The 230,686-nt window shown below is 58.3% G+C and carries 200 protein-coding genes, 2 tRNA genes, 1 other RNA gene and 2 pseudogenes; 126 read left to right on the top strand and 79 right to left on the bottom strand.

Features of this window, described 5'->3' with window-relative positions; translation table 11 throughout:
* The first annotated feature begins 159 nt into the window (after positions 1-159).
* Positions 160-435 carry a CtrA inhibitor SciP gene (gene sciP / locus AVI_RS13935; protein WP_015916944.1) on the top strand — a complete coding sequence of 92 codons (276 nt, stop codon included), beginning with the start codon at positions 160-162 and terminating at the stop codon, positions 433-435.
* Between the two features lie 751 nt (positions 436-1,186).
* Here the strand turns inward: sciP and AVI_RS13940 are convergent.
* Positions 1,187-1,537, bottom strand: a complete 351-nt coding sequence (locus AVI_RS13940; protein WP_015916945.1) for a hypothetical protein — start codon at positions 1,535-1,537, stop codon at positions 1,187-1,189.
* A gap of 445 nt (positions 1,538-1,982) precedes the next feature.
* Between AVI_RS13940 and ctrA the strand changes: the two genes are divergently transcribed.
* A complete protein-coding gene (ctrA, locus tag AVI_RS13945) occupies positions 1,983-2,684 on the top strand; it encodes a response regulator transcription factor CtrA (protein ID WP_015916946.1) in 702 nt (233 codons plus the stop codon).
* 244 nt (positions 2,685-2,928) lie between these two features.
* On the opposite strand, the gene AVI_RS13950 is transcribed toward ctrA, so the two are convergent.
* Together AVI_RS13950 and chpT are read right to left on the bottom strand one after the other, a co-directional pair.
* Positions 2,929-3,288: a response regulator gene (locus AVI_RS13950; protein WP_015916947.1), complete on the bottom strand. Its 360-nt coding sequence runs from the start codon at positions 3,286-3,288 to the stop codon at positions 2,929-2,931.
* 286 nt (positions 3,289-3,574) lie between these two features.
* Entirely contained in the window at positions 3,575-4,225 is a 651-nt protein-coding gene (gene chpT / locus AVI_RS13955; RefSeq protein WP_015916948.1) for a histidine phosphotransferase ChpT, read from the bottom strand.
* Positions 4,226-4,404: 179 nt separating this feature from the next.
* Here chpT and AVI_RS13960 point away from each other — a divergent pair, with 179 nt between their 5' ends.
* The 3 genes from AVI_RS13960 to AVI_RS13970 all read left to right on the top strand — a co-directional run bounded on the left by AVI_RS13960 (position 4,405) and on the right by AVI_RS13970 (position 6,183).
* Positions 4,405-4,992, top strand: a complete 588-nt coding sequence (locus AVI_RS13960; protein WP_015916949.1) for a DUF1134 domain-containing protein — start codon at positions 4,405-4,407, stop codon at positions 4,990-4,992.
* 163 nt (positions 4,993-5,155) lie between these two features.
* The gene (locus AVI_RS13965; RefSeq protein ID WP_015916950.1) at positions 5,156-5,878 is read left to right on the top strand and encodes a hypothetical protein; all 723 of its coding nucleotides are present in this window, start codon (positions 5,156-5,158) and stop codon (positions 5,876-5,878) included.
* Positions 5,875-6,183 (top strand): hypothetical protein, encoded by a 309-nt coding sequence (locus AVI_RS13970; RefSeq protein ID WP_015916951.1) that lies wholly within the window; start codon positions 5,875-5,877, stop codon positions 6,181-6,183. Before AVI_RS13965 ends, AVI_RS13970 begins: the two co-directional genes overlap by 4 nt.
* Positions 6,184-6,240: 57 nt before the next feature.
* Here the strand turns inward: AVI_RS13970 and AVI_RS13975 are convergent, their stop codons facing one another.
* Together AVI_RS13975 and AVI_RS13980 are read right to left on the bottom strand one after the other, a co-directional pair.
* Positions 6,241-7,080 (bottom strand): TrmH family RNA methyltransferase, encoded by an 840-nt coding sequence (locus tag AVI_RS13975; RefSeq protein ID WP_015916952.1) that lies wholly within the window; start codon positions 7,078-7,080, stop codon positions 6,241-6,243.
* Positions 7,081-7,092: 12 nt separating this feature from the next.
* Positions 7,093-7,473, bottom strand: coding sequence for a hypothetical protein (locus AVI_RS13980; RefSeq protein WP_015916953.1), 381 nt, complete (start codon positions 7,471-7,473; stop codon positions 7,093-7,095).
* 80 nt (positions 7,474-7,553) lie between these two features.
* Here AVI_RS13980 and AVI_RS13985 point away from each other — a divergent pair, with 80 nt between their 5' ends.
* From AVI_RS13985 to AVI_RS14000, 4 genes are all read left to right on the top strand, one after another.
* The gene (locus tag AVI_RS13985; RefSeq protein WP_015916954.1) at positions 7,554-8,582 is read left to right on the top strand and encodes an RluA family pseudouridine synthase; all 1,029 of its coding nucleotides are present in this window, start codon (positions 7,554-7,556) and stop codon (positions 8,580-8,582) included.
* 36 nt (positions 8,583-8,618) lie between these two features.
* Positions 8,619-9,902, top strand: a complete 1,284-nt coding sequence (locus AVI_RS13990; protein WP_015916955.1) for an NAD(P)/FAD-dependent oxidoreductase — start codon at positions 8,619-8,621, stop codon at positions 9,900-9,902.
* A gap of 142 nt (positions 9,903-10,044) precedes the next feature.
* Positions 10,045-10,947 carry an RNA polymerase sigma factor RpoH gene (gene rpoH / locus AVI_RS13995; RefSeq protein ID WP_015916956.1) on the top strand — a complete coding sequence of 301 codons (903 nt, stop codon included), beginning with the start codon at positions 10,045-10,047 and terminating at the stop codon, positions 10,945-10,947.
* Between the two features lie 258 nt (positions 10,948-11,205).
* Complete coding sequence (locus AVI_RS14000; RefSeq protein WP_015916957.1) at positions 11,206-11,787, top strand: Imm42 family immunity protein; 582 nt, start codon at positions 11,206-11,208, stop codon at positions 11,785-11,787.
* Between the two features lie 57 nt (positions 11,788-11,844).
* On the opposite strand, the gene AVI_RS14005 is transcribed toward AVI_RS14000, so the two are convergent.
* Positions 11,845-13,119, bottom strand: coding sequence for an arsenic transporter (locus tag AVI_RS14005; protein WP_015916958.1), 1,275 nt, complete (start codon positions 13,117-13,119; stop codon positions 11,845-11,847).
* A 174-nt stretch (positions 13,120-13,293) separates the two neighbouring features.
* Between AVI_RS14005 and AVI_RS14010 the strand changes: the two genes are divergently transcribed.
* Positions 13,294-14,589 (top strand): MFS transporter, encoded by a 1,296-nt coding sequence (locus tag AVI_RS14010; protein ID WP_015916959.1) that lies wholly within the window; start codon positions 13,294-13,296, stop codon positions 14,587-14,589.
* Positions 14,590-14,729: 140 nt separating this feature from the next.
* Here AVI_RS14010 and AVI_RS14015 read toward each other — a convergent pair whose 3' ends face one another.
* Together AVI_RS14015 and AVI_RS14020 are read right to left on the bottom strand one after the other, a co-directional pair.
* Entirely contained in the window at positions 14,730-16,877 is a 2,148-nt protein-coding gene (locus AVI_RS14015; protein ID WP_015916960.1) for a hypothetical protein, read from the bottom strand.
* 59 nt (positions 16,878-16,936) lie between these two features.
* Positions 16,937-18,235 (bottom strand): adenylosuccinate synthase, encoded by a 1,299-nt coding sequence (locus AVI_RS14020; protein ID WP_015916961.1) that lies wholly within the window; start codon positions 18,233-18,235, stop codon positions 16,937-16,939.
* 377 nt (positions 18,236-18,612) lie between these two features.
* Between AVI_RS14020 and AVI_RS14030 the strand changes: the two genes are divergently transcribed.
* On the top strand, positions 18,613-19,506 hold the full coding sequence (locus tag AVI_RS14030) for a DMT family transporter (RefSeq protein WP_015916962.1): 894 nt from the start codon (positions 18,613-18,615) through the stop codon (positions 19,504-19,506).
* A gap of 9 nt (positions 19,507-19,515) precedes the next feature.
* On the opposite strand, the gene AVI_RS14035 is transcribed toward AVI_RS14030, so the two are convergent.
* Complete coding sequence (locus tag AVI_RS14035) at positions 19,516-20,295, bottom strand: metallophosphoesterase family protein (RefSeq protein ID WP_015916963.1); 780 nt, start codon at positions 20,293-20,295, stop codon at positions 19,516-19,518.
* A 303-nt stretch (positions 20,296-20,598) separates the two neighbouring features.
* Here AVI_RS14035 and AVI_RS14040 point away from each other — a divergent pair, with 303 nt between their 5' ends.
* Entirely contained in the window at positions 20,599-21,399 is an 801-nt protein-coding gene (locus tag AVI_RS14040; protein ID WP_015916964.1) for a creatininase family protein, read from the top strand.
* Here AVI_RS14040 and AVI_RS14045 read toward each other — a convergent pair.
* On the bottom strand, positions 21,384-22,340 hold the full coding sequence (locus tag AVI_RS14045) for a LysR family transcriptional regulator (protein WP_015916965.1): 957 nt from the start codon (positions 22,338-22,340) through the stop codon (positions 21,384-21,386). The genes AVI_RS14040 and AVI_RS14045 overlap by 16 nt on opposite strands.
* Before the next feature lie 239 nt (positions 22,341-22,579).
* On the opposite strand from AVI_RS14045, the gene AVI_RS14050 reads away from it, so the two are divergent.
* From AVI_RS14050 to AVI_RS14075, 6 genes are all read left to right on the top strand, one after another.
* Positions 22,580-23,599 (top strand): ABC transporter substrate-binding protein, encoded by a 1,020-nt coding sequence (locus AVI_RS14050; protein WP_015916966.1) that lies wholly within the window; start codon positions 22,580-22,582, stop codon positions 23,597-23,599.
* 317 nt (positions 23,600-23,916) lie between these two features.
* Positions 23,917-24,774, top strand: a complete 858-nt coding sequence (locus AVI_RS14055; protein ID WP_049777233.1) for an ABC transporter ATP-binding protein — start codon at positions 23,917-23,919, stop codon at positions 24,772-24,774.
* A gap of 41 nt (positions 24,775-24,815) precedes the next feature.
* The gene (locus AVI_RS14060) at positions 24,816-25,628 is read left to right on the top strand and encodes an ABC transporter permease (protein WP_234617851.1); all 813 of its coding nucleotides are present in this window, start codon (positions 24,816-24,818) and stop codon (positions 25,626-25,628) included.
* Positions 25,628-26,959, top strand: coding sequence for a cytosine deaminase (locus AVI_RS14065; RefSeq protein ID WP_041697022.1), 1,332 nt, complete (start codon positions 25,628-25,630; stop codon positions 26,957-26,959). The genes AVI_RS14060 and AVI_RS14065 overlap by 1 nt, the downstream gene beginning before the upstream one ends.
* Before the next feature lie 3 nt (positions 26,960-26,962).
* On the top strand, positions 26,963-28,369 hold the full coding sequence (locus AVI_RS14070; protein ID WP_015916970.1) for an FAD-binding oxidoreductase: 1,407 nt from the start codon (positions 26,963-26,965) through the stop codon (positions 28,367-28,369).
* A 224-nt stretch (positions 28,370-28,593) separates the two neighbouring features.
* Entirely contained in the window at positions 28,594-29,175 is a 582-nt protein-coding gene (locus AVI_RS14075) for an NAD(P)H-dependent oxidoreductase (RefSeq protein ID WP_015916971.1), read from the top strand.
* A 9-nt stretch (positions 29,176-29,184) separates the two neighbouring features.
* Here AVI_RS14075 and AVI_RS14080 read toward each other — a convergent pair whose 3' ends face one another.
* The 6 genes from AVI_RS14080 to AVI_RS14105 form a co-directional block, all read right to left on the bottom strand.
* Positions 29,185-29,676, bottom strand: coding sequence for a hypothetical protein (locus AVI_RS14080; RefSeq protein ID WP_049777234.1), 492 nt, complete (start codon positions 29,674-29,676; stop codon positions 29,185-29,187).
* 324 nt (positions 29,677-30,000) lie between these two features.
* Positions 30,001-30,402 (bottom strand): DUF1236 domain-containing protein, encoded by a 402-nt coding sequence (locus AVI_RS14085; protein WP_015916973.1) that lies wholly within the window; start codon positions 30,400-30,402, stop codon positions 30,001-30,003.
* Positions 30,403-30,648: 246 nt separating this feature from the next.
* Positions 30,649-31,038 carry a RidA family protein gene (locus tag AVI_RS14090; protein ID WP_015916974.1) on the bottom strand — a complete coding sequence of 130 codons (390 nt, stop codon included), beginning with the start codon at positions 31,036-31,038 and terminating at the stop codon, positions 30,649-30,651.
* Complete coding sequence (locus AVI_RS14095) at positions 31,035-32,462, bottom strand: aldehyde dehydrogenase family protein (protein WP_015916975.1); 1,428 nt, start codon at positions 32,460-32,462, stop codon at positions 31,035-31,037. Before AVI_RS14095 ends, AVI_RS14090 begins: the two co-directional genes overlap by 4 nt.
* 210 nt (positions 32,463-32,672) lie before the next feature.
* Positions 32,673-33,374 (bottom strand): uracil-DNA glycosylase, encoded by a 702-nt coding sequence (gene ung, locus AVI_RS14100; RefSeq protein WP_015916976.1) that lies wholly within the window; start codon positions 33,372-33,374, stop codon positions 32,673-32,675.
* A 25-nt stretch (positions 33,375-33,399) separates the two neighbouring features.
* Positions 33,400-34,197, bottom strand: coding sequence for an HpcH/HpaI aldolase family protein (locus AVI_RS14105; RefSeq protein ID WP_015916977.1), 798 nt, complete (start codon positions 34,195-34,197; stop codon positions 33,400-33,402).
* Positions 34,198-34,342: 145 nt separating this feature from the next.
* Between AVI_RS14105 and AVI_RS14110 the strand changes: the two genes are divergently transcribed.
* Complete coding sequence (locus tag AVI_RS14110) at positions 34,343-35,296, top strand: sugar-binding transcriptional regulator (protein WP_015916978.1); 954 nt, start codon at positions 34,343-34,345, stop codon at positions 35,294-35,296.
* Here AVI_RS14110 and AVI_RS14115 read toward each other — a convergent pair.
* The 3 genes from AVI_RS14115 to AVI_RS29180 form a co-directional block, all read right to left on the bottom strand.
* Positions 35,256-37,181: a glycosyltransferase family 2 protein gene (locus tag AVI_RS14115; RefSeq protein WP_015916979.1), complete on the bottom strand. Its 1,926-nt coding sequence runs from the start codon at positions 37,179-37,181 to the stop codon at positions 35,256-35,258. The two genes, AVI_RS14110 and AVI_RS14115, sit on opposite strands and share 41 nt — an antisense overlap.
* A 68-nt stretch (positions 37,182-37,249) precedes the next feature.
* Complete coding sequence (locus AVI_RS14120; protein WP_015916980.1) at positions 37,250-38,482, bottom strand: DUF1501 domain-containing protein; 1,233 nt, start codon at positions 38,480-38,482, stop codon at positions 37,250-37,252.
* 30 nt (positions 38,483-38,512) lie between these two features.
* Positions 38,513-40,438: a DUF1800 domain-containing protein gene (locus AVI_RS29180; RefSeq protein WP_187152365.1), complete on the bottom strand. Its 1,926-nt coding sequence runs from the start codon at positions 40,436-40,438 to the stop codon at positions 38,513-38,515.
* A gap of 680 nt (positions 40,439-41,118) precedes the next feature.
* Between AVI_RS29180 and AVI_RS14130 the strand changes: the two genes are divergently transcribed.
* The 11 genes from AVI_RS14130 (at position 41,119) to AVI_RS14185 (ending at position 54,408) form a co-directional block, all read left to right on the top strand.
* Positions 41,119-42,438: an ABC transporter substrate-binding protein gene (locus AVI_RS14130; protein WP_015916982.1), complete on the top strand. Its 1,320-nt coding sequence runs from the start codon at positions 41,119-41,121 to the stop codon at positions 42,436-42,438.
* Between the two features lie 295 nt (positions 42,439-42,733).
* Complete coding sequence (locus AVI_RS14135; protein ID WP_015916983.1) at positions 42,734-43,606, top strand: carbohydrate ABC transporter permease; 873 nt, start codon at positions 42,734-42,736, stop codon at positions 43,604-43,606.
* 3 nt (positions 43,607-43,609) lie between these two features.
* Positions 43,610-44,440, top strand: a complete 831-nt coding sequence (locus AVI_RS14140; protein ID WP_015916984.1) for a carbohydrate ABC transporter permease — start codon at positions 43,610-43,612, stop codon at positions 44,438-44,440.
* Positions 44,441-44,452: 12 nt separating this feature from the next.
* Positions 44,453-45,451: an ABC transporter ATP-binding protein gene (locus AVI_RS14145; RefSeq protein WP_015916985.1), complete on the top strand. Its 999-nt coding sequence runs from the start codon at positions 44,453-44,455 to the stop codon at positions 45,449-45,451.
* Positions 45,448-46,224 carry an L-iditol 2-dehydrogenase gene (locus AVI_RS14150; protein ID WP_015916986.1) on the top strand — a complete coding sequence of 259 codons (777 nt, stop codon included), beginning with the start codon at positions 45,448-45,450 and terminating at the stop codon, positions 46,222-46,224. Before AVI_RS14145 ends, AVI_RS14150 begins: the two co-directional genes overlap by 4 nt.
* A 306-nt stretch (positions 46,225-46,530) precedes the next feature.
* Entirely contained in the window at positions 46,531-48,018 is a 1,488-nt protein-coding gene (locus AVI_RS14160) for a mannitol dehydrogenase family protein (protein WP_015916987.1), read from the top strand.
* Positions 48,019-48,029: 11 nt separating this feature from the next.
* Positions 48,030-48,704: an HAD family hydrolase gene (locus AVI_RS14165; RefSeq protein ID WP_015916988.1), complete on the top strand. Its 675-nt coding sequence runs from the start codon at positions 48,030-48,032 to the stop codon at positions 48,702-48,704.
* 25 nt (positions 48,705-48,729) lie between these two features.
* The gene (locus AVI_RS14170; RefSeq protein WP_015916989.1) at positions 48,730-50,301 is read left to right on the top strand and encodes an FGGY-family carbohydrate kinase; all 1,572 of its coding nucleotides are present in this window, start codon (positions 48,730-48,732) and stop codon (positions 50,299-50,301) included.
* Between the two features lie 223 nt (positions 50,302-50,524).
* Complete coding sequence (gene mnmA / locus AVI_RS14175; RefSeq protein ID WP_041698190.1) at positions 50,525-51,721, top strand: tRNA 2-thiouridine(34) synthase MnmA; 1,197 nt, start codon at positions 50,525-50,527, stop codon at positions 51,719-51,721.
* Positions 51,722-51,879: 158 nt separating this feature from the next.
* A tRNA-Met gene (locus AVI_RS14180) sits at positions 51,880-51,956 on the top strand.
* Positions 51,957-52,260: 304 nt separating this feature from the next.
* Entirely contained in the window at positions 52,261-54,408 is a 2,148-nt protein-coding gene (locus AVI_RS14185) for a TonB-dependent siderophore receptor (protein ID WP_417883639.1), read from the top strand.
* A 185-nt stretch (positions 54,409-54,593) separates the two neighbouring features.
* Here AVI_RS14185 and AVI_RS14190 read toward each other — a convergent pair whose 3' ends face one another.
* The 4 genes from AVI_RS14190 to AVI_RS14205 all read right to left on the bottom strand — a co-directional run bounded on the left by AVI_RS14190 (position 54,594) and on the right by AVI_RS14205 (position 58,727).
* Positions 54,594-54,974, bottom strand: coding sequence for a GFA family protein (locus tag AVI_RS14190; RefSeq protein ID WP_015916992.1), 381 nt, complete (start codon positions 54,972-54,974; stop codon positions 54,594-54,596).
* A 72-nt stretch (positions 54,975-55,046) separates the two neighbouring features.
* Complete coding sequence (gene fhuB, locus AVI_RS14195; protein ID WP_015916993.1) at positions 55,047-57,026, bottom strand: Fe(3+)-hydroxamate ABC transporter permease FhuB; 1,980 nt, start codon at positions 57,024-57,026, stop codon at positions 55,047-55,049.
* Complete coding sequence (locus AVI_RS14200; RefSeq protein ID WP_041698191.1) at positions 57,023-57,904, bottom strand: ABC transporter substrate-binding protein; 882 nt, start codon at positions 57,902-57,904, stop codon at positions 57,023-57,025. The genes fhuB and AVI_RS14200 overlap by 4 nt, the downstream gene beginning before the upstream one ends.
* A gap of 7 nt (positions 57,905-57,911) precedes the next feature.
* Positions 57,912-58,727, bottom strand: a complete 816-nt coding sequence (locus AVI_RS14205) for an ATP-binding cassette domain-containing protein (protein ID WP_015916995.1) — start codon at positions 58,725-58,727, stop codon at positions 57,912-57,914.
* Between the two features lie 174 nt (positions 58,728-58,901).
* On the opposite strand from AVI_RS14205, the gene AVI_RS14210 reads away from it, so the two are divergent.
* On the top strand, positions 58,902-59,801 hold the full coding sequence (locus tag AVI_RS14210) for a helix-turn-helix transcriptional regulator (protein ID WP_041697032.1): 900 nt from the start codon (positions 58,902-58,904) through the stop codon (positions 59,799-59,801).
* Between the two features lie 209 nt (positions 59,802-60,010).
* A complete protein-coding gene (locus AVI_RS14215; protein WP_080517000.1) occupies positions 60,011-62,236 on the top strand; it encodes a TonB-dependent siderophore receptor in 2,226 nt (741 codons plus the stop codon).
* A gap of 50 nt (positions 62,237-62,286) precedes the next feature.
* Here the strand turns inward: AVI_RS14215 and bcsN are convergent, their stop codons facing one another.
* The gene (gene bcsN / locus AVI_RS14220) at positions 62,287-63,012 is read right to left on the bottom strand and encodes a cellulose biosynthesis protein BcsN (protein ID WP_015916998.1); all 726 of its coding nucleotides are present in this window, start codon (positions 63,010-63,012) and stop codon (positions 62,287-62,289) included.
* A gap of 312 nt (positions 63,013-63,324) precedes the next feature.
* Between bcsN and AVI_RS14225 the strand changes: the two genes are divergently transcribed.
* On the top strand, positions 63,325-63,900 hold the full coding sequence (locus AVI_RS14225) for a transglycosylase SLT domain-containing protein (RefSeq protein WP_041697036.1): 576 nt from the start codon (positions 63,325-63,327) through the stop codon (positions 63,898-63,900).
* Between the two features lie 535 nt (positions 63,901-64,435).
* Here the strand turns inward: AVI_RS14225 and AVI_RS14230 are convergent.
* From AVI_RS14230 to AVI_RS14250, 6 genes are all read right to left on the bottom strand, one after another.
* Positions 64,436-65,437 (bottom strand): Tim44 domain-containing protein, encoded by a 1,002-nt coding sequence (locus tag AVI_RS14230; protein ID WP_041697038.1) that lies wholly within the window; start codon positions 65,435-65,437, stop codon positions 64,436-64,438.
* 118 nt (positions 65,438-65,555) lie between these two features.
* Entirely contained in the window at positions 65,556-65,690 is a 135-nt protein-coding gene (locus AVI_RS30585; protein ID WP_139192459.1) for a DUF2474 domain-containing protein, read from the bottom strand.
* Positions 65,690-66,694, bottom strand: a complete 1,005-nt coding sequence (cydB, locus tag AVI_RS14235) for a cytochrome d ubiquinol oxidase subunit II (protein WP_015917001.1) — start codon at positions 66,692-66,694, stop codon at positions 65,690-65,692. Before cydB ends, AVI_RS30585 begins: the two co-directional genes overlap by 1 nt.
* Positions 66,684-68,102 carry a cytochrome ubiquinol oxidase subunit I gene (locus tag AVI_RS14240; RefSeq protein WP_015917002.1) on the bottom strand — a complete coding sequence of 473 codons (1,419 nt, stop codon included), beginning with the start codon at positions 68,100-68,102 and terminating at the stop codon, positions 66,684-66,686. The genes cydB and AVI_RS14240 overlap by 11 nt, the downstream gene beginning before the upstream one ends.
* Positions 68,103-68,309: 207 nt before the next feature.
* A complete protein-coding gene (gene serA, locus AVI_RS14245) occupies positions 68,310-69,905 on the bottom strand; it encodes a phosphoglycerate dehydrogenase (RefSeq protein WP_015917003.1) in 1,596 nt (531 codons plus the stop codon).
* A gap of 84 nt (positions 69,906-69,989) precedes the next feature.
* Entirely contained in the window at positions 69,990-71,168 is a 1,179-nt protein-coding gene (locus AVI_RS14250; protein ID WP_015917004.1) for a phosphoserine transaminase, read from the bottom strand.
* Positions 71,169-71,437: 269 nt separating this feature from the next.
* On the opposite strand from AVI_RS14250, the gene AVI_RS14255 reads away from it, so the two are divergent.
* Complete coding sequence (locus AVI_RS14255) at positions 71,438-72,028, top strand: DoxX family protein (protein ID WP_015917005.1); 591 nt, start codon at positions 71,438-71,440, stop codon at positions 72,026-72,028.
* Here the strand turns inward: AVI_RS14255 and olsE are convergent.
* The 3 genes from olsE to AVI_RS14270 all read right to left on the bottom strand — a co-directional run bounded on the left by olsE (position 71,965) and on the right by AVI_RS14270 (position 75,171).
* Positions 71,965-72,951, bottom strand: coding sequence for an ornithine lipid hydroxylase OlsE (gene olsE, locus AVI_RS14260; protein WP_015917006.1), 987 nt, complete (start codon positions 72,949-72,951; stop codon positions 71,965-71,967). The two genes, AVI_RS14255 and olsE, sit on opposite strands and share 64 nt — an antisense overlap.
* A gap of 247 nt (positions 72,952-73,198) precedes the next feature.
* On the bottom strand, positions 73,199-74,017 hold the full coding sequence (locus tag AVI_RS14265; RefSeq protein ID WP_015917007.1) for an outer membrane protein: 819 nt from the start codon (positions 74,015-74,017) through the stop codon (positions 73,199-73,201).
* 137 nt (positions 74,018-74,154) lie between these two features.
* Complete coding sequence (locus AVI_RS14270; protein WP_015917008.1) at positions 74,155-75,171, bottom strand: LLM class flavin-dependent oxidoreductase; 1,017 nt, start codon at positions 75,169-75,171, stop codon at positions 74,155-74,157.
* 205 nt (positions 75,172-75,376) lie between these two features.
* Here AVI_RS14270 and ruvC point away from each other — a divergent pair, with 205 nt between their 5' ends.
* The 19 genes from ruvC to glmM all read left to right on the top strand — a co-directional run bounded on the left by ruvC (position 75,377) and on the right by glmM (position 92,443).
* The gene (gene ruvC, locus AVI_RS14275) at positions 75,377-75,886 is read left to right on the top strand and encodes a crossover junction endodeoxyribonuclease RuvC (protein WP_015917009.1); all 510 of its coding nucleotides are present in this window, start codon (positions 75,377-75,379) and stop codon (positions 75,884-75,886) included.
* Positions 75,887-75,911: 25 nt separating this feature from the next.
* Positions 75,912-76,529 (top strand): Holliday junction branch migration protein RuvA, encoded by a 618-nt coding sequence (gene ruvA, locus AVI_RS14280; RefSeq protein WP_015917010.1) that lies wholly within the window; start codon positions 75,912-75,914, stop codon positions 76,527-76,529.
* Between the two features lie 54 nt (positions 76,530-76,583).
* Positions 76,584-76,892 (top strand): AbrB/MazE/SpoVT family DNA-binding domain-containing protein, encoded by a 309-nt coding sequence (locus tag AVI_RS14285; protein ID WP_015917011.1) that lies wholly within the window; start codon positions 76,584-76,586, stop codon positions 76,890-76,892.
* Positions 76,843-77,241 carry a PIN domain-containing protein gene (locus tag AVI_RS14290; protein WP_041697040.1) on the top strand — a complete coding sequence of 133 codons (399 nt, stop codon included), beginning with the start codon at positions 76,843-76,845 and terminating at the stop codon, positions 77,239-77,241. Before AVI_RS14285 ends, AVI_RS14290 begins: the two co-directional genes overlap by 50 nt.
* Positions 77,238-78,281, top strand: a complete 1,044-nt coding sequence (gene ruvB, locus AVI_RS14295; protein WP_015917012.1) for a Holliday junction branch migration DNA helicase RuvB — start codon at positions 77,238-77,240, stop codon at positions 78,279-78,281. The genes AVI_RS14290 and ruvB overlap by 4 nt, the downstream gene beginning before the upstream one ends.
* Positions 78,278-79,168, top strand: coding sequence for a metallophosphoesterase (locus AVI_RS14300; protein WP_015917013.1), 891 nt, complete (start codon positions 78,278-78,280; stop codon positions 79,166-79,168). The genes ruvB and AVI_RS14300 overlap by 4 nt, the downstream gene beginning before the upstream one ends.
* A gap of 61 nt (positions 79,169-79,229) precedes the next feature.
* A complete protein-coding gene (locus AVI_RS14305) occupies positions 79,230-79,688 on the top strand; it encodes an NUDIX hydrolase (RefSeq protein ID WP_080517024.1) in 459 nt (152 codons plus the stop codon).
* On the top strand, positions 79,685-80,194 hold the full coding sequence (locus AVI_RS14310) for an NUDIX hydrolase (protein WP_015917015.1): 510 nt from the start codon (positions 79,685-79,687) through the stop codon (positions 80,192-80,194). Before AVI_RS14305 ends, AVI_RS14310 begins: the two co-directional genes overlap by 4 nt.
* Positions 80,184-80,744, top strand: coding sequence for a DinB family protein (locus AVI_RS14315; protein ID WP_015917016.1), 561 nt, complete (start codon positions 80,184-80,186; stop codon positions 80,742-80,744). Before AVI_RS14310 ends, AVI_RS14315 begins: the two co-directional genes overlap by 11 nt.
* Positions 80,745-80,755: 11 nt before the next feature.
* On the top strand, positions 80,756-81,205 hold the full coding sequence (ybgC, locus tag AVI_RS14320; protein ID WP_015917017.1) for a tol-pal system-associated acyl-CoA thioesterase: 450 nt from the start codon (positions 80,756-80,758) through the stop codon (positions 81,203-81,205).
* Positions 81,206-81,656: 451 nt separating this feature from the next.
* Positions 81,657-82,376 (top strand): protein TolQ, encoded by a 720-nt coding sequence (tolQ, locus tag AVI_RS14325; RefSeq protein WP_015917018.1) that lies wholly within the window; start codon positions 81,657-81,659, stop codon positions 82,374-82,376.
* Between the two features lie 49 nt (positions 82,377-82,425).
* Positions 82,426-82,884, top strand: a complete 459-nt coding sequence (gene tolR, locus AVI_RS14330; protein WP_015917019.1) for a protein TolR — start codon at positions 82,426-82,428, stop codon at positions 82,882-82,884.
* Positions 82,885-82,893: 9 nt separating this feature from the next.
* Positions 82,894-84,063, top strand: a complete 1,170-nt coding sequence (locus AVI_RS14335) for a cell envelope integrity TolA family protein (RefSeq protein WP_015917020.1) — start codon at positions 82,894-82,896, stop codon at positions 84,061-84,063.
* A 52-nt stretch (positions 84,064-84,115) separates the two neighbouring features.
* Positions 84,116-85,423: a Tol-Pal system beta propeller repeat protein TolB gene (gene tolB, locus AVI_RS14340; RefSeq protein WP_015917021.1), complete on the top strand. Its 1,308-nt coding sequence runs from the start codon at positions 84,116-84,118 to the stop codon at positions 85,421-85,423.
* 231 nt (positions 85,424-85,654) lie between these two features.
* Positions 85,655-86,188: a peptidoglycan-associated lipoprotein Pal gene (gene pal / locus AVI_RS14345; RefSeq protein WP_015917022.1), complete on the top strand. Its 534-nt coding sequence runs from the start codon at positions 85,655-85,657 to the stop codon at positions 86,186-86,188.
* 216 nt (positions 86,189-86,404) lie between these two features.
* On the top strand, positions 86,405-87,406 hold the full coding sequence (gene ybgF, locus AVI_RS14350; protein ID WP_015917023.1) for a tol-pal system protein YbgF: 1,002 nt from the start codon (positions 86,405-86,407) through the stop codon (positions 87,404-87,406).
* The gene (gene tilS, locus AVI_RS14355) at positions 87,406-88,770 is read left to right on the top strand and encodes a tRNA lysidine(34) synthetase TilS (RefSeq protein ID WP_015917024.1); all 1,365 of its coding nucleotides are present in this window, start codon (positions 87,406-87,408) and stop codon (positions 88,768-88,770) included. Before ybgF ends, tilS begins: the two co-directional genes overlap by 1 nt.
* Positions 88,771-88,893: 123 nt before the next feature.
* The gene (ftsH, locus tag AVI_RS14360) at positions 88,894-90,822 is read left to right on the top strand and encodes an ATP-dependent zinc metalloprotease FtsH (RefSeq protein ID WP_041698195.1); all 1,929 of its coding nucleotides are present in this window, start codon (positions 88,894-88,896) and stop codon (positions 90,820-90,822) included.
* A gap of 268 nt (positions 90,823-91,090) precedes the next feature.
* Positions 91,091-92,443 (top strand): phosphoglucosamine mutase, encoded by a 1,353-nt coding sequence (gene glmM / locus AVI_RS14365; protein ID WP_015917026.1) that lies wholly within the window; start codon positions 91,091-91,093, stop codon positions 92,441-92,443.
* Positions 92,444-92,542: 99 nt separating this feature from the next.
* On the opposite strand, the gene AVI_RS14370 is transcribed toward glmM, so the two are convergent.
* Positions 92,543-93,289: a YebC/PmpR family DNA-binding transcriptional regulator gene (locus AVI_RS14370; RefSeq protein WP_015917027.1), complete on the bottom strand. Its 747-nt coding sequence runs from the start codon at positions 93,287-93,289 to the stop codon at positions 92,543-92,545.
* A 264-nt stretch (positions 93,290-93,553) separates the two neighbouring features.
* Between AVI_RS14370 and AVI_RS14375 the strand changes: the two genes are divergently transcribed.
* Complete coding sequence (locus tag AVI_RS14375; RefSeq protein ID WP_015917028.1) at positions 93,554-94,057, top strand: pyridoxamine 5'-phosphate oxidase family protein; 504 nt, start codon at positions 93,554-93,556, stop codon at positions 94,055-94,057.
* Positions 94,058-94,074: 17 nt separating this feature from the next.
* Here the strand turns inward: AVI_RS14375 and AVI_RS14380 are convergent, their stop codons facing one another.
* The 6 genes from AVI_RS14380 to tkt form a co-directional block, all read right to left on the bottom strand.
* Positions 94,075-94,947, bottom strand: coding sequence for an MBL fold metallo-hydrolase (locus AVI_RS14380; RefSeq protein WP_015917029.1), 873 nt, complete (start codon positions 94,945-94,947; stop codon positions 94,075-94,077).
* Between the two features lie 138 nt (positions 94,948-95,085).
* Positions 95,086-96,897 (bottom strand): potassium/proton antiporter, encoded by a 1,812-nt coding sequence (locus AVI_RS14385; RefSeq protein ID WP_041697043.1) that lies wholly within the window; start codon positions 96,895-96,897, stop codon positions 95,086-95,088.
* 896 nt (positions 96,898-97,793) lie between these two features.
* Positions 97,794-99,392 (bottom strand): hypothetical protein, encoded by a 1,599-nt coding sequence (locus AVI_RS14390; RefSeq protein ID WP_015917031.1) that lies wholly within the window; start codon positions 99,390-99,392, stop codon positions 97,794-97,796.
* Positions 99,393-99,638: 246 nt separating this feature from the next.
* Positions 99,639-100,082, bottom strand: a complete 444-nt coding sequence (locus AVI_RS14395) for a hypothetical protein (protein ID WP_015917032.1) — start codon at positions 100,080-100,082, stop codon at positions 99,639-99,641.
* A 729-nt stretch (positions 100,083-100,811) separates the two neighbouring features.
* Entirely contained in the window at positions 100,812-101,819 is a 1,008-nt protein-coding gene (gene gap / locus AVI_RS14400; RefSeq protein WP_015917033.1) for a type I glyceraldehyde-3-phosphate dehydrogenase, read from the bottom strand.
* Between the two features lie 198 nt (positions 101,820-102,017).
* Positions 102,018-103,994, bottom strand: a complete 1,977-nt coding sequence (gene tkt, locus AVI_RS14405; protein ID WP_015917034.1) for a transketolase — start codon at positions 103,992-103,994, stop codon at positions 102,018-102,020.
* A gap of 450 nt (positions 103,995-104,444) precedes the next feature.
* On the opposite strand from tkt, the gene AVI_RS14410 reads away from it, so the two are divergent.
* The 4 genes from AVI_RS14410 (at position 104,445) to AVI_RS14420 (ending at position 106,100) form a co-directional block, all read left to right on the top strand.
* Positions 104,445-104,714: a DUF4164 domain-containing protein gene (locus AVI_RS14410; RefSeq protein WP_015917035.1), complete on the top strand. Its 270-nt coding sequence runs from the start codon at positions 104,445-104,447 to the stop codon at positions 104,712-104,714.
* Between the two features lie 36 nt (positions 104,715-104,750).
* Entirely contained in the window at positions 104,751-105,116 is a 366-nt protein-coding gene (locus tag AVI_RS14415) for a cell division protein ZapA (protein ID WP_015917036.1), read from the top strand.
* A 64-nt stretch (positions 105,117-105,180) separates the two neighbouring features.
* Positions 105,181-105,338, top strand: a non-coding RNA gene (ssrS, locus tag AVI_RS29670) — 6S RNA.
* A gap of 123 nt (positions 105,339-105,461) precedes the next feature.
* The gene (locus AVI_RS14420) at positions 105,462-106,100 is read left to right on the top strand and encodes an FMN-binding negative transcriptional regulator (protein WP_015917037.1); all 639 of its coding nucleotides are present in this window, start codon (positions 105,462-105,464) and stop codon (positions 106,098-106,100) included.
* Between the two features lie 137 nt (positions 106,101-106,237).
* On the opposite strand, the gene AVI_RS14425 is transcribed toward AVI_RS14420, so the two are convergent.
* The gene (locus AVI_RS14425) at positions 106,238-108,280 is read right to left on the bottom strand and encodes a methyl-accepting chemotaxis protein (protein ID WP_015917038.1); all 2,043 of its coding nucleotides are present in this window, start codon (positions 108,278-108,280) and stop codon (positions 106,238-106,240) included.
* Positions 108,281-108,591: 311 nt separating this feature from the next.
* On the opposite strand from AVI_RS14425, the gene AVI_RS14430 reads away from it, so the two are divergent.
* The 7 genes and pseudogenes from AVI_RS14430 (at position 108,592) to AVI_RS14460 (ending at position 115,348) form a co-directional block, all read left to right on the top strand.
* Positions 108,592-109,170, top strand: a complete 579-nt coding sequence (locus AVI_RS14430; RefSeq protein WP_015917039.1) for a 5-formyltetrahydrofolate cyclo-ligase — start codon at positions 108,592-108,594, stop codon at positions 109,168-109,170.
* A 13-nt stretch (positions 109,171-109,183) separates the two neighbouring features.
* Entirely contained in the window at positions 109,184-110,008 is an 825-nt protein-coding gene (locus tag AVI_RS14435) for a TIGR00282 family metallophosphoesterase (RefSeq protein WP_015917040.1), read from the top strand.
* Positions 110,009-110,127: 119 nt separating this feature from the next.
* Entirely contained in the window at positions 110,128-111,330 is a 1,203-nt protein-coding gene (locus tag AVI_RS14440; RefSeq protein ID WP_015917041.1) for a phosphoglycerate kinase, read from the top strand.
* Between the two features lie 184 nt (positions 111,331-111,514).
* Positions 111,515-112,540 (top strand): class I fructose-bisphosphate aldolase, encoded by a 1,026-nt coding sequence (locus tag AVI_RS14445; protein ID WP_015917042.1) that lies wholly within the window; start codon positions 111,515-111,517, stop codon positions 112,538-112,540.
* 160 nt (positions 112,541-112,700) lie between these two features.
* Positions 112,701-113,618, top strand: a pseudogene (locus tag AVI_RS14450) (PhzF family phenazine biosynthesis protein).
* A 41-nt stretch (positions 113,619-113,659) separates the two neighbouring features.
* A complete protein-coding gene (locus AVI_RS14455) occupies positions 113,660-114,817 on the top strand; it encodes an HPP family protein (RefSeq protein WP_041698196.1) in 1,158 nt (385 codons plus the stop codon).
* Between the two features lie 204 nt (positions 114,818-115,021).
* A complete protein-coding gene (locus AVI_RS14460; protein ID WP_015917044.1) occupies positions 115,022-115,348 on the top strand; it encodes a hypothetical protein in 327 nt (108 codons plus the stop codon).
* Between the two features lie 119 nt (positions 115,349-115,467).
* Here the strand turns inward: AVI_RS14460 and AVI_RS31145 are convergent, their stop codons facing one another.
* On the bottom strand, positions 115,468-115,623 hold the full coding sequence (locus tag AVI_RS31145) for a hypothetical protein (RefSeq protein ID WP_015917045.1): 156 nt from the start codon (positions 115,621-115,623) through the stop codon (positions 115,468-115,470).
* Positions 115,624-115,910: 287 nt separating this feature from the next.
* On the opposite strand from AVI_RS31145, the gene AVI_RS14465 reads away from it, so the two are divergent.
* From AVI_RS14465 to rcdA, 3 genes are all read left to right on the top strand, one after another.
* Positions 115,911-117,194 carry an MFS transporter gene (locus AVI_RS14465; protein WP_015917046.1) on the top strand — a complete coding sequence of 428 codons (1,284 nt, stop codon included), beginning with the start codon at positions 115,911-115,913 and terminating at the stop codon, positions 117,192-117,194.
* A 3-nt stretch (positions 117,195-117,197) separates the two neighbouring features.
* Positions 117,198-117,392: a DUF1192 domain-containing protein gene (locus AVI_RS14470; RefSeq protein ID WP_015917047.1), complete on the top strand. Its 195-nt coding sequence runs from the start codon at positions 117,198-117,200 to the stop codon at positions 117,390-117,392.
* Between the two features lie 408 nt (positions 117,393-117,800).
* Complete coding sequence (gene rcdA, locus AVI_RS14475) at positions 117,801-118,316, top strand: protease adaptor protein RcdA (RefSeq protein WP_015917048.1); 516 nt, start codon at positions 117,801-117,803, stop codon at positions 118,314-118,316.
* Positions 118,317-118,513: 197 nt separating this feature from the next.
* Here rcdA and rpmE read toward each other — a convergent pair whose 3' ends face one another.
* The gene (gene rpmE, locus AVI_RS14480; RefSeq protein WP_015917049.1) at positions 118,514-118,735 is read right to left on the bottom strand and encodes a 50S ribosomal protein L31; all 222 of its coding nucleotides are present in this window, start codon (positions 118,733-118,735) and stop codon (positions 118,514-118,516) included.
* A 166-nt stretch (positions 118,736-118,901) separates the two neighbouring features.
* Between rpmE and AVI_RS14485 the strand changes: the two genes are divergently transcribed.
* Positions 118,902-120,728 (top strand): ABC transporter transmembrane domain-containing protein, encoded by a 1,827-nt coding sequence (locus AVI_RS14485; RefSeq protein ID WP_015917050.1) that lies wholly within the window; start codon positions 118,902-118,904, stop codon positions 120,726-120,728.
* Positions 120,729-120,732: 4 nt separating this feature from the next.
* Here AVI_RS14485 and AVI_RS14490 read toward each other — a convergent pair whose 3' ends face one another.
* The 6 genes and pseudogenes from AVI_RS14490 to AVI_RS14515 all read right to left on the bottom strand — a co-directional run bounded on the left by AVI_RS14490 (position 120,733) and on the right by AVI_RS14515 (position 128,192).
* Positions 120,733-122,391, bottom strand: coding sequence for an FAD-binding dehydrogenase (locus tag AVI_RS14490; RefSeq protein ID WP_015917051.1), 1,659 nt, complete (start codon positions 122,389-122,391; stop codon positions 120,733-120,735).
* A gap of 342 nt (positions 122,392-122,733) precedes the next feature.
* Positions 122,734-123,765, bottom strand: a complete 1,032-nt coding sequence (locus tag AVI_RS14495) for a peptidoglycan -binding protein (RefSeq protein ID WP_015917052.1) — start codon at positions 123,763-123,765, stop codon at positions 122,734-122,736.
* A gap of 3 nt (positions 123,766-123,768) precedes the next feature.
* Positions 123,769-124,782 carry a hypothetical protein gene (locus AVI_RS14500; RefSeq protein WP_015917053.1) on the bottom strand — a complete coding sequence of 338 codons (1,014 nt, stop codon included), beginning with the start codon at positions 124,780-124,782 and terminating at the stop codon, positions 123,769-123,771.
* 184 nt (positions 124,783-124,966) lie between these two features.
* Positions 124,967-125,767, bottom strand: a complete 801-nt coding sequence (locus AVI_RS14505) for an inositol monophosphatase family protein (protein ID WP_015917054.1) — start codon at positions 125,765-125,767, stop codon at positions 124,967-124,969.
* 413 nt (positions 125,768-126,180) lie between these two features.
* A pseudogene (locus AVI_RS31435) lies at positions 126,181-127,230 on the bottom strand (tetratricopeptide repeat protein); the annotation flags it as partial.
* Between the two features lie 299 nt (positions 127,231-127,529).
* Positions 127,530-128,192, bottom strand: a complete 663-nt coding sequence (locus tag AVI_RS14515; protein ID WP_041698198.1) for a thiamine phosphate synthase — start codon at positions 128,190-128,192, stop codon at positions 127,530-127,532.
* A gap of 351 nt (positions 128,193-128,543) precedes the next feature.
* Here AVI_RS14515 and AVI_RS14520 point away from each other — a divergent pair, with 351 nt between their 5' ends.
* Positions 128,544-129,311 (top strand): sulfite exporter TauE/SafE family protein, encoded by a 768-nt coding sequence (locus AVI_RS14520; RefSeq protein ID WP_015917057.1) that lies wholly within the window; start codon positions 128,544-128,546, stop codon positions 129,309-129,311.
* A 182-nt stretch (positions 129,312-129,493) separates the two neighbouring features.
* A complete protein-coding gene (locus AVI_RS14525) occupies positions 129,494-129,754 on the top strand; it encodes an ArsR/SmtB family transcription factor (protein ID WP_015917058.1) in 261 nt (86 codons plus the stop codon).
* Positions 129,755-130,094: 340 nt separating this feature from the next.
* Here the strand turns inward: AVI_RS14525 and AVI_RS29680 are convergent, their stop codons facing one another.
* Entirely contained in the window at positions 130,095-130,268 is a 174-nt protein-coding gene (locus AVI_RS29680) for a YdcH family protein (RefSeq protein WP_015917059.1), read from the bottom strand.
* A 340-nt stretch (positions 130,269-130,608) separates the two neighbouring features.
* Between AVI_RS29680 and AVI_RS14535 the strand changes: the two genes are divergently transcribed.
* The 6 genes from AVI_RS14535 (at position 130,609) to AVI_RS14560 (ending at position 134,863) form a co-directional block, all read left to right on the top strand.
* The gene (locus tag AVI_RS14535) at positions 130,609-130,812 is read left to right on the top strand and encodes a YdcH family protein (RefSeq protein ID WP_041697050.1); all 204 of its coding nucleotides are present in this window, start codon (positions 130,609-130,611) and stop codon (positions 130,810-130,812) included.
* Between the two features lie 16 nt (positions 130,813-130,828).
* Positions 130,829-131,329, top strand: a complete 501-nt coding sequence (gene purE, locus AVI_RS14540; RefSeq protein ID WP_015917061.1) for a 5-(carboxyamino)imidazole ribonucleotide mutase — start codon at positions 130,829-130,831, stop codon at positions 131,327-131,329.
* Between the two features lie 27 nt (positions 131,330-131,356).
* Positions 131,357-132,412, top strand: a complete 1,056-nt coding sequence (locus tag AVI_RS14545) for a 5-(carboxyamino)imidazole ribonucleotide synthase (protein WP_015917062.1) — start codon at positions 131,357-131,359, stop codon at positions 132,410-132,412.
* A gap of 162 nt (positions 132,413-132,574) precedes the next feature.
* Positions 132,575-132,700, top strand: a complete 126-nt coding sequence (ykgO, locus tag AVI_RS14550; protein WP_003497670.1) for a type B 50S ribosomal protein L36 — start codon at positions 132,575-132,577, stop codon at positions 132,698-132,700.
* A 108-nt stretch (positions 132,701-132,808) separates the two neighbouring features.
* Positions 132,809-133,594, top strand: coding sequence for a tetratricopeptide repeat protein (locus AVI_RS14555; protein ID WP_015917063.1), 786 nt, complete (start codon positions 132,809-132,811; stop codon positions 133,592-133,594).
* A 261-nt stretch (positions 133,595-133,855) separates the two neighbouring features.
* The gene (locus AVI_RS14560) at positions 133,856-134,863 is read left to right on the top strand and encodes an alpha/beta fold hydrolase (RefSeq protein ID WP_015917064.1); all 1,008 of its coding nucleotides are present in this window, start codon (positions 133,856-133,858) and stop codon (positions 134,861-134,863) included.
* 649 nt (positions 134,864-135,512) lie between these two features.
* On the opposite strand, the gene pyk is transcribed toward AVI_RS14560, so the two are convergent.
* Entirely contained in the window at positions 135,513-136,952 is a 1,440-nt protein-coding gene (gene pyk / locus AVI_RS14565) for a pyruvate kinase (RefSeq protein WP_015917065.1), read from the bottom strand.
* Positions 136,949-137,428: a DUF1036 domain-containing protein gene (locus AVI_RS14570; RefSeq protein ID WP_041697052.1), complete on the bottom strand. Its 480-nt coding sequence runs from the start codon at positions 137,426-137,428 to the stop codon at positions 136,949-136,951. The genes pyk and AVI_RS14570 overlap by 4 nt, the downstream gene beginning before the upstream one ends.
* Positions 137,429-137,919: 491 nt before the next feature.
* Between AVI_RS14570 and AVI_RS14575 the strand changes: the two genes are divergently transcribed.
* The 3 genes from AVI_RS14575 (at position 137,920) to AVI_RS14585 (ending at position 139,537) form a co-directional block, all read left to right on the top strand.
* On the top strand, positions 137,920-138,723 hold the full coding sequence (locus AVI_RS14575; protein WP_015917067.1) for an N-formylglutamate amidohydrolase: 804 nt from the start codon (positions 137,920-137,922) through the stop codon (positions 138,721-138,723).
* Between the two features lie 11 nt (positions 138,724-138,734).
* On the top strand, positions 138,735-139,046 hold the full coding sequence (locus AVI_RS14580; protein ID WP_041698200.1) for a DUF1244 domain-containing protein: 312 nt from the start codon (positions 138,735-138,737) through the stop codon (positions 139,044-139,046).
* Between the two features lie 227 nt (positions 139,047-139,273).
* Complete coding sequence (locus tag AVI_RS14585) at positions 139,274-139,537, top strand: DUF2312 domain-containing protein (protein ID WP_015917069.1); 264 nt, start codon at positions 139,274-139,276, stop codon at positions 139,535-139,537.
* A gap of 320 nt (positions 139,538-139,857) precedes the next feature.
* Here the strand turns inward: AVI_RS14585 and AVI_RS14590 are convergent, their stop codons facing one another.
* The 3 genes from AVI_RS14590 to AVI_RS14600 form a co-directional block, all read right to left on the bottom strand.
* Entirely contained in the window at positions 139,858-140,259 is a 402-nt protein-coding gene (locus tag AVI_RS14590) for a hypothetical protein (RefSeq protein WP_015917070.1), read from the bottom strand.
* Entirely contained in the window at positions 140,256-141,797 is a 1,542-nt protein-coding gene (locus tag AVI_RS14595) for a peptidoglycan L,D-endopeptidase MepK (RefSeq protein WP_148213970.1), read from the bottom strand. Before AVI_RS14595 ends, AVI_RS14590 begins: the two co-directional genes overlap by 4 nt.
* A 401-nt stretch (positions 141,798-142,198) precedes the next feature.
* Positions 142,199-143,746, bottom strand: a complete 1,548-nt coding sequence (locus AVI_RS14600; RefSeq protein WP_041697057.1) for a sigma-54-dependent transcriptional regulator — start codon at positions 143,744-143,746, stop codon at positions 142,199-142,201.
* Positions 143,747-144,322: 576 nt separating this feature from the next.
* On the opposite strand from AVI_RS14600, the gene AVI_RS14605 reads away from it, so the two are divergent.
* The 8 genes from AVI_RS14605 (at position 144,323) to hemH (ending at position 155,157) form a co-directional block, all read left to right on the top strand.
* Positions 144,323-146,182 (top strand): M3 family oligoendopeptidase, encoded by a 1,860-nt coding sequence (locus AVI_RS14605; protein ID WP_015917073.1) that lies wholly within the window; start codon positions 144,323-144,325, stop codon positions 146,180-146,182.
* A gap of 19 nt (positions 146,183-146,201) precedes the next feature.
* Positions 146,202-147,437: an aminodeoxychorismate synthase component I gene (locus AVI_RS14610; RefSeq protein ID WP_015917074.1), complete on the top strand. Its 1,236-nt coding sequence runs from the start codon at positions 146,202-146,204 to the stop codon at positions 147,435-147,437.
* Positions 147,422-148,066, top strand: coding sequence for an aminotransferase class IV family protein (locus AVI_RS14615; RefSeq protein WP_015917075.1), 645 nt, complete (start codon positions 147,422-147,424; stop codon positions 148,064-148,066). Before AVI_RS14610 ends, AVI_RS14615 begins: the two co-directional genes overlap by 16 nt.
* 233 nt (positions 148,067-148,299) lie before the next feature.
* The gene (locus AVI_RS30595) at positions 148,300-149,421 is read left to right on the top strand and encodes a hypothetical protein (RefSeq protein WP_015917076.1); all 1,122 of its coding nucleotides are present in this window, start codon (positions 148,300-148,302) and stop codon (positions 149,419-149,421) included.
* Positions 149,422-149,701: 280 nt separating this feature from the next.
* Entirely contained in the window at positions 149,702-151,144 is a 1,443-nt protein-coding gene (locus AVI_RS14630; RefSeq protein ID WP_015917077.1) for a homospermidine synthase, read from the top strand.
* Positions 151,145-151,505: 361 nt separating this feature from the next.
* Positions 151,506-151,874, top strand: a complete 369-nt coding sequence (gene omp10 / locus AVI_RS14640) for an outer membrane lipoprotein Omp10 (protein WP_041697066.1) — start codon at positions 151,506-151,508, stop codon at positions 151,872-151,874.
* 183 nt (positions 151,875-152,057) lie between these two features.
* A complete protein-coding gene (locus AVI_RS14645) occupies positions 152,058-153,974 on the top strand; it encodes a 5'-nucleotidase C-terminal domain-containing protein (protein ID WP_015917079.1) in 1,917 nt (638 codons plus the stop codon).
* Between the two features lie 148 nt (positions 153,975-154,122).
* Positions 154,123-155,157, top strand: coding sequence for a ferrochelatase (gene hemH, locus AVI_RS14650; protein ID WP_015917080.1), 1,035 nt, complete (start codon positions 154,123-154,125; stop codon positions 155,155-155,157).
* A 117-nt stretch (positions 155,158-155,274) separates the two neighbouring features.
* On the opposite strand, the gene AVI_RS30315 is transcribed toward hemH, so the two are convergent.
* Positions 155,275-156,516, bottom strand: coding sequence for a hypothetical protein (locus tag AVI_RS30315; RefSeq protein ID WP_015917081.1), 1,242 nt, complete (start codon positions 156,514-156,516; stop codon positions 155,275-155,277).
* A 226-nt stretch (positions 156,517-156,742) separates the two neighbouring features.
* Between AVI_RS30315 and AVI_RS14660 the strand changes: the two genes are divergently transcribed.
* Positions 156,743-158,782 carry a methyl-accepting chemotaxis protein gene (locus AVI_RS14660; protein WP_015917082.1) on the top strand — a complete coding sequence of 680 codons (2,040 nt, stop codon included), beginning with the start codon at positions 156,743-156,745 and terminating at the stop codon, positions 158,780-158,782.
* 82 nt (positions 158,783-158,864) lie between these two features.
* Here AVI_RS14660 and AVI_RS14665 read toward each other — a convergent pair whose 3' ends face one another.
* The 4 genes from AVI_RS14665 to queC form a co-directional block, all read right to left on the bottom strand.
* Positions 158,865-160,079 carry a hypothetical protein gene (locus tag AVI_RS14665; RefSeq protein WP_015917083.1) on the bottom strand — a complete coding sequence of 405 codons (1,215 nt, stop codon included), beginning with the start codon at positions 160,077-160,079 and terminating at the stop codon, positions 158,865-158,867.
* A gap of 88 nt (positions 160,080-160,167) precedes the next feature.
* Positions 160,168-160,935: a 7-carboxy-7-deazaguanine synthase QueE gene (gene queE / locus AVI_RS14670; protein ID WP_015917084.1), complete on the bottom strand. Its 768-nt coding sequence runs from the start codon at positions 160,933-160,935 to the stop codon at positions 160,168-160,170.
* Positions 160,914-161,270, bottom strand: a complete 357-nt coding sequence (queD, locus tag AVI_RS14675; protein ID WP_015917085.1) for a 6-carboxytetrahydropterin synthase QueD — start codon at positions 161,268-161,270, stop codon at positions 160,914-160,916. The genes queE and queD overlap by 22 nt, the downstream gene beginning before the upstream one ends.
* A 4-nt stretch (positions 161,271-161,274) precedes the next feature.
* A complete protein-coding gene (gene queC / locus AVI_RS14680; RefSeq protein ID WP_015917086.1) occupies positions 161,275-161,982 on the bottom strand; it encodes a 7-cyano-7-deazaguanine synthase QueC in 708 nt (235 codons plus the stop codon).
* A 197-nt stretch (positions 161,983-162,179) separates the two neighbouring features.
* Here queC and AVI_RS14685 point away from each other — a divergent pair, with 197 nt between their 5' ends.
* A complete protein-coding gene (locus AVI_RS14685) occupies positions 162,180-163,214 on the top strand; it encodes an SPFH domain-containing protein (RefSeq protein ID WP_015917087.1) in 1,035 nt (344 codons plus the stop codon).
* A 6-nt stretch (positions 163,215-163,220) separates the two neighbouring features.
* Positions 163,221-163,679, top strand: coding sequence for an NfeD family protein (locus AVI_RS14690; RefSeq protein WP_015917088.1), 459 nt, complete (start codon positions 163,221-163,223; stop codon positions 163,677-163,679).
* 244 nt (positions 163,680-163,923) lie between these two features.
* Here the strand turns inward: AVI_RS14690 and AVI_RS14695 are convergent, their stop codons facing one another.
* On the bottom strand, positions 163,924-164,919 hold the full coding sequence (locus tag AVI_RS14695; protein WP_015917089.1) for a KpsF/GutQ family sugar-phosphate isomerase: 996 nt from the start codon (positions 164,917-164,919) through the stop codon (positions 163,924-163,926).
* Positions 164,920-165,126: 207 nt separating this feature from the next.
* Here AVI_RS14695 and AVI_RS14700 point away from each other — a divergent pair, with 207 nt between their 5' ends.
* Entirely contained in the window at positions 165,127-166,644 is a 1,518-nt protein-coding gene (locus AVI_RS14700; protein WP_015917090.1) for an outer membrane beta-barrel protein, read from the top strand.
* 62 nt (positions 166,645-166,706) lie between these two features.
* On the opposite strand, the gene galU is transcribed toward AVI_RS14700, so the two are convergent.
* Entirely contained in the window at positions 166,707-167,594 is an 888-nt protein-coding gene (galU, locus tag AVI_RS14705) for a UTP--glucose-1-phosphate uridylyltransferase GalU (RefSeq protein ID WP_015917091.1), read from the bottom strand.
* A 257-nt stretch (positions 167,595-167,851) separates the two neighbouring features.
* Between galU and AVI_RS14715 the strand changes: the two genes are divergently transcribed.
* Both AVI_RS14715 and AVI_RS14720 read left to right on the top strand, forming a co-directional pair.
* Positions 167,852-169,069 (top strand): lytic murein transglycosylase, encoded by a 1,218-nt coding sequence (locus AVI_RS14715; RefSeq protein ID WP_015917092.1) that lies wholly within the window; start codon positions 167,852-167,854, stop codon positions 169,067-169,069.
* Positions 169,070-169,114: 45 nt separating this feature from the next.
* Positions 169,115-170,341 carry an SGNH/GDSL hydrolase family protein gene (locus AVI_RS14720; RefSeq protein ID WP_015917093.1) on the top strand — a complete coding sequence of 409 codons (1,227 nt, stop codon included), beginning with the start codon at positions 169,115-169,117 and terminating at the stop codon, positions 170,339-170,341.
* Positions 170,342-170,725: 384 nt separating this feature from the next.
* On the opposite strand, the gene AVI_RS14725 is transcribed toward AVI_RS14720, so the two are convergent.
* The 6 genes from AVI_RS14725 to gltB form a co-directional block, all read right to left on the bottom strand.
* The gene (locus AVI_RS14725; RefSeq protein WP_015917094.1) at positions 170,726-172,660 is read right to left on the bottom strand and encodes a HAMP domain-containing methyl-accepting chemotaxis protein; all 1,935 of its coding nucleotides are present in this window, start codon (positions 172,658-172,660) and stop codon (positions 170,726-170,728) included.
* Between the two features lie 355 nt (positions 172,661-173,015).
* The gene (locus AVI_RS14730; RefSeq protein WP_015917095.1) at positions 173,016-174,470 is read right to left on the bottom strand and encodes a glutamate synthase subunit beta; all 1,455 of its coding nucleotides are present in this window, start codon (positions 174,468-174,470) and stop codon (positions 173,016-173,018) included.
* An 11-nt stretch (positions 174,471-174,481) separates the two neighbouring features.
* On the bottom strand, positions 174,482-174,640 hold the full coding sequence (locus AVI_RS31150) for a hypothetical protein (RefSeq protein ID WP_156583032.1): 159 nt from the start codon (positions 174,638-174,640) through the stop codon (positions 174,482-174,484).
* 18 nt (positions 174,641-174,658) lie between these two features.
* On the bottom strand, positions 174,659-175,057 hold the full coding sequence (locus tag AVI_RS14735; protein ID WP_015917096.1) for a type II toxin-antitoxin system VapC family toxin: 399 nt from the start codon (positions 175,055-175,057) through the stop codon (positions 174,659-174,661).
* Positions 175,054-175,284, bottom strand: coding sequence for an antitoxin (locus AVI_RS14740; RefSeq protein WP_234617775.1), 231 nt, complete (start codon positions 175,282-175,284; stop codon positions 175,054-175,056). Before AVI_RS14740 ends, AVI_RS14735 begins: the two co-directional genes overlap by 4 nt.
* Positions 175,285-175,380: 96 nt before the next feature.
* Positions 175,381-180,102 (bottom strand): glutamate synthase large subunit, encoded by a 4,722-nt coding sequence (gltB, locus tag AVI_RS14745; protein ID WP_015917098.1) that lies wholly within the window; start codon positions 180,100-180,102, stop codon positions 175,381-175,383.
* A 712-nt stretch (positions 180,103-180,814) separates the two neighbouring features.
* On the opposite strand from gltB, the gene AVI_RS14755 reads away from it, so the two are divergent.
* Positions 180,815-181,861: a threonine aldolase family protein gene (locus AVI_RS14755; RefSeq protein WP_015917099.1), complete on the top strand. Its 1,047-nt coding sequence runs from the start codon at positions 180,815-180,817 to the stop codon at positions 181,859-181,861.
* 86 nt (positions 181,862-181,947) lie between these two features.
* Here AVI_RS14755 and AVI_RS14760 read toward each other — a convergent pair whose 3' ends face one another.
* Positions 181,948-182,415 carry an Hsp20 family protein gene (locus AVI_RS14760; protein ID WP_015917100.1) on the bottom strand — a complete coding sequence of 156 codons (468 nt, stop codon included), beginning with the start codon at positions 182,413-182,415 and terminating at the stop codon, positions 181,948-181,950.
* A 420-nt stretch (positions 182,416-182,835) separates the two neighbouring features.
* Between AVI_RS14760 and AVI_RS14765 the strand changes: the two genes are divergently transcribed.
* Together AVI_RS14765 and AVI_RS14770 are read left to right on the top strand one after the other, a co-directional pair.
* Complete coding sequence (locus tag AVI_RS14765) at positions 182,836-183,843, top strand: alpha/beta fold hydrolase (RefSeq protein ID WP_041697078.1); 1,008 nt, start codon at positions 182,836-182,838, stop codon at positions 183,841-183,843.
* 216 nt (positions 183,844-184,059) lie between these two features.
* On the top strand, positions 184,060-185,109 hold the full coding sequence (locus tag AVI_RS14770) for a hypothetical protein (protein WP_015917102.1): 1,050 nt from the start codon (positions 184,060-184,062) through the stop codon (positions 185,107-185,109).
* A gap of 60 nt (positions 185,110-185,169) precedes the next feature.
* Here the strand turns inward: AVI_RS14770 and hisN are convergent, their stop codons facing one another.
* Together hisN and AVI_RS14780 are read right to left on the bottom strand one after the other, a co-directional pair.
* A complete protein-coding gene (gene hisN, locus AVI_RS14775; RefSeq protein WP_015917103.1) occupies positions 185,170-185,943 on the bottom strand; it encodes a histidinol-phosphatase in 774 nt (257 codons plus the stop codon).
* 352 nt (positions 185,944-186,295) lie between these two features.
* Positions 186,296-187,192, bottom strand: a complete 897-nt coding sequence (locus AVI_RS14780; RefSeq protein ID WP_015917104.1) for an N-formylglutamate amidohydrolase — start codon at positions 187,190-187,192, stop codon at positions 186,296-186,298.
* 299 nt (positions 187,193-187,491) lie between these two features.
* On the opposite strand from AVI_RS14780, the gene cpdR1 reads away from it, so the two are divergent.
* The 17 genes from cpdR1 (at position 187,492) to AVI_RS14865 (ending at position 213,469) form a co-directional block, all read left to right on the top strand.
* On the top strand, positions 187,492-187,857 hold the full coding sequence (gene cpdR1, locus AVI_RS14785; protein ID WP_015917105.1) for a response regulator CpdR1: 366 nt from the start codon (positions 187,492-187,494) through the stop codon (positions 187,855-187,857).
* A gap of 264 nt (positions 187,858-188,121) precedes the next feature.
* Positions 188,122-188,196, top strand: a tRNA-Val gene (locus AVI_RS14790).
* Positions 188,197-188,399: 203 nt separating this feature from the next.
* Positions 188,400-189,542 carry a mechanosensitive ion channel family protein gene (locus tag AVI_RS14795; protein WP_015917106.1) on the top strand — a complete coding sequence of 381 codons (1,143 nt, stop codon included), beginning with the start codon at positions 188,400-188,402 and terminating at the stop codon, positions 189,540-189,542.
* Positions 189,543-189,813: 271 nt separating this feature from the next.
* Positions 189,814-191,241, top strand: a complete 1,428-nt coding sequence (locus AVI_RS14800; RefSeq protein ID WP_015917107.1) for a mannose-1-phosphate guanylyltransferase/mannose-6-phosphate isomerase — start codon at positions 189,814-189,816, stop codon at positions 191,239-191,241.
* Positions 191,242-191,524: 283 nt separating this feature from the next.
* On the top strand, positions 191,525-194,869 hold the full coding sequence (locus AVI_RS14805; RefSeq protein WP_015917108.1) for a transglutaminase family protein: 3,345 nt from the start codon (positions 191,525-191,527) through the stop codon (positions 194,867-194,869).
* Between the two features lie 254 nt (positions 194,870-195,123).
* Positions 195,124-197,520 (top strand): circularly permuted type 2 ATP-grasp protein, encoded by a 2,397-nt coding sequence (locus tag AVI_RS14810; protein WP_085946638.1) that lies wholly within the window; start codon positions 195,124-195,126, stop codon positions 197,518-197,520.
* Positions 197,521-197,534: 14 nt separating this feature from the next.
* A complete protein-coding gene (locus tag AVI_RS14815; protein WP_015917110.1) occupies positions 197,535-198,413 on the top strand; it encodes a transglutaminase family protein in 879 nt (292 codons plus the stop codon).
* Positions 198,414-198,567: 154 nt separating this feature from the next.
* A complete protein-coding gene (locus tag AVI_RS14820) occupies positions 198,568-199,905 on the top strand; it encodes a VWA domain-containing protein (RefSeq protein ID WP_139192608.1) in 1,338 nt (445 codons plus the stop codon).
* 92 nt (positions 199,906-199,997) lie between these two features.
* Complete coding sequence (locus AVI_RS14825; protein WP_015917112.1) at positions 199,998-200,210, top strand: hypothetical protein; 213 nt, start codon at positions 199,998-200,000, stop codon at positions 200,208-200,210.
* A gap of 316 nt (positions 200,211-200,526) precedes the next feature.
* Complete coding sequence (locus AVI_RS14830; protein WP_015917113.1) at positions 200,527-202,995, top strand: glycogen/starch/alpha-glucan phosphorylase; 2,469 nt, start codon at positions 200,527-200,529, stop codon at positions 202,993-202,995.
* Positions 202,995-205,244 (top strand): 1,4-alpha-glucan branching protein GlgB, encoded by a 2,250-nt coding sequence (gene glgB, locus AVI_RS14835; RefSeq protein ID WP_015917114.1) that lies wholly within the window; start codon positions 202,995-202,997, stop codon positions 205,242-205,244. The genes AVI_RS14830 and glgB overlap by 1 nt, the downstream gene beginning before the upstream one ends.
* Before the next feature lie 74 nt (positions 205,245-205,318).
* Entirely contained in the window at positions 205,319-206,584 is a 1,266-nt protein-coding gene (glgC, locus tag AVI_RS14840; protein ID WP_015917115.1) for a glucose-1-phosphate adenylyltransferase, read from the top strand.
* Between the two features lie 5 nt (positions 206,585-206,589).
* The gene (glgA, locus tag AVI_RS14845; RefSeq protein ID WP_015917116.1) at positions 206,590-208,026 is read left to right on the top strand and encodes a glycogen synthase GlgA; all 1,437 of its coding nucleotides are present in this window, start codon (positions 206,590-206,592) and stop codon (positions 208,024-208,026) included.
* A 7-nt stretch (positions 208,027-208,033) separates the two neighbouring features.
* On the top strand, positions 208,034-209,662 hold the full coding sequence (locus AVI_RS14850) for an alpha-D-glucose phosphate-specific phosphoglucomutase (RefSeq protein WP_015917117.1): 1,629 nt from the start codon (positions 208,034-208,036) through the stop codon (positions 209,660-209,662).
* A 14-nt stretch (positions 209,663-209,676) separates the two neighbouring features.
* Positions 209,677-211,626, top strand: coding sequence for a glycogen debranching protein GlgX (glgX, locus tag AVI_RS14855; protein ID WP_015917118.1), 1,950 nt, complete (start codon positions 209,677-209,679; stop codon positions 211,624-211,626).
* A 303-nt stretch (positions 211,627-211,929) separates the two neighbouring features.
* Positions 211,930-212,418 (top strand): MaoC family dehydratase, encoded by a 489-nt coding sequence (locus AVI_RS14860; RefSeq protein WP_015917119.1) that lies wholly within the window; start codon positions 211,930-211,932, stop codon positions 212,416-212,418.
* Between the two features lies 1 nt (position 212,419).
* Complete coding sequence (locus AVI_RS14865) at positions 212,420-213,469, top strand: DUF2332 domain-containing protein (RefSeq protein WP_015917120.1); 1,050 nt, start codon at positions 212,420-212,422, stop codon at positions 213,467-213,469.
* Between the two features lie 579 nt (positions 213,470-214,048).
* Here AVI_RS14865 and AVI_RS14870 read toward each other — a convergent pair.
* A complete protein-coding gene (locus AVI_RS14870) occupies positions 214,049-215,563 on the bottom strand; it encodes a TRAP transporter large permease (protein ID WP_041697082.1) in 1,515 nt (504 codons plus the stop codon).
* 24 nt (positions 215,564-215,587) lie between these two features.
* A complete protein-coding gene (locus tag AVI_RS14875; protein WP_015917122.1) occupies positions 215,588-216,127 on the bottom strand; it encodes a TRAP transporter small permease subunit in 540 nt (179 codons plus the stop codon).
* Between the two features lie 264 nt (positions 216,128-216,391).
* Here AVI_RS14875 and AVI_RS14880 point away from each other — a divergent pair, with 264 nt between their 5' ends.
* Entirely contained in the window at positions 216,392-216,616 is a 225-nt protein-coding gene (locus AVI_RS14880) for an aa3-type cytochrome c oxidase subunit IV (protein ID WP_015917123.1), read from the top strand.
* Between the two features lie 75 nt (positions 216,617-216,691).
* On the opposite strand, the gene AVI_RS14885 is transcribed toward AVI_RS14880, so the two are convergent.
* On the bottom strand, positions 216,692-217,501 hold the full coding sequence (locus tag AVI_RS14885; RefSeq protein WP_015917124.1) for a tetratricopeptide repeat protein: 810 nt from the start codon (positions 217,499-217,501) through the stop codon (positions 216,692-216,694).
* Between the two features lie 539 nt (positions 217,502-218,040).
* Positions 218,041-218,280 (bottom strand): 30S ribosomal protein S21, encoded by a 240-nt coding sequence (rpsU, locus tag AVI_RS14890; RefSeq protein ID WP_015917126.1) that lies wholly within the window; start codon positions 218,278-218,280, stop codon positions 218,041-218,043.
* 456 nt (positions 218,281-218,736) lie between these two features.
* On the opposite strand from rpsU, the gene AVI_RS14895 reads away from it, so the two are divergent.
* The 4 genes from AVI_RS14895 to AVI_RS14910 are packed head-to-tail and all read left to right on the top strand — an operon-like array spanning position 218,737 to position 223,876.
* Positions 218,737-219,990, top strand: coding sequence for a sarcosine oxidase subunit beta family protein (locus AVI_RS14895; protein WP_015917125.1), 1,254 nt, complete (start codon positions 218,737-218,739; stop codon positions 219,988-219,990).
* 16 nt (positions 219,991-220,006) lie between these two features.
* Positions 220,007-220,327 (top strand): sarcosine oxidase subunit delta, encoded by a 321-nt coding sequence (locus AVI_RS14900; RefSeq protein WP_015917127.1) that lies wholly within the window; start codon positions 220,007-220,009, stop codon positions 220,325-220,327.
* On the top strand, positions 220,324-223,317 hold the full coding sequence (locus AVI_RS14905) for a sarcosine oxidase subunit alpha (protein ID WP_015917128.1): 2,994 nt from the start codon (positions 220,324-220,326) through the stop codon (positions 223,315-223,317). The genes AVI_RS14900 and AVI_RS14905 overlap by 4 nt, the downstream gene beginning before the upstream one ends.
* Complete coding sequence (locus tag AVI_RS14910) at positions 223,310-223,876, top strand: sarcosine oxidase subunit gamma (protein ID WP_015917129.1); 567 nt, start codon at positions 223,310-223,312, stop codon at positions 223,874-223,876. The genes AVI_RS14905 and AVI_RS14910 overlap by 8 nt, the downstream gene beginning before the upstream one ends.
* Positions 223,877-224,198: 322 nt before the next feature.
* On the opposite strand, the gene AVI_RS14915 is transcribed toward AVI_RS14910, so the two are convergent.
* On the bottom strand, positions 224,199-225,260 hold the full coding sequence (locus AVI_RS14915) for an SDR family oxidoreductase (protein ID WP_015917130.1): 1,062 nt from the start codon (positions 225,258-225,260) through the stop codon (positions 224,199-224,201).
* 98 nt (positions 225,261-225,358) lie between these two features.
* On the opposite strand from AVI_RS14915, the gene AVI_RS14920 reads away from it, so the two are divergent.
* Positions 225,359-225,751: a winged helix-turn-helix transcriptional regulator gene (locus tag AVI_RS14920; RefSeq protein ID WP_015917131.1), complete on the top strand. Its 393-nt coding sequence runs from the start codon at positions 225,359-225,361 to the stop codon at positions 225,749-225,751.
* Between the two features lie 56 nt (positions 225,752-225,807).
* On the opposite strand, the gene AVI_RS14925 is transcribed toward AVI_RS14920, so the two are convergent.
* Both AVI_RS14925 and AVI_RS14930 read right to left on the bottom strand, forming a co-directional pair.
* The gene (locus AVI_RS14925) at positions 225,808-226,089 is read right to left on the bottom strand and encodes a type II toxin-antitoxin system YafQ family toxin (protein WP_015917132.1); all 282 of its coding nucleotides are present in this window, start codon (positions 226,087-226,089) and stop codon (positions 225,808-225,810) included.
* Positions 226,076-226,336, bottom strand: coding sequence for a type II toxin-antitoxin system RelB/DinJ family antitoxin (locus tag AVI_RS14930; protein WP_015917133.1), 261 nt, complete (start codon positions 226,334-226,336; stop codon positions 226,076-226,078). Before AVI_RS14930 ends, AVI_RS14925 begins: the two co-directional genes overlap by 14 nt.
* A gap of 156 nt (positions 226,337-226,492) precedes the next feature.
* Between AVI_RS14930 and AVI_RS14935 the strand changes: the two genes are divergently transcribed.
* The 5 genes from AVI_RS14935 (at position 226,493) to AVI_RS14955 (ending at position 228,484) form a co-directional block, all read left to right on the top strand.
* Positions 226,493-226,741, top strand: a complete 249-nt coding sequence (locus tag AVI_RS14935; protein WP_015917134.1) for a type II toxin-antitoxin system Phd/YefM family antitoxin — start codon at positions 226,493-226,495, stop codon at positions 226,739-226,741.
* Positions 226,731-227,021, top strand: coding sequence for a type II toxin-antitoxin system RelE family toxin (locus tag AVI_RS14940; RefSeq protein WP_015917135.1), 291 nt, complete (start codon positions 226,731-226,733; stop codon positions 227,019-227,021). The genes AVI_RS14935 and AVI_RS14940 overlap by 11 nt, the downstream gene beginning before the upstream one ends.
* A 358-nt stretch (positions 227,022-227,379) precedes the next feature.
* The gene (locus tag AVI_RS14945) at positions 227,380-227,847 is read left to right on the top strand and encodes a hypothetical protein (RefSeq protein ID WP_015917136.1); all 468 of its coding nucleotides are present in this window, start codon (positions 227,380-227,382) and stop codon (positions 227,845-227,847) included.
* Positions 227,848-227,964: 117 nt separating this feature from the next.
* Positions 227,965-228,237 carry a BrnT family toxin gene (locus AVI_RS14950; RefSeq protein ID WP_015917137.1) on the top strand — a complete coding sequence of 91 codons (273 nt, stop codon included), beginning with the start codon at positions 227,965-227,967 and terminating at the stop codon, positions 228,235-228,237.
* Positions 228,206-228,484, top strand: a complete 279-nt coding sequence (locus AVI_RS14955; RefSeq protein WP_041697087.1) for a helix-turn-helix domain-containing protein — start codon at positions 228,206-228,208, stop codon at positions 228,482-228,484. The genes AVI_RS14950 and AVI_RS14955 overlap by 32 nt, the downstream gene beginning before the upstream one ends.
* A gap of 34 nt (positions 228,485-228,518) precedes the next feature.
* On the opposite strand, the gene AVI_RS14960 is transcribed toward AVI_RS14955, so the two are convergent.
* Complete coding sequence (locus tag AVI_RS14960) at positions 228,519-229,625, bottom strand: TRAP transporter substrate-binding protein (RefSeq protein WP_015917139.1); 1,107 nt, start codon at positions 229,623-229,625, stop codon at positions 228,519-228,521.
* A gap of 201 nt (positions 229,626-229,826) precedes the next feature.
* Here AVI_RS14960 and AVI_RS14965 point away from each other — a divergent pair, with 201 nt between their 5' ends.
* Complete coding sequence (locus AVI_RS14965; RefSeq protein ID WP_015917140.1) at positions 229,827-230,591, top strand: gamma-glutamyl-gamma-aminobutyrate hydrolase family protein; 765 nt, start codon at positions 229,827-229,829, stop codon at positions 230,589-230,591.
* Positions 230,592-230,686 lie beyond the last annotated feature (95 nt).

A 230,686-nucleotide genomic window follows, 5' to 3' on the forward strand; every position in this document is an offset into this window, starting at 1 on the left:
GTGTCGTCTTCATCAGAAAACGCCGTTTCTACGTGACATCAGCAGCCTTGGCCAAGTCCCTAAAATTCTTATCAAATTGTTACCCGGTGCTTAGGTAATTTTTAAAGGTGCGGCGTTAGATTTCTGGTCTGTGGTCTTGAGTTTGTATTAGAGAGTCCAATGACCGAAACGATACGCCCGCGAGTTAAATATGTTATCGGCCCTGACGGCAGTCCGTTGACAATTGCCGACCTGCCGCCAGCAAATACCCGTCGCTGGGTCATCCGCCGCAAGGCAGAGGTTGTGGCTGCCGTGCGCGGTGGCCTGTTGAGCCTTGAAGAAGCGTGTGAGCGCTATACGCTGACCGTTGAGGAATTCCTGTCATGGCAGGCCTCCATCAACGACCATGGCTTGCAGGGCCTCAGAACGACCCGTATCCAGCAATACCGTCATTAAAATCAGACGGGGCCTGGGATTGGGGCCGGGCCTGAAGACGAAGGCTCGAAGAGGTCGACCACACCTCGCCTCGCCAGATGCCGCCTTGCCAGATCCTGCCTTGAAGGAATTGCAAATATCTCAGATGCCTCAGGGTATTTGAGATATTTGCAAAGCCCTACGATCAGCCATTTTCAAGATCGCTTTGATTAATGCACCAGCGGAGCTACGGCGTATACGCTGAGCAAAGTGCCTCTGGGCCCGGACGCGTGACGCCTCCGCGACAACACCAGGCAACCGACTGGCACGACGTCCGACCGATTGTCGTGAGAGATTTGATTTTTCGATTTCCACTCCGCCGAATGTGCCCCAGGCAAATCCCTTAAGCTTTTTTCAGCCTTCAGTTAACCCAGACGCCTTCCCAGTCACCACAGGACGTTGGGATGTGAATGGTTTTCACCGGAAGCTGCTGTCCCCTCACCTATCACAGATGTCGGCTTCATAGGGGATCGGTCCGGATATTGGACCGAACCGTGGACCGTGTGGGGAACTCCGATGCAAAACGCTGATTATCGCAGCGGGCGAGCGAAGGTTTTTTGCATGATGCCGCCGTGGGTATCCTTAATCGGGCAAATAGCTGAAAAAATAAATATCATATGGTCGCGGATGAAAAGGCCGTTCCATTCCATGTGAACGGCCAGGCAATGAAACCATCATCGAGCAGGTCCCATTCCCTGCCTGCCTTTGTCATCTACGATCAGGATCTTCGCCGTTAAGCACGAGCCCGCTGCTGACTGTCGCGCTCTTCCAACGCAGCTGCCTTGGCATGTTCAGCCTCGGCCAGTTCCAGTGACAGTTCCGCGGCATCTTGCTGAACCTTCAGCTCGCGAATCGAATCCTGCAGGTTATCGGCACGCTGGCGGGCGGCCTTTGCAAAAGTCGGATAGGCGAAATGCGAAGCATCCGTGATGCCCGCCTTTTTTTCTTCCAGAGAAATCTGATTCTCCAGTTCCTTGGCCATACGTTCAAATTCAGACATCATTAACTGCAATTGTTGCAGCTGCCGACGCTTCTCGGTAACCTGAAATGCCTTCAGGCGAACTAGGCTGTCACGCGACTTCATACGCAATACTCCCGTGATGCGAGACATCCCGCCGTCACTCTGTTTTGACATCGCCCGCTGACATTTAAACGAATCACCGCGAAAAAATCTCACGGCGTTAACAAAAAACTACCTTTGGTAACCTTTCGTTTACGGGCATCGTTAATGATAAGGGAGATCTTTTAAAGGTCGGTAAATGCCCGGGTCCAAAATGCAGGACAATGACAATGATGAGTCAATTGAATCGCTTAAGGGGTTTTCTTCCCTTTTCGATTCATCTGTGGCGATGAGAAAATGACATATGAATCAGGAGGCTAGGCATTATGCTTAATAAATTCGTTACACCTTGCCAGAGTGAATCAGAATTTGTTAACCATTTGGTGGCAGCCTTCAAATCAGGCAACGACTGGATCCGTATCGCGTAGTGGGCCATTCAGACCTTTCGGCGGCGGTAAAGGGGATAATTATGCGGGTTCTACTCATCGAAGACGACAGCGCCACAGCGCAGAGCATCGAACTGATGCTCAAGTCCGAAAGTTTTAACGTCTACACCACCGATCTCGGTGAGGAAGGCGTCGACCTCGGGAAACTATACGACTACGACATCATCCTGCTGGACCTCAATCTTCCCGACATGTCGGGTTACGAGGTTTTGAGAACGCTTCGCCTGTCCAAGGTCAAGACACCTATCCTCATCCTGTCCGGCATGGCCGGCATTGAGGACAAGGTTCGCGGTCTCGGCTTCGGCGCTGACGATTACATGACAAAGCCGTTCCACAAGGACGAGCTTGTTGCCCGCATCCATGCGATCGTTCGTCGTTCCAAGGGCCATGCCCAGTCGATCATCATCACCGGCGAACTGATCGTCAATCTCGACGCCAAAACCGTCGAAGTTGGTGGCCAGCGCGTTCACCTGACCGGCAAGGAATACCAGATGCTGGAGCTGCTTTCGCTCCGCAAGGGTACCACGCTGACCAAGGAAATGTTCCTTAACCATCTCTATGGTGGCATGGACGAGCCGGAACTGAAAATCATCGACGTGTTCATCTGCAAGCTTCGCAAGAAGCTGGCCAATGCCGCCGGTGGTGCAAACTATATCGAAACCGTCTGGGGCCGTGGCTATGTGCTGCGCGAACCTGACAGTGCCGAATATATGGAAACGGCCTGACACCGGTTTGTCGTTACAACGGGGCGTTATTCGTAACGCCTCGCCGTAAATCCCCACCAGTGCCACTCCCGCGCGAGATCGTATGATCTCAAAAAAGTCCCTGCATTGCCGGGACTTTTTTGCGTTGAAGAAAATGGATTGCTGTGACCCCCGACAACGGGGACAGACGATGCATTGAGAGAATCGGACCGAACGTTAACAACCGATTTTCGGATAAATCCGCCATGTCTGGAATGATTCGGGATCAGGCGGCTTCGCGGTCACTGAACACTTCGGTCAGTGTTTTCCGGTCGAAGGGCTTCAGCAGGAAGTCGCTGGCTCCGGCCCGTTTGCCTTGCATCATGTGTTTCAGGTCGGCTTCGATGACGCAATAGAAGATCCGCACCGTTTTGCCCTCCGGCATGGCCCGGATATTGGTGATCAGTCCAAGCGCGCCTTCCAGACCCGAATCAACGATGATTACATGCGGTAATTGTGCTTCGCAAGCCAGCATCGCCTCGCGCGCCGTGGATGCTTCCGTCACTCCAAAACCCAGTTCGGACAGAATTTTACGGCCAACCTTACGAACGATATCTGACGAGTCAGCAATGATCAGGTTCTTCATGCCGATCCCCTTTCGATGCCCATGGACCTTGCTTAAACATCAAAAAGATTAAGCAACTTTCCAAAAGAGCAAGCGGCGCGCCCCGTGCACCGCGTCTTTACCCATTGTCGCCGCAGCCCGCGGTCTGACTTTGCCCATATTTCAAACCCCCAATGGATTTGAGATATCTGCGCTATCTTTATGGTAAATCCAGAATACTAAGGAAACATTACCCGTATCTGGTGGGGACGGAATGCGGCGCCCGAAGCCTGAGACACCGGGCGCCGTCGAGCATCTTTATGCGTGATCAGCCGGCAGCAACTGATTCGGCGGTGAAGGTAATTTCGCCTTCGCCGATGCTGTATTTCAGCTCCATCGATGATTCGTCGGCCAGCAACACGGTGTAATAGGGCTGGATAGAATGGGCATCGACAGCTTCTTCCATCTGGCCATTGCAGATTTCGGCGAATTTCGGCGGCACACGCAGCATGCGGCCCTTGGCGACGATGGTAAATTTCGCGTCATATTCCGGATTTTCCAGCGTCACATCCAGCGAGCCGCCGCGCGGAATGGCGCCGTAGGCCACCAGCATCAGGTTCATCAGCAGTTTGACCCGGTTCTTGGCGATAATGGCGCGCGGGCCGTTCCAGGTAATTTCGGTTTTCTTTTCGGCGGCAGCGAAATCCTTGACGGCTTTCTCGGCCTCGCCGGTATCGATCGACGCTCCGACCGAGCCCGAGGCCCCAAATGCCAGTCGGGCAAATTTCAACCGAACCGAAGCATTCAGCGCGCTGGTGCGAATCAGGTCCATGGCATCGGCATCCGCCCCGCCTTCATCCAGCAGTTCCAGCCCGTTATTGATGGCGCCTACCGGCGAAATGACATCATGGCAGACGCGGCTGCACAGCAAGGCTGCCAGATCGGGTCCGGCCAGCGTTAGGTTCACGTTCTTGAGCATCGAATTCTCCTCGACGGCAAAGTCTGTTATCGGCTGAGAGGCATAGCTGCCCCATCAAGCCGCATGATGTCGACGCCATAATGACACCATATTTGGTAAACCCATTGTTAATACGAAGTCATCAAGATGGAACTCCGGTCTCATCAGAGCCGATTCTATTCATATCCGAGGAGGAAGCGATGCGCTTTTCCATCATTCGGGACCTGTTCAGGACCTGGATTGTAACGGCTGGCGTGGTTGCGGCAAGTGTTGTTTCGCAGCCCGCGACTGCAATGGCGCAGGGCGATCAATATACCATGCAGGAAGTGGTCGATGCCGGCCACTCCTTCTTCGGCTCGACCAGCGGCGCGCTGGCCAAGGTGATCGAGAAGGCGTTCGGGCAATATGGCCTACCCAATGGCTATATTCTTGGCCAGGAAGGCTCCGGCGCGTTTATTGCTGGCCTCACCTATGGCGAAGGCACGCTCTATACCAAGAATGCCGGTCAGCACCCCGTCTTCTGGCAGGGGCCGTCGCTCGGCATCGATTACGGTGGCAACGGCAGCCGCACGATGATGCTGGTTTATAACCTGCCCGCCGTCGGCAGCCTCTACAGCCGGTTTGGCGGTGTCAGCGGCTCGGCCTATGTGGTGGCCGGCGTCGGCATGACGGCGCTGAAGAACAACAATATGGTTCTGGTCCCGATCCGCACCGGCGTCGGGGCAAGGCTTGGCGTCAATGTCGGCTATCTGAAGCTGACTCAATCCTCCACCTGGAACCCCTTCTGACCTCCACCGGCTTGGTTGATGTCAAGTCGGTCCATCGCCCGCAACTGCTGTTGTCGAACATGAACAGGCTAAGATGGAATGGCATAGGGTTTTGGTTTACAGAATGCGCATCTGGACCGTCATCTGACACTTTGGGAACCGCTCTAACGGATATGGCACCGCCGTGATCGAATACGCCCTGCTCTTTGCATTGGGATTTGCCGCCGCAGCGCTTCTGGCGGCGTTGATCAGCCCTGCCATCCATGGCCGCATCGTTGCCTATACAGAACGGCGTCTGCGGGCCACCGCCCCTCTTGGCCCGGAAGAAGTCCGTGCCCAGAAGGATATGGTCCGCGCCGTTTATGCCGCCGAAAATGCGAAACTGTCCTATGACCTCCGGCGCGAGCGGGAGTATTTCGTCTCCGTCAAAGCCGCCGCCGATCAGGCCCAGGCGGAAGCGATCCGCGCGCTTGGAGCAGAAGATGCTCTGAAGGAGCAGATCCACGCCATGAGCAATGAGGCAGGAGCATTGCGCGTAGAATTGCGCCAGAACCAGGCTCAGATGGAACAGCTGAAAGCCACGCTACAGCGCCACGAAGCGATGGTCGCCAGCCGCGATCTCGACATCGAAGCGCTAACCGTCAAGCTGGCCCGCCTGGAGGCGGACCTGGCTGCCCGCAATCGGGAAACCGCCAGCCACAAGCACCAGACAGAAGACCTGCAACTGCGCCTCCAGGATTTGCGCACCGAACGCGAGACATTGCGCGACGAGGCCAAGGCCGCCGCCAGCCGCGCCCAAAAGGCAGAGCAACGGCTTCTCCAGGAGGAAGACAAGGTGCTGCGGCTGGAAGAGCGGCTGGAACGCCTGCAAAAGACCGAAACCCCTGTGCAACAGGTCGCCAAATGAGCGAAAGCCGCCCGGACATGCAGCACCCCACGCCCGAAGCACTCGAAACGCTTGCCGACGACTTGCGCCAGCGCAGCGAAGCGCTCAATTCCCGGCTGCTTGCTGGCGATGGTGTCGAGGAAGACTTGGCCCTGCGCGCGCAAATCGCCGAAATCGCCGCCGGGATGATCGTGTTCACCGCCCGCAAGGAAGGCGAAGCATCGCCGATTCCGGCCCTGCTGGCACACCCTGTCCCCAGCGCCGATGCGCCGCAACCGCTGCTGGAACGGATCAGGGCGGTAGCGCCGGATCTTCTGAACGATTGAGCCTATTGCCTCGCAGAACAGGATGGCGCAGCCAGATGAGGGGCCACCGCCACGCCTCTACCCCAATTTACCCAGCGCCCGCGCCGCGCTGTGCAGCGCGATGCCGCTGGCGGTGCCGAGATTGAGGCTGTCGAGTTGTGGTGATTGGGCGATCCGCACGGTCATGAACCGGGCAAGCACGTCTGCGGGCAGGCCCTCGCCTTCTGTGCCCACCACCAGCGCCAGCCTTTGCTGGCCTCCGAGACCAGAGGCGATATCGCCGATTTCAGTGGTCCCGGAAGGCGTCAACGCCGCCACCAGAAAGCCAGCGGCATCCAGCGCCGACAACAGCGCAATGGCGCTGTGTTCACGCGCATAAGGCATGGTCAGCACCGAGCCGACCGAAACCCGCAGCGCCTTGCGATAGAGCGGGTCGCAACTGGTCTCATCCAGCAGCACCGCATCGGCACAGAAGCCGGTGGCATTGCGAAACATCGCGCCGACATTGTCATGATTGGAAATGCCGCAGCCAACCAGAACCAGGGCGCGTTGCGGCAAGCTGGCAATCAGCTGCGTGGCATCGGGCGCGGTCAGACGGCTGCCCAGCGCCAGCACGCCGCGATGCAGGTGAAAGCCAGCGATTGCATCCAGCACGGCAGCGCTTGCCACATAGACCGGCAGATCGTCCGGCCATTGGTCAAGAAGCGGCTGGAGACCCGCCACCCGGTTTTCCAACAGCAGCAGGGCCTCGGCGCAAATACCCCGCCCAGCCAGATGCGCCGCCAGCAACATACGCAGCACCACCGTGCCTTCTGCAATGAACCGGCCCTCGCGCCCGGTCAGGTCGCGCTCGCGGATATTGCTAAAAGCAGCGATGCGCGGATCCTGCGGATCGGTGATGGTGACGAACTGGACCATGCGTTTGAAGGCCTATTGCGTGATCGCGACATCCGCGATCATCCGGCCCACCGACAGGTCAAACACATACGCCTTGGACTGGCCTTCGGCTGTGGTGCCGTAAAACAGAATCTGCGTGCCTGACAGTGCCGTGGACGTCACCTTGAAGCCAGCAGGCAGGCGCGCAGCCAGTGCCAAGGGCTGGTCGGAAGGGATGGTAAGGCCACCGGCCTGCGTCTTTTCCGGCGTAGGCGCGTGTTTGACCTTGTAGACAACGGCGGCCAACACCGCCATAAGGCTGACAAACATGATGGCCGCCGAGACGAGTTGCAAACGCACCATCTTGCGGCGAACTTTTTCGAGCACCGGATCGAGCGGCTTGTCTTTCTGTTCGTCGGTCTCGACTTGGCTCATGAAACTTAAACCTTTCCCTGATGGAGCTGCTCTGCCGCCCATTGGGCCTCGGCCACAAGGGCCGAAAGACAGGATGCGCTATGACAGACCCCTTTAAACAAGCAGGCGAGCCAAGGAAAGAGCTGATTGCCGGTGAGGACGCCGAAGGCCGTCTGGATGCCTGGCTGGCGGCAAGCCTGGGCGGCGACCTGTCGCGCAACCGGGTGAAAGCCCTGATCGAACAGGGTGCGGTCTTCGTCAATGGCACAGCCGTTACCGAGCCGAAGCGCAAGATCAAGCCCGGCGACCAGCTGGTGATCGCCATGCCGGAGCCGGAAGACCCCGAACCCAAGGGCGAGGATATTCCACTCACCGTGCTCTACGAGGACAAGGACCTGATCGTGCTGTCAAAGCCCGCCGGTCTGGTGGTGCATCCGGGTGCTGGCAACTGGACCGGCACGCTGGTCAATGCGCTGATCCACCATTGCGGCGACAGTCTCTCCGGCATTGGCGGGGTGAAGCGTCCCGGCATCGTCCACCGGCTGGATAAGGAAACCTCCGGCGTCATGGTTGTCGCCAAGAATGACATCGCCCACCGGCATCTGGCCGACCAGTTTGCCGACCATGGCCGCAGCGGCCCGCTGGAACGGGCCTATCAAGCACTCGTCTGGGGCCGTCCGCGGGGGCTGCGCGGCACGATTGACGCAGCCCTTGGCCGGGCTGGCGACCGCACCAAGCGCACCGTCAAGCGTGAGGATACCGATGACGCCCGCGAAGCCATCACCCATTACCAGGTGATGGAGCGTTATGGTGAAAAGCCGGATGCTACCTGCCTCGCCTCGCTGGTCGAATGCCGGCTGGAAACCGGCCGCACCCACCAGATCCGGGTGCATATGGCCCATATCGGCCATCCGCTGATCGGTGATCCCGAATATGGCGCGGCCTTCAAAACCAAGGCCAACCTGCTACCAGACGCGGCCAAGGCCATCGTCACTAACTTCCACCGCCAGGCCCTGCATGCCTATCTTCTGGCGTTCGAACACCCGACCACCGGCGACGTCATGCACTTCGCAGCGCCCATCCCTGACGACATGGAAACAATTATCCGGGCGCTGCGCGATATCGCATGAACCCTTTGCCCCGTTAAACGTTAGCGCAGGTCCGACATGGCTGCGCAGCCGTTGCGCGCCGGACAGGCAAACGGGGCAAGGGCGATTATGGATACCAAGCAAGCAGTCGGAAAATCGCGCGATCTGCACGATGGCAAGTCCTTCTGGGCTGCGACACCGAATATTGTGGTTGAGAGCCGCGATACCCCCGCGCGCACCGATTACGATGTGATCATCATCGGTGCCGGGATAAGCGGCGCCCTGATGGCGCAGGCGCTGGCAGCGGATGGCCGCCATATTCTGGTGGTGGACCGGCGTGAACCCGTCCGGGGCAGCACACTGGCCAGCACGGCGATGATCCAGCATGAAATCGATATTTCACTATCGCAATTATCCAAAGCGATCGGGGCCAAGAAGGCCATGCGTGCCTGGAGGCGCTCGGCAGCCTCCGTTAATAGCCTGGGGGAGCGCGTCGCCAGCCTTGGACTTTCCTGCCAGTTCCAGCAGCGCAGCAGCCTTTTCCTGGCGGGCGATGAGATGGGCCACCGTGCCCTCACCGCTGAAACGGAGCTGCGCCGTGAAGCGCAATTAGACGCCGAGTATCTGAGCGGCGCGCAAGTGAAGGAGCTTTACGGCATCGAGCGCACGGGCGCGATCCTCTCCCCCTGCTCCGCCAGCGCCAATCCGGCCCAGATGACGGCTGGCCTGCTGAAGGCTGCCCAGCAAGGCGGCGTGGAAGTCGTCTCACCGCTGGCGATTACCGCCATCCGGGAAACCCGCGATGGGGTAATGGTGGCAACAGCTGACGGTACATTGCTCTGTGCGGCGGACCTTATCGCCTGCACGGGCTATGAATATCTGAAGATGATGGAAAGCCCCCTGCATCAGGTGATTTCCACCTGGGCCATCGCCTCCGAACCGAACGCCCAAAGGCCGGACTGGCTGGACGACCATCTGGTCTGGGAGGCCTCCGAACCCTATCTCTATTTCCGCTCCACACCCGATGGCCGGATCATTGCTGGTGGCGAAGACGAGGACGATCCGCTCGCCCACCAGGACCCGGTCAAGGCGCGGCGCAAATTCGAGACGATCCGGCAAAAACTGAAGGATCTGGCCGGGATTGAGATGGACCACATCGCCTATGGCTGGTCTGCGCCGTTCGGCACGACACGGGATGGGCTGCCGATCATCGACCGCGTCCCCGGCACCAGCCATGTGCATGTGGTGATGGGGTTTGGCGGCAATGGCATCACGTTTTCGACCATTGCGTCGGAGATTGTCTCGGCCCGGATTGCCGGTCGCAAGGATGCTGATGAGGATTTGTTCCGATTCCGCTCGTAAATCAATCGTGACCGGCGTGGTGCGCTTGAATCGCGGCCATGCCACACTTATCTGACATAGGATTTCGTGCGGGATGAGGAAATCCGCATGTTGGAGCTTGCCCGTTTGGCATTGGGAAGCTCATGGATAAAGGGGGTGCTTTATGGCCCGCAATAGCTTGCCTTCGATTACCGCCGGTGAAGGCGGACTGAACCGATACCTGGATGAGATCCGCAAGTTCCCAATGCTGGAACCCCAGGTGGAATATATGCTGGCCAAGCGCTATGCCGAGCATGGCGACCGCGATGCCGCGCACCGGCTTGTCACCAGCCATTTGCGTCTCGTGGCGAAGATTGCCATGGGTTATCGCGGCTACGGCCTGCCGATTGGCGAAGTCGTCTCTGAGGGCAATGTCGGCCTGATGCAGGCTGTCAAAAAATTCGATCCCGAACGCGGCTTCCGGCTTGCTACCTATGCAATGTGGTGGATCAAGGCCTCGATTCAGGAATATATCCTGCGCTCCTGGTCGCTGGTGAAAATGGGCACGACCGCCAACCAGAAGCGGCTGTTCTTCAACCTGCGCCGCCTGAAGGGCAAGATCCAGGCCATCGAGGAAGGCGACCTGAAGCCGGACCAAGTCACGGAGATCGCCACCAAGCTGAAGGTCAGCGAGGAGGAAGTGATTTCCATGAACCGCCGCCTGTCGGGCGATGCCTCGCTGAACGCGCCGATCCGCGCCAGCGAAGGTGAATCCGGCCAGTGGCAGGATTGGCTGGTGGACGATCATGACAGCCAGGAAGACACGCTGATCGAGCAAGATGAGCTGGAAACCCGGCGCAACATGCTGTCGCGCGCCATGGGCGTGCTGAACGACCGCGAACGCCGCATCTTCGCCGCCCGCCGCCTGGCCGAAGAGCCGGTGACGCTGGAAGAACTGTCATCCGAGTTCGACATCAGCCGCGAACGTGTGCGCCAGATCGAAGTGCGCGCTTTTGAAAAGGTTCAGGATGCTGTCCAGAAGGACGCACTGGAACAGGCCAAGGCGTTGCGCGTCGTCGAGTCCTGACGCCAGCGCCAATTAAAACAAAATGCCTTATGGCCTGCCCTTACAGTCTGTTCAAGAATTGCTGCTGGTCTGGCGAAAATGGTGATTTTGAGAACCGGAACGGAGCGTACTTAACGTACGTGAGTACCGGAAGCGCAGAAATTGCCATTTGCAGACGGCCAGCGGTGATTATTGGACGGACTGTTAGGCACGGTTGTCAAAGTCGCGCTGCGCAGGTTTGTTCGGTTCGTGATGAGGCCGAGACGACGAGGTTAATGGATGATTGTAGGTGATTGCCGCGTTTTTGCGATCGAAAGCGACATCACCGATGCAATGGAAAGCCCTTCCCAATTGGCGTTGGGTTTCTTTGTCATTCACGTTGGCGGACGAATATTCGGAGTGAGGCAGCCTGACGCATCCTTGCTTGGATGCTCTTTCAACGAGATAGAACATAGGTTGCAGCGGCGCGGAATGCATGTGTTTGATAGGCTAGCCGATGTTAAGGCCGCCGACGTTACTGTTGCTTACCTTGATGCTCTTTATCGAGATCGTCCGCGAACGGATTACTTCGGGCTTTCGCAGCACCAGTTCGTCAATACCTTACACTCGAGTGGTTCAATATGGGCTCCCGATGGAGATGAGGCATTTGATGACGGAAGCCATATCTTGCAGTTCGACATGGGAAGCCGTGTGCGCATCATTGCCTTCTCGAATACAGAATCGCCTGACGACTTATCCGACACGGTCAGAGAGGAATGGATGGATGCCGATCTTTTCTACGCCATTGTTTCTGGTTGGAAAACACTATTCACAGCGGACCGATCATCTCGGCTGAAAGCCAAAAGCCTTTCGATGGCTTGACGTTGACGACGACATTCCAAAATCAGCAGAACTTGATTCTGAGAAAATCCCTGCCAATCATGCCACCAGAACCAGCGCCAACAGCGACAGGACCAAGGCCGGGATCATCACGACAGCGCCGATTTTCAGAAATTCCAGCGCGCCCATATGCAGGCCTTCGCGCCTGAGCGCCGATAGCCAGAGAATGGTGGCAAGCGAACCGGTCACCGACAGATTGGGGCCAAGATCGACCCCGATCAGCATAGCACCGGAAACAGTGCTGCCGACATGGGCGCCCTGCACCGTGGCACCGGCCACCAGACCGGCTGGAAGATTGTTGACGAGGTTGGAGAGGAAGCCGACCAGCAGGCCTGCCCCCATGGCCGCAGCCTTGGCATCGGCTGCGGCGGCCTCGGATAAATAACGGGCAAGCAGCACCGTCAGCCCGGTCTTGTCCAGCGCTTCGACCAGCACGAACAGGCCCGCCACCAGCGGCAGCACGCTCCAGGACATGCCCTTCAGCGTCTCCCCCGGTCCCTGCCCGCTCAAGGCCAGCACCAGCACAGTGGTGAGCACCCCGGCAATAAAGGTCGGCAGGCCAAGGTCCAACCCCAGCGCCGACGCCGCCATCAGCACGACAGCCGTCAGGATAAGGCCCCAGCCGGCCAGCTTGGCACTGTGGGAGAGATGCGGCGTCTCAACCTGCTGATCCATTACCTCGGCGTGGATGGCGCGTCGCTGGCTCCAATAGAGCATGGCGAAGGTGACGACGATGGCCACCAGTGAGGGCAGCGCAAATGTGGCAAGCCAGGTGGAGAGTGGCGGCATTTCGCCACCACCGAAAATCACCAGATTGGCCGGATTGGAAATCGGCAGCACAAAACTCGCCGCATTGGCGATAAAGGCGCAAATCAGCAGATAGGGCATCGGGTTCTTAAGCCTGGCCGCCTTGGTTGCCGCGTAGACCGCAGGGGTCAGCACCACTGCCGTCGCGTCGTTGGAGAGAAAGGCAGTGACCAAGACGCCGACACCATAGAGCAGCACGAACAGCCTGAGCGGCGACCCCTTGGCCCTTTGCGTCGCCAGCGCCGCCAGCCAATCGAACAGACCTTCGCGCCGCGCCAGTTCCGACAAAAGCATCATGCCGATCAGGAACAGGTAGACATCATAACCCTTGGCGACACCGGCCCAGGCATCGTTGATGCCGATCGCGCCCAAGCCGATCGCACCCAGGCCCAGAAGCACGATGGCACCCAGCACAGCCCAGATCGCCTCCGGCCAGCCAAAGGGCCGGCTGATAACGCCCAGAACGGAAAGGGCGCAAACAGCCCAGGTCAGGTAAGTCGCGGTCATGAAACATCCGAAAAAGACGCGGCCGGAAGGAAGGCCAAGGAAAGGACTGGCAGGCAGACGCCGAGAACCGGCGGCAGATCAGATCTCCCATTTAGTCCAGGATACGCAAAGAGCAAGCGGCATGGAACAATTTTGCATTTGGCAAATTAACGAGGCGCCTGCCCCTGCCTATTCATGCTAAACTGCTGTTTTTTCAACCTTTCCGAAAGCGCGCCCGTGATCGCACAGTCCAAGATTGTCTCCGCGAGCCGCCGCTCGCTCATTGCCCTTGCCTTCCTCAACTTCTTTCTCGCCGATGCCCGTGACGGGCTGGGCCCGTTCCTTGATGGCTTCCTGGCAACCCATGGATGGTCGCCGATGACGCTGGGCATCATCGCCACGATGGGTGGCGTGCTCGGCATGGTGGTCACGCCCCTGTTTGGCGCGGTTGTCGATGCAAGCCCCTATAAGCGGACCCTGATCATCCTGCCGGTCACACTCGTCACAGCCGCCGCACTGTGGACGCTGGCGAGCCCCGACAATCTGGCAGTGTTCGGCGGACAATCGGCAACGGCCCTGGTGGGCGCGGTGATCGGCCCCGCCCTGATGGGGATGACACTGGGACTGGTCGGGGAAAGAGCTTTTTCCGACCAGGTCTCCCGCAATGAAGTCTGGAACCATACCGGCAATGTGTTTTCACTGGTCTGTATTTTCGTTCTCACCAGCTATTTCGGCCAGAACGGCGTTGTCTGGCTGATGATCGCCTCGGCGCTTGCCACCATCGCGGCGGTCCTGGCGATCCGGCCCCAGGAAATCGACCAGGACGTTGCCCGCGGGCTGAGTCATAAGGACAGATCGGCTGAGGATGAGGACGACGCCGTAGCCCAGCCTTCGGGCTATTCCATGCTGGTGCATAGTCGCGGGCTGATCGTACTCGCCCTCATCCTGATGATTTTCCATTTCGGCAATGCGCCGATCAGCCGATTGATCGCCCAGAATTTCTCCATCCAGCTCGACAGTCCGTTCAAGACCACCGCCATCACAACAGGCGTCTCGCAACTGGCGATGATCGTCGTCGCCTGCGCCGCACCGTGGATGATTGCAAGGTTTGGACTGCGATCGGTGTTTTTTATCGCTTTGATGGCTCTGCCGATCCGGGGCATGATCGCTGGTAGCTTTTCCAGCTTCGCCGCCATCTATCCGGTACAGATCCTGGATGGCATCGGCGCTGGCCTGATCGGCATCGCCACGCCGATTGCCGCAGAGCGCATCCTGTCCGGCTCCGGCCGTTTCAACGTTGGCCTAGGGGCCGTCATGACCGTCCAGGGCATCGGTGCATCATCCAGCAATGTCGTCGCTGGCTGGCTCACGCAGGAAGGCGGCTATTCGCTCGCCTATTTCGTTCATGGTGGTATCGCTGCCCTGGCACTGCTGCTGTTCGTCTTCAATCATAAGCAGGTCGCACCGGAACTGCCGGAGCATAGGCGGTAGGGTGTTGGGACCGCTTAAAATTCATCAATAGAAATAGACAGGGCATATCCGTGTTTGCACGAAACACGGATATGCCCTGGTGACATCTCAGATCAGACGCTGCTCGGCTCAAGGCCGAGTTTAGTCGTCTGCGACAGTGATTACCCGCCGCTGCGATTGTTGCCGAGCGCCGCCCATTCCTTGATGACGCTATCGAAGATCGGCTTGCCAGCCACCCCCTTGTCGAGGGTAATCAGCGCGCGGCGGCCGTTGCGATAGGTGACGGGAATGTCGATCCAGTCACGGCTGCGCAACAGATCGACATTGCGGGCCACCACTTCGGCAAAATCGTTGAAGGCGATCATGAACGTGTCGTCGGTGATCTTGGCAGGCACCGCCACGATCGGGTCGCCGCGATCCTGCTCGCTGGTTTTCATGGCAACGCGCTGGACACTGTCTATGCCGCCGCCCTCAAAATTCTGCGGCACCGAGAAGACGATTTCCATCAGGTGGCTGGCGGGAAGCGAGCTGTCGGTATTGCGCTTGAAGGTAATCAGCGCTGTCAGCCCCCGCTCAGGGATCGTCAGCTTGCCTTGGATTTCCGGTTCCGGCTTGCCGCTGTCGCCCGTCTCACGTCGGGCTTCCCAGACAATATAGCCCTGCACGGTGGTCGGCGTCGTCTGGCCGAGACGCTCTTCGTAGAGATAGGCCTTCTGGCCATTTTCCGGCACGGTAAACGGCGCACCCTGCACAGGCGTGGTGGTGGCTGGTGCACTGGCCGCACCGCCAGACACTGGCGCTGCCGGATTGGCCCCGCCATTCTGCTGGGCCACCGAACGGCCCTCGCCGCTATTGGCCGCAGCGTTTGAGGCCCCCTCATCCACTTCCGTACCATCAGGCATCAGCTTCTGGGTGAATTTCTGCCCCGCAGCCCCGGCATCGCCGGTTGATGCCGGAACGGTCGCCGGCTTTCCGGCATCCGCGCTGCCCGTCTGCGAAGACGGTGCGGATGCTGGTGTAGAGTCCTTCGAGGCAAACAATCCTGTAACGGTCTGCTTCAACCCGGCGATGGCACCCGGCAGATTGTCACGATGAGCATAGGCGTAGTAGCCACCGCCGCCGATCAGCAGGATCAGCACACCAGTGATGATGTAAGGCGCGGTCCGGCGGGATTTCTTGGTACGCAGCCCAGCCTTCCTGTTGGCCTTTGCCAGCACGGCTGCCATGTCTTCCGAGGAATTGCTTCGGTCTGGCGCGGCGGCGCGCTGTTGCTTTTTAGCTGCCGCCGGTGGCACAGGCTGTGCAGCGACGAAATCATCGAACCAGGCAGGATCTTCGCCTGCCTTGCTGGCAGAAGCTCCGTTGCGAACGGCCTTTTCATCGTTTCCGGATTCCTGGCCGGCAGGCGTGCCGAAGCTGGTATTCTGATGCTTGTCGCTCCAGTCCAGAAGATCCTTCGGATCTTCATGACCAGCTTGCGAGAAGGAGCCACCCTGCGCCGCAGGCTGCTTGTTGTCGCGCACGAAAGCGTCGAAAGCGCCCAGCGCCTCGGCTTCATCGAACACCGGCTGGCGTGCCGGTGGAATGGAGGGGTAGACTGCGGGCTTTTCTGCCTCTTCCTGGCGCGACTGCGGCTGTGCTTCAAAGGAATGGACAGGTGCAAGCGGAGCTGGCGTCGGCTCCAAATGGCTTTCCAGCCATTCGTCCATCGAATGTTTCTGTGGCGCAGAAGGCTTTACGGCTGGCGCTGGGGCCGCGGGCGCAGAAGACACGGCTGGCAGGACAGGCTCTTCATTCTCCCAAATAGCAGGCGGAATGCGCGCCGGTTCTGGCTTATAAGACTCCGGTTCCGGTTCATAAACCGGCTCAGGATCTGGTTCAGGCACATAGACAGGTGCTGGGGCAGGCGCAGGAACATAAGCCGGCTCAGGCTCATGAACAGGTTCTGGCCGGTGCACGTATTCGGGCTCATGCGCCGGTTCCTCAACAGGCGCCGGTTCATGGTAAACGGGTTCTGGTTCCGGCTCAGGTTCATAAGCCGGTGCTGGTTCATAAACCGGCTCCGGCTCATAGACATCCTCTTCCACCGCAGGAAGAGCCTCTGCATAATCTGCCTCGACCTCGGCAATCGCGGCGTCGAGCTTGTCCAGCTGGCGGCGCAGCATGTCTTCCGACGGCTTGGGTGTCATATTGTCCAGCTGCCGCATCACTGCGCCACGAGCCTTCTCATACACCTTTACGCGCATTTCCGGGGTATTGTTCGACAGGCCATCAACGGCGCGCCGAATAACTGCTACGAAATCTGCCATCCGTACTTTCTCGTGATCACCGGCCCAGGCCGACAAGACAAATTAATTCAACTCTAACCTTAATCCTCAAATGGATCGGTCACAAGTATGGTGTCGTCGCGTTCCGGGCTGGTGGACAGAAGGGCAACCGGCGCACCGATCAGCTCTTCCACCTGGCGGACATATTTGATCGCCTGGGCGGGAAGATCGGCCCATTTGCGCGCGCCGACGGTGGATTCCTTCCAGCCTTCCAGCGTCACGTAAATCGGCTCGACCCGTGCCTGAGCGGCCTGGGCTGCCGGCAAATGGTCGATTTCCACACCATCCAGCTTGTAGCCGACGCAGATCTTCAGCTCGTCCAATCCATCGAGAACATCGAGCTTGGTCAGGGCGATGCCGGTAATGCCATTGGTGGCCACCGACTGGCGCACCAGCGCCGCATCGAACCAGCCGCAACGGCGTTTACGGCCGGTGACCGTGCCGAATTCATGACCTTTTTCCCCAAGAAACTGGCCGACCTCGTCGGTCAGCTCGGTCGGGAACGGGCCTTCACCAACGCGGGTCGTATAGGCCTTGGTAATGCCAAGGATATAGCCGAGCGAGCCTGGCCCCATGCCGGAGCCTGCCGCTGCCTGTCCTGCAACGGTGTTGGACGAGGTCACGAAGGGATAGGTGCCGTGGTCGATATCGAGCAGCGAACCTTGCGCGCCTTCAAACAGGATACGGGCACCGCGACGGCGCTCCTTGTCCAGCATCAACCAGACGGTTTCGCGGAAGGGCAGAACCTTGTCGGCCACCGACAGCAGCTCTTCCATGATCGTCGAATGTTCAACCTCAGGCGCGCCAAAACCACGGCGAAGCGCGTTGTGGTGCGGCAGGATACGGGCAACTTTCTCGGCCAGACCTTCCGGATCGGCCAGATCCATCACACGGATAGCACGGCGGCCAACCTTGTCTTCATAGGCCGGGCCGATGCCGCGCCGCGTGGTACCGATCTTGGTGCCGCTATTGGTGGCGGCGTCTTCGCGCATGCCATCCAGTTCGCGGTGCAGCGACAGGATCAGCGTCGCGTTGTCGGCGATGCGCAGATTGTCAGGTGTTACGGTGACGCCCTGGGCGGCCAGCTTGGCAATTTCGGCGATCAGCGCATGCGGATCGACCACGACACCATTGCCGATCACTGCCATCTTGCCGGGGCGCACAACGCCTGAGGGCAGCAGCGACAATTTATAGGAAATGCCGTCGATGACCAGCGTATGACCGGCATTGTGACCGCCCTGGAAGCGCACGACCACGTCAGCGCGCTCCGACAGCCAGTCCACGATCTTGCCTTTGCCTTCGTCACCCCATTGGGAGCCAACCACCACGACATTCGTCATTTCAAAATCCTGTCTTTACGCCTCAAGCGTACCTTCGCCTCGCGACAGCGCTGGCGGTTGATAAAGCCGTAAGCCGTCACACGTTCTGTCTGCTGCACGCCGCCATTCTCCCTGAAGCAGATGGTCCTGAACAGGTTTCCAGTCAAGGCAGCGCGTTTTCGCGCCTGCGCGTCCCCAAACCCGCGCATCTATACTGTGTTGTTTTGCGGAAAGCGACACGTTTATGCGCGTTAATCCGGCTTTTTGCATGGCAGAGACATATGACGGTGCAACACAATTTTACGATTGCATAATTCCTGAAATCGATTCCGGTTTCAGGAATTATGCAGTAGTCACACTGCATCGAAATTGGCGACGCGCAGAGGTTGAACGATCAGATGCAAATCAGAGCCTATGCCTATCTGGTGCTGACAACCTTGTTCTGGGGCGGCAATGCCGTGGCGGGCAAGCTGGCCGTTGGCCACATCAGCCCGATGATGCTGAATCTTGGCCGCTGGTCGCTGGCCTTGACGCTGCTGCTGGCCGTTTCCTCTCGCCAGATCAAGGCGGATTGGCCGGTGGTGCGCCGCCATATTCCCTTGCTGCTGGCGCTCGGCGCCATTGGCTATACAGGTTTTAACGGCTTTCTCTATTCAGCGCTGAAATACACCTCCGCCGTGAATGGCGCTATTGAGCAGGGCGGCATTCCCGTGCTGATCTTCCTGTTGAATTTCCTGCTGTTTCGGATTGCCGCCTCCGCCATCCAGATTGCCGGCTTCCTGATCAGCTTCATTGGCGTTGCGCTGACGGCAGGCCATGGCGACCTGATGGCGCTTTTGTCGCTGCGGCTGAATTTCGGCGATACGCTGATGCTGCTGGCGGTGCTCTGCTATGCGATCTTTACCGTGGCGCTGCGCTGGAAGCCGGAACTGCACTGGAAGACGCTGATGGCCGCCCTCGCCTTCGGGGCAGCGCTGGCCTCCCTGCCGCTGGTTGCCTGGGAAGCCAGCAATGGCAGCCTGATCACACCCGATACCACCGGCTGGGCGCTGATCCTGTTTTGCGGGCTCCTGCCATCCCTGGTGTCGCAAACACTCTATATATCAGGGGTCAATATGATCGGCGCCAACCGGGCTGGTCTGTTCATCAATCTCGTGCCGGTGTTCGGCACCATCTTGTCGGTCGCCGTGGTCGGTGAAAAGCTGGAAGGTTTTCACATGCTGGCGCTCAGCCTGGTGATCGGCGGCATTGCGCTAGCCGAGTGGGGCAAACCGCAAACGACTGCCCGCTAAGGGCAAACTCTAGATCAGGCTCGTATGTCCATCGGCAATCCGCAAAACTGCGAGGCGTCCTGAGGCATAGGCGCCGGTATCGATGCCGATCCGGTTCTTGCCGAAGGTGACCGCATCGGTCGGGGTATGTCCATGTACAACCGTATAGGGCAGCTCCGGACCACGACCGAGAAAGGGTTCGCGGATCCACATCAGATCGTCATCGGCCTGGGCTTCCAGCGCGACGCCCGGCTTCAGGCCTGCATGCACGAACAGAAATTGCCCGACCTTGAGCATGACCGGTAGGGATTTCAGCCAGGCATAATGGCTTTCAGGAATGGCCCGTGCCAGTTCCGAAGAGAGCCCCTTGAAACTGCCGGCCTGGTGCAAGGCATGATCGATATCGATGCCATAGGAATAAAGCGTGGCCGCCGCGCCGAAATCCAGCCAGCGCCGTCCAGCCGAAGGATCGTCGAGAAAATGGCAGAACACATCGTCATGATTGCCGCACAGCGATACCCGCTCGAAACCGGGTGCCAGCGGTGCCATCAGGTGGTCGATCACCCGGCGCGAGGACGGCCCACGATCGACATAGTCACCCAGCATGACAATCAGCTTGGGACCATCGATACTGCCGGCATCGTGCAGGATACGGCATTCCGCTTCCAGCAACTCAGCATAGCAACCATGCACATCCCCCACCGCATAGATCGCGGAAAACGCCTTGGGATCGATATCCACACGACTACGCATGCCAGCCACACCGGTTTCCGATCCGACGTCGAGAAATTTACGCAACAACTTTATCATAATGGTTCCAGCTTCCCGCAACCGTTTTACGCCTGTCACAAGCGCTTCTCAACCACGCGCAGGGCCAATCGTGATAATTACCAATCATTAAGGTTAATACCGGTTCGAATCGCTCGCTTTTCGGCATCGCGGCGCGCGCAAATCGATGCTTTTCCGCGACACGAACAGAGCTTATCCCTAGGACTATGAGAGAAAAATGGATCCCAGCTTTCGTAAAAAGACGAGCGATTACAAAAAGATCAAAAATTCCATCTGATCCAATATCAACTTTGATCGATTTTAGACAATCAATGGGGAAGCATCATGACCAAGCCATTTTACTGGAATGAGTTGAACACCTATGATTTCGCCAGCCTGTCACCTGACAGCACCATCGCCGTTTTGCCGATTGCCTCTACCGAGCAGCATGGGCCACATCTGCCAATTGCAACCGATGTGGCGATTGCCAATGGCATGCTGGCAGAGCTGAAGCGCCAGCGCCCGGATGACCTGAACTTCCTGGTTCTTCCCACTCAGGAAATCGGCAAGGCCAATGAACATGTTTATGGCCCCGGCACGCTCTCACTGAGCGCGGATCTGCTGATTGCGGCCTGGACCGCCATCGGTGCCAAGGTGGCGGAAGCGGGCCTGCGCAAGCTGGTCATCGTCAATTCCCATGGTGGCAATGTCGATATCATGAGCATTGTCGGGCGCGAATTGCGCGTCCGCCACAAGATGGCAGTGGTGTCCACCCAATGGAGCCGGTTCGGTAACCCCGAGGGCATGATTTCCGAGCATGAAAACCGCTATGGCATTCATGGCGGCGAAGTGGAAACCTCGCTGATGCTGCATTTTCGCCCCGAACTGGTGCGGATGGACAAGGCCGAAAACTTCGTCTCCAAGGCGGAATGGATGAAGGAACGCTCGGATTTTCTCCAGCCCTTGCCGCCCCATTCGCTGGCCTGGATCGCCCATGACCTCAATCCGGCCGGTGTCGTCGGCGATGCCTCGAAAGGCACAGCGGAAAAGGGTGAAGCGATCTGCCGTCATCAGGTGTCCGGCTTCATCCAGCTCTTGCGTGACGTCAGGGACTATCCGCTGTCGGCGCTTTATTCCCCGGAATAAGAACGGTCCGCGGCAAGATATCCCCTGCCCTGCAATTCCACCACCAGGGCCTGGATTTCCTGAACAAGATATTCGACGAACAGGCTGGTCGCTGCATCGAGCGGCGCCCGCGCCCGGGCAAACAGTTTCATCGGCTGATGGCGGCAATGCGGTTCGGCCAGCGGTCGAAACACCAGTTCGCCCTTGCGGCATTCGACAATCACATCCAGCGGATTGAGCAGGGTCAGCGCCGTGCCGCATTTGACCAATTGCTTCAACAATTCAGAGGCATTGGTTTCCAGCAGCGGCTCGACCGGCAGCGGCAGATTGGCAAGCGCCAGATTGATGACATTGCGCAGGCTGGTGCCAGGCTCGGCCAGCACCAGTTTTTCCTGCACCACATCGACCAGATCGATCGGGCCTTTTTCACGCGCCAGCCGATGACCGGGCGGTAAAACCGCGCCGACAGGGATATCGAAATTGGCGATGGTGCGAATACCTGGCGTTGCCGGGATGTTGAAGCCCAGCCCGATATCCACTTCGCCCGTTAGCACCGGATTGAGGGTGGTGGAGCCGCTGTCATTGCGCAAATGCACCTTGATGCGCGGATGCGCGTCCAGAAACCGGGCAATGATTTCCGGTAGAGGCCCGGCCGCCAGCCCCACCGTGGCGACCAGCGACACCTTGCCCACCTGTGGCATTTTCAGGCTGCGGATCCGCGTTTCCAGACGTTCATAGCCCTTCAGAACGTCGCGGATATGCTCGACGCACAGCTCCCCCGCCGCCGTCAGCCGAAGCCCACGCGGCAGACGCTCAAAAAGCGGAACGCCAAGCTCATCTTCCAGTGCCAAAATCTGCCGGTTGACAGCGGAAGATGCAACGTTAAGTCTAGCGGCGGCTTTACGAATTGAACCGCAACGGGCAATCTCGTCGATATAAAGCAGCTTACGGGAGTGAAGCATGGCGTAGCACACCAGTCCATTTTTTAAGCAGATTGAACGATTCACATACAGAGCGAGCAAGCGATGCCATTAAGGCATCGAAGCGGACGAAATTTGATGCTTTTCAAGCCGCAAAGCAACCGCTCAAATGCATAAAACGCGGCGGGCCATTTCAGTGGAGCCATTTTGAGCGGAACCATTTCAGCGGCATGCGACATCGGGCGGCAGCACGCGATCCGAGGGATCAGGGGAAAATACACATGACGAAAACCATACTGCACAAGACGATTGTCAACACTTTGGCCGCAACCGCCCTGGCCCTTGGCCTTGGCAGCCCGGCCATGGCGCTGGATGAGGTCAGCTACGGCACCAACTGGCTGGCCCAGGCCGAGCATGGCGGCTTTTACCAGGCCGTGGCCGATGGCACCTATGAAAAATACGGTTTGAAGGTGAAGATCGTCCAGGGCGGCCCCAATGCCGCCAATCAGGCACTGCTGATCGCCGGCAAGGTCGATTTCTACATGGGCTTCCCGCTTCAGGAAATGGACGCTGTCAAGCAGGGCATTCCGCTGATCGACGTGGCAGCCCTGTTCCAGAAGGACCCACAGGTGCTGATCGCCCATCCAGACCAGGGGATCGAAAAATTCGAGGATCTCGCCAAGCTCGACACGATCTTCATGGGCAAGGACGGCTATGCCACCTATTTCGAGTGGATGAAGAAGAATTTCAAGGGCTTCAAGGACGAGCAATACAAGCCCTATACCTTCAACCCGGCGCCCTTCCTCGCCAACAAGAAATCCGCCCAGCAGGGCTATATCACTTCGGAGCCCTACGAGATCGAACAGCAGGGCGGCTTCAAGCCGAAACTCTTCCTGCTGGCCGATAACGGCTACAGTTCCTATGCGACGATGATCACCACCACCCAGTCCATGGTCGACAAGAAGCCGGATGTGGTGCAGCGCTTCGTCGATGCCTCGATCGAGGGATGGTACAAGTATCTCTACGGCGACAACAAGGCCGCCAATGCGCTGATCAAAAAAGACAATCCGGAAATCACCGACGCTCAGATTGCCTTCTCCATCGACAAGATGAAGGAATACGGCATCGTCGAATCCGGCCCGACCCTGGACAAGGGCATCGGCTGCATGACCGACGAGCGCTATAAGGCCTTCTTCGATACCCTGGTCCAGATCGGCGTCGTCGATGCCAAGCTCGACTATCACAAGGCCTATACGACGAAATTCGTCTGCAAGGGCGTCGGCCTGACCCTGAAGAAGTGACGCTGAAGAAGCAAGACAGGGCGGCGCACCGGATAAGCGCCGCCACAGCATCCGGATGAGGCGTGTACCCCTCACCTCGCCAGTGCTTACCAATATGTGCTTGCCTGTATGGGCTTTGCCGACCTGCGCTCTGCCAACTTCCGCTCTTCTTGTTCACAAACTTGAGCGCACAAGTTCAGGCGAGAGCCAGCAGTAGCGGGATGATGAGGATGCTCCTTCCTCCTCATCCTATTTTCTTGTTTGCGTTTGTCTTGGGGAAAAGTGGAAACCGGTTTTCCCTAAGACAAACTCTAGGCCCTTCAACGACAGGCCCCGGAATGACCCCGACTGAACCACTGCAAAAGCCGCGCACTGAAAACCGCCAGCGCGCCCTCGTCATGCTAACAGGCGTGTCCAAAGTGTTTTCCAGCGGCACGGTGGCGCTGTCCAACATGTCACTCACCGTCGAGGCGGGTGAATTCGTCAGCCTGCTCGGTCCCTCCGGCTGCGGCAAATCGACAGCGCTTCGGATCATTGCCGGTCTCGGTGGCATCTCCAGCGGCACGGTCGATTGGCCCAGTTCCCGCATCAATGCCAAGGGGCTGCCGGAAGGCGATATCAGCTTTGTTTTCCAGGAGCCGACCCTGCTGCCCTGGCAGACCGTGTTCGGCAATGTCTATCTGCCGCTGCGTCTGCAAGGGATTTCCAAGGCAGCAGCAACCTCGACTGTTCTCGAAACCCTTGACAGCGTGGGCCTGAAGGATTTCGCGCAGGCCTATCCGCGCCAGCTTTCCGGCGGCATGAAAATGCGGGTGTCGATTGCCCGGGCGCTAGCGACCAAGCCGAAATTGCTGCTGATGGACGAGCCGTTTGCAGCCCTTGATGAAATCACCCGGCAAAAGCTGAACGACGACGTGCTGCGGCTGTGGCGCGAGACCGGCATTACCGTGATCTTCGTGACCCATTCAGTGTTCGAGGCCGCCTATCTCTCCAATCGCATCGTGGTGATGAAGGCAAGGCCTGGCCGGGTGCATGCGGATTTCACCATTGCCACCAGCCTGGAACGCGACGCCCATTACCGCACCTCGGAAGAATACCGGCAGGTCTGCGAAAAGGCTTCGAATGTCCTGCTGGAAGCCATCGGCTTTCCTCTTGATGGCGGCCTCTCCATGGCGGGATTGGAGCATCACGGATGAGCCAGAAGATTGAAACAGCAGCCGACGCTGAAAGCCTGGCCATGCCAAAACAAGGCCTATTTGCCCGCCACGGCGAAACCGTGCTGCGGGTGCTGATCCCGTTTGCGGTGGTCGCGGCTTTGGTGCTGGTCTGGCATATCGGCGTCACCGTCTCCGAGGTGCCGCAATATATCCTGCCCGGTCCGCTGGCCGTGGCAAAGGCACTCTACACCGATTGGGGAATTCTGGGACCGGCGCTTTGGGTGACGACGAAAATCACTCTGATGTCGCTGGCCCTGGCGCTGATCGGCGGTGTCGGCATCGCGGTATTTCTCGTCCAGTCGAAATGGATTGAAACCGCTTTCTATCCGATTGCGGTCATCCTTCAGGTCACGCCTGTCGTCGCCATTTCGCCGCTTATCCTGATCTATGCACCCTCAACCCAGGTGGCCCTGCTGATCTGCGCCTTTCTGGTCGCTTTCTTCCCAATCCTGTCCAACATGGTGCAGGGGTTGAAAAGCGTCGATCATAACCTGCTCAACCTATTCGACCTTTACGGCGCCTCACGGCTGCAAACGCTGCTCTATCTGAAACTGCCGGCCTCGCTGCCCTATTTCATGACGGGGCTTCGGATCGGTGGCGGTCTGGCGCTGATTGCTGCCGTGGTGGCTGAATTTGCCGCAGGCTCTGCCGGTGCAGGCTCTGGTCTGGCTTTCCGGCTGCTGGAATCGCAATTCCGGCTGAATATTCCCCGGCTGTTTGCCGCCCTGTTTCTGCTATCGTGCCTCGGCGTGGTGATCTTCGCCATCACCTCCTTCATCTCATGGCTGGCGTTGCATCGCTGGCATGAAAGCAGCATCAAGCGAGAAAACTGATGACCAGATTGTTTGCCGACATTCCGCAAACCGGGCGGTTTGCCCTGACACGCGCCACCTTGCCTGTCGAAGCAGTTGATGATGTTCCCGCTGGACCGGTCCGCGAGGGGCTGGTCAGCGCCGATCTGATTATCAACGACGGCAAGGTCGAAGCTATTGTTAAGGTCGGCACCGCATCTCGTTACAAGACCGGAGCGGACCTGCCGATCATCGATCTACGCGATGCCATGGTCTGGCCGACCTTTACCGACATGCACACCCATCTCGACAAGGGCCATATCTGGCCGCGAAAGCCCAATCCAAAAGGCGATTTCATCGGCGCATTGAGCGCCGTGAAGGATGACCGCGAGGCGAATTGGTCGGCGGACGATGTGCGGGCACGGATGGAATTTTCGCTGCGCTGCGCCTATGCCCATGGCACCAGCCTGATCCGTACCCATCTCGACAGCAGCGCACCTCAGCACCGGATTTCCTTTGAGGTGTTTTCGCAGATACGCAAGGAGTGGGCGGGCCGGATCGACCTTCAGGCGGTCGCCCTTTTCCCCTTCGACGACATCACCGATCAGGCGTTTTTTAGAGATTTGCTGGAGGTGCTTGTTGCGCACAAGGGCATTCTCGGCGGCGTCACCCAGGTCTCGCCGGATATCGATCATCGGCTGGACCTGTTGTTTCGCGCCGCAAGCGACCACGGGCTCGACATCGACCTGCATGTCGATGAGACCCAGGATGCTTCCGTGCTGACCTTGAAATCCATTGCCGAGGCCAAGCTGCGCAATGGATTTCAAGGCTCGGTCGTGGTCGGCCATTGCTGTTCACTGACCCAGCAGAGCGACGATATCGCCAAGGCCACCATCGACAAGGTCGCGGAAGCCGGGCTTGCCGTCGTGTCACTACCGATGTGCAACATGTATTTGCAGGATCGTCATCCGGGCCGCACGCCGCGCCAGCGCGGTGTCACCCTGTTTCACGAACTGGCGGCGGCAGGTGTGCAGACGGCGGTTTCCTCCGACAATACCCGCGATCCCTTCTATGCTTATGGCGATCTCGATTGCGTGGAAGTGCTGCGCGAAGCGGTCAGGATCGTCCATCTCGATCACCCGCTGGACAGCACCGCCCGGATCGTCACCCGCAGTCCCGCCGATATTCTCGGACGTCCCGACCATGGCCGTATAAAGGTCGGGGCCAAGGCGGATCTGGTGCTGTTTTCGGCGAGAACCTGGAGCGAATTGCTATCGCGTCCACAGTCTGACCGCACCGTGTTGCGCTCCGGCCAGGCTATCGACGCGCAGGTGCCTGACTACCGCGACCTTGACCCTTTGATGGAAGATTGAACCATGCCCGATTACGCAAAAATCAAAGCTGAACTTGCCGGGATCGCCGTCGAGGATAATCCGGCGTTGGTCAAGCAGAAATCCCGGGATTTCTACTGGTACTCGCCAATCCTGAAGGCCGAGCTGGACCATGTCACGGCTGACCTCGTGGTTTCTCCGGTCAGCGAAGAGGAAGTAATCCGCACGCTGAAAGTGGCCTATGCCCATGGCGTACCGGTGACGCCGCGCGGTGCTGGCACCGGCAATTACGGTCAGGCCATGCCGCTCTCCGGTGGCATCGTGCTGAACCTGATCAACATGAACAAGGTGAAAGAGATTCACCCAGGTCGGGTGATTTGCGAGCCGGGCATCGTTATCGCCGAACTGGATCGCCAGACACGCGCCCATTCCGGTCAGGAACTGCGCTTCCACCCCTCCACCGCCCAGACAGCCTCAATCGGCGGCTTTGTCGCTGGCGGCTCAGGCGGAGTCGGCTCGATCACCTGGGGTGGACTGCGCGATCTCGGCAACATCCTAAAACTGCGGGTCGTCACCATGGAGGCGGAACCACGCGTACTGGAACTCTCCGCCTGGGATTTGCAAAAGGTCAGCCACGCCTATGGCACCAACGGCATCATCACCGAAGTGGAAATGCCGCTGGCCCCGGCCTATGACTGGGTGGACGTCATCGTCGGTTATGACGACTACATGGACGCCGTGCGCTTTGCCGATGCGCTCAGTCACCGCAACGGTATTCTTCTGAAGGAAGTCGCACCCATCGCGGCCCCTGTTCCCTATGCGTATTTCTCCCGTCACAAGCCCTGGCTGAAGGACGGCCAGTCGGTGGTGGTGCTGATGGTCGCGCCGCATTCCATGGGGCCGTTTCTTGCCTATGCCGAGAAAATGAAGGCCGATCTGCGCTTCCGCTCTGACACGGTCGAGAGCATGAAGGGGATTCCTCATGCCTATGAACTGGCCTGGAACCACACGACGCTCCGGGCGCTGAAGGTCGATCCTGACATCACCTATTTGCAGGTGCAGTATCCGGGGCCGGATCACGTCGAAAAGGTTGCAAAGATGACCGAAATCTTCGGGGATGAGGTGATCGGCCATTTGGAATTCATGCGCTTTGATGGTGCGATCCAATGTTCCGGCCTGCCGTTGGTGCGTTATACGACAAAGGAGCGGCTGGAGGAAATCATCCGCATCCACGAGGACAATGGTTGTCCGATCTTCAACCCGCATCGCTACACGCTGGAAGAAGGCGGCATGAAGCAGACCGATACGGTGCAACTGGCCTTCAAACAGCAAACCGACCCAAAAGGCCTGCTCAATCCCGGCAAGATGATCGCCTGGGAAAACCCGGACTTCGACTTTTCCGCTGGGCGCAACTATTTGTTTCCCGGATTGCAATCGATGGGAGACGATTGAAATCCTTGCACTTTCAACCGGAGATGATTTAGAACGCAACGGCTTGACGGCATGAGGCCGTCTTCACAGTCCGAAGGTACTCCTGGCGGGGCTTGTCCCTGATCATGCAATGAACATGACCTTTCATCCAGCCGATCGGCGGAAGAAGGTATCGGGACAAACGGCGCGGATGTTTTTGACAAAACCCTCCGGGGCACCGGCGGGCGCAAACCAGGGACTTTTGCATGCGCGTGCTCGTTCTTCATTCCCATCCCTTGGCTGAAAGCTTCAACCGGGCGCTCTACCACAAGACCTGCCAAAGCCTGGAGGCAGCGGGCCATGAGGTCGATGGCTGCAATTTGTATGACGAGGGTTTCAACCCGGTTCTTTCGGCTGAGGAGCGGCGGATCTATCATGATTATCCTGACAATATTGAACCGGTGAAATCCTATGTCGAGCGGCTGAAGGCGGCCGAAGGGCTGGTCATCGTCACCCCCGTCTGGAATTTCAGCTTTCCCGCCATGTTGAGCGGCTATTTCGACCGTGTCTGGCTACCGGGCGTCACGTTCGAACTGGTCGATGGAAAACTGACGCCGACACTGCGCCATATCCGCAAGCTGGCGGCGGTGATGACCTATGGCGCAACACCGTTACGAGCGTTTCTTGCGGGCAACCCGCCAAAGAAATCCGTGACGCGCGTGATCCGCGCCCAGATCAAGCTGGGCGCGCCAGTCAAATTCATGGCCCATTACGACATGAACAATTGCACCGAGCAAAGCCGCGCCGCTTTTCTGGATAAGGTGGGGGGCGTGATGGGTCGGTTTTGAGCGCTGAATTTACCGCGCTGCCTTCAGCGAAGAGATGATCTCCTGCAATTCGGCACCGTGCTTTTCCTGTTTGCCCTTCGTTCCCCAATAGGTGATGACAAGCAGCTTGCCGGGACGGGGTGAGAGCAGCGACAGGCCAACATTAACGGCGCCGTCTTCATCGACGCCGGTCCAGTCGAAATTGGTCATGTCCATGCCGTTGATGACTTCATCCGACTGCTTCTGGGTCGAGCCGTCGATCTTGACGCCGTTGTCCTGAAGGAAAGCGATGGCGTCATCGATCACCTTATCCGTGGTCTTGGCGTTGGCGACGTCGATGGCGATATAGATAGCGCCGTCCTCTGAGGTCGCATCAATGCCGCTTTCGGTTTCCTTCGGCTCCCAATCGGCGGGAATGGTGATGCGCGCGACCGGATTATCGCTTGGAAACAGCAGCGTATCGGCAAAAGACAGGTTTGGCAGAAGCAAAGTCAGCACAGCAACGGCAAATAATCTCTTCACGGATGGTCCCCCTAGAGCATTTCCAGCAAAAGTGCGTAGCGGTTTTGCGTCTGGAAATGCGTTAAAACAAAAACCGAGTGCACGAAAGCATGAACGAAGTGAATGCGTCAGTGCACTAGTATCGATCGGATGTCGATTGGCGAAAATAGAGATTTCTATCCGTCTGTCGCTGGAAATTGCGAAATCGATCTGTACTATTTCAGGGTATGTTTTACAGCATATCAGCTTGCTGCCTGATTTGAACTATAGATCGCCCTGCTCCAACGCAAAAAAGCCCCACTGGCGTAAGCCGGTGGGGCAAGATGACTGGAGAGTCAAAAAACGTTACTGAATGATATCAATGACCGTATAGGACTGCGGATCGACGATAACACGCTCATTATTGACAATTGCATACGCGTAGGTCGGATCTTCAGGGATCGGGGTGATCACAATCTGGCGCGGTAAATGCTGACCGACGACGATTTGCTGGTCGGTCACATAGGGTTGAGCTGGCATTGGCTGCTGGCGAACATAGGTGACAACACGCGGCGGTGGCGGATCGATAGCCGTGCCAGCCACTGCGCCGACAACGCCGCCAACGGCTGCGCCGACTGGACCACCAACAACAGCACCGGTAACCGCACCGCCGGCTGCACCGGTAACTGTGGCATTCTGCGCCATGGCCGAAGTTGCAATCGAGCCAGCAAGGGCGGCGGCGACAATAAGAGCAATCTTGGTTTTCATCCGAATATTCCTTCTTTCCGATTATCTGGTGGGATAACGGAGAAGGAAACTATTTGTTCCGAATATTTTAAATAACATCAAATGAATAAGTCGTTCATTTATCATTCATATTGAATAATCGATCGACAGTATACAAAAAAACCAAAAATACTCATTTTTTGAAATGTAAAGAAATGTTCAGACCTCATGTCTTTGATTTCTAAACACGGAATTATTCCGGCTCGACAAAATCAAGCCGGAAAAAATTCAAAATGATTTAGCCGCCGTCACTTCTACTTCAACCAAAAATTCCGGTCGGGTAAATCCGGTGACGATAAGAAGCGTTGAAACCGGTTTTGGTTCCAACGTATAACGATCACGCACCGCCATATAGGGTGCAAAATCCTCTCGGCGCGTTACAAACCCGGCGATGCGGATGACATCCGCATAACTCATGCCCGCTTCGGCCAGAATGATGCCAATGGCCTCGAAGCACAGAACCGCCTGGCCTTCGAGATCATTGGGAATACTGTCATCGACACCGATCCCGACTTGGCCGGAGGTGACCAGCAGGCTGGCGCCCGGAGGCACCAGCAGGCCGTGATTGTAATTGCCGAAGGGCCTGCGCACCGAAGGCGGATTGAAGCTTTGCTTCATGCGTCCCACCCGACGATGCCTTTGATTTCCAGGAAATCGTGGATGGCCCAATCGGCATATTCGCGGCCATTGCCGGATTGTTTGTAGCCGCCGAATGGCGCGAACGTGTCCCAATCCGGATAGTTGAGATAGACCGACCCGGCCCGCATCTTCTTCGCCACGTCGCGGGCGTGTTCAATATCGGTCGATTGCACATAGGCCGCCAGCCCATAGACCGTGTCATTGGCGATCTCAACCGCCTCTGCTTCGTCTTTGTAAGGCAGAATCGACAGCACCGGACCGAAGATTTCCTCGCGCGCGATGGTCATGTCGTTGGTGACATTGCCGAAGATGGTCGGGCGAATGTAATAGCCGCGGTTCAGCCCTTCCGGACGTCCCGGCCCGCCTGTCACCAGCGTCGCACCGTCCTTGATGCCCGCCTCGATCAGCCCCTGGATCTTATCATACTGGACCTGGCTGACAACAGGGCCAAGCTTGGTGTCTTCACTGCGCGGATCGCCGGTCACGAAACTTTCGGCCTCTGACTTCGCATAGGTCAGCGCCTCGTCATGACGGTCGGCGGGTACCAGCATTCTTGTCGGCGCATCGCAGGACTGGCCGGAATTGCCGAAACAACCCTGCACGCCCTTGCGCACTGCCGTTTCGAAATCGGCATCCGGCAGGATGATATTGGCGGATTTGCCGCCGAGTTCCTGGGCGACGCGCTTCACCGTTTCCGCCGCAGTCTTCGCAACAATAATCCCGGCCCGGGTCGAGCCAGTGAAGGACACCATGTCAACATCGGGATGACCGGCCATTACCTGGCCGACATCCGGGCCATTGCCGCTGACCATATTGTAGACGCCCTTCGGCGTTCCGGCGGCTTCCATGACCTCGGAAAAGATAATGCCGCTGATCGGGGCGATTTCCGACGGCTTCAGCACCACCGTGCAACCAGCGGCGATGGCGGGCGCGACCTTGCAGACGATCTGGTTCAGTGGCCAGTTCCAGGGCGTGATCAGCGCGCAGACGCCAATCGGCTCCTTGACCACCATAGTGCCGCCGCGCTGTTCGGAAAACTTGAACGTCTCCAGCCCGGCAATCGTCGCTTCCATATGGGCGCGACCGGCCCAGGCCTGGCTTTCCAGCGCAAAACTGAGCGGCGCGCCCATTTCCTGGCTGACGGCCTTGGCAATATCCTCAAAACGGTTGTTGTATTCGGCAAGCATCCGCTTCAGCAGCGCCAGCCGCTCTTCCACCGACCACAGCGAAAAACGGGTGAAAGCCCGCTTGGCAGCCGCCACCGCCTTATCGACATCGGCCTTTGAGCCAACCGAAATCGACGTATAGGCCTCTTCCGTTGATGGATCGATCACCTCAAGCGTTGCGGGGTGAACCGGATCAACCCATTCGCCATCGATGAAGAATTTCAGATGATTGCTCATAGTGCCTCCGGTGTGTGTTTACAGTCTGTTCAAGAATTGCTGTTGACGTGGCGAAAATGGTGATTTCGAGAACCGGAGCGGAGCGTACTTAACGTACGTGAGCACTGGAAGCGCAGAAATTGCCTTTTGCAGCCCGTCAGCGGCGATTCTTGGATAGACTGTTCGGCAAGACTATCGGCAAAGACAGCAGAGCTGCAAGCCGATTTACGCCTATCCCTGTCCTGGATCGGCTGGAAGCTGCCAGTCGATGGGGACCTCTCCATGCGCTTCCAGATAGGCGTTGGCTTTGGAAAACGGCTTTGAGCCGAAAAAGCCGTTATGGGCAGACAATGGCGACGGATGCACGGATTTCAGCACCAGATGCCGGGCCGGATCGACGAAAGCCGCCTTTTTCTGCGCGTAAGCCCCCCAAAGGATGAAGACTACATGCTCGCGGCGTTCGGCCACGGCATGGATGACCCGGTCGGTGAACTTTTCCCAACCCTTGCCCTGATGCGATCCGGCCCTGCCCTCTTCCACCGTCAACACGCTGTTGAGCAGCAGCACGCCCTGGCGCGCCCAATGTTCCAGAAAACCGTGGCGCACCGGGGCAATACCGAGATCGGCCTGCAATTCCTTGTAGATATTGACCAGCGACGGCGGAATGCGCACGCCGGGCTGGACAGAAAAGCACAGGCCGTGCGCCTGTCCTGCGCCGTGATAGGGGTCCTGCCCCAGGATCACCACTCGCACCTTGTCGATGGGGGTCAGATCCAGCGCCCGGAAATACTCCGGCCCTTTGGGGAAAATCGGCTTGCCCTGCTGCTTTTCCTCGACCAGAAACTGCTTGAGGGTCTGCATATAGGGCTTTTCGAATTCCTCGCCGACCACGGCCTTCCAGCTGTCTTCCAAGCGAAGCGTCGATTGCGCCATCAGTCTCTCCTCACTGTCAGGGGTGTCAATAACCGCCAGTCGCCTCTGGTCCTGCCTCACCTTTGACGCTGCGCAGATGGTTGGCCGCAGCCGCAACCAGCAGGCCGACATCGCTTTGCGTGGCGATGAAGCGCGCGCCTGACCGGCGGGCAAGATCGATCATCACAGGATCGGTTGACATGATTCCAGCGGGCTTGCCCAGCGCCTTGGCCCGGCGCAGAACATCCTCCACTGCCGCGTAAACCTCCGGCGCGTCAGCCCGGCCCGGAAAGCCGAGATCTGCCGCAAGATCCGCAGGCCCGATCAGCACAGCATCGACGCCCTCGGTGGTTATGATCGCCTCCAGATTGGCCATGGCCAATCGGCTTTCAATCTGCACGATCAGGCAGATCTGGTCATTGGCACTTGCCACATAATCGCCAATCCGGCCAAAATCGGAGGCCCGGCCAAGCCCAGCCCCCATGCCGCGAATGCCAAAGGGCGGGTAGCGGCAGGCTTTTGCCACAGCCAAGGCCTGATCTGGTGTATCGACCATCGGGATCAGCAGCGTCTGCGCGCCGATATCCAGTGCCTGCTTGATCAACCAGGCCTCGCCCACCGGCAGACGCACAACCTGATGGGCGGATTGACGGGCGGAAGCCGCAAGCTGGGCTGCCAGCAGCGGAATGTCATTTGGTCCGTGCTCGGCGTCGATCAATATCCAGTCATAGCCTGCACCGGCACAGAGCTCTGCGACATGGGGACTGGCCAGCGCCACCCACAGACCGTAAAGCAAAGCGTCCTGCCGCAGGGCTTGCTTGAAACCGTTGACGGGTGCGGGCATCGGCCAATCTCCATTCGCTGTCGTCAGACTTTCATAGCCCTCATTGCAGATGCGGTTCAAGACCGATCCTGCTGGTATCGGACTGAAACAATTGACAGCTCCTCCCCTTTGCCTCTACCTCATCCACCAAGGGAAGAGGTTTTTAATGGCACGCAAAGCAGGTTCCAACGCCAGGCTGGACGACGCCGCCCGCGCCGGCTGGCTCTATTATGTGGCTGGCCGCACGCAGGACGAGATCGCTGCGGCGATGAATATTTCCCGCCAGAGCGCCCAGCGGCTGGTGTCGCTGGCGGTTGCCGAAAAACTGGTCAAGGTCCGCCTCGATCACCCGATTGCCGTCTGTCTGGAACTGGCCGATGCGGTGAAACAGGCCTATGGGCTGAAGCAGGTCGAGGTCGTGCCAACCGATCCCGGCTCGGACGCCACCGCGACAGGCATTGCCGAGGCGGGCGCTGCCGAACTGGAGCGCTGGCTGAAACGGCCAGACCCGCTCACCATCGCCATGGGCACGGGCCGCACACTGCGCGCCATGATCGACCAATTGCCGCAGATGGACTGTCCGCAGCACAAGATCGTCTCGCTGACCGGCAATATCAGCCCGGATGGATCGGCGGCCTATTTCAACGTGATCTTTTCCATGGCCGATGCAGTGAAGGCCCGGCATTTTCCAATGCCGCTGCCGGTTATCGTTTCCAGCGCAGAGGAGCGCGACCTGTTGCACCGCCAGCCGCTGGTTGCTCCCACCATCGCGCTTGGCAGCCAATCCGATGTGACCTTCGTCGGTATCGGTGAGATGACCCTCAACGCGCCCTTGCTTCAGGACGGATTCTTGAAGGAAGCCGAAATGCGCAATCTTCTCGCCATCGGCGCCACCGGTGAAATCTGCGGCTGGATCTTCGACGCCAAGGGCAAGCTGCTGGACGACCCGGTCAATAGCCGTGTCGCCAGTATGAAGATCCCGTCGCGTCAAACCTCTGTCGTGATCGGCATGGCGCGCGGCAAACGCAAGCATGCCGCCATCCGGGCTGCTGCCCGGGGTGGCCATGTCAACGCGCTGATCATCGATGAAGATGCGGCCCGCTACCTGCTCGGACTGTGACCTCTGGAGACGGTGAAACGGGCTTACGGCAGCTTGCCGATAACAGCAGTAAGGACGCGATGGCGATCTGCCCAACGACCGGCAGGCAGGCATAGTGCAGGACGCTGATTGCGCCGCCCGGCACGACACCCATCACCAGCCAGACCAATGCGGTATTGCTGACGACCCAAAGGATCAAAAGCCGCAACCGCATCCGACGCCAGCCAGCCGGGATGACGGCTTTGATATCGCCGACCAATCCCTTGGTGCCCCAACTGACATCGTGGAAATTGGCAAGCGCATAACTCAGCAGATAGAAGCTGGCGACGGGCGCGGACGGGATATAGAGTACGAACACTCTCAGCAGATCGGACATCCCGCGGGACGAATGGTGCCAGACCGCCATGCCGAGGATAAGGGCAACCGTCAGGATCGCCCCCTGAATGACAGGACCAACCTCAACAAGGCAGATGGCAAACCCCAGGACCGTGCAGGCCAGCAGGATGCCCAGGCCAAGGCCATGCAAGCCGCCATGCAGCCTACGGCTCAGAGACCGTTCCCCCTCCCTCCCCTTCATGCTGGCCAGACAATAAAGCCAGAACAGCAACACACCCGTCGCCATTCCCCATGCCAAACCTTGGCCCGCAACACCATTTTTGGCCTCGTCTTGCCAAAACCCTGATGTCAGGGAGACAAGCAGGGCCAGTGACGCCGGGATGAACCATTGTTCCAGCAATTGCAGCAGGGTCCAGGCCAGCGCCAATGCCATCGAGCACCAGCGTGCAGGCGGCAGACGACCGTGCCATAGCAGATCGGCCAGGCTGCCGATGGCCACCAGGCGCGCCACAAGCGTACTGTTTGTCCAACGGCGGCGCTGGCGCAGCAATTCGCCAACCGTCGCGCAGCCATCGGTGACAAGATTGGCATCGTGATGATAGCGGATGGTGCAGGCAGGATGGCTTTTGACGATTTCCGCGCCGATGATTCGATCTTCCGCGAGAAACAGATTGGCCTCCATCAGGCTCTTCGGCCTGGAAAGCCCGCGAAGATAGGCGGCCAGAGGATCGCCGTTTGCCCCGCGTCTCAAGGCCGACATTCTGAGCAGGCTGGCCTGCCCCGGCACGACTTCAAGATAGCCCAAACCGTTGCCAATCGGCCAATCGGATAATTTCTGCCAGAGAAAATCTGCCTGTTGCCAGCTTTGCAGCCAATCGGTCAAGGCGGCGTCTTCCATGACGATATTGGTGGCAAGGGCTGCACAGTCAGGCTCGCGTTCCATCTGCGCCAGCAATGCCGGTAGGCAATCGGCAACAGGTCTCGACCCGGCATCAATCTGCAAGACAAAATCTGGCTGCAGGCGTTCGGCAAGGCTTCGAAAGAAGAAGGCATGGCTATCCAGCTTGCCCCTGTTGCGGTCCTTCACCGCCAAATGCACGCGAAGAGGATTGCCGCTGACCCCGGTCAGCAGATCCACCGGAATAAGGCGGGTCTGAACGCGAACTTGCGCCTCATCCGCCCCATGCTGGCCGATGCCCGCTGCCTCAGGATCGCAACCCCAATCGAGATCGAAGCCAAGCCGGTTGAACAGTGCCTCGGTCTCTGGGTGAACGCGGTCGCGGCCATCCAGCACGATGGCCACTTCCAACCGTTGTATAGGGCCGTTTCGGCTAGCCAGCATGTCCTGATTGGCCGCAAGAAAGGCCAATGTCCCCGCCACCGCCTCGGCAGGCTCGTTGAAGAGTGTCAGGCAGGCGAGAATATCCGTGCCCCCGGACAAGGGCTGACCAACGGATTGGTCATCAAACCCAAAAATTTTGAGAGTGTCATCCTGCAACGAGACAGGCGCGCGCAAAGCGGCAGCCTGTCCGGCTGCACTGTCACGTGCAACTGGAGAGAACAATATCACTGCAATATCCTTAAATTATTCGGGTCAGTGTTTGCAGGCGGGCAGGTTTATTCTGGGCCTGACAGGCTCTAGAACAACGCCAGAGGCGCAAAGCCCTGTGCGGCAATCGGATTGGTTGGAAACTGCCAGAAATTGCCGATCACCGAAGCGTAGACACTGCGGAAATCGGTGGTGAAAACCGGATTGCCTTCCGCGTCGAGCTTTTCCAGATCGCTGCGAGTGCCATAAAGCCCAGGCTTGATCCCGCCTCCCATCATGATAACAGGGCTGCAAGAGCCATGGTCGGTCCCACCAGAGGCATTTTCAGCCGGTCGGCGGCCAAATTCCGAATGGGCGATAACAAGCGTATCGTTCCAGACGCCGATCTCCTTCAGCCCGCGCCGCAGGCCCATCAACGTGTTCTGAACCTTCGCCAGCAGACGCTCGTGCTCACCCCGCAGATTGGAATGCTGATCGAAGCCGCCGATGCTGATCTTGAACAGCGGCGATTTCACATCCTGTTCAACCATCCAGAGCAAAAGGGCCGTCTGGGCATCAATCGGGTCCATGTAATAGTCCCGGGTAAACCACGCTTCGAACCGGTTATCGCCCTTCAATCTGGCGGCAACACGCCCGATAACCTCCTGCTGGTCGGCCATAAGGCGGGTCAGATAGGCGAGCGCAGCGTGATCGTCTGTCTTGTCGGTGCCAACCATCGCGCTCGGAGCTCCGCTGTGCAATGCATGCTTATCGTGAACTGTCAGGATGCGCATGCCCTCGCCCTCAAGCAGGTCCTGATTGCCTGAAAACACCACGCCATCCGCATCGAAGGGTCCTGCATCCTTCCGGTTCGCCTGCAAGACCTGGCTAACCCAACCGCCACTGGAAATGCCTTTCCTGGACCCGCCCGCCCAAATTTCCGCCGATTGGAAATGCGAGAGATTGTTATCGGGATAGCCGACATCCTGGATGATGGCGATTTCGCCATTGTGATAAAGATCCGCCATCTGCCGCCAGGCCGCATTGAAGCCCAGCTCCGAGTTGAGTGGAAGGATCTCATCGCCTTTCAGGCCGATGGTTGGCCGCAAATGCCGGTAGACCGGATCTTTGAAAGGCACAAGTGTATTCAGAGCATCGTTGCCACCGAAAAGTTCGAGTAAAATCAACCGGCGAGCAGAACCAGCAGTGCCCGGTCCGGCCGCCGCCAAAGCCTGCCTTGCCCACAGCGGCCCCCACACCGGCATTGAGCCGACCGCAAGACACCGCCCCATCCATGTCGCAAATTCACGGCGCGATAACCCATGCCTGTTAAACATAGCCATGCATTCCCCCGAAATATAATGGTGAAAAAATTACTTAAGGTTGTATTGCGGATCTGTCGTCATCGACCGGAGAAGATCGATCAGTGCCGAACTTCGTTCAGCATCGCCGGTCTTGCCGACAGGCTGCATTGTCATGGCAATTGGTTGAATCACGGGCTGGGCAACGGAGGGAACGAGCGCTGGCTTTTCCGCCCGGGCAGACAAGACAGGCCGCGCCAGAAGCCATTGCCCAGCAAGGTTCTCACGGCTGATGGACCCCTCGCCAACACGCGCCATCATCACCTCGAATGCCTGTTCGAGAGGCTCCCGGGCATCGAATACATCTTTTGATTGCAGACGCGCCGTCGTATATTCAATGTGACTGTTATGGTCGGCCCGCAGATCATCTATCGTCGCCTGCTGCGTATCGAAAGGCGCTATATCGAACACCAGACCCACATTGCAGTAGAACATGCCGCGAGGGGCACCCGCACAGGGCGCATCCGACGGGCTCCAGCGGCTAAGCTGCGGCGGATAGCGGCGTCCCGCAACCTCGACCCAATTGACGAACAGGCGACTGTCAGGATCGCTGGAAACATGGGTTATCTCCACACTGCGGATATCCGCGGGCAGGTTTTCCGCCGGGATAATTGCCGTTTCCCACATCGGTTTCAAACCACCATTATCGCCCTGGGCCCGCTGCTTTTGCAGATCCAGTCCAATGGTTTGTCTGACGGTGGCAACCTCAGCCCCATTAACCCGCACGGTAAACACGGTCGGCACCATGATAAATTCTGAGCTGAAACGGATGGCGAGATCACCTGGTTTGGGGGTGCGATCAGCAACCCGCATCGCATCCCAAAGCCTGGAGACCACAAGCCGCCGAAGCACCAGGGTCTTCATGTTCAGCCAAGACGTCCCCTCGCGCCAACCGGCAACGGACGGTGCCATGAACGGTGTCTGCCCAAGCTTATCGAGATAGGTTACCAAAATCATCGCGTCCGGCGGAGTCAGACCGAAGCTGCGGCAGAACCCGACAACGAGATCAATCGGCGATTTGACCAGATCGCCTCTGTTGGCCGGGCTCCAGAACTCCGGACTCAGCAACAAGGCGCGCAAGAAGGGCCGCAGCTCATAATCGTGATCGCGCAAGACACCCGCCAGCCGGTTGGTGGCCTCAGGGTTCGGACGTATCGAAACGAAGGCGGCATAAAATTTTCCGGCAATAAACTCGGCTGTTTGCGGTTGCGCCAGGAGAATATCGGTCAGGCGATCAATCTGATCCTGACTGCCCGCCGCAATAGGCTGGCCTAAAACAGTCTTTTCCCCGGTATCCGCCTGATCGACAGCGAAGCGATAGCGCCAGCCACCTTCAAAATCCACGCCATGCCCCGCCAGGACCCGGGACACCTCGCGCACGTCACGCTGGTCATAGTGTCCGATGCCAAGCGTGAACAATTCCATCAGTTCACGCGCCAGGTTTTCATTGGGACGGCTGCTGGTGTTCCAGACATTGTCCAGGCTGGTCAGCATCATCGGATCGCGCAGGACATCCCGCAGCAGGACCCGAAAATTTCCGCCGCCTTCCCGGCGAAACAGCGCGATCTGATCAAAGAGCGGCGCACTGACCCGGCCCGGATCGAAGCGCGACACGAAGTGACCATGCCAGAACAACGCCAGTCTTTCGGCAAAAGGCGTATCGGTGGCGATCATATGGCTGATCCACACCGCCTGCATCTGATCGCGCTCCGCCACATGTTGCAAGATCATGTCGCGGTTTTCCCAGCCACTCGCCCAGTAATCCGGCCTTGGGCGGGAAACAAACGGCGGCGGCTCCGGTAACTCCGGATGGGCGAGACTGTCAAGAAAACGGTCGACAGCCTCTTCCCGCGTCAGTTTCACCAAAGTGGTCACTTCAGCCGGACTGGCACCGAAGGTAAGGCGCTGCAATAGATGACGCGCCTCGCCAACGTCCATGGCGCGCGCTGATAAAGATAAAAGGACAAGCAAAACCATCGGCAAAACAAGCCGATTGAATAAACAATTCGCGAAAATCATGCTTATCGCCCCCCAGCGAAAACAACATAACCCGGAATTTTGATATATTATTAGCAAGAGTCAATTTATTTATTAAAAAATAATAAATATAATCGATTATATTTTATATATTATTCAATATTGATAATTATATTTATATTTTATGTAAGTAAATCAATATTTTCAAAAACCCACAAAAAATTAAAATATATATAGCAACATATATGAATATATATATTTATTTTCAATTCTCCTCTTCACGATAGCGGCTATTTCTCGCACATGTGTGCCTGTCCAGCATTCCCTACCAATGACATTTGGTAGATGACGCGAATGAATATCAAGCTCCTGATAAATTTGAAATATTCAAAATTCCTTCAATATCACGAGGGTTTACGACATTAGGCCTGCCGCTGGACAGGAATTCGAACATGACTTCGGCAGTGCAGCAACGAATTGCGATTGACATTTCGAGGCAGGATGTGAGTATTTGCCCATGAGTAAAGCGAATGCTCATTAGATCGCGAGTGAGATCAAGGTCTATCGGTTGATTTACCAGTGGCCCGTCGGCAGACCCTCAAGGGGCCTCCGGGTTCCACCTGGTCTTCTGGGAGGAAGAAATGACATTGAAAACACTATTGCTGGGCGCCTGCTCAGTCTTGGCCATGGCTGGCGTGACCTCTGCCGAAACGCTGACGATTGCTACCGTCAACAACGGCGACATGATCCGTATGCAAAAGCTGACGGATGATTTTACCAAGAAAAATCCCGGCATTGATGTGAAGTGGGTGACGCTGGAAGAAAACGTGCTGCGCCAGAAGGTGACCACCGATGTGGCCACCAAAGGCGGCCAGTATGACGTAATGACCATTGGCATCTATGAAGCGCCGATCTGGGGCAAGCAGGGCTGGCTGGCACCGCTGGACAAGCTGAGTGCCGATAAGGATTACGACGCAGCCGACCTTCTGCCGCCGGTGCGCTCTGGCCTGACCGTCGATGGCAAGCTTTATGCGGCACCGTTTTATGCCGAAAGCTCGATGGTGATGTATCGCAAGGATCTGTTTGAAAAAGCGGGCCTGAAAATGCCGGAAGCCCCCACCTGGGACTTCATCAAGGAAGCCGCCGACAAGATTACCGATAAATCCAAGGAAGTGTACGGCATCTGCCTGCGCGGCAAGGCTGGCTGGGGTGAAAACATCGCTTTCCTCTCCGCCATGTCCAATTCCTTTGGTGCGCGCTGGTTTGATGAACAGTGGAAGCCACAGTTTGATCAGCCGGAGTGGAAAAAGACCCTTCAGTTCTATGTGGACCTGATGAAGAAGAACGGCCCTCCCGGTGCGTCTTCCAATGGCTTTAATGAAAACCTCGCCCTGTTCCAGACCGGCAAATGCGGCATGTGGATTGATGCCACCGTGGCAGCATCCTTCGTGACCAACCCGAAGGAATCCAAGGTTGCTGATCAGGTCGGCTTTGCTTTGGCTCCCGATAATGGTCTTGGCAAGCGCGGCAACTGGCTGTGGTCCTGGAACCTCGCCATTCCTGCTGGCTCCAAGAAGGTCGAAGCCGCTGAAAAGTTCATCGCCTGGGCAACCAGTAAGGACTATCTGAAGCTGGTGGCCGAAAAGGACGGCTGGGCCAATGTTCCTCCGGGCACGCGCACTTCGCTCTATGCCAATGCCGATTATCAGAAGGCAGCACCTTTTGCCAAAATGACGCTGGACAGCATCAACTCGGCAGACCCCAAGCACCCCACCGTCAAGCCCGTGCCTTATGAGGGCGTGCAATATGTGGCCATTCCGGAGTTTCAGGGCATCGGCACCGCCGTTGGCCAGCAATTCTCGGCAGCACTGGCCGGTCAGACCACGGTGGATCAGGCGTTGAAGACGGCGCAGACGTTGACTGAGCGTGAGATGAAGAAGGCGGGTTATCCGAAGAAGTAAGGGTTGAGTGCGGGGGTTACCGCCGCCATCTCGCCCACAATGTATGACAGTGCAAGCGGCCCCCTCACCCCGCCTCCGCTACGCTCGGCGGACCTCTCCCCGCTGGGGAGAGGAAAACCGAACCGCTGCGGCTCCATCCCTCTTCTCCCCATTCCCTATGTAAAGTGGGGGGAGAAGGTGCCGGCAGGCGGATGAGGGGGCGGCTGGCACTGCCCTACGATGTGTGAGCAGGACAGCAAGCCCCCGCCCAACCATAAAACAAAAACCCCAACACCCCCAAAGAGGCGCGGCAGACATGGCGACGACCCATACCCATTCCTCGGCCCGATGGATGATGGCCCCTTCGGTTATCCTGCTGTTTGCATGGATGATTGTGCCGCTGGCCATGACCATCTATTTCTCAACTCTGAACTATAATCTGCTGATGCCCGGCGTGCATGATTTCGTCGGCCTGCTGAATTACGAATATTTCCTCACCGATCCGGCGTTTTTTGCAGCCCTCATCAACACCTTGATCTTGGTGGGTGGCGTACTGGCCATTTCCATCATCGGCGGCATTGCGCTGGCGCTTTTGCTGGATCAGCCAATGTTTGGCCAAGGCATTGTCCGCATTCTGGTGATTTCACCGTTTTTCATCATGCCAACCGTTGCCGCACTGGTGTGGAAAAACATGCTGATGAACCCGGTGAACGGCCTGTTCGCCTTCGCTTTCCGCGCCGTTGGGCTTGAGCCGCTGGATTGGCTGGCCACTATTCCGCTGCTCTCCATCATCATCATTGTCGCTTGGCAATGGCTGCCGTTTGCCACCCTGATCCTGCTCACCGCCCTGCAATCGCTGGACGAAGAGCAAAAAGAAGCCGCCGAGATGGATGGCGCAGGGCCGATCTCGAAATTCATCTATATCACCCTGCCCCATATGGCCCGCGCCATTACCGTGGTGGTGTTGATCGAGACGATCTTCCTGCTCTCGGTCTTCGCCGAAATTCTCGTGACCACCAATGGCGGACCCGGCACCGACAGCACCAACCTGACCTATCTGATCTACAATCAGGCCCTGCTGCAATTTGACATTGGCGGCGCATCCGCAGGAGGCATTGTGGCTGTGGTACTGGCCAATATCGTTGCCCTTTTCCTGATCCGCCTCATCGGCAAGAACCTGGAGAGCTGATCAATGGCACGCGCAATATCCACCAAGCGTAAGCTGACCTTTACCCTCATGGCATGGGCAATTGGCCTGTTACTGTTCTTCCCGATTCTGTGGACCTTCCTCACCAGTTTCAAAAGCGAGGGCGATGCTATCGCCTCGCCTCCGGTGTTTTTGTTCTTCCACTGGACCACGGAAAATTATGTCGAGGTGCAGGGCCGCTCGGATTATTTTGCCCACTTCATGAACTCGGTGATCATCTCCTTTGGCTCCACGCTTCTAGGGCTGGCCATTGCCATTCCGTCCGCATGGGCCATGGCCTTTTCGCCCACCAAGCGCACCAAGGATGTGCTGATGTGGATGCTTTCCACCAAGATGATGCCGCCCGTGGGCGCACTGATCCCGATCTATCTGCTGTTTCGCGATGGCGGATTGCTCGATAGCCGCATCGGTCTGGTCGGCGTGCTGACCATGATCAACCTGCCGATTATCATCTGGATGCTCTACACTTACTTTAAGGAAATTCCGGGCGAAATTCTGGAAGCCGCCCGCATGGATGGCGCATCCCTGATCAAGGAAATCATCTATGTGCTGACGCCCATGGCGGTTCCGGGCATTGCCTCGACCATGCTGTTGAACATCATTCTGTCGTGGAACGAGGCGTTTTGGACCCTCAACCTCACCACCTCCGTGGCGGCACCGCTCACCACCTTCATCGCCTCCTATTCCAGCCCCGAAGGCCTGTTTTACGCCAAGCTCTCGGCTGCCTCCACCATGGCGATTGCTCCAATCGTTGTGCTCGGATGGTTCAGCCAGAAACAGCTGGTGCGCGGACTGACTTTTGGCGCGGTTAAATAAGGATCACACACTATGGGCAGTATTCAGCTTAAAAACGTCTCGAAAGCCTTTGCCGAACACAAGGTTATTCCCGGCATTGATCTGGAGATCAACAATGGCGAATTCGTCGTCTTCGTTGGCCCCTCCGGCTGTGGCAAATCCACCCTGCTGCGGCTGATTGCCGGGCTGGAAGATACAAGCGGCGGCAAGATTTTCATTGACGGCACGGATGCCACAGACCGCAAACCGTCTGAGCGCGGCCTTGCCATGGTGTTTCAATCCTATGCGCTTTACCCGCATATGAGCGTGCGCTCCAACATTGGCTTTCCGCTAAAAATGGCGGGCATGGACAAGGGCGAGATTGACAAAAAGGTCACGGATGCCGCCCGCATCCTCAACCTCACGGATTATCTCGACCGCAAGCCGCGCCAGCTCTCGGGCGGTCAGCGCCAGCGTGTAGCCATTGGCCGCGCCATTGTGCGCTCACCCTCGTGCTTTTTGTTTGATGAGCCGCTCTCCAATCTGGATGCGGCGTTGCGCGTCAACATGCGGCTGGAAATCACCGAGTTGCACCAGAAGCTGGGCGCGACATCGATTTACGTCACCCACGATCAGGTGGAAGCCATGACCATGGCCGACAAGATTGTGGTGCTGAACAAGGGCCGGATTGAGCAGGTTGGCTCGCCAATGGAGCTGTATCACAAGCCCGCCAATTTGTTTGTCGCAGGCTTTATCGGCTCGCCGAAGATGAACCTGATTTCTGGCGAAACCGCCCAAAAATATGGAGCGACCACCATCGGCGTGCGCCCGGAACATGTGACGCTCTCCACCACCGACGGCGCGTGGAAAGGCAAGGTGACGATTGCCGAACATCTCGGCTCTGACACCCATTTGCATGTCGATGTTGAAGGTCTTGGCCATCTCACCGCCCGCGCGGATGGCGATTTCACCGCCCGCCATGGCGACACGGTGTTCATTACCCCGGATGACACGCGCATTCATCGTTTTAACGAACAGGGATTAGCAGCATGACTGGCAGATTAGACGGAAAATCCGCCCTGATTACCGGCTCCGCCCGTGGCATTGGCCGTGCGTTTGCAGAGGCCTATGTGCGTGAAGGTGCCACGGTTGCCATTGCCGATATCAATATGGAACGGGCATTGGAAACCGCCAAAGCCATTGGCGAGAAAGCCTATGCCGTTCATCTGGATGTCACCAATCAGGCTTCCATTGATGCCGCCATCAAGGCGGTGGAAGAGAAAACTGGCGGCCTTGATATCCTCATCAACAATGCCGCCCTGTTTGATCTTGCGCCTATCGTGGACATCACCCGCGAGAGCTATGATCGGCTGTTTTCCATCAATGTCGCTGGCTCACTCTTCATGCTGCAAGCGACGGCGAAATCGATGATTGCCCGTGGCAAGGGCGGCAAGATTATCAATATGGCAAGCCAGGCTGGACGGCGCGGTGAAGCGCTGGTGGCGGTCTATTGCGCCACCAAGGCGGCGATTATCTCAATCACCCAATCGGCAGGGCTGGACCTGATCAAGCATGGCATCAATGTCAACGCCATTGCCCCCGGCGTGGTCGATGGCGAGCATTGGGATGGTGTGGATGCGCTGTTTGCCAAGTTTGAAAACCGCGCCCCCGGCGAGAAGAAAAAGCTAGTGGGTGAGGCTGTTCCGTTTGGCCGCATGGGGACGGCGCACGATCTCACGGGCATGGCGATTTTTCTGGCCTCAAGCGAGGCCGATTATGTGGTGGCCCAGACGTATAACGTCGATGGCGGCAATTGGATGAGTTGAGATGGTCGGTTTGCTGAGGTGTTTTGTGGAGTGGGCTTCGCACCCCCTCATCCCCCCTGCCGGGACCTTCTCCCTGCTGGGGAGAAGAGACTTTGTGGATATGGCGAAACTCAAAAAGCAACTGCTTCAAACCGCATCCAGCAAACATCGGCAAAATAAAGCATGGGACCGTACAACCTGCCTCTTCTCCCCAGCGGGGAGAAGGTGGCGGCAGCCGGATGAGGGGGGCGAAGCCACCAAGCCACACGCTCCATCTCCGACATTGCCCCTCACCCATTTCCCAAAATTCATTCAGGACCTAACCCAATGACCATAAAACTCTCCCTTTCCACCCTGCCCGACGCCTCCACAAAGGCCACCATCCCGACATATGCCCGCGATGCCCTCACCCCCGGCATCGTCCATTTCGGCGTTGGCAATTTCCACCGCGCCCATCAGGCTGTTTACCTGCACGAGCTGTTCAACCTCGGCAAAGACCTCGATTTCGCCATTGTCGGCGCGGGCGTGCTTCCCTCCGACGCCACGATGAAAGACAAGCTGGCAGGCCAAGATTACCTGACCACCGTGGTGGAACAGGATGTGGCCAAGAGTGCCGCCACCGTCACCGGTCCGATGGTGGATATGATCGCGGCACCGGATTTTGACGGCATCATTGAAAAGCTGGCCGATCCCGCCATTCGCATCGTCTCCATGACCATCACCGAAGGCGGATATTTCATCGATCCCGCCAACGGCCATTTTGACCCCAAACACCCGGCCATTGTGGCGGATGCGCAAAACCCCGATCAGCCCAAAACCGTCTTCGGCCTGATCATCGCTGGCCTCAAGGCCCGCCGTTCTAGCAACATTCCGCCGTTTACCGTGATGTGTTGCGACAACATCCCCGGCAATGGTGAAGTGACGGAAGCCACAATCATCGGCGTTGCCAAGCTTTCCGATCCCGATTTTGCCGATTGGATTCACCACCACGTTGCCTTCCCCAATTCCATGGTAGACCGCATCACCCCCGCCACCGGCCCGCGCGAGATTGACATTACCCGCGACACTTACGGCATTGACGATGCATGGCCCGTGTTTTGCGAGGAGTTCAAGCAATGGGTGCTGGAAGACAAATTCCCGCTTGGTCGCCCTGCCTTTGAAGAGGTTGGCGTCACCTTTGTGGAGGATGTTGCCCCCTATGAATTGATGAAGCTGCGCATTCTCAACGGCGGCCATGCGGCCATCGCCTACCCCGCCGCGCTGATGGACATTCACTTCGTGCACGAAGCCATGGAAAATCCGCTGATCCGGGCCTTCCTTGCCAAGCTGACCCATGATGAAATCATCCCGGTGGTGCCACCCGTGCCGAACACCAGCTTGCAGGATTATGCCACGCTGATCGAGAGCCGTTTCTCCAACCCAAAGATTGGCGACACCATTCCGCGCTTGGCGCAAGATGGCTCCAACCGTCAGCCGAAATTCATTCTGCCCTCCACGGCAGATCGTCTCGCCAAGGGGCTGGATGTGGTGGGCCTTGCGCTGGTGTCTGCCCTATGGTGCCATTATTTCGAAGGCACATCCGATAGCGGCAAGCCGATTGTGTTCAACGATGCCAGTGCGAAGCGTCTGCAAAAAACCGCCATTGCCTCGCGGCAAGATCCGCTGCTATTCCTAGCGCTGGACGATATTTTTGGCACCGTGGGGCAAAATGAAGTGTTCAGGCAGCGCTTTGCAAAAGCGCTTTCACACCTTCGCACCCACGGCACCTCACAGACCCTGCAAAGCTACATCGATGGCGGCCTCGCAGCGGCATAAGGATTGTTATGATGCATGACCCGGCCACCAAGCTGGTGATCTTTGATTGCGACGGCGTGCTGGTCGATAGCGAGCCGATCTCTGTCGAGGTCATGGTGGCCGAGTTTCAAAAAGCCGGCGTGGCGATTGATGCGGATTATGTCTATCGCAACTTCCTTGGCCGCAGCATGGCAACGGTGGTGGACACCGCCCGAGAGGAATTTTCATTTGCCATTGGTGAGAGCTTTCTGAGCGGTCTGCGCACCCATCTGTATGAACGCTTCCGGCAGGATTTAAAGCCGATTTCCGGCCTACACACCGCACTCGACGATCTCAGCAAAGCGGGCATTCACTGGTGCGTGGCCTCCTCCAGCCAGCCAGATCGCATTGCTCTGTCACTTAGCGTCACCGGGTTGATCGAGCGTTTTCAGCCCCATATTTTCAGCGCCACCATGGTGAAAAACGGCAAGCCCGCACCGGACCTGTTTCTGTATACCGCCGAGAAAATGGCAACACAACCACACCAATGTGTGGTGGTGGAAGATAGCCCCGCAGGCCTCACCGCCGCCCGCGCCGCTGGCATGCGCGCCTTAGCCTTTACCGGCGGCGGCCATGCGTTGGGCGAAATCTACCACGACAGCATTGACGCCCTGAAGCCAGACGCCAAATTTGACGCCATGGCCAATCTGGTTCAGTTTGTCTTATAAGCATTAGGGCGGAAACAAATTCATCATGCGAGATCATCTGATTGCGGTGGATGTCGGCACCGGCAGCGCGCGTGCCGGTGTCGTGACGCGCACCGGTCGCCTGCTGGCCCGGCGCGAACACCCGATCCTGCTGTCTCGCCCAAGCGATGAGCGTGGCGAACACAATTCCCAGGATATCTGGGAGGCCTGCTGTATTGCGGTCAAGGCAGCGCTTGCCGAGGCTGGTATCGGTCCCGCAGCCATTGCCGGTATTGGTTTCGATGCCACCTGCTCGCTGGTGCTGCTTGACAGAAGCGGCCAGCCGCTCTGCCTGAATGGGGAGGATGGTTTCGACACAATTTCCTGGCTGGATCACCGCGCCACGGCTGAAGCCGAAGAATGCGGACATATCGATCATCCGGTGCTGCACCACAATGGCCGGGTCATCTCCCCTGAAGCCGAAATCCCCAAGCTGATGTGGCTGAAGCGTCATCGCCCGGATCTCTGGCAAAGACTGGGTTTAGCCTTCGATCTCGCTGATTTCCTCACCTGGAAGGCGACGGGCAGCCCGGCGCGGTCGCTCTGCACTCTGACATCGAAATGGATGTTTTTCGGCCACAGCAAGCCCGGCTGGCAACAGGATTTTCTGGACCGCATCGGGCTGGATGACCTGGTGGCCCGCGCAGGCTTACCAGAAGAGGCGGTTGCGGTCGGCAAAAGCGTCGGCACCCTCAGCACCGACGCTGCGGACGCGCTGGGTCTTATTCCTGGCACTCCCGTTGCCGCAGGCATGGTTGATGCCTATGCAGGCGCGCTTGGCGTGTTGGGATCAACGGATCTCTCAGACCCTGACCTCAACCACGTGGCGATGATCGGCGGTACCTCCAGCTGCCTGATTGCGCTCCGGCCCCAGCCTCTTTACGGCTTCAGCCTCTGGGGGCCTTATTTCGGGGCGATCTTTCCAGATCTCTGGCTGGTGGAGGCCGGACAATCGGCCACAGGCGCGCTTCTCAATCATCTTGTCCGCAGTCATGCGGAAGGCGGCGAACCGAGCATCGACAACCATCGCCGCATCATTGCCCGGATCGCTGAATTACGTGCCCACGAAGGCGCGTCGTTCGGCCAGAAAATCAACGTCCTGCCGGATTTTCATGGCAACCGCTCGCCCTTTGCCGATCCGAACCTGACGGGAACAATCTCCGGCCTGACGCTGGATGCCTCGTTTGACGGGCTCTGCCGTCTCTATTGGCGGGCCTGTGTCGGCATTGTGCTTGGCCTGCGCCAGATCGTCGAGACGCTCGGCAAGGACGGTATAGGCCCGCTGCGCCTGCATCTCACCGGCGGTCACGTCAAAAACCCGCTTCTGGTTGAGCTTTACGCCGAGGCGACCGGCTGCGAACTGGTGGTGGCCGACGGCACAGATGCCGTGCTGATTGGCACCGCCATCAATGCCGCCAGCGCCGCCGGCCTTTATCCCGGCCTTGCTGAGGCAGGCGCAGCCATGGCCGAACCAGGGCGGCTCGTCGTGCCGAACCCAGATATGAAAGGCATTTACGACCGCGACTATGCCCGTTTTCTCGCCATGCAGCGGCACCGGGCCGAGCTGGACGCGATCTGAGCGGCAAAAGCACCACCATAACGGACACGAAAACACCGGTCTTGATTGCGCGGCCAATTGTTTCTATATCGAGCGGGAATTGGCTGATATAAAGATAAGCCAAGCTGCATCGTGCAAGCTGCATTGTGAATGACCCGCTCTTCCTGCCCATGGCGTTGCTCAAGGCCCGCCCGCAGCAGCCGAGAACGGTCTTCTCGCAGACATTTGAGAAATGACGCGCCCCGTGAATACGCTGGATTTTGACAAGAGACCGGAAGATACCCGCGTTGTCGTCGCCATGTCAGGCGGCGTCGATAGTTCTGTCGTGGCCGGAATCTTGAAACGCGAAGGCTATGATGTGCTGGGCATCACCCTCCAGCTTTACGACCATGGCGCCGCCGTGCACCGGGCCGGGTCCTGTTGCGCCGGTCAGGATATCGACGATGCGCGCCGGGTCTGCGAGACGCTGGGCATTCCCCATTATGTGCTGGATTACGAACAGCGCTTCCGCGACACGGTGATCAATCCGTTCATGGACAGCTATATCGCCGGCGAAACGCCGATCCCCTGCGTGGCCTGCAACCAAACGGTCAAATTCGCCGATCTTCTGGCCACCGCCCGCGAGCTTGGGGCCGACGCGCTGGCCACCGGTCACTATATCCGTTCACGCGCCACGCCTCTGCCGAACGATCCGGGCCACCGCGCCCTGTTTCGTCCCATCGACAGCGAGCGCGACCAGAGTTATTTCCTGTTTGCCACCACCCAGGAACAGATCGATTATCTGCGCTTTCCGCTGGGCGGCCTGTCCAAGGCCGAGACCCGTAAGCTGGCCGAGGACATGGGCCTCGTCGTCGCGCAAAAGGCCGACAGCCAGGATATCTGTTTCGTGCCGCAGGGCAAATATGCCGATATCATCAACAAGCTGAAGCCCAACGCGGCATTGAGCGGCGATATCGTCCATCTCGATGGCCGGGTTCTGGGCCAGCATGAAGGCATCCTGCACTATACGATCGGCCAGCGCAAAGGCTTGGGCGTTGCCACCGGCGAGCCGCTTTACGTCGTCTATCTGGACGCCCGGTCGCGCCGGGTCATCGTCGGGCCGCGTGAAGCGCTGGAAACCCGCCGCGTCTATCTGCGCGACATCAACTGGCTGGGCGACCGCGCCATCGAGGATGAGGCAAGCGGCGGTTTTGCCTGTTTTGCCAAGGTGCGCTCCACCCGTCCCCCTGCCCCGGCCCATCTGCATGCCGATGAAACCGGCATTTATGTAGACCTCGACATGGGAGAAGCTGGCGTTGCGCCGGGACAGGCCTGCGTGCTCTATTCGGGCGAAGGCGCCGACGCCCGTGTCTATGGCGGCGGCTTTATCGAACGCTCGGAACGCCAGGCCGAAGCCGAGACCTTCCTGAAGGCGCTTCTGGCGGGCGCGCAAGCCGCCTAACCGCTTGTTGTCACAAGGCAAAATTCACATAATGCAACAGGACCGTTACCAGCGGTCCTTTTTTGCATTTTGCCTGCTTGACTTTGCAACGACGCTCGCCTTATAAGCCGCCCATCGCTTCGGACAGCTTTCTCGACAAGCAAAAGTCCTTGAGGTGCGGCGGGATAGCTCAGGTGGTTAGAGCGTGGGATTCATAACCCCAAGGTCGGCGGTTCAAGTCCGCCTCCCGCTACCATTCTTCAAAAAACCAGACCTTTAAATATCAGCCATGGCTGGTTTTATTTTGGCGACCTTTTTCCATCCCGGCATCTACTTCACTGAGAGTCTGTCAGGTTTAGATTGAGCCAGACAAACTCTAGGTTTTCCCTGAAAACCTCTAAAAGCTCTATCTTTTAAAGGCATTTTTAAACAAATAAAACCTTCGTGGATTTGTCAATTTTAAAGTTGACTCCGTTTGTATAGTTCATATTGTCCGCCTGTGACGGAGACGGGATATCTCCTCACGCCGACAGCATGAAGGAAGGCGGAGTATGACGAAAATGACGAAGGGGGCCGGTGGACGCGCGCAGCCTGCGGACCGGATGATGTCCAGACATGGACAATTGCTGCTGGGCAGTATTGCCGGTCTGGCGCTGATTGCCGCCGCCTCGCAAGCCTGGTCGCAAGAGAAGGAAACGGAACTCTCGACCATTACCGTTCAGGGCAAATCCTCGGCCACAGGCCCGGATGCCAATATCGTCGCCAAGGAGACGACTGTCGGCAGCAAGACCGATACACCGATCATCGACATTCCCCAGGCCGTCTCCGTTGTCACCCTGAAGGAAATGGAAACGCGCGGCGTCAGTGACATGCAGGCTGCCGTTGCCTATACGTCCGGTGTGGTTGTCGATGAATTCGGCTCCGACGATCGCTACGACTATTACCGTATTCGCGGCTTCGACACGACCACGCTCGGCATCTATCGCGATGGCCTGAGTGCGCGCATTCCCGCCTGGTTTACCGCAGCGCGCACCGAACCCTACGGCCTGGAACGCGTGGAAGTGCTGAAAGGCTCGACCTCCACTCTGTTCGGCCTCAACGGTCCGGGCGGGATGATCAATGCCGTCACCAAGCATCCGACCGACACGTTCCATGCCGAGGTCTATACCACCTTCGGCGACAACCATATCGAAACCGGCACGGATTTCGGCGGCCCGATCGACAAGGACGGGGTCTTCACCTACCGGATTACCGCCAAATGGCAGAACGCCGACCTGGGCTCGGATTATTCCAACGACGACCGGATCTACATCGCTCCGGCCCTGACCATCAGCCCGGACGAGAGCACCTCGCTGACCTTCCTGACCGACTACAACAAGCGCGACACCACGCCGGCCCTGGGCTTCCCAGCCGGTCTCGACGTCGATACAACCCGGTTCTACGGCGAGCCGGACTTCAACAAGTTCGACACGATCCAGAAGGATGTCGGCTACGAGTTCCGCCACGAGATCACCGAGGGTCTGACCTTCCGGCAGAATGCCCGCTACTCGCATGTGGACCTGGATTATGAGACAGTCTATGGCGCCAGCACAGATTCGAGCGTCAATCGGGAAGCCTATGCCGTGGACGGCGTGGCGGATCGCTTCGCCATCGACAATCAACTGGAATATGACACCAGCACGGCTCGCCTCGACAGCAAGACTTTGCTGGGTGTTGACTATGCCTATGACAGCACCCATGAAGTCATTGGCTATGGCTCGGCCCCGGGCATCGACATCAACAATCCGGTGTATTGCGGTCGCTCCTGCGTGTCTCTCGATCCCTATCTCGATTGGAAGGTCAAGCAGAAGGCACTCGGCGTCTACGCCCAGGAACAGCTGACGCTGGATGACCGCTGGATTCTGACGCTGGGCGGGCGCTATGATTACGTCAATACCGAAGCCGACTATCTCTATACCGGCACGAGCGACAATAACACGTCGGAAGCCTTCACCAAGCGGATCGGCTTGAGCTACAAGATCACACCGGAACTTGCTGCCTATGCCAATTATTCCACGTCCTTCCAGCCGCTGGTGACCCCGACCGCCAATGGCTATTCCGTTGAAGGCTCCTTGAAGCCGCAGGAAGGCGAACAGTATGAAATCGGCTTGAAATACAAGCCCGACAGTTTCGACGCCATGTTCACGGTCGCCCTGTTCGACATAACCCAAACCAATGTTCCCTCCAACGTCACCCCCATACTACAGCGCCAGATCGGCAAGGTCGGGGTGCGCGGCGTGGAAGTGGAGGGCAAGGTGGCGCTCAACGACCGCTGGAACATGACGCTTGCCTATTCCTATTGGGATGCAGAGATCAAGGAAGACGGTACCGGCGGCGATGCCGGCAACCGACCCGAGCGCGTTCCGAGAAACACCGCCTCGGCCTGGGTCGATTATACCATTCCCGGCAATGGCTGGCGCGGCGACCTGACGCTGGGCGGCGGTGTCCGTTATGTCGGCTCCAGCTACGGCGATTCGGCCAATACCGTGAAGGTCGATGCCTATACCGTGGTCGATGCCATGGCGAGCTACAAGGTGACCGAAAACGTCACCTTCGCGATCAATGCCAAGAACCTGTTCGACAAGAAATACGTCACCACCACCTATTACGGCAGCTCCTACTACGGCGACCGCCGCACGGTTTTGGGGACACTGAAATATACCTGGTAACGGGTACGCAGTTATCAGAACACAAATCAACTGGACCGGCGGCTTCGAAAGAAGTCGCCGGTTTTTGCACGTGCCGCAAGGCTGGTTAGCCATTGGACCGAAAATCAAGATTTGATTTGAAAATAAATATAATTAAAACAATATGATAAATTGAATTTAACGATGCGGATTTTCACCTCGATACTCTATTGCTCGTTCTGCGGCAAACCGTCAGCGATATCGTAATAGTCACCCTTGTCGGCAACGAAGATATGCATTTTGAGCCGCGTCTGGGTGGGACCATCGAAAGCGCCCATGGCAACGGCGATCCAGTCTCTTGCTGGCGGATCGAAGAACAGCGACGTTCCGCAGACTGAGCAGAAGCCGCGTCGTACCTTTTCCGAGGACTGATACCAACTGACAAAGTCACTGCCATGGATCTCTATTTTGTCTTTTGGCACATCGGCCGAGGCAAAATAATGGCCGGAATGCTTACGGCATTTAGAACAATGACAAGCATCCGGCGGCGGTAAATCACCGTTCACTTGAAAGCGAACAGCGCCGCAAAGACATGATCCCTTATGCATGGGCTTTCTCCGTTCCCCCTCATCATCGCAACGAGCAAATCATGCCTGGAAACGGAAGTGCAAGAAAGCCCCTCAAGCCCTCCGGCGCATTAGCAGGATCAGCACCGGCGCGCCGATCAGCGCGGAGACCAGGCCAGCGGCGATTTCGTAAGGGTGGACCAGGGTCCGGCCAATCCAGTCGGCCATCATCATCAGCACGCCGCCGATCAACACGGCACCGGTCAGTTGCGGACCAGCGCGCAGCAATCCGGCCTCGCGGGCCAGATGCGGGGCCATCAGGCCGACGAAACTCAAGGGGCCGACGGTCAGGGTTGCCGCTCCGCTCAAAGCACCTGCCAGCAGCAGCAGCAGCAGGCGGGCGGGTGCGAGCGGCACGCCGAGTGCGCCTGCCGCCGATGGCCCCAGCGGCAACAGATCCAGCCAGCGGCGCAGTAGGGCGACAATCACCACCAGAGCCACGGCGATGACCGTCACCGTGATGGCACTCGTCATCGTGACATTATAGGTCGAGCCGCTCATCCAACGCATCAGGAAGGTGGCGCGGGGATCACCGCTGGCCGCCAGTACGCCGACCACGGCATCGACCATGGCGCTCAGCGCAATGCCCGCCAGCAGTACCCGTTCCGGCGCAAAACCAGCCCGGGCGGCAAACAGGAAAATCACCGCCAGCACAGTCAGAGAACCCGCCGCGGCAAAACCAAGTTGGGTGCCAAGACTTGGCGCCGCCAGGAAGAACACCGCCACCGTGACCCCGAAGGTTGCTCCGGCGCTGATGCCCAGCACTTCGGGGCTGGCCATTTCATTGCCGGTCAGCCGTTGCAGGATCAACCCGGCCACCGCCAGCATGGCGCCAGAGGCAAAAGCGGCCAACACGCGGGGAAAGCGCACAGGCAGAATTTCGCTGTAGAGCGAGGGGGACAGAAAAGCCCAATCGCCGACGGTACTGCGCCCGAACAGCAGTGCCATGGCAATCAGCATCACGCCACCGATCAGCCCCACGATCAAGACCGTCCGCGTCGAGGCAAGATGCCGAGGTTTCGGCACTCGCTCGACCATGATCCGATGCCGGGTTTTCAACAGCGGCAGCAGCACCAGCAGCAGCGGCGAACCGAACAAGGCGGTGACGGCCCCGGTCGGCAGCATATCGCTGAATTGGTCGGCAAGCAGCAGCAATGCGCTATCGGCAAAGAATAGTAGTGCCGCACCGATCAGGGTCGACCAGACCAAAAGCGCGCCGGAGCGCCGCGCGCCGGTCAACCGGGCAAGCGTTGGCGCCACAAGCCCGATAAAGCCGATCACCCCGACCGCGCTGGTGACGAAAGCCGCCAGCAGCACCGCAAGCGTGATGGCGGCGGCGCGCAGATGGCCGGTCTTGACGCCAAGCGCCGAAGCCCCCGCCTCCCCCAGTTCGACGAGAGTAAGCGGCCGCAGCAACAGGGCAGCGGCCAGTGCCACCAGCCCGACCTTGGGCAGAAGGGTGAGCGCCGGAACCCAGCTTTGCTGCGCAAGCGACCCCGCCCCCCAGATGAACAGGCTGACCAGATAGCGCTCATTGAGCAGCACCAGCACGCTTGATAGCGCCCCGCACCACAGGCTGACCACCAGCCCGGACATAACCAGCGAGAATGGTGAAAATCCACGCCGCAAACCCATCAGCAGCACCAGGCCCGCCGCAATGGCGCTCCCGGCCAGCGCCACCATATCGCGGCCAAAACCCAGCAGGCCGGGCGACAGCAGCAGCGCCAGGACGATGGCGAGATTGGCCCCCGCCGAAACGCCAAGCGTGGTCGGCGAGGCCAGCGGATTGCGCAGCACCTGCTGGAACAGCGCGCCCGACAGAGACAGCGCGCCCCCGCAGATGAACGCCATCGCCAAACGCGGCAGGGTGGCATTGTAAAGCACGGCATAATCAATGTCGTAACCGGCACTTTCAGGCCGCGCCAGCACCGGTGCGATGCCATGCCATGCCATCAGGCCCCCAAGACCGGCAAGCAGCAGGGTGACGAGGAGCGGACCTAGATAGGACGGTCTGGAAGAGAACGGAATATTCATGCTTGACTGTCCAAGTAGTCGGTCAGCAGGCGCGCGAAGCGCATGGCTTCCACCACCATCCCAAACATCAGGGTCGAGGGCAGGACCGCGAAGCGCTCCGGCTTTGCCATCGGCAAGGCCTGCCAGAGCGGGCTTTTTGCCAGCACCGGCATGACATCGGCGGGAACAGGCTCGAAGGCAATCAGCCGGGCGCGCGGATCGGTGATTGTCGCCAGACTCTCGATGCCGATCAGCTCGAAACCCCAGTAATTGCCAGGCTTCGTCCATGCATTGGTAAGGCCGAGCCGCTGGAGGACATCGTGATAAAGGCCGGGTGCCGTATAGACCCGCACATGGCGGGCATCCATGAAATTGACCAGTGCCACCGGCGGCGCATTCAGCCGGGCAAGGCGAGCGCGGCAGGCATCAAAAAACGCATCGGCCTCGGCCAGAAAGGCCTCGGCCCTCGCCTCCAGCCGCATGACCTTGCCGAGATCCCGCGTCGCACTGTAAGAGGCGGTCAGGATATCGGTGGTGTCAGGCGCATAAACGCTGGCGCGAAACAGCGGCGCCAAGGCTTGCAGCCGCGGGTTCAGCGGGTCGTTAAAGGCCGTGGACAGGATCAGGTCGGGCTTCAGGGCGATCAGCAATTCGAAATTGACCTCCCAGGACGAGCCGAGATCGATCACGCCGTCAGGCATACGCGGCTCTTCCACCCATTTGTCCCAATCGGCCAGAGACGCCACTGCCAGAGGTGTGACCCCGAAGGCCAGCAGGGTCGAGGCAAGGCCGTAATCCAGGCAAACGACGCGGCTGGGCCGGGCTTCGTCGGCGCGGGCAACGGATGTCATCAACAAGCTCACACCCCCCGCCAAAAGATGGCGGCGGCTGAGCGGCAGGAAAGGATCAGCAGACATAGGCGAGCGGGATCTCCAAACCTGGATGGCGGGTGACGTCCATATCGACGCCGTAGATGGCGTTCAGCGTCTCGCGGGTCATCAAAGCCGTGGGGGAGCCCTCGGCAATCAATTGCCCGGCCTTCAGCGCATAGAGCCGGTCACAGAAACGGCTGGCCATGTTGATGTCATGCAGGACGATGATGACGCTCAGACCCTTTTCCTGCGACAGGCGGCGCACCAGCGCCAGCACATCCATCTGATGGGCGATATCGAGCGCCGAGGTCGGCTCATCCAGCAGCAGGCATTCGCTGTCCTGCGCCACCAGCATGGCGATCCAGGCCCGCTGGCGCTCGCCGCCCGACAACGTATCCACCATGCGGTCCGCCATCGGCAGGACATGGGTCAAGTCCAGCGCCTCCTCCACCTTGGCCTTGTCCGCCTCGGTAAACCGGCCAAGCGCGCCATGCCAGGGATAGCGTCCGCAGGCCACCAGTTCGCGCACGGTCATGCCATGGGCCGCCGTCACGTCCTGTGGCAGATAGGCAACCTTGCGGGCAAAATCGCGCGCGCCAAGCGCGCCGGCATCCGCCCCGGCAAAATGGATCGTCCCGGATGTCAGGCTTTGCTGGCGGGCGAGAAGCTTCAGCAATGTGGATTTGCCCGAACCATTATGGCCGACAAGACCGGAAATCTCACCCTTACGGAAACCGATCGACACATCCCGCAACAAGGCCCGGCCATCGACGGTGAAACCAAGCGCCTGCGTTTCGAAAATCATCTCCGGCTCGCCTGCGGCCAGGATTTTGCGATGTTCGCTCGCCATCAAAGATCCTCTAATACCCATCAAAGATCCCCTAATACAAGGTGCCACTCAGCTTGAACTGGGCGGATAAAACATGATAATAAAAATCAACTATACACAGTCTTGCCGCTTCGCAAGTGTGTTTTCAACTCTGTTTTGCCCATCGCCTGCACCTCACTTGTCCCGGATTGGCCAATGTCCTACCTGCCCCGCATGACCAGCAAGATCGACGGACTGTCCGTCTCCTCCGGCCTGCACCGGCGCTATTGGAACGGCATGGTCGCCGATCTCTGGTCGGTGGATTGCCAAAGCGACGCGGGTGGCCAGTATGTCAGCAGCGATCCACGTCTGTTCATTCTTTTGGACGCCGCAGGCGAGGATGGGGCCGACCTCAGCATGGCTGAAGGCGGTGGCAAGCGGATTTCCGGAGCGATGGCCAGGGCAGCCCATTTCATTCCCGCCGGGTTGGAACTATCGACTGCGATCACCGGGGTGAAAAGCCTACGGCATCTGGACCTGCATTTCGATGCCGATATCTTGCGGCACCGACTGGGCGAGGATGCCGGGCTGGCGGCATTGCACCAGCCGCGCTACCTTCTTGATGATCCTCGACTGCTGGCCCTGGCCGAACTGATCGCCGCCGATGTCGCCAATCCGCATCCCCTGCACGATCTCTATGGCGATGGGCTGGTCAGCGCGCTGCTGATCGACGTGCTGAACATTCGCCCCACCCCTACGCACCAACTGCCCAACCGCAAACGCAGCAAGCTGGCCGCCTGGCAGCTCCGCCGGGTTTGCGATTTCATCGAGGCCCATTGCCTGCGCACCATCCGGCTGGAGGAATTGGCCGGGCTGGCAGGCCTGTCACCCACCTATTTCAGCCACGCCTTCAAGGCCTCGACGGGCCTGTCGCCGCATCAATGGCAGATGAAGGCGCGGATCGAAACGGTCAAGCAGCGGCTGCGCGACCCCGCCGTACCGCTGACGGTAATTGCCGCCGAAACCGGCTTTGCCGACGCCGCCCATTTTGCCCGCAGCTTTCGCCGCGCCGTCGGCCTGTCGCCGTCCGAGTGGCGGCGAGTCCGGCTCAATTGAGGTGGATGGGTGAGGTGGCTGGGAAAGTCGCCCTGCCCGGTTCGGCAATCGCGGTGCAATACCCCTTAAAATTCTGTGCGGCGGGACACGGTTTGCCCAAATCCGTTCAAGCCGTCCATGCTTGCGACAAGCACGACAGAAATACATGAATTAATTAGTCATCATTTGAAATTCATGCCCGGCTGGGGCATCGGCAATAAGGTGATGATATGGGGACGGCATTGGTTCAGGCACGGAAAACAAAAGGGCAGCATCGCTCAAACCGGCATCGCGCCGCCCTGATGGCCGGGATTGCCCTGCAGGCGCTGTGCCTGCCGGGCCTCGTCCATGCGCAAGACGCCACCACGCAATTGTCGACCATCACCGTCGAAGGCAAGAGCGAAACCGCGACCGGGCCTGTCGATGGCTATGTGGCCAAGCGCACATCGACAGGCTCGAAATCCGATACGCCCATCGCACAAGTGCCGCAATCGGTCTCGGTGATCGGCACCGCCGAAATGGCCGATCGCGGCGTCACCAACAAGGTCGATGAAGCCCTTCGCTATACATCCGGCGTCTATACCCAGCCTTTCGGGGCCGATGGCGACACCAACTGGATGTATATTCGCGGCTTCGAGGCTACCCAGACCGGCAGCTTCCTTGATGGCCTGAACCTGTGGAGCTATGGCTTCGGTGGGTTTCTGGTGGACCCTATCGTGCTGGAGCGGGTGGAAGTGCTGAAAGGCCCGGCCTCGGTTCTCTATGGCGGCTCCAATCCGGGCGGCATTGTCAACATGGTCGGCAAGCGTCCGACGGGGGAAAAATTTCTCACCACCGAAATCGGCATCAACAATTATGGCAATGCCTTCCTGACCTTCGATACCGGCGACACGATCAAGGACAGCGATGTCAGCTACCGGGTGACTGGCAAGATCGCTGGCGGCGACAAGGCTGCCGATTATTCCCATGATTTCCGTGGCGTGATCATGCCGCAAATCACTTGGGCTCCGGATGATGGCACCAAGCTGAATGTCTATGCCTATTATTCCTATCTCGACCAGACCTCCGGCACCAATGGCTTCCTGCCCTATGTCGGCACGGTGGAAAAAGCCTCCTTCGGGCGGATCGACCGGGATGCCTATTATGGTGAGCCGGGCAGCGACTACAGCTATTCGCGCCAGACCATGGTGGGTACGGATTTCAGCCACGAGCTTGAAAACGGCTGGACGTTTTCGCAGACGGCTCGTTACTCCTACCTCAACAAGGCCGAGAACACGCCCTATACCTATGGGTATTACGATCCGGCCACCGGCAGCAATTATCTCTCGGAACCGACAAGCAGCGATGCCTACCTGACACGGCTTGGCTTCAGCCACCATACCGAAGTCAATTCCTTCGCCATCGACAATCACCTGAACGGCGAGGTCGAGACCGGAGCGCTGAAGCATGACCTAACGCTGGGCGTCGATTACAAATTCTACCAGCTCGATCAGGTGCAGGCCAGCACCACCGACACGCCGATCAGCGCTACTGATCCGGTCTATGGCACGACCCAGCCCGCCAATTCGGTCTATCTCAACCAGATCCTGCGCCAGAACCAGATCGGCGGCTATGTGCAAGACCAGATCCATTTCGGTGGCGGCTTTATCGCCACGCTGAATGGCCGTTACGACTATGTCTACACCACGTCCAACGACCGTACCGCCAGCAATGCCGACTATGACAGCAATGAGAGTGCGGCCAGCGGCCGGGCGGGTCTCGCCTATCAATTCGACAATGGCTTGACGCCCTATGTCAGTGTCGCCAGCTTCTTCAATCCACAGATCGGCGTGACCCAGGGCGATCCGTTGAAGGCGGAAAAAGGCGAACAATATGAAGCGGGCGTCAAATACGAGCCGAGCTTCTTTCCGGGCATGATCACCGCCTCGGTCTTCCAGATTGACAAGAAGAACTGGACCGTCACCGATCCACTGACCTTTCTCTCCACCCAGATCGGCGAGGTGCGCTCGCGCGGCTTCGAGCTGGAAGGCAAGGTCGAGCTGAATGCCGATTGGAAGGCGCTGGCCTCCTTCACCTATCAGGATCTGGAGATTCTCGAACACGCCGATAGCTCGCTGATCGGCAATTCACCCTATCTCGTGCCAAAGATGCTGGCCTCCGCCTGGCTGGATTACGCCATTCCAACCACGGTCATGGCCGGAAAGCTTGAGGGCGTCAGCCTGGGCGGTGGCATTCGCTATCAGGGCGAAAGCTGGGCCGATTACGCCAATACCAAAAAAGTGCCTGACGCCGTGCTGTTCGATGCCGCCATTCGTTACAAGAAAGACGACTGGGGTGCGGCACTGACAGTCACCAACCTGTTCGACAAGCAATATGTCTCCGGCTGCCAGGGCACGCTGACCTGCGGCTATGGCGAAGGGCGCACGGTGACGCTGAAGATTTCGAAAAGCTGGTAAGGTTTTATCAGAACACCTATCGCGCCGCCTGCACCACAGGCGGCGCTGGATTATCGCAACAGATCGAGGTTACGACTGGTGACCGAGCGGATCGACAGGGTCCGCATCAGATCGGCCAATTGTTCCGGCTTCACCTTGGCGTCGCAATAGCGGAGCGTGACCCGCACCGGCAGTTCCAGTTCGGACTTGTCGGACAGGCTGACCGCGGTCTTGAAGGCACGCGGGTCTTTCACCGCCTGCCAGGCATAAACGCAGGCGCCGCCGCTTTTGCCGAGCGTGCCAGTGGCAACCCCGAATTGCCCATAGCCGTTCTGGTGAATGGCGGTGTCGGTCACCATTTTGACACCAGGAAACAGTTTCTTGATCGACGCGGGCGCTTCATCGGTCATCGCCATCTGGCGAAAGCGGTCGCTGTCGGCAAGCCCGATCTCGATTGCCAGGCTGTTTTCACCAAGCTTGCCGGCGGTCGGGTATAGCAGGGTCTGAAAAGCCGATGCTGGCTCGACGCGATGACGATTGCCCGTGATCGGTGCCGTCAGACCGGAGAGTTTCAGCATCGCCACTTCGGGCGCGCCCTTTTCCACAGCCTGTGTCTTTGCCGCCAGCGGCTTCTTCTTGGAAATCGACCCTGTTGAGCCCGGATCGATACCAGCCACGCAGGAAGACGCCGCCAAGGCGACGCCAAGCATCGACAGAAGCGTTCCGATCCGTCGCAAGTTTCGATGTGCGGCACGGGCACTACCCTTGCCGGGACATTGGTCATCTGTGGTTTTCATAGCCGTTTACCTCGTCAAACCCATCCTACCGCATCATTTCTTAAATCAGGATTGATTTAAGGCGAAATAATCCGGCCCAGTCGTTTTGTGCAGCGTCCTCGCACCGTCTGCAAGACGGGCAGCGCTGTGGTTGCCGCAAGCTTTAGTGATCGAAGTGTTAACGAAATATTAAAGGGAAGAGACCGACTGTCTCATGCTGCAACAGCAATGGTTGCAGGCCAAAACCCATGGCTATCACCGGTAAATGAAATGAAAACTTTTCGTTAAATTTTAGCGAATATGATGAGGGGTGATAGAAGAGGTATGATTGTAATGCGTAGAATCCTCATCATCGCCCTCTTGCTGGCTTTGGCAAGCTGCGCCCGGCCGCCCAGCCAGATCCGCAACGCCTGCGCGATCTTCGAGCAGAAGGACGGGGCCTTTGAAAACTGGAAACGCGCCGCCCGCTCGGTGGAGCGAGAATACGGCGTTCCGGTGCCAATCCTGCTGGCGACCATCTATACCGAATCCAGCTTCCGCGCCCGTGCCCGGCCACCCAGACGCTATATTCTCGGCTTCATTCCGTGGAAGCGCGTCTCGACGGCCTATGGCTATTCGCAGGCGCTTGACGGCACCTGGGACCGCTATCAGCGTGAAACGGGTCGTTACCTTGCCCGGCGCACCAATTTCGGCGACGCCGTCCGCTTCATCGGCTGGTATCACTACCAGAGCCACCTGCGTAACGGCATCCCCTTCAGCAGCCCCTATAACATCTATCTGGCCTACCATTCCGGCCAGGACGGCTACCGCCGAGGCGCTTACCGCGCCCGCCCGGAGGCTTTGGCCGGTGCCAAGCGCTTTGCCGCCATCACCGCCGTTTACGAGCAGCAGCTGCGCCGCTGCCCGTGAGGCTTGGCGTTACATCCGCAAGTGTCCTGAAGAGAATACGGTCTGGGGCCGCAATGCGGGTAAAATAGTAACACGACGCAAACATTTTTATATGCCGCTTACCCCCCCTCTACCCTGCCGGGCATCTCCTCCTCATGGGGGGAGATCGATATGTGGAAACCACTTACCCTACAGAAACCTTGTTATTTCCAGCATATTCAGTCGCTAAAAAGATATGCCGTATGTGCTTTTTACCGATCTCCCCCATGAGGGGTAAGGAGTGGTTAGCAAAGCCGATGAACCGATCCAGTGAATCGTTTTACATGACGAACGCTAGCAAGCCAGAGGAATAAGCCACGGGTAAAAACGAAAGCGTCGTGTACTGTCAATCGGAGCCGGCACGATCCTCTAATACCAAGTCTCGAAGATGCGTCAGCATGTCATAGCCTTGGTATGAATGGAGAGCCGGACGCACAAATACGGCGCATGAAAAAACCCCCGATCTTGCGATCGGAGGCTCTCATAACTCTTGGCTTTTGCTGTTGGTCCGTTCGTCTCAGGCCGACTGGATTGCCGAGATGCTCCAGCCCGAACCGGGGCGGCGCACGAAGGTCCAGACTTCCACCGACTGCTGCGGATGATCGGGATCACCATCCACCACAGCGCCGGTGGCGCGGTCACGCATCACATCGATCGCTTCATAGCGCATAGCGACGGTGGCATAATCAACAGTGCCTTCGCGCCAGGCTTCGGCCAGATCACCCTGCAGAAGATGGACATCACGCACCTCGTTCTTGACGCCCTTGGTCGCGTGTTCACCAAGCTCTTCGGCGAGGTAGGACATGGCTTCCGGCGTGGTGATCCGGCGAAGCGCCGAATAATCTTCCTCTGCATAGGCCTTCTGCATGTCTTTCAGCAGGCTCTCGAAAATCTCCAGATCCTTCGGGCCGATGCCGACATCATCTGTACCGGCCTTAACAACGGCCGGACGAGTGGCACCGAGTGCCGCGCCAGATCCCATTTTCGGAATGGAGAAGCCACCGAAACCGCTAGGCGATCCCCCGGACGAACCTTGCGGAGCACTCCCCGGCTGCGACATGTCATTGCGCGAGACCGGACCGGCATAGGACGACGCCGTGCGATTGCGGTTGAAGAACCGCATGGCCAGCATGATCAAGCCGCCAATCAGCAAGATCTGGAACAGCATGCCGAACATGCCAGCCGCACCGCCGAAGCCGCCGCCGAGCAACATGCCGAACAGACCACCCATCAAAAGGCCGCCCATCAAACCACCGGCCATGCCACCGAACAGACCGCGCGAAGCGGGCTGCTGCATGCCGGGCGTTGTCGCACCGTTATTCGGTGTCATGCTCCGCTGAATGGGGGCTGCGGTCGTTGGCGCGGTGCTGGTGGCTGGTGGGGCGCTAAAGGTGCGCTCGCCACGGCTGCCAAAACTGCTGGAGCTTCCGGCCCGGCGGGCCTCCGCGAAATCGACCGCTGACAGGGTCACTGCCACTCCGATTGCCACGATGCCGATGATCCTGCCTGCTCTTCCCATGACGTCCTCTCTCCAACCTTCGCCCTTTCGGGCTTTCCTGCCCAAATGAGCCTTCCTTGCCCATATGGCGATGGACTTGTCGGATGTTAAGGGCCGGACCGCAAAAAACGGCCCACCCTTATGCCTGCATCAGCACCAGCCGGATGGAAGCCGCGACTGCGCCAACCACTGCCACGCCAACAATCCAGAAAATCGCAAACCACAGGATCTTCTGTTTTAAGGATTTTGGTTGCGTCGCCGTATCTTCCACCATCAATGATACCCTTCTTCCGGATCGATCTTGCCTCGGAACACCCAATAGGCATAGGTCGTATAAATCAGAATGATCGGCACGAGGATAGCCGCCCCGACCAATAGGAATTTCAGGCTGGTGTCTGGCGCCGCCGCTTCCCAGATCGTCACCGAGGTGGGTACGATATAGGGATAGAAGCTGATGCCGATGCCGACATAGCCAAGCACGAACAGCGCAAGCGAGGCGACGAAGGGCAGCCAGTCCTTACCGTCGCGCAGGCCCTTGAACACCAGATAGAGGCAGCCGAGCACCAGAATTGGCACGATGACGGAAAACACCGCTGTCGGAAAGGTAAACCAGCGGTCGAGATAATGCGGCTTCAACCACGGCGTCCACAGGCTGAACACGCCCATCGCCCCAACCGTCAGTACGGCGGCAGCAAGTGCGTAGCGTTGTGCCTGGGCGCGCAGCGGCCCAACCGTCTTGAACACCAGCCAGGTTGCGCCCAGCAGCGTGTAGCCGAACACAAGAGCGACGCCTGTTGCAATCGAAAACGGTGTCAGCCAGTCCCACCAGCCTCCAGCATAGGCGCGGTCAACGACCGGAATGCCCTGCACCAACGCGCCCAGCGCCACGCCTTGCGAAAAGCCCGCCACCAGCGAACCACCGGTAAAGCCGACATCCCAAACGCCCTTCCAGCGCCGTGTGCGCCAGCGGTATTCGAAGGCCACGCCGCGAAAGATCAGACCAAGCAGCATCAGAATGATCGGCATGTAAAGCGCCGGCAGGATGGTGGCATAGGCCAGCGGAAACACCGCCATCAAACCACCGCCGCCCAGCACCAGCCAGGTCTCGTTGCCATCCCAGACGGGCGCCACCGAATTCATCATCTGGTCACGGTCATGCTCGCTCTTGAAGAACGGAAACAGCAGGCCGACGCCCAGATCAAAGCCGTCAAGGATGACATAGGCCAGCACCGCAAAGGCGATGATCGCGGCCCAGAGGAACGCATAATCAAAGGGCATGGGAGCCTCCTTTGCCGTGGGTGTGGTGAGCGGGGCCGGGTGTGATCCCGGTACTGCGCAGTGGTGCATCGCCGATTTCCGGCGTCGGATCGCGTGGCAGCCGCGCCATCAGCCGCAAAATGTAGAAGGTGCCCGCCCCGAACACGAAAAAATAGACGATGATGAAGGCGATCAGCGAGGCCGCCACCGCAGGCGCGGCAATTGGCGAATGGGACTGCGCCGTCAGCAAATGACCGTAGATCGTGTAGGGCTGGCGACCCACTTCGGTGGTGATCCAGCCGCTCAATACCGCGATGAAGCCCGCGGGTCCCATGGCAAAAGCGGCGCGGTGCAGCCAGTCATTGCTATAGAGTGTGCGGCGATAGCGCGCCCACAGGCTCCAGAGACCCAGTCCCAGCATGGCAAAGCCCAGGCCAACCATGACGCGGAACGACCAGAAAATCACCGCAACCGGCGGCTCAAGCTCATCCGGCACGGTATCCAGCCCGGCCAGCGGCGCATTGAGGTCGTGTTTGAGGATCAGGCTGGAGAGTTTTGGAATCTCGACGGCATAATCCACCCGTTTTTCGGCGGGATTGGGAATGCCGAACAGGATGAGCGGCGCGCCATCGGGATGGCTGTCGTAATGACCCTCCATGGCCATGACTTTCACTGGCTGATGTTCCAATGTGTTCAGCCCGTGGGCATCACCGGCCAGGATCTGGATCGGCGCAACTACGGCGACCATGCCCATCGCCATCGAAAACATCTTGCCAGCACGGCGCGGCGCGGTCTTGCGCAGCAGATGCCAGGCACCCACCGCCCCCACCACAAGCGCCGTGGTGAGATAGGCGGCCAACACCATATGCACCAGCCGATAGGGGAAGGACGGATTGAAGATCACCGCCCACCAGTCGAGCGGGATGAACTGGCCTTTATCGTTCATGCCGAAACCGGCGGGGGTCTGCATCCAGGAATTGACGGCGAGAATCCAGGTGGCCGAAATCAAGGTGCCGAAAGCCACCATGCAGGTGGCGAAGAAATGCAGCTTCGGCCCGACCCGTTGCAGCCCGAACAGCATCACACCCAGGAAGCCTGCCTCAAGAAAGAAAGCCGTCAGCACCTCATAGCCCATCAGCGGCCCGATCACCGGCCCGGCCTTATCTGAGAACACCGACCAATTGGTGCCGAACTGATAGGACATCACAATGCCCGACACCACGCCCATGCCGAAGGCGACGGCAAAGATCGTCTTCCAGAAATTGAACAGCTCGACATAGACCTGTTTTTTGGTCCAGAGGTACAAGCCGTTCAGCACGGCCAGATAGCTGGCCAGCCCGATTGAGAAGGCTGGAAAGATAATGTGGAAGGAAACCGTGAAGGCAAACTGTATTCGCGCGAGAAGAACGGCATCGAATTGATCGAACATGGCAGCGCACCTCTTCAATGGAACCGGACCCGACAGCGACAGGCATGACGGAAACGACCTCAATTCAAAATAGAACAGATGCCCATGAGATCAATGCGACAAGCCGCCATGCGACACATTGACGGATATCAAGATAGAACGCCAGACAACAAAAGCCCGGCAGGGATTTCTCCATGCCGGGCTTTTGCTTGGTAAAAAGACTGTCGATTATTCGACCGCAAATGTCAGAAGCCGGGCCTGCTTGATCGCCGCATTGGCGGTCAGCTGATCGAGCACAGTCTGTTCGACCGGGCCATCGACATAGAGCAACGCAATCGCGTCGCCGGATTCCTTTTCGCGGCCCAGCTGGAAGTTGGCGATGTTGACGCCAGCGTTGCCGAGCGTAGTGCCCATGAAGCCGATCATGCCGGGAACGTCGGTGTTGGAAATGTAGATCATGTGCGGACCGACATCGGCGTCGAGATTGATGCCCTTGATCTGGATGAAGCGCGGCTTGCCATCCGAGAACACTGTACCGGCAATCGAGCGGGTCTGCTTTTCGGTGGTCACGGTCAGCTTGATGTAACCGTCGTAAACGCCGGTCTTGTCGCGCTTGACTTCGGAGAGGACAATGCCCTTTTCCTTGATCATGATCGGTGCCGACACCATGTTGACATCCGAAACCTGGGCACGGATCAGGCCTGCCAGTAGAGCAGACGTCAGCGCCTTGGTGTTCATGGTGGCCGTCTGGCCATCATAGAGGATTTCAATTTCCTTGATCGCGCCATCTGTGACCTGGCCGACGAAAGCACCGAGAACATCAGCCAACCGAATGAACGGCTTCAAAAGCGGTGCTTCTTCAGCCGTGATCGACGGCATGTTGATGGCGTTGGAAACGGCACCATTGACGAGGTAATCCGACATCTGCTCGGCCACCTGCAAAGCAACATTTTCCTGTGCTTCGGTGGTGGATGCGCCCAGATGCGGGGTGCAAACCACGTTTGGCAGGCCAAACAGCGGGCTTTCCTTGGCAGGCTCGACTTCGAACACGTCGAAACCAGCACCGGCAACATGGCCAGACTTGATGGCTTCGGCCAAAGCTGCCTCATCCACCAGACCACCACGGGCGCAGTTGATGATGCGAACGCCGGGCTTGGTCTTGGCAAGGTTTTCTTTGCCGAGAATGCCACGGGTCTTGTCGGTCATGGGCACGTGCAGGGTGATGAAATCAGCCTGAGCCAACAGCTCGTCCAGCTCAACCTTCTTCACGCCCATTTCCTGCGCGCGCTCCGTAGACAGGAAGGGGTCGTAAGCGATGACATGCATGCCCAGACCGATGGCCTTCTTGCAGACAATACCGCCGATGTTGCCAGCGCCGATCACACCCAGCACCTTGCCGGTGATTTCAACACCCATGAACTTCGACTTTTCCCACTTGCCAGCCTGTGTTGAGGCATCGGCAGCAGGAAGCTGACGGGCAACGGCAAACATCAGTGCAATCGCGTGTTCAGCCGTGGTGATGGAATTGCCGAACGGCGTGTTCATCACAATGATACCACGGCGCGAGGCAGCCGGAATATCAACATTATCGACGCCGATACCAGCGCGACCAATTACTTTCAGATTGGTGGCGGCAGCAATCAGCTTTTCCGTGGCCTTGGTGGCCGAACGGATGGCCAGACCATCGTAATTGCCGATGATCTCGGCCAGTTTATCTTTATCCTTGCCGAGTTGCGGCTGGAAATCCACTTCAACGCCGCGATCGCGGAAAATCTGGACGGCGGTTTCTGACAATTCATCAGAGACGAGAACGCGAGGTGCCATGACGAGGCCTCCTAAAAGAGTTCGTTTGTAACGAGCATGAATGGGGAAGAAAGGTTCCGCCCTGTGGCGGAACCGTAAGAGGATTTAGGCAGCAGCCTTGGCAAGAGTCGCCTTCTGGGTCTGGTAAGCCCAGGTCAACCAAGGCATCAAAGCCTGCATGTCGGCGGTCTCAATGGTGGCACCGGCCCAGATGCGAAGGCCAGCAGGCGCATCGCGGTAAGCACCGATGTCATAGGCCACGCCCTGCTTTTCCAGAAGCGTTGCAATTCCCTTGGCAAAAGCGGCCTGCTCTTCAGCGGGGAGCGCCAGAACCTCTGGATCGGCGATGGTCAGGCAGACAGATGTGTTGGAACGGGTCTCGTCAACCTGTGCAAGGTTGGCAATCCAATCATTGGCAGCCACGAAATCGAAGATCACTTTGGCATTGGCATCAGCACGGGCAATCAGGGCTTCAAGACCACCGATGGACTTCGCCCAGTTCAGCGCATCCAGATAATCTTCAACGCAAAGCATCGATGGCGTGTTGATGGTCTCGCCCTTGAAGATGCCTTCAATCAACTTGCCGCCAGAGGTGAGGCGGAAGATCTTCGGCAGCGGCCAAGCCGGTGCGTAGGTCTGAAGACGCTCAACAGCGCGGGGGCTAAGGATCAACATGCCGTGACCGCCCTCGCCGCCCAGAACCTTCTGCCAGGAGAAGGTGACAACGTCGAGCTTGGAGAAATCCATCGCTTGCGCAAAGGCAGCCGACGTGGCGTCGCAGATGGTCAGACCCTTGCGATCAGCCGGGATGAAATCGGCGTTAGGAACGCGAACGCCCGAGGTGGTGCCGTTCCATGTGAAGACCACGTCGCGGTCAAAATCAACATCGGCAAGGTTTGGCAGCAGGCCGTAATCGGCATTGAACTTGCGAACATCAGCAAGCTTGAGCTGTTTGACCACATCGGTCACCCAGCCAGCGCCGAAGCTTTCCCAGGACAGCATGTCCACGCCGCGTTCACCCAGCAGGGACCACAGCGCCATTTCAACAGCGCCGGTGTCAGATGCGGGAACGATACCAATGCGGTAATCGGCAGGAACGTTCAGAATTTCACGAGTGAGGTCAATGGCCAGCTTCAGCTTGTCTTTGCCAACCTTGGCGCGGTGCGAGCGACCGAGCGGGGCATCACTGAGAGCGTCGAGTGCCCAACCGGGGCGCTTCGAGCAAGGGCCAGACGAAAAATTAGCATTTTCCGTACGTACAGCGGGTGCAGTAATATCAACCATAGCAAACTACCCTTCCAGGTATATGGCCTCTCGTTGGGGAGAGGTGTCCCGCCGTCGTTGCTAATCGAGTTCACGATTTTCGTCAAGCGACTTTTATCGGCCCGACAGCGACAATCCGCCGCCGCCAAATCCTCCACAAAGCGGGGCTTCTGCGCGAAAAACGTGCGCCAAGTTGCGTCTCCGCAACTTTATTGACCGAGATCAATAGCCGCCAGCCAGACCCATGCAACATCAGCCTACACGCAAAACAAACCCTATTGAGGTTGGCTATGACAATGGAAACACTGTATTCCGCACCCAGCAAGTCGGCCAAAACCCGGCTGTTCCTTCCGATCATGGAAAAATTCTATCAGGGATTTGCCGAGCCCCTGGCCTTCACTGCTTTTCGGGTGGCCATCGGCGCCATGCTTGTCATCGAGGGCTATCCGAAAATCATGGCGCCCATGGCCCAGATTGGTTTCGTGCAGAATCTCGGATTCTATCCCGGCTGGCTCTGGTCGCCCATGCTGGCCGCCATGCAGTTTTTCGGCGGCTTCCTGATTGTAATCGGCCTTTTTACGCGGCCAGTCGCGCTCGCCAATGGCATCATGCTGGCCATCACCCTGTGGTTTCACATCAAGTTTCCCTACGGGCATGCATTCTTGACGCAAGAGGGCATTGATGCCCTTAAAAGCGGCGCCACGTTGTTCACCCCTGAAGCCGTCAAGCGGCTTGCCGATGGCGGCACCACCTTCCTGGAACAGGTGCAGACCAAGGCCGAACTTGCTTCGCTGTTCTGGACCGGCGGTGCGCTGTTTTACGCGGCCTTCGGTGGCGGAGCGCTGTCGGCGGACAGGGTGCTGGTCAAGCGCGAATTCTGAGCAACGACATCGGGAGGCGCAAGCGTCCCCTCCTCGACCGGCCGAGCCCCGAGAATTTGCCTCTGGCCCTTCACGGTGAAGGGCTGGACCAATTGAGCAACGAACCCCTTGGCCACCGTGCCGCTGATGCCGATATTGGTGCTGGGTCCGTGTTCGGGATTGTAATAGGTCCCGAATATCTGATCGAAAAGGACCAGGTTCTCGCCGTAATTGGTATTGCCTTCGCGCAAAATCTTCGAATGGTGCCAGCGATGCAGGCGCGGTGTGCTGAACACGAAGTCGAGAATACCGGTGCGCACTGCGACATTGCAATGGGTGAGGATGCCGATGAAAGCGGTGGCCGCACCGACCCAGAGAAACACGGCGACAGGCGCGCCCAGCAGATAGAGCGGCAACTGGCTAAGCGCCACCTTGAACAGTGAATCCATTACATGGAAACGCCCGGTATTGACCACCCAGAGCCTGGCAACGCTGTGGTGCAGCGCATGGAACCGCCAGAAGAACAGCCGTTCATGGGCAATCCGATGTGCCCAGTAAAGGCCGAATTCAGCGACAACAAGCCCCAAAACCACCTGGAAAACCATGGGCAGACCCGCCGGCCAAAGGTGAAATTCCAGCACCGTCAGCGGTTGCAGCACCCGGGCGGCGGCCATCGGGAAAATCACCGTCAGACCCGATAGAAACTCGACCAGTCCCTTGGTCAACAGCGTATGGGCGACATCGTTGACGGTCTCGCCATCGCCTTCCAGCCAGGTCAGCTCATAGGGCAGGAACCGCTCGCTGAGCGCCAGAAGACCGAAAGCACAGAGATAGACGGCGACGAAGCCAAGCAGCGGATGAGAACTGGAAAAAGCGAAATAGGAGCCTGTCAGGCCGAACACGAACACGCCCGGCCAGACCAGGAAGGAAGCGAGTATTTTCATTTTGACCGTTCAAAAAGATTGACAGTGGTGATGTAAATCCGGGCAGAAAAGCCCATTGACGGACGAGATCCTTCGCCAAGCAGCCGTTCCTGTGCTGTTAGCTTTATGGGACAGTGCTGGAAATGCAAGGGGGCAGACAGTTATGAAAAACAACAAAATGCCGTGCGTCCTTTCGAACGCACGGCGCTTTTTCAAAATCGAGCCGGTCCTATCCAGACCAGCAGGCATTCGCAAGCGGTAAGCCCGATCACTTATACACGAGAGGTGGCGGCTCATAGGCGACCGGCGTCGGGCAGCCACCAAACTGATAGCGGGCGCCGACATGCAGGTCGTGGCTGTAAAAGCCCTTGTCACTGCCGGGACCGCCATTGGCCTTGTAGCCGAACATGCTGCCACCCGTCGTCTGGCGGAAGCGGTAGCCGATATCGGCTTTCCAGTCGCAGGTGAGATCGATGGAGGTGCCAAACATCAGCTGATAGGCAAAGCGCCAGCTACCCCGGCCCCCATGTTCTTCGCTGCCATCGCAACCACTGCCGTCATCGGCGCAGGAGGTGTTTTTCAGCTTGTCCCACTTGACGTAGGACCCGCCGATACCGGCGCCGACATAGGGCGTGAACGAGGCATAGGTGCCGAGATCCACATAGGCATTGGCCATCAGCGTATAGGCCTGCAAGGAGGACAGATCACGCGAAGTACAGGCGCTTGAGACACCGCAGGACCCACGGGTGGAGCCGGTGAAATCCGACTTGCCGAGATAGTCGAAGGTTACATCGGTGCGCAGATGACTGTTGATCTGGTATCCGACACCGGCGCCCAGCGTATAGCTGTTATCGAGATCATGCCGGTCGAAACTGGCCTGATTGGCATTCGAGCCCTGATAGAATTTCGCACCACGCAACTGGTTGAAGGAATAGCCGATATCGCCACGCAGATACCAGCCGGACGTATCGGCAACCCTCACTTCGGGAGCGTCCTGCGGCGGCGGTTCTGGCTGATAGACGTCGGCGGCGCTTACCGGACCGGCCAGAATGCCGGCGGCAAACAATGCCAATAGATGTCTTTTCATGAGAAAGGCCCCAAAATCAAAGGATGACGGGGCCACGCCCCAGGTTTCAACCCTGGATAATGAAGGGCAAAGGTTAAGACCTCATTAAGCCTGTTGCTTAACCATGCCGCGATCGCATTTAGGCCTCTACCACGCCGTCACGCCGCTTCGCATGCCTGACGCTGCAGATCGGCAAACAGCCGGACCGATGTCAACCGTGCCTCGATATCGTGGATCGGCATGGAGACGATCACTTCATCAGCGCCGGTATTTTTCAGAAAGCGAGATAGCTTTTCAGCCGCTGTCGCCGGGCCGCCGACCACAGCATGTTGCAGCGTATGCTCGACGCCAAAGCGCTCCATTTCGCTCCACAGACCCTCCATGGTCTCTACCGGGCGAGGAAACTGGCTGCGCACATTACGCCGCAGGTTGATGAATTGCTGCTGGGCGGAGGTAAACAGGCGTCGCGCCTCCTGATCCGTCTCGGCGACCGCGCCCATCACGCCGACGATCATATAGGGCTTATCGAGGGCCTCGGATGGCTGGAAGCGGTCGCGGTAGATCGAAATCGCCTCGAACAGTTGATCGGGGGCAAAATGCGATGCAAAGGCATAGGGAAGACCCAGCGCTGCCGCCAGATGGGCGCTATAGAGGCTGGAACCCAGCAACCACACAGCCACATCGCTATTCACACCGGGCACCGCCATCAGGCTGCCATCGCCAACCGGTGGCCCCAGCAGCAATTGCAGCTCCTGGATATCCTGGGGGAAGTTATCCACGCCCGCCTCCATATTGCGGCGCAAGGCGCGGGCTGTGCGCATATCGGTGCCGGGCGCCCGTCCGAGACCCAGATCGACCCGGCCCGGAAACAGCGCCGCGAGCGTGCCGAATTGCTCAGCAATCACCATAGGCGCATGATTGGGCAGCATGATGCCCCCGGAGCCAATGCGAATCCGCTTGGTCGCCGCCCCGACATGGGCAATGACAATAGAGGTCGCCGCGCTGGCAATGCCCGGCATGCCGTGATGCTCGGCCAGCCAGAACCGCGTATAACCATGCTCTTCAGCCGCAACGGCCATGCGCCGCGAGGCCGAAAGCGCATCCGACACGCTCTGCCCTTCAGCGATGGGCGACAGGTCCAGAATGGAAATCGGCACGGTTTTTCCAGATGTCATAAAGCGCGCTCCAGATGAGAGGATATGACTTTATTTATGTACTTCTGGCGCCGATACCAGAGGCGGTGAGAGGAAAGACACGATCACATCTTTGCGGGGCAGGCTTTGAGAATACGAGCAAATCGACTCCCAATCCACAGCAAATGTTTTTGTTTTGTTCACTTTTTGCTGGCACATCTGGCGCGAAAAGGATTAGGATTTTTCCATGACAAGCGCGATTCGCATTATCGGTATCGATCCTGGCCTGCGCCGCACCGGCTGGGGGGTTATCGAGACATTGGGCAATTCATTGCGCTTCATCGCATCGGGTACAGTCATGTCTGATGGCGACATGGATCTGGCCTCTAGACTGTGCCAGTTGCATGATGGGCTGGCCGATGTGGTGCATCTCCACCAGCCGGATGAAGCAGCGGTTGAACAGACCTTCGTCAACAAGGATGCCGTCGCGACACTGAAGCTCGGCCAGGCCCGTGGCATCGCCATGCTGGTACCTGCCCGCGCCGGTTTGCCGGTTGCGGAATATGCCCCGAATGCGGTGAAGAAATCGGTGATCGGCGTCGGCCATGGCGATAAGCAGCAGATCCATATGATGCTGAAGATCCTGATGCCGAAGGCCGAATTCAAGGGCAATGATGCGGCCGATGCCTTGGCCATCGCCATCTGTCACGCCCATAATCGCGGCGGTGAGCGGATGCGCCGGGCGCTGGCGGGATAATCACTCTTTTCATTGGATATGGCATATGATTGGCAAGCTCAAAGGCACCATTGACGAGATCGGCGACGACCATGTGCTGGTTGATGTGCACGGCGTCTGTTACGTCGCGCATTGTTCGTCCCGCACCCTGGCGCGGCTGGGGTCTCCCGGTGAAGCCATCGTGCTGTTCATCGAGACCTATGTGCGCGAAGACCAGCTGAAATTGTTCGGCTTCATGAGCGCGCTGGAGCGGGAATGGTTCAATCTCCTGCAAAGCGTGCAGGGCGTCGGTGCCAAGGTGGCGCTGGCGATTTTGGCCACCCTCACCCCTTCCGAACTGGCCAATGCCATTGCTCTCCAGGACAAACCCGCCATTGCCAGAGCCCCCGGCGTCGGCCCGAAAGTGGCGCTGCGTCTTGTCACCGAATTGAAGAACAAGGCTCCGGCCTTCACCGGGGATGCGGGAAGCGCCATCGGCCTCAAGCAGGAACTGGGTGAAGGGGTTGCCTCCGCCCCGGTTTCCGACGCAGTGTCAGCCTTGACCAATCTCGGCTATTCCCGCGACCAGGCCGCCAATGCCATCGCCGCCGCCTTGAAAAATGGCGGTGAAGGCGCCGACAGTGCCAAGCTGATCCGGCTGGGTTTGAAGGAGCTGTCGCGGTGATTTCCTTGCTTTTGGCAGGATTCCTTACTATTGTGAAAAAGTAAGGAGATCGATATGGCGATTTACGACAGTACTATCACGTCGAAGGGACAGACGACGATTCCGGCTGAAATCCGGGATATGTTGGGTTTGAAGCCCGGCGACAAGGTCCGTTATGTCACTCAGGGAAATCGGGTCTACCTGCGTGTCAAAAATGGTAATGCCATGCAGCTTGCGGGATTGCTGCACGATCCGTCCCGCCCGCCGATGTCTCTGGAAGAGATGGATGCGGCCATAGGCGAATCGCTCGCAGAAGACGACAGGAGAATTACGCGTGATTGGCATAGACACAAACGTGCTTCTGAGGTTTCTTCTGGCGGATGATCCCGAGCAATTCGAAGCGGCAAAAAACTTCATTTCCAAACGGTCGATGGACGATCCGGCCTTTGTCTCGCTGGTTGTCGTTGCTGAAATGGCCTGGGTTCTGAAACGCAGTTATCGTTTCACAAATGAAGATGTCACGAAGGTGCTGCGTCAACTTTTACCCTCGGAACAGTTTCTATTTGAAGACGAAGATCGTCTCGACGCCATGATCGAGGACGAGATGTCACGCAATGACGACCTCTCCGACCGGATCATTGCCTATATTGCTGATCGCCACGGTGCCAGCCACACCGTTACCTTTGACCGAAAAGCCGCGAAAGCAATTTCTGGCATGGAACTCCTCACATGAGCGCTCAAAACCCTGTCCTCACCCCGGAAAAGCGCGGCGAAGACGTTGATTCGGCGCTCAGACCGCAGACCCTGGACGACTTTACCGGCCAGGCGGAGGCCCGCGCCAATCTGAAGATCTTCATCGAAGCCGCCAAGAACCGGGGCGAGGCGCTGGATCATGTGCTGTTCGTCGGCCCACCGGGCCTGGGCAAGACAACGCTGGCGCAGATCATGGCCAAGGAACTGGGCGTCAATTTCCGCTCGACCTCCGGTCCTGTCATCGCCAAGGCGGGGGATCTCGCCGCGCTTCTCACCAATCTGGAAGAACGCGACGTGCTGTTCATCGATGAAATCCATCGTTTGAGCCCAGCGGTGGAGGAAATTCTCTATCCAGCGATGGAGGATTTCCAGCTTGACCTGATCATCGGCGAAGGCCCGGCGGCGCGCTCGGTGAAAATCGACCTTTCCAAATTCACCCTGGTCGCCGCCACCACAAGGCTTGGCCTGTTGACCACGCCGTTGCGCGATCGGTTCGGCATTCCGGTGCGGCTGTCCTTCTATACGGTCGAGGAGCTGGAGCTGATCGTGCGGCGCGGCGCGCGCCTGATGGGGCTAGGCATGACCGATGACGGGGCGCGCGAAATTGCCAGGCGCGCCCGCGGCACGCCGCGCATTGCAGGACGGCTGCTGCGCCGGGTTCGCGATTTTGCCGAGGTCGCCCGCGCCCCTGCCGTCACCCGCGAGATCGCCGATGAGGCGCTCACGCGGTTGTTAGTGGACAATATGGGCCTTGATCAGCTCGACACCCGTTATTTGACCATGATTGCCGTCAATTTTGGTGGGGGACCAGTCGGCATTGAAACCATTGCCGCGGGCCTGTCTGAACCACGTGACGCCATCGAGGATATTATCGAGCCCTATATGATCCAGCAGGGCTTCATCCAGCGCACCCCGCGTGGCCGCGTGTTGACCGCGATTGCCTGGAAGCATCTGGGCCTGATGCCGCCGAAAGACATGGAGGCCGCGCAGTTTCGCCTGACCCTTGAGGATGACGATTGATAACCAGACGGACATTTTTCAAGCTACTGGCAGGCAGCGCCGCCGGTATTCTATCGCTTGGCGGCTATGCCGGGGCGGTCGAGCCGCTGCTGCGGCTGGAAACCACCCGCTATAAACTCTCCCCGCCCGGCTGGCCGAAGGGCCAAAGCCTGCGGATTGTCGCGCTTGCCGATTTCCATGCCTGCGAGCCCTGGATGCCCGCAGAGCGGATCGCCCGGATTTGCGAACACGCCAACACGCTGGGTGGTGATGTCATCCTGCTGCTGGGCGATTACATGTCCGGCATGAAACTGGTGACCGGCGTGGTGCCGCCGGAGCAATGGTCCAAGGCCCTGTCCGTCTTGAAAGCACCCTATGGCGTGCATGCCGTCTGCGGCAATCACGATTGGTGGCAGGATGCCGAGGCGCAGCTTCAACGCCTGCCGGAGACCATGGCCCATCGGGCGCTGCGCAGCGTCGGCATCAATGCGATGTCGAACAGCGCGGTGCGGCTGGGGTCAGACGATCACCCCTTCTGGGTGGCTGGGCTGGAAGACCAATGGGCCTATCTCACCGGCAATCACCGGATGCGGGGATTAGACGACCTACCCGGCACGCTGGCCAAGGTGACCGACGATGCCCCGGTCATCCTGCTAGCCCATGAACCGGATATTTTCCCCACCGTGCCGGATCGGGTCTCGCTGACACTTTCGGGCCATACCCATGGCGGACAGGTCAATCTGTTCGGCTGGACGCCGGTTGTGCCGTCGCGCTTCGGCTCACGCTATGTCTATGGCCATCGCGAGGAAGGTGGTCGCAATATCATCGTCTCGGGCGGACTTGGCTGTTCCGTCGCACCGATCCGCTTCGGTTCACCGCCGGAAATACTAGTCATCGATCTGGTTTAAGGACGAGCACGTGGCCAAGGACAATCGCATCCGGATCAAGCAACAGAACCGCATCTTCCAGATGCGCATTGCCGGTCTGGCTTTTCGCAATGGTCATGTGTTGGTGCATCGCGCCGTGCATGAAAAATTCTGGACCTTTCCCGGTGGCCGGGCCGAAATCGGCGAGACCTCGCAGGAAACCTTGAGCCGCGAAATGGCCGAGGAACTCGGTGTCGAGGCCAGGATCGACCGGCTGCTGTGGAGCGTCGAAAACTTCTTCCACTACGAGGGCCGCGATTGGCACGAACTGGGCTATTATTACCTGATGCACCTGCCAGACACCCTGCCCTTCCATGAGACGGATATCATTCACCGCATCCAGGATGGAAAGAACGCGCTGGAATTCAAATGGGCAAAAGCCACCAAACAAGCATTGACCGCTCTTGATATCCCGCCTTATTTCATCGCCCACGAGATTGAAAACCTGCCCCAAACCTCCCGCCATCTGGTGTGGGATGATGGAAATCTGGACGACAAATGACCGTTGAGCGCCACATGATCCGGCTGGATAAAAAGCCGCAATTGTTTACTTTCCGGGTGGCGGGCGTGATCCTGCAAAACGACCATCTGCTGGTGCAAAGAAGCGTCAATGAAAGCTATTGGGCCTTGCCCGGTGGCCGGGCGGAAATTGGTGAAACCAGCGAGCAGACAATTATCCGCGAAATGCAGGAGGAAATCGACCGCACGGTGCGCATTGAGCGCCTGTTGTTCACGACTGAGGTTTTCTTTTCTTTTGATGATTACCGCGCCCACGAACTGGGATTTTACTATCTCCTGAACATGGATGTGCCCCTGCCCTTCCACAGGGATGATGTTGTCCATCGCGTGGTTGATGGTCCGACCGAGGTGCTGTTTCGCTGGGTGCCAGCAACCGCAGCAGCCTTTGCAGCTTTTGATATCCGGCCAGCCTTTCTGGGCGACTATATGAACCGTTTGCCAGAGCGCGTTGAACACTTGATTGTGGATGAGGACAGCCATGCCCATTGATCCCTGCCGCATCTTTCGCAAGATGGCCCGCAACAACACCCTGGCCAATGCGAGATTGCTTGGTGCCTGCGCGCAGCTTCAACCGGGTGAGTTTGAAGCGCCGCGCACAAGTTTCTTCCCGTCGATCAAGGCAACGCTCAACCACATTCTGACCGTCGATTGGTTCTATGTGGATGCCTTGGAAGGCGGCACCCTTGGTCCAGCGGCCTTTGACAATGAGGAGCCTTTTGAAACTGTTGACACCTTGCACAAGGCCCAATCCGATGTGGATCAGCGTCTTCTAACCCTGTGCGATGCTCTCACCGCCGACGCGCTTGCCCAAGACGTCACAGTGCATCGCGGAACGAGGCTGCAAATTGAACGGTGTGACGATCTTCTCTTCCACCTGTTCCACCACCAAACCCACCATCGCGGTCAGGTCCATGCGATGCTGACTGGCACCAGCGTCAAGCCGCCGCAGCTCGATGAGTTCATAACAGCGACGGATTTCCGTGACCGGGCCGATGACATGCGAAAGCTCGGTTGGACCGAGGCCGATCTCGGTCATTGAAAAGGCAAACTATGACCAATGACTTTTCCATTTCCGGCCAGCTGATCGAAGGCGGCCATCGTCTCGTCCAGCGGGTCTATTATGAGGACACGGATTTTTCCGGCCTGGTCTATCACGCCCGCTATCTGCATTTCCTTGAGCGCGGACGCACTGATTATCTGCGCTGTCTCGGCTGCGAACAGAGCGAGCTGATCAATGCCGATGAGGAAGGGCTGGTTTTCGTCGTGCACCGCATGGAGCTGGATTTCAAAAGCCCGGCGCGGATGGACGACATCCTTGTTATCGAGACGATCACCGAAAAGGCCGGGGGCGCCAAGATGGTGCTGCGGCAAACCATTAATAGCGGTGACCGCCGGTTGATCGACGCAAAAGTTGTGATTGCCGTCGTTAACAAATTTGGGCGTCCGCGCCGCCTGCCGGAAACAATCGCCGAGAAGTTCCTCGGTTTCACGCCCGGCTGATAACCTATCGTTAACAATAATGATGTCTTACTAACCTTGCGGTGCTTTGTGCGCCGCACGCCTTCCTTTGACCAAATTTAGCGGCAAAAAGGCAAGCTGGGTGCTTTGGGGATGGCGGATCGCGTTGATGAAACGCCACCGCGCCTATCGGCACATCAGTATATAATACCAGGTCTCGAAGATGCTGACGCATCCTCGACTTGAAGAATTGAAAATATCTCAAATGCATCAAAAGCTTGAGATATTTTCAAGGGGAATACGAAGGGTCATCTTCAATGAGCCTTCGTATAAGTGCATGATCGATCACACTGCCTGATGGTGCAGAGATGATTGCATAGAAAAACGAATTTGTTACAGCGTTGTTTGCGCAAGCCCGCGTGATGCGCAAATAAAGCTGTAAATCCGCCCGGTCTCTTTACGTTCGGGCGTCTGGATTTTAGGAACGGTAGCGATGGAACAAGTAGGATTGGCAGCCGCAAGCCACGACGTCAGCCTTTGGGCCCTGTTCATGCAGGCAGGCTGGGTCGTGAAAATCGTGATGATCGGGCTTCTGGGCGCCTCCGTCTGGACCTGGGCCATCGTCATCGACAAATATGTCAGCTTCGCCAAGGCGCGCCGCCAGTTCGACCAGTTCGAACAGGTGTTCTGGTCCGGCCAGTCGCTGGAAGAATTGTATCGCACGCTGGCAGAGCGCAACAATACCGGGCTAGCGGCCATATTCGTCTCCGCCATGCGGGAGTGGAAGAAGAGCTTTGAGCGCGGCGCACGTTCGCCCATTGGCTTGCAGATGCGTATCGACCGTTCGATGGATGTCACCATGGCGCGCGAAGCCGAACATTTCGAGGCCCGTCTTGGCTCGCTGGCCACCATCGGTTCGGCTGGTCCCTTCATCGGCCTGTTCGGCACGGTTATCGGTATCATGACCTCGTTCCAGGCGATTGCCGGTTCGAAATCCACCAATCTGGCGGTCGTCGCCCCCGGTATCGCCGAGGCGCTGCTGGCAACGGCGATCGGTCTGGTCGCCGCTATTCCGGCCGTTATCGCCTACAATAAATTTTCCGGCGAAGCGGGCAAGCTGTCCTCGCGCATGGAAGGCTTTGCCGACGAGTTTTCCGCCATACTGTCGCGACAGATCGATGAGAAGCTCCAGCCTCGCCAGGCGGCGGAATAAGGCTCCAGTCTAGAACGACTGGGCAAGGTCGGCGAAAGGAATTGATCAGATGGGCATGTCGGTAGGAGCAAATGGAGGCGGCGGTGGCCGTCGCGGCAGCAGGCGCCGGGGCGGCAAGCGCGGTCCCGTCAGCGAAATCAACGTCACGCCGCTGGTCGACGTCATGCTTGTGCTGTTGATCATCTTCATGGTTGCAGCCCCGATGATGACCGTCGGCGTGCCGATCGACCTGCCGGAAACCCAGGCCAGCGCCATGAATTCCGATACGCAGCCGATCACCATTTCGGTCAATCCGGCTGGCGAAATCTATTTGCAGGAAAGCCCGATCCCGCTTGAGGAAATCGTTCCCAAGCTCCAGGCTATCGCCACCACGGGTTACAATGAACGCATCTATGTGCGCGGCGACACGGCTGCTGCCTATGGCACGGTTATGAAGGTTATGGCGCGCATTTCTTCGGCTGGCTACAAGAATATCGGCCTTGTGACCCTGCAAGAACAGGACAAGTGATCTTTCGAAATGAAAGGCAGTCTCGTCACATCTGCGATTTTGCACGCAACGCTGCTGGCCATGGCGCTGGTGACGATTAGCGCGCCTGCGCCCATGCAAGTCGCCGATGTCGAGGCCCTGCCCGTCGATATCGTGCCGATCTCGGAACTGACCCAGATCCAGCAGGGGGATAAAAAAGCGCCGAAGCGCGAAAAATCGGCCCCCACCCCGACCAAGAAGCCGAGCACCGTTCAGAACGCGGAAAACATGGGCGACAACGAAGTCGACATGAAGACCCCGCCGACGCCGTCGAAAAAGCCGTCGCAACAGGAAACCGCAGCAGCTCCTGAAAAGGTCGACAAGGTGTTGCCGACGCAGGACAACGAAACCAATGACGTCAAGGAAATTGCCAAGGAAGAGACGGCGGTAGCCCCTTCCAAGGAAGCCGTGCCGGTGCCGAAGGACGTGCCGACCCCGACGCCAGAGCCAAAGCCGGAACCACCGAAGCCAGAGCCGCCAAAGCCAGAGGCCAAGCCCGAGCCGAAGCCGGAAGCAAAGCCCCAGGAAGTCGCCAAGGCGGAAGACATTCCGCTGCCGACCAGCGTTCCCCTGCCTGCGTCCAAGCCGAAGCCGGAGCCGCCAAAGCCTGCGGAGACCAAGACGCCTGAGCCGAAGCCGACGGAAGCCAAGCCGAAGACCGAGGCCGCCAAGGCACCTGATGTGAAGAAGGCTGACAAGAACCAGCAGGCGGCCAAGGCGAAATCCTCCAAGGAAAGCGATTTCAATGCCGATGAGATCGCCGCCCTGCTGAACAAGACCGATGCTGCTGGTGGTGGTGCCAAACGCTCCACCGAACAGGCGGCGCTGGGCGGCAAGAAGACCACGGGCGGCTCGACACTCAGCCAGAGTGAAATGGACGCCCTGCGCGGCGCGATTCAGAACAACTGGTCGGTGCTGTCAGGCATGGGCGATGCCCAGGGCATGGTGATCCGCGCTCATTTCAAACTGGACGAGAGCGGCAATCTGATCGGCGAGCCGGAAGTGACGGCGACCGGCGGATCGCCCAGCGCCCAGCAGGTGATGATCTCAAGCGCGCGCCGCGCCATTCTGAAATCCGTGCCGTTCAAGAACCTGCCCGTTGAAAAATACGATGCCTGGTCCGAGGTTGTCGTCAACTTCGATCCAAGCGAATTCATGTAAAAGCGAATTCATGCCCACACGAATTCATGTAGAAGCTGAAAGGCTTGCCCTTATGAAGACATTCTCACTCCTGCGTATCCTGATCGTCCTCGTCGGCATGGCGGGCGCCTTTGCCACGCCGGCCATGGCGCTGGTCGAGATCAATATCAATAAGGGCAATGTCGAGCCGATGCCGATCGCCATTCCCGATTTCCTGTCGGCCAATGGCATCGGCGCGAAGATCTCGGCCGTGGTGGAGGCGGACCTCAAACGCTCCGGTCTGTTCGCCCCGGTCAATCACGGCGCCTTCATCGACAAGCAGATCAATCCCGATCAGGCGCCCAACATGCAGAACTGGACGGTGCTGAACGCCCAGGCCCTGGTGGTTGGTCGCATTACCCAGGAAGGCGATGGCCGCTTGCGCGCCGAATTCCGCCTGTGGGATACCTATGCGGGCCAGCAGATGAGCGGCCAGCAATTCTATACCCAGCCTGAAAACTGGCGTCGCGTCGCCCATATCATCGCCGACGCGATCTATGAGCGCATCACCGGTGAAAAAGGCTATTTCGATACCCGCATCGTCTTCGTGGCCGAAAGCGGCACCAAGACCGACCGCAAGCGCCAGCTGGCCATCATGGACCAGGATGGCGAAAACGTCCGCATGTTGACCAATACCGCCAATCTGGTGCTGACGCCGCGCTTTTCGCCGAACCGCCAGGAAGTGACCTATATGTCCTTCGAGGGCAACCAGCCGCGCGTCTACCTGCTGCAACTGGAAACCGGACAGCGCGAAGTGGTCGGCAATTTCCCCGGCATGACCTTCTCGCCGCGCTTCTCGCCGGATGGTCAGCGGGTGATCATGAGCCTGCAACAGGACGCCAACAGTAACATCTACACGATGGACCTGCGCTCGCGCACCACCACCCGGTTGACCAGCACGGCGGCCATCGATACCTCCCCGTCCTATGCGCCGGATGGACGCCGGATCGTGTTTGAGAGCGACCGTGGCGGACGCCAGCAGCTTTACGTGATGAATTCCGACGGCTCCGGCCAGACCCGCATTTCCTTTGGCGAAGGCTCTTACTCCACTCCGGTCTGGTCGCCCCGCGGAGACTTGATCGCCTTTACCAAGCAATCGGGCGGAAAATTCTCTATCGGCGTGATGAAGCCGGACGGTTCGGGTGAGCGGCTTCTGACCACCGGCTTCCATAATGAAGGCCCGACCTGGGCGCCGAACGGCCGCGTGCTGATGTTCTTCCGCCAGGCCGCAGGCTCAGGCGGACCGCAGCTCTATTCCATCGACTTGACCGGCTATAACGAGCAATTGGTCAAAACTCCGAGCTTTGCGTCCGACCCAGCCTGGTCGCCGCTTCTCGAATAGCACTTTCATCGCCTTCCGGCTCCCGCCGGAAGGCGATTGCATTTGATGACCGGTCGTGAATTAAGTAAAGATTAACCATGACCGTTTGCTTCTGGTTAACCAGGATTGATTAGAGTTCGGCAACCACGATTGACACCAGTGTCAATCGGCACTGCTCACACGGACCGCCCAACCGGCTGCCCACCATCACTGCACAATGACTGCCCCACACTACTTGCAAGGAGATCGGCCATGAGCCGCACTGTAACCCCGGTAATGAGCCGCATGCAAAAGCTTGCCAGCAACCCCGCCATTCTCGCTCTCGCCATGACGCTGGCGCTGGCTGGCTGCGCTTCCAAGAAGAACATGCCCAATAGCGCGTCCGAGCTTGGCCTTGGCGGCGCAGGTGCTGCAACACCCGGCTCTACCCAGGACTTCACCGTCAATGTCGGCGACCGGATCTTCTTCGATACCGACTCAACCTCGATCCGCGCCGACGCCCAGCAGACGCTGGACCGCCAGGCTCAGTGGTTGCAGCGTTATTCGCAGTATCCGATCACCGTCGAAGGCCATGCCGACGAACGCGGCACCCGCGAATACAACTTGGCGCTCGGTGCCCGCCGTGCCGCCTCCACCAAGGCCTATCTCGTGTCGCGTGGCATTCCGGCCAACCGGATCAAGACGATTTCCTACGGCAAGGAACGTCCGGTCGCCACCTGCGACGATATTTCCTGCTGGTCGCAGAACCGTCGCGCCGTGACGGTTCTCGGCGGCTCTGGAATGTAATTCACGAAATCGTGCCTGCATTCATGACAGAAACAGGGCGGTCTTCGGGCCGCCCTTTTGTTTTCTTCACACTTTGGCCGAACTCGGTTGCTTTTTGCAAAGAACAGAGAAAAGCTTTATTGGCAGACATCGCAGGCTTGACGGTCGATATTCGACAGCAAAGCCTGACGGGCGCACATCAATCGGGCAATAACACGGAAAACAGGAACCACATCGATGAAGAGACTTGTCGTGGCCGGGATGGTGGGAATGACTGCAATTCTCGCCCCCCCAATCCTCGGAGTCCAAGCGGGCAGCAGTGCCTTGGCCTTTTCGCTTTTCGAACGCCAGCACACGCCGCCAGCGCCAGTCAGCGACATGCCAGTGCAGCAGGTCCAGCAGCAGGGCAGTGACATCGTTCAAGTCCAGCAATTGCAGGACCAGATCCGCCAGTTGAACGGGCGAATCGAGGACATGAGCTACCAGCTGCTGCAAATGCAGGAAACCATCCGTAAGGCGCAGGAAGACAACGAATTCCGATTCCAGGAGCTGGAAAAAAAAAGAAGTGACGCAGGCTCCCCCGGCCAGACCAGCCCGTCGGTAGCGGCGCGCCAGCCGGCTGGTGGCAGTGACGGTGTTGGCCAGATCATCGGAGAAACCGCTGGCAGCCAGGCAACAAGCCCGGCTGGCGGCGGGCGCTCCGCTGCACCCGGTGAAATGACGCTTGGCTCGATCGAAATGGACAACAGCGGCAATCCGGTCGGCGCCAGCGTCAATGGTTCGGCAGGTTCCAACGCCAGCACCCTGCCGGGTACGGCACCTGCCGGTCAGAGCGGAACCAAAACCGCGTCGCTCGGCGGCGAGCAGGATCTCTATCAGATCGCCTATAGCCATGTGCTGTCGGGTGACTACAAGGCGGCGGAAGGCGAATTCCGCGATTTCATCAGCCGCTATCCGAAAAGCGGCAAGGCCGCCGACGCCAATTTCTGGCTGGGCGAAGCGCAATATTCGCAGGCCCGCTACAAGGATTCGGCTGAGACCTTCCTCAAGGCCTACCAGAGCTATGGGAAGACCCCCAAGGCCCCTGAGATGCTGCTGAAACTCGGCATGTCGCTGGCGGCCCTCGACAACAAGGACACCGCCTGCGCCACCTTGCGCGAGGTGAACAAGCGCTATCCCGACGCCTCCAAGGCCGTCCAGAACAAGGCCGCCAGCGAGCAGAAGCGCCTGGCTTGCTGATGCTGCCCGACAGCGCTTCGGAAACACAGCTTCCGGGCCACAATCGTCTGGGCGAATTGATGACGGACACTCTATCCGCCATCTCTCCTGAAGCCGCCATTGCCGCTTTCCTCGACAGAATAAATGATCCGCTGCGCCTTCTGGTGGCGATTTCCGGCGGCAGCGATTCGACCGGCCTGCTGCTTGCCCTGCATGAACAGCTGCAAGCCATGCCAGCCAAAACCGTCACCCTTCACGCCGCCACCATCGATCACGGTCTTCGCGATGGCTCCGCCGCAGAAGCCGAAACGGTTGCAGCGCTTTGCGCAACGCTCGGCATTCCCCATGAAATCCGCCGCTGGACAGGCGACAAGCCGAAAACCGGAATTTCCGCCGCCGCCCGGGCCGCCCGCTACCAGCTGCTGGCCGAGATCGCCAAGGAGATCGACGCCGCTGCCATCCTGACCGGCCACACCGCCGACGATCAGATCGAGACCATCGCCATGCGTGAGAAACGCAGCCGAAACCCTAGGGCGACCGGCCTTGCGGGCATGGCAGAATCCGTCCTGTTTGAAAATTCCATCTGGATCACCCGACCGCTTCTGCGCTCGCGCCGCCAGGCCATTCGCGTATTCTTGCAGGACCGTGGGCATGGCTGGGTCGATGATCCCAGCAATGACAACCCCGCCTATGAGCGCGCCCGTATCCGAGCCCACCTCTCAACGGACCAGCAGCCCGGCCTGCCCCAGAATGAGCGCCTGTCTCTGTCGCAAGGAGCCGCCGCTTTAGTCTCCACCCATGCCACCATGCCTCTGCCAGGACTTGTCGATCTCGATAATGCCCTGTTCGAGGCACCCCGACCGATCCTTTGCCATGCCTTGCAGGCACTGATTGCAACTGTGGGAGGCCAGCCGCATGGGCCTGGGCAGGATGCGCTTGTGCGGCTCATCGCCCTTTGCGAACAGCCACCTGGCGCCAGGGTGACACTCGGTCGCTGCCTTGCACATCGTCATCGCCACGGCATCTATCTGGTACGTGAAGGGCGCAATCTGCCGCATGGTATTGTGAAACCAGGGGAGACTGTGCTGTGGGACGGCCGCTGGCACATCAGCAATATCGGCAGGGCGGAAAGCCGGGTGCAGCCGGGCGAAACCAAAACAGATCAGACGTCCCCCACCCTGGCCACCTCACCCCTCCCCGCCTCGTCCCTGCCCGTTTCACTGGCGGCGCTGGCCCGCCAATCTCTCCCCGGGATCGGTCCAAACCTGCACGCCACGCCTGTGATTGCCCCCTACCAGGGGTTTCTCCCGGGGTTCGACTGGCCGCTCGCCGTGGCTTTGGCGGGTCTTTTCGACGCACCAGGCTTTTTATCACCCTGTTTTTAAATCTTATTGACGGAAAACGAAGTCGGGGCCGCGCTTTGCCTTGGCAAGGCGCTTCAGGAAACCTATGTTACTGTCCGACGATACGGCGTTTTCATGCGCCGAACATTTTTTCTGGGGAGTTCGATGAACCCAAATTTTAGAAATCTCGCGCTGTGGGCGATCATAGCTTTGCTATTGGTCGCGCTGTTCAGCATGTTCCAGACGTCTCCGTCGCAAACAAGTTCCCGCGAGATTCCCTATTCGCAATTCTTGCGTGAAGTTGATTCGGGCCGTGTTCGCGACGTGACCGTCACCGGCAACCGTATCATTGGCAGCTATGGCGAAAACGGCGCCGCCTTCCAGACCTATGCTCCGGTCGTGGATGACAATCTGCTTGAAAAACTGCAAACCAAGAATGTGATGATCGTTGCTCGTCCCGAGTCCGACGGGTCTTCCGGCTTCCTTAGCTATCTCGGCACTCTGTTGCCCATGCTGCTCATTCTCGGCGTCTGGCTGTTTTTCATGCGTCAGATGCAGGGTGGCTCGCGCGGTGCCATGGGCTTTGGCAAGTCCAAGGCCAAGCTGTTGACCGAAGCACATGGCCGCGTCACCTTTGAAGATGTGGCTGGCGTGGACGAGGCCAAGCAGGATCTCGAGGAAATCGTTGAATTCCTGCGCGATCCGCAGAAATTCCAGCGTCTCGGCGGCAAAATTCCGCGTGGCGTGCTGCTGGTCGGGCCCCCCGGCACTGGTAAAACCCTGCTGGCCCGCTCGGTCGCAGGCGAGGCCAATGTGCCGTTCTTCACCATTTCAGGTTCGGATTTCGTTGAAATGTTCGTCGGCGTTGGCGCAAGCCGCGTGCGTGACATGTTTGAACAGGCCAAGAAGAATGCACCCTGCATCATCTTCATCGACGAAATCGACGCTGTTGGCCGCCATCGTGGCGCTGGTCTCGGCGGTGGCAATGACGAGCGCGAACAGACGCTGAACCAGCTTCTGGTCGAAATGGACGGCTTCGAGGCCAATGAGGGCATCATCCTGATTGCCGCCACCAACCGTCCCGACGTTCTCGATCCTGCCCTGCTGCGTCCGGGCCGTTTCGACCGCCAGGTCGTGGTGCCGAACCCCGACATTATCGGTCGCGAGCGCATTCTGAAGGTGCATGCCCGCAACGTGCCGCTGGCTCCCAATGTCGATCTCAAGGTTCTCGCCCGTGGCACGCCCGGTTTCTCCGGTGCTGACCTAATGAACCTCGTCAACGAAGCCGCCCTGATGGCTGCGCGCCGCAACAAGCGCGTCGTCACCATGGCCGAATTCGAAGACGCCAAGGACAAGATCATGATGGGTGCGGAACGCCGTTCCTCCGCCATGACCGAAGCCGAAAAGAAGCTGACCGCCTATCACGAGGCCGGCCATGCGATTACCGCGCTAAACGTCCCGGTCGCTGACCCGCTGCATAAGGCAACCATCATTCCGCGTGGCCGCGCCCTTGGCATGGTCATGCAATTGCCGGAAGGCGACCGCTACTCCATGAGCTATAAGTGGATGGTGTCGCGTCTGGTGATCATGATGGGTGGCCGTGTTGCCGAAGAAATCACCTTCGGCAAGGAAAACATCACCTCCGGCGCGTCTTCAGACATCGAGCAGGCCACCAAGCTTGCCCGCGCCATGGTGACCCAATGGGGCTTTTCCGATATCCTCGGTCAGGTTGCCTATGGTGAAAACCAGCAGGAAGTGTTCCTCGGCCATTCTGTCTCGCAGAGCAAGAATGTCTCGGAATCAACGGCGCAGAAGATCGATACCGAAGTGCGCCGCCTGATTGACGAAGCCTATACCGAGGCCCGTCGTATCATCACCGAGAAGCATGATGCCTTCGTTATTCTGGCCGAAGGTCTGCTGGAATATGAAACTCTGTCGGGTGAAGAAATCAAGGCGCTGATCCGTGGCGAAAAGCCAACCCGCGACAGTGGCGAAGATGGCCCAACCCGCAGCTCTGCGGTTCCCTCCACCGGTAAGAAGGACGCACCTAAGGGTGGCGAACCGGAAGCCGGACTGGAACCCCAAGCGCATTGATCCGCCAAGTCTCGTAAAAAGACCTTGATATCGGTCACAGAACGAAAAGCCGCCCTTTGAACGGGCGGTTTTTTTATGTGGTAACGGGTTATAATCAATGTTGACGGTAATTTAAGTGAATGCGCCGTTAAAACATGCGATGAGCGATGAATGAACGGCGGACGGCCTGCGCACATAGGCATTGCCGGTCAATGCGATGCGTAAAAACAAAGAAAGAGCATTTCGCGCGCTAAAGACGGCGAAAAAGCTTTGGACCTCAGGAGACATCATGACACGACGTTATTTCGGAACCGATGGTATTCGCGGACAGTCGAATGTCTTTCCCATGACGCCGGATCTCGCCATGAAGGTCGGCATTGCCGTCGGTACCATCCTCCGGCGCGGCCATCATCGTCACCGGGTGGTGATTGGCAAGGATACCCGCCTCTCCGGTTATATGCTGGAAACGGCGCTGGTGGCCGGTTTTACCGCCGCGGGTCTGGATGTCTTTCTGCTCGGCCCGATCCCGACACCGGCTGTGGCCATGCTGACCCGCTCGCTGCGCGCCGATATTGGCGTCATGGTCTCGGCCTCGCATAATCCTTTTGCCGATAATGGCATCAAACTGTTCGGCCCCGATGGTTACAAGCTGTCCGATGAGCTGGAAGCAGAAATCGAAGCCCTCTTGAACCAGGAAGCTCCCCTGCCCCTGGCCAGGGCCGAGGATATCGGCCGGGCCAAGCGCGTCGATGGCGACATCTACCGCTATATCGAATTCGTCAAACGCACATTGCCGCGTGATGTTACCTTGAGCGGGCTGCGGATTGCCATCGATTGCGCCAATGGCGCCGCCTATAAGGTCGCGCCCACGGCACTTTGGGAATTAGGCGCCGAAGTGGTGACCATCGGCAACGAGCCGAATGGTCTCAATATCAATCTCGAATGCGGCTCCACCCATCCCGCTGCCTTGCAAAAGAAAGTCCACGAGGTACGGGCCGATATCGGCATTGCGCTTGATGGCGATGCCGATCGGGTGATCATCGTCGATGAAACCGGTGCGATTGTCGATGGCGACCAGTTGATGGCGGTGATTGCCGAAAGCTGGGCCAATGACCAGACTCTCAAGGGTGGCGGCATTGTCGCCACCGTGATGTCCAATCTCGGTCTGGAGCGCTTTCTGGGCGGCAAGGGCCTGACACTGGCCCGCACCAAGGTTGGCGACCGTCATGTCGTCGAGCATATGCGCCAAAACCATTACAATATTGGTGGCGAGCAATCGGGCCATATCGTGTTGTCGGATTTCGGCACGACCGGAGACGGCCTGGTTGCCGCCCTTCAAATTCTGGCAGCGGTGAAGCGCACCGGCAAGACGGTCAGCCAGATCTGCCACCGCTTCGATCCCGTGCCGCAATTGCTGCGCAATGTCCGCATTTCCGGCGGCAAGCCGCTGGAAGACAGTTTCGTCCGCCAGGCCATTGCCGATGCCGAAAGCGAATTGGCCCGCAATGGCCGTCTGGTCATCCGCCCGTCCGGCACCGAACCGCTGATCCGTGTGATGGCCGAGGGCGACGACCGCAGCCAGATCGAGCGCATCGTCAACGACCTGATCGGCGTGATCGCCAACAGCCGCGAAGCGGCGTAAAATCTCATCTTTACACCTGAAAAAGCCCGGCTAAATCCATAGCCGGGCTTTTTGCATTGCGTTCTTTTCTACGCTGTCAACAGCGCGGCATGGATCGCATTAAGCGGAAAGCCTTGCCATCACCTCTTCCGAGACCTCGAAATTCGAATAGACGTTCTGCACGTCATCATCGTCTTCCAACGTCTCGATCAGCTTCATCAGCGACTGAGCCTTGTCTTCATCAACAGGCACTGTGTTTTGCGGTTTCCAGATGGCCTTGACGGATTCGGCTTCGCCAAGCGTCGCTTCCAACGCCTTGGAGACTTCGTTCATGTCCTCAAAACCGCAGATGATCGTGTGGCCGTCTTCGTCGCTGGTCACGTCTTCCGCACCAGCTTCGATGGCAGCTTCCATCACTGCATCGGCATCGCCAACGCTGGCCTTATAGGTGATTTCGCCAACCTTATCGAAGGAGAAGGAAACCGATCCGGTTTCCCCCAGTGCCCCACCAGCCTTGGAAAAGGTCGAGCGGACATTGGAGGCTGTACGGTTGCGGTTATCGGTCAAAGCTTCGACAATCACCGCGACGCCGCCCGGGCCATAGCCTTCGTAGCGGACTTCTTCGTAATTCTCGCCATCGACGCCCGATGCCTTCTTGACGGCGCGCTCGATATTGTCTTTCGGCATCGATTGCGCCTTGGCATTCTGGATGGCCAGGCGCAGGCGGGCATTCATGGTCGGATCGGGCAAGCCAGCCTTGGCCGCCACCGTGATTTCACGGGCAAGCTTGGAGAACATTTTCGATCGCACGGAATCCTGCTTGCCCTTGCGATGCATGATGTTTTTAAACTGTGAATGGCCGGCCATGGCACCCCTGCGACATCTGATTTGTGGCATCCTGCGGCATCGGTCGTGATCCGTCAGGCGCGCTTTAACGCTCTCTCTTTGCTGCATGATTTCGAACCGGATTTAGCTCGCTTGCTCATGCAGCCGCGAATTGGCGCCCTTATAAGGCCCTGTGGCTTGCCATTCAAGGGGGGCGAAGGTGCGAAGAGCCCTTCTGCCCTGGAACAATAAGGCTTTCCTTCCGTTGCCCTGCTGAAGAACACCAGCAAGAAGAGAGGAAAGCCAATGGTCAATCTCACAGAAGCCCGCGAAGAGCCCGCCCGCCAGCTTTGGGAGGAAATCGAAGCCATTCACGCCGGCATGCTCGGCCTGGAAGGCTCCACCACGCATATGCAGCCGATGGCGCCTTACGGAGATCCGAAAACCAATACGGTCTGGTTTTTCACCCGGACCGATTCAGATTTTGTCCAGAATATCCGCCCCGGCAGCCGGGCGCATTTCTGCGTGGTCGGCAAAAACCACGATTACCACGCCAGTCTGTCCGGCGTTATCGATGTGCGCCGCGATCCGAGCAAGATCGATGAATATTGGAGCTCGGTGGTCGAGGCCTGGTATCACAACGGGAAGAAAGACCCCGACCTCACCATGCTCGCCCTGCATATCGACGATGCCGAAGTCTGGGCCTCGACCGGTAATCCACTGAAATTCGGCTGGGAAATCGCCAAGGCCAACATTGACGGCGAAAAACTACCGGATGTGGGGCAGCACCACCATCTGACGTTTGCCTAACGGATTTTATGTGCCGTTTAGAAGCCGCTGAGCACCAGGATCAGCGGCTTTTTTGGCAGGCTGCGCATGGACACTGTCACGGCATTGGTTTCCACAATCCTGACATCAAAACCTGGACCAAACAGCCCAACAAAGTCATTGACGATAGGTCCGCGCCGATGCATGGGCAGGATCAGTGCCGAGCGCAGCCGTTTTACCATTCGGCTCATACTGTCGCTGCCGAGCGTCAAACCCCCATCGACAGGCACCATCACCACATCCAGCCTGCCGATGGCGGCAAATTGCTTGTCCGTTAATTCATGATGCAGATGGCCGAGATGGCCAATGCACAGCCCGGCGACCTCGAAAATGAAGATCGAATTGCCGTTCGGCTCGAAATCACCGCCCCAGCTGCGAATATCGGTGGCCACGTTGCGGATATAGGCATCGCCCACCACAAGGTTGTGGTGAACCGGCTCCCCCGGCTGCGCATCGTTCCAGCCATGCAGAACCTGGGCGATACCAGGGTCGGGCGACAGCGTATAATGGCTGGAATGGGCCTTGTTCATCGTCACCACATCCGGTGTCCGCGCGGAGCGCAGGTATCCGCTGTAATCGGTATCGATCGTCAGGCCCTGCGGCGTTTCAATCTCGAAGGTGGAATGGCCGAGAAAGGTGATGGTGACATTTTCCGCCAGGGCCGCGAGGTGAAGAGGCCCCTTGTCTGGACGAGCGCTGGCATATTCAACGTGAGAAAATCGAGCCCCGGGAAGCTGCTTGGCAACCAATTGGCATTGGCTGACGGGAGGGCGGCTGACGGGAGGGCGGGCGGCAGAGCTTTTATCCTGCGCCAGGGCAAAGCCCGGAAGAACAGCAAGAATACCGAAAATCACCAGCATTCGCGTCATCATGCCCGCCTCAGCTCCTGCCAGCGTTGCATCATGCACACCAAAGTAACCGAAGAATGCGCCGTATAAAAGCGCCGCATGGAATTTATGCTGAAATGTGACCGGCCCCATGTGATAGGGCATCGGGGTCGGTCTTGGCCGCTACTTTTGCACAGCCGCCCGCAGCTTATGGCGCAGGCCCGCCAGCCAATGGGCCGTGCCGGTCAGGCTGAGGAAGGCGGGCGCGTTATCGGTTGGCGCAACCGCTTCCATGGAGACGCCAACGGAGGAAATATGGCCGGTTTCGCCGATATCGCGGACGATCAGGATGATATGGCCGAGCCGGACCCGGTCGGCATATTCGGCCTTGCCACCGAGGCGCGCTTCCATCAGTTCGCCAACGGTTTTTTGCCGGTCGGCCTCGTTCAAAAGCCCGGGCCCGTAGGCCGCATCCAGTTCGGCGGCGGGACGCGAGGGTGAAATGGTAAAGGTGCCAAAAAACTCGCTATCGTCATCATCGACAGGCGCCTTGCTGGCAAACAAACGGTCAAGCAGCCGCGGATAACCGGGGGCAATGAACAGATAGACCTGATCGTTTTCCCGCAGCCGGCCCGCATATTGGTAGCGCATGGATTTGCCATCGCGGATCACCAGCGATGGCATGGCCCAGCGCGGAATGCGCGCGCCGCTGAGCACCGGACTGCCCGCCACGACGCGATAGGACAGCAACTCGTGATGGGCAGCACCCGGCAGATCCAGCTCCACCTTGTCGATAGCGCCGATGCGCGGCGGGATGATCAGGCCGAGCCGTTTGGCCATTGGCTTGATGGTCCAGCCCTGAAGCAGCAGCGAAATCATCACTACGATGAAGGCGGTGTTGAAATAGACCTCACCACCCTTCAGATCACCGAGGATCGGCAGAATGCCGAGCAGGATGGACACCGCGCCGCGCAAGCCGACCCAGGAGATGAACCGCTTTTCCTGATGGGTATAATCGAAGGGAATGAGACACAGCCAGACCGCTGCGGGCCGGGCGATAAACACCAGAAACAGGCCAAGAACCACCGCCGGAAACAGGATCTTGATGAAATGCGACGGCGTGGCCAGAAGCCCGAGCACCAGAAACATGATGATCTGCGCCAGCCAGGTCATGCCCTCCTGGAAGCGGGCAATTGAAGCGCTGCCGGGGATCTTGCGGTTTCCGGCATAGATGCCCGCGACATAGACGGCCAGGAAGCCGCTGCCGCCGATGGCGCCGGTATAGGAAAAGATCACCATCGACATGGCCAGCACGATGATCGGTAACAGGCCGCGATCAATCGGGATTTTCTTGACGATCATCGCCATCATCGCCCCGCCGATCAGCCCGAGCGCCAGACCCATGCCCATCTGCTCGACGAACATCCGCAGCAGGCTCCAGTCGAGACCGGTATGATCCTTGCCAGTGGACACCATCTGCACCAGCGCCAGGGTGAGAAAGATCGCCATCGGATCATTGGTGCCGGATTCCACTTCCAGCGAGGAGCGAACCTTGTCACGGATATTGATGCCGCCAATTCGCAACAGGAAGAACACCGCCGCCGCATCGGTGGAGGCGACGATGGAGCCAAGCAGCATGCCTTCCAGCAGCGACAATTTCAACAGCCAGCAGGCCAGCAGACCGAACAACCCCGCCGTCAACAAAACCCCGACCGTTGCCAGCATGATCGACGGCCCTGCCGCCTGTTTGAAGGATTGCAGCGAGGTCGTATAGCCGGAATCAAACAGGATAACGGCCAGCGCCAGCGAGCCGATGGTATAGGCAACGGAATGATTGTCGAAATGAATGCCGAGACCATCGACCCCGGCCATCAACCCGATGACCAGAAACAACAGCAGCAGCGGCGCGCCAAAGCGAAAGGCGATCAGGCTGGAAAAAGCCGCAAACAGGATCAGCGCCGTCAGAACCAGCGTGACGATGTAGAAATGTTCCAACCTTTCGCCCTTTCTGGCCTTTCGCCCCCGTCTGGCACGATACCCCGGCCCAAGACATCGCTCCACCATCAACGGCCTGCGCACCATGGCACCGAACCACAGACCTCTGATGCCAAAGGCCAGACGGTCGAGACAGACGGAGCGGGAGGCAATGGCGGCAGAATCGCCTTGAATTTCCTCGGTAATACTATTGATCAGACTGGGGCGAAATTACAAAACGAATTATGGCGATACCGGGGAAAATGGCGGGCGGGGCGTGGTGGACGACACAAACGCTTTCGTGTGCCGCATACCCCCCTCTGTCCTGCCGGACATCTCCCCCTCAAGGAGGGAGATCGGACAGATGTAACCGCCCGTTTCAACGGATAAGTTGCGATTTCCGATATCTTCGAAGGGTCATGCGACATGGCAAGCCAACCCCTTGCCAATCTCCCCCCATGAGGGGGAGATGCCTGGCAAGGCAGAGGGGGGTAAGCCACGCATAAAAATCTTTGCGGTTTGTATTGTGCGGGTGGGATGGCACTGCGGAGTGGCCGCTTTGTGCTTCATTGCACAAATACGGTATTTACTCATTAAATCCACCCCCGCTCCGAACGCCCATACGAACTTCACATTCCTCCAAAGTTGCCGAGCTACGGACGGAGGGTCGGCGTAAGTAGCCGGTTTATGAGGGCTGAAAGTAAAGCTGACTGGCTCTTACCCCGCAACGCTCTGCCTACGAACTCTTCTAAAGACTTCTTTTGATACCCAAGCAGCTTTGCAGCCTCCGCTAGCAATCCTTTTTTGTCATAGTGGCGCAAAATTGTCTCGTACGGGATATCGCCGTGATGAATTGTGATAATAAACACCTATCATTGGGCAGTTCGCAGATCTGGAACGGCCAAATCTCCCAGACATTAGGAGCACGAGGTGAGATCCGACTGCACATCACCTTCTTCATAGAGGGAGCGTAATATCCTGAGTTTACTGCGATTCAACCTTGTGACCTTTTCTGTGAAATGCTCGTAACTTGCAACTACCGGTTCTTGAAGCAATTCAATCGTTGCACTTTGGGGCTCAATTTTACCGTTGGCCTGTGCGTCTCTTCCGGCCTTTGCAAATGAGACCGACATGGGCACCGCCAAACCAAATACTCGCCCATCACCGATTTGCAACGCTGTAATGTAGATCCCATCCTGATCTTCTGGCTCGACCAGCGAATTCTCTAGAGAAAAGGTCGCCATCATATCTCCTTGAAGATACTGCCACGTCTCGTCTATCGTTTCACGCTGTTCGAAGAGAACGTCAAGCTTTATGGGTATGTCGGGAGCGCGGGCAAATGTGAGTATGTCAAGATATCGACGGATTAGGTTTATTATACCCATTCGAGACGGCATCTGCTCGTTTGTGACGGAGGCTTTCATCAAAGACCTTCCGTCGAGCAAAGTGACAGAGATATTTAAGGAGCCGCTTCCAAAAATCTCGGATACTAGAAGACCGTTCAGCCATTCTTTAGCGGTATGCTGCTCAGAAGAAGAAATATTCTCGGTATATTTACAATTTTTTTTGTCATTTAACGCAATTGTTACGCGTCCCATAGGCCATGCAAAAACAACCTTTTTACCTCCGTTGAAGAAGATGTCCTTTGGTGGAAGGTACACGTCCGCATCAACGGAAACGCGTTCATCAGCATTAGAGAATTCGACTGCCGCCTTACAAGCCGGCTCTGGGGTTACCGTCAATTTGCCTGGCGGAACGTGCAAGGCAAGCGGCAGGTCAATCTCAAATCTGCGCTCCGTAATCGTAATACTCACACCCTCAAGCGAAGCAAGCCCAAGGAAGGTGTCTGCAAGACTTAGCGAATCAGCATGCTGAAAGCTGAGTTTTCCCAGAACTCTGACCTCGTTGAAGCCTAGTTCTTCGATTTGCCGCGATTTCTCATCAGCATAGCTCTTCATCCCGCTATCGACCAATGCCTTCAGCCTCACGTTCAAAGCAGGTCCTGAGTAGTCGATCCGGTTGCCTACATCTGAAGTAAAATTTATGTTTTGCTTGTTAAGAGCCTTTGGCGAACCGGTTGCAAGTCTCAATCTTTTGAGAACCCGACCCAATACTTCATCTTTTATATGAATAAGATGCATAGAAACGAACTTGTCGGTCGAATCGATTTTCAAAACACAAATCACCGCAGGCCTAAGGTCACGCGCCAGTCTTTCCGCAACTGAAAGACTTACACTCACCGTTTTCTTGTGCGAGCGGATTGTCTTGACTTGAACGGCAAATTGGAGGGGCGCTGGACGGCAGTCAAAAGACTGTCCTTTTTCAAGGGCTGGAGGTGCAAACTCGACAATAAAGTCTTTCCCCGTACGGTCCGGCTCCACTTTGGAGCAACTGAGTTTTGCACGCTCACAAAGACTTACAAATTCAGCTTCACCCAGCCTTCCGATTCGGTCATTGTCTAAACCTTCATCCACACTCTGAGCGGACCCTCTTTTCTTATTATTGACTGTTATCATAGCGTAGCTTTTCCGACCGCAAGAAAAGGACTGGTGAACAGATTTTTCACTACTACAGAGTGTATTACAAAGCCAATAAAATGGGTTATGTCACGTTAGAATTCGCTACAAATTACTGAATTTAAAAATAAACCGGAGCCTCCGTCTCCAAATAGATCGTGGCCGCTTTAGCGTTTGGACATAAGTCAAACTACTTCACATCACGCATCCTCACTTCCATCGCAGGCAGCGACACCCAAGCTCAACTCAATCCCCCACCTCCCGCTCTCCTCCCCCCTCCTCCCTCAAAAACCGCCGCACCCTAGCCAGCGCATCAGCCGGGTCGGATTTGCGGTGGTATTCTTCCAGGATGATCTGTTCGATCTTTTGCCGGGTTTCCAAACTTCCCCGCGCCGGTTCGTCCGGGGGCATCAGCCTGCGGCGGGCTTCTTCCAGGCGGTGTTGAAGGTCGGTGGTGGCTTCGAGGATGGTGTTGTCGATGCTGGCTGGTGGGTCATCCGGCTGCGGTTCCAGCAGGTCGAAGGTGACCGGGCGTGGCGGGTCTCGCCGCAGCGCCAGCCGGTAGCGCAGCAGCAGGGCCAGCACGCCCATTGCGAAAACCGGTGGCATGAGGATGGCTATCGCCTTCACCCAATCGGCCATGGATTGCCATGTATCGAAAGCATCGGCCCAGACATTATAATCGGCCATTGTCCATTCCTCCCGCACTTGTGAGACAAGCGATCACCGGAGGATTTTGACCTCTGGTGATCGGGGAGTTCGAAAGCCGCAAAGAGACGACTGCCTTGGCCTTTAAGCCGAAGCTCTGGACATGCACCAAGGCCTCCCCGACCATAGAAGGATGGAGAGTGGACCGTATAGACATAGTCCACCGCCTCAGCCACAAACCTATGGCTGAGGGGTGTCATTTAACGACCGACACTGGCCGCTCTCTGAGGAGTTTCGATACTCCAGGTCCAGCGCGTTACAACTGGTCCCGCAACTGGTTTAGCGTATAACGGGTGGAGAGGGGAAGCGGATTTTTTGGACTCGTATTTCAGGTCCAAACCGAGTCACAGTCAAAAACATTTTAGCTCTGCGTGCTTGGCTCCCCCTCACCCCGCCTCCGCTATGCTCGGCGGACTGACCGGGGCAGAGCCACGGGTCTCTGCCCGTCCTTCGGACCCCCGCTGGGGCGAGGAGAGAAGCCCACGCTGCGACTCTTTCCCTCTTCTCCCCAGCGGGGAGAAGGTGCCGGCAGGCGGATGAGGGGGCGGCGGAGCCGAAACCCGCGTTCTCGTCGAAATCAACCGCACGGGCTCTATAACCGAGGCGTTTAGAGTCTGCCGATGCTGGCCGCCCCATTTTAGCCCAAGCAAACAAAAAAGCGGACCGGTTTCCCGGTCCGCTTCTATCATATCGTCCAGGCAGCGAAGCTGCTTAGATCAGCTTGCCCATGGCGACGGCGGTGTCGGCCATGCGGTTGGAGAAGCCCCATTCGTTGTCGTACCAGGACAGGATGCGCACCAGCTTGCCGCCGTCCATGACCTTGGTCTGGTCGCCGGAGAAGGTCGAGGAATGGCTGTCGTGGTTGAAGTCGATGGAAACCAGCGGCTCTTCGGTATAGCCGAGAATGCCCTTCAACTCGCCTTCCGACGCTGCCTTGATGGCGGCGTTGATTTCTTCCTTGGTGACCGTGCGACCGGGGATGAACTTCAGGTCAACAACCGAGACGTTCGGGGTCGGAACGCGGATGGCCGAACCGTCCAGCTTGCCCTTCAGTTCCGGCAGAACCAGGCCGACGGCCTTGGCGGCACCGGTCGAGGTCGGGATCATCGACAGCGCAGCAGCGCGGGCGCGGTGCAGGTCCTTGTGCATCGTATCCAGCGTCGGCTGGTCGCCGGTGTAGGAATGGATGGTCGTCATGTAGCCGCTTTCGATGCCGACAAGCTTTTGCAGCACGTAGGCAACCGGTGCCAGGCAATTGGTGGTGCAGGAGGCGTTGGAAACGACCAGGTCGTCCTTGGTCAGCGTGTTGTGGTTGACGCCGAAAACGATGGTCTTGTCGGCACCATCAGCAGGCGCCGAAACCAGCACGCGCTTCGAGCCATTGGCCAGGTGCAGCGATGCCTTTTCCTTGGCGGTGAAAATGCCAGTGCATTCCAGCGCGATATCGACATTGCTCCAGGGCAGGTCCTTGGGATCGCGAACCGCGGTCACCTTGATCGGCGCGCGGCCGTCGATGATGATGCTGTCGCCTTCAACCTTGACGGTCGAGGGGAAACGGCCATGGACGCTATCATAGCGCAGCAGATGCGCATTGGTTTCGACCGGGCCAAGATCGTTGATGGCCACGACCTCAATGTCGGTCCGGCCGGATTCGATGATACCGCGCAGCACATTGCGGCCGATACGGCCAAAGCCGTTAATGGCAACTTTCACAGTCATTGCATAACTCCCGCTTCTCGGATGGCTCCGGGCTGCTGGGTGGCCCCCGGAACGGTGATGGTCTGGAACGGCGCGACGATGGCCAAGCGGTTCTCGCCTTGGGCAGCCCCAGGCATTGGGTAAAGGCACTCATGTGGTCAAGGCGTTCAGTCAAGCCCGAAGAGAAGCGGGCCCGCCAGACCCGCTCTTGAACCCTCTTCAGGAAAGCTTGGCTTCAGCCGCTTCGACAATCGCTTCAACAGTGATGCCGAAATGCTTGTACAATTCCTTGTAGGGGCCGGAAGCACCGAAGGACTTCATGCCGATAAAGGTGCCGTGCGAGCCGATGATCTCATCCCAGCCCTGACGGATCGCCGCTTCAACGCCGATCTTCACCGGAGCCGTGCCGATCACCGCGTTGCGGTATTCCTCTGGCTGCTCAAAGAACAGTTCAAAGCACGGCACGGAAACGACGCGGGCAGCAATGCCCTTGGCGGCGAGCGCCGCGCGGGCCTGGATCGCCAGTTCGACTTCCGAGCCGGTGGCAAAGATCGACACCTTGGCATCGTCAGCGCCGAGCAGCTCATAGCCGCCCTTGGCCGACAGATTTTCCGCCGAATATTCGGTGCGGGCCGCGATCAGGTTCTGACGGGTCAGCGCAATGCCGGACGGACGATCCGTATGGGTCAAGGCGATCTGCCAGCATTCCGCCACTTCCGTGGCATCGGCTGGGCGGAACATCATCAGGTTGGGGATGGCGCGCAAGGCTGCCATCTGCTCGACCGGCTGGTGGGTCGGGCCGTCTTCGCCAAGACCGATGGAATCATGGGTCAGGACGTGAATGACGCGAATGCCCATCAAGGAGGCCAGACGGATCGACGGACGGCAATAATCCGAGAAGATCAGGAAGCCGCCGGAATACGGAATGAGACCGCCATGCAGGGCGATGCCGTTCATCGCCGCCGCCATGCCATGCTCACGAATGCCCCAATGCACGTAACGGCCCGAGAAATCGGTCGGCGTGATCGACGCAGTCTGGCTGGTCTTGGTATTGTTGGAACCGGTCAGGTCGGCAGAACCACCGAGCGTCTCGATCACCACGCCATTGATGACTTCCAGCGCATCCTCGGAGGATTTGCGGGTGGCAAGGGTTGGCTTGGTCTCGGCCAGCTTCTTCTTATAGGCGTCGATGGCAGCATCGAAACCTTCCGGCAGCTTGCCAGCGAAGCGGCGGGTAAACTCGGCCTTGTGATCGGAGCCTTCCAGACCCTTTTCCCATTCGGCACGTGTCGCGGCACCACGCGCACCGGCTTCGCGCCAGGCGTCCAGCACGTCGGCGGGTACGTGAAACGCCTCGTCAGCCCAGCCCAACGCCTTGCGGGTGGCGGCAATTTCGTCGGCACCGAGCGGCGAGCCGTGCACCTTATGGGTGCCAGCCTTGTTGGGAGAACCGAAGCCGATCACCGTCTTGCAGGCGATCATCGTTGGCTTTTCGGACAGCTGGGCGGCGGACAGTGCAGCCGAAATCGCTTCCGGGTCGTGACCGTCAACAGCCATGGTGTTCCAGCCCGAAGCGCGGAACCGGCCATGCTGGTCGGTGCTGTCGGCCAGCGAAATCGCGCCGTCAATGGAAATGCCGTTATCGTCCCAGAGCACGATCAGCTTGTTGAGCTTCAGATGGCCGGCCAGCGAAATCGCTTCCTGGCTGATGCCTTCCATCAGGCAGCCATCGCCAACGATGGCATAGGTGTGGTGATGCATGAGCTCGCTGCCGAATTCGGACGCCAGCTTCTTTTCAGCAATTGCCATGCCGACGGCATTGGCAACACCCTGGCCGAGCGGGCCGGTTGTCGTCTCGATGCCCGAGAGATGGCCATATTCCGGATGGCCTGCGGTTTTCGATCCGAGCTGGCGGAAATTCCTGATGTCGTCGATGCTGATGTCTTCATAGCCGGTCAGGTAAAGGACCGAATAGAGCAGCATAGAGCCGTGGCCAGCCGACAGCACAAAACGGTCGCGATTGGCCCATTTCGGCGCCTTGGGATCGAAATTCAAAAAGCGGGTAAACAGCACCGTCGCGACATCGGCCATGCCCATCGGCATGCCGGGATGGCCGGAATTGGCCTTTTCGACCGCATCCATGGACAGAAATCGGATCGCATTGGCCATCCGGTTGTGCTTTTCGGGAGAAATCATGACTGTTCCGCCTGTTCCGGGTCTCGATGGACGAACGCCGTTCGGGCGAACGTCAGAAAGTGGGTGATCCTTAACATCTAGGACGGGCAAGTCAATAAATTGAGGCCGCGTGATTGCGTGGAAGGCATATTTTCGGTTTTTGCCTTAATATTGATCATTGTCTCGTATTGATGCGCGCCATGGACGGCGGCGGGTCTACTCGTCCACAAGCATGACACAGTGAAAAGCTGGGGTTTGTTGACGCCAGCTACAGGCAATGACTAATGTCGCATGAGAACTATAGGGGCCAAGGGGTCGATTCGGCTTGCCTTTTGGAGTTTGTCAGGGAAAAATGAAGCCGGTTTTCCGAAACGACAAAGACGAGCACGAATATCTGGGACGACCAAGAACATCTGGAGGCTTTCCGGTTCGAACAGAGCCTGAAAACTTCATAAGCCGGGGCAAAGAGACATGGCGACGGATAAAGCGGAAGCCGCGCTCGGCGCATTGAAACAGGCCATTTCCGGCCTGGAAAATGCCATAGACATGCGACTGGAACTGCAACGCGCCAATGGCGAGGTGGAGCAGGAGGTGAAGCGCGTCCATATCGACCGCGCCCGCCTTGCCCAGGAACTTGACCAATCGCAATTTCGCGCCAACCGGCTGGAAGAGGTCAATCGCGAAGTCTCGCGCCGCCTGGTCACCGCAATGGAAACCATCAGGGCCGTACTGGACCGCTAGGCCAGCCTCGCCTCACTCAGGGATCATTCGACAGACATGGCACAAGTCACGGTCACCATCGATGGAAAAGCCTATCGCATGGCCTGCGAGGAAGGGCAGGAAAACCACCTGACCGATCTGGCCAGCCAGTTCGACCGTTATGTCAGCCATCTCAAAAGCCAGTTTGGCGAAATCGGCGACCTGCGCGTCACCGTGATGGCGGGCATCATGGTGATGGACGAATTGTCCGAGTTGAAACGCCGGATTGCCGCCGCCGAAGCCACCTCCGCTGGCGCCATTGGCCGCGAAGACGACATCCTCGCCGCCATCATGGAATTGACGGAACGCCTCAACGGCCTGACCCGCAAACTGACCGAAAAGCCACAGGCTGCGGCCAGCCCGACGGAAAACCAGCACCACTGAAATAAACATGGCTGCAACCGCCAGCACCACTGGCGCAAGGGCCGGAAAGCGCCTATATCTGTCATGCGGTCTGCGCCTCTCGACAGGAACACACAATCCCTGGGGCCATACCCGATCTTGAGGGAGCTGTCCCTGTTCGGACCCGTGGGTTCGGACATACGGCGCCCACCTACTTTGTAGGCTCCCAGGATCGCAAAAATCCATCGGTTGCGTGGACCGCACTTTTCCCTTCTATCAGTTTCAGACGGTTTTGGCGCAGCTACCGCTTCGTTCAAAGCGGCTTGCTTTCAAAGCGGCGGTTGCGGCACAATGCACGGTATTGCTGCATAATTCCCGGAAACAGCCATGTACCAACCACCTCATTTTCGCCAGACCGACCACGAAGCGCTTTGCCAGTTCATCATGGCACAGCCGTTTGGCCTGCTGATCTCCTCTGGAAGCGGCGGATTGATCGCCAATCCCCTGCCCTTCTTCCTCTTGCGCGGTAACGACACGCAGCCGGACCGGCTGCTGGCGCATATGGCGCGGGCCAATCCGCAATGGCAGGCCATCGATGCGGGAGACGAGGTTCTCGTCGCCTTCATGGGCTCTGACCATTACATCTCCCCCAATTGGTATCCCAGCAAACAGGAAACCGGCAAAGTCGTGCCAACCTGGAATTACCAGACCGTGCAGGTCAGAGGCATGGCAAAAGCACATCAGGACCCAGCCTGGCTGCTGGCGCAGGTCCGCCTGCTGACCGATCAGATGGAAGCCTCCGGTCCTCGCCCCTGGGCCGTCGATGATGCACCTGACAATTTCGTCGCAGCCCAGATGCGCGGCATCGTTGGGGTCGAAGTGCAGATTTCTCATCTCGAGGGCAAGCTGAAGGCCAGCCAGAACCGGACAGACATCGACCGGCAAGGCGTGCTGGATGGACTTGGCGGGCAAGCAACACCCCAGGCCAACGCCATGGCCGCGCTGATGCGACGTGCCAAGAGCTGAGCCAAAAAGGGAATAACGTGGTTTGAGACCCTAGAGCAGCTTGGTTGAATCTGAACCTCACTGGTCCAAGACTTTAAGCGAAAGAAATATCGAGGCAGCTTCCATCCTGTCGAAACGATAGAAGCTGCCGCTACTGCTTAAAACTCTTCCCAATTGTTGCCGCCGGAGGCGCTGGAGGCCGCAGCGGCAGATGAGCCACCAGTGAAGGCGCTGGCCAGCTTGCCCATCATCGAGCGCGCCGGAGAACCGACAGGGCGGGAGCTGGGCTGGGCAGGTTTGATGCGCGATGCGGCCAAAGGCTTGGCGGCAGGCGCCCGTGACGCAGGGGCTGGCTGATGGTTTGGCGCCCAGGATGCGGCCTCACCCGGCACCTTGAACTCGGCAATCAGGCTGACCAATGTGGTGGCGCTTTCGGCGAGCTTGTGGGTGACGGCGGTGGTTTCTTCCACCATGGCGGCGTTTTTCTGGGTGAACTGGTCCATATGGTTGACGGAGGTGTTGATCTCCTGCAAGCCGGTGCTCTGTTCGCGCGAAGACGTCGCAATCTCGGCAATCAGGCCATTGATCATCGATACCTGTTGGGAAATCGCTCCAAGCGCATCGCCGGTTTCGCGCACCAGCCTGACGCCACCAGCCACTTCCGTCCCCGACTTGCTGATCAACGCCTTGATATCCTTGGCGGCATTGGCGGAGCGCTGCGCCAGTTCGCGCACTTCCTGAGCAACCACGGCAAAGCCCTTGCCCGCCTCTCCGGCCCGTGCTGCTTCGACACCGGCATTGAGCGCGAGAAGATTGGTCTGGAAAGCGATTTCATCGATGACATTGATGATCTTGGAAATCTCGCTCGAGGCCTGTTCGATCCGGCCCATGGCCGACACCGCATCCGCCACCACCTTGGACGAGCCTTCTGTGCTGACCTGAGCATCGGAGGCGAGAGCCGCGGCCTGTTGAGCACGGTCGGCGGCGCTGCGCACTGTGCCGGTGACCTGTTCCAGCGCTGCCGAGGTCTCTTCCAGAGAGGCTGCCTGCTGCTCGGTGCGGCTGGCCAGCGCGCCTGCGGCGCTGCGCATTTCATTACCGCTGGCCTCGACCGACATCGCCTCGTTGCGCAAACGGGCGAAGGCCAGGCTGAGATTGTTGACCGAATTGTTGAAATCGACCCGGAGCGGTTCAAGTTCAGGAATAAACGACTGGTCGATCCGCGTCGTCAGGTCGCCACTGCTCAGGCGGTTCATGGCAACCGCCAGCATATCGGCACAGTTTCGGATATTGGCGGCATCCGCATCCTTCTCAGCCTCACGCTCGGCCCGTTCCCGGTCGTTGCGCGCCCGCGTTTCGTTTGCGTCCTGTTCCAGTTGCAGCTTCTTAAGCGCATCTTCGCGGAAAACTTCCAGCGCCCGGGCCAGAGCACCGATCTCGTTGCGCAAGCTCTGATGGGGAACTTCAACATCGGTCCGGCCATCGGCAAGACTGGAGGCCGCCGCTGTCAGTTCCGGAATCGGGCGCATGGTCTTGCGGGTGATGAACACCATCAGCAGGAGGGAAACCAGCAAGGCGATACCCGCCGTAATCGCCACGGCTTGCGCCATCTGATCGCTGATACCGGCAATTTCGGCAACACGCACACCGGCGTAGAGAATGCCGATCACAGAACCGGAAGAATTGATGATCGGCTTGTAGATTGTATAGTAATCCGTGCCGAGAATGGCGGCCTGACCACGATACGTCTCACCCTTGACGAGGGCCGAATAGACGGCACCCGTTGGATCGAGCGGCGTGCCGACGGCGCGCTGGCCATCCGGCTTGATGATATTGGTTGTGCGGCGAATATAACCCTTGGTCGCTTCATCCAGGGTAAACAGCGTCGCCGTCTGGCCCGTCATCCGGCCAATGGAATCGATCGTGTCATGATTGGCAAATTGCGCCGGCAGCGTCTGCGCCGAAATGCGTTCAACATTGCCATCCCGACCCCAGCTGACCTTCACACCAGGCACATCGCGCTCCAGCAACGTGGCCGCGACCCGCAGGCTGCTGTTCTGGCTGTCGATGGCCTGCTGCGTCACGCGCTCATGAACCTGCCGCGAAATCGTCCAGGCAACAGCGCCCAGAGATACAACCAATATCAGGGTCGTCACCACAGTGATCGTCCCGACCAGCCCGAAACGGGATAGAAATTTCATTGCCAAACCCTCAAATATTTATGGCCCCTTGAGCCTAAAATATTTGACGAGTGTTAAGGCAAGATTGTCACAAACCTTTCTCCAGCCCTTCACCGCCAAGGCCTCTACGTCCCATTCCAAGGGAAATAGCACCAATGCGGGACGCTTGCAGCGCGCATCTATCGGCACAAAAGTGCAATTCTTTGATTATACAACAACATAAATACAAAACTAAATTACTTATAACTAAAACACAAATTGTTCCATCGTGACCTGCTCTTGCAAAACAAAGAGCGATTATGGTTAAACAACTGCCAACAAAGAGAGAACACATGCCCTTGGACAGTACAAAAAACCATTTGCGCCAACAAAGCCTTGCCCGTCGGGACGCTATTCCTGCTCACATTCGCGCCGATCATTCGGCCGCAATTGCCCATCACGGCGCCAGCGCCATCGAGATTGCCCCAAGCGCCATGATTTCCGGCTTCCTGCCGATCCGCTCCGAAGTAGACACGCAACCGTTAATGGAGATGTTGCGCCAGCGCGGTGCCGATCTCTGCCTGCCCGTGGTTCTGGACCGCCAGACCATCTGCTTCCGGCAATGGCACAGCCAGGAACCGCTGATCGATACCGGTTTTGGCACACGCGGTCCCGGCCCCGATGCGCCGGTGGTCGATCCACAGGTCCTGCTGATTCCGCTGGCCGCCTTCGACCGGCATGGCAACCGGATCGGCTATGGAGCAGGCCATTACGACCGGGCGATTGCCCGTTTGCATCAGAAAGGCCTTGATCCGCTTCTGATCGGCATTGCATTTGACTGTCAGGAAGTGGCAGATGTGCCTTTCGAACCCCATGACGTCGCTTTGCATGCCATTTTGACGGAAAGTGGATACAAGAACTTCAAGACCTGACTGGATTTAAGGAATGCGGCTGCTTTTTCTGGGCGACATGGTTGGCAAGACAGGCCGCACGGCGGTTTGGGAAAAGCTGCCCGGCCTGGTCTCCGACCTGAAACTGGATTTCGTCATCGTCAATGGCGAAAATGCCGCTGGCGGCTTCGGGATTACCGAGGATATTTTCCTCGAAACCATCAATGCCGGCGCCGATGTCGTCACCACGGGCAACCACGTCTGGGACCAGAAGGAAGCGATCACCTTTTCAGGCCGCCACGACCAGTTCCTGCGCCCGGCCAATTATCCGGCGGGGACACCCGGCAAAGGGTCGGGTCTCTATTATGCCCGCAACGGTGCGCGCGTGCTGGTCGCCAATATCATGGGCCGGGTCTTCATGCATCCAGAGCTGGACGATCCGTTCAAATCGGCGGAAACCATTCTGGCCGCCTGCCCCCTGAAGGAACAGGCCGACGCCATCATCTTCGATTTTCATGCCGAGGCCACCAGCGAAAAGCAGTGTTTCGGCCATTTCGTCGATGGCCGCGCCAGTTTCGTGGTCGGCACCCACACCCATGTGCCAACCGCCGACCATCAGATTCTCAATGGCGGCACCGCCTATATGTCGGATGCGGGCATGTGCGGCGACTATGATTCGTCGCTCGGCATGGAAAAGGAAGAGCCGCTCAACCGTTTCATTTCGAAAATGCCCAAGGGCCGGTTCGAAGCCGCCCACGGCCCGGCGACGATCTGCGGCGTCGGCGTCGAGATTTCCGACAGTACAGGCCTTGCCGAAAAGATCGCCCCTTTGCGCATCGGCCCGCGCCTCACGGAGACCATACCCGCTTTCTGGGCTTGAAGCCTTCGGCTTCATATCCTGATTGCGCCGGGCAACAGCCCGATCAATCTTGCCTCTTGCCGAGACCGGTGTAAGGTCCCGCGCAACACCGTAACGACAGTCAACACGGGAAACTCACCATGCCTGCTTTCAAGACACTTGACGATCTCACCGATATCGCCGGCAAGCGCGTACTGTTGCGCGTCGACCTGAACGTGCCCGTCTCCGGCGGCAAGGTGACGGATGCGACCCGCATCGAGCGCGTCGCCCCGACCATCAAGGAACTGTCGGCCAAGGGCGCCAAGGTTATCCTGCTGGCCCATTTCGGTCGTCCCAAGGGCGAGCCGGTTGCCGATATGTCGCTGTCCCAGATCATTTCCGCCGTCGAGGAAGTGCTGGACCAGGCGGTCGCGTTTGGCGAAGACTGCGTTGGAGAGCCGGCCGAAAGGGCCGTTGCCGCCCTGAACAATGGCGATATCCTGCTTCTGGAAAATACCCGCTTCCACAAGGGCGAGGAAAAGAACGATGCCGACTTTACCGCAGAACTCGCCAAGAACGGCGACATCTATGTCAATGATGCCTTTTCCGCTGCCCACCGCGCCCACGCCTCCACGGAAGGGCTCGCCCATATTCTGCCTGCCTATGCAGGACGCACCATGCAGGCCGAGTTGGAAGCGCTGGAAAAGGGCCTCGGCAAGCCGACCCATCCGGTGGTCGCCATTGTCGGCGGCGCCAAGGTTTCCTCCAAGATCGACCTGCTGATGAACCTGGTCAAGAAGGTCGATGCGCTTGTCATTGGCGGTGGCATGGCCAATACATTCATCGCCGCCCAGGGGATCGATGTCGGAAAATCGCTGTGCGAACACGATCTGGCTGCGACCGCCAAGCAGATCATGATCGAAGCGGAAACGGCTGGCTGCACCATCGTGCTGCCGGTCGACGGCGTCGTCGCTCGCGAGTTCAAGGCCAATGCCGCCAATGAGACCGTCAGCGTCTCAGCCATTCCAGCCGACGCGATGATGCTGGATGTCGGTCCGAAATCGGTAGCGGTCGTCAATGACTGGATCACCAAGGCGGCAACGCTGGTCTGGAACGGCCCGCTCGGCGCTTTTGAAATCCCTCCCTTTGATACCGCCACCGTCTCTGCCGCAAAACATGCCGCAGAGCGCAGCAAGGCTGGCAAACTGGTGTCGGTGGCGGGCGGCGGCGACACTGTCTCGGCGCTCAATCATGCTGGCGTTGTCGATGACTTTTCCTATGTCTCGACCGCAGGCGGCGCTTTCCTGGAGTGGATGGAAGGCAAGGAACTGCCCGGTGTCGCCGTATTGACCCGTCCAGCTTAACAACCTGCGAAAAAATTCAGGTGCGGCACGGAACAAATGCCGCACCTGAATTTCTTTTAAAAAAGATTGAATTTTAAAACGATTGAAGTGATTTCAATCGTTTCAATGACTTAACGCCCCATTTTCCTCCCGAACAACATCTGTTACGCGATATCTAGTGGTAACGTTTTTGGGAGCATAGGACATGAGTGAGAGACTTGAAGACATCGCCGTCAAGATGATGGCCGATGGCAAGGGCCTTCTGGCAGCGGACGAGTCCACGTCCACCATCAAGAAGCGTTTCGACACGATTGGCCTCGAATCGACCGAAACCAGCCGCCGCGACTACCGCGAAATGCTGTTTCGCTCCGACGAGGCGATGAAAAAATACATTTCCGGCGTCATTCTTTATGAAGAGACCCTGTTTCAGAAAGCAGCCGACGGCACGCCTTTCGTTGATATCATCAAGGCCGCAGGCTCCATCCCCGGCATCAAGGTTGATACCGGTGCCAAGCCAATGGCCGGTTTCCCCGGCGAAACCTTGACGGAAGGCCTGGACGGTCTGCGTGAGCGTCTCGCCACCTATTACAAGGCCGGTGCCCGCTTTGCCAAATGGCGCGGCGTTATCGCCATTGCCAATGGCCTGCCAACCTGGGGCTCGATCAAGGCCAATAGCCAGGCGCTCGCCTATTACGCCGCCCTGTGCCAGGAAGCAGGCATCGTGCCGATCGTTGAGCCGGAAGTGCTGATGGATGGCGCTCCGGGCACCCACGACATTGCCAAATGCGCAGAAGTGACGGAATGGGTGCTGCGCACCGTGTTCCAGGATCTCTATGATGCCCGTGTCAATCTCGAAGGCATGATCCTGAAGCCCAACATGATCATCGACGGCAAGAATGCCCGCAAGGCCTCCGTCGAGGAAGTCGCAGCAGCAACCGTCAAGGTGCTGAAGGCGACGGTTCCTTCCTCCGTTCCCGGCATCGCCTTCCTGTCCGGCGGCCAGAGCACAGAGGAAGCAACCGCCCATCTCTCAGCGATGAATGCCGGTTACGACATGCCCTGGACCCTGACCTATTCCTATGGCCGCGCCCTTCAGGATAGCGCTATTAAAACGTGGGGCGGACGCAGCGAAAATGTTGCCGCTGGTCAGCGTGCCTTCACCCACCGCGCCCGCATGAACAGCCTGGCCGCGACTGGCACCTGGAAACAGGACCTGGAAAAGGCCGCTTGAGGTCAAGCATCGAACGCATTTGATCCTGCATCTTGAAGCCCCGCCGCACCCGGCGGGGCTTTTTCTTGTCACCCTGACAGGATTTCATCTTCATTTCGGCGACGCCACTGCTATCGAGATCACGGTTGTTCATTACGTATCACCTACAAGGAGGCCAGCCATGATCTCCATTCCTTTCATCACGCTTGACGTCTTTACCGTTGAGCGGTTTCGCGGCAATCCTCTGGCGGTCATTCTCGATGGGCGCGGGCTGTCGGATGCGACGATGCAGGCCATTGCCGCCGAATTCGGCTATTCTGAAACCACCTTCGTCCTGCCTCCGGCAGACGCGGCCAATACCGCGCAGGTGCGAATTTTCACTCCTGTCATGGAAATACCTTTTGCCGGTCATCCCAATGTTGGCACAGCCATCGCCCTTGCCGGACAATCAACCTTGTTCGGCCAATCCCTTGGCGACGATCTGCGCTTTGAGGAAAAAGCTGGCCTCGTCGCCGTTCAGCTGAGCCGCGATGACAATGGTCTAGTGAACGCCCGCATCCGTGCGCCCCAGCCTCTTTTCGTCAGCGGCCCGGTGGCAACAGCCGATCTGGCCGCCGCCATGTACTTGGCTGAGAGTGACATTCAAACCGCAAACCATGCGCCAGCCTTTATTTCCGTCGGATTGACGTTCATCGCAGCGGAGTTGACCGATCTCGCCGCCCTTGGCCGCAGCAAGCCTGATCTTGCCGCTCTCGCCCGTCTGGTCGAAATCCATGCCGACCAGGAAACGGATGGCGCAACCTTCCTCTAGTGCCGAATGTCGGAAAACCATATCCGCGCCCGGATGTTTTCGCCTTTCGACAATGTTGCGGAAGATCCGGCGACCGGCAGCGCCTCAGCGGCACTTGCCGCCTATCTGGCGCAGCAGGCACCGGAAGCGGATCTTGACCAGACGCTGGTCATCGAACAGGGTGTTGAAATGGGTCGCCGCAGCTTGATAACAGTCACCGTCCAGAAAGCGGGCGGCAACGTCATCCGAACCGAGATTTCAGGACACGCTGTCACCGTCATGCAAGGCACGCTCAGCATCGACAGTTGATCCACGCCATACAGAACGGAAAACCAGCAATGCACTCAGGTCTGCGGGACGCATGGAAGCATCTGATCCCCGACGTGACGCCGATCAGTTCTTCAGAACAGGCCCGCTCCGCCCTCGGCGCGGCGCTGGGCATTCTGGTGACTGGCGTCATCAGTGCCTTTTTGCTGGGATATTTTTTGCCGGAGCAAGCTGCAAGCCTGCCGGTGCTGATCGCGCCGATGGGAGCCTCCGCCGTGCTGCTGTTTGCTGTCCCCACCAGTCCGCTTGCCCAACCCTGGTCAATCCTGGGCGGCAATCTTTGCGCGGCACTGATTGGTGTAACCGTGGCGCAATGGGTGCCGGATCTGCTGCTTGCCAGCGCGCTGGCCATTGGCGGTGCGATTGCCGCGATGATTGCGTTGCGCTGCCTGCATCCGCCAAGCGGCGCCATCGCGCTGACTGCCGTGCTCGGCGGTCCGGGCATTCATGCGCTCGGCTATGGCTTCGTGCTCTGGCCGGTGGCTTGCAACTCCCTGCTGCTTCTGGCCAGCGCGCTGCTCTATAACCGGCTTGCGGGCCGCCGTTATCCGCATCGCGCCAAGCCTGCTTTGCCGCAAACGCCCGGCATTGCTGATACCGCAGGCTTCCAGCGTCGCGATCTCGATGACGTCCTGAAGGATTACGATGCCTTTCTCGACATCGACCGCGACGATCTGGAGGATATCCTGCGCCGCACCGAGCTGCGTGCCTATCGCCGTCGCAGCAGCCATACGACCTGCGGCGCGGTGATGATTGCGGGCGTTGCCGCCCTCTCCCCGGATACGACGCTGAGCGAGGCGCTGCACCGCCTGCGCCAAAGCCGCGTCAAGGCGTTGCCGGTGACCGCCGAAGACGCCACCATTCTCGGCATCGTCACCCAGACTGACCTGATGGACAAGGCAAGCTGGTCACGGGGCAGGCCGATGATCGGTCTTGGCCGACGGCTGGCGCTGGCCTTGCAAGGCGCCTCTGCGCCAAACGGCACGGTCAAGGACATCATGACCACACCAGTGCGCACCGTCACGCCAGATGCACCGCTATCTGAAGCCATCGTCACCTTCGCCGAAGCGGCCCTGCATCATTTGCCTGTCATCAACGCCCAGGCAAAGCTGATCGGCATGATCGCCCAAACGGATGTCTTGATGGCCATGGTGCAGGCGTCGAACCAAAAAGCAAGATAGGAAAAATCCTTGAGAAGAACGCTTCGTATCAGGCCAGCAGCACATTACAGCGCCGTGCGCCATATATGGTGCACGGCGCTGTAATGCTTTATATTTTTGCATAATTTTCTCTTTAAACCGATTCCGGTTTAAAGAATTATGCAATAAGGCCATAAAAATTCGTTTCCATTCGCTTATGGGCGGTCCTGCTTTGGAGGAGAGGCGATGCTTTTTGTGATGGCGATCATGTTGGCTGCGGCACAAACGCCAGACTTCCCTGCACCACCAACCCCCTGCGCGCAAGCCAAGGCGACCGATACCGCGCCAGCAGATCAACTCGAATTGCTGGACCAATTTAGAGCTCATCTTGCCAAGGCCGATCTGGAACGATTGGACCAGGCGCTTCCACGCAGCAGCAATGGTGGGATTGCCCAATGCGATGCTGTCGAGGGAAGTCGCGCATCATGCGAGGTGACGGCCTATATGCCCGCAATTGAAAACACTGGACTTATGGCTCAATTTCTCGACTTCCTCTGCCCCAAGAAATTCTGAATGCAGTCATCCACCATAGTTGGTACACGGCGCTGTCGGCAGCGTACAAATTTGCAGCGGTTTTACGATAAACCACAGACCTCAAGCATGAAAAGCAATCCTAAAGCTCGCGCCACAGCTTAAGGCCGCACCAGCAGCGTGACGGTCCAGATGATAAAGGCCAGTACGGCAAGCTTCCAGAAGTCGCTGCGCTTTCGAAGGAATGGCAAGCCGAGCGGCCGGATCAGTTGCACGGCCATCGCCAGGATCAGAAAGGCCGATATTGCCTTGTTCATGTCTTTGGTCGCTACCTCTACGAAGCCAACGCATTTTAGCAGGAATGAAGCGCTTGTCCTCGGTCATACTGATATCACCGGGCAAAGGGAAGCAGGCTTTGCTTGGCCATCATCTGGCGGTTTGCGCCATACCCCGTAAATAGCTGGAAAATCACCTGCTGTAACGTCGCAGTAACAACAGTTTGACATATTTCATAAATCGACCCCATTCCGGGGAATAATGGCCCCACGCATTCCGCGCCCTGCCACGCTTGGCCTTCGCCTCGACCCGTTCCGAAGTGATTTGCATGACCCGAAATCTGTTTCCCGTCCTCTCCCTCCTGCTTGGCACGCTGTTCCTGTTCCTCGGCAATGGTCTGCACGGACTGCTTCTGCCGGTGCGCGGCTCGTTTGAAGGCTATTCCAATGAAGTGCTCGGCCTGCTCGGTACATCCTGGGCGGCGGGCTTTGTGCTTGGTTGTTTCATTGCACCCAAGCTGGTGATGCGGGTCGGCCATGTCCGAGCATTTTCCTGCTTCATCGCGATCATCGCCATCATTTCGCTGATCACCGGCCTGGTCGTCGAACAATATTCGTGGGTCGCCCTGCGAACGCTGACCGGCTTTTGCACCGCTGGCACCTCGATGATCATCGAAAGCTGGCTGAATGAGAGGGCCAGCAATGAGAGCCGTGGCTCGATCTTTTCCTTCTACATTTCCGTCACCCTGTTCGGGGTGGTCGGCGGCCAGATGATGGTGGCCTTCGGCAATATCCACACGCCAACGCTGTTCATGATCTGCGGCATTCTCTATTGCCTGGCCATGCTGCCCACCACCATGTCCAACGCCGCCTCACCTCAACCGTTGAAATCCGTCAAGCTGGATCTGCCAAAACTCTATCGAAATTCGCCCGTGTCCTTTGTCGGTATTCTGCTGATCGGCATCGCCAATGGTGCCTATGGAACCTTGGTGGCGGTGTTCGGGGCCCGCGTCGGCCTGCCGGATGTGATGATCGCCAGCATGTTGAGCGTCACGATCTTTGCCGGTGCTGCCGCCCAGTTTCCGGCTGGCCGTCTGTCCGACCATACGGATCGGCGTTATGTTCTGGCTGGCATTGGCTCGGTCGCCCTGGTGGCGGCCCTGCTGCTTCTGGTGCTGCGACCGCAGACCGCCGTTTTCCTGATCCCGCTTGTGGCGCTTTATGGGGCCGCAGCCAATTCGCTCTATCCGATTGCGGTCGCCCACGCCAATGACTTTGCCGATAGTGGCGATTTCGTCAAAGTGTCCGGCGGGTTGCTGCTGCTGTTTGGTATCGGTACGATTATCGGCCCGACCATCGGCGGCCCTGTCATGACATGGTTCGGTCCCTATGCATTGTTTGGGGTCACCGCCACCGCCCATGCTTTGCTGGTTGCCTATGCGATTTTCCGCAGCCGGTTACGCCCGACCCTCACCTCCGAGGAAAAGGAGAATTTTTCCACAGGCCATGGCCCTGTCTCGACCATGATGGCCACCCCGCAATCGGCAACACTTGACCCAAGAGCTGAACGCATGGACATCAGTGGTGAAGAGCCAGCAAACAAGGAGGCATAAGCGATGATGGAAGACCCGGACCGGCCGCGCAAACCACCGGAACACGAGATCGGCTGCGACCTTTCTCTCCTGTCGGCAAGCGAATTGGAGACGCGAATCACTTTGCTAAAACAGGAAATCGCCCGTCTCGAAACGGAAAAATCCAGCAAGATGGCGGGAAAAGCGGCAGCTGAATCGCTGTTTCGCCCTTTAAAGTAGCAGGCTATGGTTCAAAATATTACAGCTGCGCAGAATGGTAAAGATCGGGCCGGGAACCCTCGCATGCGGCGGCAAGCAACGCCGTTTTGATCTATCGCGATGCAGTATTAACGCAATATTAAGCATTTTATGAGAATGTATAACCTGTCCGGTTCTTCTGGATTCAGACAGTTTCACCAAATGGCGATTTGGTCTGATTTTTCTCCCTGTTTTACCTTGAGAGCCGCTTTTGCGGCTCTTTTTTTATGCGTTTCGACTTTACCTAAAACTGTGGGAATTAACCCTTTCTTAAGAAACGACTTGCGCATTTGGGGTATTGGTAGCATCGTTCACCCATGGAATTGGCGCTGGACTTCGTTAACCGCCGCGCTACGTCAATAAGTGATGCGTAAGACAGGGAAAATGTCGATGTCGGAACTTGGATTGAATACGGTCAGCTTTGCCGGGCGCGCTGCTTCGTCGTCGCAGTTCAAGGCGACCTATGCAGAAGGCATGGGGCTGGTCGAAGAAACCGCCGCATATCTCGACGGCCCCGGCCGTTCGGCTGCAAAGGTTCTGCCCCGCATGGCCTCCGTGCTCTATGCAGCTGAATCCATGCGCCTGACCACACGCCTGATGCAGATGGCCTCCTGGCTTCTTTTGCAGCGCGCGGTCAATAATGGCGAAATGTCGCGCGACCAGGTGATTTCCGAAAAGAGCAAGGTCCGTCTTGATGGCTTCAACGTCGACCGCAATGCGCCAGGCTGGAACGATCTGCCGGAATCCTTCCGCGACCTGATCGAACGCTCGCTGCGCCTGCAAAACCGGATTGCCCTGCTTGACCGCGAAATCTATCGCCCGAATGACACATCCATCGTGCCGGACAATGAGAACAGCGTCCAGGCCCAGTTGAACCTGCTGCGCACGGCCTTCAACGCCAATTGATGTTTTTTCAATAATCAGGTCACAGGCATCCGGACGGCGCTGCATGTTGACATCGGATTTCTAAACCCGGCTCTGCCCAGCAGTGCCGGGTTTTTCGCGTAAAATCCGATGTGCCAAAAAGGCGCTGAAAATCAGCCCAAACCAAAAAGGCCCGGTCACAAGACCGGGCCTTTTTGGAAAGACATACAAGCGATGACTTAGAGGCCGAGGCCGCCGAAACGCTTGTTGAACTTGGAGAGACGGCCGCCGCGGTCCATGAGCTGCTGGTTGCCGCCGGTCCAGGCCGGGTGCGACTTGGAGTCGATGTCGAGGTTCATGACCTGACCTTCAGTGCCCCAGGTCGAAAATGTTTCGTACTCGGTGCCATCGGTCATGACGACCTTGATCTTGTGGTATTCGGGATGAATGTTAGCCTTCATGACGGTCTTCCTGATGTGCCGGGGGGTCTATTTGCCGCAATTGCGTCAGCCGACCCAATTCAATACATGAAGCCGGAGACTGGTAATGTCGCGGGCTTCCCAATTTGATGGGCTGCCTATACATGAAGGTCGCAGGGATAACAAGGCCCCCAGCGCATAAGCTGGGATGGCAGGGGCGGAGTACGGATCAGTGTCGGAAAACCAAGAACGCCAGGCAAAATCGAGCCGTAGTCTGAAGCCTCTCGCCAGGCTTAACCCTTACCTGATGCGGTATCGCGGCATGGCATTGGCCGCCTTGGTGTTTCTGGCTCTGGCTGCCGTGACCACGCTGGCGCTACCGCTGGCCGTGCGCCGGATGATCGACCACGGCATGGCCTCTGCCGATGCCGGCTTCATCAACAAGTATTTTGCCATGCTGATCGTTCTGGCGCTGATCATGGCCGCTTCCAGCGCGCTGCGCTATTATTATGTCATCACCATTGGCGAGCGGATCGTCTCGGACATCAGGCGCGAAGTGTTCGATCATGTCAGCCGCCTGTCGCCTGCGTTTTTCGACGTCAACCAATCCGGCGAAATTGTCTCGCGGCTGACAGCCGATGCCACCCAGATCAAATCCGCCGTTGGCGCCAGCGCTTCTGTGGCATTGCGCAACATCATCATGTGTTTTGGCGCCATGGGCATGATGATCTATACCAGCCCGAAACTGTCGGTCATGGTGCTGGCTGCCATTCCCGTTATCGTCTTTCCGCTGATTGCCTTTGGCCGCTCCGTGCGGCGCCGCTCCCGCCTTGCCCAGGACAGGCTAGCGGAGGCCGCAGCCTTTGCAGGCGAGAGTATTGGGGCTGCCCGTACCGTCCAGGCCTTTAATGGCGAAGCCGCCGCCAGCGCCCGCTACGGCGCTGCCGTCGAACAGGCTTTCCAGGCCGCCCGTATCGCCACCCGCTCGCGCGCCATCCTGACCGGGGTAGCCATCACGCTGGTGTTCGGCAGCATTGTCGGCGTGCTCTGGTATGGCGCCCAAAGCGTGCTGGCCGGAACGCTGTCAGCGGGAACCCTGGGCCAGTTCCTGCTCTATTCCGTCATCGCCGCCTCATCGCTTGGCCAATTGTCTGAGGTCTGGGGTGAATTGATGCAGGCGGGTGGGGCCGCCGAACGGCTGACGGAACTGCTGGCCGAGGTCTCTGCCGTGCAATCGCCTGATCATCCAAAGCCCTTGCCCACCCCCGCGCGTGGCGAAGTGTGGTTTGAGAATGTCGAGTTTTCTTATCCCAGCCGCCCGGGACGCTCTGCCGTCAAAGGCCTCAGCTTTGCCGTCGATGCCGGGGAAACCGTGGCGATCGTCGGACCATCAGGCGCAGGTAAAAGCACGATCTTCTCGCTGATCCTGCGCTTCTACGACCCGACAAGCGGGCGCATCTGTCTTGATGGAAGTGATCTGCGCGATGTGTCAACGGAGGCACTGCGCGGCAGCATTGCCATCGTACCCCAGGACGTGACGATCTTTTCTGGCACGATCCACGATAATATTGCCTTCAGCTGCCCCGATGCCAGCCGCGAGGCCGTCATCAAAGCGGCTCGCGCCGCCCAGGCCACGGAATTCATCGACCGGCTGGAGCGTGGCTATGACACTGAAGTGGGTGAACGCGGTATCACGCTTTCAGGCGGCCAGCGTCAACGCATCGCCATTGCCCGCGCTATCCTGAAGGATGCGCCGGTGCTGCTGCTGGACGAGGCCACCTCGGCGCTGGATGCCGAAAGCGAGACCCTGGTTCAAAAAGCCCTGGACGAGCTGATGAAATCGCGCACCACCATCGTCATCGCCCATCGGCTGGCCACCGTGCTAAAGGCGGACCGGATTCTTGTCATCGACGATGGCAAGGTGGTGGAACAGGGCACCCACCAAAGCCTGATCCAGCAGGGCGGCATCTATGCCCGGCTGGCCCGGCTGCAATTCCAGAGCGGAGCGCAGGATTTCCTGGCAGAAGCGAAGTAACCCATCAGGACGGGCTGGCCGCGACAACATTGCGGCCCGCCACCCGGCCGGAAAACAGGCAGCCGCCGAGAAACGTGCCTTCCAGCGCATTATAGCCGTGCATTCCGCCACCGCCAAAGCCTGAGACCTCGCCTGCCGCATAAAGGCCCGGCACCGGCTCGCCGGACATTTCCAGCACCCGGCCCTCAAGGTCGGTTTGCAAGCCACCCAGCGTCTTGCGGGTCAGGATATGCAGGCGCACGGCGATCAGTGGCCCCTTGGCAGGATCGAGCAGCCGATGTGGTGACGCGGTGCGCATCAGTTTATCGCCAAGATAGTGCCGCGCCCCACGAATGGCGGTGATTTGCGCATCCTTGCTGAAGGTGTTGCTGATCTCCCGGTCCCGCGCCTCAATCTGGCGGCGGAGATGAGCCGGGTCCAACCGGCTCTCACCACTGATCGCATTCATCTTGGCCACCAGCTCCTCCAGATCGGTGCTGACGGCAAAATCCTCGCCCCGTTCCATGAAGGCCAGGACCGGACCGGTCGGGCGCTTGCCGAGCCGTTTCAGCAGAAGGCGGATATTGCGACCGGTCAGATCCGGGTTTTGCTCCGAGCCCGACAGCGCGAATTCCTTCTTGATGATCGCCTCGGTCAGGATGAACCAGCTGTAATCGCTGCCGCGCTCGCGCAGGATTTTCAGCGTACCAAGCGTATCGAACCCCGGCATGGCAGGCGATGGCAGCCGATTGCCATCCGCATCGCACCAGAAGGAGGATGGGCCGGGCAGGATACGAATGCCATGATCCGGCCAGATCGGGTCGTGATTCTTCACACCCTCGGTATAATGCCACATGCGGTCGCGGTTGATGACACTGCCGCCCGCCTGTTCGGTAATGGCAATCATCCGCCCATCGACATGGGCAGGTACGCCGCAAACCATCGTAGCTGGCGGCTGACCCAGCCGGTCCACCGGCCAGTTCTGCCGCACCAGTTGATGGTTGCCGCCAATGCCGCCGGATGCGACGATGACGGCCTGGGCGGAATAGGTGAAATCGCCAAGCGGCTCACGGTTGCTCTTTTCGCCCCGCAAAACGACATCATTGGCCAGCACTGTGCCGGACACGCCCGTCACCCGCCCATCCTGGCGCTCCAGCGCATCGACCTGATGGCGAAAGCGGAAGGTGATGCGCCCGGCCTCGGCCAGCGTCTTTGCCAGGTTGAGAAACGGTTCCAGCACGCCTGGCCCTGTCCCCCAGGTCACATGAAAGCGCGGCACCGAATTTCCATGGCCATCGGCAAGCTGACCGCCGCGCTCCGCCCAGCCGACCACCGGAAACCAGCGCATGCCCAGCTGATGCAGCCATGCCCGTTTCTCGCCCGCGGCAAAGTGCAGATAGGCCTGCGCCCAACGCCGCGGCCAATGATCCTCTGGCCGGTCGAAACCCGCCGAGCCAAACCAGTCCTGCTCGGCCAAGGCCAAGCTGTCACGCACCCGCATCAAGCGTTGCTCGGGACTGTCGATGAAAAACAAGCCGCCCAGCGACCAGAAAGCCTGCCCGCCCAGGTTCTGCTCCCCCTCCTGATCGACAACACAGACCGTCAGCCCCCGCCCCGCCGCCTCGGTTGCCGCAACCAGCCCCGCCAGCCCTGCGCCAACCACGATCACGTCGAACTCGTTCATCACGCCCTCCCAAGCACATTTCGCTGCCATTCTCTCCTCGGCAGAAAAATTTACTTACTTTTACGCGAACGTCAAAATAGAGCAAGCGTGAGGGAGGTTGTGCTCTTCGTACAATTTTCCCGTCTCACCCCACCTCAAGGGGGGAGATTGATATATGAAAACCACTTACCCTACAGAAACCGTTTTATTTCCAGCATATTGAGTCGCTAAAAAGATGTGCGGCCAGTGCTTCCTGCCGATCTCCCCCCATGAGGGGGAGATGCCTGGCAAGGCAGAGGGGGGTTAAGCGGCATATAAAAGCCTTTGCGTCCTATAAGAGCCACACCCATTCATCTGCCCGTCTCACCGCTCCGTCAGCTTTAGCTCGATCCGTCGGTTCTGGGCGCGAGCTTCAGGCGTATCACCGGGCGCAATCGGCTGGAATTCACCAAAACCGGCAGCAGCCAGACGGTCGGCTGGCACGCCCTTTGAGATCAGGAATTTGACCACCGAGACGGCACGGGCCGCCGACAGTGCCCAATTGTCCGGATAGCGGCCATTGCCTGACAGCTGGACATTGTCCGTATGGCCATCGACGCGCAACACCCAATTGATATCGGGGGGAATTTCCTTGGCGAGATCAATCAACGCATTGGCGAGCTTGACCATTTCCTCCTGGCCTTGCGGGTTCATATCCGCCCCGCCGGAGGGAAACAGCACTTCTGACTGGAACACGAAACGGTCGCCGACAATGCGGATATTCTGCCGATCCGACAGGATTTCCCGCAGGCGTCCGAAAAAGTCGGAACGATAGCGATTGAGTTCCTGCACCTTCTGGGCCAGCGCCACATTCAGCCGCCGTCCGAGATCGGCGATTTTTGCCTGTGAATTCTGGTCCTTGGCCTCAGAGGCCTGCAAGGCCTGTTCGACAGCGGCGATCTGGGCGCGAAGCGCGGCGATCTGCTGGTTCAAGAGGTCGATCTGGCTCATGGCGCGGGCGCTGACCTGCTGCTGCTCATCGAGCTTGCCACTGAGTTCGCCAATCTTCACCTGGGCCTGGGCCGAATTTCCTGCGCCTGTATCGAGCAGGGATTGCAAACGGCTGCGTTCTTTCTCCGACGTATCCAGTGAGGATTGCAGGTTGGCCAGCGCGTCTTCCAGATCCTGCTTGCCGCCCTTTTCGAGCGCCAGCATTTGCGTCAACTCGGCAATCTGGTTGTTCAGCCGGTTCAACACTTCGTCCTTGCCGGAAATTTCCCGGCTGAGCACGAATTGCGCCACCACGAAAACGGTGAGCAGGAACATGATGGCGATCAGCAGCGTCGACAAGGCATCGACAAAGCCCGGCCAATAGTCGGCGCCGCGATCCCGCTTGCGGTTGCGCCCCAGGGCCATGGTCTACTTGCTCCCGAGCTTGTCGTTCAACCGGTCCAGCGCCTTGCGCATGGCACGGGTGTCTTCCTGCTGGGCTTCGATCCAGTCGCGCAGCATTTGTTGCTCGTTGCGCATGTTCTTCACCAGCCCCTGGATGCCATCCGACAAGCCGCTCAGCGCGGCTGCCGACCGGTCGGAGCCGGAGGCAGGCTGCTGGGCGATCTTTTTCATCTGCTCCAGCAAACGCTCAATGTCGTGACCGGAAACGCCCGCCGGCACCGGTTGATCGGAACCGGTATCGGTGACGGAAGAAAGCCAGTTTTCCAGCTCCGTATAGAATCGGTTCTGGGCGCGGCCAGCCTGCAAATCGAGAAAGCCGAGGATCAGCGAGCCGGACAGGCCCAGCAGCGACGAGGAAAACGCCGTGCCCATGCCAGCAAGCGGCGCGGAAAGCCCATTTTTCAGGGTTTGCAGCACATCGCTGCCCTGCCCACCGGAACCGGCATCCAATGTCTGGATGACATTACTGATTGAGCTGATCGTGCCGATCAGGCCCCAGAAGGTGCCGAGCAGGCCGAGAAACACCAGAAGGCCGATCAGATAGCGCGAGGTGTCGCGTGCTTCGTCCAGCCGGGTGGCGATGGAATCAAGGATGGAACGCAGCAGCGTCGTTGACAGGCCGGTTGAGCGGCGATTGCCCAGCAGGGAGCGCATCGGCGCCAGCAATTTTGGCTCGCGTCCGGACTTATCGGCAGTACCGGACCGCTGAAAATGATTGAACCAGCGCACTTCCGAAATCAGCCCGACCACATGGGCGAAAATCAGGATGATGCCAACGGCCAACACCCCGAGAATAAGACCATTCAGCCCCGGATTGGTGTAAAATGCCTGTTCGGCCTGCCGAAACAGGATGGCCGCAATGAACCCGATGAGGATCAGAAAGATCAGCATCGTCAGAATAATGGGGGCCGGGCTTGACAGTTTCGAGCCGTAACGGGCCGGTTCAGCGTCCGGGGCGTCCACATCCACATCCGTCATTGGCAGCACGTCTCCATTACAGGCAAGCGGTCGATCCCTTTCGCAAACCACGGGTCAAACCTCTGAAAGGCTCGGCCCAGGCAGCACGAAGTGGACGGAGGCTAGTTCAAATTCATGTCGAATTGAAGCGAAAACCGGCGCTTTTGCGAAAGCGCCGAAAAAGCCATGCTGGCGCTTGAGCCAATCAAGCCTTCGGCAAGGGCCGCTTGACCACTTCCAGCAGCGCCTTCTGGATATATTCATTGCCCGCGACAATGTCACCACGCTCAAGACTATCGGTTCCACCCGACATATCGCTAACGAAGCCGCCCGCTTCGCGGATCAGCAACAGGCCAGCGGCGATATCCCAGGCATGCAAGCCGGTTTCCCAGAAACCGTCGAACCGGCCGCAGGCAACATAGGCGAGGTCCAGGGCCGCTGCCCCCATGCGGCGGACGCCAGCCACTTCGCCCATCACATGGCGCAGTTCCAGCAGCGCCTTGCCGTGATTGCCCCGGCCCAGATGCGGCATGCCGCAACCGATCACGCAATCCGATAGCGCCTTGCGGGCACCAACGCGAATGCGGCGATCGTTAAGGAAGGCGCCGCCACCCTTTTCGGTCGTGTAAAGCTCATCGGTAGCAGGGTTGAAGATCACGCCTGCGACGATTTCGCCATTGCGCTCCAGGGCGATGGAGACGGCAAATTGCGGAATGCCGTGCAGGAAGTTGGTGGTGCCATCCAGCGGATCGACGATCCAGCGATGGGCGCCATCGGTCCCCTTGATCTCTTCACCCTCTTCCCCGAGGAAGCCATAGGTGGGTCGGGCCTTCAGCAAGTCCTCGCGCACCAGTTTTTCAGCCTTCATATCGGCCTGGGAAACAAAATCGCCCGGGCCCTTCACCGAAACCTGCAAGTTCTGCACTTCGCCAAAATCGCGCGACAGGGATTTCCCGGCCTTGACGGCGGCCTGGACCATGACATTGAGAAGGGCTGAGCGAGCCATAGCGGTTTCCTTAGACTGAATGATGCAGCAGACCGTCATCCGCCATCAACAGGATGGAGGTCGGGCGCGGCCCTTTTAGCGGCGTGCAAAGATTGAGCGGTTCAAGACCACAAAATCTGGCGCAATTCAAGTCCCTGCGCGATTCAGGGGGCGGCGGGCGGCTGATCCGGCACATCGGTGCCATCGTCGGGATTTTCATCCTTGTCTGCATCATTTTTGGGGACGTCATTTTGGAGCTTGCCCCCCACAGGAGGCAGGGAGACGCCCGGAAGCCCGGTCGGGTCGATGGGCGGTGGCGTCACCGGCTTTGCAGCCTTGCTGATGATGTCGCTGACCTCGTCCCTCGCCCCATTTTTGCCCGTCGTTGAGCCTTGGGCCTTCGATACCGGGCGACCCAGTCTGTGCTGGCCGGTCCGGTATTTGTTGGCCGCTTCAATTGCCTGTTTCTGCTGGCTATCCGGCAGGCCGAGATAGAAATCCTCAAGAGCCGGATCGGCAAGGCCGGCCCGACGCGACAGCACATACCATTTCGCCGCCTCGACCGGATCGGGCCGGGTACCGAGCGCCGCCACATACACATGCGCCAGCCGGTTCTGGGCCGCGACATTGCCGCGATTGGCGGCAATCCGCAACCATTTGAAGCCCTGCTCCAGATCCTGCGGCCCGGCAATGCCGTTAATCAACCAGATGCCGATATCAAGCTCGGCGGTATCGAAACCGGCACGCGCCGCCCGCACCAGCCATTCGCGCGCCAGCTGTCGCTTTTCCGCCGGCACGTCCGACAGGTTGCGATAGATCTGAGCGACGGCATATTGCGCATCGGCGATGCCTTGTTCCGCCGATTGCTCGTAGAAAGGCAGCGCCAACAGCAATCCCTTCTTGCCGGGATTTTCCGAGACCAGCAATTGCGCCCAATTGAACTGGGCCGACGCATTGCCCGCTTCCGCTGCCCGGCGCATATAGTCATCGGCCAGCTTGCGATCCGGCGAGACATAGCGCCCTTCGATCAACATCAGCGCATATTTGAACATTGCCGCCGGATCGCCACCCGCAGCGGCCTTGCCATACCAGAAGGCCGCTCCCTTCATGTCGCGCTTGACCGCCAGACCACGGGTCATCAGCTCGGCAATCAATGTCTGCGCGGCGGGATCGCCCTTCTCGGCGAGCGGCAGGGCGTAATCGAAGGCGGTGGCAAACAGTCCGCGCTGGAACGCGCCATAGGCAAGATCGACCTTGCCGGTATAGGGCTTTTCCGGCGGTAGATCCGGCAGCGGAATACCCATGCGCTCCATCAGCGTAATACCGCCAGCCGGTCCCGCATCCTTCACGCCCGGCCGCTGTACCTTGCCAGCATCCTCACCGGATACCGGACCGGAAAGCCCGCTCGGCCTGACAAAACCGTTTGTCTGGTCAGAGCCAGGGGTGTTTTCGGGAGCCGTTTTATCGTCAGGAGCGATTGGCACCTCGATTTCGTTTCCCGGCTTTGGGCCTCGCCCTTGCTCTCCAGCCTTTTCCGATGGCGTCTCAGGAGAGGCCTGATCGGCAGCCTCGCCTGATTTGCCCTCACCCGCCTTCACATCAGGCTTCGCCGCCGGAGGTGAGGATGCCGCAGGCGGAACCTGCGCATAAGCACCGATGTCCATGACCGTCGGACATGCCAGCGCCAAAACCAGGCTTGCACAGACGGATCGTCCAGACAGCAACCGGAATTTGGCCAAACGGGTTAGGGCAAGACGGGGCAAGGCAAGGGTCATTGAGGCGTTCAATCCTCAAACCGTGGCGCTTTTTCGTCAAGCAAAGCATTTACCTGAGCAACCACGGTGGCGGCTGCCTCCGGATCGTCAAACACCGCCCTGGAGAGGGCCGCAAATTCCGCGCCGGTTTCAGCGACAGCCAGGGCCGATTGCGGATCTGCGCCGCCCATGACGATGCAGGGGATCTCCACCATCGACGACCACCATTCGCCCAAGGCCAGGTTTTTCGAATGCGCTTCCGGCTTGATATCGCCATCCAGCTTGCCGAAAAACATGTAGTCGGGGTCGGCATCGCCAGCCTCCAGCGCATGGTGCCGGTCGCGGGCAGCACCGGAGCCGACAATCATCTTCGGGGTGAATTTTTCCACCGCCTCGGCCAGCGCCTCGACATCGCCGCTGATATGCAGGCCATCGGCCTTGGCGCGACCGGCAACCCGGCTATTGTCGGCGATGATGGCAGCGGCACCCGCTGCCTGCACCAGCGGCACGACCGCTTCGGCCTGGGCCTGGAACGTATCGTCATCAAAATCATATTGCGGGATGATCACCGAGGCGACATCGCCACCCTTCAAGGCATTGCCGACAGTCGTGGCAAGCATCTGCACATCGGCAATCTGCGGCGTGATAAGAACAAGCCGACAGCGGCTTTGGAACTTGGGCGACTTGGACATGGCGATTTCCGTCTTCTTCATGGCAAGAGCAAGGGAGGCGACCCGGGCCAAAGCGCCCTGCACCCTTTATATAGGGCATATAAGGTGCTGTAGCACGTCATGTCTGCGGCATGATTTTCTCTTTAAACCGATTGTGATTTAAAGAATGATGCTGACGCCTCTGTTGCTCTCGTTTTTGTTGGCACTCTCTCTGTGGCGAAAGGATCTCGCCATGTTTGCAGGAAGTCGATAGACCGGACTGACGAAAGGATCAACACCAACTGTCAGAGACAGCCGCCGCCTGCTTGGAAGACACCTCGTCCCGACAGGCACCAGCGCTCCCAATGCACCATCGCGGAAATTCGACCATCCATGCTGCCAGATCTCTCATTCCTGCTTGCCGCCATTCCCGCCGTCGTGCTGGTCGGCCTGTCCAAGGGCGGCCTGGGCGGCGCTTTCAGTCTGCTCGGCGTGCCCATCCTGGCGCTCGCAGTACCGCCGATGACGGCTGCGGCGATTTTCCTGCCGATCCTGCTGGTGATGGATCTGGTCGCGCTGCACGCCTGGCGCCACCATGGCGACTGGCGCACGTTTTTCCTGCTTCTGCCCGGTGCCATCGCCGGGATCGCCTTTGGTTGGGCCACATCGGCGCTGATCCCGGCTGACGCCATGCGGCTCGTGCTCGGTGCCATTACGGTGGTGTTTGCCGGGCGCTATTTCCTGCGCCGCTTGCGCGGCGAAAGCCATGATGCAAGGCCGGCAAAACCACAGCGCGCTGTGGCCGCCACGGGTTGGGGCACGCTGGCCGGTTATGGCAGCTTTGTCGCGCATGCCGGCGGTCCGCCGTTTGAAATCTATGCCCTGCCGTTAAAGCTCGATCCAAAGACCTATACCGGTACCAGCGTGCGGTTTTTTGCCTGCCTCAACGCCATCAAGGTCATTCCCTATATCGCGCTCGGCCAGCTGGATTTCAGCAACTTCACCCTGTCTCTCAGCCTGCTGCCGGTGGCGCTGCTGTCCACCATGGCCGGTGCCATGGTGGTGCGTCGGATGAAAGCGCAGACCTTCTATCCGCTGATCTATGCCATGACGCTCATTGCCGGGCTGAAACTGTTTTGGGACGGTTTGTTTTTCCTGTAATCCAATGAGCGATTGAAGATTGGCATCGGATTGCTTTTGCAAATATCTCGAGACTTGGGATAAGACATTTGCGACTGGAGGGAGATTGTAAAATTGACGACAATCAAAATCCCGATAAAATTGCATTTTCGCATCGCACAATTGCGCTTGCCGGACGGCAGGATGTATCATAGCTTGCGCATATGACGACAATCGATCCATTCTCGGCCATTGCCGATCCCAACCGACGCCATTTGCTGGAAGAGTTACGCCGTGCACCGCGCACGGTGAACGATCTGGCCAAGGGCCTGCCGATCAGCCGGCCGGCCGTCTCACAACATTTGAAGGCCCTGCTGGATTGCAATCTGGTGACAGTGGCCACCCAGGGCACCAAGCGGATCTATTCGGTCAACCATTCCGGCTTCAACCGGCTGAACCTGTGGCTGGACCAGTTCTGGAACTGACGGTGGGATCGGTTCGCATAGGGACCGGCGTGCCAATATCGTCATAGCAGGCGCGAATATTTCGTTCGCCACAGCGCCTCTGGCGTTCCCAATCGTTTATAGCACCGCATGATTCGACTTGCGAAAACAGCCCACGAAAAAGGCCCCGAAGGCAATCGGCGCTTCGGAGCCTGTTCTCGGTCAAGAGCGGCAATGGTTTAGCGCTCCTGGATCTGGGATAGAGTATCAAGACAGCGGCGGAACGCTATAGCAAACAATCCGCCACGTGCCGATGCAAAGGGCCTGTTCACTGGATGAAGTCCTCAAATCGGGCCCGATTCAAGGAGGCATCATCCAGCCTCTAATGTCGTGTCGACTTCAGGCGCTCCATTTCATCCTTGAGGCGCAATTTGAGGCGCTTGAGTTCCAGAATTTCCTTGTCGTCGGTCGAGGGAGAGGAAAGGGCGGCATGTAGTTTCTCCTCCAAAACTCCATGCTTCTTGGCAAGCGATTCAATATGAGCCTGAATGGTCATTTGATTCTATCCTTCCTTTTCAACCTCCAGCATCCATCGCTGGAGCTTCTTGGTTTGCGACAGGAGTGTGACACGATCTTACGCCGATGTCTAAGGCGAAAACCTGAATTTATGAGGGCAATTTCATGTTGGCACAGGTGATACTTCCCATATCGGGTCGCCTCCTTGCGTTAGGCCTTTCTAAACGCAAGGGAAATTGATTGGTTAAAAGACGCGGCCAATGCCGATGAAATTATGCGAAAGGGCTAACTTCCCGTTACCGACGTTTGGTGATAGGAGCTTGCGCCATTCCACCATGCATCAGAAATAGATGCAGCCAGCGACAAGATGGGGACAGACGATGCCGGATCAGGACCACGCGGATACAAGGCTTCAACTCGCACGCCTTCGTCAGGAACACGAGGATTATGATGCTGCGATCAACGCCATGGTTCAGGTCGGCTGCGACGCCTTGCGGATCCAGCGGATGAAGAAGAAAAAGCTTGCCATCAAGGACAGGCTGACCAAACTGGAAGACCAGCTCATTCCCGATATCATTGCCTGAGAAAAGGGTGCCGCCGATGCAGGATGAAAGACCGCCCGTCGCCATCATCATGGGAAGCCAGTCCGACTGGGAAACCATGAAGAACGCTGCCGACACCCTGGACGCACTTGGCGTCAGCTACGAGGCACGCATTGTCTCCGCCCATCGCACCCCCGACCGCATGGTCGCTTTTTCCAAGGGTGCACGCGACGAAGGCTTCCAGGTGATCATTGCCGGAGCTGGCGGCGCCGCCCACCTGCCCGGCATGGTCGCCTCGATGACAGCGCTTCCGGTTTTCGGCGTGCCGGTGCAGTCAAAAACCATGTCCGGCCTCGACAGCCTTTATTCCATCGTGCAGATGCCGGCCGGTATTCCGGTCGGAACGCTCGCCATCGGCCGGGCTGGCGCTGTCAATGCCGCCCTGCTCGCAGCAAGAGTTCTGGCGTTGCAGGATGCCGATCTCGCCGACCGGCTGGATGACTGGACAGACAATCAGACTGCCGCCGTTGCCGACTATCCCACCGACGAAGCTCCCTGAGGCTTATAAACTGTACGGATCACACGCGTGAAGACCATTGGAATTATCGGCGGCGGCCAGCTTGGCCGCATGCTTGCTATGGCCGCAGCAAGGCTGGGGCTGAAGACCATCGTGCTGGAACCGCAGGCCGACTGTCCGGCCGCCCAGGTTGCCAACCGGCAGATATCAGCCAATTACGCTGACGAGGCAGCCCTTGCCGAACTGGCCGCCAGTTGCGACGTGGTCACCTACGAGTTTGAAAACGTGCCGGTCGCCGCCGCCGAAGCCCTGGCGCGCAGCGTGCCGGTCTACCCCCCAGCCAAGGCACTTGCCGTGTCCCAGGACAGGTTGAGCGAAAAGCGCTTTCTCAACGACAATGGCATTGCCACCGCCCCGTTTCGCACCGTCGACAGCCAGGCGGACCTGGAGCAGGCATTGGCCGAATTCGGTGGCGAAGGCGTGCTGAAAACCCGCCGCTTCGGCTATGACGGCAAGGGCCAGCGGGTCTATCGCAAGGGTGACGATGCCAGCGGCGGCTATCAGGCGCTTGGTGCCGTGCCGCTGATTCTCGAAGGTTTCGTGCCGTTTGCGCGGGAAATCTCGATCATCGCCGCCCGTTCGATATCAGGCGAAATCGCCTGCTACGATCCGGCTGAAAATATTCACCGCGACGGCATCCTGCACACCTCCACCGTGCCTGCGTCGATTTCGCCGCAGACCGCCGCTGCGGCCAAAAGTGCGGCGGAAAAGCTGCTGACCGGCCTCGACTATGTCGGCGTGGTCGGGCTCGAACTGTTCCTGATGGCCGATGGCAGCCTGATCGCCAATGAAATGGCCCCTCGGGTCCACAATTCCGGCCATTGGACGGAAGCGGCCTGCGTGATCTCGCAATTCGAACAACATATCCGCGCCGTTACCGGGTTGCCACTGGGCGATCCGGCCCGCCACGGCGATTGCGTCATGACCAATCTGATCGGCGACGATATTGTCGCCGTTCCAGATTGGCTGGCGAAACCCGGTGCGCTCGTCCATCTCTATGGCAAGGCTGAAGCACGGCCCGGCCGCAAAATGGGACATGTCACCGAGGTCAGGAACCGGGAATAACCTGCCATCAAAGGGCAAAATGCCTGGTTTTCCGGTTGACATGCCGGGTTAAGCCGGGGTATGTGCCACCAACCCTGAAACAGCGCGCCCAGCGGTGCGTTTTTCGTCGATATACATCCCGGCGGAACCAGACGGTTCCCTGGCAACCATGCGGATCTAAAAATGAAGATCAAGAATTCGCTGAAAGCGCTTAAGGCACGTCACCGCGACAACCGTCTGGTTCGCCGCAAGGGCCGCGTTTACATCATCAACAAGCAGAACCCGCGTTTCAAGGCCCGTCAGGGCTGATCGAAACCTCTCCTGCGGGAGAGCAGCATCACCTCGCTGTGATGCGTGGACTTCGGTCAATCGCAGAATTCGGTTTGAAACAGAGCGCATGCACGGTAGATTACCTGCATGCGCTCTGTTCGTTTGTTCATTCACCTGATTCTCACGTCCTGTATTCTGGTTGCCAGCGCCCTCGCCGGGCCTGCCGCCACGACGTATGCGCAGGATAGGCCAGGTGCTGCACCCAGCCAGCCTATGCCGCCTGCCCTGCCCTTCACGCCGGACCCTCAAAAGCCTGAGCCGAACCATCCTCAGACGGGTGAGCCAAGAGCGGACAAGGATGGCCAGCCGCCATCTTCTCAACAGCAAGGCCAATCTCCGCAGCAGGGCGAGGTCGAACGACTGGAAGACCGTAGCGACACAGCGGCGCTGTCTGGCAAGCCTGCGGACGAATTGCTGACCCAGTTGAAACGCGAACGCCAGCCGGAAGCAGCCAAGGCGATTGCCGCTGCCGTGATGGCGGATTGGTCGAATTCCGGCAGCCCAACCGTTAATCTGCTGATGCAATGGGCCGACAAGGCCATCAAGGACAAGAAGAACGCCGCAGCGCTGGACTTCCTCGATCAGGCGATCGTGCTGGAGCCCAATTATGCCAATGGCTGGGGGCACCGCGCCAGCCTGCATTATAGCCAGGGCAATTATCGCAAGGCGATTTCCGATCTCAATCACGTCCTGGCCATCGAACCGCGCCATTTCGGGGCGCTGGAAATGCTCGCCAATATCCTGGCCGAGACCGGCAGCGACCAAAAGGCGCTGGAAGCGTGGCAGCGCTACCTCGCCATCTATCCCGCCGACCGCGCCGCCCAGAAGACCGTGACCGAGCTTTCGGAGAAACTGGCAGGCGCCCGGACGTAATCATGACCCATTGCGGATGCAGTAGATTTAAAGTGTTACGGCGTCCTTTGTGCGTTTTATAAAACGCAAGGCGCTGTAATCCCTGCTGTGCCGCTAAGGACGGTGGCTTGGAGAAAGCCGAAGGCTATATTACCTTTCACACTCCACGCGCTCCGACCTGTGTTATGCGGACGAAAGAGGCCGTCGCTGTTAAATTTTCTGCGTCATTCTCTCTGATCGCTAAGCCGCTTTAAGGAATGACGCAGCAGGAACCCGTAAGCCATGCCTGCAATTCTGATCCTTGCTATCATTACTACACCTCTGATTGTAGCCTGGATGTTTTCCACAGTCAAAATAAGACAGATCACTGACGATAATCCGAATATCGGCACGCTCGTCCCGATAAGAGACACACACCTCAATCTTCTGCATATTCCGGCCTCTGAAAGCGCGGATCTGCCGCCGCTGCTGTTCATTCATGGCGCCAGCGGCAATCTGCGCGATCAGGCCGAGGCCTTTCGTCCGGCGCTGGAAGGGCGCGCAGATTTGATCTTCGTGGACCGACCGGGCCACGGCTATTCACCGCGTGGCGGACCGGAAAACGACACACCGGATGGCCAAGCCAACGCCATTGCCGAGGCCATGGATGCCCTTGGCCTATCGCGGGCCATTATCATCGGCCATTCCTTTGGCGGCGCCATTGCGGCCAGTTTTGCCGTTCTCCATCCAGAAAAGACGGCGGGTTTGCTTTTTCTGGCCCCTGCAACCCATCCCTGGCCCGGCGGTGTCGATTGGCATTATCATCTGACGGCAACACCAATCATCGGGCCGCTCTTTGCCCGCACCCTTGCGCCTCTTGCAGGGCTTGCCAAGATGGATGGAGCCATCGGGGCAGTCTTCGCTCCCAACCCACGTCCGGATGATTATATCGCCCGAACCGCCCCTACCCTGGTTCTGCGGCCCAGCACCTTCCGTCACAACGCCATCGACGTGTGCGGCTTGCACACCTATGTCACCCGAATGGCGCCCCGCTACCAGGAGATACAGGCCCCAACCGTGATCGTCACCGGTGACCGTGATGCCATCGTTCTTGCAGATATCCACTCCATTGGTCTTGCCCGCGACATTGCAGGCGCCGAGCTTATCTGGGTGCGACATTTAGGCCACAAGCCGGACTATTGCGCCACAGACCTAGCCGTTGCCGCCATTGAAAAAATAGCCGGCCAAGACCGCAATCTTCCATCTTTGGCCAGTAAAATCGGCGAAGCTCTTGAAATGTCAACAAACTGATAAAATTGCCAGCTACTTAAGAGCTCGATAACCACCGACATCGGCTATCTACAACCAATAGGATTGTGTTCTTGACATCACAATCAAAATAGCGCAAAACTATAAGCATAATAACAAACCAATTTAAAACGACAATATTACCAAAGACGAATTTATAGTCTATTTATATTTAAGAGTTATTAAATTATTTATAAGTAATAAAGTCGCCTCTCCCAAGGCGGCTTTATTATTTTATTGTATCTATACTGCAAAGCAACATTTATAGACTTATACTATTATGAATTAATGCAGAATTTCACAAATCGAATAGCAATCCCTAAGGGAATAGTGACTCAGGCTCAAAGCATGAGCACATCGATCCTGCATTTTAGAAACCGCAGGATACTCCATCTTTTTCTGTTGCCATCAGATTTTACCCAGACCGAGTAGCACGTCTCAGTCCACTCAATTGACCGGTTGGAGCGCCCTGTCACGAAAAACGCCGCCCGTCATCCCTGACAAGCGGCGCTAGAATTTTTCGGATACATAGCCCCTCAGAACGGTCACTGAAGATGACCCTTCACATTCTCTTTTCACATACCTCTACGACATGGCTCCTTCAAGGCGAGGATGCATCAGCATCTTCGCCTTGCGGGACGGCTTAGCCATGTCAGACGCCGGACAGTCCATCCGGACCGATATAAGCGATGCGCAGCATATTGGTGGCGCCTGGCGTGCCCAATGGCACACCAGCGGAAATGATCACCCGGTCGCCCGGCTTGCCAAACTCTTCCGAAACCACAATGCGGCAGGCCCTGTTGACCATGTCATCCAGATCGGTCGGCTCTTCGGAAACGACGCAATGCAGGCCCCAGACCAGCGACAGGCGGCGGGCCGTCTGCACCACCGGCGATAGCGCCAGGATCGGCACTTCGGGGCGCTCACGCGAAGCACGAAGCCCGGTATTTCCTGATGACGTATAACAGACGATCGCCGTCAGCTTCAGGGTCTCGGCAATCTGGCGGGCTGCGAGCGAAATCGCGTCGGCGCCGGTTGCTTCCGGCTGCGGGCGCTGGGCATAGATAATGCCGGGATAGTGCGGTTCGCGCTCGATGGTGCGGGCAATCGACGCCATGGTGGAGACCGCTTCGACCGGATACTGGCCGGAAGCAGATTCAGCCGACAGCATGATGGCATCAGCGCCTTCGAACACGGCTGTCGCCACGTCGGAGACTTCGGCGCGGGTTGGAACCGGCGCTGAAATCATCGATTCCAGCATCTGGGTGGCGACGACCACCGGCTTGCCTTCACGGCGGCAGGCGCGAATCAACTGCTTCTGGATGCCGGGAACGGCCTCCAGCGGCATTTCCACGCCAAGGTCGCCACGCGCCACCATCAGGGCGTCGGACAGTTCGATGATCTCGTCGATCCGTTCCAGCGCTTGCGGCTTTTCGATTTTCGACATCAGCCCGACCCGTCCGCGGGCGATCTTGCGCACCTCGGCCAGATCCTCGGGACGCTGGATGAAGGACAGCGCGACCCAATCGACGTCATTGGTGGCCAGAACAGCATCCAGATCGGCGCGGTCCTTGTCGGTCAGCACGCCGGTGGCGAGGATCGTATCGGGCAGGCTGACGCCCTTGCGGTCGGAAATCTTGGTACCGGACACAACGCTACAGACAATGGTCTTGCCGTCGCATTTTTCAGCACGAAGATGCAACTTGCCATCATCGATCAACAGGCGATGGCCAACCTTGACGGCCTCCAGGATTTCAGGATGCGGCAGATAGACCCGGGTTTCATCGCCAGGGGCCTCGTTGCTGTCGAGGGTGAAGGTCTGGCCGGGCTTCAGCTCCACAGAGGTGTTGGCAAACTTGCCGACCCGCAGCTTGGGGCCTTGCAAATCGGCCAGAATGCCGATCGGGCGCCCACAAGCAGCTTCGACATTGCGGATGCGCTGGATCAGCGTGCGCATCACATCGTGGCTGGCATGGCTCATGTTGATACGGAAAAGATCGGCGCCAGCCTCATGCAGCTTGCGGATCATGGCTTCATCTTGCGAAGCCGGTCCAAGCGTTGCGAGAATTTTGACTTTGCGGTTACGCTTCATTGCTTCTGGCCTTCCTGCGTGCCGGGCGTGTCGGACAACTGAACCATCCAGCTCCCCTGGCGGCCCGTGTCATATTCCTTGAAACCCATTTGCTGGTAACCGCGCTTGAAACAATCCCCGACGCCAACGATCTTGAACTCGTTTTCCGCCACGCACATGTTGACATTGCCGGTCCAGCGACCACCGCGGGCGGCATCTTCTGCGTAGAGATAATAGTAGCGCGATTTCAGCTCGCCTTCGATCAGCGTTGCGCAGGTCGAAGCGGGTACTTGCCACCAGCCCTCGCTGATCCAGCCTTCCGCCGCCCGATAGCCAATGGCCACGCCGACGAGATTGGCCGAACCATTGCAAACGCGAAAATCCGCCTGCGCGGGTGCGGCATAAGCAATCGGTGAAAATACAATGGTCAAAAACAGGCCGAGACGTGCAAGACGCCCGGAACCTGTAACGGAAGAGAGTGTGTTGGAATGAGGCACGGCTTCCGACGGAACTCCATTTTTCTGTGTTGCCTTCTTGCGACTATGGACCAAGAAAGTCAACGCAAGTCTAATCGATTGTAATCCCCAAGCGAATGATGAGGGATGAGTTTGACTGTATGGTGACGCTAGCACGCCTTGAAGCGAACCAGATCCTTCTTGCCTCACAGGCTTGAACCGCAATAGCAGATATCACACGAATGATCATAAGGTGTTAAGCGACATCGAAGCATCCTTTTAAATCCGCCTGCTGCATAATTCCTTAAATCCAACCCGATTTAAGGAATTATGCAGCAAATTTGAAGGGCGACGGCCTCTTTTGTGCATTTGATAAGGCCCACACGGCTGAAGCCTTGAAAAACTGGTGATAATCCTGTTTCTGCGTCGCAACCGGTCCAAATTCGACCCAAAGAATCCTCAGAATAATCGGTGAAGGATGCTTCACACGCATCCCCCATCATAGACAATCCCATCACATAAATGTGTCAGCCATGAATGACTTCAAACCCTATGAGACGATAGCCGGCGACAATAGCCAAGGCCTCGTTCTGCTAGCCGATCACGCCATGAACCGGCTGCCTCCCGGCTATGGCACGCTTGGCCTGCCAGATAGCGCTTATCTGCGCCATATCGCCTATGACATTGGCGTGGAAGGCCTGACCCGGCAATTGGCGGCCCGGCTCGGCGTGCCTGCTGCCATGTCCTGTTTTTCCCGGCTGCTGATCGACCCAAACCGGGGCGAGGACGACCCGACGCTGGTCATGAAAATTTCCGATGGGGCGATCATTCCCGGCAATCACCCGATCACCACGGAAGAATGGCAGCATCGGGTGGAAAATTTCCACCGGCCTTACCACCGCGCTGTTGAACGGATGCTGGCCGATGTTGCCTCGGCGAGCGGCAAGGCACCGCTGGTGCTGTCGCTGCATTCCTATACGCCCGCCTGGAAGGGCACGCCCCGCCCCTGGCATGCCGCCGTGCTCTGGGATAGCGATGAGCGCGCTGTGCGGCCACTGATCGACGCGCTCAGCCTGCCGGGCGACATTCTCGTCGGCGACAATGAGCCCTATGACGGCGCCTTGAAGGGCGATACACTCTACCGTCATTGCATGGTTTCGGGCATGCCTCATGCGCTGCTGGAAGTGCGCCAGGACCTGATCGGCGATGAAGCGGGCATCGCGGCCTGGGCAGACCGGCTGGAACCGATTTTTGCCGCATTGAACAGCGACCCTGCCCTGCACCAATGGCAGCAATTTCCGTCCCGCACCGGCCCTTACACCGCCTTGGAAAAATGATCGGACAAAAGATGAGCGAACTGACCAAGGAACAGCAAACCGAACTGGAAGCAGCGGCCTTTCGACGTCTTCTGGCGCATTTGCGGGAACGCAGCGACGTACAGAATATCGACCTGATGAATCTGGCCGGGTTCTGCCGCAATTGCCTGGCCAATTGGTATCAGGACGCAGCCGACGCCAAGGGTGTCGAGATGACCCGTGACGAGGCGCGCCATCATGTCTATGCAATGCCCTATGAGCAATGGAAATTGCGGCATCAGAAACAGGCGAGCGAGGCCCAGAAGGCCGATTTCGAAGCCTCTCGCCCGCAGGACGAGCCTTAAACGTGGCTATGGACATGGCATCGGATATGGATAATTTTGCCTAACCCTACCCCAGGGCCTCTTTCGGGTTTCAAGCTATTATCCATTTCTGACAAGAGCTTACCCGATATCCCGCTGACCCATCTGCCAAGGCCCGGACTTTGCGCCATGCAAAAGAACTTGACGTGGCGCAGAGTTCACGGCACGTCACCCCCACTCAAATGACCATCCCCAGCAAGGAGATCCCCATGTCTGATGCTCATGGCGTCGCCCGTGACCAACTTCGCGCCTTTGTCGAGCGCATCGAACGCCTGGAAGAAGAAAAGAAGACCATCGCCGACGATATCAAGGACGTCTATGGCGAAGCCAAAGGCATGGGCTTCGACACCAAGATCCTGAAAAAGGTCATCGCGCTGCGCAAGAAGGATGAGCAGGAGCGGATGGAAGAAGACCTGATCCTCGATACCTATCTTCATGCTCTGGGCATGATTGAAAACCCGCCGGAAGGCTAAAGCATCAGACCGGAAGTTTAGAACTGGCCTTCGGAAACCTCCGGTCCGCAAACAAAAACTGCTACAGCGCCGTGCGCCCTATATGGCGCACAAAGGTTCGCTGTAGCGCTTTATATCTGCTGCATAATTTTCTCTCTAAACCAATTCCCGTTTAAAGAATTATGCAGTAGCCCCCTCTTTAGGGGCCTAAACAGCTTCTCCCTCTTGAAAAAATGCAACGGGAGATGCGGGAACCAGCCAAGCCTTTACGTACAGATACGAAAAACCCGCGGTTACGCGGGTTTTTTATGCAGCCCTACCCGAAGGAAGGCTCGATATACTTACCGGACCGCGCCGAAGCGGCCTGGATCGATGGCCTGGGCGCCGGGGGTAAAGCCGGTCTGCGATGCCTCAACCGGTGCGGTGATGGCCTGGGTTACGACACGCCCGCCACGGCCAGCCTTGGCTGGCGGCTCGATGCGGTTCTTGTTCATCGCCCATTGCGAAATCATCGTGCGGGTCAACTCGGTCCCGCCGGTCAGGCCTCGGCTGGCAGCATCCGCTTCACTGGGTCCCGGGCGTCCGCCCTTGACGGGAAGCGAAGCTTCACTCGCATGGCTTGCCGATTTCGGCTGGTCAAAAACATCGCCAAACTGGCCCGCACTCGGCTTGGTACGAGAGGGCTGCGCAAGCGAAGCCACCTGTTGCTGCTGTGCCTTAGCTTGAGCTGGCGGCTGGGTCACGCCCTGAGCCGGAAGTGGTCCCTGGGTGAGAACGGCGACGGCTTTCGGCTGCACCACCGGGGCGGGGGCAGGCTGAGGTCTTTCAGCGGGAGCCACAGGTTTTCAGCGGGAGCCACAGGCCGAACTTCGGCAACAGCTGGAGCAACAGACGGCGCTGGCCGGTCACGCGGGATCACCACAGTCTTCAGCGGCGCGCCATCCTGGCTCTGTTGCAGTGCCTCGGCAGCTGCTGGAGAGAGCATGGCTTCTTCGACCGTGGACGGCTCGTCGCTCACCTGTGGACGCTGTTGCGGCAAGGTCGCCGCCATGGCATCGGCAAGCGCCGGACGGCCAGCTGGCACCGGAATATGCTGGGCAATAGGGTTGCTATCATCAGGCGATCCGAGAGAAGCGGTCATCACCGGCTCTGCATCACCCTTCATACCACGTGGCCCAAGCAGGGTCGGCACCGGAACCTTGTAGGCGGCCAGATCTTCATAGCCGCTTGACGGCGCGCCAGCGTCACCCGACGGATTGCCGGCAACTTTCTGCAGGGCATCCTCGGCAGCATTGCGCCCGCCAGGAGAGTAAAGCGCCACAGCCAGACTATCGTCACCCTGGCGCAGGGAAGGACGCGATTGCGGAACGGGAGCCGCGATATCAGGCGCCGCAGAGGCCACGGCCACAGGCATCGGGCTGGTTGGCGTTGGATTGGTCAGCTCGGCAGGTCTTGGTGTAGCGGCAGGAGCCGATGCCCGCACCGGTGCGGCTGGGGCTGCATCTTCGTCGCCCTCGTCCTCATCACCGCTGCCAAACAGCATGGCCATCAGATTTCGCGGCCTGCCGCGCGGCGAGGATTTATTATCCGCCATCAATATTTGTTCAGACCCCAGGCGTTTCTTATATTCCTCCATCGCCACCTGATAGCCTGGAAGCGGCTTGCCATCGGCAGGAATATGCAGGGTCTTGCCATCGGGGAACATGCGCACCAGTTCGCTGCGCGGAACGCGCGGCCAGGAGCGGACGCCCGCCACATCCATATGCACGAAAGGCGAACCGGAATTGGGATAATAGCCCACGCCGCCCGCCTGGAATTTCATGCCGATATCGCGCAGGCTTTTCAGCGGCACGCCAGGGATGAAGAAATCCATCGCAGTGCCATTCATATGCTGGCTTTCCTTGGCGACGCCGGAAGAGCGCGAACGCAGCATGGCATTGGTGGCTGGCGAACGATAACCGGAAACGACATAGATATAACCGCTGGCGCCCGCCTTTTGGTAGACCGACCAGACGAGGTCGAACAGGCGCGGGTCCATCTTGGTCGCTTCGTTGCGTCGCCAGTCGCGCACAATATTGTTGAGCTGCTGCAAGCCTTTGGGATCGTAGCGGCCATTGCGCTTGAAGGTGATTTCCTGTTTTTCGCCGGTATGGACGAAAAGGATTTTCAGCGAGCGCGTTTCAGCGGCAGCCGAACCGGTCGTGGCATAGAGGGCGGAAAAGGCGATCGTCATCAGGACCAGAGCTGTCAGAAACAGCTTGGATATGTTCGCCCAAATCATGGCCGTGCGGTCAAGCCGCCCTGGCCCTGAGGGCGATACAAATGCACCAGATATCCGCAAAATCCGTCCCCGTCAGAAAAGTCACATCGCTCGCTTATCACATGACTGTGAAATACGGTATCCACATGGCAATTTTGCCACATCGTTCAAATTGATTCTTATATGGTGAACCAATTCATAACAACCCATTGACAACCAGTAATCAATCATCCTTACCCGGGGGTTAACAACTATCGATCCGTTTAGCTTTTGTGCGTAACGGCTGAAATACTCAGCCGGCCAGACTTTGAGCAAAACGGGCGTCCTTATAGCCCAAAATGACAACGCCGCCCACCCTGTCAGGTGCGCGGCGTGTTCAAATCTTCAGCCGGGCGCTGAAAAAACCCGGATATCACCTTTTTTCAGGCGGCGTGCTTCTGCGGATTATCCGGGTCGATCCCGTAATCCTTCAGTTTGCGATAGAGTGTTGAGCGACCGATTCCAAGCTTGCGTGCCACCTGGCTCATCTGGCCTCGGTAGAATTTCAGCGCGAAACGAATCAGTTCTTCCTCGATCTCAGCCAATTGCCGGACATTGCCGCTCTCGTCGATGCTGACGATGACATTGTCCAACGCCACCGGACGCGGGTCCTCGGCGCGGGGGGCAGGTAGCCGGTCGATAAAGGCCAGTTCCGGCCGGTCTGCACCGCGCGGCGCCACCTGTTCCGGCTGGCTTTCGGCCGTGCCAGGCAGACCCGACCAGAACTTGTCCTGCGCCAAACCGCCTGGGATCTGTGCCAGGATCTGCGGGAAATCGCTTTCCGTCAGATCCGTACCTTCGGCAAGAATCACCGCCCGGTAGATGGCATTTTCCAGCTGGCGAATATTGCCGGGCCAATCGAAGGCCGTCAGCAATGCAAGTGCGCCAGCCCCCAGAGACAGGGTCCGGGTCAGACGCTGCTCTGCCGAGAACCGTTCGGTAAAGGCGCGCGCCAGGAAGGGAATGTCCTCCTTGCGGCGGCGCAGAGCCGGAATGGTGATGGGGAAGACGTTGAGGCGGTAATAAAGGTCCTCGCGGAACCGGCCAGCCTTGACCTCTTCGATCAGGTCCTTGTTGGTCGCCGAGATTAGCCGCACATTGACCTTCTGGGTCTGGCGGGCGCCGATAACCTCGATTTCGCCTTCCTGCACGGCCCGCAGCAGCTTCACCTGGGTATCGAGCGGCAATTCGCCGATCTCATCGAGGAACAGCGTGCCGCCGTCAGCCTCGGCGAACTTGCCGATATGGCGTTCCGTGGCACCGGGGAAAGATCCCTTTTCATGGCCGAACAGAATGCTTTCCACCATATTGGCGGGAATGGCAGCGCAATTGACCGTGACAAAAGGCCGCGACGCACGGTCGCTGCCCGACTGGATAGCCCGGGCGACCATTTCCTTGCCAACGCCCGATTCGCCTTCCAGCACGACAGGGATATTCGATTGGGCCGCACGGCGCGACAGGTCGATGACCCGGGTCATGGCCGGACTTGCCGAAATGATATCGGAGAAATGCACCGCCCCGGTGCGTGACCGGCGTGCAGGACGCGACTTGGCGTCGCGCTGGTCGACGCGTAGCGCATTGCCGATGGCCGATGCGATTCGCTCCGGCGAGACCGGCTTGACGACGAAATCGAAGGCGCCAGCCCGCATGGCCTGCACCACGGTATCGATGCCGCCCTGACCGGTCTGCACGATGACAGGCACGTCCGCCTCCTGACCACCGATGGCGACCAGGAAATCGAGGCCGGATACGCCCGGCATCATCAAATCGAGCAGGATGACGGAAATCTCCGCCTTGTGCTGACGGAAATAGGCAAGGCCTGCCTCTCCGTCCTCGGCCAGATGGGCAACATGCCCCTGGCTTTCCACAGCGGCCTTCAACAACCGGCGTTGAACCGGATCGTCATCGACAACGAGAATATGAGCGGTCAATTTTAGCTCCCCGAGTCCTTATGGCGTCTGGCGCCGGTTGAAACATTGGACCATGTCCATAAGCGGCAGGATCAAAAACAAGATCCTCTTTCAAGTTCGGTCTTCTACAAACCCGGCCTCTTGCGGACCCGGCCACAAACCCTGGAAAAGCTGCGCATTCCAGGTTCCCTCCGCAAGCAAAGGCTGTAACCGTCGTCCTTGTCCCGCAAAATGCCATGGAGTTTTGAAAAACAGGTTCCAACATTTGCTAGGATTTTATCTATAGCCCGCCAAACTGTCCGCTTCGATACAATGCCTTAAAAAAAAGACTGCAAAAAGCCTGGGAATCCCGACCTTCGACACAGTCCAATTCCTCCGTGCCGCGATTTTGTCAAATATCGGCACAGACGTCTTTTTCATAAAATGCCAGATCGACGGGTAGAATGGCAAGCGCTGAAATGCACAGACATCTGCCATATGCTGTTGTCGGGTGCCTTTGCCATGCTATGACTGGGGATATCTCATGCCAAACACATCGGACCGGCGCCTGTTCCATTTTGGTGACGGCGCGGCCCGAAAGACCTCAAGGGTGCCATCATGCCTTTCAGCCCCGTTAACCAGACCCGCCTTCCGGCAGCCGAATCCGCCAGCGTACCAGCGCACGGCCAAGGCCTCGGCACGCTGCCCGAATGGCAGCTCACCGATCTTTATCCGGCCCCCTCCTCGGATCTCTTCAAGGCCGACCTCGCCAAGGCCAGCGAAATGAGCCTGGCCTTCGAGACCAAATGGAAGGGGCGGCTGGAAGATGCCGCCGCCAAGGACGCGGATCAGGGCCTGGGAGCCGCGCTGAAGGAATTCGAAGAACTCGAAGACCTACTCGGCAAGATCGGCTCCTATGCCGGTCTCTATTATTATAGTGAGATGACCAAGCCGGAAAACGGCAAATTCTTCGGCGATGTACAAGCCAGGCTGACGGAGCTTGCCGCCCATCTGCTGTTTTTCACGCTGGAGCTGAATCGGCTGGACGATGCGGTGATCGATGCTGCCATTGCCCGCGATCCGGCCACCGCCCATTACAAGCCCTGGCTGATTGATCTCAGGCAAGACAAGCCCTACCAGCTGGATGACAAGCTCGAGCAATTGTTTCTGGAAAAATCCCAGACCGGTTCGGCGGCCTTCAACCGGTTGTTCGACGAGACCCTGGCAAGCCTGCGGTTTGAGATTGACGGCGAACAGCTGACGCTGGAACCGGTTCTGACCATGTTGCAGGAGGCCGATCCGGCCTTGCGCGAAAAGGCGGCCATGGCGCTGTCGAAGACCTTCAAGGACAATATCCGGATTTTCGTGCTGGTCACCAATACCTTGGCCAAGGACAAGGAAATTTCCGATCGCTGGCGCGGCTTTGCCGACATTGCCGATAGCCGCCACCTGTCCAACCGGGTGGAGCGTCCGGTGGTCGATGCGCTGGCGGCTGCGGTGCGCGATGCCTATCCGCGCCTGTCGCACCGCTATTACAAGATGAAAGCCAAGTGGCTGGGCATGGAGCAGATGAATTTCTGGGACCGCAACGCCCCTCTGCCCGACAGTATCGACCGGATCATTCCCTGGGACGAAGCCCGCCAGACCGTGCTGTCGGCCTATGGCGGCTTTGCGCCTGATATGGCCGAAATCGCTGGTCGCTTTTTTGATGGCGGCTGGATCGATGCGCCCGCCCGCCCTGGCAAGGCGCCGGGCGCCTTTGCCCATCCGACCGTGCCGTCTGCCCATCCCTATGTTTTGGTCAATTACCTCGGCAAGCCGCGCGACGTGATGACGCTGGCCCATGAACTGGGCCACGGCGTGCATCAGGTTCTCGCTGGCGAACAGGGCGCGCTGATGTGCCAGACGCCGCTGACGCTGGCCGAGACCGCCTCGGTATTCGGCGAAATGCTGACCTTCCGGGCGCTTCTGGAAAAGGCCACGGATGCGCGTGAGCGCAAGGCCATGCTGGCCCAGAAAGTCGAGGACATGATCAACACGGTCGTGCGCCAGATCGCTTTCTACGAATTCGAGCGCAAGCTGCACACCGCCCGCAAGGAGGGCGAGTTGACGGCGGAAAAGATTGGCGAACTGTGGCTATCGGTGCAGGAAGAGAGCCTTGGACCGGCCATCAAAGTGTCCGAGGGCTATGAGACCTGGTGGGCCTATATCCCCCATTTCATCCATTCGCCTTTCTATGTCTATGCCTATGCCTTCGGCGATTGCCTGGTCAATTCGCTCTATGCCGTCTACCAGAATGCCGAACAGGGCTTCCAGCAGAAGTATTTCGACCTGTTGAAGGCTGGCGGCAGCAAGCATCATTCCGAACTTCTCGCACCGTTCGGTCTGGATGCCACCGACCCGTCCTTCTGGGCCAAGGGTCTATCGATGATCGAAGGGTTGATCGACGAGCTGGAAGCGCTTGACGCCAAAGCCTGAACGGACAGATCGAGCCACGATGGCGCAATCCGAACCGTTTCAACCGACGATCCTGTTTCGGAATGACAAAAGCGGTGAAACGCTGGTGTTTACCGATCCGGTGGACATCGTCGTCGCCCGTCGGGGCGACGACGTGCTGCCGGCGCTTGCCAAGTTGGAACGCGCCCGCAAGGAGGGCTACTGGCTGGCGGGGGCGCTGGCTTATGAAGCGGGCTTTGTGTTTGAAGACAAGCTCAGGCCACTGATCCCTGATGGGCGGGACGTGCCGCTCCTCCAGTTTGGCATTTTCAACGCGCCAGCCAATCCTGCTCATCCCCTGGGACACTTAAATCCATTGGGACACCCGCATCACCCCGAAAGCAACACCCACCTGCTGGAAAACCCGGTTGCAGCCTGGGATTTCGAGACCTATCGGCAGCAGTTTGACACCCTGCATCGGCATCTCAGGCAGGGCGATTGCTACCAGGCCAACCTGACCATGCCCATCGAGGCGGCCTATCGGGGCAGCCCTCGCGACGTCTTCTGGTCGCTGATCGCCCGTCAGCCGGTCTCTTATGGTGCGCTGGTGGAGCTCGGCGGTCCGGCCATCGTCTCGCGCTCGCCGGAACTGTTCTTCAAGGTGGATAGTGACGGCTTTATCGAGACCCACCCGATGAAGGGCACGGCGGCACGCGGCTCTGATGATGCCGAGGACGAGGCGATCAAGGCGGCAATGCTGACGGACGAAAAGACCCAGGCCGAAAACCGGATGATCGTTGATCTCTTGCGCAACGACATCTCCCGGATCATCGAGCCTGATAGCCTGACCGTGCCAAAACTGTTCGACATCGAGACTTATCCGACCCTGCACCAGCTGGTCAGCCATGTGCGCGGCAGGCTTTTGCCTGGAATGGGCCTTGGCGATATTCTCGAAGCGCTGTTTCCCTGTGGCTCGATTACCGGCGCGCCGAAGTTGGCCGCCATGCAGATCCTGCACCGGCTGGAGGCGGGGCCGCGCGATATTTATTGCGGTGCCATCGGCTTTTGCGATCCGGCAGGCCCCATGCGGTTCTCCGTTGCCATCCGCACCCTGACTTTATTTGATCAACCGGCCATTTCAGACCATTTCCCTGAACAACAGGGGCTTTTCAAAAGCCGCCGGGCGGTTTTCAATGTCGGTGGCGGGATTGTTTTTGATTCGAAGCCCGAACAGGAATATCAGGAATGTCTGCTCAAGGCACGCTTTGCGGTAGGTGATCAATGGATTTCACGCTGATTGAAACGCTCCGCTGGGAGCCAGGCCAGGGCTTCATCAGGCTCGACCAGCATTTGCGGCGCCTGTCGCGCTCCGCCGATGCGCTGGGTTTTCGCCAGCCGATCAAGCCAGAAGCGGCATTAAAAGAAGTGGTACATGGCGATACCCCGCTTCGGGTGCGCCTCGCGATGAATTTTCGTGGCAAGCTGGAAGCTGCGGCAGTTCCCTTCGAATCCGTCGGCGAAAACACCATCTGGCGTCTTCGCATCGCGCAAAAGACCCGGCTGAATTCAGAGGATACCCTCTATCGCCACAAGACGTCGCGGCGCGATCCCTATGACGCCGCCCGCGCCGAATTTTCCACCGAAGAAGCAGACGAAGTCCTGCTACTGAACGAGCGTGGTGAAATCTGCGAGGGGACATTCACCAATGTCTTCGTCCAGGGACTGGATGGCATGCTGATCACCCCGCCGCTGACCAGCGGTCTCATTCCTGGCATCCTGCGCGCCGAGCTGATCCGGGACCGCAAGGCTCGCGCCGATCTGCTGAAACCGGAAAGTCTGAATGGACGGGCGATCTTCGTCGGCAACAGCCTGCGCGGCCTGATCCGCGCCGAACTGGTGGAAGAACAGCACAGGGCTGTCGCTTAATTTTCATAAACTGAAAAAACAATAGCAACAACAGGATCGACCGTTTGATCGAACGGATGGTCCTGGTGGTTTTTACGATTTTAGTTTTATAATATAAAATTAAAATGAAAACTCTACATTAAAAATAAATTTTTAATTATTGCAAATATCATAAATATAGATTCTCAAATTGTCATATTAAGAGAATTGGTAGATAAAATTACGTATTGATTATTTTAAATAGGTAAATCAATATGGAAAACAATATTTATTATAGAAAAATAGGAAAATTAATATTTACTATATTAGCTTCAATATTTATTTTTGGGAATAGTGAAACCAGTTCCTTTGCGCATATAAAGTGGTTTCAATCTTTTAATATCCAAGAGCAACCTGTATTACCGGGTCAGTTTATGGCGACACCAACCTGGTTGCTTGGCCTCGCCCTGAGCCTGCCTGCGCTCTGGGCCTGTGTAGCGATTGACGCGGCAGGAAAAAATGCCCGGCTTGGCCGGGTCCTTTCCTTGATACGGCGACCGTTTGGCTTCAAGGCCGACGACCTGGTCCGTCTCACCATTGCATTTTGGTTATCCTGGCTCTGGATGCTCCCGGAGCCGATCTGGTTGACACCGGAACTCAAAGCCCCGGATGCGAGCATTCAGTGGGTGCAACTCGGATTGGCCGCGCTTTGCCTCTCCCGTCGGGGGGCCGGCCTGACCGGACTTGGCCTGATTGGTTTATGGGTCGGCGCGGCCCGCCAATACGGAACCTATCATCTGCTGGATTACCCTCTCTTCCTGGGATTTGCCATCTGCCTGATCGCCATCAGCCTCGACAGGCTCCGGGTCCGGGTTCTCGCCAGCGTCACCGCCCACCGGATCGGCCTTCTCGGCGCAACGATGTCCTGGACGCTGATGTGGGCGTCCATGGAAAAATGGGCTTTCGCAGACTGGTCGCTGACGCTGCTCTGCGCGCGGCCCTATTTGACGATGGGGTTGACGCCAGAAGTCTTTCTCAGCCTCTCCGGCTGGTTTGAATTTGGCGCCGCCGCCATGCTGCTGCTGGGGGGGGCCCGTTGCCAGCCGGCTATCGGCCTTTGCACTGCTGATGATCTTCGGCTCCGCCGTGCTGGAATTCGGCCGGGTGGATCTGGTTGGACATTTTCCAATCATCGCGGTTCTGGCCATCACCATCTGGAAAGGCAATGGCCAGGTCGGCGCCGCGGTCAATTTCACCCGGAAATCCGCCCTGAAACGTGCAGTGCTTCTGCCCATCAGCTACATCGCCGCCCTGTTCGTCACTGGCATCGCCTATATCGGCGGCTGGAATTTCGCTTATGGCGACGGTACCACGCGGGGTCTCGCCAGCGAATATGACGCGGCCAGTTTGCTATTGTTGTGGCTGGCAGCCGCCATGATCCTTATCTTGACCCTGATCGCTGCCATAATGCTAGGCAGGCGGGAGCGAAAGCGCACGGCGGCGGGTACCTGATCGAACAGCTTCGGGCAGCTACCTGTGCCCGAAGGCAATCTCTTGAAACGCCGTCTTTATTCTGTCGTTGAATTATGCTCTAGGGAAGAGAAGGAACCCGGTCAGAGCAAAGCCGTGTTCGCAAATCATGCGCCTATGGCAAACGGCCTTCCAAGGAGAAAATGAATGACCACCCAGACCTATCCGGTTTACGGCGAGATCACCGGTCCGATCGTGATGATCGGCTTCGGTTCGATCGGCCGGGGCACCCTGCCGCTGATCGAACGCCACTTCAAGTTCGACAAGAGCCGGATGGTGGTCATCGACCCCCGCAATGACGAGGCCGAATTGATGGCCAAGCATGGCATCAAGCACATCCAGGCGCATGTCACCAAGGAGAACTACAAGGACCTGCTGAAGCCGCTGCTGACAGAAGGCGAAGGCCAGGGCTTCTGCGTCAACCTGTCGGTCGATACCGGCTCGCTCGACCTGATGAAGCTGTGCCGCAAGCTGGACGTGCTCTATATCGATACGGTGGTTGAGCCTTGGCTGGGCTTCTATTTCGACAAGAACATGAAGAACTCAGAGCGCACCAACTATGCACTGCGCGAAACCGTTCGCCAGGAAAAGAACAAGAACCCCGGCGGCACCACCGCCGTCTCCACCTGCGGCGCCAATCCGGGCATGGTCTCCTGGTTCGTCAAGCAGGCGCTGGTGAATATAGCCAATGAAATCGGCCTGAAATTCGAAGAGCCAGCCGTCGGTGACCGCGAAGGCTGGGCCAAGCTGATGAAGAAGGTCGGCGTCAAGGGCATTCACATTGCCGAGCGCGACACGCAGCTGGCCAAGACACCGAAGCCGCTCAACGTGTTCTGGAACACCTGGTCGGTCGAAGGCTTTATTTCGGAAGGCTTGCAGCCAGCCGAACTCGGCTGGGGCACTCATGAAAACTGGATGCCGAAAAACGCCAAGAAGCACAAGAAGGGCTGCAAGGCAGCGATCTATCTGGAGCAGCCTGGCGCCAATACCCGCGTGCGCACCTGGTGCCCGACGCCCGGCCCGCAATACGGCTTCCTCGTCACCCACAACGAATCGATCTCGATTGCCGATTACTTCACCGTCGAGAAGGATGGCGAGGTCGCCTATCGTCCGACTTGCCATTACGCCTATCATCCGGCCAATGATGCCGTTCTGTCGCTGCATGAAATGTTCGGCAATGGCGGTACCGCCCAGCCGGTCCTGCATGTTCTCGACGAAAACGAACTGGTCGATGGCATCGACGAGTTGGGCGTGCTGCTCTACGGCCACGAAAAGAACGCCTACTGGTATGGTTCGCGCCTGTCGCTGGAAGAAACCCGCCGCATCGCCCCCTACCAGAACGCCACCGGTCTCCAGGTAACGTCCGCAGTGCTGGCCGGCATGGTCTGGGCCATCGAGAACCCGAAGGCTGGGATCGTCGAGGCCGACGAAGTTGATTACAAGCGCTGCCTGGAAGTGCAGTCGCCCTATCTCGGCCCGGTCGAAGGCCATTACACCGACTGGACCCCGCTCGACGGTCGCCCCGGCCTGTTCCCGGAAGACCTCGACACCAAGGACGCGTGGCAGTTCAAGAATATCCTGGTGCGCTAAACGCTGCAGAACGGCGGATGGCAATATCCGTCTGCCGATCTGAAACAATGGCCTGAAATAACGGCGCCGCGCATCGAAAAGCAGCGCGGCGCTGAGAACAACATGGCACGCTTTTCATGTCCCTGTGGAACAACAACGCCATGATTGTGTTCAAGTGGCCGGGAAGAGGTTGGAAGCCTTGCTTTCACCCGATCTTCGCGGCATGGTCGCCAGCATGGAACCTGATCGGCCCTCGTGGTATTTCAGGAAATCGGTTGTCACCAACCGGGAATATGAAGAGCAAGAGACCTCTCCGGCCGAGGCGACCGGGCAGAGGCCAGAGACATAGGCGGCCATAATGTCCTGCCGGATGGAGACTGTCATGAAGGTCAAAAGCATCGCAATTCTGCTCGTCGCGGCCTTTGCCGTGTCTTCCTGCGTGGGCACGCCGCCGCCGCGCCAGGTCGCCTATAATGCGCCGCAGCCACAGGGCGTTGATGGCGCCTGGGTCGATCCGAACGGCATCGTTTCCACCTTCCAGGGCGGCACGTTTGCCACCCGCTCCAGCGATACCAATGCGCTTCTGGCCTCCGGAACCTATACCAATACCTCGCCGACGCTGGTGGAGATCAACATGACCTCGCTGGTGCGCAAGACCCAATCGCGGGTCAATTGCGCGCTGGTTTCGCCAGAACAGTTGAACTGCACCACGGATGCCGGCTCGAATTTCTCGCTGCGCCGCAAGATCTGACGCGTCAACTCATCCACGCTTGGCAAAGCCGGTCCATGAGGCCGGCTTTTTGCTGTTCTGGCTTATTTTCGCTTGCGATAAACCAAGCACGATGGAAACATGCAACCTTCCGCAAAAGCCCGATAAGAACGTCATAAAAGAGGGGTAACCAAAGCGGGTGTTCCATGAAATCAGGAGTTACGGATGTTAAAAAGATTTAAATTTGGCCTGTTGAGCGCCTCGGTGCTCATCCTGTCGTCGGGGACGGCCTTTGCCGATTTCGAACTGAACATCCTGCATATCAACGATTTTCACTCACGGATCGAGTCGATCAATAAATATGATTCGACGTGCTCCGCGGATGAGGAAAGCAAGAACCAATGCTTTGGCGGTGCGGCCCGTTTGAAGACGGCGTTCGACCAGACCCGCGCGGCATTGGCTGGCAAGAATGTCCTGTCGCTGAATGCCGGTGACAATTTCCAGGGCTCGCTGTTTTACACCACCTACAAAGGCACAGCCGAACTGGATGTGATGAACATCCTGAAGTTCGACGCCATGACGCTTGGTAATCACGAATTCGACGACGGTGAGACAGCCATCGGTCCCTTCCTCGACAAGGTGCAGTTTCCGGTCGTGGTCGCCAATCTGGAAGCCAATGCCGAATCGAAGCTGAAGGACAAGTTCAAGCCCTCGACAATCCTGGAAATTGGCGGCCAGAAGATCGGCATCGTCGGCGCCGTTACCCCGGAAACCGTGGAACTGGCATCGCCGGGTCCGAATGTGAAATTCACCGACGATGTCGTTGCCATCACCGAAGAAGTGAAGAAACTGAAGACCGAAGGCGTCAACAAGATCATCGCCCTCACCCATGTCGGCTATCACCGCGACATGGAAATCGCCAAGATCCCTGACGTCGATGTGGTGGTCGGCGGCCATTCCCACACATTGCTGTCTAACAGTGATCCGAAGGCCGAAGGCCCCTACCCGACGCTGGTCGACAATCCCGGCGGCTACAAGGTGCCTGTCGTCACCGCTGCCTCCTACAGCAAATATCTCGGTGATCTGACTGTTGTTTTCGACGATAACGGCGTGGTGAAAAGTGCCAAGGGCGATCCGATCCTAATCGATTCGAAATTCAAGCCTGATGAAGCAATGACCGCCAAGGTCAAGGAACTGGCCGGTCCTATCCAGGAATTGCGCCAGAAGGAAATCGGCGAAAGTGCCGGCCCGATCGACGGCGCCTCCACCACCTGCCGCGCCAAGGAATGCCCCATGGGCAATCTGGTGGCCGAGGCAATGCTGGATCATGCCCGCAGCCAGGGCATCAGCATCGCCATCCAGAATGGCGGCGGCCTGCGCGCCTCGATCGGCGGCGGCAAGGTCACCATGGGCTCGGTCATCACCGTCCTGCCCTTCCAGAACACGCTTGCCACCTTCCAGCTCAAGGGCTCCGACGTGATTGCGGCGCTTGAAAACGGTGTCAGCCAGGTGGATGACGGCGCTGGCCGGTTCCCACAGGTCGCCGGTCTGAAATACAGCTTCGACCGTTCCAAGCCTGTCGGCAGCCGGATCGTTGACGTTCAGGTCAAGGACGGCGACGGCTTCGTGCCGCTCGATACCAGCAAACTCTATGGTGTCGTCACCAATAATTACATGCGCACCGGTGGCGACGGCTACAAGATCTTCGCGACAGCAGGACAGAACGCCTATGATTACGGTCCGGATCTCGCCGATGTGACAGCCGATTTCCTGGCCAAAAATTCGCCCTACAAGCCGTTTACCGATGGCCGCGTCAGCGAAGTTACGCCAGCTGGCTATGTCGCGCCAGCGGCCCAGCCGAAGACGGCGACGGCTGCCCAAGCCACGGCACCAGCTCCTGCCGCACCTGCTCCGGCAACCCCTGCGCCCGCCGCCCCGGCGCCGGTAACCCCAGCAGTCTCCGCACCGTCTGCCGCCGCCCAGCCAACGCAATATACCGTGGTCAAGGGTGATAGCCTGTGGAAGATCGCTGAGGCCACCTATGGCGATGGCGAGGACTGGAAGAAGATTTCCGCCGCCAACAAGCTGCGCCATCCCGACCATATCGAGATCGGTGACGTCTTGACCGTTCCGGCAAAGTAACTTTCAGTTGCGGGAAGCCCAAACCTCCCGCATGCGACAAAAGGTCCGGCCCGGAGCAATCCGGGCCGTTTTTCATTCTGGACAGTGATCTCTTCTCAGTCCAAAAGCGTAACAGCAGCATCGAATTCTTGACCAGGGTAGTCCAAATATGAGCGCGATCGTCAACCATCTTCCGTCCGAACATCCAAAGGTCAATTTCGGCAAGGTCGGCGTGCTGCTCGTCAATCTCGGCACACCTGACGGGACCGACTACACTTCAATGCGCCGCTACCTGAGGGAATTCCTCAGCGACAAGCGGGTTATCGAATGGTCGCGGCTGTTCTGGTATCCGATTCTCTATGGCATCGTTCTGAACACCCGCCCCGGCAAGGTCGGCAAGGCCTATGCCGAGATCTGGAACAACGACCTGAACGAGAGCTATCTGCGGACTTACACCCGCAACCAGGCCGAGAAAATGGCTGTATCGCTCACAGATATGCCAAATGTCGTGGTGGATTGGGCGATGCGCTACGGCCAGCCATCGATCAAATCGCGCATGGACGCGCTGCAAAAGGCCGGCTGCGAAAAGATTCTGTTGTTTCCGCTCTATCCGCAATATGCCGCAGCCACCACGGCCACCGTTAATGACGAAGCCTTCAAGGCACTGCTCAAGATGCGCTGGCAACCGGCCCTGCGTACCGTGCCGCAATATAGCGACGATCCGGTCTATATCGATGCATTGGCCAATTCCATCGAAGCCCATCTCGCCAGCCTCGACTGGGAGCCGGAACTGGTGCTGACTTCGTTCCACGGCATTCCGAAGTCCTATTTCATGAAGGGCGATCCCTACCATTGCCAATGCTACAAGACCGGACGCCTGCTGCGTGAGCGGTTGGGCTGGCCGAAGGAAAAGCTGATGGTCACCTTCCAGTCGCGATTTGGGCCTGAGGAGTGGCTACAGCCCTATACTGACAAGACCGTGGAAAAACTGGCCAAGGATGGTGTCAAGCGCATTGCCGTGATCAATCCAGGCTTCGTCTCCGATTGTCTGGAAACGCTGGAGGAAATTGCCGGTGAAGCGGGCGAAATCTTCCACCACGCTGGCGGTGAGAAATTCAGCCATATCCCCTGCCTGAACGACAGCCCGGACGGCATGCGCGTGCTGGAAAATGTCGTGCGCCGGGAATTGCAGGGCTGGGTTTGAGATCCGCTAATAGATCGGCCGGAACGGTAGGAACCGGCGTTCGTGAACCGATAAGGGAAACTCTAGCATCGAGCCGAAAACCGGTTTCCCCTTTCCGGCTCGATGCTTGAATACACGTTACTTGGCGGCACACGTCGATTTGGTTAGTGGCGGCGATGCCGTATCATCGATGGCGCAGAACGGAATGGACCATACGAAATCCACAGCCAAAGCGATCCGCGTCAGATCTGAGGTGCTATCCGCCAGCATAGGAAGCGCAGGCGGATTTCCCGGAACCCAGAACCAAGACGGCTGGATCGGTCCAATCGGCGCATTTCCGAAATTACTCGTTAATGGCTGACTGGCGGAAATCAAATCGAAACCGGCAAATGACGTCATCTTACCATTCGAATCAGCACCGGCACGGCCATGACAGGTTATGCAGGAAGAATAGGCGACAAAGCCTTTTTCCGTGACCGAATTGCCGAGGCGCACGGTCAGGCCGGTCGCGGTTGTCGTATCCGTCTGGCTGCCCTTCAAGCAATAGTTAAGGTAAGCCGGATCGATATCCGCGCCTGCAAACAGCGCTTTCAATGCTGGCGTCTTGGCGCAGGCAGGATATGGCGTTGTGGATTCAACCTGGGATATCGGTGGCTGGACGGATGGCACAGCGCCGAAACTGTCCGTGCAACCGATGACATCACACCGTCCGGGATTGTCCTGATGCTCGAAGGTAGCCCAGGTCCAGTTTGGAACCTGCTTGGAAATCAGATGCATGGCGACCAGAGCATAGTCTTTTCCGCCCGCAGTATTGACATGGTAGAGCTTCTTGGCATCTGCAGCCGTTCCGCTGAAACCATTGAAGGCTTTCAGCCCATCGACCGCGACCCAGTTGGCCTTCACTTCGATCGCATCTGTCGGAAAAGAAATAATACTATCTGATTTACTGAACGCAGCTTTAAGGCCGGAGACCTTATAAAGATTGTTGTTGACGATATAATCGAATGACGCATGGTTGCGGCGCACTTCTTCAATTGGCGTGCCAGGTTGGTCGTTGTTTCCGCCAGGCACCAGCAGTGCTTTTATCGGCGCTCCATGCGAGAGACGACTGAGAGCCCTGGGTACCAAACTCTTCGGTGATCCACCCTGTGGCCAAACTGGCTTGGGAGTGAAGGTGTCCGCGTCACTCGCCCAGGCTTCAAAGAGCGCATTATTGTTGCCCTCCGTCTTTGCCTTGGCGTTGACAGACAAAAACAATGTCCAAGAATTTTCATCTGGCGCCGTCATCGCCGGATCGGCAACAGTTTGCGCCAAACCAGAACAGGCAAACGACATCGCTGCTATTAAAGATGTGATGAGAATCACAAGATATTTTTTCATCGAGATCTCCTTTCCAAAAATGAGAAAACAACACCTATGGGTGCAATATACCTTACATCCATTTATGATTGTATTCTCATCCAAGCCGGATCTGCAAGGACAATTCAGGCTGTGCCACCCTCTGGAACAGCGAAAGTCAGATTGATTTCCAAAGCAATAATTAATTGTTCCACCCTACATTGAACCGATCGAGGGAGATTGCCGCGCCCCAGCGGAGGAGGAATCTATGCGTATTAATGGTAAAATATATCTACTTGTTTTCATTCTCGGCTTTGCCGCATCCCTGATCGGGGCGATCGGGATTTTCGTGACATTGCGATATGACAACAAGACCGCACAGGTTCTCAATCTATCCGAGCGCGCCTTCCAGGGTGAGCGACTCAACCGCCTGATCACCTCGGTGGTGATGGAATCACGGGGTATCTATGCGGCGAAATCGAAGGAAGATGCCGACAAGTTCGGCAAGGGGCTGACAAAAAGTCTCGATGATATGGATGCCACGCTTCAAACCTGGCGGAAAATGATACCGGAAACCCAGGTGCAAGCCTTCCAATCCATGGTTGCCAAGGCAGCGGAATTCAGGACATTCCGCACGGAAACAGTCCGTTTGGGCACCGAAGTCGGTCCGCAGGCCGCCAATGAGCAGGGCAATAACGAGGCCAACCGCGCCAACCGCAAAGCCTTCCAGACCGAGGTAGATGCCGTCGTCAGCGCCGACAAGAAAGAACTCCAGGCGGTCACGGCATCGGTCGCCAGCTTCCAGACAGCCATGATGATCCTGATCGTCTCGGTGACGGTCATCTCGATCCTGATCGGCGTCGGCCTCGGTATCTATATCGGCGTCAAGCAATTGAGCCGCCCGATCGTTCAGCTCACCGCAGCTATCAAGCGTGTCGCCAATGGCGATTTCGAAACCGACGTGCCGGGCGCCACCCGCAAGGATGAAATCGGCGACATGGCCTTGGCGGTCGAAACCTTCAAGCGCAACGGCCAGGACGTCGCCCGCATGAATGCCCAGGAAGCGGCCCTGCGCGCAAAAAGCGATGACCTGCAATCCAGCATGTCCGTTGTCGTCGCAGCAGCCGCCGATGGCGATTTCAGCAAGCGGATCGGCACCCATTATGACGACGCAAATCTTGATCGTTTTGCTAACAATATCAATGAGCTGATCGCAAGCGTCGAGCGCGGGGTGACGGAAACCCGACGAGTCATCGCCAATCTCGCGAGCGGCGATCTCAGCCAGGAAATGCAAGGCCAGTTCAGAGGCGCGTTCGGCGAATTGCAGGCCAATGTCAACACCACCTTTGAGCGCCTGCGCGACACGATTTCCAGCATCCGCCACAAGACGGACGCCATCAGCGGCAGCACCGGCCAATTGAGCAATGCCACCAACGAATTGTCGATGCGCACCGAAAAGCAGGCCGCCGCTCTGGAGGAAACATCGGCGGCGCTCGACGAGATCACAGTCGTGGTGCGCGGCTCTTCGGAACGTGCCCAGGAAGCCAGCCGGATCGTGACAGAAGCCACGGAAAATGCCGCGCAATCAGCCGTCGTGGTGCGCGAAGCCGTGGACGCCATGGGCCGGATCGAAAATGCCTCCAAGGAAATTTCCACCATCATCAACGTGATCGACGAGATTTCCTTCCAGACCAACCTTCTGGCCCTGAATGCCGGTGTGGAAGCCGCCCGCGCGGGTGAGGCCGGCAAGGGTTTCGCCGTGGTTGCCCAGGAAGTGCGCGAACTGGCGCAACGCTCCGCCAATGCGGCCAAGGACATCAAGGCGCTGATCACCAAATCCGGCCACGAGGTCGAAGGCGGGGTCAAGCTGGTGCAAAAGACCGGCGAGGCGCTGGCAAAGATCGAAAGCCGCGTGCTGACGATCAACGATCATATCCATTCCATCGCCAATGCGGCCAAGGAACAGGCAACCGGCTTGCATGAAATCAACGCCGCCATCAACCAGATGGATCAGGTGACCCAGCAGAATGCCGCCATGGTCGAGGAAACCTCAGCTTCCACCCATTCGCTCTCCGACGAGGCGCAGAGCCTGGTCGGCCTGCTCAGCCATTTCAAGATTTCCGGGCAGCAAGGCCAGGTTACGCCTGCGCCTCGACGCAGCGCACCGCAGCCGGTCTCCGCAAACCTAACCGCCCGCAGCCCGGCTCCGTCTCCGTCTCCGGCCCGCGAACGGGTCAAGGCCGTCGCCAAGGCCTTTGGCGGCGGTGCAGCTGCCGCTCAATCCCGGGATCAGTGGGAGGAGTTTTAAGCCAAGGGCGCGGCGCCTGTGCTATCGATAGACTAATTGTTTGATTTGACTATGGTTTAAGGAAAAAATGAGAGGTTGGCGGTCACAGAGAAGCAATCTTGTCCGTAAGCGCCACCCAACCACCAGGCTCCATGATCAAAGCTCCGACATCATAGGACCCAAGCAGGGCCAATACCGACCGTCTTGAACAGATCTCACTGAACAACTCAGTCGCAGGCCCTGCATCCCGGTAGAAATAGAAATTGTTCCTGGCCTCTGTGACCACAGTCTTCAACTCAGAGGACGGCAAGCGAGAGGCCGGAGGTGAATGTTCTTCCAAGGCCTGCCTTGCCTGGGAAAGCCCCATGCCGGTCAGCCGTGGTGGCTTGTCGGCCTTGCGCAATTCTTCATTGGCGGCCTTCAGGTTCATGCCGGTCAACCGCGGCGGACGGGAACGGGCGAGATAATCGTCTCGAAGCAGAAAATCATCCGGGTTCAAACGACGTGTCCGGCAATAGGCAGAGAATTGCTCCTGATAGGCGCGCCAATGAATTTCGAGGGCAAGCCGAGCGCATGACTTAGCATGGAACGCCTTGTCAAAAGTCTTGAAAGCCGAAGTGGCGCCGTTAATACCGGCATTCACGGATGCGGTAGCGATTTCGCCCAGAACAGGCACCGAGCCCGTCACCAGTTTCGTACCCTCTATGCCGGATTTGTGAATCTTCCGCTTGATGACTTCGGCAATAATATCCGACAACGGCACGCCATCAGCTTGCCCCTGATTTGCGGCGTCCACCCTGCTTGCCAGCATTTTCAGCTTTGTCAGGTGACTGGCAGTCGATGCCGTACTGTTGACCTGCTTGGCAACGGAAAGGGCATTGATTGGCAAGGCGCCCATCGATGCTGCAACTGACACCGAACCGGCGATTGAAACAGCATTGCTGCCGATTTCCTTGTACCGTCGGCGCTGCATATATTTCAGCGTCGCAGGGCTTTCACTGGTCAGGTCCCCGCTGCTGTGACCACGTGCCACGAAAAACGGATTCGGCGGCACAGAAATTCCGGCATTGCCCCGCGCCTTGTATCCGTTTCGGCCAGCTTCGGCGACACTTTGTCCCAAGGCTGCATAGCCGGTGCTATTGCCGCCATTGGCTGTCCCGAAAGCCACATCCAGGCATGCCGCCGCAACATCCGTAACGGACAGTGGTGCATCTTTCTTGTCGTATTTGCCTTTTGCATCGGCGGTTGCCGATACCCTGCCAGTATCCTTGAACTTCAACGATTTTGCAGCAAATGCGCTTTTCAGACTTCCAAGCATCGCCAATCCTCCGACATCTTGCACGGACGCAGAATGGCACAGAGATAGTCAAAATACGACGAAAAAGACGCAAAGAGGATAAAATATCTCACACGCCGCGCTTGTTGCCCCAGAGCAGCACATGCAGTTGCGGCAGCACACGGGCGGCAAACCAGCGGTCTTCGACCACCCGGTCCACCAGCCAATGCATCCGGGTCATGATCCCATCCATGTCGATGACCGCGTCATCGTCTTCCGGCGGCGGGGGTGTATGGTTGCCGGGCTGGAGATAGACCGGCAGATGCGGATGCCGGGCGCTGGCATCGCGCGCATAGGCATAATCGGCTTCATCGAAGACGATGAACTTCAGCACGGTGAGCGGGCTTTGCTGCTCACCCCGCGCTGCGGCTTTCTCAAGACAGAGCGAAAGCGCGTCCCAATCCGTCTCCATCCCGCTCGAAGGCGGCTTGGGCGACACCACCAGCACATCCAGATCGGCAAACCAGTCGCGGGCAATCGACCCTTGGGTCTCAAGGGCGAAGCGGTAGCCCCGCTCATGACCGTGGGCAATCAGCGCGCCCAACGGCTGGATCGCCGGGTTGCCACCCGATAGCGACACCATCAATGGCACGCCCCCGGATAGGCTTTCCACCTCGGCCCAGATGGCCTGGACGCTCATCGGCAGCCATTCTTCCCGAAACCGGCTTTCGACGGCATGCAGACTATCGCACCAGGAACAGCGATAATCGCAGCCGCCCATGCGCACGAACACGGTTGGTTGGCCGATCAGCACGCCTTCGCCCTGAATGGTCGGCCCGAAGATTTCGCTGACCCGGATCACGGTTTCCGACGCGGTCAAGGACGATACTCCGCCCAGGTCTTCTGGGTTTCGCTGACCCGCACTGCAGAGGTCTCGGCAAAATGCTGCTTGCACCAGTCATAGAAATGCTTGGCCAGGCATTCTGCCGTGGTCTTGTCATGACCCAGGACATCATTGAGATGGCGGTGATCGAAGGCCTCATCGATATAGGCCTTCAGCACTTTCAGCTCATGATAGTCGCGCAGGAACCCGTACTCATTCAACTCCTCGCCCGACAATTCGACCAGGACAATGTAATTATGCCCATGCAGCCGGGCGCATTGATGATCGTCGGGCAGGCCTTTCAGCTGGTGCGAGGCGGAAAAATGAAATTCCTTGGTGATCCGGTACATGGAATCAGACCTCCCTGGCCTGGAAGCCGGAGGTGGCGCTGACCCAGAAATCCGGGTCTTCGTAGTCGGTAGGATCGGTGACACCGGCCAGATGAAAGGCTTCGCGCCGCTCCACACAGGTGCCGCACCGCCCGCAATGACGCGCACCGCCCTTGTAGCAGGACCACGTCTGGTCAAACGGCGTGCCGTATTTCGCGCCCTCGGTGACGATATCGGCCTTGGAGACCGTCACGAACGGGGCCAGCAATTTGACATCGGCATAGCCCTCCAGCGCATGGGCCTGCATGATCTGGAACGCATCAATGAAGCCGGGTCGGCAATCGGGATAGATGAAGTGGTCGCCGCCATGCACGGCCAAGGCGACCGCATCAGCCTTCTTCGCCGCAGCCACCCCGAAGGCAATCGCCAGCATAATGGCATTGCGGTTCGGCACGACGGTGATCTTCATCGTCTCCTCGGCATAATGGCCATCGGGCACGTCAAGATCGTCTGTGAGGGCCGAGCCGGTCAGGCTGGCACCAATATTGGTCATGTCGATGATCTGGTGCGGCACACCCAGCCGCTTGGCCGCGAGTGCTGCAAAATCCAGCTCTTTTTTATGACGCTGGCCGTAATCGAAGGAGATCAGGCCGATCAACTCATGCTCCGCTGCCATTTTGTCGGCAAGCGAAACGGAATCGAGTCCGCCAGAGCAGACGACGAGTATTTTCATGGTTCTAGTCCTTGTTTTTTCCGGGTAGGCTGCGACCGGTGGTGAAAACCGTGGCCCTGATAGCGCAGAAGTGAGGTTTTGCAAACCCGCCCGAACGGGTAATTGCCCCGAGAACGACCCTAGATTTTCCATGGCACTGGTAACGGGGTGGGGCCAAGCTTACATAGGGCTCAACAAAATGGCTGCGGGGAGAAGACATGTCCGGCTTCGATATTCTGGTTATTGCCCTGGTGGGCTTCGTCATCCTGGTGCTGATTGCCGGGGTCAAGACCGTGCCGCAGGGCTTTCGCTATACGGTGGAACGTTTCGGACGCTATACCCGCACGCTGGAACCGGGCCTCAACATCATCACACCCTTTATTGAGACCATCGGTGCCAGGATGAACGTGATGGAACAGGTGCTGGATGTTCCGACCCAGGAAGTCATCACCAAGGATAATGCCAGCGTCTCCGCCGATGCCGTGGCCTTTTATCAGGTCCTGAACGCCGCCGAGGCCGCCTATCAGGTTGCCAATCTGGAAAACGCCATTCTCAACCTGACCATGACCAATATCCGCTCGGTCATGGGCTCGATGGATCTCGATGAACTGCTGTCCAACCGCGAGGTCATCAACGACCGGCTGCTGCGGGTGGTGGATGAAGCCGTGCGCCCCTGGGGCATCAAGGTCACCCGAGTCGAGATCAAGGATATCCAGCCGCCCAAGGATCTGGTCGATGCCATGGGCCGCCAGATGAAAGCCGAGCGTGAAAAACGCGCCCTGGTGCTGGAAGCTGAAGGCTTCCGCAATGCCCAGATTCTGCGGGCCGAAGGCGCCAAGCAATCCGCCATCCTCCAGGCCGAAGGCCAGAGGGAAGCCGCCTATCGCGAGGCCGAGGCCCGCGAACGTTTGGCCGAAGCGGAAGCCAAGGCGACGGCCCTGGTCTCCGCAGCAATTGCCGCCGGTGATGTCCAGGCCATCAACTATTTCGTCGCCCAGAAATATACCGAGGCGATGACCGCAATCGGCACCGCCTCCAACTCGAAAATCGTGCTGATGCCGATGGAAGCGTCATCGCTGATCGGCTCACTGAGCGGCATTGGCGCCATCGCCCGCGAAGTGTTCGGAGGCGATGCGCCGCAGGCGAGTTCCAACCCGGCTCGTGCCTCTGGCTCACCAGCCAGAAGCGTTCCGAAAACCACCACAGTCAGCACTACGCCCGCGATCAATCCCTTCGCCAAGTCGGAGGAATAAGCCGCCATGTTCGCCACGCTGGTCGATCAATGGGGACCGTGGAGCTGGCTGGTGCTGGGGCTGGCACTGCTGGCCGTCGAACTGGTCATGCCCGGCATGTTCATGATCTGGATCGGGCTGGGCGCTATTGCCACTGGCCTGCTGTCTCTCGCCTTCTGGGGCGACGCCTTCTGGCCCTGGCAGGTTCAAGCGCTGGTGTTCTGCGCCTTTTCCATCGCGGCCATCCTGATCGGACGTCAATATCTACGCTCCGACGCCAGAAGCAGCGACGAGCCGCTGCTCAATCAGCGCACCGCAAGCCTTGTCGGACGCACCGCCACGCTCCAGGAACCGATCCGCGAGGGCCGTGGCCGGATCAGGTTGGACGATACGTTCTGGACAGTGTCAGGACCGGATCAGGAGATTGGAACGCAAGTCAAGATCATCGCTGCCCATGGGCGAGATTTGACGGTTGATGCGGTTTGAAGAGGCCTATCTAAAAAATAATCCGAGTACTTCAGCGAAACGTCGTATTTTGTCTCGCCTCTACTCCTCCACTCCGAAGTCATTTTCCACCGGAAAAGATCCAAAGACGTTTTCGGCTCTATCCCTCTTCTTCCCAGCGGGAAGAAGGTCCCGGCAGGGGGATGAGGGGGCGGCGGAGCCGAAATACCGAAAGTCTTTTACGCTGCGGGTTCAATATAAACCTGCCGACGCTATCACTCACTCTTTAAGCCACACCAATCCGCAACAAATCATGGAAGTGGATGATGCCGTTTGGCACACCGTCTTCATCGGTCACAAACAGCGCCGAAATATTGTGCTGGTTGAGGATCGCCATGGCGGTGGTCGCAAGTGTTTCGGTGTGAACCGTCTTTGGGTGACGGGTCATCACCTCTTCCACCATCCGCTCACCGAGATTGCGGTTGAGGTTACGGGCAATATCGCCATCGGTGATGATACCGACCAACCGGTTAGCGCTGTCGGTGACGCCGACGCAGCCAAAACGCTTCTGCGATAGCATGATAATCGCTTCCGGCACCGATGTGCCTTCCGGCACCAGCGGCACGTCCTCGCCGATATGCATCATGTCGCCGACATGAGTCAGCATCGCGCCCAGCTTGCCGCCCGGATGGAAGGTCTTGAAATCATTCGGCCCGAAGCCACGAGCTTCCAGCAGCGCCAGCGCCAGCGCATCGCCCAGCGCCATCTGCATCATGGTGGAGGTGGTCGGCGCCAAGCCATGCGGGCAGGCTTCCTGCACCTTGGGCATCAAAAGCACGATATCGGCTTCACGTGCCAACGTGGATTGCTCACCGGCGGTAATGGCTATCAGTGGAATGGAAAACCGGCGAGTGAAGGACAGGATTCCGTTCAGCTCGGTGCTTTCGCCGCCCCAGGACAGGGCAATCACCACATCGTCACGGGCAATCATGCCGAGGTCGCCATGATTGGCTTCCGCCGGATGGATGAAGAAAGCCGGTGTGCCTGTCGAGGCGAACGTTGCCGCGATCTTGCCGCCGATGTGGCCGCTCTTGCCGACGCCAGAGACGATCACCCGGCCCGAGCTTTTGCCGATAACATCGATTGCGTTGCAAAACGGCCCGGCAAGATACCCTGCCAAAGCCTCTTCCAGGGCCGCCAGCCCGCTTTGTTCGGTAGCGACGACACGCAATGCAGCCTTGATGGCGCTTGCTTCCACGAGTTTTACAGCCAGCTTGTTCATGGCAATGTCCATAGCGCTAATGAACTTAACTGTCCATTCACCCTTGCCTACAGACTGTAAGAAATGACGACTGGCGGGGCTATTTGCACGCTGGCAACGCCCGTTCATGGTTAATCGCAACGAATAATTAACCATGGGAATTTACCTTTCGGTAACGGCAGCATCGCCGCAAGAGTTATTTCAGAAGACAGATCCCGACAGGCCGCAATGACGGACAGCCAGACCTATCCCACTGATCGGCAGCACAGCGCGGGCTTTTACCCGATGGTTTCCGCTGGATTGCTAGCAGCATGTCTGGCCGCGGCTGGGGCTGGCCCTGCCCTCTCCCAGCAAATGACGTCGGGATCGACTGAGCAAAGCACGGGTCTTGCCACCCTGCGTGGCTCCACAACAAGCAGCGATGAGGCAGCGGCAACCACCGATACGACAGCGACAGGCGCTACCACGTCAACCGCCACAACCAAAGCCAAGTCGGATACCGAAGAAGACGTGCTGGATACTGACAGTTTCCGCCGGATCACCAATGATGCGCTGGACGCCAACCGCATCAACCTCAGGGAATCGCCGGTCGACGAACGGCGTCAACTACGCAAGACCGAGGATGACGGCACCGGCATTCATGTCGGCACGATGATTCTCAGACCGGAATTGTCGCAAGGCATCAGCACTGAGCGCAAAACGACCGGCAGCGACAAGCAGAACACCACCTATTGGGACAACGGGCTAAAGGGTACGCTGACCTCCGACTGGTCACGGCATCAATTGGTGATTACCGGCGACGGCCAATGGCGCCAACGCATTGCCGGTGACCGCGACAGCGACCCTTCCGGTCGCGTCGATGCCGCATTGCGGCTGGATTTTGCAGATGACATGGCCGCACGGCTAACGGCGGGCTATGGCTTCAGCCGCGAAAGCACCACCGACCCCAATGCCGTGCGCGATGCCACGGTCCAATCCGGCGTCAACCAGTTCAGCGCCGGTGCTGTGCTGGAACGGCAGGTTGGTCCCCTGAAAGGCTCGCTCGGGCTGGATTTCGAACGCTGGGTCTATACCGATGCCAAACTTGCCGATGGCAGCATGCTGTCCAATTCCGACCGTAACCGCAATGCCGTCACATTGTCGTCGCGGCTGGGTTATGAAATCTCCCCGGCTCTGACGCCCTTTGTCGAGGTCTCCGCTGGCAAGACCCGTTATGACCAGAGCCAGGACAGCGCAGGCTACCGTCGCTCCGGCAATATCTACGGTGCCAAGGCCGGGATCAGTTCGGACATGGGCGAAAAGCTGCGCGGCGAAATCGCGCTTGGCTATAAGCAGGCCAGTTTCGATGATGCGCGGCTGGACGATCTGGGCGCGATGACTGTTGACGGCAATGTCGCGTGGTCGCCCTTGCGCGGCACCAATGTCGATCTGGGTCTTGCCACCTCCATCGAACCGTCAACCACCGCAGGCGTCAGCGGCGATGTTGCCTATGCACTGACAGCGGCCGTCACCCATGAATTACGCGACAACCTGATCGCCAAGCTTTCGGGCGGCACCACCTGGCGCAATTATCGCGGCGGGAACCAGAGCACCGGCATGTATTATACGGCGGGCGGCGGGCTGGTTTACAAAGTCAATCGCTGGCTGGATCTCACCGCCGATCTCACCTGGGAAAAATCCACCAGCGACAGCAGTTCTGACGACAAGACCCTGACGGCAGGCGTCGGATTGAAACTGAGGCGGTAAACAAGAAAACGCCGCGCGTTGGACGCACGGCGTTTTAAGTTTCAGTCCGTTTGCAAAACCGCTTACTTCAAAGCGGCCAGCAACGCCTTCATCGGCTCTTCCACCAGACCGCGAAGGTCGGGACGCGACAGGGCGAAAGCGACATTGGCGAGAATGAACCCGTCCTTGGCACCCGTATCGAAGGTTTCACCCTTGAAGTGATAGCCGGCAAATTGCTGGATCTTGGCCAGTTTCAACATGCCATCGGTCAACTGGATCTCGTTGCCCGCGCCGCGTTCCTGAGTTTCCAGAATCGAGAAGATTTCCGGCTGGAGGATATAGCGGCCATTGATGAAGAAGTTCGAGGGCGCCGTGCCCTTGGCTGGCTTTTCCACCATTTCAGTGATTTTGAAGCCGCCATCCAGCGTCTCACCGACACCGACGATGCCGTATTTATGCGCCTGATCGGGCGCACATTCCTCGACGGCGAGGATATTGCCGCCAGCCTTGTTGTAGAGATCGACCATGCCCTTCATGCAGGCCGTCTCGCCACGCATGATCATATCGGGCAGCAGGACAGCGAAAGGCTCGTCGCCAACGATTTCGCGGGCGCTCCACACCGCATGGCCAAGGCCCAGCGGCTCCTGCTGGCGGGTGAAGCTGGTGGCGCCTGCCTTGGGCAGGATTTCGGACAGCAGTGTCAATTCTGCATTTTTGTTGCGCGACTTCAGGGTCTGCTCAAGCTCGTACTGAATATCGAAATAGTCTTCAATCACGCCCTTGCCGCGTCCGGTGACAAACACGAAATGTTCGATCCCGGCTTCCACGGCCTCATCCACCACATATTGGATGACTGGCTTATCGACAACAGTCAGCATTTCCTTCGGCACGGCCTTGGTGGCGGGCAGGAAACGAGTTCCAAGACCGGCAACCGGAAACACGGCTTTACGAATTTTTTTCAGTTGTCCCACACATCCCTCCTAGAGGATTTTTCACATATGCACGCAATCGCACAAACGCCGATTACTAAAGAATTGCAACGAAATTACAATTCTGTTTGCGATTTTGGTAAATTGGTAAAGAATTTGTTGAGACTATGGTCATAGACTGAACCAGACTGGCCATGCCTGCGCAATTCCAGCCAGGCATTGCCCCACTGCCACAACCAGGCGGTGTCGACCAGCATAGACAGATGAGACAACAGCCAGCTGAACGGACGAGAATGCCAATGACCAGAGAACGCGCCTCGCGCCATCTTCGCGCGCTTGCCTTTTCCCTCATGGCGAGCCTTGCGCCGCTTCATGCCCATGCCGATGCGGGCTTCCAGAAGTGGATCCGGGATTTCTATCCCGCGGCTGCTGCTGCGGGCATCAGCGCACAAACCTATAACCGCGCCTTTGCCGGCATCAAGGATCCGGACCCCGATGTGCTGCGCAAGGCGGCCTATCAGCCGGAATTCAAATCGGAAATCTGGGATTATCTCGACAGCCGCGTCAATCCCTATACTGTGAAGATCGGCCGGGAAATGCTGGCCAAGCATGGCCGCACGCTGGCCTCTCTGGAAAAATATTTCGGCGTTGACCGCCATATTCTGCTGGCGATCTGGTCGATGGAAAGCAATTACGGCGCGGTTCTCGCCAAGGATGACCGGCTGCATTACGTGCCGCAGGCGCTGGCCACCCTTGGCTATGCCGATCCCAAGCGCGGCGGTTTTGCCCGCAAGCAGCTTATCGCCGCCTTGAAAATCCTGCAAAACGGCGATGTGAGCCCGAAGGAAATGACCGGCTCCTGGGCTGGCGCCATGGGCCACACCCAGTTCATCCCGACCAGCTACCTGCTGTATGCGGTCGATGCCGATGGCAATGGCCATAAGGATATCTGGAATTCCATTCCCGATGCGCTGGCGACCTCGGCCAATCTTCTGGCCAAGAACGGCTGGGATAGTGGACGGACCTGGGGTTATGAAACCGTCGTGCCTGCGGGAGCCGGCAAATATGCCGGCAAGACGCTGACGATGGCCCAGTGGCAGAAGCTGGGCTTCACCCGCCCAGGCGGCAAGGCGTTCCGCAATCCGGGCGAACGGGCGCAGTTGAAGCTGCTGGCCGGTGCCAATGGTCCGGGCTTCCTGATGACATCCAACTTCTTCACCATCAAGAAATACAATGCCGCCGATACCTATGCGCTGGCGGTCGGTCTTCTTGCCGACGAAATCGCCGGTTATGGTGGAATGCAACAGAAATGGCCACGGCCGGACGGCACGCTGGACATAAAGGAAAAGTTCGAGTTGCAGACCCGAATGAAGGCTCTTGGCTATTATAATGGCGAAGTGGACGGCAATTTCGGCTCTGGTTCGAAAGCGGCGATTTCCGCCATCCAGCAACGGTTGGGCATGCAGGGCGATGGCGAACCGTCAAAGCCGCTGCTGGAAATGCTCAGGCGGCATTGATAGGGAGCGATTGGCCATTGACGGGCCGCGACGGGAAAACTGCTCATGCCTGGTAAAGACAGAGACCGGATCGTGCGGCGCCATGTGACTTTTGCGCTTGCAATCGTCGTGGCTGCGACAAGCGTCGTTGGCCCGGCCCTGGCACAGGATTATCCCCGCCGCCGCACGCTGCTCGACATGCTGTTTGGCAGCCGCTCGGAGGACGACAGCCGCTATGAACGGCAATATCCCGCCGCGCCGCGCCCGGCAGGGCCGCGCAGCCGCAAGAAACCTGCCGCCACCGCTCCCGCCACACCGGCACGGCCACGTCCCGTCCCGGTTTCAGCCCCGCCACAAGAGGCGGCTCCCGCCAAGATCAACAACGCTCAGAAAATCCTTGTTGTCGGGGATTTCTTTGCCAGCGCCATCGGCGACGGCTTGCAGCAGGCCTTTGCCGATGCACCCGGCACTGTCATCGAGACCCGCAGCAACGGGTCTTCCGGCCTGGTGCGGGACGATTATTTTGACTGGCGGCGGCAATTGCCGAAAATGCTGGAGGAGACGAAACCGGCTTTGGTGATCGTCGAGCTTGGCGCCAATGACCGCCAGCAGATGACCCCGGGTAGCGGCGATCAGCGCTTTCCTTCCGAGGCCTGGTTTGCCGAATATCAAAAGCGGATCGACGCCATTGCCAAGCTGGTGACAGCAAAGAAGATCCCGCTGATCTGGGTCGGCCTGCCACCGGTTAAATCGCCGGGCATGTCGGCAGACCTGATCAAGTTCAACACGCTCTACCGCAAGGCCGCGGAAGCGGCAGGCGGTGAATTCATCGACATCTGGGACGGCTTCGTCGATGCGGACGGCGGCTTCGTGTTGACCGGCTCCGACATCAACGGCCAGCAGGCCCGGTTGCGCGGCCCCGACGGCATTAGCATGACCGATGCCGGCAAGCGCAAGATGGCCTTCTACCTGGAAAAATCGGCCCGCAAATTCCTTGGTGATATGGCAAGCCCCGGCCTGGTGCGGCTCGATGCGACCAGCCTGCCAGACCTGACCGGACCAGAAGAGCTTGACGGCCCCGACCGTATTCCCCCGATGAAAATTTCCGACCCGGCGCTGGATGGCGCAGACCACCTGTTGGGCGGCGCTGAAAAGCCGGCGCCCCAAACTCCCCCCTCGCCCCGCGACCTGCTGGTCTCGACCGGTATCATGCCGGAAGCGCCGAAAGGTCGGGTTGACGATTACCGGCTGGCGTCTCCGCCAAATATAAATTTGGTAGTGCCGAAACAATAATAAGAGCGTCTGTCAGGTTTAGATGGAACCTGACAGACTCTAAGACAAACCCTTATAGTCCGTCCAATAATCGCCGCTGGCAGTCTGAAAATCGCAATTTCTGCGCTTACCTGCTTCATTCGCGTTTCCAAACGGAAAACCGGTTCCCACTTTTCGGTCCGATGCTCTAAGTACGCTCAGCTCGGGTTCTCGAAATCACCATTTTCGCCAGGCCAGCAGCAATTCTTGAACAGACTGTTCGTCTTCTTCGAAAACCAAAGGCCGTTTCACAAGGGCTGACGTAAGACGTATCGAACTATCCAAAATGGTACCGGCCAAACACCGTGTCACGCGCCCAGCGGTTCTTTCCAGGAAGACGGGGTCCGTCTCCTGGAAAGGTTATCGTCAAAAATCCTGCCAATCCTTCTCTTTTACGGCAGCCGATCCATGAAAGGCGCCCCGGAGCTTTTCCGTCAATTTCCGGGCAGGCGACGGTGCGGGGCGAGACGCGGAAACGTCATTCGTCTGCTCGAACGCAACTACCTTGCCATGATCTTCCAGCTTGAAGCGCGACAGCAGGTCGCTCAACGTTGCAGCCTCTTTGGCAAGGCTGTGGCTTGCCGCCGTTGTCTGCTCCACCATGGCAGCATTCTGCTGCGTACCCTGGTCCATGGTATTGACTGCCGTATTGATCTCCTGAAGTCCGACCGATTGCTCGCGTGCGGCCTCGACTATCGCGGTGACATGCCGGTTGATTTCCTGGACCTCACCGACAATGGTTTCGAGCGAAGAGCCGGTTTCAGCCACCAGCTGCACCCCGGCCTGCACCTGCTGGCCTGAAGAGACGATCAGACCCTTGATGTCCTTTGCCGCATTGGCGGAGCGTTGCGCCAGTTCGCGCACCTCTTGCGCCACCACGGCAAAACCCTTGCCAGCTTCACCGGCACGGGCGGCCTCAACACCAGCATTCAGCGCCAGAAGATTGGTCTGAAAAGCGATCTCATCGATAACACCAATGATATTGCTGATTTCGCCAGAGGATCTTTCGATCTCCTGCATGGCGGCAACCGCCTTGCGCACAACATCGCCGGAGCGTTCCGCACCATCGCGTGTTTTGGACACCAGAATGCCAGCTTCTTCGGCGCGCCGGGTCGAATCCTTGACCGTCGTGGTAATCTGCTCCAGTGCCGCTGCCGTTTCTTCCACGGAAGCCGCCTGCTGTTCCGTCCGATGCGAAAGATCGTCAGCGGCAGAGCGGATTTCATTAGCGCCTGCATCTATGCCACGCGCATTCTGCCTGACGGTCACCAGCGCCTGCTGCAACTTCTGGACAGAGCTGTTGAAATTCGACCGCAAGCCATCAAGGCCAGCCACGAATGGCACGGCAATACGGTAGCTGACATCCCCATCAGCCAGGCGCGTCAGACCCTCTGCCAGAGCATCCACAGCAAATTTGGTGTCGGCGGCATCCTTGGCTCGTTGCGCGTCGCGCTCGGCGCGTTCCTTTTCCGACAAGCCACGGCTGGCCTCGGCCTCGGCTTCAAGACGCTCACGGTCCAGCGCATTGTCTCGGAACACCGCCACGGCGGCGGCCATCTGCCCGAGTTCATCGCCGCGTCCGGCGCCATCGATTTCCGCGCGCGTTTCGCCCTTGGCAAGAGCAATCATACGCAGCCGCAACCGTTCGATCGGTCGGGTAATACCATGGGAGATGATCCACAAAGCGGCAAAAATCGCCAGGATGAACGCCACAAACAGGCCGCCAAGCGTGGCAATAATTGTATTGCGCGTCTCATTCGAGATCAACGTACTTTTATCAGACAGTTCTTTTGCACCATCGACCACCCATCGGCGGGTCTCGTCAGCTGTCTCGGCGATCAGCTTGTCTGCCTGCCTTAATTCGTCGCGGGCTTCGGTATCTTGTTTTTTAGCATCCAGGTCAATGACTTTGGATGTTATCGTGATGATCGCCTCATACCGTGTACGAATTGCAGCGAGCCGGTCGGCCTTCGCAGGATCAAGGGCGATTGCCTCATCGATCATGGCGATAATGCGCTTAACGCTCTCATCATAGTCCTTTTTCGCCCTGACGATTTCCGGACTTGAATCGTCATAAACCAAGATTTGGTAGGCGTCATAGCCGAGTGCCATCAGCCTCTGGCTTGAACGCGCCACCATCATCAGCGAGCCTGCGTCCTGATCAATAAAAGCGGAATATTCCTTATCAACCGCATTCAAGCCTTGCGACAGCATGACAGAAGCGCCAATGCCCAATGCACAGATTGAAACCACAACAGACAAAATCTTCGTTTTAATTTTCAGATTGTCGAGAAATGACATTTGGGATCTCGTGTCGGCAGGAATCCAAACATCTGGATAGGCTGCTACAGGAAAAGCGTCTCGTCATGAGGGCTACAATAGGTTGTACCCATGATTTAAAAGGCATTAATTTATCAAAGGTAAATATGTGAAAACAAACCTAAAACTGAGGTCAAAATATGAGTTTTCCCATTGATATTACTGGGAAAATTATAGGATTTTACGCAAGGAAAGACATAGATATTTCTGAATAAAATAAAACTCTTAAGTTGCACTCTATCCCTATCAATTGACGATAGACCTTGCGTGGCCTGTCCCCATAGCCAACAAAAAAGGGGGCTGAAAGCCCCCTTATAGAGATCCGAACAGGCTAAACTCAGCGCGGAAGAACTGTGACACCCATCAGCGCTTCATCGATGGCGCGGGCTGCCTGGCGGCCTTCGCGGATCGCCCAGACCACCAGTGACTGGCCACGGCGCACGTCGCCTGCTGCCCAGAATTTATCGACAGAGGTGCGGTAGTCCTTGTCATTGGCGATGACGTTGGTCGAGCCGCGCCGGTCGGTATTGAGGTCCAGCTTTCCGTCCAACTCCTTGACGACGCTGTCGGTGAAGGGGCCGGAAAAGCCGATGGCGATGAAGGCGAGATCGGCCTTGATGATGAATTCCGAACCGGCAATCGGCTGGCGACGATCATCCACCTGGCAGCATTTGACACCGGTCAGCATGCCGTCTTCGCCAACGAATCCGAGCGTTCCCACCTGGAACTCGCGCACAGCGCCTTCGGCCTGGCTGGAGGAGGTGCGCATCTTGGTGGCCCAGAACGGCCAGACGGCCAGCTTGTCTTCCGTCTGCGGCGGACGCGGACGGATGTCGAGCTGGGTAACCTTCACAGCGCCCTGGCGGAAAGCCGTGCCGACGCAGTCAGACGCCGTATCGCCGCCGCCGACCACCACGACATGCTTGCCACCGGCGATGATCGGCTCGGACGGCCAGCCAACGCTGTCGATGTTTTCACGGCCCACCCGGCGGTTCTGCTGGACTAGATAGGGCATGGCATCATAGACGCCGTGCAGGTCGACGCCAGGAATGCCGGCTTCGCGTGGGGTTTCCGAGCCGCCGCAATAGAGGACGGCATCGTAATCGGCCAACAGCTTTTCCACCGTTACATCGACACCGACATTGACGCCACAATGGAAGGTGACGCCCTCACCCTTCATCTGCTCGACGCGGCGGTCGATGAAGTTCTTCTCCATCTTGAAATCAGGAATGCCGTAGCGCAGCAGACCGCCCGGCTTGGTTTCGCGCTCATAGACATACACGTCATGCCCGGCGCGGCCAAGCTGCTGGGCAGCGGCCATGCCTGACGGGCCAGACCCAATGATCGCCACCTTCTTGCCGGTATGGATCGTGGCCGGTTGCGGCACGATGAAGCCCAGCTCATAGGCCTTGTCGGCGATGGCCTGCTCAACGGTCTTGATCGAAACCGGCGCATCCTCCAGGTTCAGCGTGCAGGCTTCCTCGCAGGGCGCCGGGCAAACACGCCCGGTAAACTCAGGGAAATTATTGGTGGAATGCAGGTTGCGGATCGCCTCTTCCCACTTGCCGTTATAAACCAGATCGTTCCAGTCGGGGATCTGGTTATGCACCGGACAGCCGGTCGGGCCGTGGCAATAGGGAATGCCGCAATCCATGCAGCGCGCCGCCTGCTTCTGTACTTCCGGTTCCGACATCGGAATGGTGAATTCGCGGAAATGCCGGATGCGGTCGGAGGCCGGCTGATACTTCGCCACCTGCCGGTCGATTTCCATGAAACCTGTAACCTTGCCCATGTCTTACCCTTTCAAAACGGCAGGCCCAGAGGCCCCCAATACCAGTAGGCGAGGCCGATGATCGCCCCCAGCACAATGAACTCCAGTCCAATCGAACCGTTGACCAGATAGCCAACGGTCGGAACCGCTAATCCGAGCATGATGGAAACGAAGACGTGCATCTTGCGCATTCTGCTTCCTCTCCACCGCTATCGCAGCCAATTCTCGATCTTCAATCCCGGAACCCGGGAAAATTCTCTTTCATTATCCGTCACAAGCACAGCATCCAAGGCGAGGGCATGTGCCGCAATCAGCATATCCATATCGCCTATCGGTTGCCCACGGCGGCTCAGACTGTCCCTGAGCGCAGCATAGTGAACATCGGCCGGCGCCTCCCAAGGCATAACCTCGAATTCGGACAAAACTGTCTCGATGAGCCGGACCAAACGCTCTGAGCCCTTCTTGGCTGCCCCGTATCTCAGTTCGGCCGCCACGATCAGGCTCGTTCTCAATTCACCCTCTTTAAGCGCAGCGACCTTTTTCGCGGTTTTGCCATCTGGATTTCGGATGAATTCCGAAATCGCGTTGGTATCGAACAGGTAACTCATTCGGGAAGATCCAGATCAATCTCCTGAAGAGGCTGATCATCTATCTCAGGAAAGTCTTGGCCGAGCGGTTCCGCTTGCCGAAGCCACTCTATCAACCCGCCTGGTGAGCGCTTCTGGCGAGCGGATTGAATGGTGATTACGCCATCCGCCTCCTGTCGGATGACGACTTCATCTCCGGAGAGATCGAAGTCGCTTGGTATCCGCACAGCACGACTTCTCCCGTTCATGAATATCTTTGCCCTACGCTCCTTTGATATCGGAAACATCGCCACCTCCATCTTGTGATATGACAATGTCATATCACAAGACTGCTAAACATAAAACTATTCGGCGGCAACGCCCATGCGCATCCGTTCCATTTCCTCCAGCGCCCGGCGATATTCGACCGGCATGACCTTGCGGAATTTCGGACGGTAATCGGCCCAGTTGTCGAGGATCTGCTTCGCGCGGTTCGAGCCCGTATAATGCAGATGGTTGGAGATCAGCTGATAGAGCCGCTCCTCGTCATGGCGGGTCATGTCTTCCGACACGTCCACCAGACCCTTATGCATCAAGTCGCCGCCGTGGTGATGCAGCTTTTCCAGCATGTCATCTTCTTCCGGCACCGGTTCCAGTTCCACCATCGCCATGTTGCAGCGCTTGGCGAAATCGCCCTTTTCATCAAGGACGTAAGCCACACCGCCGGACATGCCGGCTGCAAAGTTGCGGCCGGTTTCGCCCAGCACCACAACCACGCCGCCCGTCATGTATTCGCAGCCGTGGTCACCCACGCCTTCGACAACCGCAATCGCGCCGGAATTGCGCACCGCGAACCGTTCGCCCGCCACGCCGCGGAAATAGCATTCCCCGGCAATGGCACCGTAAAGCACGGTATTGCCGACAATGATCGAGTGTTCGGCGGCAATCCTCGAGTTTTCCGGCGGACGCACGATGATCCGGCCACCGGATAGCCCCTTGCCGACATAGTCATTGCCGTCACCGACCAGATCGAAGGTGATGCCGCGCGACAGAAACGCCCCGAAGGACTGGCCTGCCGTGCCGTTCAGCGTCACATGAACAGTGTCGTCCTTCAAACCCTTGTGGCCCCAGCGCTTGGCAAGTTCACCCGACAGCATGGCACCGGCTGAGCGATCCACATTCTTGATATCGACCTCGAACACCACGGGCTGTTTGCTTTCCAGCGCGGGCATCGACTTTTCGATCAACCGGCGGTCCAGCACATCTTCGATCGGATGATGCTGGCGCTCCGTCCAGTAGGTGGCTTCCTTGGGCGCTTCGACCTTGTGGAAGATCTTCGAGAAGTCGAGACCCTCGGCCTTCCAATGGGCCAGCATGTCATTCTTTTCCAGAAGTTCCGAGGCACCGATAATGTCATCCAGCTTGGCAAAGCCCAGCGAGGCGAGGATTTCGCGCACTTCTTCCGCGACAAAGAAGAAGTAGTTGATGACATGTTCCGGCGTACCCTTGAAGCGCTTGCGCAAAACCGGGTCCTGGGTGGCGACGCCAACCGGGCAGGTGTTGAGATGGCACTTGCGCATCATGATGCAGCCTGCGGCAATCAGCGGTGCGGTGGCAAAACCGAATTCGTCAGCGCCGAGCAATGCGCCAATAATGACGTCACGACCGGTCTTCAGACCACCATCAACCTGCAAAGCAACGCGCGAGCGAAGACCGTTCATGACCAGCGTCTGCTGGGTTTCGGCCAGGCCGATTTCCCAAGGGCTGCCCGCGTGTTTCAGCGAGGTCAAGGGCGAGGCACCCGTGCCGCCATCAAAGCCGGACACGGTGATATGGTCGGCACGGGCCTTGGCAACGCCTGCGGCCACCGTGCCGACGCCGACTTCCGACACCAGCTTGACCGAAACATCGGCTGCCGGGTTGACGTTCTTCAGATCGTAGATCAGCTGCGCCAGATCTTCGATGGAGTAGATGTCGTGATGCGGCGGCGGCGAAATCAGGCCGACGCCCGGCGTTGAATGCCGGGTCTTGGCAACGGTCGCATCCACCTTGTGGCCGGGCAATTGTCCGCCCTCGCCGGGCTTGGCACCCTGCGCCACCTTGATTTGCAGCATATCGGCATTGACGAGATATTCGGTGGTCACGCCGAACCGGCCAGAGGCGATCTGCTTGATGGCGGATCGTTCCGGGTTGGGCGACCCGTTGAACAGGGGCAGGTAACGGTCGCTTTCTTCGCCGCCCTCACCGGTGTTGGACTTGCCGCCAATCCGGTTCATGGCGATGGCCAGCGTCGTGTGCGCTTCGCGGCTGATCGAGCCGAATGACATAGCGCCCGTGGAGAAGCGCTTGACGATGTCAGCCGCCGGCTCGACCTCATCAACCGAAATCGGCTGGCGCCCCTGATCGGTGGCCTTCTTGATCTTGAACAGACCGCGAATGCTGTTCATCCGCAAGGCGCTTTCATTGACCATTGCCGCGAATTCGCGGTAGCGCTCCTGCGAATTGCCACGCACGGCATGTTGCAGCGAGGCAATCGAATCCGGGCTCCAGGCATGGTTTTCACCGCGCAGGCGGTAGGCATATTCGCCGCCGATATCCAGCGAGGTCGCCAGGATCGGGTCCTTGCCGAAGGCGGAATGATGGCGCGCCACGGTTTCCTGGGCAATCTCGGCAAGGCCAATGCCTTCAATGTTGGAGGCTGTGCCGAAGAAATACTGATCGATCAGCTGCGAATTCAACCCGATGGCATCGAAAATCTGCGCGCCGCAATAGGACTGGTAAGTGGAAATGCCCATCTTGGACATCACCTTGAGAATGCCCTTACCGACCGCCTTGATATAGCGATAGACCACTTCGCTGGCATCGACTTCCCTGGGGAATTCGCCATGCTTGTGCATGTCCAGCAGTGTGTCGAAGGCCAGATAGGGGTTGATGGCTTCCGCGCCATAGCCCGCCAGACAGCAGAAATGATGCACTTCGCGCGGTTCGCCGGTCTCGACGACCAGGCCGACCGAGGTGCGCAAGCCCTTGCGGATCAGGTGATGATGCACAGCAGCCGTGGCCAGCAGCGCTGGAATGGCGATGCGATCCGGGCCGATTTGCCGGTCCGACAACACGATGATGTTATAGCCGCCGCGCACCGCAGCTTCGGCACGCTCGCAGAGCCGGTCGAGCATTTCGGGCATGCCTTCGGCGCCACGCTCCACATCATAGGTGAAGTCGAGCGTCTTGGTATCGAAGCGGTCCTCGGTATGGCCGATGGAGCGGATCTTTTCGAGATCGCCATTGGTCAGGATCGGCTGGCGCACTTCCAGCCGCTTGGCGCGGGCCGCCCCCTCATGATCGAGAATGTTGGGGCGCGGGCCGATGAAGGACACCAGGCTCATCACCAGCTCCTCGCGGATCGGATCGATCGGCGGGTTGGTGACCTGGGCAAAATTCTGCTTGAAATAGGTATAAAGCAGCTTCGACTTCGACGACATCGCCGAAATCGGCGTGTCGGTGCCCATCGAGCCGATGGCTTCCTGACCGGTGGTCGCCATTGGCGACATCAGGATGCGGGTGTCTTCCAGCGTGTAGCCGAAAGCCTGCTGGCGGTCGAGCAGCGACACATCGCGGCGCAGCGCCCGTGGCTCAACCGGCTTCAGATCCTCGAGGATCAACTGGGTACGATCCAGCCATTCCCGGTAGGGAAGGCTGCCAGCCAGATCCGACTTGACCTCCTCATCGGAAACGATCCGGCCCTTTTCCATGTCGATCAGCAGCATCTTGCCCGGCTGCAAACGCCACTTCTTGACGATCTTCTCTTCAGGCACCGGCAGCGTGCCAGCCTCCGACGCCATGATGATCCGGTCGTCATCCGTCACCAGGTAGCGGGCTGGACGCAACCCGTTGCGGTCCAGCGTCGCGCCGATCTGGCGGCCATCCGTGAAGGCCACGGCGGCAGGGCCGTCCCATGGCTCCATCAGGGCTGCATGGTATTCGTAAAACGCCTTGCGCTCCTTGCTCATCAACTGATTGCCAGCCCAGGCTTCCGGGATCAGCATCATCACCGCATGGGCCATGGAATAGCCGCCACGGATCAGGAATTCGAGCGCATTGTCGAAACAGGCGGTATCCGACTGGCCTTCATAGGAAATCGGCCAGAGCTTGGAAATGTCATCGCCAAACAGCGGCGAGGATACAGAGGCCTGCCGGGCCGCCATCCAGTTGACATTGCCGCGCAGCGTGTTGATTTCGCCGTTATGGGCGACCATCCGGTAGGGATGCGCCAGCTTCCACGACGGGAATGTGTTGGTAGAAAAGCGCTGATGCACCAGGGCCACAGCCGATTCAAATCGCGGATCGGCGAGATCCTTATAATAAGCAGCCACCTGATAGGCGAGGAACATGCCCTTGTAGACGATGGTCGAAGACGACAGCGACACCGGATAGAAGCCGGTTTCCTGGCCGCCAAACTCGTCATAAATCCGGTTGGAAATCACCTTGCGCAGCAAGAACAGGCGACGTTCAAAAGCGTCCTGCGTGGCGGCATCGCGGCCAGCACCGATGAACACCTGAATCTGGCGCGGCTCAGTTGCAGCAATATCCGGGGCCTTGGACAGCGAGGAATTATCGACCGGCACGTCGCGGTAGCCAAGCAGGTGCTGGCCCTCGGTCAGACAGACATCGGTGATCACCTTCTTGAAATGGGCAATCTGCTCTTCATCGGCGGGGAAGAAGAAATGTCCGACGGCATATTCACCAGCCTTGGGCAGAATGACGCCCTGGGCAGCCATCTCTTCGCGGAAAAACCGGTCGGGGATCTGCACCAGAATACCAGCGCCGTCTCCCATCAGCGGGTCAGCGCCGACCGCGCCGCGATGAGTGAGGTTTTCAAGAATGAACAGGCCGTCGCGGACGATCTGGTGCGACTTCTCGCCCTTCATATGGGCGATAAAGCCGACGCCGCAGGCATCATGCTCGTTGCGCGGATCGTAGAGGCCCTGCTTTTGCGGAAGACCATAACGCTTTAGCGTACCGGCACCGGCTGTCGCCTGCGTCGCATCGGCCGCCACGATTGCTTCGGATGGCATCATCTGCGTCATCGTTTTCCCTCCAGTTGAACCGTCCGGTCGAAACTATCCGATCCGGCACACAGCTATTTGACAAAATCGAATACCGACGGGGGCTTATCGCTGCCCGAACCCGGGGCTGATCTTCAGGGCGCCCCGCTTGCCATGCGCAAAACAGGTCACAAACCTGACCTTTCTGCACAGCTTCTCTCGACCGCTGCAAAAGCAGATATCCCGGTGAGTATAGCGCAAGAGAGCCAGGACGAAAGGCCTAGAAAACCAAAACCTGCCACTCGATTTCCGAAAATATGTCAGTTTCATTGACCTATTTCTGCAAACTATATGGCAGAAACAAATCGGCTTCGCAAGCCATCGGCTCAAAAAGCCGGGCGATGACGCGACAGAATCTGTCTTTTTTAGCGATCTGCCGCATGATTCTTTCGTCCGTTGAGGTGTTTGCGCAGGAAACCAATCAGGAGCGCCGAATGCGAAGACAATCGCGCGGGCAATAATCGGTCCGTCCTGCGACGGCTGATCGGACCGGATTGAACACGGCGGCAAAATCGTTAGGGTCTCTTTATATCAAGTCTCGAAGATGCTCACGCATTCTCGCCTTGACAGCATTGCAAATATCTCAAATGCGGCAGACGCTTGAGATATTTGCAAAGGGAATACCAAGAGTCATGTTCAATGCCTCTTGGTACTACGCCCATGGACAAGCGTTACAGCCAATCAGGAAGCCATCATGTTCTTTGCATCCGATAATTGGGCCGGAGCCCATCCCGCCATTGCTGAAAGCCTGATGAAGGAAGCGGCGGGCTATGCCAGCGCCTATGGCACCAGCGATCTCGACCGGCGCGTCGAAGCGCATTTCAATGAGATTTTCGAGCGTGAGGTCTCGGTGTTCTTCGTTGGCACCGGCACGGCGGCCAATTCGCTGGCGCTGGCCAGTGTGGCGCGGGCCGGTGGCGTCACCTTCTGCCATTTCGACGCACATGTGAATGCCGACGAAGGTGGCGCGCCGGAATATCTGGCAAATGCCAGCCGGCTCTATCCGGTCGAAGGCCGCGACGGCAAGATGAGCGCGGCAGCCCTGCACACCGCCGTTTCGCGCTTTGACACGCCTTCCGTCCATCAGGGCCGGCCCATGGCGGTGACGATTACCCAGGCGACCGAAGCTGGCACCATTTATACACTGGACGAAATCGCCGCAATCAGCGCCATTGCCCGCGCCAAATCCCTGCCTCTGCACATGGACGGCGCCCGTTTTGCCAATGCGCTGGTAGCGCTCGATGCCACGCCCGCCGAAATGACCTGGAAGCGCGGTGTCGATATTCTCTCCTTCGGCGGAACCAAGAATGGCTGCTGGTGCGTGGAAGCCATCGTGTTCTTCAACCCCGACATGGCCGAGGAAATGCCCTATATCCGCAAGCGGTCTGCGCAGCTGTTTTCCAAGACCCGCTTCGTTTCCGCCCAGCTGGAAGCCTATTTCAAGGACGATCTGTGGCTGGATCTGGCCCGCCACGCCAATGCCATGGCTGAGCGAATGCGCGCCGGTCTCAGCAAAAACAACAAGGCCCGTCTGGCCTGGCAAACCGAGAGCAATGAAGTCTTTGCGGTGATCGGCAAGGATGCCGCCAGGCAGGCCGAGGCCCGCGGCGCGAAATTCTACGAATGGCTGGCACCCCGCGATGAGCCCGGATTGGTCGGTCAGGACAATGTGTTGATCCGGCTGGTAACAAGCTTTGCCACGACAGAGCAGGATGTCGATCAGTTTCTCGACATTCTCTAAGCATTTCAAGACTGACAGCTGCGAGAACACCCCAAACGCAAAAGGGCGGCCCCAAGCCGCCCTTCTTCATGTCTTCCAGACCCGGATCAGACGACGCGAGACTCAATCGCCTTGGGCGCCTCGACCGGTTCGCTGGCAATGGCGATGCGGCGCGGCTTCATGGCTTCGGGAATATTGCGCAGCAGATCGATATGCAGCAGGCCGTTCTTCAGCGAGGCATTGGTCACCTCGACATGGTCGGCAAGCTGGAAACGACGCTCGAACCCGCGCTTGGCAATGCCGCGATACAGAAACTCGGTCTGTTCGGCCTGGTCTTCCTGGGCTTTCTCACCCTTGACCGCCAGCACATGCGCATGGGCCTCGATGCTGAGTTCGGTTTCATCGAAGCCGGCAACGGCCATGGTGATCCGGTAGGTATTGTCGCCCGTCCGCTCGATATTATAGGGCGGATAGCTCTGGGCCTGATCCGGCTGACCCAGGCTGTCCAACATGGTGAACAGGCGGTCGAAGCCGACGGTGGAGCGATAGAGCGGGGAAAAATCAACGTGACGCATAGATGTCCTCCTGAGAAGCGACGGTTGCGATAATGACGAAGGCAGATACCCCTGATGTGGCGGTGTCTGCCTGATGATGCAGGCCCTTCCGGCGCCTGCAACAAAGAGATGGGAAAGGCGATTTGCGAGTTCAAGACCCCTCGACATGCACGCATCGTGATGGCCGATTTTTTGTGGCTGAATTTTTGATGAATGGCGGGTTTGGCATCGGTTCACCTTGGCCGCACTAGCGTCCCCCTATCAGGAGTGATCCTGGTGACTGAAGAATATCGTCCCTGCGTCTTCAGTGCCTGTTGCCGCCCATTTGTCTTGAAGACTAATCGTCTTGAAGCAATGGGCGGCTTTTTTCCTTGACCCGATTTCGGTCCGCGCAAATATGCGGTATGGAAAACTGAAGATTGTGCTTGGAAAGGCAAGGCCATGGATAGCGTGCTTCATGCCGTGGACGGCAATCCCATTCCCGACAATCATCACGCCGGCTTTTTCACCAGTTACGACGGCCTTCGCCTGCGCTATGCGATCTTCAAGAGCGATATCAGCCCGGCCAAAGGCACGGTCGTGCTGGTGCATGGCCGCAGCGAATCCATCGAGAAATATTTTGAAACCATCCGCGACCTGACAGCAGCGGGCCTTTGGGTCGCTACCTTCGACCTGCGCGGCCAAGGCCTGTCCGACTGGACACTTCTGCAAAAGTCCTCAAAACCCAGAGGGGATAAGGAAAAACGCTGGGGCCATGTCCAGCGCTTTTCCGATTATGAGCGGGATCTGGAGCAGTTCCTGGAACAGGTCGTGCTGCCGGATTGTCGCCTGCCGTTCTCGATGATCGCCCATTCCACCGGTGGATTGATCGCCCTTGCCGCAGCACCACGGCTGTCCGGACGCATTTCGCGGCTGGTCCTGTCAGCCCCCTTTGTCGGCCTGCATGGCGAAGCCCTATCGGCGGCAAAGGTGTTCGCGCTGGCGCGGCTGGCATCAACGCTCGGGCTTGGCAACCGTCCCTTGTCATCAGCCAGCAAGCCGCACACCTTTGCCACCAATGTCCTGACCTCGGATGCCGCCCGCTTCGACCGGAATATGGCGATTTTTGCCGCTGTGCCGGAGTTGTCGATCAGCGCGCCTTCGGCCCGCTGGCTGCATGAATGCGCAAAAGCCATCCGGCGGGTCAACGATCCCGCCCATCTGACGGGGATCACCATTCCCACCCTGTTGCTCGCCCCGATGCTGGACGGCGTCGTGCCCTTTAGCGCGCAGGAACACCTGGCCCGGCATTTCCGCGCCGCGCAATTGCTGTCCATTCCCGGCGCCCGCCATGAAGTGTTGCAGGAACAGGACCGCTACCGCGAACAGGCGCTTGCAGCCATCCATGCCTTCATTCCCGGCAGCGATCCGATGCAGATCGAAGGCGAGGCAGAACTCGTCGGTCTTTGACACAGCCTCCGCCCCTGCGCGTCCCTCAACCATCACCGATGATCCCACGCGGCTTCCAAAGCCTTGTCCTGGCATTGCTTAAGACATTTTTATCGCTGGCGACCGATCAGAATTGACAGAATTCAGAACATCAATAATGTACATATTCGTATTGTTTAGCGAGAACGGGCGCGGACCGTCAGCGCCGACTTTGCTTTTTCTGGGAGGAGAAAGATTATGAATGCGCCTAAGAAATGGATCCAGAACGAAATCCAATCTCTGGATCCGGAGAAGGACTATGTGCGGATCTGGCGGCTGTCGAGCAGCTATGGCCTCAACGACTTCATGCAGAATTTCATCTATGCACTGACCTTCCCGAATTTTGTTGTCACGGAATGGGGTGCGCAGGTGGTCTGGCGCGAGGATGGCGGCAAGGTGGTGGATCGCTCCACCAGCCGTGTCGAGCAGACCGGCAGCGCCAACGCCCTGTGGTGGTTCTATGGCCCGCACGATGAGCGGACCAAGAAATCGGTCGAGGGCATTAACAACCTTCATGCCTATTGGGCAAGGCAATATCCGGGTGCGTTTTCCTACAATGAAGATTATATTTACACGTGTGCCTTCACAGCGGTAACCATGCATCGCCTGCGCTTGCGCATGGGGCTGCCAGGGTTTTCGGAAAAGGAACAGATCGCCGCCCATCGGTTCTGGCTGGAAATGTCCAAGCTGTTCGTTGCCGAGAACAATCAGCCGCTGCATGGCTATCCCGAGGATTTCGCGGGGCTGATCACCTATTGCGAGGCGATAGAAAAGACGGACAGGCCGAAGCCCGAGCGCGGCAACCTGATCACGACAGCGATTCACGAACAATTCGTGTTCCGCTTTTTCCCCAAGGAAATGCATTGGCTCGGGCACCAACTCATCCGCTCCCTGTCGCTGCCCACGACCCTTGAGACCATGCAGATCGAACCTGCCTATCCCATGGCGCAGGAGGTTCTACCCAAATTGATGGGCCTGATTTTCTGGTATCTGGAAACCCAACTGGACGATCCGACGGAAAGCTATATCGAATCACGCGACAAACTGAGCAAGGATGAAAAGGCAGACATCAAAGCCGGCATCCGAGCCCTCGATAAGGCGTTTCCAGAGCATTACGTTTCGCTCTACAAGGACGATCCGAAATTTGCCGGATGTCCGTTCCATGCCAGCCTAAAGATGTCCGAGCAGCAGGGCGACGTTCCCAACGAAATCCAAGCCATCGAAAGCAAAGTCGCAGTGCTTGGCTAAACACAACGACACAATAGAATGCTACCGGTGGCCATGGAAATTCATGGACACCGGTGGCGATCAATCGACCAAAATCGCGCGCGCCTGCTCGTAGACAGCGGCAGAACTGGCGGCGATGATCTTGCCACCCGCTTCCGGCCGTTCACCCTCCCACGTGGTGATAATACCGCCCGCCTGTTCGATAATCGGAATCAGCGCGCCGACATCGTAGGGCTTCAGCCCCGTTTCGATCACCAGATCGACAAAACCTGCCGCCAGCAGCGCGTAGGCATAGCAATCCACGCCGTAGCGCGTCAGTTGGACCTTGGCCCGCACCGCATCGAAACGCGGCCGCTCGCCTTCCAGAAAAATATCCGGCGAGGTGGTGTAAAGCACCGCATCCGAGAGGCCCTTGCAGGCCCGCGTTGCGATCTGCCGCTGGCCATCAGGTCCGCTGTACCAGGCTTTCTCCCCATCGGCAAAATAACGCTCGCCGGTAAAAGGCTGGTCCATCATGCCCATCACCGCGTGGCCGTTTTGCTGAAAACCGATCAGCGTTCCCCAGGTGGGCAGACCGGAAATAAACGCCCGTGTTCCATCGATCGGATCGATCACCCAGACACAATCGCGGCCAAGGCCGACATTGTCATGTTCCTCGCCCAGAATGCCGTGATCGGGAAACTCTGCCTCGATCAGCGCGCGGATCGCGGTTTCCGCTGCCTTATCGCCTTCGGTGACGGGATCATAGCCGCCCGCATCCTTGTTGACGACATCCAGCATTGAGCGAAAGCGTGGCAGTGTCTCGGCCTTGGCGGCCTCGGCGAGGCTGTCGAAAAACGTCTTCTCGGGGCGCATGCGGCTTCCTCAATAAGGTGAACGTGGACGTTTCTTACGGCATAAAACGCCGGATCGGAATTCGCTCCAGCATAAATTTATCAGGACGACAGGCAGAGCGCCGATTTGCACGCCACTCGAGCATTTCCTTGATGCAAATGCCTAAATAATAATCATGATTAAAAAAATGTCAAAATCGACTTGACATTTGTGCAATGCAAAATATGATACGTCTTACAGTCTTTCGACTGTAAATACCCTCCTTGGGTGTTTCCTCCCTAGACTTGCCGCGCCTCGAGCGCGGTTTTTTTTGCCTTATCGCGCCACGCATCACATGGTCGGAAAACCGGTTTCCACTTTTCGGAACGATGCACTATTCGGCGGCGAGCGCGCCATCGCCGAGGCCGGGCGTGGCAATGCCTTTTGAAAGCTCCGCCATCTGACCAATGAACCGCGACAGCACGGCTGCAAGCGAGGCGAAATCCGGTCGCTTTTCCAATGTTGCCTCATCGACATACAGTGCGCGGTTGATTTCGATCTGTAGAGCATGCAGGCCCCTGGCGGGACGGCCGTAATGTTCAGTGATGAAGCCACCGGCATAGGGCTTGTTGCGCACCGCCGTAAATCCGAAATCGCTGAGCACCTGCATGGCGGCATGGGTCAGTTCTGCCGAAGCACTGGTGCCATATCGGTCGCCAATGATGAAATCCGGACGAATGGCACTGCCGCTCAGCCGAATATTGCCCGGCATCGAATGGCAGTCGATCAGAATAGCCGCCCCAAAACGGGCATGAGTGCGGGCAATCAGCCGGCGCAGGCAGGCGTGATAGGGCTTGTAGATCGTCTCGATCCGGGCAATCCCCTCATCCACGCTCAACCGCTCCCGGTAGATTTCCATATTTTCGGCGACAATCCGCGCAATCGTGCCGAGCCCTCCGGCAACACGTACCGAATGGGCATTGACGTAAGGCGGCAGGGGGCCCGAAAACATCTTCGGATCGAGCTCATAAGGCTCGCGATTGACATCAATATAGGCGCGTGGAAATTTCGCGTAGAGCAAGGGGGCGCCGTGGTCGGGTGCCGCTGCAAACAGCTCATCGACGAAATGATCCTCCGAACGGCGGATGGAAAGGCTGTCCAGGCGCGAACGGGCGAGAAACTCCTGTGGATAATCTCTGCCGCTATGGGGGGAATTGTAAACAAAGGGAATGCTATGCTGTTCGGGTTCGCGCACGTCAAACAGCTCGAAATCGTCGCGTTCCGGCTGCATCTCACCCCTTCTTTACCAAATCAGCAATTCATAATGAAACATATGTTGCCAGTTGCCCACCGCGAAGTCCATACTGCATTAATCTTGAAGCCGGATACGGCATGATAAGAGAATCATGCAGCACTTATGCAGCAGTTATAATGTGCTACAGCGACCTGTCTGCGCCGCCAAAGACGCGGACAGGTCGCTGTAGTGGCGAAAAATCACACCCGGCTTTCCCGTCTTCACCTGCTGTTTACACGGGCTGGAATATCTGGGAAAGCTTAACACCATGATCCCAGTTGAGTAACGGTCCAGCAATGACTCAGAAAATACTTCTTGCCGAAGATGACAACGACATGCGCCGCTTCCTGGTGAAAGCCCTGGAAAAGGCCGGATACAAGGTATCCTCCTATGACAATGGCGCCAGCGCCTATGACAGGCTTCGGGAAGAACCCTTCTCGCTGCTCCTGACCGACATCGTCATGCCGGAAATGGACGGCATCGAGCTGGCCCGCCGCGCCACCGAACTCGACCCGGACCTCAAGGTGATGTTCATCACCGGCTTTGCCGCCGTGGCATTGAACGCCGATTCCAAGGCGCCCAAGGATGCCAAGGTCCTGTCCAAGCCCTTCCACCTGCGCGACCTGGTAGACGAGGTCAACAAGCTGCTGACCGCCGCCTGAGACCGCCTGGTTCCAAGAACTAAGCCACCCAGATTGGAATCCTCCAATCGACCACGATTTGCGACCATCATGCGTCGCATCGCAAGCGGCTCGGCAAATGATGCATGCGCCAGGTTCTGGCGCATGGTAGATCACGACAGTGAGGCGCTTGCGCGTAAACCCGGAAAAGCCAGCGGATACAACCGCTTGCCGAATTCTTGATCCAAACCGCGCAATAGCTATTGACGGAACCGGCGGTTTCATGGTTTACCCCCGCCATCGGATGGGCGTGTAGCTCAGCGGGAGAGCACTACGTTGACATCGTAGGGGTCACAGGTTCAATCCCTGTCACGCCCACCATCCGATTTTCTTCCCTTTTAGAGCATTTGAATGCCATTTCGGCTTGTCGATGACAGGCCTGGTTCCGATTATGAACATGGGCCGGTTCACCGTGGCCTGCTGGCTCGCTCGCCATCGTGACCAGAGCCTTAAGAACCGTTACCGGGCAAGTTTTTTGCCCTTTCCCTATTTTCTATACCGCATTGCACCCTAGATGGGTTTGGATGCAGACTATTTTTGAAACATTGCAACATGCCGTCGCATGGATGCCGGATTGGGCTGTTTCCCTTTGCGTCCTGCTTCTTGCTTTTCTGGTGGGCATGTTAATTCAGCACTTCGGCTTCCGCATGCTGACGCGGCTGACGGAAAATCGCGATCTTTTCTGGCGCTCACTGGTGCAGCGCACCCGACGACCCTTGCGGCTTGCCATCCTGACCTGGACGCTCTCCATCGGCGTGACTGTCGCACCTCTAAGTGATGTGGCAGCCAATATCGTGCGCCATGCTTTGCTGCTGTGCTTCGTCATCGTTGTCGGATGGATGACCCGCACCGCCCTGCATATCTGGGTCACCGTCTATCTTCGCCGCTTCAAGCTTGATGCCGAAGACAATCTACTAGCCCGCAAGCATGTCACCCAATCCCGCATCATGGAAAGGGTGGCCGCTACCGGCATCGTCGCCCTCACCGCGGCAGCCGTTCTGATGTCTTTTCCGGCGGTGCGCCAATATGGGGTCAGCCTGCTGGCTTCGGCGGGTGTCGCGGGTATCGTTCTCGGTCTCGCCTTACAGCCGATGCTGAAAAATCTGTTTGCCGGGCTGCAATTGGCCATCACTCAGCCGATCCGCATCGATGACGCGCTGATTGTTGAAGGTGAGTTCGGTCATGTCGAGGAAATAACCGCCACCTATGTGGTGGTGAAGCTCTGGGATTGGCGAAGACTGGTCCTGCCGCTCAATTATTTCATCGAAAAACCTTTCCAGAACTGGACCCGCGAAGGGGCGGCGCTGATCGGCACGGTCATGCTCTACATGGACTATTCCGTTCCGGTCTCCACACTGCGCCGAAAAACCGAGGATATCGTCAGGTCAGCGCCGTTGTGGGATGGAAATGTCTTCAACCTCGCCGTCACCGACCTGAAGGATCAGGTGATGGAAATTCGCATTCTGGTGTCCGCCGCCAGTGCCGGAAAGGCTTTCGACTTGCGCTGCTATGTGCGCGAAAAGCTGATGGACTTCATCCAGAAGGACTATCCCGATGCCCTGCCACGCCTGCGCATTCACCAGGAAAAGCCAGAGGCGTTGAAGGACGGGTCGATGTCACCGATCCAAGGCAGAGCGACCGCACGGTCGGAGAAGATAGACGCCTGACACCAGAGCGATCAACCGCCAACGGGAATGACCATTGTCTGCGATAATGGGCTTTTCAGCGCCATTTTTCACTCCCTTGCTGATCGAGAACGCAATCCTCTCCGATTCGTGGAATTATTCAGGTACCGCTGATGAAGCGCTTGGATGTTTTGCAGAAAAATGCAACAACCCCTTCACGCCAGACCCAGCACCAGGCTGGAGCGCTGCCACGCCTTTCGCCACACGATCCTTCTGGATTGCGGCTGCGCGCTTTCTGCAGAAAGGACCGAGAATGACCGATAAAATCGTCCCCGTCATCATGGCAGGCGGCAAAGGCACACGGTTGTGGCCGCTATCGCGCGCCACCGCCGCCAAGCAGTTCCTGAAAGTGGTGGGCGAGGAAACGCTTTTTCAGTCCACCTTGCAGCGCGTCAGCGATACCAGTCTTTATGAAACGCCGTTGGTGGTGACCAATGAGGAGTTTCGATTCCTGGTCGCCGAACAGGCCCGCGAACAGGGCGTGGCGCTATCAGGCATCCTGCTGGAGCCGGTGGCGCGCAACACGGCAGCCGCCATTGCCGTCGCCGCCCGCGTCGTTGCGGAACGATTCGGGCCTGATGCGGCCCTGCTCGTGCTGGCGTCCGACCACGCCATCACCGTCGATGCCGTCTATCTTGCCTCGATCACGGCTGCGGCCACCGCCGCACGGAGCGGCAAGCTCGTCACGTTCGGCATTACCCCCACAGAACCGGCCACCGGCTATGGCTATATCGAACTGGGTGCCGATCTCGGTAACGGCGCCCATGCCGTCAGCCGTTTCGTCGAAAAGCCGGATGCACAAAAGGCACAGGCTCTGATCGATGCCGGAAACTACTATTGGAACTCCGGCATGTTCCTGTTTTGCGCGACAAATATCATCGACGAACTGGAGCGCTACGCGCCAGAGGTGATGGCCGCCGCGACCGAGGCTGTCGCCAAGGCCACCAAGGATATCGATTTTATCCGGCTCAATACCGAGGCCTTTACCGCCGCACCGTCGATTTCCCTCGATTATGCGGTGATGGAAAAAACCGCCAATGCCGCCGTCGTCCCCTCCGCCATCCAATGGTCGGATCTCGGCAGCTGGGACGCGGTGTGGAAGATCGGCGAAGCCGATGCCGACGGCAATGTCGTCAAGGGCAATGCCACCGTGCACAATACCCGCAATTCACTGGTTATCTCACGCAACAGTCATCTGGCCGTACAGGGCATGGACGGCGTCGCGGTGATTGCCAGCGAAGATGCCGTTTTTGTTGGTCGGTTGGACGAGGCCCAGGAAGTCGGCAATCTGGTCAAGCTTCTGGCCAGCGACAAGAAGACGGCAAACCTCACCGAGACCCACCCGACCTCGCTGCGGCCCTGGGGCGGCTATACGTCGATCCTCAACGGTGACCGGTTCCAGGTGAAGCGGTTGTTCGTCCATCCTGAAAAGAAACTGTCGCTGCAAAAGCACTTCCATCGGTCCGAACACTGGATCTGCGTGCGCGGCACCGCCGAAGTAACGATCAACGACAAGGTGACCATGCTTTATGAGAACCAGTCGATTTATATTCCGCAAGGGGCGGTGCATCGGCTCGGCAATCCCGGCAAGATCATGCTGGAAATGATCGAAATCCAGACCGGCTCCTACCTGGGTGAGGACGATATCGTCCGGCTGGTGGATGAGTTCGGTCGCACCTGACGGGTTTAACGAGGTTGGACACGGCAGGCGGCTTGCCCTGACGTCATGCTCGGTCTTGTGCCGAGCATCTAACCTTGGCTGACCATTTGATACCGTCGAAAATTCCTACGCCAGAGCGTTTCGAGCAAAGGTGCCAACAACCGTGGGTCGGGCGACGGTTTGCAGCCTGCCAAATCACTGCCCAACAAATTCCCAAGAAGCTGACTTGCTTTATTTCTGTGCATTGCACAAGATCAGGCACAATCAGAATGGCATTAGGTCCGGACCACGGACGAGGGGTTTCATGGCGATCAAGGCAAGCATTTATCATCTCACCCATTATAAATATGACACGCCGATCCGCCTGGGGCCGCAGATCATTCGCCTGAAACCGGCGGCCCATTCCAGAACAAAGGTTCTGAGCCACTCCCTCAAGGTCACGCCCGAAAATCACTTCGTCAATCTCCAGCAGGACCCCTACGGCAACTATCTGGCCCGTTTCGTGTTTCCCGATCCGGTCACCGAGTTCAAGATCGAAGTCGATCTCACCGCCGATATGAGCATCTACAATCCCTTCGATTTCTTCACGGAGGAAGAGGCCGTTACCTGGCCGTTCGAATACCCGGAGGATATCCGCGAGGATCTGGCGATCTACAAAAAACCGGAGCCGGACAGCCCCGCCCTCGATTCCTATCTCAAGACCCTGGACATGACGCCGGGCCAAGGCACGGTCGATATGATCGTCGCGCTCAATGCCCGCCTGCAAAGCGAAATCGGCTATGTCATCCGCCTGGAGCCGGGCGTGCAGACACCGGATGAAACGCTGACCTCGGCGCGTGGCTCCTGCCGAGATACCAGCTGGCTGCTGGTGCAGATTCTCCGGCATCTGGGCATTGCCGCCCGCTTCGTCTCCGGCTATCTGATCCAGCTGAAGCCGGATCTGGAAGCGCTGGATGGCCCCTCCGGCACCAAGGTGGATTTCACCGACCTGCATGCCTGGGCGGAAGCCTATATTCCCGGCGCCGGCTGGATCGGCCTGGACCCGACCTCCGGCCTGATGACCGGCGAAAGCCATATTCCACTGGCCGCCACACCGCATTACAAAAACGCCGCCCCGATTTCCGGCGGCTATTTCGGGCAAGCCAAGACCGATTTCGACTTTGATATGAAGGTGACACGGGTTGCCGAGCATCCGCGCATCACCAAGCCGTTTTCCGATGAAAGCTGGGAAGCACTGAACGCGCTTGGCCTGAAGGTCGATGGCGATCTGAAGGCCCATGACGTGCGCCTGACCATGGGCGGCGAACCGACCTTCGTGTCGATCGACGATTTCCAGTCGGCGGAATGGAATACCGATGCGGTTGGCCCGACCAAGCGGGCGCTGGCCGATCAGTTGATCCGCAAGCTGCGTACCCGCTTTGCCCCCGGCGGCTTCCTGCATTACGGGCAGGGTAAATGGTATCCGGGTGAAAGCCTGCCACGCTGGACCTTCTCGCTCTACTGGCGCAAGGACGGCAAGCCGATCTGGCATAATCCGGACCTGATTGCCACGGAGACAGCCGATACCAATGTGAGCCATGAGCAGGCCCAGGCGCTGATGGCCGGCATTGCCACCGAGCTGGAGATCGAGCCTGACATGATCCTCCCGGCCTATGAAGATCCCGCAGCCTGGATCATCAAGGAAGGCAGCCTGCCGGAAAATGTCGATCCGTCCAATTCCAAGCTGGAAAGCCCCGAAGAGCGCGCCCGCATCGCCAAGGTGTTCGAGCGCGGCTTGACGATCCCGACCGGCTATATCCTGCCGGTCCAGGCCTGGAACGCCAAGGCCAGCGGTCGGCGCTGGATCAGCGAGAAATGGCGCACCCGGCGCGGCAAGATCTTCCTGATTCCAGGCGACAGTCCCGTTGGCTTTCGCATGCCGCTCGGCACCCTGCCCTATGTGCCACCCTCGCAATATCCCTATATTCACACGGCGGACCCATCCATCCCACGCACACCGCTGCCGGATTTCGGCCCGGATGCCCGCGAAGGCCGGGCGCTGTCGGAAGCCTCGCGCAAAACCAGCGACGCCCAGCAGGACCGCAACGAACAGAATATTGCCGGCTCAACCGGTGACATAACCGGCGCCGTGCGCACCGCCATGAGCGTCGAGCCGCGTGATGGCCGGCTCTGCGTGTTCATGCCGCCGGTGGAGCGGATCGAGGACTATCTGGAACTGGTAGCCGCCGCCGAGACCGCTGCGCACAATCTCGGCCTGCCGATCCACATCGAAGGCTATGCCCCACCGCAAGACGAGCGCATCAATGTCATCCGCGTCGCCCCCGATCCTGGGGTTATCGAGGTCAACATCCACCCCGCCGATAGCTGGCAGGATTGCGTGGCCACCACCGATATCATCTATGAAGAGGCCCGCCAGACGCGGCTTGGCGCCGATAAGTTCATGATCGATGGCCGCCATACCGGCACCGGCGGCGGCAACCATGTGGTGGTTGGCGGCGCCAATCCCGGCGACAGCCCGTTCCTGCGCCGCCCGGATCTGCTGAAAAGCCTGGTCCTGCATTGGCAGCGCCATCCGGCTTTGTCCTATATGTTCTCGGGCATGTTTATCGGCCCGACCAGCCAGGCGCCACGCTTTGACGAGGCCCGCCATGATACGCTCTATGAGCTGGAAATTGCGCTGGCCCAGATCCCCATGCCAGACAGTGGCGCGGCCCCGCCTTTGCCCTGGCTGGTCGACCGGCTATTTCGCAACCTGCTGACCGATGTCACCGGCAATACGCATCGCTCGGAAATCTGCATCGACAAGCTGTTTTCGCCTGACGGTCCAACGGGGCGGCTGGGTCTGGTTGAATTCCGTGGCTTTGAAATGCCACCGAATGCCCGCATGTCGCTGGCCCAGCAATTGCTGGTGCGGGCGCTGATCGCCAGGTTCTGGAAGAACCCGATCGGTGGAAATTTCGTGCGCTGGGGCACGGCATTGCACGACCGCTTCATGCTGCCGCATTATCTCTGGCAGGATTTTCTCGAAGTGTTGTCAGACCTGCGCGAACACGGCTTCGACTTCAAGCCGGAATGGTTTGCCGCCCAGCTGGAATTCCGCTTCCCCTTCGTCGGACAGGTAGAATACGAAGACAGCAAACTGGAGCTGCGCCAGGCGCTGGAGCCCTGGCATGTGATGGGCGAGGAAGGTGCCATCGGCGGTACGGTGCGCTATGTCGATAGTTCCGTTGAGCGTTTACAGGTCAAGCTGGAGACCGCCAATCCCGAGCGCTACACCATTGCCTGCAATGGCCGCCGTCTGCCGCTGAAGAAAAGCGGCACAAATGGCGTGGCCGTCGCCGGTGTTCGCTACAAGGCCTGGCAACCGGCATCAGGCCTGCATCCGGTCCTGCCTGTAAACACACCGCTAACATTCGACGTTTATGATATATGGACAGGGCGGTCGATCGGTGGTTGTGTGTATCATGTCGCGCATCCCGGTGGTCGCAGTTATGATACTTTCCCTGTGAATGGCAATGAAGCGGAGGCTAGGCGGCTTGCGCGGTTCGAACCCTGGGGCCATACAGCCGGATCGTATCCGCTGTGGCCGGAAGCCGTCTCGCCGGAATTTCCGCACACATTGGATTTGCGGCGACCACATGGGATCTAAGCATGTCGCGTAAAAGTGTGAAACGGTTTTACGGCAACGACATGCTTCAGCAAGAAAGCATGTCGCGTAAAAGTGTGCAGCGGTTTTACGAAGACGACATGCGTCAGCAAGAAAGCATGTCGCGTAAAAGTGCCTAGCGGTTTTACGGAGACGACATGCGTCAACAAGAAGCCATGTCGTTCCGGTAAACATGCGAAACCGTTTTACGAGAATGACATGCTTCGGCAGGAATGAAGATGACCAAGCGTACGGCCATGGAGATGGACAGGCTGGAGAAGGACCCCGGAGCGGCGTTTGCCGATGGCTATCGGTCCTTGCCCGGTGCCGCCGATGAAATGCTGGACCGGGACGGCAATATCCGTCCGGTCTGGCAGACTTTCGTCGCCGCCATCAACGGCATGGATGAAGAGCAATTGCACGAGCGCTTTGCCCGTGCCGACCGCTATCTGCGCGATGCCGGGGTCTTCTATCGTGCCTATGGGTCTGCCGGTCCCACCGAGCGGGCCTGGCCGTTCTCCCATATTCCGGTGCTGATCGCCGATGCCGAATGGCAGGTTCTGGCGCGCGGCCTGGTGCAGCGGGCCGAATTGCTGGAACAGGTTGTCACCGATATCTACAGCGATAACAGGCTGGTGCAGGAAGGCTTCATTCCGCCGGCACTGATTGCCGCCAATGGCGAATTTCTGCGGCCTCTGGTCGGGGTGAAACCAGCAGGTGGCCATTACCTGCATTTCTGTTCCTTCGAGATCGGCCGTGGGCCAGATGGCGCCTGGTGGGTGCTGGCCGACCGCACCCAGGCACCTTCTGGCGCGGGCTTTGCGCTGGAAAACCGGGTGGCGACGGCGCGGGCCTTTTCCGATATCTATGCCGAAACCCATGTCCACCGGCTTGCCTCGTTCTTCGGGGCATTTCGTGATGCGCTTCAGGGCCACAAACAAAGCCCTGATGACCGGATCGCCGTGCTGTCCCCCGGCCCGGCCAATGAAACCTATTTCGAACACGCCTATATCGCCCGCTATCTCGGCATCATGCTGCTGGAGGGCGAGGATCTGACCGTTGTCAACGGCAAGGTGATGGTGCGCACCGTGGCCGGGCTGAAGCCGATCGGGGTGCTCTGGCGTCGTCTGGATGCGGCCTTTGCCGATCCGCTGGAACTGAACCAACTCAGCCATATCGGCACACCGGGCGTGGTGCAGGCGCTGCGCAACCAGGCGGTCACTTTCGTCAACGCGCTCGGCTCCGGCATTCTCGAAACCCGGGCGCTGATGGCCTTCCTGCCGACCATCTGTCGGCATCTGCTGGGTGAGGACCTGTTGTTGCCCTCAATTGCCACCTGGTGGTGCGGGCAAAAACAGGAACGCGACCATGTCGCCCACAATATCGAGAAAATGGTGATCGGTCCGGCCTATTCCCGCCAGCCGTTTTTCGACGACAACAGGCAATCGGTGCTCGGCGCGACCTTGCGGGAAACCGCCCAGCACTCGATTGCCAGCTGGCTGGAAACCGACGGCGCCAAGCTGGTCGGTCAGGAAGCCGTGACGCTCTCCACCACCCCCGCCATGGTCGATGGTAGACTGCAACCGAGGCCGATGAGCTTGCGGGTGTTTGCGGCACGCACCAAGGACGGCTGGCAGATCATGCCGGGCGGGTTTGGGCGGATCGGCAGCGGCAGCGATGTGGCGGCGATGGCCATGCAGGCCGGCGGGTCTGCCGCCGATGTGTGGATCGTTTCCGAAAAGCCGGTCGAGCGGATCACGCTGCTGCCAGCCGAAGAACAATTTACCCGCAACATGCCAGGCAGCCTGCCCAGCCGCGCCGCCGACAACCTGTTCTGGCTTGGTCGCTATATCGAGCGGGCCGAAGGGGCGCTGCGAATCCTTCGTGCCTGGAATGCCCGCTTTGCCGAAACAGCTGATCCGAAACAGCCGCTTCTGGCCTTTGTCAGCGAATATCTGGAAGCACTGGACATCAATACAGACCAGGGCGTGCCGGAAAGCCTGCTCGGCAATATCAACAGCGCGGTCTATTCCGCCAGCAATATCCGCGACCGGTTCTCGCCGGATGGCTGGCTGGCGCTGAATGATCTGGCCAAGACCGCGCGCCGCTTTCACGAAAAGATCAAGCCGGGCGACGACGCCTCGCATGCCATGACCATCCTGCTGCGCAAGCTGGCGGGTTTTGCCGGTCTGGTGCATGAAAACATGTATCGCTTCACCGGCTGGCGCTTCCTCGCCATCGGCCGCTATCTGGAACGCGGTATGCATATGACCCGGTTGCTTGGCCATATGGCGGGGCAGGACGCACCAGACGGGGCGCTCGACATGCTGCTGGAGATTGGCGACAACGTCATGACCCATCGGCGGCGCTATAACGTCAACACCGCCCACCTGACCGTGACCGATCTTCTGGCGCTCGACCCGCTCAACCCGCGCTCCATCCTGTTTCAACTCAACGAGATCCACAACGAAGTGGAACAATTGCCCAATGCCAAGGTCAACGGCCAGATGTCGCGATTCCTGCGCGAAACCGTCCGGCTGCACTCAAGCGTGGCGGTAATGACACCGGAAATGATGACGCCTGATATCTACAATCATCTGGAAAAAGAACTGGAATTGCTGTCAGATCTTTTGGCGCAAACCTACCTCGGATGAGCAAAGACATATCGATGCTGTACGATCTGACACTGCATATGGGCTATGATTACGATGTGGCCGCCGCTGGTGGACGCCATATCCTGCGCATCATGCCGATCTCGCTGCCGGAGCGGCAAAGGCTGATTGCCGGTTCGATTTCCATCGAGCCGCAGCCGGATGAACGGACCGGTTTTGCCGATTTTTTCACGCATCCCGCCACGACTTTCGCCTATCGCTCTTCCCATGACACACTGGATATCCGCCTTCAGGCTCGTATCCAGGTGGATAGCCAACCGTTCACTGCGGATTTTTCGCCACTGCTCGAACGGCTAGCCGTCGAGCTTTTCGAATATTGGTCGCTGGAGCCAGCCTCCCCGCATCATTTCACCGGATCGAGCCCACGGCTGCCTGAAAACCCCGATATTGCCGCCTATGCCCGCTCCATCGTGAAGCCCGGCATGACCGTGCGCCAGATTGCCGAACAACTTTGCGCCCGCATCCACAAGGATTTCAAATACGACCCCAAGGCCACCACTGTCGATACCACCCCGAAACAGGCCTTTGCGCTGAAAAAGGGCGTCTGCCAGGATTTTTCCCATATCATGATCGTGGCGCTGCGCAGCCTCGGCATTCCCGCGGGCTATGTCAGCGGATTCCTGCGCACCATTCCGCCGCCGGGCAAGGAACGGCTGGCAGGCGCCGACGCCATGCATGCCTGGGTCAGGGTATGGTGCGGCAAAACCGTCGGCTGGGTCGAGCTGGACCCGACCAATGATATTGCCGCCGGCACCGACCACGTCGTCGTCGCCTATGGCCGTGACTATTCCGATGTCGCACCCGTCATCGGCGTGCTGAAAGGCTATGGCAATCACACGACCGTCCAGGCGGTGGACCTGATTCCGATTGGCTGACGAGGCAAGTGTCGCCTCCGTTTCAACCGCACTATTTCAGGAATAGGTTGCATTTGAGCAACCCCATTAAGCCAGTTGCAAGCAGTGTGTCCTATCAATTCCTCAGCAGCGATGCGGATCGTCAAGCCACGGTCCTGTTGCAGGAAACACGACCGTGTGCTTTCGTTTCGTTGAAGAGATGACAAGTGCCGGATCAACGTCACGGATGGACATGATGGTCATTTCGGCGCTTAACCCTGGTTTGCGTGCCTGTCGTTTACTCGCCACGAAAGCGCGGCAAGCCGGTGCTTTGGCATGCCGCCTGCTCAGGCATAGCGGCGGCAATTTCGGCATGATGACGGCGGTTCTGCTGCCGGTTTCCATCGGCGTGGCAGGTCTGGCGATGGACGCGACCGAGATGGTGCAGTCGAGAAGTGCCTTGCAAAGCTCGGTGGATGCCGCAGCCCTTGCCGCCGCCTCGGCGATGAGCAACGGCATGAGCGAGGCCGACGCCATTGCCCTTGCCAAGAGCTTCCTTTCCTCGCAGCTGGCCAATACCATGGCCAGAGACGAAAACACCAGTTCGGTGGACCAGATCACACAGGCGGAACCGGATATTTCCGTCAAGACTACCCAGGTCAACAGCTCATCGACCTCCTATGACGTAGAACTGACAGGCAGCTACACCATAACGATGAACCCGCTTTCGAGGGTTTTGGGCTGGGAGACCGTGACGCTGAAAGCCTATGGCAAGGCCCAGGCCGCGACCACGGCCTCCGAAAGCCCGCTCTCGATGTATCTGGTGCTCGACCGGTCAGGCTCGATGAATGATGAAACGGCGACGACCTACACGGGGACCTGCACCAAAACCACGACGTCTGGCTATGGGTGGAACAAGAAGACCACGACGACGAGCTATAGCTGCACGAAAAACTACACGAAGATCGAATCCCTGAAGCTGGCCGTCGCCGATCTGGCCGCACAGCTCAAGAAGGCCGATCCAAACAGTGAATATGTACGCACCGGTGCCGATTCCTACAATGCCAGTGCCGATACCGCCCAGGCGATGAGCTGGGGAACCGCCAATGTCGTCACCTACGTCAACGCGCTCAGCGCTACCGGCGGCACCGATGCCAGGGGCGCGCTGAGTGCTGCCTATAGCGCGCTGCAAACATCCAACAAGACAGAGATTACCGCCCATAATGTATCAAGCGTCAGCAAGATCGGCCGCTACATTGTGTTCATGACGGACGGCGAAATGACCGGCAACAGCAGCAGCTGGAGCTCCAGCATCGACTCTGCTGTGCGCAGCCAATGCACCAGCATCAAGGCCGACGGCATCCAGATCTATACGGTTGCCTTCATGGCACCAGCCAATGGCAAGTCGCTGCTCAGTGCCTGTGCCAGCGACGCCTCGCACTATTATGAGGCGACCGATGCGGCAAGCCTTGTCGCAGCCTTCGGGGAAATCGGCAAGAAAGCGACCTCCACCTCGACCCGCCTGATGAATTGATTTTGGCAGGTCAAAACCAGGCCAGGCCAAGATGTCTGGAACTTTCCGCCTCTGGCCAGCCTTTAGCCTCCTTGAACCACAAGGAGAAAGTCATGGAAGACACACCGTCGCTGAAACTGGCAAAACGTTATCTCGAACTGGGCGGCACCCGGACATTGAAGATGGATGACAACATCACCGATACCCGCAAATGGGAAGGCGAACCGGCGGAAGCCGCCAAATTCTGGGCGGAAAATATCGAGGTGCTGGAAGCGGGCGAGCGCAAGCAGGTCGAGGACTTTCTGCCGTCTATGAACGACAAGTAGCGAGGCGGATGGCTTGCGGGCTGGCCATATCCTTGCGGCCCATCCCGAACATACCTCAATTATCGCAGGCCCCCTTAGCTTTCGTGATGACGCAAAGGGCGAAGTATTGGCACAAAGTGCGGACGCTAGAATAATCCCAAGAATAATCCGGGGCTTAACTGAGCCATAAAAACACGAAGCAACGACTGCTCTTCAAAAAAATACGCTGTTGCAACTATTCGCCAAGGATGCATACACTGCATGTGCCGGTGGTTGGCAAACCGCATGACCATCGGTCTCGCGCCCTGCCCTTTCCTCCTCACCATGTGGCGAAGTCATGAATGAAACTCATCCAAAGGCCGATCTTCCCCTTCCAACACCCCGCGTCTCCAATCCGGAAACGCTTGCCGCCGAAATCATCGAGCGGCTGACCTATGGTATCGGCAAGGATGCGAAGGTTGCCAAGCCGCATGACTGGCTGACCGCCACCATCCTGGTGGTGCGTGACCGCATTATCGACAAGTGGATGGAATCCACCCGCCAGACCTATGCCACAAATGCCAAGCGGGTCTATTATTTGTCGCTGGAGTTTCTGATCGGCCGGTTGATGCGCGATGCGATGACCAATCTCGGTCTGGTCGAGGAGATCAAGGCAGCGCTGGAATCGCTCGGCGTCGATCTTGGCATCATCGCCGGGCTGGAGCCCGATGCGGCGCTGGGCAATGGCGGACTTGGCCGTCTGGCTGCCTGCTTCATGGAAAGCATGGCGACCGTAAATATCCCGGCCTATGGCTATGGTATTCGCTACGTCCATGGCCTGTTTCGCCAGCAGATGGCCGATGGCTGGCAGGTGGAACTACCCGAGACGTGGCTCGCCCACGGCAACCCCTGGGAATTTGAGCGGCGCGAAAGCTCCTATGAAGTCGGCTTTGGCGGCGGCGTCGAGACCGCCTCGAACGGCACCAGCGGCGAGGAAATCCGCCACGTCTGGAAGCCAAGCGAGCGGGTGATTGCCACTGCCTATGACACGCCGATCGTCGGCTGGCGCGGCGAGCGCATCAACACATTGCGTCTATGGTCGGCCCAGCCGATTGACCCGATCCTGCTCGACGCCTTCAATGCAGGCGACCATATTGGTGCGTTGCGTGAAAGCAACCGGGCCGAAAGCCTGACCCGTGTTCTCTACCCGGCCGATGCGACCGCCGCTGGCCAGGAATTGCGATTGCGGCAGGAATATTTCTTCTGCTCGGCCTCGCTACAGGACATCGTCCGGCGTCATCTCCAGCACGGCAATGCGCTGATCGACCTGCCAAAAAAGGTGGCGATCCAGCTCAACGACACCCATCCTGCCGTCTCTGTCGCTGAACTGATGCGGCAATTGACCGACGTCCATGGCATGGATTTCGACACCGCCTGGGATGTGACCCGCGAGACCTTCTCCTATACCAACCACACGCTGCTGCCCGAAGCGCTGGAAAGCTGGCCGGTACCGCTGTTCGAGCGGCTGTTGCCGCGCCATATGCAGCTGGTCTACGCGATCAACGCCAAATGCCTGGTGGAAGCGCGCAAGCAGAAGAATTTCACCGATCTGGAAATTACCAGCCTGTCGCTAATCGATGAAAGCGGCGACCGCCGGGTGCGGATGGGCAATCTGGCCTTCATGGGCTCCCATTCGATCAACGGCGTCTCGGCCCTGCATACCGAGCTGATGAAGGAAACGGTGTTCGCCACCCTGCACAAGCTCTACCCGGACCGGATCAACAACAAGACCAATGGCATCACGCCTCGTCGCTGGCTGATGCAGTGCAACCCCGGCCTGACCTCGCTGATCCGCGAAGCCATCGGCGACGACTTCCTCGACGACGCCGAAAAGCTGACCGCGCTGGATGCCTTTGCCAAGGACAGCGCCTTCCAGCAAAAATTTGCCGCCGTCAAGCGGGCCAACAAGGAGCAACTGGCCAATCTGGTTGCCAGCCGCATGGGCATCAGGCTTGACCCTTCGGCGATGTTCGACATCCAGATCAAGCGCATCCACGAATACAAGCGCCAGCTCTTGAACATCATCGAGACCGTGGCGCTGTATGACCAGATCCGCTCGCATCCGGAACGCGACTGGGCACCGCGCGTCAAGTTGTTCGCTGGCAAGGCGGCACCGAGCTATCACAATGCCAAGCTGATCATCAAACTGGCCAATGACGTGGCGCGGGTCATCAACAATGATCCCTCGGTGCGCGGCCTGCTGAAAGTGGTGTTCATTCCCAATTACAATGTGTCGCTGGCCGAGGTCATGGTGCCAGCAGCCGATCTCTCCGAACAAATTTCCACCGCCGGCATGGAAGCATCGGGAACCGGGAACATGAAGTTCGCGTTAAACGGTGCGCTGACCATCGGCACCCTGGATGGGGCCAATGTGGAAATGCGCGATCACGTCGGAGAAGACAATATCTTTATCTTTGGAATGACTGCGGAAGAGGTCGGCAAGGTACGTGCCGAGGGGCACACCCCGCGCCCGATCATCGAACGGTCGCGCGAACTGTCCCAGGCGCTGGCCGCCATTGCGTCCGGCGTGTTCTCGCCTGACGATCGGGACCGGTTCGCCAGCCTGGTGGATGGGCTCTATAACCATGACTGGTTCATGGTGGCTGCCGATTTCGATGCCTATGCCACAGCCCAACGTCAGGTGGACGCGGTCTGGACCAACCAGTCCCTCTGGCAATCCAAAGCCATTCTGAATACGGCCCGCATGGGCTGGTTCTCCTCCGACCGGACGATCAGACAGTATACGGCCGACATCTGGAGAGCCTGATGAAGAAAACAACCAGGCAGACGCAGGTATCAGCCGAGAGCGGCCATCCGCCCTCCGCTGACCACCTGTCTTCTGCCGAGATCGAAGCCATCGTCGCCGGCCTGCACACCGATCCGTTTTCGGTGCTCGGCGTTCATGCCGGAGCGAATGGGTTCATTGCCCGCTGTTTTGTGCCGGGCGCCGAAAGCATTACCGCGCTCACGCTCGACGGCAGCCTTGCCGGAGAGCTGGCCTGTCTTGACCCAGCTGGCTTTTTCGCCGGTCCGGTGGCGATCAAGACCCAGCAGCCAGTGCGCTACCGCGCCTGCCGGGGCGATGTGGAATGGTCGCTGACCGATCCCTATAGTTTCGGCCCGGTTCTCGGACCCATGGACGATTACTTCCTGCGCGAAGGGTCGCATCTGCGGCTGTTCGACAAGATGGGCGCCCATCCGATCAAGCATCAGGGCGTTGATGGCTTTCATTTCGCCGTCTGGGCGCCAAATGCAAGACGGGTCTCGGTGGTCGGCGATTTCAATGAATGGGATGGCCGCCGCCATGTGATGCGGCTGCGCCGCGATACCGGCATCTGGGAGATTTTCGCTCCTGATGTTCGTCCGGGTTCGGCCTATAAATACGAGATCATCGGCGTCAATGGCGAGCTTTTGCCGCTGAAGGCCGATCCTTTCGCCCGCCGCAGCGAGTTTCGCCCGCAGACCGCTTCTGTCACCGCCGCCGAGCTTTCCCAGGACTGGGAAGATGCGGCACATCTGGCCCATTGGGGCAGCATCGACAAGCGCCGCCAGCCGATCTCGGTCTATGAGGTCCATGCCGGTTCCTGGCAGAAGCGTGCGGACGGCACCTTCCTTAGCTGGGACGAGCTGGCGGAACGGCTGATCCCCTATTGCACCGAGATGGGCTTTACCCATATCGAATTTCTACCCATCACCGAACATCCCTACGATCCGTCCTGGGGCTATCAGACAACAGGTCTTTATGCGCCGAGTGCGCGGTTCGGCGAGCCGGAAGGCTTTGCCCGTTTCGTCAACGGCTGTCACAAGGTTGGCCTCAGCGTCATTCTCGACTGGGTTCCGGCCCATTTCCCGACCGATGCCCATGGGCTGCGCTTTTTCGACGGCACCGCTCTTTACGAGCATGAGGATCCGCGCAAGGGCTTCCACCCCGACTGGAACACCGCCATCTACAATTACGGGCGGATCGAGGTTCTCTCCTATCTGGTCAACAATGCGCTGTACTGGGCGGAAAAATTCCACCTGGACGGCGTGCGGGTCGATGCGGTCGCCTCAATGCTCTATCTCGACTATTCCCGCAAGGAAGGCGAGTGGATCCCCAATGAATATGGCGGGCGGGAAAACCTGGAGGCGGTGCGCTTCCTGCAAAAGATGAACGAGCATCTCTATGGCGCCCATCCGCAGGTGATGACCATTGCGGAGGAAAGCACCTCCTGGCCGAAAGTGTCCCAGCCGGTCCACGAGGGCGGGCTTGGATTCGGCTTCAAGTGGAACATGGGCTTCATGCACGACACTTTGAGCTATTTTGCCCGCGATCCCGTGCATCGCAAGCATCACCATCATGAAATCACCTTCGGGCTGATCTATGCCTATAGCGAAAATTTCATGCTGCCGATTTCCCACGATGAAGTGGTGCATGGCAAAGGTTCGATGATTGCCAAGATGCCTGGAGACGATTGGCAAAAATTTGCCAATCTTCGCGCCTATTACGGCTTCATGTGGGGTTATCCCGGTAAAAAACTGCTGTTCATGGGGCAGGAATTTGCCCAATGGAGCGAATGGAGCGAGGAGCGGTCGCTGGACTGGAACCTGCTGCAATATCCGCTGCATGAGGGCATGCGCCGTCTGGTGCGTGATCTGAACTTTACCTATCGCAACAAGCCGGCGCTGCATGCCCGCGATTGCGAGGGCGAAGGCTTCGAATGGCTGATCAGCGAGGATGCCGATCAATCGGTCTTTGCCTGGCTGCGCAAGACGCCCGGTGAACGGCCGGTGGCTGTGATCGCCAACCTGACGCCGGTCTATTACCAGCGTTACGACGTGCCGCTGCCGGTGGCAGGCCGGTGGCGGGAAATCCTCAATACCGATGCCGAGATCTATGGCGGTAGCGGCAAGGGCAATGGCGGCCGGGTGGAGGCCGTACTCGATGCGGCAACCGCCTCTGACAAGGCGCCATGGGCGCACGCGACGCTATCACTGCCGCCGCTGGCAGTGATCATGCTGGAGTTGGAACAGTAGAGTTTGTCAGGTTCATATTGAAACAGACAATCTCTCGGACGAATACGTATTTTAGACATGCGGGAGGAGATTGCATGACGCCGACAAAGAGAATTCAGCCGCTGGCGCGCGATGCCATGGCGTATGTACTGGCCGGCGGACGGGGCAGCCGCCTTAAGGAGCTGACCGACCGGCGGGCAAAACCCGCCGTCTATTTCGGTGGCAAAGCCCGGATCATCGATTTTGCCCTGTCGAATGCGCTAAATTCCGGTATTCGCCGCATTGGCGTCGCCACCCAGTACAAGGCCCATTCGCTGATCCGCCACATGCAGCGCGGTTGGGATTTCCTGCGGCCCGAGCGCAATGAAAGCTTCGACATCCTGCCCGCCAGCCAGCGCGTTTCCGAAACGCAATGGTATGAAGGCACGGCAGATGCCGTCTTCCAGAACATCGATATTATCGAGCCCTATGGCCCGGAATATATGGTGATCCTGGCGGGCGACCACGTCTATAAGATGGACTATGAATTCATGCTCCAGCAGCATGTTGACAGCGGTGCCGATGTCACGATTGGCTGCATGGAAGTGCCGCGCATGGAAGCCTCGGCGTTCGGTGTCATGCATGTCGATGACAAGGACCAGATCATTGCCTTCGTCGAAAAGCCCGCCGATCCACCGGGCATTCCCGGCAACGAGACCATGGCGCTGGCCTCGATGGGCATTTACGTGTTCCACACCAAATTTCTGATGGATTGCCTGCGCCGCGATGCCGCCGACCCCAATTCCAGCCGGGATTTCGGCAAGGACATCATTCCCTATATCGTCGAGCATGGCAAAGCCGTGGCGCATCGCTTTGCCTCCTCCTGCGTGCGCTCGGATTTCGAAAAGACCCCCTATTGGCGCGATGTCGGCACCATCGATGCCTATTGGCAGGCCAATGTTGACCTGACCGACATCCTGCCGGAACTGGACATCTACGACAAATCCTGGCCAATCTGGACCTATGCCGAAATCAATCCACCGGCAAAATTCGTCCATGACGATGAAGGCCGCCGCGGTTCGGCAATTTCCTCTCTCGTCTCGGGGGATTGCATCATATCCGGCTCGACGCTCTATCGCAGCCTGCTGTTTACCGGGGTTCGCGCCAATTCCTATTCGAGGTTGGAAGGCGCCGTCATTCTGCCCAAGGTCACTATTGGCCGTCATGCCCGCTTGACCAATGTGGTGATCGATCATGGCGTCACCATTCCCGAAGGGCTGATCGTCGGCGAAGACCCGGAAATCGACGCCAAGCGCTTCCGCCGCAGTGAAAACGGTATCTGCCTGATCACCCAGGCAATGCTGGACAAGCTGGAGCAATAGCCCACATGAACATCCTGTCCGTTGCATCGGAAGTCTATCCGCTGATCAAGACCGGCGGTCTCGCCGATGTGGCGGGCGCCCTGCCCCTGGCGCTCGAACCCTTGGGCATAAAAACCAGAACCCTGCTGCCGGGCTATCCGGCAGTCCTCGCCAAGCTCGGTAACATGGATGTGCTGCTGCATATGCCTGATCTTCTAGGCGAGCCTGCAACCGTGCTTTCGGCTCGGCATGAGGGCTTGGACCTGCTGATCCTCGATGCGCCAACGCTCTACAATCGGCCAGGCGGCCCTTACGTCGATAGCGATGGTCGTGATTTCGCCGATAACTGGAAACGGTTCGCGGCGCTGTCGCTGGCAGGTGCCCGCATTGCCCAAGGTGCGCTGGATGATTGGCGGCCCGATCTCGTCCATGTCCACGACTGGCAGGCCGCCCTGGTGCCTGTTTATATGCGCTATGATGAGAAGCCGGAAATTCCGAGCCTCATCACCATTCACAACATCGCCTTTCAGGGGCAATTTTCCAATGACATCCTCCCGGCTCTCGGTCTGCCGGACCATGCGCTGTGGGAAGCGCTCGAATATTACGGCACGCTGGCTTTTCTGAAAGGCGGCATTGCCACGGCCCACGCCATCAGCACGGTCAGCCCGTCTTATGCTGAGGAAATTCTCGATCCGCATTTCGGCATGGGCATGGAAGGGCTGATCGCCAGCCGCGCCAATGACCTGTTCGGCATCGTCAACGGCATCGATACCGCCGTCTGGAACCCCGATGGGGACGGGCTGATCGCCTCCCCTTATAGCGCAGCTGCCCTGCGCAAGCGGGTCGCCAATCGCGAAGCACTCACCCGGCATTTCGGCCTCGACGATGATGCGGCACCGATTTTCTGCGTGATTTCCCGCCTCACCTGGCAAAAGGGGATGGACGTGCTGGCCGAAGTCGCCGACGATCTCGTCGCAGCCGGCGGCAAGCTGGTCATTCTCGGCTCCGGTGATCCGGCCCTGGAAGAGGCCTTGCAGGCGGCGGCCAGCCGTCATCCGGGCCGGATCGGCATGGTGATGGGCTATAACGAACCGCTGTCGCATCTGATGCAGGCGGGTGCCGATGCCATCCTCATTCCATCGCGATTTGAACCTTGCGGCTTGACCCAGCTTTACGGCCTGCGCTACGGCTGTGTTCCGGTGGTGAGCCGCACCGGTGGTTTGAATGACACGGTCATCGACGCCAATGCGGCAGCACTTGCGGCAAAGGCTGCCACCGGCATACAGTTCGCCCCGGTCACGGTGGCGGGTTTGCGACAGGCGGTACGCCGGGCAATCCGCCTCTTCGACGACAAGAAACTATGGTATCAGATCCAGAAGCAGGGCATGAAAGCAGACGTATCCTGGACAGCAAGCGCCCAGCGCTACGTCGATGTTTATAACCGCCTCCTCGGAAAAGGCTGAAACACGCATGATTATTACGGTTCCAACCAAACCCTATTCGGACCAGAAACCCGGCACGTCGGGTCTGCGCAAGAAGGTGCCCCAATTCCAGCAGGAGCATTACGCCGAAAACTTCATCCAGTCGATTTTCGATTCGCTTGAAGATTTCAAAGGCAAGACGCTGGTGATTGGCGGCGATGGCCGGTTTTACAACCGTGAAGTCATCCAGAAAGCCATCAAGATGGCGGCGGCCAACGGCTTTGGCCGGGTGCTGGTCGGCCAGGGCGGCATTCTCTCGACGCCAGCGGCCTCCCACATCATCCGCAAATACAAGGCTTTCGGCGGCATCGTGCTGTCGGCCAGCCATAATCCCGGCGGCCCGACCGAAGATTTCGGCATCAAATACAATATCGGCAATGGTGGGCCAGCGCCCGAAAAGATCACCGACGCGATCTACACCAATACCAAGACCATCACCGCCTATAAGACGGTGGAAGCCGCCGACATCAATCTCGACCGGATCGGCTCGTTCGATCTCGGCGAAATGACTGTTGAGGTCCTCGACCCGGTTGCCGATTATGCCGCGCTGATGGAGACATTGTTCGATTTCGCCGGTATCCGCAATCTGTTCAGCCTCGGCTTCCGCATGGTGTTCGACGCAATGAGCGCGGTCACCGGTCCCTATGCCAAGGAAATCCTCGAAAACCGCCTGGGCGCGCCTGAGGGCACGGTGCGCAATTTCATTCCGCTGCCGGATTTCGGCGGTCATCATCCCGACCCGAACCTCGTTCATGCCAAGGAGCTTTATGACGAGATGATGGGAGCAGATGCGCCCGATTTCGGCGCAGCCTCCGACGGCGACGGCGACCGCAACCTGATCATCGGCAAAGGCATTTTCGTCACGCCGTCAGACAGTCTGGCCATTCTGGCCGCCAATGCCAATCTGGCGCCCGGTTATTCCGGCGGCATTGCCGGCATTGCCCGCTCCATGCCGACCAGTGCCGCTGCCGACCGCGTCGCCGAACGGCTGAAGATCGGCATGTACGAGACCCCGACCGGCTGGAAATTCTTCGGCAACCTGCTCGACGCCGGCAAGGTGACGATCTGCGGCGAGGAAAGTGCCGGAACCGGCTCCAGCCATGTGCGCGAAAAGGACGGGCTCTGGGCCGTGCTGCTCTGGCTGAACGTGCTGGCCAGCCGGGGCGAAAGCGTGCAGGACATCGTGCGCCAGCATTGGGCCTCCTATGGCCGCAATTTCTATTCCCGCCACGACTATGAGGAAGTGGATTCGGATGCCGCCAATGGCCTGGTGGACGCGCTGCGCGCCAAGCTTGCCACCCTTCCCGGCACCATGATCGGCGCATTGAAGGTCGAAAAGGCAGATGACTTCGCCTATCACGATCCGGTCGATCATTCCGAGAGCAAGAAGCAAGGCATCAGGGTGATGTTCGAGGGTGGCTCGCGGGTGGTCTTCCGCCTGTCCGGCACCGGCACGTCGGGTGCAACTTTGCGCGTCTATATCGAACGCTATGAGCCAAACTCATCCAACCATGGCATCGAAACGCAGGAGGCACTCGCCGACCTGATTGTTGCTGCCGAGGACCTTGCCGGTATCAAGGCCCGCACCGGCCGCGACGCCCCGACCGTGATCACCTGATCGCGGATGGTCCTATGACAGGTGCTGGCGCTCGTCTCACGGCAAAAGGCGCGGAGTTTGCGGTCTATTCCCGTGATGCCGAGCATCTGGACCTGTGCCTGTTTGATGAGGCCGGAGACACCGAGCTTCGCCGCCTGCCAATGCAGCGCGGCGAAGACGATCTGCACCGGCTGACCGTCGAAGGACTGGTCGTTGGAGCGCGATACGGCTACCGCGCCCATGGGCCGTATGATCCCGACCAAGGCCTGTGGTTTGATCCAGCAAAACTGCTGGTCGATCCCTATGCGCTGGAAATCGACCGTCCCTTCCGTCACGATCCGCGCCTCAGCCAATTTGGCGAGGACACCGCCGATCTGGCGCCTAAGGCCATCCTGACCGTGCCCGGGCAGGCCGTGCTGGAGCCGCCCCGCCTGCCAGATGGCGGCTTTATCTATGAATTGCCGGTGCGCGGCTTCACCATGCTGCATCCTGATGTGCCTGAAAACCTGCGCGGCACGGTGGCGGCCCTCGCCCATCCTTCCATCATCGCCCATCTGCAAGCCATTGGCGTCGATGCGGTGGAGCTTTTACCGATCATTGCCTGGATCGATGAACGGCACCTGCCGCCGCTCGGCCTTTCCAACAGCTGGGGCTATAACCCTGTCGCCCTGATGGCGCTCGACCCGCGCCTCTGCCCCGGCGGGGTGGAAGAATTGCGCCGCACCGTCGAATGCCTGCATGAGAATGGCATCGGCGTCATCCTCGATCTGGTCTTCAACCATTCCGGTGAAAGCGACCGGTTCGGCGCAACGCTGTCGATGCGCGGCCTCGACAACAGGAGCTATTACCGGCACCTGCCCGACCAGCCGGGCGTGCTGGTCAACGATACCGGCTGCGGCAATACCATTGCCTGCGACAGACCGGTGGTGCGCCAGCTGATCCTCGACACACTCAGCCATTTCGTCCTGGCGGCGGGCGTCGATGGCTTTCGTTTCGATCTCGCCCCGGTCCTGGGCCGGACCGCGACGGGCTTTGAGGCGCAAGGCGAGATGCTGACGGCCATGCTCCAGGACCCGATTTTGAAGGACCGGGTGATGATTGCCGAGCCCTGGGACATTGGTCCGGGCGGCTATCAGCTCGGCAATTTCCCGGCACCGTTTCTGGAATGGAACGACCGCGCCCGCGACACGATGCGCCGCTTCTGGCGCGGCGATGATGGGCTGACCGGGGAGATGGCCACGGTGCTGGCGGGTTCATCGGATATTTTCTCGCGCAACGGCAGCCCTCACACCCGCAGCGTCAATTTCATCGCCACCCATGACGGTTTCACGCTGCACGATCTGGTGTCCTATGCCCATAAGCACAATGAGGCGAATGGCGAGGATAACAGAGACGGCCATAATGACAATCACAGCTGGAACAATGGCGCTGAGGGCGAAACCAGCGACCCTGATATCCTGACCGCCCGCAAGCGTGATTGTACCGCTCTGCTCTCCACCCTGTTTGCCTCGAAAGGCTGGGTGATGCTGACGGCTGGCGATGAAGGCGGTCGCAGCCAGCGCGGCAATAACAATGCCTATTGCCAGGACAATGCCATCACCTGGCTGGACTGGGCAGCGCTCGATGCCGATCTGCTCGCCCACACCGGACGGTTGGCCGCCCTTCGCCGGCGGTTTCCGTCCCTCACAGATCCGGCCTTTTTCACCGGCAATGGCGATGTCAGCTGGATTGATGCCTCTGGCCTGCCGATGAGCGTCGAGACCTGGCAAAATTCACAGGCCCGCTTCTTTGGCCTACTGTTAGCCACACCGGATCGCACCACAGGGCGCGACACGCGGTTGGCAATCCTGATCAACAGGGGTGAAGCCTGTGGCGTCAATCTACCCGCCTCAACGGCAGGGGGATGGCGGGAGGTTTTTTCGGATGCAGTTGCTTCAAAACTGGTGATGGAACCACGCCATGTGGCATTTCTCGTCGAAGGTTGAGCCCGCCAGCACAAGGTGTGCCTTGACTACCAATGCCGGGCCTCATGGTTTCCACCGGAGCCGAACGCAGAAACGACATGATAAGCGCCCACATTCATTGAATGATTTTTATAGAAAACGTCTTTAAACCATTCCCCAGCACACCGGAATTAACGAATTTCTCATTCTTTCCGCTCGATTCTGAGCATTCAGGACATGGTTTTAAACAATTATCGAGTGCGTGATTTTCAGCCGCCACAAATGGCGATAGGGTTCTTTTTGATCTGAACACCCACCAGAGCCCCAACCCAACGAGAGTAGAGTATGCAGCGTCAAATTTCTCTCGCAGACGTCCCCGCCCTGGTCGGGGAGGAACTGGGCATATCCAAATGGATCACCGTCGATCAGACCATGATCGATGCCTTCGCCACGGCCACCGACGATCACCAGTTCATCCATACCGATCCCGAGCGCGCCAAGGCCGAAACGCCCTATGGCGGCACCATTGCTCATGGATTTCTGACGATCTCGCTGCTATCGGCGATGAATTACGATTGCCTGCCTGTGATCCGCGAACAAACCATGGGGATCAATTACGGCTTTGAGAAAATCCGGCTGATGGCACCGGTCCGCTCGGGAAAACGGGTGCGCGGCCGCTTCGTGCTGGCCGGTGCCCGCTTTCGCGGTGCCGGAATGCTGATGACCACCTATGATGTCAGTGTCGAGATCGAGGAGGAGCGTAAACCGGCGCTCACTGCCATCTGGCAGACCATCATCCAGTTCGACCCCGAGGACCGGCCAGAAGGCGTTTGAGATGACGATTGACAGCCTGCGTCATGCCCTCACCGATCAGGCTCGCTCCTGCGATGTTCTCGGATCTCCTTTTACCGCAAGGCTGTGCCGGCTTGCCGCCGAACGGCTGACGCCCGCAAGCGCCATTGGTGCGCGGCTGATCGATTGGCCGGGCGACATCACGTCTGCGGGCGATTCCGTGCCGCTGCGGCTGGCGGGTACGCTGCATGCTTTGGTGTTGAGCAACGAAAGTCCCGCGCTGGCTGCTGTCTATCCGCCTCATGACGCCACCGATGATGCACTCTGGGCCGCGGTGGAAACCACCTTCCGCGACCATGAGGCCTTCATGCAGGCCCGGCTGAATTCTGCGCCGCAAACCAATGAAGTGCGCCGGTCTGCCGCCCTTTTGCCGGGCTTCCTCACCATTGCCTCGCTGTTCGGCCTGCCATTGCGGTTGTCGGAGGTCGGTGCCAGCGCCGGGCTGAACCTGCAATGGGACCGCTATGCCTATCGGCTGGGCGAAACAAGCTGGGGCGATGGTTCGCAGGTTCTGCTGGCCCCCGACTGGCAAGGGCCGCCACCGCCATCCGCCACGATCACCGTTGAAGAGCGGGCGGGATGCGATCTCAACCCGCTCGATCCCGGCACGCCTGAGGATTGCGAACGGCTGTTTTCTTATATCTGGGCCGATCAAGCCGACCGGCTGGAGCGCACCAAAGCAGCCCTGGCACTGGCACGAAGCAACAATCTTTCCGTGGACCGCATGGATGCGATCGACTGGCTGAAGCAAAGGCTGGCTCCGTCTCATCCGGGCCAGATGCACGTCGTCTACCATTCCGTCGCCTGGCAATATCTTCCCGACACACTGAAAGCCCAAGGCGAAGCGCTGATTACACAAGCCGGTCAACGTGCAACGGCGCAGGCCCCGTTCGCCCGCCTGCAAATGGAAGCGGATGGCCAGCGCGATGGTGCCAGCCTCAATCTGCAAATCTGGCCGGGCGGTGAGCGCCAGGAGATCGGCCGCGCCGATTTCCATGGTCGCTGGGTGAAATGGCAAGGCTGGACGGCCTGATACGAAGAGTCATTGAAAATGACACTTCGTATTCCCCTTTCGAATATCTCAAGCTTTTGATGCATTTGAGATAGTCGAAATCTCTTGAAAGCGAGGATGCGTCAGCATCTTCGAGCTTTGGTATAATAGAGTTTGTCAGGGAAAAGTGGAATCCGGTTTTCCCGAAAAGACAAACGAAAACAAGAGAATCTAGAGTCTGTCTGGTTCAATCTCACAGTACACGACGCAAAGATTTTAGGGCTTCGCCACCCCCTCATCCGGCTGCCGCCACCTTCTCCCCGCTGGGGAGAAGAGACCAGGCTGATAGCTCTGGACCTCAAATTACAGCGCCGTGCGTTTTATAAAACGCACAAAGGACGCTGTAACACTTTAAATCTGCTGCATAATTTTCTCCCTAAATCGATTCCGATTTAAGGAATTATGCAGTAACGTTGAAAGAACAAACCATTGCCTCGTATCCCTTAACGCCTGCGGGGAGAAGGTCCAGGCAGGGGGATGAGGGGGTAAGCAGCATATCAAAACGTTTGAGTCGTGTACTGTGGTTCAATCTGAACCTGACAGACTCTAGGAACGCAACGCTCATTTAAAAGCTGGCGGCTGGCTGAGATCGATACCCGGCTTGGCAGCAGGCGCACCACCAAGCGAGGGTGGCGTGCCGAAATTCAGGCCGGGCGCACCGCTATCGCCAATCGGCGGCAGGCTCATACCGCTCCCGGCACCAAAGCCGGGCACCTCGATTTTCACCGAATTCAGGTCGATATCCTTGGCTTTTTCCAGCCACATGGTGACCGATTGCGGCCAGAAAATCACCACCGCGACCAACAGAAGCTGCATGCCCACCCAGGGCAAGGCGCCGATATAGATATCGCGGGTCTTGACCTCTGGCGGGGCAACACTGCGCAGATAAAACAGCGCAAAACCGAAGGGTGGATGCATGAAGCTGGTCTGCATGTTGACGCACAGCAAAACACCGAACCAGATCAGATCGATGCCCAGCGATTGCGCCACCGGCGCCAGCATTGGGATGACGATGAAGGCAATCTCGAAGAAATCCAGAAAGAAGGCCAGTACGAAGACGAACATATTGACAAACACCAAAAAACCAACCGGACCGCCCGGCAGGCCCGACAGCATATGCTCGATCCAGCGCGAGCCATCCATGCCCTGGAACACCAGGCTGAAACAGGTGGAGCCAATCAGGATCATCACCACCATCGAGGTGATCGACATGGTGGATTGCATGGCTTGACGGATCAGCGGCCACGTCAGCCGGCGATGCATGGCCGCCAGCACGGCGGCCCCGACCACGCCCAGGGCGCCTGCCTCCGTCGGCGTCGCCAATCCCATGAAGATCGTGCCAAGAACCAGAAAGATCAGCACGATGGAGGGCAACATGCCCGCCAGCACCTGACGGATCAGTCTCCAATCCAGGTCTCCACGCACTTCTTTGGGAAGCGGCGGCATGCTCGAAGGCTTGAAGATCGACATCAGGAAAATGAACAGCGTGAAAATCACCACTTGCAGGATCGATGGGCCGATAGCGCCCAGATACATGTCACCGACGGAACGGCCCAGCTGATCGGCGAGAATGACCAGAACCAGAGAGGGCGGAATGAGCTGGGTGATCGTGCCAGACGCCGCAATAACCCCCGTGGCCAGCTTCGGATCGTAGCCATAGCGCAGCATGATCGGCAGCGAGATCATCCCCATGGTGATCACAGAGGCTGCTACCGTGCCGGTAATCGCCCCCAGAATGGCACCGACGGCAATCACCGCATAGGCGAGACCACCGGGAACGGCACCGAATAGCTTGCCGGTTCCCTCCAGAAGATCTTCCGCCAACCCGCACCGTTCCAGAATGGCGCCCATCATGGTGAAGAAGGGGATGGCCAGCAGCAGATCGTTGGAGACGATCCCAAAAAACCGCAGCGGAATGGCCTGAAGAAACACTTCGTTGAAATGGCCCGTGGCAATGCCGACCATGCCGAAGAACAAACCAACCGCCCCCAGCGAGAAGGCCACCGGAAAACCGAACAGCATGAACAGCACCATGCCGAGAAACATGGCTGGCGGAATGATACCGAAATCGAACATGGACCTGTCCCCCAGGCTATTATTTTATTGCAGCGGCTTTTCGTAGCGCACGTCGATATGCAGGTGTCCCGTCAGCGCAGCGATGCGCTTCACCATTTCCGACAGGCCCTGCAACACCAGAAGCCCGAATCCGGCAACCAGAATAAGCTTGACCGGCCAGCGGATCAGGCCACCGGCATTGGCCGACATTTCGCCCTGCTGATAGGAAAGCCAGAAAAACGGCCAGCACAGCCAGGTCAGATAGATGCAAACCGGAAGCAGAAAAAACACGATGCCGATCAGGTCGATCCACAAGCGTTTGCGCTCGGAGACCGCGCCATAAATCAGGTCAACCCGCACATGGCCGTTCTGGCGCAATGTATGGGCAGCTCCCAGCACAACGACATAGGCAAAGAGATACCATTGGATCTCCAACCAGCCATTGGAACTGATATTGAAAAGATATCGGATGATCGCATTGGCCGCGCTGATCAGGCAGCACAGCAGCACCAGATATTCCGCCACCCGGCCAACGACTTCGCTCAGCGTGTCGATAGCCCGGCTCCACCCTAGCAAAACAGCCATATAAGCCTCCCAGCTCCTTATTTTGCTTAGAACAAGGCGTCGGCACGCGCAACCGGGTGGCGGCCTCCATGCACCGGATTACTGGGACTTTGGCCTGGAAAGCCTGTCAAGTTCGCCTAAAGTTCTACGGCATGATACGTTTCATCAAGCGAATGATGCTGTAGCATTTTAAATTTGCCGCATAATTTTCTCTTTAAAAGCAGTTCCGGTTTTAAGAATTATGCGGTAGCCTGTGGGAAATACACGCTTTTGGGGAGTAAGAGCATGAGCGAAGACCATTCCGGCCCGGTCGAAACGGGCGCCTCGATGGATTATCCCGCCCACGAACGGACCTATGACAGTTTCATAGCCGCCTCGAAATATGGCACAGCCATTCTCGTGGCGCTGATGATCGGCATGGCCGCCGGATTTTTCACCACAGCCGGATTCCTGGGGGGCATTCTGGTGTTCCTGATCTTCAGCGTCATCGGCGTCTTTATGATGCGGTAAACCGCGATTGCCAATCTCCAGAACTGAAAAGGCCGGCAATGCCGGCCTTTTGTATCGAACTGAGTAGAAGCTGCTTCAGCTTGTCGAGCCGCGTGTCCGGGCAAGACCATCGCGGGCGGGCGTGTATTTTCCATCCAGGCTCAAGGCATGGGCGTAGGACTTGGCAGCCTTGACCTTGTCGCCGCGCCGCTCATAGACCAGGGCCTGATTGGCCCAGGATTCGGCCAGCTTCGGGTTCATGTCGATGGCATGGTTGAAATCGGCAAAGGCGTTTTCATCGTCGTTCAGCGCCAGATAGCTTACGCCACGACCGTTGTAAGGCTCAGGCGCATTCGGTGACAGTGAGAGCGCCTTGGAAAAATCGTCGATCGCCTTGTCGTGCTGGCCGCGCAACTGGAAGATCAGACCGCGATTGTGATAGGCGCGGCCATCGGTGGTATCCAGCTCGATTGCCTTGGAGAAATCCTGAAATGCCTCATCTACCCGGCCCGCCTGGCGGTAGATATTGCCACGGCCGATATAGGCGACATCATAGCTGCTATTGATCTTCAGGGCAGCGGTATAATCATTGGCGGCTTCGACCGGCTTGCCCATGTTGCGATAGACAAGGGCGCGGTTGGCATAGGCCTGGTAGAAATTCGGGTTGAGTTGCAGCGCGGTGTTGAAATCCGCCAGCGCCTTCTGGAATTCGCCAGCCCGGCCATAGGCAGAGCCCCGCACGTTATAGCCGCCTGGGTCGCGTGGATTGGCGGCGATCACCGACGACAGCGAGGAAATATTTTCCTTAGACCCCTGATCGCGGTCGATGCTGATCATGTCGCTTGACTGGTTGGTGGATTGGCATCCGGAAAGCGTCAGCATGGCGGTGAGGCCGAGAGCCAGCATGTAGCAGCCTTTGCCGCGCAGAGTAGCCCCCAGGCGACCGGCTGTTATGCCGGTGTTGAAAACCTTATCGACCATTGGCGTCATGCTTTCCGTTCCACCTGTTCAAAACCTCGGACTATGCCGAAACTGGAGAGGAAACGCCGAAGCGTTCCTAAAGTTCTGTCCACTCAACAAAACTTTATCTGGAGACGTGTCTATCCCGAGACCTGTTTATCCCGAAACTTGGCTTACATCCGAATGCAGCCGGTTTCCACCGCGCAAATGCAAAAACCACATCATTCCAGCAATTTGCGGCCTTTTATAGCATCGGACCGAAAAGTAGAAACCGGTTTCCGGATAAATCCGATACGACACCAAAACTTTGTGACAGCGCGCCGGTCCCACGTCCTGAATGAGGCTATAGGTCAACCACGGACACAATTATGCAGTCTGCCGGTCCGCCCATCATAGAAAATTTAACACGAAAAAGCGGCCGCGAACTTGATCGCTGCCGCTCAATCGGATCATGTCGCGCTTTGAAAAAGCGCGGGAAACGTCAATCAGCGGCTGCCGAATGCCGGACGCGGCGGAGCGGCAATCAGGCCTTCGCGCTGCATCTTCTTGCGGGCCAGCTTGCGAACGCGGCGAACGGCTTCAGCCTTTTCGCGCGCGCGCTTTTGCGACGGCTTTTCATAATAGTCACGCATTTTCATTTCACGGAAGATGCCTTCGCGCTGCATCTTCTTCTTCAAGGCGCGAAGCGCCTGATCAACGTTGTTATCGCGGACAAGTACCTGCACGTCGAATCCCGTTCCTTTGGTTTGTGATCGTTTTCCGCCGGGACACGAATTCTGCCGAACCATGCCTTTCACGGACCAAAAAAGAGTGTTCCGCTGGCCCGCAGGACCAGCGATTAGGGAGCGCCAATAACAGATCGGACTTTCGAAGTCCAGACTGCAAGTGCCGCTGCCCAAAAAAATCCGCAGCCAAGCGGCACCGTCTTGCAAAACATCACCCCTATGCGCATCTCCATCTGCTGCTGCAAGATATTCGCCATGTGTCGAAAGACGGATAGAAGCGTGTCGCAAAGAAAGGGACATCGCGCATATCGATCTGTCACAGCTTTTTAGACCTGTGCTGACGCTGGATTGAAAGCCGGTCGGAATTTCTTCCCGTTTCTGACATAAGTCAGGATCTACACCCTGCGATCCGTCGTAGAGCAAGCAGCCAGACCTCGCCTGAAGGAGACGATAGGAATGCGCAAATATTCGGTTTTTGCCGTAGCCCGCGAAGCGCTTCGCGCCCATACCGGCTGGAGTGCGCAATGGACATCGCCAGAGCCACGCAAATCCTATGATGTCATTATTATTGGCGGTGGCGGCCATGGTCTGGGGGCTGCTTATTATCTGGCCAAGGAACATGGCATCACCAATATTGCCGTGATTGAAAAAAGCTGGATTGGCGGCGGCAACACCGGGCGCAACACCACCATTATTCGCTCCAACTATCTCTATGAAGAGAGCATGGACATTTACGAGCACTCCCTGAAACTCTGGGAGGGCTTGAGCCAGGAGCTTAATTACAATGTGATGTATTCGGCCCGTGGCGTGATGATGCTGTCGCACAATGTGCATGACAAGCAGAGTTTTAAGCGCCATGTTCATGCCAACACGCTCTATGGCATTGATAATGAGTGGCTGACGCCGGAACAGGCTAAGGCCTTCTGTCCGCCGCTGGATATTGCCAAAACCGCCCGCTACCCCATCAATGGAGCCGCCCTGCAACGGCGCGGCGGCACGGCCCGCCATGATGCCGTGGCTTGGGGCTATGCCCGCGCAGCCTCTGATCGCGGTGTGCATATCATTCAAAATTGCGAAGTGACGGGTATTCGCCGGGGAGCAAGTGGTGAAGTCACGGGTGTTGATACCTCCAAGGGCTTTATAGGTGCCAAGAAAATCGGTGTTTCTGCCTCCGGCCATAATTCCATGGTGATGGGCATGGCAGATGTGCGCCTGCCGATTCATTCCACGCCGTTGCAGGCGCTGGTGTCGGAGCCGCTGAAGCCGATTTTCCCCTGCGTGGTGATGTCCAACACCGTGCATGCCTATATCTCGCAATCCGATAAGGGCGAGTTGGTGATTGGGGCTGGCACCGACCAGTATAATTCCTATTCCCAGACAGGCGGCCTGCAAATCATCACCCACACGCTGGATGCGATTTGCGAGCTGTTCCCCATCTTCCGCCGCGTCAAGATGATGCGCCAGTGGGGCGGGATTACTGATAACACCGCCGACCGCTCGCCCATCCAGAGCGTAACCCCCGTGCCAAACCTGTTTGTCAATTGCGGCTGGGGTACGGGCGGCTTCAAGGCCACACCGGGCTCTGCCAATCTGTTTGCCCATCTGATTGCCAAGGGCGAACCGCATGCGCTGGCCAAGGGCCTGACGCTGGATCGGTTCCGCACCGGGCGATTGATTGATGAGGCGGCAGCCGCCGCCGTGGCACACTAGAAAGGGATTGAGAAAAATGCTGTTGATCAAATGTCCCTATTGTCAGGAAGAGCGGTCCGAGCTGGAATTTCACGGCGCAGGCGAGGCGCATATTGTGCGGCCAGCCAATATTGCCGAGATTTCTGATGAGGAATTCGAAGCCTTCTTTTTCTTACGCGATAACCCCAAGGGCATCATCTTTGAGCGCTGGCGGCACCTGCATGGCTGCGGGCGGTTTTTCAATGCCGTGCGCGATACCGTCAGCGACAAGTTTTTGCTGACCTATAAGGCAGGTGAAGCCAAGCCGGATGATGCAGCCGTGCAAGCCCTCATCGACAACAAGGGAGCTGCGCAATGAGCGGTGCCAATCGTATTCCCGGCAAGGGCCGTCTGACGCCCGCCAGAACCGCGCGTTTCACCGTGGATGGCCGCATTCTCACCGCCATTGAGGGTGATAGCGTGGCATCAGCCCTGCTGGCCAATGGCATTCATCTGGTCGGTCGCTCGTTCAAATATCACCGTCCACGCGGCATTCTCACCGCTGGCCCGGAAGAGCCAAACGCGCTGCTGAACATTTCGCGCGACAGTGCGCGGCGTCAGCCAAACGTGCGTGCGCCCGTGCAGGAAGTGTTTGATGGCATGCGCGTGCAGACGCAAAACCGCTGGCCGTCGCTGTCGATGGATATTGGCGCGGTCAACGACCTGCTCTCGCCCTTCTTTGCCGCAGGCTTCTACTACAAGACCTTCATGTGGCCGAAGAGCTTCTGGCATAAGATTTATGAGCCGATCATTCGCCGCGCCGCAGGCCTTGGCGTGGCCCCAACCGAAGACGACACCGACCATTACGCCAACCGCTACGCCCATTGCGACGTGATGGTGGTGGGCGGCGGCCTGGCTGGTCTGACAGCTGCGCTTGCTGCGGCAGAAACTGGCGCTTCCGTGATTATCTGCGATGAACAGCCCGAAATGGGCGGTGCCTTCCATTATGATACGGGAGCCGTGATTGACGGCCAAAACGGCTATGACTGGGCGCAAGCCACCGTGGCCAAGCTAAAAGCCATGGACAATGTGACCGTGCTGACCCGCACCACGGCATTTGGCTATTACAATCACAATTTCCTCGGTCTTGCCGAGCGCGTCACCGACCATATCGCCAAACCCGCCAAGGGCTTGCCGCGCGAACGGCTGTGGCAGGTACGGGCGAAAAAGGTGGTGCTGGCCACGGGCTCCATTGAGCGCCACATGGTGTTTGCCAACAACGACCGCCCCGGCATTATGCTGGCATCGGCGGCTCGCACCTATCTCAACCATTTTGGCGTGGCCGTGGGCGCAAAAGTGGCAGTCTACACCGCCCATGATTCGGCCTATGAAGCGGCGATTGACCTGAAAAAAGCGGGCGTGCAGGTGGTGGCCATCATCGACTGCCGCCGCAATTCGGGAGCAAGCGTCTTGGCTGACGCCAAGGCGGCAGGCATTGAGGTTTTGAGCGAACATTGCGTTCTCGATACCGCTGGGCGCCTACGGCTAAAGTCCATCACTATTGCCAGCAAGGGCGGTTTTGATCGCCGCAAGCTGGCCGTCGATGCGCTGCTGATGAGCGGCGGCTGGACGCCTTCGGTGCATCTGTTCTCGCAGTCACGCGGCAAGCTGCGTTTCGACGCCGCCAACCAGCGCTTCCTACCAGACATTTACGTGCAAGATAGTATCTGCGTTGGAGCCTGCAACGGCACGGATGATCTCAGCGAACTGCTGACTGAGGCCTATGCCAGCGGCGCAAGGCTGGCAAAAGAAGCCGGCGCAGAAGGCGAAAGCGGCAGCGCACCAAGCGGTGCCAACGCCTTTGCTTGGACCGGCGGCATGATTGGCGCTGCCGAAGGCGCTGGCCCGGATGATGCAGTCAAAGCCTTTATCGACTTCCAGCACGATGTCTGCGCCAAGGATATTCGCTTGGCGGTGCGCGAGGGCATGCATTCCATCGAGCATATCAAACGCTTTACCACCAATGGCATGGCGTCTGATCAGGGCAAGCTGTCCAATATGCACGGGCTGGCAATTGCCGCCGAAATGCTGGGAAAAGAAATCCCGCAAGTGGGCCTCACCACCTTCCGCGCCCCCTATACGCCCGTAACATTCGGCACGCTGATCAACCATTCGCGTGGCGAATTGTTTGACCCAACCCGCAAAACTCCGATGCATGATCTGGAAACGGCGCTGGGTGCCGATTTTGAAGATGTCGGCAACTGGAAACGCGCCTGGTATTACCCCAAGCCCGGCGAGGATATGCACGCCGCCGTCAACCGCGAGTGCAAAACCGTGCGCGAGGTTGCGGGCGTCTTCAATGCCTCAACGCTGGGCAAAATCGAGGTGGTTGGCCCGGATGCGGCCAAATTCCTCAACCTGATCTACACCAACCCGTGGGATAGCCTCAAACCCGGCAAATGCCGCTATGGCATCATGACCCGCGACGACGGGTTTATCTATGACGACGGCGTGGTTGGACGGCTGGCCGAAGACCGCTTCCACGTCACCACCACCACTGGCGGTGCCGCCCGTGTGCTGAACCATATGGAAGATTATCTGCAAACGGAATTCCCGGAGCTAAACGTCTGGCTCACCTCCGCTTCCGAGCAATGGGCGGTGATTGCCGTGCAGGGACCAAAGGCTAGAGAGATTATCGAACCCTTCGTGGAAGGCATTGATATTTCCAACGAGGCCTTCCCGCATATGAGCGTGGCGGAAGGGAAATTCTGCGGCGTGCCAACCCGGCTGTTCCGCGTATCATTTACAGGCGAAGTGGGCTTTGAAATCAACGTGCCCTCGGATTACGGCGCATCCGTATTCGAAGCCGTGTGGAAGCGTGCGGAAACCATGGGCGCCTGCCTCTATGGCACCGAAACCATGCACGTGTTGCGCGCCGAAAAGGGCTATATCATCGTTGGCCAAGACACCGATGGCACGCTGACGCCCGATGATGCCAATTACGGCTGGGCAGTGTCGAAGAAAAAGACCGATTTCGTTGGTATTCGCGGCCTCAAACGCCCGGATCTGGTCCAGGAAGGCCGCAAGCAACTGGTCGGCCTCAAGACCAAAGACCCCATTGAGGTGCTGGAAGAAGGCGCACAGATTGTTGCCAACCCCAACCAGCCCAAGCCGATGACCATGCTGGGCCATGTCACCTCGTCCTACTGGTCGGAAAATCTTGGCCAATCAATTGCCATTGCCACGGTGGCCGGTGGCCGGGCGCGGATGGGCGAAACGCTCTATGTGCCGATGCCTGACAAGACAATCGCCGTGGAAGTGACCGACATGGTCTTTTACGACAAGGAAGGAAGCCGCATCCATGGTTGAGCCAATCATCTCCGGCGCGATGTCCGCCACCCGCAAATCGGTCCTTGACGGTGCCTACGGCGGCTCCGCCCATGTGGCGCTGACGCCAGCCGCACCGGCCTCACGCATCTCGCTGCGGGCCGGAGCGGATGCTGTCTCCGGTCTTTCCTCAGCCCTTGGCCTGACCCTGCCGACGGCGCCGAAAACCTCCGCCCATGCAGGTCCGCGCCTCGCCTTCTGGCTTGGCCCAGACGAATGGCTTGTCATCGATGAAGACGGCGCTGACCTCATCGCCGCCTGCGCTGCCGCCGGCACCATTCAATCCGCCACCGATGTCTCCCACCGCAATACCGCCATCCTGGTTTCCGGCCCCGGCGCGGTAAAAACCCTCAACGCCGCCTGCCCGCTTGACCTGTCACTGAAAACCTTTCCGCTTGGTGCTGTCACCCGCACCGTATTCGGCAAGATCGAAATCGTCCTCTACCGGATGAGCGAGGACGCCTTTCGGGTAGAATGCTGGCGGTCCTTTGCCGAATATGCCTTCGGCATGTTGCAGGAAGGGGCGGCGGACGCGGCGTGAGCAGGGATGACAGGCTTTAGAGGCTGTCTGGTTTAGACTGAACCACAGGACACAACACTTTAGCTTCGCGTGTTGGGTTCCCCCTCACCCCGCCTCCGCTACGCTCAGCGGACCTCTCCCCGCTGGGGAGAGGAAGCCATAAACGCTGCGGCTCTTTCCTTCTTCTCCCAATCGGGGAGAAGGTGGCGGCAGCCGGATGAGGGGGCGGCGAAGCCGAAAAACCTTTGCGTAGTGTATTTTGGAAATTAACAAGACAGACTCTAGATCTCTTATTTTCATTTGCCTTTCGGGAAATTCGGGCTCCCCTTTTCCTAAGGCAAACTCAAGGAATGAGCCTTTCCCCACGCAGTTGCCCAAACAGGGTGAAAAACGCCTCGTCGGTGGGCTGGTAGCGGTCAAAGCCCATCACCCGGCTCTTGCTCATGTCGGTCACCACTTCAATCGGCCGCCCAAGATCGGCGTCCGTATGCCAAGGTGAGGCCAGGCGCGACAGGTCTTTTTCGATCAGGCCATGGCGCTCGGCGAGCTCCCGCCAGATGGCGGCGTCCTCTGCCATCTGCTGTTCCAGCGGCAGGATCGTCCCGTCAAACGGCGCCGGTTCCAGCCCAAACCAATTGGCAATCCGGCCCCACATCCAACTCCAGCGGAAAATATCGCCATTGACCACGTTGAAGGCCTGGTTGCGGCATTGCGGGGTCGTTGCGGCCCAGAGCAATTGTTCGGCCAGAACGCCAGCATCAGTCATATCCGTCAGACCGTTCCATTGCACGGAAGAACCGGGGAAACGGAAGGGTCGCCCGGTTTCCCGGCAGAGCGTCGCATAGACGGCCAGCGTCGTTCCCATGTTCATGGCATTGCCAACTGCCTTGCCGATCACCGTATGGGGGCGATGCACGCTCCAGGAAAATCCGTCGCGCTTTGCTGCGGCAAACACTTCATCTTCCTGCGCATAGTAAAAATTCTCGACATCCAGCCTGCCCTGATCTTCCCGGAATGGTGTCTGCGGCAGCGTACCCTTGCCATAGGCCTCGAAGGGGCCGAGATAATGTTTGAGCCCCGTGACCAATGCCACATGGGCGACGGACCCTGCGGGACGCAGCGCGTCAAGCACGTTACGCACCATCGCCGCATTGACCCGGATGTTTTCCGCCTCGCTTGATTGCCGCGCCCATGTCGAGATGAACACCACGTCGGGTTTCACATCGGAAAGAGCCCGCGCTGTCGCCTCACTGTCCTGAAGATCGGCGGCCACGGGCTGCATGCCGTCTTTGGCAACCGGCGACCGGGCCAGTCCGTACACGGCCCATCCCTTCGCCAACAGGAGATCCACCGTCGCACTGCCAACAATGCCGCTTGCGCCGACAACCAATGCTGATCCAACCATCTTCATGCTCCTTCTGTCTGAAGCCAGACATGTAGGCGCCTCTTGCCTTTAAAAAAGACGGCACCATTTACGGGCCTAGACACCAGAAGGTAACCACCATGCACCCAGGAACGCCCGAAACCGAATGGCGCGAAGATTGCGCGCCGCGCCGCGTGCTCGAACTGTTTTCCACCAAATGGACCAGCATGGTGCTGCACACCCTGCATGCCCGCCATGGGGGGACAGCGCGCACCGGCGTGCTGCTGCGCAGCCTGCCCGGTATTTCCAAGAAAATGCTGACTCAGACACTACGCGACATGGAAGCCAGCGGCCTGATTTCCCGCCACGTCCAGGCCACCATTCCACCCGCCGTCGAATACCGGCTGACCCCGCTCGGCAGCCGGTTTATCGAGCCGGTCGAAATGCTCTACGCCTGGGGGAGAGACAATGCCGACGCGCTGGATGCACTGCGGCCAAGGCCGGGGTCACGGCGGGAGGGTTTGGAGGGGTAAGGTGGAACCGGGTCGCGGCAGCGGCTTAGGACGCCTTTCTATTCACATCGAAAGCATCACAGACCCAATTCGGAATGCGACCCAAGTCGAACAAGCTGGAGAAGTTCAGCATCCGGCTTACGATAAATCAGCACCAGATCGGGCTTCACGTGGCAATCACGGTGATCTTTCCACTCACCGGTTAGGGCGTGATCACGGTACCTGGCTTCCAGAACCTCATCCTGAGCCAAAGCGGCGATAACAGGCAGCAACTCGTCTTCGAGAATTGTGCGATAGCGCCCCTTGGACTCTCGCTTCAAATCACGCTTAAATTGCCCGGTTTTCTCAATTTTTCGCACGGATCGCCGCTTTGAGATCATCGAGCGTCACAGTCTCCACCTTGCCCGCGCGAGCCTCTCGCATGGCGGCAATCGTGGTTTCGTTGGGGATCAACGGTTCGAACGGCAGCGCCTTTTCCTGCGCAACCTTGGTCAGCAACAGCCGCACCGCATCGGACACCGTCAGCCCCATGGCCGCGAGAACGGCCGTTGCTTCTGCTTTGATCTCACCGTCAATACGGGCTTGAACCAGTTGATTTGCGGCCATCGGTCATACTCCTTGTATGAATGACAATGTAATTCAACATTTCTGAAATGCAAGCGTTTCATGGTGAGGCAACGACAAAGCGAGTGGCGAAGCCTCTTGAACAGTCCTTTAAAGAGTGCGAATAATAGGTCTCCAAATATTCCAGAGAACAACACCATGACCCACATTGTCCTTGCCGAAGTGACAGCCAGCGTGTCTGAGCTGAAAAAGAACCCGATGGGGACAGTCGCCGCAGGCGATGGGGCGGCGGTGGCTATTCTCAATCGTAACGAACCTGCTTTCTATTGCGTTCCGGCGTCAGCCTATGAAGCCATGATCGAACGGCTGGACGATCTCGAACTCAATGCCATTGCTGATGCGCGGGCGAATGATCGCGTCGTGAAGGTTACGCTGGATGAGCTATGAGCTGGCATTTGTCGATGCCGCGCTGAAAGAATGGCGAAAGCTCGATCATAGCGTCAGAGAACAGTTCAAGAAAAAACTCGCCGAACGTTGTATCAATCCGCGCGTACCCTCCGCACAACTCTCTGGCGCCAAGGATCGTTACAAGATCAAGCTGCGCGGTGCTGGCTATCGGCTGGTTTATGAAGTGCGCGATAAAGACATCATCATTGTCGTTGTCGCGGTTGGCAGGCGGGATCGTTCCGGCGTCTATAAGGCCGCCGCTGATCGAAATCTGTCGTAGCTTATAGAAACCGCTCCCCCAAAATTCCCCCTTCCCCTCCCCACCCGTTATGCGCTAAACCATCCCCAGGATCGGTTGTAACGAACCGATCCCGGAGCGTCGAACCTCCGCAATAGACGGCCCGTGTCGGTCGTTAAAAGACACCCCTCAGCCATAGGTTTGTGGCTGAGGCGGTGGACCATGCCTATATGGTCCCCACACCACCCTTCTGTGGCGTCGGGGAGGCCTTGGCGTATGTCCAGAGCTTCGGCTTAAAGGCCAAGGCGGTCGTTTCTATTGCGACTTTCGACCTCCCCGATCACCAGAGGGCAAAATCCTCCGGTGGTCGCTTGGCTCACAAGTGCGGGAGGAATGGACAATGGCCGATTACAATGTCTGGGCCGATCTTTTCAGGACATGGCAATCCACATCCGATTGGATCAAGGCGGTCGCAATCGTCACACCACCAGCGTTTGCGATGGGGGCGCTGGCATTGCTGCTGCGCTATCGGCTGGCGGCGCACCAGGACCTGTCCCGCACCTACCATCTGCTGGAGCCGCCACAGCGCCCTGCGCAACCGTCCGAGATGATCGATAGCACGGCTATCGATGCCGCCAATGATCTTCAAAACCGGCTGGAGGAAGCGCGCCGCACGCTGATGCAGCAGGGTAGATCCCTGGCGGAAAGAGCGGAGCATAAAAACCCCGAAACGCGGCAGCAGATTGAACAGATCATCCTTGAAGAATACCACCGAAAGTCCGACCCAGCGGATGCGCTTGCCCGGGTTCGGCAATTCGTGATCGATCAGCGAAGGTCGCAGGATCATCGTTCCGAACCGGAGGATTGAAGCCATACAGTCGATATAAAGTGTCAACGGGTGATTTATGCGCTTTACAAGCCATACAGCGCGGTAACATCAATTTCCTTTTGCAATAGTACGGAATTTCCGTATAATCTTTGAGCCATGAATACGCCATTCGATCCCGAAAAAGACGCGCTAAACCGGGAGAAGCACAAGCTGCCGCTGTCTTTCGGTAGCACGATTTTCGAAGACGATAATCATCTGATCCTGCCCTCCATCCGTCCCGAAGACGGTGAAGAACGCTTCAAGGTGATAGGAATGGCCAGCGGAAAATTGTTTACTGGCGTCTTTACGTGGCGGGATGATCAGGCGCGGTTTATATCGCTGAGAAGGAGCAACAAGGGTGAAGAACGAGCCTATCATTCTCCCTGCTGATGCAGCGGACCCAAACGATTTCGATGTGACACCGGAAGCGATGGATCGTGGTCAGCGCGCTCGGCTGATCCGCACCACCAGGACAAAACTTGGTCTGTCACAAGGCGAATTCGCAAACCGGTTTCATGTCCCGGTCGGGACGCTGCGCGATTGGGAACAGGCCCGTGCCACAGCTCCGGATTTTGCCATAGCCTATGTGCGCGTCATTGGCCAATATCCTGAAATGGTCGCAAAGGCCGTGGCATAGGCTATCATTCCCTGAGCCTATGCCACCTTCAACTTTATAGCTTACCCCCGCGCTGCTGAATCATCATGAACGTATCATAGGTGTATTCTGCCAGCTGCATCCACAGATAGGCTTCCTTCTTGAAGGCGACCTGGTCGTCGTAGACTTTCTTGAAATCCGGGTTCTTGGCGGAGATTTCGGCGTAGACTTCCATGGACGCTTTGAAGCAGGCGTCGAGAATGTCCTGGCTGAAGGGTTTCAGCGTGGTGCCTTCCGAGACGATCTGCTTGATCGCAACAGGGTTTTTCAGGTCGTATTTCGCCATCATATTGGTATTGGCGAAGGCGCAGGCGTCCTGCAACACGGTCTGGTAGGATTTCGGCAGTTCGTTCCATTTGGCGAGATTAACGAAGGCGTGGATGGCCGGGCCACCCTCCCAGAAGGCGGGGTAGTAGTAATATTTGGCGACCTTGTAGAAGCCGAGCTTGTGGTCGTCATAGGGGCCGATCCATTCGGCGGCGTCGATGGTGCCTTTTTCCAGCGCCGGATAGATATCGCCGCCAGCAATCTGCTGCGGCACGCCGCCCAGCTTTTCAATGACCTTGCCAGCCAAGCCGGCAATGCGCATTTTCACGCCCTTGAGGTCATCGACGGTGTTGATTTCGCGGCGGAACCAGCCGCCCATCTGCGCGCCGGTATTGCCAGCCACCATGCCATAGAGATTGTGCTTGGCGTAGAATTCGTTGAGCAGCGTATTGCCATTGCCCTGATAGAACCAGGCATTGGTGAGGCGCGCATTCAGCCCGAAGGGAATGGCGGTGCCAATCGCAAAGGTCGGGTCCTTGCCGACATAGTAATAGGAGCAGGTATGGCACATTTCCACCGTGCCAGCGCCAACCGCATCGGCGGCCTGCAAGCCCGGCACCACTTCACCTGCCGCAAACACCTGGATGGTGAAATTGCCATCGGTTGCCGCCGCCACGCGGGCCGCAATATCCTCAGCACCACCATAAATCGTGTCCAGCGATTTCGGGAAGGACGAGGTCAGTCGCCAACTGATTTTCGGTGCCTGCTGGGCAATGGCGGGTGCGGCCAGCCCAACCGCTCCAAGCGAACCGACGCCTGCGACACCGGCCTTCTTCAAAAATCCACGACGATCCATAGAGTCCTCCCGATTGAATGCTGATTCCCCTTACCATTCCCCTCCAGGAAGGCAATTCGAAGGTAATCATGTTGGCAAGGCGGTGGCAAGCGGGCAGCCTTATCAGTTTAGGCTAAAGTTGAAGACAGATGAGGCCTATCGTTGACTTGGGCAGAAAACGGCGCAAAACAGTTGCTCAGAACCGCTATTCTGGAGCCTTTGATGACCAAGCCTCTTGTCGCCATTCCCGCTGATTTCCGTGCCATTGAAGGGTCCAATTGGCATTGCGTGCTGGACCAATATGTCAAGGCAACTCTCACCGTCGCCGGGGCCATGCCGGTTATTATTCCCGCTCTGCAAACCGGCGCGGATATCGAGGCGGTGCTTGACCGGGTGGATGGCGTGGTGATTTCCGGCTCGCCCAGCAATGTGCATCCCTCGCTCTATGGCCGCGAAGCCACGGATGGCGATGGCCCCTTCGACCACGCCCGTGATGCGACCTCGCTGCCGCTGATCCGCCGCGCCATCGAGCGGGGTGTTCCGCTGCTAGCTATCTGCCGGGGTATCCAGGAGCTGAACGTGGCGCTGGGCGGCACGCTGGCATCGGAAATACAGGACCAGCCCGGCACCTGGGATCACCGCAAGCCGCCGACCACCGACCGCGACCTCGCCTATTCCATCCGCCAGCCGGTGGAGGTGCGGGAAGGCTCCTGCATCGCCCGCTATCTCGGCACAGCAGGGACAATTCAGATCAACTCCCTGCACCGCCAGGCGATTTCCGATCTCGCCCCAAGGCTCCAGGCCGAGGCGCTGGCCGATGACGGCACAATCGAGGCCGTGTCCGTCATCGATGCCAAAGGCTTTGCCGTTGGCGTGCAATGGCACCCGGAATATTGGGCCGAAACGGATGCCCCGTCGCGCGCCCTGTTTGAAGCATTCGGGGCGGCGGCCAGGGAGTATGCAGCAGTGAAAACCAAGGTGGTTTGATGGTGGCGACGCCGTTTCAAACGTGAATTACGGAGCGGTTCGCTTGGCTTCGCCCTCCTCATCCCCTGCCGGGACCTTCTCCCCGACGGGGAGAA

It is taken from the genome of Allorhizobium ampelinum S4, from assembly GCF_000016285.1.
Lineage (GTDB): Bacteria > Pseudomonadota > Alphaproteobacteria > Rhizobiales > Rhizobiaceae > Allorhizobium > Allorhizobium ampelinum.

What these genes read in the sequence shown, in the direction of transcription:
- sciP (WP_015916944.1), top strand. Translation starts at nt 160, where the DNA reads ATGACCGAAACGATACGCCCGCGAGTTAAATATGTTATCGGCCCTGAC.
- AVI_RS13940 (WP_015916945.1), bottom strand. Translation starts at nt 1,537, where the DNA reads ATGAAGTCGCGTGACAGCCTAGTTCGCCTGAAGGCATTTCAGGTTACC.
- ctrA (WP_015916946.1), top strand. Translation starts at nt 1,983, where the DNA reads ATGCGGGTTCTACTCATCGAAGACGACAGCGCCACAGCGCAGAGCATC.
- AVI_RS13950 (WP_015916947.1), bottom strand. Translation starts at nt 3,288, where the DNA reads ATGAAGAACCTGATCATTGCTGACTCGTCAGATATCGTTCGTAAGGTT.
- chpT (WP_015916948.1), bottom strand. Translation starts at nt 4,225, where the DNA reads ATGCTCAAGAACGTGAACCTAACGCTGGCCGGACCCGATCTGGCAGCC.
- AVI_RS13960 (WP_015916949.1), top strand. Translation starts at nt 4,405, where the DNA reads ATGCGCTTTTCCATCATTCGGGACCTGTTCAGGACCTGGATTGTAACG.
- AVI_RS13970 (WP_015916951.1), top strand. Translation starts at nt 5,875, where the DNA reads ATGAGCGAAAGCCGCCCGGACATGCAGCACCCCACGCCCGAAGCACTC.
- AVI_RS13975 (WP_015916952.1), bottom strand. Translation starts at nt 7,080, where the DNA reads ATGGTCCAGTTCGTCACCATCACCGATCCGCAGGATCCGCGCATCGCT.
- AVI_RS13980 (WP_015916953.1), bottom strand. Translation starts at nt 7,473, where the DNA reads ATGAGCCAAGTCGAGACCGACGAACAGAAAGACAAGCCGCTCGATCCG.
- AVI_RS13985 (WP_015916954.1), top strand. Translation starts at nt 7,554, where the DNA reads ATGACAGACCCCTTTAAACAAGCAGGCGAGCCAAGGAAAGAGCTGATT.
- AVI_RS13990 (WP_015916955.1), top strand. Translation starts at nt 8,619, where the DNA reads ATGGCTGCGCAGCCGTTGCGCGCCGGACAGGCAAACGGGGCAAGGGCG.
- rpoH (WP_015916956.1), top strand. Translation starts at nt 10,045, where the DNA reads ATGGCCCGCAATAGCTTGCCTTCGATTACCGCCGGTGAAGGCGGACTG.
- AVI_RS14000 (WP_015916957.1), top strand. Translation starts at nt 11,206, where the DNA reads ATGATTGTAGGTGATTGCCGCGTTTTTGCGATCGAAAGCGACATCACC.
- AVI_RS14005 (WP_015916958.1), bottom strand. Translation starts at nt 13,119, where the DNA reads ATGACCGCGACTTACCTGACCTGGGCTGTTTGCGCCCTTTCCGTTCTG.
- AVI_RS14010 (WP_015916959.1), top strand. Translation starts at nt 13,294, where the DNA reads ATGCTAAACTGCTGTTTTTTCAACCTTTCCGAAAGCGCGCCCGTGATC.
- AVI_RS14015 (WP_015916960.1), bottom strand. Translation starts at nt 16,877, where the DNA reads ATGGCAGATTTCGTAGCAGTTATTCGGCGCGCCGTTGATGGCCTGTCG.
- AVI_RS14020 (WP_015916961.1), bottom strand. Translation starts at nt 18,235, where the DNA reads ATGACGAATGTCGTGGTGGTTGGCTCCCAATGGGGTGACGAAGGCAAA.
- AVI_RS14030 (WP_015916962.1), top strand. Translation starts at nt 18,613, where the DNA reads ATGCAAATCAGAGCCTATGCCTATCTGGTGCTGACAACCTTGTTCTGG.
- AVI_RS14035 (WP_015916963.1), bottom strand. Translation starts at nt 20,295, where the DNA reads ATGATAAAGTTGTTGCGTAAATTTCTCGACGTCGGATCGGAAACCGGT.
- AVI_RS14040 (WP_015916964.1), top strand. Translation starts at nt 20,599, where the DNA reads ATGACCAAGCCATTTTACTGGAATGAGTTGAACACCTATGATTTCGCC.
- AVI_RS14045 (WP_015916965.1), bottom strand. Translation starts at nt 22,340, where the DNA reads ATGCTTCACTCCCGTAAGCTGCTTTATATCGACGAGATTGCCCGTTGC.
- AVI_RS14050 (WP_015916966.1), top strand. Translation starts at nt 22,580, where the DNA reads ATGACGAAAACCATACTGCACAAGACGATTGTCAACACTTTGGCCGCA.
- AVI_RS14055 (WP_049777233.1), top strand. Translation starts at nt 23,917, where the DNA reads ATGACCCCGACTGAACCACTGCAAAAGCCGCGCACTGAAAACCGCCAG.
- AVI_RS14060 (WP_234617851.1), top strand. Translation starts at nt 24,816, where the DNA reads ATGCCAAAACAAGGCCTATTTGCCCGCCACGGCGAAACCGTGCTGCGG.
- AVI_RS14065 (WP_041697022.1), top strand. Translation starts at nt 25,628, where the DNA reads ATGACCAGATTGTTTGCCGACATTCCGCAAACCGGGCGGTTTGCCCTG.
- AVI_RS14070 (WP_015916970.1), top strand. Translation starts at nt 26,963, where the DNA reads ATGCCCGATTACGCAAAAATCAAAGCTGAACTTGCCGGGATCGCCGTC.
- AVI_RS14075 (WP_015916971.1), top strand. Translation starts at nt 28,594, where the DNA reads ATGCGCGTGCTCGTTCTTCATTCCCATCCCTTGGCTGAAAGCTTCAAC.
- AVI_RS14085 (WP_015916973.1), bottom strand. Translation starts at nt 30,402, where the DNA reads ATGAAAACCAAGATTGCTCTTATTGTCGCCGCCGCCCTTGCTGGCTCG.
- AVI_RS14090 (WP_015916974.1), bottom strand. Translation starts at nt 31,038, where the DNA reads ATGAAGCAAAGCTTCAATCCGCCTTCGGTGCGCAGGCCCTTCGGCAAT.
- AVI_RS14095 (WP_015916975.1), bottom strand. Translation starts at nt 32,462, where the DNA reads ATGAGCAATCATCTGAAATTCTTCATCGATGGCGAATGGGTTGATCCG.
- ung (WP_015916976.1), bottom strand. Translation starts at nt 33,374, where the DNA reads ATGGCGCAATCGACGCTTCGCTTGGAAGACAGCTGGAAGGCCGTGGTC.
- AVI_RS14105 (WP_015916977.1), bottom strand. Translation starts at nt 34,197, where the DNA reads ATGCCCGCACCCGTCAACGGTTTCAAGCAAGCCCTGCGGCAGGACGCT.
- AVI_RS14110 (WP_015916978.1), top strand. Translation starts at nt 34,343, where the DNA reads ATGGCACGCAAAGCAGGTTCCAACGCCAGGCTGGACGACGCCGCCCGC.
- AVI_RS14120 (WP_015916980.1), bottom strand. Translation starts at nt 38,482, where the DNA reads ATGGCTATGTTTAACAGGCATGGGTTATCGCGCCGTGAATTTGCGACA.
- AVI_RS29180 (WP_187152365.1), bottom strand. Translation starts at nt 40,438, where the DNA reads ATGGACGTTGGCGAGGCGCGTCATCTATTGCAGCGCCTTACCTTCGGT.
- AVI_RS14130 (WP_015916982.1), top strand. Translation starts at nt 41,119, where the DNA reads ATGACATTGAAAACACTATTGCTGGGCGCCTGCTCAGTCTTGGCCATG.
- AVI_RS14135 (WP_015916983.1), top strand. Translation starts at nt 42,734, where the DNA reads ATGGCGACGACCCATACCCATTCCTCGGCCCGATGGATGATGGCCCCT.
- AVI_RS14140 (WP_015916984.1), top strand. Translation starts at nt 43,610, where the DNA reads ATGGCACGCGCAATATCCACCAAGCGTAAGCTGACCTTTACCCTCATG.
- AVI_RS14145 (WP_015916985.1), top strand. Translation starts at nt 44,453, where the DNA reads ATGGGCAGTATTCAGCTTAAAAACGTCTCGAAAGCCTTTGCCGAACAC.
- AVI_RS14150 (WP_015916986.1), top strand. Translation starts at nt 45,448, where the DNA reads ATGACTGGCAGATTAGACGGAAAATCCGCCCTGATTACCGGCTCCGCC.
- AVI_RS14160 (WP_015916987.1), top strand. Translation starts at nt 46,531, where the DNA reads ATGACCATAAAACTCTCCCTTTCCACCCTGCCCGACGCCTCCACAAAG.
- AVI_RS14165 (WP_015916988.1), top strand. Translation starts at nt 48,030, where the DNA reads ATGCATGACCCGGCCACCAAGCTGGTGATCTTTGATTGCGACGGCGTG.
- AVI_RS14170 (WP_015916989.1), top strand. Translation starts at nt 48,730, where the DNA reads ATGCGAGATCATCTGATTGCGGTGGATGTCGGCACCGGCAGCGCGCGT.
- AVI_RS14185 (WP_417883639.1), top strand. Translation starts at nt 52,261, where the DNA reads ATGACGAAGGGGGCCGGTGGACGCGCGCAGCCTGCGGACCGGATGATG.
- AVI_RS14190 (WP_015916992.1), bottom strand. Translation starts at nt 54,974, where the DNA reads ATGCATAAGGGATCATGTCTTTGCGGCGCTGTTCGCTTTCAAGTGAAC.
- fhuB (WP_015916993.1), bottom strand. Translation starts at nt 57,026, where the DNA reads ATGAATATTCCGTTCTCTTCCAGACCGTCCTATCTAGGTCCGCTCCTC.
- AVI_RS14205 (WP_015916995.1), bottom strand. Translation starts at nt 58,727, where the DNA reads ATGGCGAGCGAACATCGCAAAATCCTGGCCGCAGGCGAGCCGGAGATG.
- AVI_RS14210 (WP_041697032.1), top strand. Translation starts at nt 58,902, where the DNA reads ATGTCCTACCTGCCCCGCATGACCAGCAAGATCGACGGACTGTCCGTC.
- AVI_RS14215 (WP_080517000.1), top strand. Translation starts at nt 60,011, where the DNA reads ATGGGGACGGCATTGGTTCAGGCACGGAAAACAAAAGGGCAGCATCGC.
- bcsN (WP_015916998.1), bottom strand. Translation starts at nt 63,012, where the DNA reads ATGAAAACCACAGATGACCAATGTCCCGGCAAGGGTAGTGCCCGTGCC.
- AVI_RS14225 (WP_041697036.1), top strand. Translation starts at nt 63,325, where the DNA reads ATGCGTAGAATCCTCATCATCGCCCTCTTGCTGGCTTTGGCAAGCTGC.
- AVI_RS14230 (WP_041697038.1), bottom strand. Translation starts at nt 65,437, where the DNA reads ATGGGAAGAGCAGGCAGGATCATCGGCATCGTGGCAATCGGAGTGGCA.
- AVI_RS30585 (WP_139192459.1), bottom strand. Translation starts at nt 65,690, where the DNA reads ATGGTGGAAGATACGGCGACGCAACCAAAATCCTTAAAACAGAAGATC.
- cydB (WP_015917001.1), bottom strand. Translation starts at nt 66,694, where the DNA reads ATGCCCTTTGATTATGCGTTCCTCTGGGCCGCGATCATCGCCTTTGCG.
- AVI_RS14240 (WP_015917002.1), bottom strand. Translation starts at nt 68,102, where the DNA reads ATGTTCGATCAATTCGATGCCGTTCTTCTCGCGCGAATACAGTTTGCC.
- serA (WP_015917003.1), bottom strand. Translation starts at nt 69,905, where the DNA reads ATGGCACCTCGCGTTCTCGTCTCTGATGAATTGTCAGAAACCGCCGTC.
- AVI_RS14250 (WP_015917004.1), bottom strand. Translation starts at nt 71,168, where the DNA reads ATGGTTGATATTACTGCACCCGCTGTACGTACGGAAAATGCTAATTTT.
- AVI_RS14255 (WP_015917005.1), top strand. Translation starts at nt 71,438, where the DNA reads ATGACAATGGAAACACTGTATTCCGCACCCAGCAAGTCGGCCAAAACC.
- olsE (WP_015917006.1), bottom strand. Translation starts at nt 72,951, where the DNA reads ATGAAAATACTCGCTTCCTTCCTGGTCTGGCCGGGCGTGTTCGTGTTC.
- AVI_RS14265 (WP_015917007.1), bottom strand. Translation starts at nt 74,017, where the DNA reads ATGAAAAGACATCTATTGGCATTGTTTGCCGCCGGCATTCTGGCCGGT.
- AVI_RS14270 (WP_015917008.1), bottom strand. Translation starts at nt 75,171, where the DNA reads ATGACATCTGGAAAAACCGTGCCGATTTCCATTCTGGACCTGTCGCCC.
- ruvC (WP_015917009.1), top strand. Translation starts at nt 75,377, where the DNA reads ATGACAAGCGCGATTCGCATTATCGGTATCGATCCTGGCCTGCGCCGC.
- ruvA (WP_015917010.1), top strand. Translation starts at nt 75,912, where the DNA reads ATGATTGGCAAGCTCAAAGGCACCATTGACGAGATCGGCGACGACCAT.
- AVI_RS14285 (WP_015917011.1), top strand. Translation starts at nt 76,584, where the DNA reads ATGGCGATTTACGACAGTACTATCACGTCGAAGGGACAGACGACGATT.
- ruvB (WP_015917012.1), top strand. Translation starts at nt 77,238, where the DNA reads ATGAGCGCTCAAAACCCTGTCCTCACCCCGGAAAAGCGCGGCGAAGAC.
- AVI_RS14305 (WP_080517024.1), top strand. Translation starts at nt 79,230, where the DNA reads ATGCGCATTGCCGGTCTGGCTTTTCGCAATGGTCATGTGTTGGTGCAT.
- AVI_RS14310 (WP_015917015.1), top strand. Translation starts at nt 79,685, where the DNA reads ATGACCGTTGAGCGCCACATGATCCGGCTGGATAAAAAGCCGCAATTG.
- AVI_RS14315 (WP_015917016.1), top strand. Translation starts at nt 80,184, where the DNA reads ATGCCCATTGATCCCTGCCGCATCTTTCGCAAGATGGCCCGCAACAAC.
- ybgC (WP_015917017.1), top strand. Translation starts at nt 80,756, where the DNA reads ATGACCAATGACTTTTCCATTTCCGGCCAGCTGATCGAAGGCGGCCAT.
- tolQ (WP_015917018.1), top strand. Translation starts at nt 81,657, where the DNA reads ATGGAACAAGTAGGATTGGCAGCCGCAAGCCACGACGTCAGCCTTTGG.
- tolR (WP_015917019.1), top strand. Translation starts at nt 82,426, where the DNA reads ATGGGCATGTCGGTAGGAGCAAATGGAGGCGGCGGTGGCCGTCGCGGC.
- AVI_RS14335 (WP_015917020.1), top strand. Translation starts at nt 82,894, where the DNA reads ATGAAAGGCAGTCTCGTCACATCTGCGATTTTGCACGCAACGCTGCTG.
- tolB (WP_015917021.1), top strand. Translation starts at nt 84,116, where the DNA reads ATGAAGACATTCTCACTCCTGCGTATCCTGATCGTCCTCGTCGGCATG.
- pal (WP_015917022.1), top strand. Translation starts at nt 85,655, where the DNA reads ATGAGCCGCACTGTAACCCCGGTAATGAGCCGCATGCAAAAGCTTGCC.
- ybgF (WP_015917023.1), top strand. Translation starts at nt 86,405, where the DNA reads ATGAAGAGACTTGTCGTGGCCGGGATGGTGGGAATGACTGCAATTCTC.
- tilS (WP_015917024.1), top strand. Translation starts at nt 87,406, where the DNA reads ATGCTGCCCGACAGCGCTTCGGAAACACAGCTTCCGGGCCACAATCGT.
- ftsH (WP_041698195.1), top strand. Translation starts at nt 88,894, where the DNA reads ATGAACCCAAATTTTAGAAATCTCGCGCTGTGGGCGATCATAGCTTTG.
- glmM (WP_015917026.1), top strand. Translation starts at nt 91,091, where the DNA reads ATGACACGACGTTATTTCGGAACCGATGGTATTCGCGGACAGTCGAAT.
- AVI_RS14370 (WP_015917027.1), bottom strand. Translation starts at nt 93,289, where the DNA reads ATGGCCGGCCATTCACAGTTTAAAAACATCATGCATCGCAAGGGCAAG.
- AVI_RS14375 (WP_015917028.1), top strand. Translation starts at nt 93,554, where the DNA reads ATGGTCAATCTCACAGAAGCCCGCGAAGAGCCCGCCCGCCAGCTTTGG.
- AVI_RS14380 (WP_015917029.1), bottom strand. Translation starts at nt 94,947, where the DNA reads ATGATGACGCGAATGCTGGTGATTTTCGGTATTCTTGCTGTTCTTCCG.
- AVI_RS14390 (WP_015917031.1), bottom strand. Translation starts at nt 99,392, where the DNA reads ATGATAACAGTCAATAATAAGAAAAGAGGGTCCGCTCAGAGTGTGGAT.
- AVI_RS14395 (WP_015917032.1), bottom strand. Translation starts at nt 100,082, where the DNA reads ATGGCCGATTATAATGTCTGGGCCGATGCTTTCGATACATGGCAATCC.
- gap (WP_015917033.1), bottom strand. Translation starts at nt 101,819, where the DNA reads ATGACTGTGAAAGTTGCCATTAACGGCTTTGGCCGTATCGGCCGCAAT.
- tkt (WP_015917034.1), bottom strand. Translation starts at nt 103,994, where the DNA reads ATGATTTCTCCCGAAAAGCACAACCGGATGGCCAATGCGATCCGATTT.
- AVI_RS14410 (WP_015917035.1), top strand. Translation starts at nt 104,445, where the DNA reads ATGGCGACGGATAAAGCGGAAGCCGCGCTCGGCGCATTGAAACAGGCC.
- AVI_RS14415 (WP_015917036.1), top strand. Translation starts at nt 104,751, where the DNA reads ATGGCACAAGTCACGGTCACCATCGATGGAAAAGCCTATCGCATGGCC.
- AVI_RS14420 (WP_015917037.1), top strand. Translation starts at nt 105,462, where the DNA reads ATGTACCAACCACCTCATTTTCGCCAGACCGACCACGAAGCGCTTTGC.
- AVI_RS14425 (WP_015917038.1), bottom strand. Translation starts at nt 108,280, where the DNA reads ATGAAATTTCTATCCCGTTTCGGGCTGGTCGGGACGATCACTGTGGTG.
- AVI_RS14430 (WP_015917039.1), top strand. Translation starts at nt 108,592, where the DNA reads ATGCCCTTGGACAGTACAAAAAACCATTTGCGCCAACAAAGCCTTGCC.
- AVI_RS14435 (WP_015917040.1), top strand. Translation starts at nt 109,184, where the DNA reads ATGCGGCTGCTTTTTCTGGGCGACATGGTTGGCAAGACAGGCCGCACG.
- AVI_RS14440 (WP_015917041.1), top strand. Translation starts at nt 110,128, where the DNA reads ATGCCTGCTTTCAAGACACTTGACGATCTCACCGATATCGCCGGCAAG.
- AVI_RS14445 (WP_015917042.1), top strand. Translation starts at nt 111,515, where the DNA reads ATGAGTGAGAGACTTGAAGACATCGCCGTCAAGATGATGGCCGATGGC.
- AVI_RS14460 (WP_015917044.1), top strand. Translation starts at nt 115,022, where the DNA reads ATGCTTTTTGTGATGGCGATCATGTTGGCTGCGGCACAAACGCCAGAC.
- AVI_RS31145 (WP_015917045.1), bottom strand. Translation starts at nt 115,623, where the DNA reads ATGAACAAGGCAATATCGGCCTTTCTGATCCTGGCGATGGCCGTGCAA.
- AVI_RS14465 (WP_015917046.1), top strand. Translation starts at nt 115,911, where the DNA reads ATGACCCGAAATCTGTTTCCCGTCCTCTCCCTCCTGCTTGGCACGCTG.
- AVI_RS14470 (WP_015917047.1), top strand. Translation starts at nt 117,198, where the DNA reads ATGATGGAAGACCCGGACCGGCCGCGCAAACCACCGGAACACGAGATC.
- rcdA (WP_015917048.1), top strand. Translation starts at nt 117,801, where the DNA reads ATGTCGGAACTTGGATTGAATACGGTCAGCTTTGCCGGGCGCGCTGCT.
- rpmE (WP_015917049.1), bottom strand. Translation starts at nt 118,735, where the DNA reads ATGAAGGCTAACATTCATCCCGAATACCACAAGATCAAGGTCGTCATG.
- AVI_RS14485 (WP_015917050.1), top strand. Translation starts at nt 118,902, where the DNA reads ATGGCAGGGGCGGAGTACGGATCAGTGTCGGAAAACCAAGAACGCCAG.
- AVI_RS14490 (WP_015917051.1), bottom strand. Translation starts at nt 122,391, where the DNA reads ATGAACGAGTTCGACGTGATCGTGGTTGGCGCAGGGCTGGCGGGGCTG.
- AVI_RS14495 (WP_015917052.1), bottom strand. Translation starts at nt 123,765, where the DNA reads ATGGCCCTGGGGCGCAACCGCAAGCGGGATCGCGGCGCCGACTATTGG.
- AVI_RS14500 (WP_015917053.1), bottom strand. Translation starts at nt 124,782, where the DNA reads ATGACGGATGTGGATGTGGACGCCCCGGACGCTGAACCGGCCCGTTAC.
- AVI_RS14505 (WP_015917054.1), bottom strand. Translation starts at nt 125,767, where the DNA reads ATGGCTCGCTCAGCCCTTCTCAATGTCATGGTCCAGGCCGCCGTCAAG.
- AVI_RS14515 (WP_041698198.1), bottom strand. Translation starts at nt 128,192, where the DNA reads ATGTCCAAGTCGCCCAAGTTCCAAAGCCGCTGTCGGCTTGTTCTTATC.
- AVI_RS14520 (WP_015917057.1), top strand. Translation starts at nt 128,544, where the DNA reads ATGCTGCCAGATCTCTCATTCCTGCTTGCCGCCATTCCCGCCGTCGTG.
- AVI_RS14525 (WP_015917058.1), top strand. Translation starts at nt 129,494, where the DNA reads ATGACGACAATCGATCCATTCTCGGCCATTGCCGATCCCAACCGACGC.
- AVI_RS29680 (WP_015917059.1), bottom strand. Translation starts at nt 130,268, where the DNA reads ATGACCATTCAGGCTCATATTGAATCGCTTGCCAAGAAGCATGGAGTT.
- AVI_RS14535 (WP_041697050.1), top strand. Translation starts at nt 130,609, where the DNA reads ATGCCGGATCAGGACCACGCGGATACAAGGCTTCAACTCGCACGCCTT.
- purE (WP_015917061.1), top strand. Translation starts at nt 130,829, where the DNA reads ATGCAGGATGAAAGACCGCCCGTCGCCATCATCATGGGAAGCCAGTCC.
- ykgO (WP_003497670.1), top strand. Translation starts at nt 132,575, where the DNA reads ATGAAGATCAAGAATTCGCTGAAAGCGCTTAAGGCACGTCACCGCGAC.
- AVI_RS14555 (WP_015917063.1), top strand. Translation starts at nt 132,809, where the DNA reads ATGCGCTCTGTTCGTTTGTTCATTCACCTGATTCTCACGTCCTGTATT.
- AVI_RS14560 (WP_015917064.1), top strand. Translation starts at nt 133,856, where the DNA reads ATGCCTGCAATTCTGATCCTTGCTATCATTACTACACCTCTGATTGTA.
- pyk (WP_015917065.1), bottom strand. Translation starts at nt 136,952, where the DNA reads ATGAAGCGTAACCGCAAAGTCAAAATTCTCGCAACGCTTGGACCGGCT.
- AVI_RS14575 (WP_015917067.1), top strand. Translation starts at nt 137,920, where the DNA reads ATGAATGACTTCAAACCCTATGAGACGATAGCCGGCGACAATAGCCAA.
- AVI_RS14580 (WP_041698200.1), top strand. Translation starts at nt 138,735, where the DNA reads ATGAGCGAACTGACCAAGGAACAGCAAACCGAACTGGAAGCAGCGGCC.
- AVI_RS14585 (WP_015917069.1), top strand. Translation starts at nt 139,274, where the DNA reads ATGTCTGATGCTCATGGCGTCGCCCGTGACCAACTTCGCGCCTTTGTC.
- AVI_RS14595 (WP_148213970.1), bottom strand. Translation starts at nt 141,797, where the DNA reads ATGATTTGGGCGAACATATCCAAGCTGTTTCTGACAGCTCTGGTCCTG.
- AVI_RS14605 (WP_015917073.1), top strand. Translation starts at nt 144,323, where the DNA reads ATGCCTTTCAGCCCCGTTAACCAGACCCGCCTTCCGGCAGCCGAATCC.
- AVI_RS14610 (WP_015917074.1), top strand. Translation starts at nt 146,202, where the DNA reads ATGGCGCAATCCGAACCGTTTCAACCGACGATCCTGTTTCGGAATGAC.
- AVI_RS14615 (WP_015917075.1), top strand. Translation starts at nt 147,422, where the DNA reads ATGGATTTCACGCTGATTGAAACGCTCCGCTGGGAGCCAGGCCAGGGC.
- AVI_RS30595 (WP_015917076.1), top strand. Translation starts at nt 148,300, where the DNA reads ATGGAAAACAATATTTATTATAGAAAAATAGGAAAATTAATATTTACT.
- AVI_RS14630 (WP_015917077.1), top strand. Translation starts at nt 149,702, where the DNA reads ATGACCACCCAGACCTATCCGGTTTACGGCGAGATCACCGGTCCGATC.
- omp10 (WP_041697066.1), top strand. Translation starts at nt 151,506, where the DNA reads ATGAAGGTCAAAAGCATCGCAATTCTGCTCGTCGCGGCCTTTGCCGTG.
- AVI_RS14645 (WP_015917079.1), top strand. Translation starts at nt 152,058, where the DNA reads ATGTTAAAAAGATTTAAATTTGGCCTGTTGAGCGCCTCGGTGCTCATC.
- hemH (WP_015917080.1), top strand. Translation starts at nt 154,123, where the DNA reads ATGAGCGCGATCGTCAACCATCTTCCGTCCGAACATCCAAAGGTCAAT.
- AVI_RS30315 (WP_015917081.1), bottom strand. Translation starts at nt 156,516, where the DNA reads ATGAAAAAATATCTTGTGATTCTCATCACATCTTTAATAGCAGCGATG.
- AVI_RS14660 (WP_015917082.1), top strand. Translation starts at nt 156,743, where the DNA reads ATGCGTATTAATGGTAAAATATATCTACTTGTTTTCATTCTCGGCTTT.
- AVI_RS14665 (WP_015917083.1), bottom strand. Translation starts at nt 160,079, where the DNA reads ATGCTTGGAAGTCTGAAAAGCGCATTTGCTGCAAAATCGTTGAAGTTC.
- queD (WP_015917085.1), bottom strand. Translation starts at nt 161,270, where the DNA reads ATGTACCGGATCACCAAGGAATTTCATTTTTCCGCCTCGCACCAGCTG.
- queC (WP_015917086.1), bottom strand. Translation starts at nt 161,982, where the DNA reads ATGAAAATACTCGTCGTCTGCTCTGGCGGACTCGATTCCGTTTCGCTT.
- AVI_RS14685 (WP_015917087.1), top strand. Translation starts at nt 162,180, where the DNA reads ATGTCCGGCTTCGATATTCTGGTTATTGCCCTGGTGGGCTTCGTCATC.
- AVI_RS14690 (WP_015917088.1), top strand. Translation starts at nt 163,221, where the DNA reads ATGTTCGCCACGCTGGTCGATCAATGGGGACCGTGGAGCTGGCTGGTG.
- AVI_RS14695 (WP_015917089.1), bottom strand. Translation starts at nt 164,919, where the DNA reads ATGAACAAGCTGGCTGTAAAACTCGTGGAAGCAAGCGCCATCAAGGCT.
- AVI_RS14700 (WP_015917090.1), top strand. Translation starts at nt 165,127, where the DNA reads ATGACGGACAGCCAGACCTATCCCACTGATCGGCAGCACAGCGCGGGC.
- AVI_RS14715 (WP_015917092.1), top strand. Translation starts at nt 167,852, where the DNA reads ATGACCAGAGAACGCGCCTCGCGCCATCTTCGCGCGCTTGCCTTTTCC.
- AVI_RS14720 (WP_015917093.1), top strand. Translation starts at nt 169,115, where the DNA reads ATGCCTGGTAAAGACAGAGACCGGATCGTGCGGCGCCATGTGACTTTT.
- AVI_RS14725 (WP_015917094.1), bottom strand. Translation starts at nt 172,660, where the DNA reads ATGTCATTTCTCGACAATCTGAAAATTAAAACGAAGATTTTGTCTGTT.
- AVI_RS14730 (WP_015917095.1), bottom strand. Translation starts at nt 174,470, where the DNA reads ATGGGCAAGGTTACAGGTTTCATGGAAATCGACCGGCAGGTGGCGAAG.
- AVI_RS31150 (WP_156583032.1), bottom strand. Translation starts at nt 174,640, where the DNA reads ATGCGCAAGATGCACGTCTTCGTTTCCATCATGCTCGGATTAGCGGTT.
- AVI_RS14735 (WP_015917096.1), bottom strand. Translation starts at nt 175,057, where the DNA reads ATGAGTTACCTGTTCGATACCAACGCGATTTCGGAATTCATCCGAAAT.
- AVI_RS14740 (WP_234617775.1), bottom strand. Translation starts at nt 175,284, where the DNA reads ATGAACGGGAGAAGTCGTGCTGTGCGGATACCAAGCGACTTCGATCTC.
- gltB (WP_015917098.1), bottom strand. Translation starts at nt 180,102, where the DNA reads ATGACGCAGATGATGCCATCCGAAGCAATCGTGGCGGCCGATGCGACG.
- AVI_RS14755 (WP_015917099.1), top strand. Translation starts at nt 180,815, where the DNA reads ATGTTCTTTGCATCCGATAATTGGGCCGGAGCCCATCCCGCCATTGCT.
- AVI_RS14760 (WP_015917100.1), bottom strand. Translation starts at nt 182,415, where the DNA reads ATGCGTCACGTTGATTTTTCCCCGCTCTATCGCTCCACCGTCGGCTTC.
- AVI_RS14765 (WP_041697078.1), top strand. Translation starts at nt 182,836, where the DNA reads ATGGATAGCGTGCTTCATGCCGTGGACGGCAATCCCATTCCCGACAAT.
- AVI_RS14770 (WP_015917102.1), top strand. Translation starts at nt 184,060, where the DNA reads ATGAATGCGCCTAAGAAATGGATCCAGAACGAAATCCAATCTCTGGAT.
- hisN (WP_015917103.1), bottom strand. Translation starts at nt 185,943, where the DNA reads ATGCGCCCCGAGAAGACGTTTTTCGACAGCCTCGCCGAGGCCGCCAAG.
- AVI_RS14780 (WP_015917104.1), bottom strand. Translation starts at nt 187,192, where the DNA reads ATGCAGCCGGAACGCGACGATTTCGAGCTGTTTGACGTGCGCGAACCC.
- cpdR1 (WP_015917105.1), top strand. Translation starts at nt 187,492, where the DNA reads ATGACTCAGAAAATACTTCTTGCCGAAGATGACAACGACATGCGCCGC.
- AVI_RS14795 (WP_015917106.1), top strand. Translation starts at nt 188,400, where the DNA reads ATGCAGACTATTTTTGAAACATTGCAACATGCCGTCGCATGGATGCCG.
- AVI_RS14800 (WP_015917107.1), top strand. Translation starts at nt 189,814, where the DNA reads ATGACCGATAAAATCGTCCCCGTCATCATGGCAGGCGGCAAAGGCACA.
- AVI_RS14805 (WP_015917108.1), top strand. Translation starts at nt 191,525, where the DNA reads ATGGCGATCAAGGCAAGCATTTATCATCTCACCCATTATAAATATGAC.
- AVI_RS14810 (WP_085946638.1), top strand. Translation starts at nt 195,124, where the DNA reads ATGGAGATGGACAGGCTGGAGAAGGACCCCGGAGCGGCGTTTGCCGAT.
- AVI_RS14815 (WP_015917110.1), top strand. Translation starts at nt 197,535, where the DNA reads ATGCTGTACGATCTGACACTGCATATGGGCTATGATTACGATGTGGCC.
- AVI_RS14825 (WP_015917112.1), top strand. Translation starts at nt 199,998, where the DNA reads ATGGAAGACACACCGTCGCTGAAACTGGCAAAACGTTATCTCGAACTG.
- AVI_RS14830 (WP_015917113.1), top strand. Translation starts at nt 200,527, where the DNA reads ATGAATGAAACTCATCCAAAGGCCGATCTTCCCCTTCCAACACCCCGC.
- glgB (WP_015917114.1), top strand. Translation starts at nt 202,995, where the DNA reads ATGAAGAAAACAACCAGGCAGACGCAGGTATCAGCCGAGAGCGGCCAT.
- glgC (WP_015917115.1), top strand. Translation starts at nt 205,319, where the DNA reads ATGACGCCGACAAAGAGAATTCAGCCGCTGGCGCGCGATGCCATGGCG.
- glgA (WP_015917116.1), top strand. Translation starts at nt 206,590, where the DNA reads ATGAACATCCTGTCCGTTGCATCGGAAGTCTATCCGCTGATCAAGACC.
- AVI_RS14850 (WP_015917117.1), top strand. Translation starts at nt 208,034, where the DNA reads ATGATTATTACGGTTCCAACCAAACCCTATTCGGACCAGAAACCCGGC.
- glgX (WP_015917118.1), top strand. Translation starts at nt 209,677, where the DNA reads ATGACAGGTGCTGGCGCTCGTCTCACGGCAAAAGGCGCGGAGTTTGCG.
- AVI_RS14860 (WP_015917119.1), top strand. Translation starts at nt 211,930, where the DNA reads ATGCAGCGTCAAATTTCTCTCGCAGACGTCCCCGCCCTGGTCGGGGAG.
- AVI_RS14865 (WP_015917120.1), top strand. Translation starts at nt 212,420, where the DNA reads ATGACGATTGACAGCCTGCGTCATGCCCTCACCGATCAGGCTCGCTCC.
- AVI_RS14870 (WP_041697082.1), bottom strand. Translation starts at nt 215,563, where the DNA reads ATGTTCGATTTCGGTATCATTCCGCCAGCCATGTTTCTCGGCATGGTG.
- AVI_RS14875 (WP_015917122.1), bottom strand. Translation starts at nt 216,127, where the DNA reads ATGGCTGTTTTGCTAGGGTGGAGCCGGGCTATCGACACGCTGAGCGAA.
- AVI_RS14880 (WP_015917123.1), top strand. Translation starts at nt 216,392, where the DNA reads ATGAGCGAAGACCATTCCGGCCCGGTCGAAACGGGCGCCTCGATGGAT.
- AVI_RS14885 (WP_015917124.1), bottom strand. Translation starts at nt 217,501, where the DNA reads ATGCTGGCTCTCGGCCTCACCGCCATGCTGACGCTTTCCGGATGCCAA.
- AVI_RS14895 (WP_015917125.1), top strand. Translation starts at nt 218,737, where the DNA reads ATGCGCAAATATTCGGTTTTTGCCGTAGCCCGCGAAGCGCTTCGCGCC.
- AVI_RS14900 (WP_015917127.1), top strand. Translation starts at nt 220,007, where the DNA reads ATGCTGTTGATCAAATGTCCCTATTGTCAGGAAGAGCGGTCCGAGCTG.
- AVI_RS14905 (WP_015917128.1), top strand. Translation starts at nt 220,324, where the DNA reads ATGAGCGGTGCCAATCGTATTCCCGGCAAGGGCCGTCTGACGCCCGCC.
- AVI_RS14910 (WP_015917129.1), top strand. Translation starts at nt 223,310, where the DNA reads ATGGTTGAGCCAATCATCTCCGGCGCGATGTCCGCCACCCGCAAATCG.
- AVI_RS14915 (WP_015917130.1), bottom strand. Translation starts at nt 225,260, where the DNA reads ATGGTTGGATCAGCATTGGTTGTCGGCGCAAGCGGCATTGTTGGCAGT.
- AVI_RS14920 (WP_015917131.1), top strand. Translation starts at nt 225,359, where the DNA reads ATGCACCCAGGAACGCCCGAAACCGAATGGCGCGAAGATTGCGCGCCG.
- AVI_RS14930 (WP_015917133.1), bottom strand. Translation starts at nt 226,336, where the DNA reads ATGGCCGCAAATCAACTGGTTCAAGCCCGTATTGACGGTGAGATCAAA.
- AVI_RS14935 (WP_015917134.1), top strand. Translation starts at nt 226,493, where the DNA reads ATGACCCACATTGTCCTTGCCGAAGTGACAGCCAGCGTGTCTGAGCTG.
- AVI_RS14940 (WP_015917135.1), top strand. Translation starts at nt 226,731, where the DNA reads ATGAGCTATGAGCTGGCATTTGTCGATGCCGCGCTGAAAGAATGGCGA.
- AVI_RS14945 (WP_015917136.1), top strand. Translation starts at nt 227,380, where the DNA reads ATGGCCGATTACAATGTCTGGGCCGATCTTTTCAGGACATGGCAATCC.
- AVI_RS14950 (WP_015917137.1), top strand. Translation starts at nt 227,965, where the DNA reads ATGAATACGCCATTCGATCCCGAAAAAGACGCGCTAAACCGGGAGAAG.
- AVI_RS14960 (WP_015917139.1), bottom strand. Translation starts at nt 229,625, where the DNA reads ATGGATCGTCGTGGATTTTTGAAGAAGGCCGGTGTCGCAGGCGTCGGT.
- AVI_RS14965 (WP_015917140.1), top strand. Translation starts at nt 229,827, where the DNA reads ATGACCAAGCCTCTTGTCGCCATTCCCGCTGATTTCCGTGCCATTGAA.